Raw genomic sequence first — 222,384 nt, 5'->3', positions numbered from 1 at the left:
TTCACAACGGCCGGGGCCGCCGCGGGTTACGCGGCGGCCCCGGCCGGTTGTGCGTGGCGGGTGCTCCGGGCGGTGGCGGGAGCTGTGGGGGCGTCAACCGCCCTGGTGCGCGGCCGCGTTCGCCGTATGGAGGCCGCGCGGGGAATCCGGCGTCGTCGGACGGAGCGTCACACCGTGGACAGGTCGATCGCCCGGTCGGCGTCCTCGGGGCGCAGCACGCGGAGGATGCCCTCCAGGAGGTAGTAGTCGGCGTAGGGGACGGAGACCTCGACGCCGTCCTCGGCGGGGCGGTTGCGGGTGCAGCGGGCGACGACGGCCTGGGCGCGGGTGGAGCGGGTGGTCAGGCAGGTGCGGGACAGGGCGAGGAGCAGCTGCAGGGCGCTCTCGCGGTAGCGGGCCGTGCCGGTGGCCGCGGCGAGGTCGAGCAGGCCGCAGGCCATGACCGCGCCGGCCGAGGCGTCCTTGACGTCGTTCGGCTGCTGCGGGGCGAGGTAGTCCCAGACGGGCACGTGATCGGGCGTCAGCGCGCCGAGCGCGAACTCCGCGAGCCTGCGGGCGGTGGCGAGGAACTCCGGATGGCCGGTGCGGCGGAACATCGTGGTGAAGCCGTAGACGCCCCAGGCCTGGCCGCGGGACCAGCAGGAGGCGGGGCTGTAGCCCTGCACGGTGTTGGGCCCGACGGGGGCGCCGGTGGCCGGGTCGAAGTCGAAGACGTGCGGGGTGGAGCCGTCGGGCCGCAGGAAGTGGCGCTGGGTGGTCCGCGCGTGCGCGACGGCGATGTCGAGGTAGGCCGGGTCCCCGGTCTGCCGGCCGGCGAAGGCCAGGAGGTCGAGGTTCATCATCGTGTCCATGATGACCCGGCCCGCGTTGTCGGCGCTGCCGAGCGCGCCCCAGGCCCGGATGAAGCGGCCTGCCGTGTTGTACCGCTTGATCAGGGAGGACGCCGCCTGCAGGGCGCCGTCGCGCCACTTGGAGTCGCCGGTCAGGCGCCAGGCGGTCACCCAGGACGGGGAGAAGAGGAAACCGAGGTCGTGCGTGCCGGTGTCGGTGCGCCGGGGCGCCAGCCGTTCCGCGGCGGCGAGGGCCAGGGAGCGGAACTGCGCGTCGCCGCTGTGCAGCCACGCCATCCACAGCGTGCCGGGCCAGAACCCGCCGACCCAGTCGCCGCCCGCGGAGTAGGTCCACTTCTCGAACTTCGTGATGACCGGGAACGAGGTCACCCCGGGTGCCACCGCGCGCAGCTTCGCCACCGCGTAGTCCGCCGCCTCCCGCAGCGTGCGGGTGGTCGCGGCCGGGTCGTCGGCGTACGCGGTGTGCGCGGTGTGTGCGGGGGGTGCGGCCTGTGCCGGGGGAGCGAGCGCGGTGGTCGCCGCGGCGGCGCCGGCGGCGGTGGTCAGCAGATGGCGCCGGGAGATGCCCATGGGTGCCTGCCATTCGGAGTGGGGGTTCGCGAGGAGGCCAGCGTCAGAGTGGCATGCCTATGACAGTGATGTACACCTACATGGCGTGAGTTCCTGTACGTGAACAAATAATCGTCGACGGTGGCTGGAGGGGCGCTCTTGACGGCCCGTCGAAGCCGACCTAGGTTCCGGTGGCGCGTTCGTGGAGTTGTGTGTCGTTCATATATGAAGACAGAGGGAGAAGAGACATGCACACCCCTTGGGGCCACTCCCGGCGCCGCCGCGCAGGCGTCGTCGCCGTCCTCGCGGCCCTCCTCGTCCCGCTGGCCTCCGCCGCCCCGGCCGCGGCCCGGCCGGACGGGCGCCACGTCCCGGCCGGCGGGCCCACCACGGCACCGCGGACGGTCGTCCTCGACGGGAAGGACCTGGTACGGGCGAAGGCCCGGCTGCGCGCCGGCGATCCGCGGTCCCGCCGCGCCCTGCGGGACCTCGTCGTCCAGGCCGACGCCTGGCTGGGGCAGGGCCCCTGGACGGTCGTGGACAAGGACCGCGTCCCGCCCAGCGGTGACCCGCACGACTACTTCAGCCAGGCCCCCTACTGGTGGCCCGGCTCGCCCAGGACCCCGGACAACCCCCAGGGCTGCCCGTACGTGCAGCGCGACGGGGAGCGCAACCCCGAGGTCGACGGGCTCACCGACCACGACGAGCGGGGCAAGGTATTCGAGTCGGCCTACGAACTCTCCCTCGCCTGGTACTACACCGGAAGGCGCGCCTACGCCGAGCACGCCGCCCGCATCCTGCGCACCTGGTTCGTCGACCCGGCGACTCGGATGAACCCGAACCTGGGCAACGCGCAGGCCATCCCGTGCCGTTACGACGGGCGTGCCATCGGCATCATCGACTTCTCCCAGGGCTTCACCAGCCTCCTCGACGCCACCGCCGTCCTCGATCTGGGCGCCCCCGGCTGGTCGGCGCGGGACCGTGACGGCATGCGGACCTGGGAGAACGGGTTCCTGGACTGGCTGGTGGACAGCGACTTCGGCAGGCAGGAGGGCGCCGCCGCCAACAACCACGGCACCTTCCACCACATGCAGGTCGCCGCGCTCGCCGCCGCCACCGGCCGCACCGCGCTCGCCCGGCAGACCGTCACCGCCGCGCGGGCCGGGCTGATCGACCCTCAGATCAGCGCCGACGGCAGCCAGCCGCAGGAGCTGGCGCGCACCCGCAGCTGGCACTACTCCACCTTCAACCTGGTGGCCTTCACCCGGCTCGCCGCCGTGGGCGACCACGTGGGCGTCGACCTGTGGCACCACACGGGCCCGGGCGGCGCGTCATTGCGGAGGGCCGTCGACTTCCTGCTGCCGGCCGCCACCGGTGCCGGGCCATGGCCCCACCCCGAGCTGGACTTCCACGCCTACGCCGCCTCCGACCTCGTCCACGCCGCCGCCGACCACGGCGACCGGCGGGCACGCGCCGCGCTCGCGGACCTGGAGGCGCCCCCGGGCGGCGACCTGTGGGCGCTGCGGCCCGCACCGGAGCAACTGGACGGCATCACGGGCTGAACGGGGACGGCCGGGGCCCCGGTTCCCTCCGGATGCGCCATCCGGGTGACTGTGATGTGCTGGACCTGTCGATGACGGCCCGGCACCGCGATCCGGGTGCAACGGGCCCCGGCCATCCCGCCCCTCCCCAGGGGGCCGGTGATCCGCGCTCCCTCGCAGGCACCGTCGTGTGCCCGGTGCCTCGGGAGCGCCGGCACCGAACCGGCACCGACCGATCCAACCGATCCGACCAACCGATCCGACCACCCGATCCGAGGTGGAGTCCATGGCTCTCGCGAAGAAGCTCGCCGCAGGAACGATCGCCGCGCTCGCGACGGGGGCCCTGGTCCTCGGCGGCACCGGTACGGCGGTCGCCGACGACGGCTGCCACGCCGGGAGCGGACAGGACGGTTCCGTGTCGCACTGCCTGCCGGGCGACTCGGGGTGGACCGCGGAGGACGTCCAGGAGGCGCTGCAGTCCTTCCTGCAGGCCCATCCGGACATCGCCGCCGATCCCCATGTGCAGGCCTTCGCCGCCCTCGCCACGCAGTGGCTGGAGGCGCACCCGGGCATGACGCAGGACCAGTTGGCGGCGGCGCTGGAGCCGGTCGTCTCCTGCCTGGAGGCGGGCGGCGCACCGGAGTCCTGCGTGATGTCGCCGTCCTGACGGAAGGGCCGGGACGATGCCGGACAGCCCGATGATCCTCGTGACCGGCGCCGCCGGGAGCGTGGGGGCGGTCGGGCACAGGACCGTCGAATTGCTGAGGGAACGCGGCTTCCCCGTCCGCGCCTTCGTCCACCGCGAGGACGAGCGGGCGGTTCAACTGCGCGACACCGGGGCGGAGGTGTTCGCCGGCGACCTGACCAGGACCGCGGACGTCGCGCGGGCCGCCGAGGGCTGCGGCCGGATGTACTTCGGGATGGGCGTGTCGGCGCAGTACCTGCAGGCCGCCGCGACGACGGCGGCCGTGGCCCGCGCGCACGGCGGGCTCGACGTGCTGGTCAACATGTCGCAGATGACGGTGTCCCAGATGAACCTCACCAGCACGTCGGAGTCGAAGCAGCAGTGGCAGCAGTGGCTGGCGGAGCAGGTCATGGACTGGTCGGGGGTGCCGGTCTGCCACATCCGGCCGACGGTCTTCATGGAGAACCCGCTCTTCCTCGGCCTCGGTTTCCGCTCGGTCGCCCGGGACGGAACGATCCGCCTGCCCTTCGGCGACGCGCGGACCTCGCCCGTCGCGGCCCGGGACGTCGCCGAGGTGGTCACGGCGGTGCTGGCCGAACCGGCCTCGCACGTCGGCCGGGTCCACGAGCTGACCGGGGCCGAGTCCCGGGACATGACGGCGATCGCCGCCGAGTTCACCGAGGTGCTGGGGCGGAAGGTCGACTACGTCGACGTGCCGTACGAGGAGTGGGCCGGGGAACTGGACGCCCTGGGGCTCCCCGAGCACGTACGGCAGCACATCGCCACCATGGCCCGCCTCCACGCGGCGAACCGGTACGACCGCGCGACCGACGACGTCAGGGAGATCCTGGGCAGACCGGCCTCCGGCATACGCGAGTTGGTCGAGGAGCACCCGGAGGTGTTCGGCTGACGCCCCCGGCGGACCGCGTCGCCGGTGGTCCGTCAGCGGTCCGTCAGTGGTCCGCGCAACAGGGCGTCGGGTTCGCCACCTCGAACGGGGCCAGACGCCCGCCCACCGCGGGGACCAGCGGCAGGACCAGTTCTCCGGCCCGCCACTCGGGGCGGACGTGGTCGCCGGTGAGGACCTCGGCGTCCGGCGCGGGCCGCTCGTCCGCGGGGGAGCCGAGCACGACGAGCCGCGTGATCGCGGTGCGGGCCAGCAGGTTGGCCACGGTGACCGTACCGGTGAGGCCGCCGACGCCCGGGTAGACCACGGCCCGGCCGCCGTTGAGCGCCGCGGCCTCGGCGGCGGCACCGGCCGCCGCCTCGGCCAGCGGGGCCGGGCCGTGGCAGCCGCGGCCGGCCAGGAAGACGCCCAGCGGGGCGCCGGTCCCCTTGGTCTCCGTGAGCGAGAGCCACGCCGTCTGCGCGGCGGCGGGGTCCGGCAGCGTCAGGGAGACCGCCGTGTGCGGATCGCCGCCGCGGACCAGGTGCGTGCACGCGAGAGTGCCCGCGGGGAGGCCGAGCCGGTCCACCAGGTGGTGGACCAGGTGGTCGGCCTCCCGCAGGCCGGGGGAACCGGCGTCCACGCCGAGGACCGTGGGGGCCGTCGTCACGAGGGCAGCACCCAGATCGGGTTGGTGTAGAACCACAGGTCCTTCCAGGGGTCGGCGTCGCCGAGGACGTCGATCGCCGGGCCGGCCGGGTCCACGGCGGCGCCGTTGATGCCGACGGCGCCGCGGTTGCCGTCCGTGCCGCGCAGCCGGACGTAGAGCGGCTTGTCGACGCGGCCCAGGGAGTACGTGAGCCGCACCGACCCCGTCGACCGGCCCACCTCGAAGGACTTCACGACCCTGGTGTCCGGGGTGGCGAAGGTGTCCTTGTCGGAGACCCGGCCGGTGACCGCGCCGCGGATGACGTCCACCCGGGCCAGCTCCGGTACGAACTGGGCCCAGTTGGGGCCGTTCGCCAGGTCGATGTCGACGACGAGGTCGACCTTGTCGCCGCGGCGGACCCGCAGCATGCCGCCGAGCGTCTGCTCGTGCCCGCCGGAGCGCAGCCGTGCGTCGACCCCGCTGATCAGCCCGCCGTGGTCGACCCAGACGCGGCCCTCGCGGATGCCGTCCATGACCGCCCGGTACGAGAAGCCGGCGGCCCCGACGTGGGTGCGGCTGTACTGGCCCGGCCAGAAGTCGCCGTCGGTCAGGCTGAGTCCGCCGCCGTAGACCGGGTCGTCGTAGTGGCCCTGGGTGGCGAAGTCGCCGCCGCCGCGGACGGCGGTGTCGGCGTACACGTTGTGCGCGTCGGAGTTGGCGGTGATCCACCAGGGCTTGCCCTCGGCGAGGAGGCTGTCCCACAGGCCGCCGACGGTGGCGGTCATCCAGTCGAAGCCGCCCCAGGTGCGGTAGCTCTCCAGCGGGTAGCCGGGCCAGGACTGGGCGCTCGGGCTGCTGTCGTAGAAGCCGCGGCCGGAACCGGGGCCCTGCGGTGCGGGCAGGCCGGCGGCCTGGTGGCCGGGCGCGCCCTCCATGCCGACCGCGATGGTGGGCTGGGCGTCGCGCCAGGCGCGGATCTCGTGCGGGGAGTCCAGGCCCTTGCGCGCCGGGTGGTTGGCCAGGAACAGCGCGTCCTGGACCTTCTTGCGGCGGACGGCGTCGGCGAGGAAGTCCAGACCCGCGACGGCCAGCGCCTCGTTGGCGGGGGTGGGCGCGGTGGCGCCCTTGACCGAGCCGTCGAAGGAGTTCTCGAACTCCTTCAGCACGGCGACCTCGTTGCGGCCGGGGTGGACGAAGACCGTGCCGTGCTCGGCGGCGGGGATGTTCCACTCCAGGCCCTGGAAGACCAGGGTGTCGGAGATCTCCCCGCGGGCCGCGACGATCTGCGGGTTGACCTTCTCCACGCCGATCTTGGCGTGCTGCTCGCTGCCGTGGTCGGTGATGACCATCCAGTCCAGGCCGTTGGCGTTGGCGTGGCGGACGTGGTCGATGACGCGGTACTTGGCGTCGGAGCTGAACTGGGTGTGGATGTGGTGGTCGCCGGCCAGCCACAGGTAGCCACCGGGGCGCGTCGCGCCGTGCCCCTGGTGCCCCTGCGGGGAGGAGCCGTGGGCGGCGGCCTGGCCGGCACCGGCGAGCACGCTGCCCGCGGCCAGCCCGGCGCCGAGCAGTCCGGTGCGGCGCAGCATGGAGCGCCGGGAGAGCTGGCCCGGGGTCAGTTCCTCGTCCGGGACCGAGAGGTCGAGCGCCGGCGGCAGGGACTCCGTGCCGTCGCCGTGGTGGTGGTGAGCGTGGCTGTGGTCGTGCCCGTGCTGGTGGCCGTGGCCCATGATCCGCTCCTTGCCCTCCGCGAGGGCGCCGGTCCGCGCTGACTGGGGCGTGCGTCAGGAGAGCCTGCGGATGCCGGATGAACTCCCCGGGCCACGTGGGTGGACACCACCGGGCCGCGACATGTGGGCTGGGACACGGGGAACGGAGGTGATCACTCCACCGCGGTGCGGAGGCGGTTGCCGGCCGGGGCGTCGTGGAGCCGTTCCCTGGAGGGGAGTCGGGTGTGCGGGCCGGTGGCGCGGGGTTGCGGTGTCCGTGCGGTCGCGCGGTACTGGGCCGGCGTGCGCCGCACCGGGTGTCGCCGCCGCGGCGCGCACGAACCGGGCGGCGCCGACGGCCACGCGGAGCCTGGCGAGGCGGTCGGGCCGGGTCCGGCTCACGGCACACCCTCCGGCCCGCGAGGGCCCCGCGAACGCGACCGTGCCGCGCGGCGGGACGGCGGACGTCCTCCCCGGCCCGTGGCGGCTCCGTGCCCGTTCCGCCCGCGGGCACCGGCTGTCGCTGCCCCGTTCACCGGGCGTTCCTTCGCCCGCCCGGCACATGTGTCACCCTTGCGTTCCCCCCTTTCGATGTGATCAAGGAAGTCCGCATGGCCCAGCTGCCCGATCTCCTGCCCGATTCCGCCGGGAAGCCCGACAGATGGGCCCGGTTCCGGGGACTTCCCCCGTGGCAGGTCGTGGGTTCGGTCCTTCCGCTGGTGCTGATCATCGTCGGCGGGCTCCTCGGCGGACTCGCCGGCGGACTGGGCACCATGATCAACCTGAAGATCGCCCGCACCGGGCTGGCCCCCGCGGTGAAGGCGCTCGCCATGGCGGGCGTCGTCCTCGCGGCCGCGACCGCCTACCTCGTCGCAGCCGCCCTCCTCTCGGCGGCGCTCGGTTAGGGCCCCCGAGGCGGCCGCCCGAGGGCGCGGGGCCGGAGCGCCACGATCCGGCTCTTAGGGTGGGGGCATGGCCTCCTCGACCCCGCCGAACGCCGCTCCGGACGCAACACCGCCCGGGCAGGTTCCCGTTGACCCCGCCGAGCTGATCGCCGACCCCTACGGGGCGTACGGCAGGCTCCGCGAGGCCGGTCCCGTCCACCGCGTCACCGGCACCGACGGGCGTCCCGCCTGGGTGGTCACCCGGTACGAGGACGTGCGCCAGGCGCTCGGCGACCCGCTGCTGTCCCTGGACAAGCGCAACGCCCTGCCCGGCAACTACTCGGGGTTCGCGCTGCCGCCCGCCCTCGACGCCAACCTGCTGAACATGGACCCGCCGGACCACACCCGCATCCGGCGCCTGGTGTCGCAGGCCTTCACCCCGCGCCGCGTCGCGGACCTGCGCGAGCCGGTCCGGCGTACGGCCGCCGAACTCCTGGACGCCGTGGCCCCCGACGGCCGCGCCGACCTGATCGCCGCCTATGCCGCGCCACTGCCGATCCGCGTGATCTGCGACCTGCTCGGCGTCGCCCCCGGCGACCGCCGCGACTTCCGGGGCTGGACGGACGCCCTGGTCGCCCCGGACCCGTCGCGGCCCTCGGCGGCGAAGGAGGCGGTCGCCGCCATGCTCGCGTACTTCGGGCAGCTCATCGCGCGCAAGCGCGCCCACCCCGAGGACGACCTGCTCTCCGCGATGATCGCGGCCCGCGACGACGGCGACCGGCTCAGCGAGGACGAGCTGATGTCGCTGACCTTCCTCGTCCTGTTCGCCGGGTACGAGAACACCGTGCAGCTCATCGGCAACGCCGTCCTGGCGCTGCTGACGCACCCCGGGCAACTGGCCGCCCTGCGGGCCGAGCCGGGCGGGGCCGCGGCGGCGGTCGAGGAGCTGACCCGCTGGGACGGGCCGGCGCCGCTGGCCATCCGGCGCTTCCCGCTGGAGGACGTCACCATCGGCGGCGTGACGGTCCCGGCCGGCGAGACGGTGCTGCTGTCGCTGGCCGCGGCCAACCGCGACCCCGCGCGCTTCCCCGAGCCCGACCGGCTCGACCTCGGCCGCGCCGACACCGCGCACCTCGGCCTCGGGCACGGCATCCACTACTGCCTCGGTGCTCCGCTGGCCCGGCTGGAGACCGGGATCGCGCTCACCGAGCTGCTGGCCCGCTTCCCGGGGCTCGCCCTGGACGCGGACCCTGCGCAGCTGCGGTGGCGCCCGTCGATGCGCACCCGCGGCCTGGTGGCCCTCCCGGTCCGTTTCTGACCGGCGGTACGGGAGGGGTCACCGGCGGGCGGCGACGGTCGCCGCCACGGCCACCGCCAGCGCGCACCCGGTGGCCGCGCCCAGGGCGGCGGGCGGTGCCACCAGGAGCACCAGGAGGCCCCCGGCCAGGGCGCCGGCCACCAGGGCGGCGACGCTCAGTGCCTGGCGTACGGCCATCCGCCGGTCGTGCGCCGTGGCACCGGTGCCGCTGAGCAGCCCGACCAGGGTGCGGGTCATCACGGTCGTGGTCAGGCCCGCGACGCCGACGCGTCCGGCCATCGCGTTCTGGATGCCCATCGCCACCGCGCAGACCACCACCAGCACGCGCCGCGGCCCGTCCAGCGCGTGCAGTGCCGTGGCCGAGGCCAGCAGCGCGGTCTCGCACACCGCGGCCGCGCTCACCAGCGCGATCGGGCGGGCCGGCCGGGCCAGTGCCGCCCGGCAGAAGAGGATGCCCACGGCGAAGCCGCCGAGGGCCACCAGCGAGGTGACGACCGAGAACTGGGGCGCCCCGGCCAGGCCGAGGCTGACGAAGACCAGGTTGCCCGTCATGTTCGCCACGAAGACATGGCCCAGGCTGAGGATGCTCACGGCGTCGACCAGCCCGCTGAGCACGGTGAGGACGAGCAGCAGCACGGTCAGCAGGCGCTGCCGGTCCGCTTCCGGGCCACCGCTCATGTCCAGCCGCCTTCCGCAGGGGTTCGCCGCCGCTCCTGGTCAGGATGCACCGGGCCGGGCCCCGGAGCAGACTTGTGCGTGTCCGCCCCGACCCGGGCGCGCCCCCGAACCGAAGGAGCGTGGTGATGGCGGAACCGCTGCCGCAGCCGGTGCTCAGCCCTCTCACCACGTCCGCGATCTTCCTGGTCGTGACGGTCGACCCCGGCGGGGAGACCGCCGTCCGTGATCTGCTGGAGGACCTGTCCGGGCTGCAGCGCTCGGTCGGCTTTGGCACCCCGGACGGGCGGCTGAGCTGTGTCGCCGGGGTGGGGTCGAACGTGTGGGGCCGCCTCTTCGGCGGGCCGCGCCCCGCCGGACTGCACCCCTTCACCGAGCTGACCGGGCCCCGCCACCAGGCGCCCGCCACCGCGGGCGACCTGCTCTTCCACATCCGGGCCGGCCGGCTGGACCTGTGCTTCACCCTGGCCCAGCTGGTCATGGACCGGCTGCGCGGCCATGTCACGGTCCGTGACGAGGTGCACGGCTTCAAGTACCTCGACGTCCGCGACCTGCTGGGGTTCGTGGACGGCACGGAGAACCCGGTGGGCCCCGAGGCGACCGAGGCGGTCCTGGTGGGCGACGAGGACCCGGACTTCCGTTGCGGCAGCTACGTGATCGTGCAGAAGTACGTCCACGACCTCGACGCCTGGAACGCCCTGCCCGTGGAGGCGCAGGAGCGGGTGATCGGCCGCAGCAAGCTGGGCAACATCGAGATGGACGACGACGTCAAGCCCGCCGACTCCCACGTCGCCTTGACCACGATCGTCGAACCGGACGGCACCGAACGGCAGATCCTCCGCGACAACATGCCCTTCGGCCGGGTGGGCACCGCCGAGTTCGGGACGTACTTCATCGGCTACGCGCGGACCCCCGAGGTCACCGAGCGGATGCTGCGCAACATGTTCCTCGGCGACGGGCAGGCGAGCCACGACCGGATCCTGGACTTCTCCCGGGCCGTGACCGGCACGCTGTTCTTCGTGCCCTCCGCCGACTTCCTGGACGACCTTCCCGATCCCCCCGCCGTCGCGGCCGCCCCGGCCGCGAAGTCGCTGGGGATCGGCGACCTGAGGAAGACCGTCACATCATGAACAACCTGCACCGGGAACTCGCCCCGATCTCCGAAGCCGCCTGGGACGACCTGGAGGAGGAGGCGCGGCGCACCTTCAAGCGCCATGTCGCCGCCCGCCGCATCGTCGACGTGCCCGAGGCCGCCGGCCCCGAGTTCGCCGGGGTGAACACCGGCCACCTCGACCCGGTCGAGGCGCCCCACGGGGACGTCCTCGCCCGGGTGCGCCGCGCGCAGCCGGTCGTCGAGCTGCGCGTGCCCTTCACGGTCGACCGCAGCGAGGTCGACATCGTCGAGCGCGGTGCCCAGGACGCGGACTGGCAGCCCGTGAAGGACGCCGCCCGGCGCATCGCGTTCACCGAGGACCGGGCGGTCTTCGAGGGGTACGCGGCGGCCGGCATCACCGGCATCCGCGCGAGCGCCTCGAACCCGCCGCTGAGCCTCCCCGCGGACGTGCGCGACTACCCCAACGCCGTCAGCCAGGCCATCTCGGCGCTCCGCCTCGCGGGCGTCGGCGGCCCGTACACGCTCGCGCTGAGCGCCGACGCGTACACCGCCGTCAACGAGACCTCCCACTACGGCTACCCGATCCACGCCCACCTGGCCCGGCTCCTGGACGGGGAGATCGTGTGGGCGCCCGCCATCGACGGGGCCTTCCTGCTCTCCACCCGCGGCGGCGACTTCGAGCTGCGCATCGGCCAGGACGTGTCCATCGGCTACCTGTCGCACGACGACACGAGCGTGCGGCTGTACTTCCAGGAGACCCTCACCTTCCTGGTGCACACGGCGGAGGCGGCGGTCGCGCTCACGGCCGCGTGACGGGTGACGGGTGACGGGCGCCCGGTACGGGTATTCGCCCGTTATGACCGGAAAACACAGGAAGACATCGCTCTGGCCGCACCGTTCCGAGGTCAGGACCGGCGGGCCCGCCCGCCACGCCGCCTCGGCGGGCGCGGACGACGGCGGTCGTGAGCCCGTCCCCGAGGACCTCCCGCCGGCCCACGCCCCCGTGGTGCCCGGCACCCACGTGGACGGCACGGAGGCGCCCCACCACCGCGCGTGAGAGCGGGCCGCACCGGACGCAGGACCGCCTCGTGCCCCGTCCGCCGTCGACCGGCGCCGGATGGGCCGCTGACGGGCCCTCACCAAGTGTGCCCCCGTACGGGTGGAGCGGGCCGCGAGGGCGTGACACGTTCCGTCACCGCGGGGACCGATTGTGTGATTATTCGGCCCGCTCGGTTGGAGGTAGTGCCCCCATGACCTCAGTGACGGAACGTCAGTCCGGCCATCCCGCGGCGGAGGTGCGGACCCGATGACGATGCACACCGAGAACGAGATCGTCATCGACGCGCCCCTGCGGTACGTGTGGCTGCGGACCAACGACGTCGCCGGCTGGCCCACCTTGTTCAGCGAGTACGCCGAGGCCGAGATCATCTCCCAGGAGGGCGACACCACCCGCTTCCGCCTGACCATGCACCCCGACGAGAAGGGCCGCGTCTGGTCCTGGGTGTCCGAGCGCACCGCCGACCCGGCCACCCGTACCGTGCGGGCCCGGCGGCTGGAGACCGGGCCGTTCGAGTTCATGAACATCTACTGGCAGTACGAGGAACTCGGCCCGGAGAGCACCCGCATGCGCTGGCTGCAGGACTTCCGGATGAAGGTGGACGCGCCCGTCGACGACGAGGGCATGCGGCAACGCATCAACAGCAACTCCCGCGTCCAGATGCAGCTGGTCAAGGACCGGCTGGAATCCCGCCGGATCCGTCCCGTCGGCACCCTGGACACCCACGCGGACACCCGCCGCGGCGGCGACATCCGCACCCTGCTGACCACCACCTCGGTCGGCACGACGGACGGGTTCTGCGGCATGGTCACCGTCGGTCCGGGCGAGGCCGTCGCCGAGCACTACCACCCGTACTCGCAGGAGCAACTGGTCGTCGTCGAGGGCGAGGTGCGGGTGGACCTCGACGGCTGCCCGCGCAGCGTCGCCGCCAACGAGGCCCTCCTCGTCCCGCGCGGGGTCCGCCACCGGCTGGTGAACACCTCCGACGCGGTGGCCCGCGCCGTGTTCTTCCTGGCCCCGCTCGCGCCGCGTCCGGAGCTGGGGCACGTCGACACCGAGACCCGCGAGGAGGCCGCCGCCATCGCCCGCGCCGCCACCGCGACGGGTCCGGCGACGGAGGGCCCGGCGCCGGGCCGCGAACTGGTCGACCGGTGACCGCAGGCCGTACCGCGCGCAGGGTGGTGGTGACGGGCGTCGGAGCCGTCGCCGCCGGCGGCGTCGGGCGGGAGGCGTTCTGGGAGCGGATCGTCGGGGGCAGGCCGGCGATCCGCCGGATCACCCGCTTCGACCCCTCGCGGTACCGCTCGCGGATCGCCGCCGAGGCCGACTTCGACCCCCTCGCGGCCGGGCTCACCCCCCGGGAGATACGCCGCAACGGCCGGTTCGCCCAGTTCGCGCTCGCCGCGGCCGCCGAGGCGCTCGCCGACAGCGGGCTGCGCACGCAAGCCGAGGACACCGACCGCATCGGGGTCTGCCTCGGCACCGCCGTCGGCGCCACCGTCACCCTGGAGGACGAGTACGTGGTCGCCAGCGACGGCGGCCGCCACTGGGAGGTCAGCCCGGACCACGGCATGCCCTTCCTCCACCGGGCGATGCACCCCTCCTCGGCCGCCGCCGAACTCTCGCTGCGGCACGGTCTGCACGGCCCTTCCTCCGTCGTCTCCACCGGCTGCACCTCCGGCGTCGACGCGATCGGCTGCGCCTTCCGGACGCTGAGCGACGGCGAGGCCGACGTCATGCTGGCGGGCGCGGGCGAGGCGCCCATCTCCCCGGTCACGGTGGCCTGCTTCGACGCGATCCGCGCCACCACCGCCTTCGCCGGCGACCCCGAGCGGACGCCGGCGCCCTTCGACGCCCGGCGCGACGGCTTCGTCCTCGGCGAGGGCGGCGCCGTGCTCGTCCTGGAGGAACTGGAGCACGCCCGTGCCCGGGGTGCGTCCGTCTACTGCGAGGTGCGCGGCTGGGACAACCGCACCGGCGCCTACCACATGACCGGTCTGCGCCCCGACGGCTACGACCTGAGCGAGGCGATCATCTCCGCCATGTCGGAGGCCGGCATCGTCCCCGAGCAGCTCGACTGGATCAGCGCGCACGGCTCCGGCACGGTGCAGAACGACCGCTACGAGACCGCCGCGTACAAGCGCGCCCTCGGCGAGCACGCGCGCAAGGTCCCGGTCAGCTCCGTCAAGTCCGTCATCGGCCACTGCCTCGGCGCGGCGGGCGCCCTGGAGATGGCCGCCTGCGCCCTCGCCGTGCGGCGGGGGGTGATCCCGCCGACCGCCAACCTCCTGCGGCCCGACCCGCAGTGCGACCTCGACTACACCCCGGTGCTCGCCCGCGAACGGCGGGTGCGGCACGCACTGTCGGTGGCCTGCGGGCTCGGCGGTCTCCAGTCGGCGATGGTCTTCTCGGCCCTGGAGCCGGACCCTGAACGGGAGGCGGAGGCATGAGCACACGCGCGGTCATCAGCGGACTCGGGGTCGTCGCCCCCACCGGTGTCGGCGCCCGCCCCTACTGGCGGGCCACCGTCGCCGGGCGCAACGGCATCCGGCCGCTCGGCAGGCCCGACGCGAGCCGCTCCCCGGTCGTGCTCGCCGGGGAGGTCACCGGGTTCGACGCCGCCCGCTGGATCGACGACACCCTGCGCGCGGAGACCGACCGCTGGACCTGGTTCGCCCTGGCCGCGGCCGAGATGGCGCTGGCCGACGCGGCGCTGCGGCCCGCCGACCACCCCCCGTTCCACCTGTCGGTGGTCACCTCCAGCGGCTCCGGCGGCAACGAGTCCGGCCAGCGGGAGACCCACGCCCTGTGGGCTCGGCAGCCCGGCCAGGCCGGCGCCCACCAGTCCATCGCCTGGTTCCACGCGGCCGGCGCCGCCCAGATCTCCATCCGGCACGGGCTGACCGGCGGCTGCGGCGTCGTCGCCGCGGACGGCGCGGGCGGCCTGGACGCGCTCAAGCACGCCTGGCGGCGGCTGCGGCGCGGCGGCAAGGCCGTGATCGTCGGCGGCACCGAGGCGCCGCTGTCGCCCTTCGCGCTCGCCTGCCAGTCCACCCTGCCCACGGTGCACCGCGGCACCGACCCCGAACGGGCCTACCTGCCCTTCAGCCCGTACGCCTCGGGGTTCGTCCCCGGCGAGGGCGGTGCCCTGATGGTCCTGGAGGAGAAGGCGCACGCCGCCGAGCGCGGGGTGCGCGGTTACGCCGAACTGCTCGGCCACGCCGCCACGCACGACGCGCACCACCACACGGCTCCCGCGCCCGACGGCGTCCAGCTGGCCCGGGCCGTCACCACGGCGCTCGAGCAGGCCGGACGCGCTCCCGGGGACGTGGACGTGGTCTTCGCCGACGGCGCCGGCGACCCGGCCGGGGACGCGGCCGAGGCGGCGGCGCTGCAGCGGGTCTTCGGCGACCGGCTGGCGGAGGTACCGATGACGGTGCCCAAGGCGGGTGTCGGCCGGCTGACCTCCGGCGCCGGCGCGCTGGACGCCGTGACCGCCGCCCTCGCCCTGCGCACCGGCGTGATCCCGCCGACCCGCGGCGGCGACGCGCGGGCCGCCCGCGAGCGGTACGGCGTCCGCCTGGTCACCCGCTGGACACGGCCGGAACGGCTGACGACGGCCGTGGTGCTCGCCCGCGGGACCGGCGGGTTCAACAGCGCCGTCGTCCTCGGTTCGTTGGACGCGGACTCCTCGTATTAGCGGCGTGCCCTACGGCCTGGGAGTGAATGAGGGAAAACCTGGAGCAATGACCGTCACGTCCACCCGGCGGGGGGCGTTGCTCCTGATGTCGGCGTCCGGAGGACGTCGTTGAACTCCCAGAGGAGAAACTCCCCATGCTGAAGAAGGCTCTTGCCTGCGCTTCTCTCGCCGTCGCGGCCACCGGCGCCGTCGTCCCCGCCGCCGTGGCCTCCGACACCTCGGGTGGGAACTACTCGCAGAACGTCAACCTGATCCCGCACCCCTGCCTGGACGTGAAGCGCATCTACGCCCTCAACCCCCTCGCCGTCGACCTGCTGACCGAGACCAGCGGCCAGCAGTGCAACGAGAAGTCGAAGGTCGTCGACGGGCACAAGTCCGCGCTGTCCGACCTGATCGACGCCGGGGCCTACCAGAACTGAGGGACCGGGCACACCGAGGGCCCGGCCCCACGGAACTCCGTGGGGCCGGGCCCTTCCCCCATGCGTGCCGGCACGCACGAGCGGCGGCCGCCCCCGTGGATCGGGGACGGCCGCCGTGGATCCCGCCCGGAATCAGTTCTGGTACGCGCCGACGTCGGCGAGGTCGGACAGCGCCGACTTGTGCCCGTCCACCACGCTGGACTTCTCGTTGCACTGCTGGCCGCTGGTCTCGGTCAGCGCGTCGAGCGCGACAGGGTTGAGGGCGTAGACCCGCTTCACGTCCAGGCAGAGGTGCGGCAGGACGTTGACGTTCTGCGAGTAGTTCCCACCGTGGACGTCGGAGGCCTGTGCGGTCGGCGCGAGGGCCGCGGCGCTGCCCGCGGCGGCCACCGCGAGAGTGGCGCAGGCGAGTGCCTTCTTCAGCATGTTGCGAAGCTCCAGAATGAGGTGCGGACGGATGGCGGGGCGCCCGGGGGCGGGCGCTGCCGTCAGACGTTGAAGCAGGCGTTGCCGGCCGTGGGGTTCAGCAGCGCGCCGGCGTTGATGCCGTTGCCGCAGACGTTGACCGGGATGTTGACCGGGATCTGGATGACGTTGCCGCTGAGCACACCCGGGGAGCCGATGGCCGCACCCTCGGCCGAGGCACCGCCGCGGTCGTAGTGGCGGTCCTTGCCGCCGTCGCTTGCGAGGGCGCCGCCCGCACTGCCCATCACCGCGACACCGGCCGCGACGGTCAGCACTGCGGCCTTCGAGAGACGCTTCACGAGCTCTTCCTTTCCTTGGTCACTGACGTGCGGTCTGGTCAACGACGCGCAAGGCGGGGCGGATGCGGAGCATCACCCGAACAGCCGCCGGAACAGGGCGTCCAGGATGGTCAGCTGATAACCAGAAACCTGGGGGGTCGTCAGATTTGCTACCGGACAAGGAGCTCCGCAGATGCGAATTTCCTTGCGACGGACCGCCTCCGCCGCCCTGATAACTGCTCTTCCCGCCCTCGCCCTGACGGCGCCCCTTCCGAGCGCGGCGGAACCACGGCCCGGTCCTCCCGGAGCGATCCCGGACCAGTACGTCGTGACCCTGGACGACGGCACCGCGCCGCGGACCGTCCTGGACGGTCTGGGCGTGGAGCCGCTCTTCACCTACCGGCACGCGCTTTCCGGCTTCGCCGCCCGGCTCACACCGGCCCAGGTGCAGCGGGTACGCGCCGCGCCCGGCGTCGACCAGGTGGAGCAGGACGCGGTGGTCGCCATCCCGCTCGGCGAGGACGCCCCCGCCGACACCGACCTGGAACCCCCCTACCCGGGCGACGTCCCGGGCGAGCCGACCGGTCCCGTCGACTTCCCCGGCCCCGGCCCGCAACAGGAGGGACCGCAGCAGGCGCCGGCCGAGGGAGCACCCCTGCCGGCGGGACCGGACGGGCAGTCACCCGAGCAGTCGCCTGGGCAGTCACCCGAGCAGGCGATGCCGGAACCGGCCGGTCCGGAGCAGTCGGCTCCGGACCAGACGGTGCCCTACCAGGCGGAGCCGGAACCGGCCAGGCCCGGGCAGGCGGCGCCCGGGCAGTCGGTGCCCGAGCAGTCGGCGCCCGGGCAGTCCGCGCCGGACCCCGCGGCGCCGGGCGAGTCCGTTTCCCCGGTGACCGGGACCAAGCCGGTCCAGGTCCCGCTGACCCCACCCGGCCCCGCCTCGCCCTCGGCCCCCGTACCGGACTCCTCCGGACCGCGGGCGACGGGCGTGCGCGCCCTGGGCGGCTTCACGCCCTGGGGCCTGACCCGGATCAACAACCGGGCCCTCGGGGGCACCGGCTTCTCGGTGCGGGCCACCGGGGCCAAGGTCACCTCGTACATCGTCGACAGCGGCATCGAGTTCTCCCACCCGGACTTCGGCGGTCGTGCCGTGCCCGGGTACGACGCGATCGGCGACGGCCTGGACGGCGGGGACTGCAACGGCCACGGCACCCACGTGGCGGGCGTCGTCGGCGGCACCTACACCGGTGTCGCCCGCAAGACGACGCTGGTGTCGGTGCGGGTCTTCCCGTGCGTCGGGCGCACGTCGACCTCCGCAGTCATCGCGGGCATCGACTGGGTGGCCGGGAACGCGAAGAAGCCCGCCGTGGCGAACCTGTCGCTGTCCGGGCGCTGGTCGCCGGCGGCCAACCGTGCCGTCGAGGGGCTGGCGGCGGCCGGGGTGTTCCCGGTGGCCGCGGCCGGGAACGACAACCTCAACGCGTGCTTCGTCTCACCGGCCAGCTCGCGGACGGCCTTCACGGTCGGGGCGATCGACCAGGAGGACCGCCGTGCCTGGTTCAGCAACTGGGGCACGTGCGTCGACATCCACGCACCGGGCATGGGCATCCTGTCGGCGTACCTCAACGGCAGCTTCCGCGACATGGACGGCACGTCGATGGCCGCCCCGCACGTCACCGGGATCGCCGCCCTGTACAAGGACACCCACGGGGACGCGTCCTTCACGGCGCTCAGCCAGTGGCTGACCGGTCACGCCCTGCGCAACGTGCCCATCGACGGTGGTTACGGCACCGCGCGGCTGACGGCCTACACGAACGGCCTGTGACATGGCGGGGCCGCCGGAGGAGGTGACCTCCGGCGGCCCCGGCAGGTGTGACGGTTCGCGTCAGCCGTTGATGCAGACGTTGCCCGCGACCGGGTTCAGCAGGCCGATCGCGTTCAGGCCGTTGCCGCAGACGTTGATCGGGACGTTGATGGGCACCTGGATGACGTTGCCGCTCAGGATGCCGGGGGAGCCGGCGGCGATGGCACGGGCGTTGGCACCGCTGCGGCGGTTGCCGTAGCCGTAGCCGTCGAAGCCGTAGCCCTTGCCGTAGCCCTTGCCGTAGCCGTGGCTGCCGCCCTTGCCACCGCCGTCGTAGCCGCTCGCGAGGGCAGTGGTGGCGGAACCGAGGACGAGGGCACCGGTGGCGACCGTCAGGGCGACAGCCTTGGAGAAACGCTTCACTTCTGATCCTTTCGGACTGGAGGGGACCAAAGGTCGTGATCTGACCAACGACCCGATTTGTCCATGGATGCGCATGATCACCCGAATAGTCGTACCGGATTCGGATAGCACATGACGCTTCGTCAGTTATTCGGTCTCCGGGCGACCGTTCGGCGCACCAGAAGCGGCGTGGCCCGGCGGTCGATGTGACGGTAAATCACATGGTTCTCGCTGCGATCGCACGTGCCCGACGGTCCGGCGCACGCACCGTACGCGTGGTGGCCGGGCTGGCCGGAGCGGCGGTGCTGCTGTCACCGGGGTGGACCGCAGGCCCGGCCCTGGCGGAGGCCCCGCCTGCCACCGGGGGGCCCTCCCCGTTCTGGGTGGACCCGGACAGCCGGGCCGCCCGTCAGGCCGACGCCTGGGAGGCCCGCGGCCGGACGGCGGACGCCGCGCTGCTGCGGCGGATCGCCGACCAGCCGCTGGCCACCTGGCTCGACGACCGGACCCCGGACGCCGCGGGCGAGGCCCGCCGGATCACCGCGGCGGCCGAACGCGCCCACCGCATCCCGGTGCTGGTCCTCCACGACCTCCCGCGGCGCGACTGCGTCCGCCGCCCGACCGGCGCCGCCGATGCGGCCGCCTATCGCCGCTGGGTCACCGGCGTCTCCGGCGGCATCGGCGGCCGTCCGGCCGTGGTGGTCCTCGAACCGGACGCGGTCGCCGGCCTGGTGGCCGGCTGCGGGGGAGCCGCCCCCGGGCCGCCCCCGGGCCGGGCGGCGCTGCTGGCCGAGGCCGTGGGGCTCCTCAAGGCACGTACCGGTACCCGGGTCTACCTCGACGCGGGGAACCCGGGGCGGGTCCCCGACCTGCGCGCGCTCGCCGCGGCGCTGCGGCTCGCCGGGATCGGCCGGGCCGACGGCTTCGCGCTGAACGTCGCCGGCTTCCACACCACCGGGGTCAGCACGGAGTACGGCGACCGGCTGTCCGGGCTGCTCGGCGGCGCCCACTACGTCATCGACACCAGCCGCAACGGCAAGGGCCCCTGGGCGGCCGTGCGCAGGAACGCGCAGTCCTGGTGCAATCCGCCGGACCGGGCGCTCGGCCCCGCGCCCACGGTGCGCACCGGCAGTCCGCTGGTGGACGCCTACCTGTGGGTGAAACAGCCCGGTGAGTCCGACGGCGCCTGCCGGGGAGCGCCGCCCGAGGGGCACTGGTGGGCGGCGTACGCGCTCGAACTGGCCCGGGAGGCCGGGCGGCGGCCGGCGGCACGGGCGTTGCGACCCGCCCCCGCCGTACCCACCTGGACCCCGTCGGCGTCCGCCCCGGCTCCGGCGTCCGCCCCGCCCTCTGCGGCTGCCCCGGCTCCGTTGAATGCCCCGGCTTCGGTGGCCGTTCCCTCCAGCTCCCCCTCGGCCGCCCCCGGGGCGGTGCCGTCGAGGCCCGCGGCGCCCGGCGGGAGCTGAGGCGGACGAGGCGAGGACGAAGCAAGGACGGCCGCCCGTACCGGGCGGCCGTCCTCGTGTGCCGGGTCCTGCGGTGTTCCTCAGCGCCGCGCCATGTGGTGCCGTACCGCCGCCATGCGGGCGGTGGCGCGCTGCCTGGGCGCGCGGTGCCGGCCCCTTGCCGTACGCCGGGCCCGTCGCGCCCGCCGAGCGGCCAGGACGCCCGCCACCCGGCGCCGCAGCACGCTGCACCGCCAGACCAGCAGCGGGACCAGGGAGGTCAGCAGCGCGATCGCGGCCCAGACGCGCATCGCCGGGTGGGCGTGGCCGCGGGGGACCGAGGCGAGCAGCGAACCGGCGAGCAGGGCCGCCCACAGCAGGTGGACGCGGAAGGCGGCGAGCCGGTCCGGGCGGGCCGGGTCGCCCCCGGCCGCGGCGAGCCGGCCCTGCGGGCGCCGGAGCACCGTCCGTACCAGGGAGAGCACGTGGAGCGGGGCGGACACCGCGGACATCACCAGCCCCGCGACGCCGAAGGACCCCTTCGGCCGGTGGGGGCCGGCGTTGCGCCCGCGGGTCCCCAGGCACAGGGCGATCCGGAACGCGACGGCGGCGCCGTGGAGCGCCAGCCACACCGTGGGGTCGAAGGGGGTGCCGGAGGCACCGAGCCCCAGGAAGAGCGCGCAGGCCGGCACGGAGAGGATCCAGCCGAGGCCCGAGAGGGGGTAACGGGCGGCCGTCAGCGTGTAGGTGAGCAGGCTGCCGGGGCGCAGCTTCCACGGGGCCTTCCAGAACTGCCGCAGGAGGGACTCGTAGGTGCCGCGGCTGCGGCGCAGTTCCTGGGCGAAGAAGCCGTGCCAGGAGGACGGTCCCCGGCCGACGGCCACCACGTCCGGGGTGTGGACCGAGCGCCACTTGCGGCCGGTGGCGGGGTTGCGGCGGGCGTGGATCTCCAACCCGGTGGCCAGGTCGCCGGCGGCGGAGTCGTACATCCCGCCGGCCTGCCGCAGCGCCGAGACGCGGACGACGTCGGTGGTGCCGGTGAACAGGGCGGAGCCGTAACGGTTGGCGGCCCGCTGCGCGGAGGCGTGGACGAGGAAGCGGTGGCTCTCGGCGGCCCTCGTCACGGCGGTGTCGTGGTCGCCGTGGACCTGCGGCCCGACGACGAAGGCGACGTCCGGGTCGCGGAAGTAACCGAGCATCCGCTCCAGGTAGTGGGGGAGCGGGACCTGACCGGTGCCGACGCAGGCGGTGAACTCGTAGTCGCCGCCGTGGGCGTCGAGCCAGGCGTTGTGGTCGCCGTGCCGGGCGCCGGCGCGCAGGGCGCCCTTGGGGTGGTTCCAGCGCGCGACGCCCTTGCGGGTGAAGTGCCGTACGCCCAGCGTCCCGCAGAGCCGCCGGGCCTCCGGGTCGTCGTCCTGGTCCAGCAGCCACACGTCGACGGGGCCGTCGTGCCGGACGCGTACCGCGCCCTCCAGCGTGGCCCGCAGCCCCTCCAGGGACTCCCCGCCCGGGGCGGAGGAGACCAGGAGGGCGACCCGGGTGCCCGGTGCCGGGGCGACCGGGACCGGGTCGCGGGCGACCAGGGTGGCGTGGGCGTGGGCGAGGACGGCGACCAGGCGGAGGAGTTCGAGGAGGCCGAGGGAGACCAGCATCGCGGTGTCCGCGACGTGCGCCCACTGCGGCGCGGTCTCGCGGGCCGTCCAGTGGCGCGGCTGCACGAGCCAGACCAGCACGCCCAGCGAGGCCAGGGGTGCGGCGGTGAGCAGCAGCCAGGTGCGGATCCGGTGCCCTTCGCGGGAGATCAGGCTGCGGTACCTGACCCGGTACAGCACCCCTGGCCGCGGGGGGTCGTTGAGGGGTCCGGCGAGCGTCCCGTGGCGCGCGTAGTCGTGGCGGCGGGGGGCGCCGGGGACCGGGGCGGGCCGGTCGCCGTTGCCGGTGGCCGGTGAGGGGACGAGCCCCCCGGGCCGGTTGGGCGTCTTGCGCATGCTGCTGGGCGTGATCGTCACGGCGACCCCGTAGGAGGAGAGAGGTGAAGGAATCACCGAAAGGTGGGAAAGCGGTGCAAAGCCCCTGATGGGCACTGAGAAAGTAGCAAAGGGCAATAGAGTTATCCGACAAGCAGACAATCGGCGTGGCGCGGTGCGCGGCCATTGCCCGTTACGACCCGGCGCGGATACGCTGCGTTCGCGATACCGATCGCTATACGGAATATCGAACAGGCGCCGGAGAGAGCGAGCAGAGATGGGACGTCTCGTACCCGCCGTGACCAGAGCCCTGGACATCCTGGAGCTCTTCCTCGAAGGCGACGGCACGATGTCCGCGCCCGAGATCACCCGCAGGCTGGGTCTGCCGCGCACCACCGTGCACGAGCTGGTGACGACCCTCGCCGCGCGCAACTACCTGGTGCCGCAGTCCGGTCAGTCCGGCCGCTACCGCCTCGGCGTGCGCACGTACCAGCTCGGCAGCCGCTACGCCGAGCAGCTGGACCTCGCCGCCGAGGGTCAGCAGGTGGCCCGTTCGGTCGCGGAGACCTGCGACGAGACGGTGCACGTGGCGATCCTGGAGGGCACCGACGTCATCTACATCGCCAAGGTGGACAGCACCCACGCGGTCCGGATGGTGTCGGCGGCCGGACGCAGGCTGCCCGCGCACTGCACCTCCGTCGGCAAGATGCTGCTGGCCTCGCTGCCCCCGGACGCCCTCGACGAACGCCTGCCCGGCGACGGGCCGCTGCCCGCGATGACCGAGCACAGCATCACCTCGGCCGACGAACTGCGGCGCCAGCTCGATGCAGTGCGCGAGCGGGGGGTCGCCGTCGAGCGGCGCGAGTCCAACCCGGACGTCTCCTGCGTCGCCGCCCCGGTCCGCAACTCGGCGGGACGGGTGGTGGCCGCGCTCAGCATCTCCGTGCCGATGATCCGCTGGACCGAGGAGCGCCGGGCCGAGCTGGAGGAACTGGCCGTCAAGGGGGCCGCCGGGCTGTCCGAGCGCCTCGGGCACCGGGGCGGTGCGCGATGAGCGGCGTCGAACTCGCCCTCAAGGCCGGGGCGCGGCTCGGCGAGGGCCCCACCTGGGACCCGGTCGGCGCGCGGTTGCTGTGGGTGGACATCCTCGCCTCCCGGGTGCACTGGTACGACCCGGCCGGCGGCGGCGAGTCGGTGATGGCGACCGGGCAGCACGTCGGCGCGGCCAAGCCGCGCGCGGCCGGCGGCGTGGTGGTGAACCTGCGCGACGGCGTGGGGCTGTACGACGCGGACGGCGCCTTCCGCTGGCTGCACCGCGACCCCGTCCCCGGCCGGCGGGCCAACGACGCCGCCGTGGACGCCGCGGGCACCCTGTGGGCCGGCACCATGCGCTACGACGAGGCGCCCGGCGGCGGGACCCTGCGCCGGGTGGCCCCGGACGGCACGGTCGAGCCGGTGCTGGACGACGTGACCGTCAGCAACGGCACCGACTGGAGCCCCGACGGCTCCCTCATGTACTACGTGGACAGCCCGACCCGGCGCGTCGACGTCTTCGACGTCGACCGGGACACCGGACTCGTCCGCGGGCGGCGGCCGTTCGCGGAGGTCGAGGAGGCCGCGGGGCTCCCGGACGGCCTCACCGTGGACGCCGAGGGCTGCGTCTGGGTGGCCCTGTGGGACGGGGCAGCCGTGCGCCGCTACACCCCGCGGGGGGACCTGGACCGGGTCGTGGAGGTGCCGGTACGGCGGCCCACCGCCTGCGCCTTCGGCGGCCCTTCGCTGACCGATCTCTACATCACCTCCGCGAGCGCGGGCCTTGACGCCCGGGAGCTGGCGCAGCGGCCGCTGTCGGGATCGCTGCTGGTGGTGCCGGGAGCCGGGCAGGGGATGCCCGATGTGCCGTTCGGTGGTTGATTCCGTGGTGGTTCGGGGTTGATTCGGGGCTGATCGGCCCCTAAACCCGCATGTCCCGGGTTTCACAGAGGTTTCACGGGATCGACGGTCAACTCATATGTACGTCGTATCGTCGCGTCCCATACGCTGCCGGGGCAATGGACTACTGCACAGCATGCCGACGGCACATCAACGGCGCCCTGTCTTGCCCGGGGTGCGGAACGCCCGCTCACCAGCTCGGTGCGCAGGGGCCTGCCGACGCGCCCGTGCAGGAGCCCGGGACCGGCGGGGGCGAGACCCCGGCGCCGCCCGAGGGCGGTCGTGCGGATCGCCGCAAGGCCGCGGGGCGGGGCTCCGCGGAGAGCTCCCCGCGCCGTTCCGGCAGCCGGGCCCGCACCCGCCGCGTCCGCACCCGCCGCCGTTCCCGGCTGCTGGTCGGCACCCTGGTGGGCGCCGCGATCGTGCTCGTCGGCTGGAGCGTGGCGGAACTCCCGCTAGCCGGCTACGTGACGGGTGCGAACACGGCCGCCTCGGACGACGCACGGACCGACGGGGCCTCCCCGCGCCCGACCTCCTCGCCCGGTGGCGACACCTCCGAGGACCCGGCGGCACCCGCCTCCGACGCCTCGGCGTCCGCGAGCGCGAGCGCCTCCGCGTCGCCCAGCGCCTCGAAGAGCGGCAAGGAGTCGTCGTCCCCCTCGGCCTCGGCCTCCGCCTCGGTCAGCCAGCCGCCCGCCGGTTCCGGGACCAAGCCCCCCGCCGGCGGGGGCCCCACCACCTCGGCGCCGCAGAACTCGAGCCCGGCGTCCGCGCCCCCCACGCACACGCCGAAGCCGACGCCCTCCTGCACCCGTTTCCTGTGGTGGTGCACCTGACGGGCACCGGGCCCGTCCTTCCCGGCTCGTCCACGGACCCGCTCCGTCCTGCTCCGTCCTGCGGCCCCACCGGCCGTCGCCGCGGTGTGCGACGGGACACGCCCATGCCGATTTATTTGACTTCCTCAAACATCCAGGCTCATGGTTAGTTAAGAACCTAAAGCTTTGGAGGCGTTCCCCATGCCGAAGAGCCGTGAATGGCACCTGGTCGCCCGCCCGCACGGGTGGCCGAAGCCCGAGGACTTCGCGCTGCGCGAGACCGAGGTCCCCGAGCCCGGACCCGGTGAGATCCTCGTGCGCAACCTCTACGTGTCGGTCGACCCGTACATGCGGGGCCGTATGAACGACGCGAAGTCGTACGCGGAGCCGTACCGGCTGGACAAGCCGATGCACGGCGGCGCGGTCGGCCGGGTCGTCGCCTCGGGCGCGGAGGGCTTCGCCCCCGGCGACCACGTGCTGCACTTCCTCGGCTGGCGCGAGTACGCCCTGGTCAACGCGGAGACCGCGGTCAAGGTCGACCCCGACCTCGCCCCGCTCAGCACCTACCTGGGCGTGCTCGGGATGACCGGCCTCACCGCCTACACGGGCCTGTTGCGCGTCGCCGGCCTCAAGGAGGGCGACGCGGTCTTCGTCTCCGGCGCGGCGGGCGCGGTCGGCAGCCAGGTCGGCCAGATCGCCAAGCTCAAGGGTGCCTCCCGGGTGATCGGCAGCGCCGGTTCGGACGAGAAGGTCAAGCTCCTCGTCGAGGAGTACGGCTTCGACGCCGCCTTCAACTACAAGGACGGCCCCGTGGCCGAGCAGTTGGCGGCGGCCGCGCCCGACGGCATCGACGTCTACTTCGACAACGTGGGCGGCGAGCACCTCGAGGCGGCCATCGGCGCCCTCAACCTGCGCGGCCGGGTGGCCGTCTGCGGCATGATCGCCCTCTACAACGCGACCGAGCCCGCCCCCGGCCCCCGCAACCTGTCCCGGCTCATCCAGAACCGGCTGCGCATCGAGGGCTTCCTCGTCGGCGACCACTACGACCTGCAGCCGCAGTTCGTCCAGGAGGTCGGCGGCTGGATCCGCGAGGGCAGGCTGCGCTACCGCGAGACCGTCGTCGACGGGATCGAGAACAACCTGGAGGCCTTCCTCGGCGTCCTGCGCGGCGACAACACCGGGAAGATGCTGGTGCGTCTGCCCGAGTGACCGCGGCGCGAACGGGGACGAGGGGCGTGCCCGGGCGGGTGCGCCCCTCAGGCGCCGCGGGGTTCCCCGTCGTCGCGGGCCGGGCCGAGCAGGGCGACGAAGTGCCGGAAGGCCGCGGGCATGTCCACCTCGCCGGGGGCGTGCAGCCACTGCAGCTGCAGACCGTCCATGACGGCCACGAGCAACGGGGCGGCCTGCTCGGGCGTGAGGCCGCCGGGCAGCGTCCCGCCGTACTCGGCGCGCAGCGAGTCGGCGGCCCAGCGGCGCACCCGTGTGTAGCGGTCCCTGAAGTACTCCCGCGCGGGGTGGTCCTCGGTGACGCTGTCGCCGGCGAGCACGCTGAAGACCTGGACGACGCCCGGCCGGGTGGCGTTGTACTCGACCAGGTTGGCCACCATCTCCATCGGCCAGGCCGTGCCGTGCAGCGCCGCCGAGGCCATGTCCCACCGGTCGCGGACCTCGAGCACCGCGACGAGCAGGGCCTCCTTGGTCGGGAAGTAGTGGAGCAGCCCCTGCTGCGTGAGCCCGACCCGCTCCGCGACGGCGGCCAGCGAAGCCCCCCGGTAGCCGCGTTCGGCGATCACTTCGAGGGCGGCCTGGATGATCTCCGCCTTGCGGTCCTCGTTGCGGACCGCGCGGCCGAGTCCCCGGCCGCGGTCGTTGGCAGTCACAGGCGTGAGCCTAGCCCCGTGCCGGGTACGGGCCGAAAGTAACGAAGAGGTGACGACACCTACCGATCAACAGGACGCGGGCCGGAGGATGGCGACCAGTCAGGCAGGCAGGCGACGGGTTGTCACGTCCTCACGAAGGAGTCCACCCCATGAGCGACACCTCCGGAACCCCGCTCGACGACGCGGTCGAACGCGCGCTGGGCAAGCTCGACCTCGACGCGAAGACACGGCTGCTGGCCGGGCAGGACATGTGGTCGCTGCCCGCGCTGCCCGAGATCGGACTGGGCTCGCTGGTCGTGTCGGACGGGCCCATCGGGGTGCGCGGCGTGCGCTGGACCGCGGACGACCCCTCGATCGCGCTGCCCAGCCCCACGGCGCTCGCCGCCACCTGGGACCCCGCCCTCGCCCGCCGCACCGGGCGGCTGCTCGCCCAGGAGGCACGTCGCAAGGGCGTGCACGTCCTGCTCGCCCCGACCGTCAACCTGCACCGTTCGCCGCTGGGCGGGCGGCACTTCGAGGCGTACTCCGAGGACCCGTACCTCACCGGTGAGATCGGCACCGGCTACGTCGCGGGCGTCCAGGACGGCGGGGTCGGCACGACCGTCAAGCACTTCGTCGCCAACGACGCCGAGACCGAGCGCTTCACCGTCGACAACGTCATCGGCGAGCGCGCCCTGCGCGAGCTCTACCTCGCGCCCTTCGAGGCCATCGTCAGGGACGCCCGACCCTGGGGCGTCATGGCCGCCTACAACTCCGTCAACGGCACCACGATGACCGAGCACCACCGCCTGCAGAACGAGGTGCTGCGTGAGGAGTGGGGCTTCGACGGCTTCGTCGTCTCCGACTGGGCGGCCGCCCGGGACACCGCCGCCGCCCTCGCCGGCGGCCTCGACGTGGCCATGCCGGAACCGCGCACCGTCTACGGGCAGGCACTGGCCCGCGCGGTGCGCGAGGGCCGCGTCGAGGAGTCCGCCGTGGACACGGCGGTGCGCAACGTGCTGCGCCTCGCCGCCCGGGTGGGCCTGCTGGCGGGCACCCCCGCGGCGGTGCCCGCCGACCGGATCCCCGCCGCGATCGACGGCCCCGCGCTCGCCCGGGAGATCGCCCGCCGCTCCTTCGTCCTGGTCCGCAACGAGCCGCGCGGCGGGCGGCCGGTCCTGCCGGTCGACCCCGCCGCGGTGCGCGGGATCGCGCTCATCGGCGCGGCCGCGCGTGACGCCCGGGTGCTCGGCGGCGGGTCCGCGCAGGTCTTCCCCGCCCATGTGGTCGCGCCGCTGGACGGCCTGCGCGCGGCGCTGCCGGAGGGCACCGCCCTGGCCTACGCCGTGGGCGCCGACCCCAACGAGGAACTCGCGCCCGCCGGGCCCGGCTTCGTGCTGCGTGCGGTCTGCCGGGACGCGGCGGGCGAGGTCCTCGGCACCTGCACGCTGCCCGGGGGCCACGTGCAGTGGATGGGCGGCGACCTGCCCGACGGGGTGACCCACGACACCCTGCGCTCCGTCGAGGTCACCGGCACCTTCACCCCCCGCGAGAGCGGCGCCCACCACTTCGGCACCCGGGGGCTGGGCGGCTTCCGGCTCGTCGTGGACGGCGCGCCGGTCTACGAAGGGACCCAGGTCGCCGGGCCCGAGTCCGGTCCCTTCGAGGGGATGTTCGGCGCGCCCGTCGAACGCGGCCGGGTCGTACTGACCGCCGGGGTGCCCGTCGAGGTCTCACTGACCCACGTCCTGCCCCGGGACCGCAGGGGGCCGGTCCGGGCGGTCGTCTTCTCGCTCGTCCACGGCGAACCGCAGCGGGACGGGACCGAGTTGATCGCGGAGGCCGTCGCGGCGGCGCGGGAGGCGGAAGTGGCGGTGGTCGTGGTCGCGACCACCGAGCGGGTCGAGAGCGAGGGCTTCGACCGCGCGGACCTGCGGCTGCCGGGCCGTCAGGACGAACTCGTGCACGCGGTGGCCGCGGTGAACCCTCGGACGGTGGTCGTGGTGAACGCCGGCTCGCCGGTGGAGATGCCGTGGCGCGAGGAGGTCGCCGCGGTGCTGATCGGGTGGTTCCCCGGACAGGAGGCCGGCGCGGCGCTCGCCGACGTCCTCCTCGGCGCCGCCGAGCCCGGCGGCCGGCTGCCCACCACCTGGCCGGCCCGGCTGGCCGACGCCCCGGTCGGCGAGGTCGTGCCCCGGGACGGGGTCCTGCGCTACGACGAGGGCGTCTTCATCGGCTACCGCGCCTGGGAGCGGGCCGGGGCGGAGCCCGCGTACCCGTTCGGGCACGGGCTCGGCTACACCGACTGGGCCTACGAGGACGCCTCCTTCGCACCGGCGGAGGGACCGGCCGCGGACGGCGGGCGAGGCACCCTGGGGACGCTCACCGTACGGCTGCGCAACACCGGTGACCGGCCCGGGCGGGAGGTCGTCCAGGTCTACCTGGCGGCGCCCGCGGGCGAGGACCCGGCGGGCGGGCGCCCGGCCCGCGTCCTGGCCGGATTCCTCCCGGTCGAGCTTCCGGCGGGCGCCGTGACGGAGGCCCGGATCGCGCTGCCCCGCCGTGCCGCGCAGATCTGGGACCCCTCGGAGGGTGACTGGCGCACTCTTGCGGGTACGTACACCGCCGAGGTCGCGCGCAGCGTCGCCGACCGCCGTCTCACGGTGCCGGTGGCCGTGGGCGGCTGACCCACCACCCCGGGGAGGTCCCTGACACCCTCCCCGGGGTGCGGGGTCGTCCTCGCCCGGCCCGGGGACGCCCGCCGCATGATGACGGATCGTCAGGCTCCGTTGCGGGTGCGGTCCCCCGGCCGGCCCCCGCCCGATTGCGGGCCGCCTCCGGTGACGTGACGCTCGTGCCAACCGCCCCCCACTCCAGGCGTCCACCCGAGGAGCAGCGATGACGGCACGTACGCGCACCCGTCCGGTCCTGGCCGGCGCGGCTCTCGTCCTGGCCGGCGCGTCCGCGCTGCTGACCGGCGCCGCGCGGGCCGGAGAACCGCCCGCGCCCGCCGTCGCCGGCTGCACGGTGAACGGCCGGACGGTCACCGGGGGTGTCGTCACCGGCACCGAGGGCTTCGACGAGATCGACTGCCCGGGCGGTGTCCCCGCGGGCGTCGTGGTCGCCGGGGGCGGCGGCGTCGACGTCATCACCGTCCACGGCGGCAACGCGGGGACCGTCGACGGCGGCGGCGGGGCCGACATGATCGAGATCAACGGCGAGAACAGCGGGCGGGTCACCGGCGGCGACGGCGACGACCTCGTCGACCTGATCGGCGACGCCGGGGCCAACTCCGGCACCGTGGGCGGCGGACCGGGCGACGACGTGCTCTTCCTGAAGGCCGAGGACATCGCCGGCACCGGCGTGGTCACCGGCGACACGGGCTCCGACGTCTGCCTCTTCGACCCGGACCCCTCGGGCCCCCGGGACTGCGAGGTCATGGTCTGAGCCCCACCGGCCGCGCGCCGGTTCGCATACCCTGTCGCGCATGCGAGATCTTGCCAACGGGATACGGCTCTTCGTGGATGGCCAGCGCTGGGTGCTCCGGCACGGCCGCTGGTTCGGCTTCGGGCTGCTGCCGGCGCTGATCACCCTCGTCGGCTACGTGGCGGCACTGGTCGTCCTCGCCTTCTGGGCCGACGACGCGACCGCCTGGGCCACCCCCTTCGCCGACGACTGGGACTCGCCCTGGCGCGGCCTGTTCCGCGGGCTGCTCACCGCGGTCGCCTTCGGCGGCGGCCTGCTGCTGGCGGTGATCTCCTTCACCGCGGTGACGCTCCTGGTCGGCCAGCCCTTCTACGAGTCCCTCGCCGAGCGGGTCGACGTCACCGAGGGCGGCGCGCCCGACGCACCCGACGTCCCGCTGTGGCGGGAGCTGCTGCAGTCCGGCCGGGACAGCCTGCGGGTGCTGGTCCGGGTCGCCGCCTGGGGCGTCCTGCTGTTCGCCGCAGGCTTCATCCCCTTCGTCGGCCAGACCGTCGTCCCCGCGATCGGCTTCTGCGTCTCCGGATACTTCCTCGCCCTCGAACTCAGCGGGGTGGCCTTCCAGCGGCGTGAGGTCCCGTTGCGGATGCGGATGCGGATGCTGCGTGGGCGGATGGCGCTGACGCTGGGCTTCGGTGTGCCGTTGATCCTGTGTTTCCTGGTGCCGTTGGTGTCGGTGCTGCTCATGCCGGGTGCGGTGGCGGGTGCGACGCTTTTGGTGCGTGCGTTGATGCAGCCGCAGGAGGTGCCGGAGCCGCGGCCGGAGTCGGGTGCGCCCGTGGGGCGGCTGGACTTGCGCAAGCCGTAGCCGCCGGGGGCTCGGCGGGGTGGCCTTCCAGCGGCGTGAGGTCCCGTTGCGGATGCGGATGCTGCGTGGGCGGATGGCGCTGACGCTGGGTTTCGGTGTGCCGTTGGCGTCGGTGCTGCTCATGCCGGGTGCGACGCTTTTGGTGCGTGCGTTGATGCAGCCGCAGGAGGTGCCGGAGCCGCGGCCGGAGTCGGGTGCGCCCGTGGGGCGGCTGGACTTGCGCAAGCCGTAGCCACCGGGATCCGGAGGGAACCGTTCCGCACCTGCCGCGTGACTTATGTGCTGAGGACGAGCACGCGAGGGGGAGGCGCGCCATGGCGCAGCGCACCAACCAGTACGACGACAATCCGCAGAGCTACCGCACGTACTGGGAAGGCCGCGGCTACGAACACGACGCCGAGGTCGCCGCGTTGCGGCGGCTGCTCGAAGGGCGGCACTTCGGGCACGCGGCGGACGTCGGCGGCGGCTTCGGCCGGCTCGTGCCGGTGCTGCGGGAGTTCGCCGACCGGGTCACGCTGGTGGACGCCAGCCGCAAGCAGCTGGACGACGCGGAGGAGTTCCTCAAGGGGCTCGCGGGGGTGAGCATGCGGCTGATGAGCGCGGGGGGCCTCGGGCTGCACTCCGCGAGCGTCGACCTGGTCACCATGATCCGCGTCATGCACCACCTGCCCGACCCGGGGGCCGCGCTGACCGAGATCGCCCGGGTGCTGCGGCCGGGCGGCACGGCCGTCGTCGAGACCGCCAACCTCGCGCACGCCGCCAACCGGCTGCGCTACGCGGCGCACCGCCGGCGGGTGCCGCGTTCGCCGGTGGACATCCGCTCGGGGGAGAACCGCGAGCGCGACAGCATCCCGTTCGTCAACCACCACCCGCGCACGGTCGCCGCGCAGCTGGAGGCCGCGGGGCTGCGCGTGGAGCGCCGGCTGTCGGTGTCCAACCTGCGCAGCGCGCGGCTCAAGCGGGTGGTCCCGCACGCGACGCTGGTACGGGCCGAGGGGGCGCTGCAGTCCCCGCTGGCCCGCGTGGGGTTCGGGCCGAGCATCTTCTTCCTCGCCCGCAAGCCGGCGTAGCGCCCGGGGCCCCTGGCGGAGCGGTGCCCCGGTGCGCCATGCTCCGGGCGGCCGACCCGTACCCGACCGCCCGGAGGTCCCCCGCGATGCGCCTGCCGCTCCGCCCTGCCGTGCCCGCCGACGTGCCGCCGCCCACGGCGGAGGAACTGCGACTGGAGCGGGCCGTGCCGCGGGAGATCCTGCGCCGCGGCGGCTTCGACACCGCGGCCCCGCGGTTCGCCCGGGCCCTGGCGGAGGCCCGCGACCTGGCCTCGGCCGCCCGGAGCGTGCGGCGGCACGGGCGCGCGCTGTGGCGGGCCGCGGTGGACCGGGCCCAGGGCCGCGGGGTGGTGGGCGGTGACCTGAGCCACGACGACGACCGGCCGCTGTACTGGGCCCGGCTCGCCCTCGGCGCGGAACTGCGGCGGTGGGAACCGGCGTTCGCGCTGCCCGCCGCCGGCCGCGCCGCGCTCGCGGCCCGGCTGGAGCGCGCCTCGCGCGGACAGGACGCCGTCCGCCCGCCCCTGGCCGAGGGCGTGCGGCGCATCCTGCTGACCGGCTTCGACCCCTTCCGGCTGGACACCGACATACGCTGCAGCAATCCCTCCGGGGCCGCGGCGCTCGCCCTGGACGGCGTCACCCTCGCGACCGCCTCGGGTCCCGCCCGCGTGGAGACCGTCGTCTTCCCGGTGCGCTGGGACGACTTCGCCGACGGCGCGGTCGAAGCCGTCCTGCGCCCCCGGTTCCGGCCCGGCCCGCGCAGGGTCGACCTGTTCGCCACCGTCAGCCAGGGCCGGGACGGACGCTTCGACCTCGAACGCTTCAACGGCGCCTGGCGCGGCGGCCACCCCGACAACACCGGCCTGTCCGTCACCGGCCCGGTCCCGGTCCCGGTGGCCGCCGGCCGGCAGCCGCAGTGGACGGCGTCCACGCTCCCGTACACGGCGCTCGCCGCCGGCACCGGCCCCTTCCCGGTGCACGACCGCACCACCGTCACCGAGGTCCCCGCCGGGGCGACCGACCCCGTCACCCGTGACGGCGGCCCGACCCCCGGCTCCGCGGCCCGCGCCGGGGGCGGCGGCGACTACCTCTCCAACGAGATCGCCTACCGGGCCACCCTGCTGCGGGACAGGCTCGCGCTGCCCGCCCCGGGCGGCCATGTCCACACCCCGGTGCTGCACTTCGGCCCCGGCAACACCGACCCGGCCACCGGCTCGGTCACCGACCCCGCCTTCGTCGCCCAGCGGCTCGCGGTCACCGCCCAGATCCGTGCCCTCCTCGTCGCGGCCGTCGGCGCGCTCGGCTGAGGAGAGGTGACCTGGGTGCTCGGCCACGTCCCGGCCGGGGACGTGAAACGTGTCGCGCCGGCCGCCGCGGGCCGGATCACCACCGTCGCCGTGGGCCCGCGCGGTCAGGGGAGGCGATGACTGAACGGAAGCCCCGCCCGGCCCGTATGAGACCGGGGACGGCCGCAAGATAGCCGAACCGCGCACCACTTGTCCCGTAAACGCCGCACATGTACCAGATGTGAGGAATATGCGAGAAGGTGGTGCAGGCAAGGGGAAGCGGGCCGCCGCGGCGTGGCCCCCGTGATCGAGGGAGGTTCTGCCGTGACCGTCGCAGTCGGCGTCACCGGTAATGCCACCGAGTTGTTCCGCGCCAACACCGCGCACAGTCCCTCGTACTTCGCGCTGCGCCGCGCCGCCGGCGGCCTGTCGTCCTCCGACGCAGGACACGACATCGTCGACTTCTGCATCCCGTGCAACCCGTACTTCCCGAGCCCGGCCATGTACGACCGGCTCCAGGAGTCGATGCGGGACATCCTCACCTACTACCCGAGCAGCACGGACGTCATCACCAACGAGCTGTGCTCGTTGCTCGGCCTCAACCCGCAGACCGTGGCCATGGGCAACGGCTCCACCGAGCTGATCACCTGGATCGACCACCTGCTGGTCCGCGAGAGCCTGGCCGTCCCCATACCCACCTTCGGCCGCTGGACCGACCAGCCCATGGAGACCGGCAAGCGCGTCGACATGTTCCTCCTCCCGGAGGCCGCCGGATTCGCCCTCGATCCGGCGGCCTTCGTCTCGTTCGTCCGCGCGCGGGGTTCCCGTACGGCCGTGATCTGCAACCCCAACAACCCCGACGGCGGCTTCCTCCCCAAGCACGCCGTCGTCGCGCTCATGGACGCCCTGTCCGACCTCGACCTCGTCGTGATCGACGAGTCCTTCCTCGACTTCACCGACGCCGAGGCCTGGCCGAGCGTCGCGAGCGAGGCCGTCCTGCGGCCCAACGTGATCGTCCTGCGCAGCCTCGGCAAGAACTTCGGCCTGCACGGCATCCGCTTCGGCTACCTCGTCGCCAACCCCGCGCTGGCCGGGAAGGTCCGCCGCATGCTGCCGAAGTGGAACCTCAACTCCTTCGCGGAGGCGGTGGTCTTCATGCTCAAGGACCACCGCGAGGAGTACGCGCAGAGCCTGCGCCTGGTCTCCCGCGACCGGCAGGAGATGACCTGGCAGCTCGCGGCCCTGCCGGGGCTGACCGTCTACCCGTCCCAGGGCAACTTCGTCTTCGTCAAGCTCCCCGACGGCGTCGACGGCGCCGTGCTGCGCGACCGGCTGCTGGCCGAGCACGGGGTGCTGGTCCGCGAGTGCGGCAACAAGCTGGGCAGCAGCAGCCGTTTCATGCGGCTCGTGGTCCGGCCGCAGGCCGACGTCCAGCGGCTGCTGACCGGGCTGAGCACGGTGCTGTACGGCAGCACCTGGTACGCGGCGCCCGCGCCCACGCCCGCGGCGGCCGCCGCGCCCGTCCAGGAGCAGCCCCCGCAGCCCGCTCCGCAGCAGCTGCCGCAGATCCAGCCCGCGCCGCCCGTACAGCCCGCCATGCCGCCGGTGCAGCCGCTCCCGCAGATCCAGCAGGCCCCGCCGCCCCAGCCGATGTACGAGCAGCCCATGGGGCCGCCGCCGATGCCGCCGCAGCCGGTCTACGAGTTCAGGCCCGAGCCGCCGCCGCAGCCGGTCTACGAGTTCAGGCCCGAGCCGCCGCCGCAGCCGGTCTACGAGTTCAGGCCCGAGCCGCAGCAGCAGCAGTCGCAGCAGCAGCCTCAGGTGCCGCCTCAGACGCAGCCCCAGCCGCGCCCCCAGGCGCCTGCTCCGGACATGTACCCCGCGCTGACCGCCGAGGTCCCGCCGGCCTTCGCGTCGGCGCCGCCCGGCACCCCGCGGCCGGCGCTGTACTGGCAGGACGCCTCCTGACGCACCGCGCCCGCGCGGGCCGGTGGCTCACCGGCCGGCGCGGGCGCAGGGTCACCTGGCCGCCCGGAACGAGCGGCTGTCCAGGGTCTTCCACTCCCCGCACGAGCTCTGCTTGCCCTGGGTCTCCCGGATGACGCAGTGCGTCTCGACCACCCGGCCGTCCCGGGTGATCGCCTTGACCCACACCCCGGAGCCGACGGAGGTCACCGTGGCGCCGCAGACGCCGCGCGGGTAGCCGCGGTTGCCGCTGAGGGAATGCCAGACGAAGGGCCCGCGGGGAAGGGTGCGGCCGCCGATGAAGACCCGGCCCTCGAACACCGCGACGGAGATCTCCTGGTCGCCCTTGCGGAGGGTGGAGTCGATGCTGACGCAGGATCCGTCGCGGCCGTCACGGCCGTCGCCGCGGTCGTTCCGGGGCCCGTCGTCCCGGCCGTTCCCCCGCTCGTCCTCGCGGCCGTCCCCGCGGTTCCCGCCCTGGTCGTCGCGGCGCTGCTGCTCGCGCTCGTCGCCGCGTTGATCGCCGCGGTCGTCCCGGCGCTCGTCGTTCCCGCCGTTCCCGTCGCCCTGGTCGTCCCGGCGCTCGTCGGCGCGCTCGTCGTCGCCCTCGTCCCGGCCGTCGTCGCCCCGGTCGGTCTCCCGGCCGCCGCGCTGGTCCCCGCCGTCCCCGCCGTCCTCGCGACCGCCCTCGTCACGGGCCTCCTCGTCGCGGCCGCCGTCCTCGCCCTCCTCCTCGTCGTCGTCCGCGGCGACGCTGCGCGTGCCGGGCGGCCGCGGGTCGGCCACGGCCGCCGTCGTGCCGGCCGCGGTGGTCACGGCGCCGGGGGTCGTGGCGAGCACGGGCGCCGACACCGCGGCCGCGGCGACGGCGAGCGGCACGACCACACCGGTCAGCCGTCCGTACCGCCGGGACCTGCGCGACGGCGGCCTGCCGTCAGGACTCATGGGGGACTCCCTCGTCGAGTGCGAAAGCGCGGGGCTTGATCGACGGGATGCGTACCCGTCTGCGCCCGGAGTCTCCGCCGGAGTCATTCCGGTGGCTCAGAACATCCCCGTACGGCCGACGGGGGTTCACCCGGTGCCGGTCCCGAAGTCGACAGGCGGGGAGGACGGCGCCGCTCAGTGGGTGCCGAAGGAGTGCACGGTGGTGGAGCGGTAGGTCTGCCCCGGCCGCAGGACCGTCGACGGGAACGAGGGCTGGTTGGGGGAGTCCGGGAAGTGCTGGGTCTCCAGGCAGAAGCCGTCGCCCTGCCGGTAGACCCGGCCCGAGGAACCGGCGAACGCCCCGGTCAGGAAGTTGCCCGTGTAGAACTGCACACCGGGCTCGGTGGTGGCGATCCGCATGACCCGGCCGGAGACGGGCTCCGTGACCGTCACGATGTGCTCGGGCGCGGCGGTGCGGCCCTTGTCGAGCACGAAGTTGTGGTCGATGCCCTGCCCGTACAGGACCTGCTGGTGCGCGGAGCGGATGTCGCGGCCGATCGTCTTCGCGGAGCGGAAGTCGAACGGGGTGCCCGCGACGGACGCCAGCTCACCGGTGGGGATCAGGGTGGAGCCGACCGGGGTGTAGCGGCGGGCGGCGATCTGGACCTCGTGGTCGTAGATGCCGCCGTCGCCCTCGCCACGCAGGTTGAAGTACGTGTGGTTGGTGAGGTTGACGACCGTCGCCTTGTCGGTGGTGGCGGTGTAGTCGATCCGCCACCGCGCGTCGGCGGTCAGGGTGTAGACGACCTTGACCTTCAGCGTGCCCGGGTAGCCCATCTCGCCGTCCGCGCTGGTGTAGCGCAGCACCAGACCGGCGTCCGAGCCCGCCTTGAAGCCCTCGACCTCCCAGACCCGCTTGTCGAAGCCCCGGTCGCCGCCGTGCAGGCTGTTCGGTCCGTCGTTGACGGGCAGCTGGTAGGTGCGGCCGTCCAGGGTGAACTTCCCGCCCGCGATGCGGTTGCCGTAGCGACCGATCAACGCGCCGAAGTACGGGCTGTTCGCCACGTAGCCGGCGATGTCGTCGAATCCGAGGGACACGTTGACGCGGCGCCCGCGCCGGTCGGGCAGCTCCAGGGTCTGGACGACGCCGCCGTACGAGAGCACCTTGAGGGTGATCCCGCCGTTGCTGACCGTCCAGATGTCGACCTTGGTGCCGTCCTCCAAGGTCCCGAAGTGTTCCTTGCTCACCTTGCTCCCGCCTGCGGGCCTGTGCCGGGCGTCGGCGGTCTGCCCCGCCGTGCCGGCCTTTCCGGCCGCCCAGGCGCTCGTCCCGCTGATCGCGGGCGCGACCGCCCCGAGCGCCGCGCCCGCGATCAATGTACGTCTGTTCACTTGCGGCTCCTTCGATAGGTAGCTGCTTTACGAACCGACCTTGCGCTTGTTCCAGACGTCGAAGCCGACCGCGGCCAGGAGCACCAGACCCTTGATGACCTGCTGGTAGTCCGTGCCGATGCCGACGAGCGACATCCCGTTGTTGAGCACCCCGAGCACCAGGCCGCCGATGATGGCGCCCAGCACGGTGCCGACGCCGCCGGTGGCGGATGCCCCGCCGATGAAGGCGGCCGCGATGGCCTCGAGCTCGAAGTTGATGCCGGCCTGCGGGACACCGGCGTTGAGCCGTGCCGCGTAGACCACACCCGCGAGCGCGGCGAGCACGCCCATGTTCACGAAGACCAGGAAGACGACCCGCTTGTCCTTGACGCCGGAGAGCTTCGCCGCCGCCTGGTTGCCGCCGAGCGCGTACACATGGCGGCCGATCACCGCGTTGCGCATCACGAAGCCGAAGACGATGAGCAGCCCGGCCAGGATGAGCAGCACGATCGGCACGCCGTGGTAGCTGGCCAGCGTCATGGTGAAGGCGACGACGCAGGCGACGATGGCGAGCAGCTTCAGCAGGAAGAAGTTGCGCGGCAGCACGTCCAGGTCGTACGCGAGCTGCTGGCGGCGGTCGCGGATCTCCTGGACGACGGCGATGGCGATCACCACGAGACCGATGAGCAGCGTCAGGTTGTGGTAGTTGGTGTGCGGCCCGACCTCGGGCAGGAAGCCGTTGCCGATCTTCTGGAAGCCGCGCGGGAAGGGCGAGATGGACTGGCCCTCCAGGAAGATCTGCGTGCCGCCGCGGAAGAGCAGCATGCCGGCCAGGGTCACGATGAACGACGGGATCCCGACGTACGCGATGAAGTAGCCCTGCCAGGCACCGGCGACCGCGCCGATGAGCAGGCAGGCGACCAGGGCGAGCGGCCACGAGACGTGGTGGTGGATGATCATCACCGCGCCGGCCGCGCTGACGAAGGCCGCGAGCGAGCCGACGGACAGGTCGATATGACCGGCGATGATCACGACCATCATGCCGATCGCCAGGATCAGGATGTAGCTGTTCTGGCCGATGAGGTTGGTGACGTTCTGCGGTTTGAGCAGGATGCCGCCGGACCATATCTGGAACAGCGCCGCGATCAGCACCAGCGCGATGATCATGCCGTACTGGCGCATGTTGCGCCGGGCCGCCTGCAGCAGGAGGCCGGCGGCTCCGGCCGCCGCGCCGCCGCCCTCGGCGGCCGTTGCCGCGCCCCCGGCGGGCGGCGGAGGAGTCTTGTCGGTCTTCACCGGGCTGCCCATCTCAGTTACCTCGGTCCATGGTCATGTGGCGCATCAGCACTTCCTGGGTCGCGCTCTCGCGCGGGATCTCCCCGGTCAGCCGGCCCGCGGACATCGTGTAGATGCGGTCGCACATGCCGAGCAGCTCCGGCAGTTCGGAGGAGATGAAGACGACGGCCTTGCCCTGGGCCGCCAGGTCGTTGATGACCGTGTAGATCTCGTACTTGGCCCCGACGTCGATGCCCCGGGTGGGCTCGTCGAGGATGAGGACCTCCGGCCCGGCGAAGATCCACTTGCTGAGGACGACCTTCTGCTGGTTGCCGCCGCTCAGCTTGCCCGTGGTCTCGAAGACCGTCGGGGTCTTGATGTTCATCGTGGAGCGGAAGGACTCCGCGACCCGGGCCTCCTCGTGCTGGTTGACGACGCCGCGCCGGGCGACCTTGGACAGGGCGCTGAGCGAGATGTTGCGGCTGATGTCGTCGATGAGGTTCAGCCCGTAGTGCTTGCGGTCCTCGGTGACGTACGCGATGCCGTGGCCCACCGCCTCCGGGACGGTGCGGGTGCGGATCTCCTTGCCGTGCAGGTAGACCCGGCCGCTGATGCCACGGCCGTAGGAGCGGCCGAAGACGCTCATGGCCAGTTCGGTGCGGCCGGCCCCCATCAGCCCGGCGATGCCCACGATCTCGCCGCGCCGGACGTCGAGGGAGACCCCGTCGACGACCTTGCGCTGCTGGTCGATCGGGTGGTGCACGGTCCAGTCCTCGACGGCGAAGGCCACCTCGCCGATCTCCGGCTCCCGCTCGGGGAAGCGGTGGTCGAGGTCGCGGCCCACCATGCCGCGGATGATCCGCTCCTCGGTGACGGCGCTGTGGCCGTCCTCGTCGGTGGCCTTCATGTCGAGCGTCTCGATGGTCCGCCCGTCGCGCAGGATGGTGATGGAGTCGGCGACCCTGGCGATCTCGTTGAGCTTGTGCGAGATGATGATGCAGGAGATGCCGTGCTCCTTGAACTCCATGATGAGGTCAAGGAGCTTGCGGCTGTCCTCGTCGTTCAGGGCGGCGGTCGGCTCGTCCAGGATGAGGAGCTTGACCTCCTTGGACAGCGCCTTGGCGATCTCGACGAGCTGCTGCTTGCCCACGCCGATGTCCGCAACGCGGGTGGTGGGCCCGTCGGTGAGCCCGACCCGCTTGAGCAGCCGGCCCGCGTGCCGCAGCGTCTCGTTCCAGCTGATGACACCGCGGGTGGAGTGTTCGTTGCCGAGGAAGATGTTCTCGGCGATGGACAGGTACGGCACCAGGGCGAGCTCCTGGTGGATGATCACGATGCCGCGCTGCTCGCTCGCGCGGATGTCGCGGAACTCGCAGGTCTCACCCTGGAAGAGGATCTCCCCTTCGTAACTGCCGTGCGGGTACACCCCGCTGAGCACCTTCATCAGGGTCGACTTGCCCGCACCGTTCTCACCGCAGATGGCGTGGACCTCGCCCTCGGCGACAGTCAAGGTGACGTCGGAGAGCGCCTTGACCCCTGGGAAGGTCTTGGTGATGGAGCGCATTTCGAGGACGGGTCCGGCCATTCCTGCTTTCCGTTCTCCTCGGGTGGTGGGAAGTGACGATCGTCGGTCGTGGTCCGGCTCCGGGACTACTGGAGCTCGGACTCCTTGATGTAGCCGGAGTCGACGACGATCTCCTTGTAGTTCGACTTGTCGACGCTCACCGGCGGCAGCAGGTAGGTCGGGACGACCTTGGTGCCGTTGTTGTAGGTCTTGGAGTCGTTGGTCTCCGGCTTGCCGCCGGTCAGCACCGCGTTGCCCATCTGGACGGCGACCTTGGCCAGTTCGCGGGTGTCCTTGTAGACGGTCTGGGCCTGCTCGCCCGCGATGATCGACTTGATCGAGGCGACCTCGGCGTCCTGACCGGTGACGATCGGGAGCGGCTTCTTGCCGGTGCCGTAGCTCACGCTCTTCAGCGCCGAGATGATGCCGCGGGAGATGCCGTCGTACGGGGAGAGCACCGCGTCCACGTCGTCGGAGGTGTACGACTTGCTGAGCAGGTCGTCCATGCGGGCCTGGGCGGTGGCGCCGTCCCAGCGCAGGGTGGTGACCTGGTTGAGCTCGGTCTGGCCGCTCTTGACCACCAGTTGCTTCTTGTCGATGTACGGCTTGAGGGTGTCCATCGCGCCGTTGAAGAAGTACTTGGTGTTGTTGTCGTCGGGCGAGCCGGCGAAGAGCTCGATGTTGAAGGGGCCCTTCTTGCTGCCGTCCTGCAGGCCCAGCTTCTCGAGGATGTAACCGGCCTGGAGCTGGCCGACCTTGTAGTTGTCGAACGTCGCGTAGTAGTCGACGTTCGCCGAGCCCAGGATCAGGCGGTCGTAGGAGATCACCTTGATGCCCGCGTCGTGGGCCTGCTGCAGTACGTCGCTGAGGGCCGAGCCGTCGATGGCGGCGATGACCAGCAGCTTGTCGCCCTTGGTGATCATGTTCTGGATCTGGGCGACCTGGTTCTCGACCTTGTCGTCGCCGTACTGCAGGTCGGTCTTGTAGCCCTGGGCCTGGAACTGCTTGACCATGTTGTCGCCGTCGGCGATCCAGCGCTCAGAGGACTTGGTGGGCATGGCGATGCCGATGGTGCCGCCCTTCCCACCGTCCTTGTCGCCGCCGCCTCCGGTGTTGTCGCTCTGCCCGCAGGCGGTCGCGGTGGCGCCGAGGGCGAGGGTGGCTATCAGCGCGGCTGTGGTGCGCAGACGTGCGGCTCTGGCGATGCGCATGGCTGATCAGATCCTTTCGGCGGCCAGGCGGGGGTCGGTCGCCTGGTCCGGGTCGGTCGCGATGTCCAAGGGGAAGCGGTGGAGCGGACCCGGCTGCCGCGCGCCCAGCGGGGAGAGCCCGCCGTCCGCGCCCAGCCGGGAGAGCAGGTCGAGCACAAGGCGGCCGCGCCGGACCCGCTCGCGGGCGGTCGTCAGGGCGACCTCCCGCAGCTGACGTCCGTACGGGTAGATGCCGGGGGCCTTGCTCAGCCCGAACTTGAGGTAGATCGGCGCGCCGCGGCGGATCAGCTCCGCCGCGTCGTAGAGCCGGACGAAGCCGCCGAGGTCGTCCGGGGCCTCGATGTAGAAGTCCATCGGCGCACGGCTGACCCGGCGGATCTCGGTGATCTGCTGGAGGGTCAGGTCGGAGGGGATGTTGATGGAGTCGGCGCCCAGCCGCTCCCACACCGCGTAACCCGCCGGGTTGACCGGGCCGACCAGCGCCGAGACCTTGAAGGTGGTGTCGGCCGGCAGCAGGCCCTGCTCGCGGAGCTGGTGCAGCAGCCACAGCACGCCCTCGTCGGCGACGAGCAGGCAGCGCACGCCCAGGGCGGCGGCGCGCAGCGCGTCCTCGACGCAGCCGGCCACCTGGTCGTGGCCGCGGGCGCGCAGGCCCCCGCCGCGGGAGTCGGTGCGGGTGGCGGCGCCGATGTCCCAGGTGCCGCGGGGACCGGTGAACAGGCAGAGCTCGACGTCCCGTTCGGCGCAGGCGGTCACCATCTCGGTGATCTCCGCGTCCGTCAGCATCCAGATGCCGCTGCCCTGGCTGATCCGGTGCACCGGCACCTCCAGCCGCTCGCTCTCCTCCAGCACGGTGGCCAGCGCCTCCGGGCCCTCCACGGAGGGGATCTCGGTGCGCCAGGCGCCCCCGTCGGGGAAGGAGTGCGGGGAGGCGTCGGCCGGGTCGTCCGCGGGCGCGCCGTGACCGAGGAGGGTGAGCGCGTACTGGCCCGGGTGTCGGGGACCGCCTGTGGTGCCGGCCGTGCCGGGGCTCGGGGTGGGTGCGTCGGTCACGGTGCTCCTTCGTTCTCGCCGTTCGATATCTCGGACGACGTTCGGTTCATTGGGTATGGGTGGGCACGGATGGGACATCGGATGTCCGCCGCGCACGGAGCGGTCACGGACGCAGCAGCACCTTCCCCACCTTCGGATCCCTGTTCCCCAGCAGTCCGAGGGCGTCGGCGTACTCCTCCAGCGGCAGGTCGTGCGTGATCAGCGGCGCCGGGTCCAGGATCCCGGCGTCGAAGGCCCGTACGGTGTGCGCCCAGGCGGCGGGCGGCGCCCCGAAGACCGTGTGCACGGTCAGCTGCCGCACCACCAGGTCGGTGGGGTCGAGCCCGAGCGCTCCCGGCGCGGGGATGCCGGTCAGTGCCAGCCGGCCGCCGCGGCGCAGCAGCCCCGCCGACACGCGGGCCGCGGAGGCGGAGCCGGCGGCCTCGACCACCAGGTCGTACCGCCCGTCCTCACTGGCCAGTTCACCGGTCGTGCGCAATTTCGTGGCGCCGAAGGAGGCGGCCAGCTCCTCCCGGTCCCGGCCGGTCCCCACCACCAGCAGCTCCGCCGGCGACACCGCGGCCAGGAACTGCACCGCCAGCATGCCGAGCGTGCCGGTGCCGACGACCGCCACCCGCTCGCCCGGCGCGGCCGGGGCCTTCAGCAGCGCCGCCGCCACGCACGCGGCCGGCTCCAGGAGCACGGCGGCGCGCAGGTCGGCCGCGTCGTCCAGGACGTGCAGCAGCCGGGCGGGCAGCGTCAGGGTGTCCGCCATGGCACCGGGCTGCGTGAAGCCGGTCTCCTCGTACGGCGCGCTGCACAGCGTGGTCTCCCCGGCGTGACAGCGCTCGCAGACCTGGCAGTTGCGGAAACCCTCGCCGACGACCTTCCGGCCCACCAGGCCGGCGGTCACCCCGGCGCCGACCGCCTCCACCGTGCCGGACCACTCGTGGCCGGGGGTGACGGGGTAGCGGACGTAGCCCTCGGGGCGGGTTCCGGCGTACACCTCCCGGTCACTGCCGCAGATGCCCGCGGCGTGGACCCGGACCAGCGCCTCGCCCGGACCGGGCGCGACCGGTCCGGCCGGCACGATCCGGTGCCGGCCGGGTCCGTCGAGGACGACGGCGCGGGGGGTGTGGACGGTCACTTGGCGCCCTTCGGCTTCCGGCGCTCCCAGCCCTCGGCCCACAGGTCGAAGCGGGCCTGCTGCTGGGGGAACTCGGCGGCGGCGTCGACGTCGAGCTCGACACCGAGGCCCGGCGCGTCCGACAGCGTGAAGTACCCGTCCTCGCCGACCACGGGGGCGCCCTTGACGACCTTCTTGATCTCGGAGTCCGCGAAGTCGTTGAAGTGCTCGAGGATCTTGAAGTTGGGGGTGCACCCGGCGAGCTGGAGGCTCGCGGCGGTGAGCACGGAGCCGCCGACGTTGTGCGGGGCGACCAGCACGTAGTGGGTCTCCGCGGTGGCGGCCAGCTTGCGGACCTCGTTGATGCCGCCGATGTGCCCGAGGTCGGGCTGGATGATGTCGGCGGCCTGGAGCTCGAACAGCTCGCGGAACTCGTAGCGGTCGTGGATGCGTTCACCCGTGGCGATCGGCAGATCGGTGTGGGCGGCCACCTTCGCCAGGGCCTTGAGGTTCTCCGGCGGCACCGGCTCCTCGATCCAGCTCGGCTTGAAGGGGGCCAGCTCGCCCGCGACGCGGATCGCGGTCGCCGGGCTGAACCGCCCGTGCATCTCCACGAGCAGCTCGGTCTCGGGGCCGATCGCGTCGCGCACGGCCTCGATGAGGGAGACGGAGTAGGTGGTGGCCGCGTGGTCCAGCTCGAAGTGGCCGGTGCCGAAGGGGTCGATCTTCAGCGCGCGGTAGCCGCGGTCCACCACGGCGCGGGCGGCCTTGTGGTAGGCCTCCGGGGTGCGCTCGGTGGTGTACCAGCCGTTGGCGTACGCCTTGACCTTCTCGTTCACCTTGCCGCCGAGCAGCTGCCACACGGGGACGCCGAGGGCCTTGCCCTTGATGTCCCAGCAGGCCATCTCGATGACGGCGATGCCGGACATGACGATCTCTCCGGCCCGCCCGTAGTCGCCGTACTTCATCCGGCGGACCAGGTCCTCCACCGCGAAGGGGTCGGAACCGGATATGTGGTTGGCCTCCGCCTCGCGGAGGTAGCCGAGCAACGCGTCGGTGTGGCCGAGCATGCGGGTCTCGCCGACGCCCGTGAGCCCCTCGTCGGTGTGGACGAGCACGTAGGTGAGATTCCGCCAGGGAGTACCGACCACATGGGTGCTGATGCCGGTGATGCGCACGGGAAGCCGCCCCTTACAGGGTGTCGTTCGAGATTTCGTCACACGTTCGAAATGTTGAAGGGAACGTAGTTACGGGCTCCCGGCGGTGTCAATGGGTGTGCCGGGCAGGTGTCGGCGATGTTGCCGAAGTGAGTCCGTAGCCCGTGACGCGTGCCGTTCCGTGTCCGAAACCCCGGACGAACACCCGGGTCCGGCGCGGCTAGCCGCCGGCCGGGTTCGGCCCGAAGGCCGCCGCGTAGACCAGCCGCGCGAGCTTGGCCTGTCCCTCGGCGCTGGGGTGGAACCAGTCCCAGGGACTGAGCTCCTTCTGGGTGAAGCGGTAGTCGAAGACCATGCCGCCGTCGTAGCGGCAGCGCTCGTGGCGCGCGCACTCCTGCCGCAGCACGTCGTTGTACGCCATCACCCTTTCGCGTACGGTCTGCCGCCGTTCGCGGGCGCCCGCGCTCATCGACTCCGCGTCGGACAGCATCGACGGGCACAGGCCCAGCTTCCAGATCTGCCGTCCCAGCACGTTCTGCCGGCCGACGTCCCACAGGCGCATCAGGTCGGGCACGCTCGCGACGAAGACCTGCGCCTTCGGCAGCTTGCTGTCGAGGGTGCGCAGGGCGGCGGAGAAATCCTTGCGGTATTCGGCCACCGGGGTCATGCGGTCGATGCTGCGCGCGCACGCGTCGTTGGCCCCCATCAGGATGGTCACCTGCTGCGGCCGCAGCGCGACCGCCTTCTTGGCCTGCTCCGGCAGGTCGTGCATCCGGGCGCCGCTGGCCGCCAGGTTCCAGCTCTCGGTGGCCGGCCGGTTCAGCACCCGGGTGGCCACGCTCTTCACGGAGCTGCGGCTGCCGGTCGCCCAGGACAGGTCCGGACAGTCCGTCAGGATCCCGCAGGCGTCGAAGGCCCGGGTGATGGAGTCGCCGAGCGCGGCCAGCGAGGCGGGGGTGGTGTCCCACACCTGCGCGGGGCGCTTCGCCGTGCCCGCCCGCCCGGCGGCACCGGCCTCGGTGCTCCCGGGGCCGTCGGTGGCCGAGCAGCCGGCCGCGAGTGCCGTCGTGAGCAGTGTGACCAGCGCGATCAGGGCGCCGCTGACCCCGCGCGGGAGCGACTGGCGCATCCGTTCTCCCTCGGACGAGTGGGTGACTTCTCGCTGATCCCGACAGTACGTCACTCCTCGCCTGACGCAGCGCGGTAGCTTTTTCCCTGACAGGTGGTGCGAAAGAGGTGATCAGAGGTCAGATCTTGTCTCATTCGTTATGATTAGTGCAGAATGTCCACTGCTGTCCCGGATGGCTCGGTTATGGGCATGAGGCCGCTGGGGAAGGCGTACCTCGTCCCACACTGGAGGTCCCGGTGACGACACGTGGAGTTCTGTACGTGCACTCCGCGCCACGCGCGCTCTGCCCGCACGTCGAGTGGGCCGTCGCGGGCGTGCTCGGCGTGCGCGTGAACCTGGACTGGATCCGCCAGCCGGCCTCTCCCGGCACCTGGCGGGCCGAGTTCTCCTGGCAGGCGGAACCCGGCACCGCGTCCAAGCTGGCGTCCGCGCTGCGCGGCTGGCATCTGCTGCGCTTCGAGGTCACGGCGGAGCCGTGTGCCACCGCCGAGGGGGAGCGCTACAGCAGCACGCCCGAACTCGGCATCTTCCACGCCGTCACCGGCATCCACGGGGACATCCTCATCCCCGAGGACCGGCTGCGCGCCGCGCTCGCCCGCGCCCGCAAGGGCGAGGCCGACCTGGAGACGGAAGTCGCCAAGCTGCTCGGCAAGCCGTGGGACGACGAGTTGGAGCCCTTCCGCTACGCGGGTGAGGGCGCCCCCGTGCGCTGGCTGCATCAGGTCGTCTGACGCTCCGCCACCCGTCGCGGTGCCGCGGCGCCGTCCGGCGCCGACGGCTCGTCGCCCGCGCGCGCCGCGGCGCCCGGCCACCACACCTTCGGGCCGATGTCCCGTACCAGCGCGGGCAGCAGCAGCGAGCGCACCAGCAGGGTGTCCAGCAGCACCCCGAAGGCCACGATGAAGGCGATCTGCGCCAGGAAGGCCAGGGGGATCACGCCGAGCGCCGCGAAGGTGGCGGCGAGCACCACGCCCGCCGAGGTGATCACCCCTCCGGTGGCGGTCAGCCCGCGCAGGACGCCCTGCCGGGTGCCGTGACGCAGCGTCTCCTCGCGGACCCGCGTCATCAGGAAGATGTTGTAGTCCACCCCGAGGGCGACCAGGAAGACGAAGCCGTACAGCGGCACCGAGGCGTCCGTCGCCGAGAAGCCGAACGCATGGCGGAAGACCAGCGCCGACACGCCCAGGGTGGCCGCGAAGTTGAGCGCCACCGTGGCGACCATGAGCAGCGGCAGCAGCAGGCTGCGCAGCAGGGCGGCCAGGATCACCAGGATGATCGCGAGGACGACGGGGACGACGAGCGTGCGGTCGCGCTCCGCGGTCCGCTGGGTGTCCACCTGCTGGGCCGTGTAGCCGCCGACCACCGCGTCCGCGCCGGGTACCGCGTGCACGGCCGTGCGCAGCCGCTGCACCGTGGCCTTGGCGGCGTCGCTGTCGGCGGCGTCCTTCAGCGTCACCTCCAGCAGGACCCGGCCGCCGGCCACGAGCGGCTCGCCCCCGCCGGGCCGGCCGGCGGCGGTGCGCGGGGCGACGGAGTCGACGCCGTCGGTGCCGGCCGCGGCCCGGGTGACGAGGTCGAGCCGGTCCGCCTTCGCGATGACCACGGCGGGGTTCCCCGCACCGCCGGGGAAGTGCTCGCCGAGGACGCGCTGGGCGGTCACCGAGGGCGCCTGGTGGACGAAGATCTCGTCCAGCGGCACACCCCGGGCGGTCAGCGCGGGGGAGAAGGCGGCACAGCCCACCAGCAGCGCCAGGCTCGCGGCCCACACCCGGCGCGGCGTGCGGTCCACGAGGGCCGCGATCCGCCGCCACACGCCCTCCCCCTCCGGACGCCTGTCCCGGGGCCGGGCGGGCCAGTAGGCGGCCCGGCCGAGCAGCAGCAGCGCCGCCGGCAGGAAGGTCAGGCTGCTCGCGACGGCGCAGACGATGCCGACGGCGCCGACCGGGCCCAGGGCCCGGTTGTTGGTGAGGTCGCTGGCCAGCAGGGCGAGCAGGCCGAGGGCCACGGTGGCCGCGCTCGCCACGATCGCCCCGGCCGAGCGGCGCAGCGCGGCGCGCATCGCCGTGAACCGGTCGCCGCGGACCGCGAGTTCCTCCCGGAAGCGGGCGGCGAGCAGCAGGGCGTAGTCGGTGGCCGCGCCGATGACGAGGATCGACAGGATGCCCTGGACCTGGCCGTCGACCCGGACGACGCCGTGGTCCGCCAGCACGTACACCACCCCGCAGGCCAGGCCGAGCGAGAAGACCGAGCCGACGATGATGACCAGGGGGAGCAGCAGCGCGCGGTAGACCAGCAGCAGGATCGCCAGCACGACGCCGAGTGCGGTGAACAGCAGCAGTCCGTCGATGCCCGCGAAGGCCTCGCCCAGGTCGGCCTGCGAGGCCGCGGGCCCGGCGACGTGGGCGGTGGTCCCCGCGACCCCGGCCGCGGTGTCCTGAATCCGGCCGACGGCGTCCCCGACGTCCCGGCCGAGGTCGGGGCGGAGCTGCACGACGCCCTGCAGGGCCCGCCCGTCGTCGGAGCGCAGCGCGGGGGAGGGGCGCCCGGTGACCCCCTCGGTGCCGGCGAGCGAGGCCAGCGCCGACGTTGCGGCCTGCTGCTGGGCGTCGGTCACGGGGCCGCGGTCGGCGGTCCAGACGACGATCGCCGGTACGGTCCCGTTCCGGCTGAAGGCCGTCCGTTCGGTGACGGCCCTCGTCGACTCGGCGCTGCGCGGCAGGAAGGCCGCCTGGTCGTTGGTGGAGACCTCGCCGAGCCTGCCCGCGTAGGGGCCGAGGGTGCCCCCGACGCCCAGCCAGGCGACCAGCATCACCACGGGCAGCAGCCATCGGACGGCGCGCGGCAGGGATGTCATCGCTCTCTCCCGTGGGATGCGGAACGGGGGACTGCCCCGTGCGGAACGTGCGGAAGGATGTATCTCATCTATTGAGTATCTTAATCATCAAGATTATCTACGATGGAGGGGTGCCCGACAACTTCCAGGACGAGTCCCCGACCGGGCTGCAGGCCTTCGCCGTGCAGCTGCGCAGGATGAACAGCGAGTTCAACCGCATCGCGCAGGACTTCGCGCAGAGCCAGAAACTGCACCACACCGACGTGCAGGCGCTGGTCGCGATCCTGGACGGCGACGGCCACGGCGGGGCCATGACCCCCGGTCTGCTGCGCGAACGCCTCAATCTGACCTCCGGTGCCGTCACCGCCTGCCTGGACCGGCTGGAACGCGCCGGGCACGTCCGCCGCACCCGCGACGCCGCCGACCGCCGCGTGGTCCATCTGCACTACGCCCCGCGGGGGATGGAGGTGGCGCGGGAGTTCTTCCGCCCGCTCGCCCGGGGCACCGACGCGGCGCGCTCTCGCTTCACCGAGGACGAACTCGTCGTCGTGATGCGCTTCCTGGCCGCGATGAACGACGAGCTGACCACCCTGCGCGCCCCCGTCCCGGACTGAGCCCGCGTCCGTCACGGCCCCACGCGGCCCTCCGCTACGGCCCTGCCGCGCCCGCCCGGGCCGCGGCGGCTATGTTGCGTGCCATGCCGCCGAAGACCACGGAGTGGAACGGCGAGACGCTCCACCAGTACGCGTGCCCCGCCAGCCCGCGCGGATGGAACAGCGCCCGCTGCCCGTAGACGGTGCGCCCGGTCCCGTCCCGTCCGCACGTCAGCTCCAGCCAGGCCAGGCCCGGCAGCCGCATCTCGGCGCGCAACCGCAGCAGCCGGCCCGGCTCGATCTCCTCCACCCGCCAGAAGTCCAGCGAGTCGCCCGCCCGCAGGTGCGTGGCGTCCCGCCGGCCCCGGCGCAGCCCGACCCCGCCCACGAAGCGGTCGAGCCAGCCGCGCACGGCCCAGGCCAGCGGGAAGGAGTACCAGCCGTTGTCGCCGCCGATGCCCTCGATGACCCGCCACAGCGCCTCGGGCGAGGCGTCCACGATGCGCGTCCGGCGGTCGGTGTAGAGCGAGCCGCCCGCCCAGTCGGGGTCCGTCGGCAGCGGGTCGCTCGGCGCGCCGGGCACGGAGGCCGAGGACCAGCGGGTGACCACGTTCGCCTCGCGGATGCGCTGCAGCGCCAGCCGCAGCGCCGCCTCGACGCCGATCATGCCCTCGGGCGGGTCCGGCACCCACGCGGCGATGTCGCGGTCGTGGCAGACCACCTCGTGCCGCAGCGACTCCGTCAGGGGCCGCGCGATGCCCGCCGGCACCGGGGTCACCAGCCCCACCCAGTGGCTCGACAGGCGCGGCGTCAGCACCGGCACGGGCACGATCAGCCGGTGAGGCAGCCCCGCCACCTCGGCGTACTCCAGCATCATGGCGCGGTAGGTGAGCACGTCCGGGCCGCCGATGTCGAAGGCGCGGCTCACCTCGGGCGGCAGCGTGGCGCAGCCCACGAGGTAGCGCAGCACGTCCCGTACGGCGATCGGCTGGATCCGGGTGCCGACCCAGCGCGGGGTGACCATCACCGGCAGCCGTTCGGTGAGGTAGCGCAGCATCTCGAAGGAGGCCGAGCCGGAGCCGATGATCACCGCCGCCCGCAGCGCCGCTGTCGGCACCCCGGAGGCGAGCAGCACCCGGCCCACCTCGGCGCGTGAGCGCAGGTGCGGCGACAGCTCCCGCTCGGGCACCCCGGCGGGGGTCAGACCGCCCAGGTACACGATCCGCCGCACGCCCGCTGCCTTCGCCCGGGACCCGAAGACCTCCGCGGCATCCCGGTCGGTCCGCTCGAAGTCCGCTCCGCTGCCCAGGGCGTGGACGAGGTAGTACGCGACGTCCACGCCCTCCATGGCCGCCCGCACCGACTCCGGGTCGGTGACGTCGCCCCGGACGACCTCCACCTCGCCCGCCCACGGGTGGTCGCGCAGCTTGCCGGGCGTACGGGCCAGGCAGCGCACCCGGTGCCCGGCCTCCAGCAGTTCGGGGACGAGCCGGCCGCCGATGTAGCCGGTCGCGCCCGTCACCAGGCAGGTGAGGCTCATCGCGGGCTCCCGGCGTCGCGGGCGAAGGGGCCGGCCGCCGGCTCGGGCGGCAGCAGGGTGCGCAGCAGCGCCGCCAGTGCCGTCAGCGCGGCCGTGAGCAGGAGCGGCAGGAGCGGCAGGAGCGGCCAAAACGGTGCCCCGGCGTAGCGCGGGGCCGGTGCGGTGCCCGGCGGCCCCGGGACCGGGCGGGCGTCCGTTCGCAGGCGCGGGCTCATCGCGCTCCCTCCGTTCCCGGGGCGGTCAGCGCGCCGGCCACCTCCGGCGGCAGCGGACGCAGCCGCAGCAGCCCGGCGACCAGGCGCGCCGTCAGGGCGTGCCAGGTCCCGGTACCGCGCAGCATCGCGTGGTCGCCGCCCGGCACCACCAGGTGGCAGACCTGGGCGCCCGCCGCCCGCGCCCGGTCCGCCAGGGTCAGCGAGCCGGCCGGATCGGTGACCCGGTCCCGGTCGCCGTGCAGCAGCACCAGACGGCGCCCCGCCAGATGCCCCACCGGCTCGTCCTCGGGACACCACGGCGCCAGCCCCACGACCGCGCCCACCAGCGGATGCCCGGCCACGCGCAGCGCCGCCCGGCCGCCCATCGAGTGCCCCACCAGCACCACGGGCACCTCCCCGGCGCGTTGCCGCAGTGCCTCCAGCGCCCGCAGGGCGTCCCGCGCCGCGTCCTCCCGCTCGCCGTTCCAGCCGCGGTGCCGGTAGCGGACCCCGGCCAGCGCCACCGCGTGCCCGGCGGTGGCCCGGCCGATCGCGCGGACGAAGGGACGCATCCTGGCCCCCGGCAGATTCCACGGCGGGGGCGGTTCCAGGCCCTCCGCACGGCCGCCGTGCAGCACCAGGACGGCGGCGCGCGGCCGCTGGGGCAGCACGTACGGGACCAGCACCGGACGCGGCGTGCCGCCGCCCGTTTCGTCACCGTACGTCATCGGACCGCCCCTCTCGTGTGCTCTCCGTCATTATCGGCCGCCCTCCGTGACGACGCCCGTCACGTGCGTCCACCCATGGATTCGCGGCCGTCCGCCCGGCGGATTGCCGCACCGACCAATCCGTCCCGCCGCGGGCTCCGAACCACCAGCAGGGAGAGGACCGCGACGAAGGGACGGGACGTGACCGAAGCAAGGCGAAGGGTGGCCGTCGTGGGCAGCGGCGTCGCCGGGCTCACCGCCGCCTACCTGCTGCAACGGCACTGCGACGTGTCGCTGTTCGAGGCCGACGACCGGCTCGGCGGGCACGCCCACACACACGACGTACCCTCCTGCGACGGCCGGGTGACCTCCGTCGACACCGGCTTCATCGTCCACAACGAGCGCACCTACCCCACCCTGCTGCGGATCTTCGCCGAACTCGGCGTCCCCACGCAGGAGTCCGAGATGAGCATGTCCGTGCGCTGCGAGGGCTGCGGCCTGGAGTACGCGGGCGCGCGCGGCCCCTCGGGGATCTTCGCGCAACCGCGCAACGCGCTGCGCCCGGCCTATCTGCGTATGCTGGCCGAAGTGCCCCGATTCCACCGCCTGGCCCGGCGGCTGCTCGCGGAGGGCGGTTCCGACGACACCACCACGCTGGGGGAGTTCCTCGGCGCGGGGGAGTTCTCGGCGTACTTCACGGCGCACTTCACGACCCCGCTGGTGGCCTGCGTCTGGTCCTGCTCGCCGCGGACCGCGGCGCACTACCCGGCGGTCTACCTCTTCCGGTTCCTCGACCACCACGGGATGCTCTCGGTGGGCGGCTCCCCCACCTGGCGGACCGTCACCGGCGGATCACGCGTCTACGTCGAGCGCATCGTCAAACGGCTCACCGCGATCCGCACCGCCACCCCCGTACGCGCCCTGCGCCGGCACGCCGACGGCGCCGACGTCGTCACCGACGACGGGGAGACCGAGACGTACGACGCGGTGGTCGTCGCCACCCATCCCGACCAGGCACTACGGCTGCTCGCCGACCCCACCGCGGAGGAGCGCCGGGTGCTCGGCGCCATCCCGTACTCCAGCAACCCGACGGTGCTGCACACCGACACCACGCTGTTGCCCCGCAGCCGCGGCGCCCGCGCCTCCTGGAACTACCTCATGCCCACCTGCGCCCCCGACCCCGGCGGGGTCCGCGTCAGCTACGACATGAACCGCCTCCAGCGGCTGGACACCCCCGAGCGCTACGTCGTCACCCTCGGCGACGAGGAACGCGTCGACCCCGCCCGGGTGCTCGCCCGCATGGTGTACGAACACCCCGTCTACACCCCCGCGTCGCTGGCCGCGCGACGGCGGCTGCCGGCCCTCGCGACCCCCGTCACCGCCTTCGCCGGGGCGTACCACGGCTGGGGCTTCCACGAGGACGGCTGCCGCTCCGGCGCCGAGGCCGCCCGCCACCTGGGGGCGCGATGGTGACCCCCGCGGGGCTGCCGCCGCAGGTGCCCGCCCTGTACGAGTGCACGATCACCCACGTGCGCACCGATCCGCTGCGGCACGCCTTCGCCCACCGCACCTACATGTGGCTGACCGACCCCGCCCGGACGCCCCGGCTCCCCGCCGCGCTGCGCCCGCTCGCCCGCTTCGACCCCCGCGACCACTTCGGCGGCCGGCACCCGACCGTACGGGCCGCCCTCGACGCCTGGCTCGCCGCGCAGGGCGTCGACCTGCACGGCGGCCCGGTCCGGATGCTCAGCCACGCCCGGGTCCTCGGCCACGTGTTCAACCCGCTGACCCTGTACTGGTGCCACGACCCGGACGGCACCCTCGTGTGCGTGGTCGCCGAGGTCCACAACACCTACGGGGAACGGCACGCCTACCTGCTGCGCACCGACGGCCGCGACAGCGCCCACGTCGCCAAGGACTTCTACGTCTCCCCGTTCCTCCCCGTCGACGGCGGCTACCGCATGCGGCTGCCCGAGCCGCACGACCGGCTCCACCTCACCGTCCACCTGGAACGGCCCGGCGGCGGCACCCCGTTCACCGCCACCGTGCGCGGCGAGCGGCGCCCGGCCACCACGCCGGGCCTGCTGCGTGCCGCCGCCCGCCACCCCTGGTCCACGGCCGCGGTGTCGGCCGGCATCCGCCGGCACGGCATCCGGCTGCTGCTGCGCGGACTGCCCGTGCAGCCCCGTCCCGTCCACGCGCCCCAGGAGGGTTTCGAGTGACCATGTCCACCACGTCCGTCCCCCTCTCCGCTTCCGCACCCGCCTCCGGCGTGGACCCCCGCCGCTGGCCGGACGTCGCCGCGCCGCCACGGTGCTCACGGCTGCGTGCCGCGGTCGCCGGTGCCGTGCTGCGACGCGCCCTGAGCGGGCTCCCGCTGCGCTGCCGGCTCGGCGACGGCGGCCCGGTCCTCGGCACGGGCGGGCCCACCGTGCTGATCGCCGACCCCGAGGCCTTCCACCGCCGGGTCGGCACCGCAGGACTCATCGGCTTCGGCGAGTCCTACATGGCCGGCGAATGGGACGCGCCGGACCTGCCGGCCGTCCTCACCGTGCTCGCCTCGCACGTCACCGAGCTCGTCCCCCGGCCGCTGCAGCGGCTGCGCGCCCTGTGGGCACACCGGCAGCCCACCGAGCGGCGCAACACCCTCGACGGCGCCCGCGGCAACATCCACGCCCACTACGACCTGTCCAACGAGCTCTTCGCCCTCTTCCTCGACGAGACCCTCACCTACTCCTCGGCCGTCTTCCGCGGCTTCCCCGCCCGGCGCGCCCAGCTGGCCGCCGCACAGCACCGCAAGATCGACCGGCTGCTCGACCTGGCGGGCGTCGGCGAGGGCACCCGGCTGCTGGAGATCGGCACCGGCTGGGGAGAACTCGCCGTCCGCGCCGCCCGCCGCGGCGCCGAGGTCGTCTCCGTCACCCTCTCCGAGGAACAGCGCCGGCTCGCCACGGCCCGGATCGCCGCCGCGGGGCAGCAGGACCGGGCCACCGTCCGGCTGCGCGACTACCGGCAGGTGACCGGGAGCTACGACGCCATCGTCAGCGTCGAGATGATCGAGGCCGTCGGCGCCGAGTACTGGCCGGTGTACTTCACCGCCCTGGACCGGCTGCTCGCCCCCGGCGGCACGGTCGCGCTCCAGGCGATCACCATGCCCGACGAGCGAATGCTCGCCACCCGCGACACCTACACCTGGATGCAGAAGTACGTCTTCCCCGGCGGGCTCATCCCCTCCCTGGAGGCGATCGAGCGGACCCTCGACGAGCACACCGCGCTGCGCGTCACCTCCTGCGACGGCTTCGGACCGCACTACGCCGAGACGCTGCGGCTGTGGCGCGAGCGCTTCACCGAACGCGCCGCCGACGTCGCCGCCCTCGGCTTCGACGAGACCTTCCGCCGCATGTGGACCCTCTACCTCGCCTACTCCGAGGCCGGCTTCCGCTCCGGCTACCTCGACGTGTGCCAACTGCGGCTGACCCGGGGGGAGACCACCAGGTGAAGGGCGCCGCGGACACCCTCGCCCCGTTGCTGGAGCAGTTCACCGGCGGCCCGCTGCCCGTGCGGCTGCGGGCCTGGGACGGCAGCACCGCCGGGCCGCGCGACGCCCCCGTGGTCGTCCTGCGCTCCCGGCGGGCGCTGCGAAGACTCCTGTGGCAGCCCGGCGAACTCGGCCTCGCCGAGGCGTACATCACCGGGGACATCGACGTGCGCGGCGACCTCACCGAAGGCCTGCGCGCCGTGTGGCACGCGGCACGCGACGGCGGGCTGCGCCCTCCCCGGCTCACCGCGGCCGACCGGCTCCGCGCCGCCGGCGCCGCCGTACGGCTCGGCGCGGTCGGCCCCCGGCCGCCCGCCCCGCGCGGACGCGCCCGGCTGAACGGCACCCCGCACACCAGGGGCCGCGACCGGGCCGCCATCAGCCACCACTACGACCTGTCCAACGACTTCTACGAGCTCCTCCTCGACCCCTCCATGGCCTACTCCTGCGGCTACTGGACCCGCCACGACGACCCGTCGTACGGCCTCGCCGACGCCCAGCGCGACAAGCTCGAACTCATCTGCCGCAAGCTGGACCTGCGCCCCGGCACGCGGCTGCTCGACATCGGCTGCGGCTGGGGCGCGCTCGCCCTGTACGCCGCGCAGACCCACCGCGCGCAGGTCCACGCGGTCACTCTTTCCCGCGCCCAGCGGGACTTCGTACGGGACCGGATCCGCGAACGCGGCCTGGAGCAGTACGTCACCGTCGAACTGCGCGACTACCGCGACCTGGAGGGCAACGGCGGCTACGAGGCGGTCACCGCGATCGAGATGGGCGAGCACGTCGGCGACGAGCACTACCCGCGCTTCGCCGGCGCGATCCACCGCATGCTGCGCCCCCGGGGCAGGGCGCTGGTGCAGCAGATGTCCCGCGGCCGCGTCGCCCCCGGTGGCGGCGCCTTCATCGAGACGTACATCGCCCCCGACATGCACATGCGCCCGCTCGGCCGGACCGTGGGGCTGCTGGAGGACGCGGGCCTGGAGGTGCGGGCGGTGGAGTCCCTGCGCGAGCACTACGTCCACACGGTGCGGGCCTGGCTGGCCACCTTGGAGCGGCGCTGGTCCGACGTCGTCCTCCTGGCCGGCGAGGAGACCGCCCGCGTGTGGCGGCTGTACCTGGCGGGCGGGGCGCTGGCCTTCGCCGAACGCCGCATGGGCGTCGACCAGATCCTCGCCGCACGGCCCGCGGCCGACGGCGCCGGAGGCACGGCCGGCACGCCCGCCGCCTGGTACGCGGGGTGGTGAGGCGGTGAACGGCTTCCCCTGGGGCGCGTTCGGGGCGGGCGTGGCGGTGGCGGCCGGGGCCGCGCTCGCCGTCATGCTCGCCACCTTCGCGTTCGCCCTGTCCCGCGGCAGGCACCGCTACGTCGACGTCGCCTGGGGCGTGGCCTTCACCGCGGTCGCCGGGTCCGCCTACGGCATGTCCGCCGGACACGGCGACCCGGCTCGCCGCGCGCTGGTGCTCGCGCTGACCGCCGTGTGGGGCCTGCGGCTCGCCGTCCACATCGCCCGCCGCGGCCGCGGCCACGGCGAGGACCCCCGCTACGAGGCCTTCCTGGCCAAGGCCCGCGGCAGCCGGGCCGCCTACGCACTGCGCGCGGTGTACCTGCTGCAGGGCGCGCTCGTCCTGGTCGTCTCGCTGCCCGTCCAGGCCGCCTCGTACATCCCCGGGCCGCTCGGCCCGGCGGCCGCGGCCGGCGCGCTGCTCTGGCTCACCGGCCTGCTCTTCGAGGCCGTCGGCGACCACCAGCTGGCCCGGTTCAAGGCCGACCCGGCGCACCGGGGCCGCATCATGGACCGCGGCCTGTGGAGCTGGACCCGGCACCCCAACTACTTCGGCGACTTCTGCGTCTGGTGGGGGCTGTTCGCGCTGACCTGCGACGCCTGGCAGGCCGCCGCGGTGTCGGTCGTGTCCCCGCTGCTGATGTCGTACCTGCTGACCCGGGGCAGCGGGAAGGCCCTGCTGGAACGGCACATGGCGGACCGCCCCGGCTGGGCCGCCTACGCGTCGCGCACCAGTGGTTTCTTCCCCCGGCCCCCGCGCCGGCACGCCGGCGCCCCGCCGGGGTGAGGGGGCGGGGGCGGGCGGGACCGCCCGCGGCCCGCCGCGTGCCGCCCGCCGGGTGGGCCTCGGCGGAGGGCGGCCCGGGTGCCGACGCCCCCGGGCGGGCCACGCGCAGGACACCGGGCCGGTCGAATGTCGGCCTTTGACCGCCGCGGCTCTCGACCCGCGGGCATGTGGTGCGGTGCCGCGTGCCGCCCGCCGGGTGGGCCTCGGGGAGGGCGGCCCGGGTGCCCCGGGCCGCCGCCGCGGGCCCCGACCCGCGGGGCGGCTACTTGCCGCGGGCGCTGCGGAAGCGGGCGAGGGCCTCGTCGAGGTCGACGAGGGGGGCGGGGTAGTCCAGGGCGGCCCGCTCGTCCTCGGGTAGCCGCCAGGGGCGGTGCACGGCGCCGCCCCGCACCTCCGCCAGCTCCGGCACCCAGCGGCGCACGTAGGCGCCGTCCGGGTCGAAACGACGGGCCTGCACCAGGGGGTTGAGCACCCGGTTCGGGCGGGTGTCGGTGCCGGTCCCGGCCACCCACTGCCAGTTCAGCTGGTTGTTGGCGATGTCGCCGTCCACCAGCAGCTCCAGGAAGTGCGCGGCGCCGATCCGCCAGTCCACGTACAGCGTCTTGGTCAGGAAGCTCGCGGCCAGCAGCCGCGCCCGGTTGTGCATCCAGCCCTCGTGCCGCAGCTGCCGCATCGCCGCGTCGATCAGCGGGTATCCGGTACGGCCCTCGCGCCACGCGTGCGCCTCGGGCCCGTCACCGTGCCAGTGGTCACCGCGCGGCCGCAGGTCCCGGGAGGCGGCGTCGGGGCGGGCGGCGAGCACCTGGTGGTGGAACTCCCGCCACGCGACCTGCCGCACGAACGCGTCCGCGCCCGGCCCCGCGGCCTCACGGGCGCGCCGGACCAGCTCGGTGGCCGACAGGCAGCCGAAGTGCAGGTACGGCGACAGACGCGAGGTGGCGTCGCCCGCGAGGTCGTCGTGGCGGTCCTCGTACGCGGCGAGGCCCGAGGCCCGCCAGGCCCGCCAGCGCTCGCGGGCCTCGGTCTCCCCGCCCGCGGGCAGCCCTGGCGACGTGCCCTTGGGCGGCTCCGGGAGTGGCCGGGACGCCACGCCGTCCGGGACGCGGACCACGCGGGGCGCACCCAGCGGGTCGCGCAGATCCGCGGTCTCCCAGCGCCGCAAGTACGGCGTGAACACCCCGAAGCTGTCCTTGCCTGCCGGGGTCACCGCGCCGGGCGGCACCGCGGTCAGCACGGCGTCGTGCACCCGGAGTTCGCGGCCCGCCGCTGCCAGGGCCTCCCGCAGCCGCTCCTCGCGCCGCGCGGCGTAGCGGCTCACCCCCGCCGCGACGTGCACCTGCCCGGCGCCGGTCTCCTCCGCGACCCGGCACGTCTCGCGCGCCACGTCCCCGTGGCGCAGCACCAGCCGCCCGCCGCGCTCGCGCAGCCGCTCGTCCAGGTCGGCGAGGCAGCCCGCGAGGAACGCGCTGCGGTTCGGGGCGGCGAAGCCCGTGGCTTCGATGGCCTGATCGAGCACGAACAGGGGGACGACCTGCTCCGCGGAGTCGAGGGCGGCCCGCAGGACCGGGTTGTCGTGGAGCCGCAGATCGGCGGTGAACAGGCAGATCGACGTCGTCGTCACGTCCGGGGCACTCCTCCTGGCCGGCATTCGCGCCCGGCGAGCCTATGGCGCCGCCTCCCACCGCGGCGTGAGGCGCCCCGCCGCGCCCCGCGAGCGCGGGGCGTCACCCGGGGAGCCATGCCCTCCCGGAGCGCCCCCACGGCGGCGTCGCCCCCGCGCGGGGGCCCCGGCCCATCGGCCGGGCTCTCCTGGGGCTCCGGGCCGCGTGCCCGTGCGTTGGGCCGGCCGGCCGCTGTGGGGTGTCCCGGGGCGCTCGGATCGTGGCCATGGCGTTCACCTTTCTGGTCCGGGGACGACCCGGGTGCCCTTCGGTGGAGTGGAAACGGGGGTGAGGGGCCGGACCGGTCCGGGAGTGCTCGCCTCCTGCGCGTCGTGGCGCGGGACGATGACGCCGCCGGGCGTGGTCATGGCGAAGCGGGCGAACGCCGCGACGAGGACGAACGTGCCTGCGGCCAGGGCGAAGCAGAGCGTGAAGCGGCTCTCTGCGGGTGCGTGGCCCGGGGCTCCGCGGCCGGCACGGCTGTGTCGCCCGTGGCGGGGCTCGCCCGGTCCTCGGCCGGCTGCCCTCGGGGACGGGCGTTGCCCGGGCTTCGGTAGGCAGCCGTACCGTCACGGGGTGGTGGTTGTGCGGGTGCTCGCGTGGCGGTGCCCTCGGGGACGGGCGTTGCCCGGGGTCCGGCCGGGGGTGCCGTGCCGCGGGCGAAGCCGTGCCTTCGGCCCGGGCGGCCCGGCGCCGCGCACCGCACCGGACGGGGTGCGGTGCGGTGCGGCGTCAGGCCGGGAAGTTCATCAGGGCCAGGGGGTCGGAGGTCGGCTGCGGGGAGCCGCCGGCGGGTTCGACGGTGATGCCCATGCCGGAGGCGCCGTCGACGGTGCCCCGGAGGAGGACGGCCTGAGTCGTGTCGCCGCCGGACGGCTTCGGCATGAGGCCCGCGGAGCGCATCGTGCCGCCGTCGGCGTACCAGAGCTGGTAGACCCGGTTGCCGCTCAGCGCGGGCATGCCGTGGGCGAAGAAGACCGCGCGGTCCTGGCTGCGGGAGACGACGACCGTGCCGCTGGCGCCACCCGCGAGCTTCGCGGAGGTGGTGACGGCGTCGGGCGCGGCCAGGACCCGGGAGATCTGATCCGCCTGGGCCTGGGTCCGCTGGTTCTCCTGGCGCAGGTCGCCGAGCTGTTGCTGCTGCCAGACCGCGACCCCGCCCAGGGTCGCGGCCGCGGCGAGGCAGGCCGCCAGGGCGAAGCGGACGCGGCGCCGTGCGGGCTGCGAGGCGCGGCGGCGCATCGCACGGGCCGTGGCGCGCGGCGGCTCGGGCACCGACGGGGGCTCCTGCCGTACGTTGACGATGAGCCGCATGACGTCGTCCTTCATGCGGGGCGGGACGGGTTCGGCCGCCGCGAGCCCGAGGCGGGCGGCGGTCGCGGCCAGCTCGCGCACCTCCAGCGCGCAGGCCTCGCACTCCGCGAGGTGGCGTTCGAACTCCGCGCGCTCGTGCCGCGTCAGCGCGTCGACGGCGTAGGCGCCGGTGAGGGTGTGCAGTTCGGCCTCGGTGCTCATGCGGTCACCCCCAGGCAGTCGCGCAGCCGGATCAGGCCGTCCCGCAGCCGGGTCTTGACGGTGCCCAGCGGCAGCGACAGCAGCTCGGCCACCTCCCGGTACGTCAGCCCCCGGTAGTAGGCGAGGGTCACCGACTGGTGCTGCACCTCGGTGAGGGTGCGCATGCAGCGTCGCACCTGTTCGGCCTCCAGCCGGGCCTCCACCTGCTCGGTCACCTCGTCGTACGCGGGGGTGCGCTCCAGCAGCGCAGCCCTGTGCTCGCGGTCCGCCGCCGCGCTGGCGGACCGTACCCGGTCCACGGCCCTGCGGTGGGCCAGGGTCATCACCCAGGTCATCGCGCTGCCCTTCTCCGGCCGGAAGCGGGCGGCGGTGCGCCACACCTCCACCAGCACCTCCTGCGTCACCTCCTCCGACTGGGCGGGGTCCCTGAGCACTCCGCGCACCAGTCCGAGCACCGGTCCGCTCACGGCGTCGTACAGCCGGGCGAAGGCCTCCTGGTCGCCGCGCGCGACGGCGAGCAGCAGCTCCGAGAGGTCCGGCCCCTGCCGTGCGGGCCTGCCGAACCGCAGCGGTTCCCTCACCACACCTCCAGCGTTCGATTCCGTGTGTCGAGGACAAGTCTCGCGTCCGGCATTCGGCGCCGCGAGCGATTCGGATTGGTCCGTCGTACCGTGGCAGTCATGTCCGACACCACCTCAGCAGCAGTCCTGGGCACCGGGATCATGGGTGCCGCGATGGCCCGCAACCTCGTCAAGGCCGGCCTCGACGTCCGTGTGTGGAACCGTACGAAGGAGAAGGCGCAGCCGCTCAGCAAGGACGGCGCACGCGTCGCCGACACCCCCGCGGAGGCGGTGGACGGCGCCGACGTGGTGCTGACCATCCTGCACGACGCGGACTCCGCCCTCGAGACCATGCGGCAGGCGGCGCCGGCGCTGCGCAAGGGCGCGGTGTGGGCGCAGTCCACCACCGCGGGCGTGGGCGCCCTCGGGGAGTTCGCGCGGTTCGCGCGCGAGCACGGCGTCGTCTTCCTCGACTCGCCCGTGCTGGGCACCAGGCAGCCCGCGGAGAACGGGCAGCTCCTGGTGCTGGCCGCCGGGCCGCAGGAGGCCCGGCAGACGGTGGGGCCGGTCTTCGACGCGATCGGCAGCCGCACCGTGTGGGTGGGGGAGGACGCGGCCGAGGGCGCGGCCAGCCGGCTGAAGCTGGTGATCAACAGCTGGGTGCTGACCGTCACCCACGGCACGGCCGAGGCCCTCGCACTGGCGAAGGGCCTCGGCGTGGACGCCGCGGACTTCCTCAAGGCCGTCTCCGGCGGCCCCCTCGACATGGGCTACCTGCAGGCGAAGGGGGCGTCGATCCTGGCCGGGGACTTCAGCCCCAGCTTCGCCGTGCGGACCGCGGAGAAGGACGCCCGCCTGATCGTGGAGGCGGGGGAGTCCGTGGGGGTCCGGCTCGACGTGGCCGCGGCCGGCGCCGAGCGGTTCCGCCGCGCGGCCGAGCTCGGGCACGGCGGGGAGGACATGGCGGCCTCGTACTTCGCGAGCTTCGAGAAGTGATCACCCGATGTGCGGGAAGAGGCTGGTGAAGTACGCCGCCGCCTCGGCGGCGTCCCGGCCGAAGGGGGCGTCCAGGTCCCAGATGAGGAAGAGCAGGAAGGCGATCAGGGCGCTGTAGAGCCCGGCGAGGAGCAGTTCGCGCCGGGAGCGCCTGATCTGCAGGCTGAAGATCAGCCCCACCGCGACGAGGGCGCCGGTGACCAGGCCGAACCACACCACCCCCGGCATGGTCGGCCCGGCGTTCTCGCCGCGGGCGGTGCGCGCGTCGTCGGCGGCCGCGACCTGGTCCACGACCGGCTGGTACGCCTGGTTGGCCAGCGGGGTGCGCGGCTCGAAGTCGGTCACGTCGCGGCGCACCTTGCCGAGGAGCTCCGAGCCGCGCTGGGTGTTCTCGCCGTGCTTGAGCATGTAGGGCAGCTCGGTGTGCGCGACGTAGGAGACGTACGCGTCCACGTCGGCGCGCACCTGGTCGCGGACGGCGGCGGGGTAGACCTGCACCCGCTGGCGCACCTCGTGCAGGGCCTGGGTCTCGCGGTGCAGCGTGTCCTCGGCGCCGCCGCGCGCCTCCCACACGCCGGCGATGGCGAGGCCGAGGACGATGGCGTACACCACGCCGATCATCATCGTCATGTACTCGATGACGTCGGGGGTCTCCGAGGGGTCGTCGTCGTCTCCGATGCGACGGTGGTTGATGGCCACGATGGTCAGGACGACCGCGCAGGCCGCGGCCATCGCGATGGCCAGGACGAGCCAGTCCGACATCGATCACCTCCGTGAGCGGGCTTGGGAGCGGGGCTTGAGCGCGGCGGCGGACAGGACCGCGGGCGCGGTGACCAGCAGCATGAGATGGACGATGCTCGGGCCGTCGGGGGCGGGCGGTGGGCTCGCCTTGCGGTAGGCGACCGGCGGGAGTTCCGCGCGATGCGTCGGGGTGGGGGTCGGCGTCGGCGTCGGGGTGGGGGTCGGCGTCGGCGTCGGAGTGGGGGTGGGCGTGGGTGTGGGCGTGGGTGTGGGTGTGGGGGCCGGTGCGCGGCGCACGGGGCGGGCGGGGGTGGGCCGCGGCGCCGGTCCGCAGGGGTGTCGCCAGGACACCGAGCCCCGTGAACCGCCGCCGTCCGTGCGGGCGTTCACCGTCGACTCGTACGCGGGGCAGTGCCGCCGCCGGACGGTCGCGGACGAACCGCCGCTGCCGGTGCGCGCGTCCACGGTGTCCCCGCCGTGGGTGACCCGGGCCCTCGTCTCCCCGCCGCGGGTCTCCACGCGGACGGCGCCGCCGCCGGTCTCCACCCGTACGGTGCCGTCGGGCAGGAACCGGACCACGGGCGGGCCCGGTGGACCCGGCGGATCATGCGCGTACGCCGTCCCCCCGGCCGCCCCCGGCCCCAGCACCGCCAGTGCCGCGGCCGCCGTGAGGCCGGCCCCCCTCAGCCAGATGCTCATGGACGAGATCCTGCGCGGTGCCGCGCGGGCCCATCCGGGGGACCCGGCCAATCCCCCCGAAGGGCTGATTCGTCAGCTCAGCACGCGCCGCAGCGCACGCCGGGCGCGGTCGGGGGCGGTCCGGTCGCCGAAGAGCTGGACGGCGTGGTTGAGGGAGAAGTAGATCCCGTTCAGCTCGAAGACCAATTGCTCGGGGTCGGTGCCGGGCGGCAGTTCGCCGAGTTCCACGGCGGCCCGGATGTCGCGGGTCAGCCGGCGGCGCCAGACGGTGTAGAGCCGGGCGACCGCGTCCCGTACCGGCCCCTCGCGGCCGTCGAACTCCACGGCGGAGGCGGTGAACAGGCAGCCGCCGGGGAAGGCCTCGCGTTCGCGGTCCAGGTAGGTCACCCACGCCTCGCAGATCGCGGTCAGCCGGGCGAGCCCGGGAGCGGCCCCCGCGGCGGGCACCCAGACGGCGCGGGTGAAGATCTCCGAGGCCCGCCGCAGGGCGGCGATCTGCAGGGCCTCCTTGGTACCGAAGTGCCCCAGCAGCCCGGACTTGCTGATCCCGAGGTCGGTCGCGAGCCGGCCGATCGTGAGGCCCTCCAGGCCCTCCACGGAGGCGACCGCGACGCTGCGCTCGATGATCCGCTCGCGGGTGTGGCGTGCCTCGGCGGCGGACTTGCGTGGGCTCATGGGGCCATCGTAGCCACCTCTCCCTCTTTAGAGTCCGACCGATCGGTCGCTATAGTTTCGGTCATGACTGCATCCCGTATCGCCGCCCTCGGTCACCACCAGCCGCAACGTGTCCTCACCAACGACGACTTGGCCGCCATGGTCGACACCAGCGACGCCTGGATCCGGCAGCGCACGGGCATCGCGACCCGGCACATCGCCGCCGAGGACGAGACGGTCGCCGACCTGGCGAGCGCCGCGGCGGGCAAGGCGCTCGCCGCGGCGGGCCTGGACGCCGCCGACGTCGACCTGGTCGTCGTGGCCACCTCCAGCGCCGTCGACCGCTCGCCCAGCACCGCCGCCCAGGTCGCGGCCCGGCTCGGCATGACGGCTCCCGCCTCCTACGACCTCAACAACGCCTGCGCGGGCTTCACCACCGCGCTCGCCGCCGCCGACCACTCCGTGCGGGCCGGCGCCGCCCGGCACGCCCTGGTCATCGGCGCCGAGAAGATGTCCGACCTCACCGACTGGAGCGACCGCAGCACCTGCGTCCTGCTGGGCGACGGGGCGGGCGCGGCCGTCGTCAGCGCCGCCGACGCCGCTCCGGGGACGCTCCCCGGCATCGGCCCCGTCGTGTGGGGCTCGGACCCCACCCGCGCCGACGCCGTACGGCTGGCCGGCGCCTGGCAGCCCCGCTTCGCCCAGGACGGCCAGGCGGTCTTCCGCTGGGCCACCACGACCCTCGCCCCGATCGCCGAGGAGGCCTGTGCCCGCGCCGGTGTCGCCGTCGGCGACCTCGGGGGCATCGTCACGCACCAGGCCAACCTGCGGATCATCGAGGGCGTCGTACGCCAGCTGGGGGCCCCGCAGGCGGTGGTGGCCCGGGACGTCGTCGACTCCGGCAACACCTCCGCCGCCTCCGTGCCGCTCGCCTTCTCCAAGCTCGTCGAGCGCGGCGAACTCGCCCCCGGCGCGCCCGTGCTGCTGCTCGGCTTCGGCGGCGGGCTGTCCTGGGCCGGGCAGGTCGTCGGCTGCCCCTGACCCGGGGACGACCGAGGGCCGGTCGGCCGCGTGTGCGGCTGACCGGCCCTCAGGGGTGCGGTACGGCTCAGGCCTTGAGGGCCAGGACGACGTTGTGGCCGCCGAAGCCGAAGGAGTTGTTGATGGCCACGATCGGGCCGTCCGGCAGCTTCCGCGCCTCGGTGGAGACCAGACCGGGGTCGATCTCGTCGTCCAGTTCCGCGATGTTGATCGTCGGCGGGGCGATCCGGTGGTGCAGGGCGAGGACGGTGGCGACCGTCTCGATGCCGCCCGCGCCGCCCAGGAGGTGACCGGTCATCGACTTGGTGGCGGAGATGGCCACGTGGTCGAGGTGGTCGCCGAGCACCTTGCGGAGCGCCTTGACCTCGGCGACGTCACCCTGCGGGGTGGACGTCGCGTGCGCGTTGAGGTGCGCGACCTGCGCCAGGTCCAGGCCGGTCGCGGCGATCAGCTGCTCCAGCGCGGCGGCGATGCCGCGGCCGGTGGGCTCCGGCTGCGCGATGTGGTGGGCGTCGGCCGACAGGCCCTGGCCCAGCACCTCGGCGTAGACCCGGGCACCGCGCCTGGCGGCGTGCTCGGCCGACTCCAGGACGACGACACCCGCGCCCTCGCCGAGGACGAAGCCGTCGCGGCCCTTGTCGTACGGGCGGGAGGCGCCCTGCGGGTCGTCGTTGTTCTTCGACATCGCCATCATGTTGGCGAAGGCCGCGATCGGCAGCGGGTGGATGGCCGCTTCCGTGCCGCCGGCGATGACCACGTCGGCACGGCCGGAGCGGATCATCTCGTACGCGTAGCCGACGGCCTCGGCACCGGAGGCGCAGGCGCTGACCGGGGTGTGGACACCGGCGCGGGCGTTGACCTCCAGGCCGACGTTGGCCGAGGGGCTGTTGGGCATCAGCATCGGCACGGTGTGCGGGGACACCTTGCGCGGGCCGGACGCCTTGAGGTTGTCGTACTGGTCGAGCAGCGTGGTGACGCCGCCGATGCCGGAGGCGATGACCGCGCCGAGGCGGTCGGGGTCGACCGAGCTGTCCTCACCGGCCTTGGCGGTGAAGCCCGCGTCGGCCCACGCCTCGCGGGTGGCGATCAGCGCGAACTGCGCCGAGCGGTCCAGCTTGCGCGCGACCGGGCGGGGCAGGATCTCCAGCGGTTCCACGGCGATCTGCGCGGCGATGCGCACCGACAGCTCGGCGGCCCAGTCCTGCTTCAGGGGGGTGACGCCGGAACGTCCGGCGATCAGTCCCTCCCAGGTCGACGCGCTGTCCCCGCCCAGCGGAGTGGTTGCGCCGATACCGGTGACGACCACGGTGTGATTGGTCGGGCTCACAGGGATTGTCTCTCCACGTCTAGAAGGGCGGGCGACAGACACGTCGTCCAGGGGTGGCTCAGGCTCAGCCCTGGGCCTTGAGGATGTAGTCGACGGCGTCGCCGACGGTCTTCAGCTGCTTGACGTCGTCGTCCGGGATCTTGACCTCGAAGCGCTCCTCGGCGGCGACGACGACCTCGACCATGGACAGCGAGTCGACGTCCAGGTCGTCGGTGAAGGACTTGTCCAGCTGGACGTCCTCGGTCGGGATGCCGGCGATCTCGTTCACGATCTCCGCGAGACCCTCGACGATCTCTTCCTGGGTGGCCATGGCGGCGCTCTCCTTCTTCGTGCTGGTTACTACGGGCTGCGGCGGGCGGGAGTGCGCGCCGCGTGAGTGTTGCCTAGGGGAGGGTAACGACAGTGGCGGCGTAGACGAGCCCCGCCCCGAAACCGATGATCAGGGCCGTGTCGCCGCTCTTGGCCTGTCCGGTGGCGAGCAGGCGCTCCATCGCGAGCGGGATCGACGCGGCGGAGGTGTTGCCGGTGGTCTCGATGTCGCGGGCGACCGCGACGTGCTCCGGCAGCTTGAGCGCCTTGATCATCGAGTCGATGATGCGCATGTTGGCCTGGTGCGGGATGAAGACGTCCAGGTCGTCCGCGGTGATCCCGGCGGCGTCCAGCGCCTCCTGGGCCACCTTGGCCATCTCGAACACCGCCCAGCGGAAGACCGTCTGGCCCTCCTGGGTGATCGCGGGGAACTTCAGCTCCCCGTTCTCGTCCACCGGCAGCTGCGCGACGTCGCCCACACGGAAGCGGTCCCACGCCACGGTCTGGGTGATGGTCCCGGACTTGTCGCCCTCCGAGCCCCAGACGGTAGGACCGATCTCCGGCTCGTCGGCCGGGCCGATGATGACCGCGCCGGCGCCGTCGCCGAAGAGGAAGGCGGTGGCACGGTCCGTCTTGTCGGTGAGGTCGCTCAGCCGCTCGACGCCGATCACCAGGACGTGCTTGGCGCTGCCCTCGGTGACCATGCCCTTGGCGAGGGTCACGGCGTACGTGAAGCCCGCGCAGCCCGCCGAGATGTCGAACGCGGCCGGCTTGCCGGCGCCGATGCGGTGCGCGATCTCGGTCGCGACGGCCGGGGTCTGCTTGAAGTGGGAGACGGTGGCGACGATGACGCCCCCGATGTCCTCGGCCGAGATCCCCGCGTCGGCGATGGCCTTGCCCGCCGCGATGACCGACATCTCGGCGACCGTCTCGTCCGGGCCGGCCCAGTGCCGGGAGGCGATGCCGGAGCGCGAGCGGATCCACTCGTCGCTGGAGTCGATGGTCTCCAGGATCACCTCGTTGGGCACCACCCGGGTCGGCCGGTAGCCGCCGACGCCCATGATGCGCGCGTACGGGGAGCCCTTGCTGGGCCTGATCTTCGCCATGTCTGCGGGGACTCCTTATTCCTGGGGGCCGTGCTCGGCCACGATCGCGCGGGCGGCGTCGAGGTCGTCCGGGGTCTTCAGGGCCAGGGTCGCGACGCCGGGCAGCGCGCGCTTGGCCAGGCCCACCAGGGTGCCACCCGGAACCAGCTCGATGATCGCGGTGACGCCCATGTCCTTGAAGGTCTCCATGCACAGGTCCCAGCGCACCGGGTTGGACACCTGCGTCACCAGGCGGGAGACGATCTCGGCGCCGGAGGCGACGACCGCGCCGTCGGTGTTGGACACGTACGGCAGCGCGGGGTCGCCGACCTGCAGCGTCTGCGCCAGCTCCTCCAGCACGGCCACGGCCGGGGCCATGTGGTGGGTGTGGAACGCGCCCGCCACCTTCAGCGGGATGACCCGCGCCTTCTCCGGCTTGTCCGCGGTCAGCTCCGCGAGCTGCTTCGCCGTGCCGGCCGCCACGATCTGACCGGCGCCGTTGATGTTCGCCGGGGTGAGGCCGAGGTTCCCCAGGTGGGCGACGACCAGGTCCGGGTCGCCGCCGAGCACGGCCGACATGCCGGTCTCGGTGATGGCCGCGGCCTGGGCCATGGCGGTGCTGCGGGTGCGGACGAAGGTCATCGCCGCTTCCGCGCTCAGCACGCCGCCGACGGCCGCCGCCGTGATCTCTCCGACGCTGTGACCGGCCACGGCGCCCAGCGCGGAACGCGCGGCGGCCGGGTCGCCGAACAACTGCTCCGCCGCGACCAGGCCGGCCGCGACCAGCAGGGGCTGGGCGACGGCGGTGTCACGGATCTCCTCGGCCTCGGCCTTGGTGCCGTAGTGGGCGAGGTCGAGTCCGGCGGTCGAGGACAGACCGGCGAGACGGTCGGCGACACCGGGGAGTTCGAGCCAGGGGTTCAGGAAGCCGGGAGCCTGGGCACCCTGGCCGGGAGCGACGAGTACGAGCACGCTTTCAACTCTCTCTTGAGCGAGGTGATCCCCGCCCGTGGGGACAGGGACCAAGAACCGACGGGCGATTTGTTGGTGTCCCACAAAGGCCCTGATCGCAACTACGGTGTCTGCCCCGCGTCGGAGAGCCGGCCCAGGATGAGCGCGATACGTAGGGTGAATGCGGAGCGCACGTCCGACGGCGACCAGCCGGTGACGTCCGTCACACGTCGAAGCCGGTAGCGAACGGTGTTGGGGTGAACGAACAACATCCGGGCGGCCCCTTCCAGCGACGAGGCCTGTTCGAGGTAGACGGACAGAGTCTCAAGCAGTGCCGAACCAGCTTCCTCCAACGGCCTGTAGATCTCCTCCACCAACTGATCGCGGGCGTGTCGGTCGCCCGCCATCGCGCGCTCCGGGAGCAGGTCGTCGGAGAGCACCGGACGCGGCGCGTCGGGCCAGGCCGCACACGCCCGCAGGCCCGCCGCCGCGGCCTGCGCGGACTTCGACGCCGCCAGCAGGTCGCCCACCACGGGCCCGGCCACGACCGGCCCCGCGGCGAACGGCCCGATCAGCGCCTTGGCCACCCGCAGCGGATCCCCGTCGCCGCCCGCGACCACGATCAGCCGGTCGCCGAGCACTCCGGTGAGCACCTGCAGCTTGGCGTGCCGCGCCGCCCGCCGGATCGCCTCGACGGTGAGCTCGCTGTCGCCGTTGGGTGCCGTGCCCAGCACCACCGCGATCTTGTCGGGGGAGCTCCAGCCGAGCGCCGCCGCCCGCGACAGCACGCCCTCGTCCGCCTCGCCGGACAGCACCGCGTTGACCACCAGGGACTCCAGCCGCGCGTCCCAGGCGCCGCGCGCCTCGGCGGCCTGGGCGTAGACCTGGGCCGTCGCGAAGGCGATCTCCCGTGCGTACACCAGCAGCGCCTCGCGCAGCACCGACTCGTCGCCGGGGGCGGCGACCTCGTCGATCGCCGCCTCCATGACCTCGATGGTGGTGCGCACCATCTCCACCGTCTGGCGCAGCGAGATCGCCCGGGTCAGCTCCCGCGGTGCGGTGCCGAAGACGTCGGTGCTGATCGCCTGCGGGGTCTGCGGGTGGCGGAACCACTCCGTGAAGGCCGCGATGCCCGCCTGCGCCACCAGCCCGATCCACGAGCGGTTCTCCGGGGGCATGGCCCGGTACCAGGGCAGCTGCCCGTCCATCCGCGCGATCGCGGCCGCCGCCAGGCGCCCCGAGGACTTCTCCAGCCTCCTCAGCGTGGCGGAGTGGGGGTGGTCGCGGGCGGGGTCGAATGCGTTCAGCGCGGGTTCTGGCACGGTACAAGCCTGCCTTATCCGGGCGGATGCATGGCACGGACCCCTCGGCTCCGTGCACCCGTGGCTCAGATACGGCCTCCCGCGGCGGAGTCCGCGGACAGCCGCTGGGCGAGGTAGACGGGGATCACCGACGCGGCGACCAGGACGGCGGCCACCACGTTGACGACGGGTGCCTGCTGCGGCCTGGCCATGTTGCCGAAGATCCACACCGGGAGGGTCTGGACGCCGGGGCCCGCGGTGAAGGTGGTGACGACGATCTCGTCGAAGGAGAGGGCGAAGGCGAGCAGCCCGCCCGCCAGCAGCGCCGTGCGCACCAGCGGGAAGGTGATGTCGCGGAAGACCTGGAAGCTGTCGGCCCCCAGGTCCATCGCCGCCTCCTCGTACGAGCCGGAGGTGCGCCGCAGCCGGGCCACGACGTTGTTGAAGACCACCACGACGCAGAAGGTGGCGTGGCCGACGACGACCGTGAACAGGCCCAGCCCGACGCCGAGCGGCTCCAGCACCGTGCGGAACGCGGTGTTCAGGGCGATGCCCGTGACGATGCCGGGCAGCGCGATCGGCAGCACGACGACGAAGGAGAGCGCCTCCCGCCCGAAGAAGCGGTACCGGGAGACCGCGAAGGCCAGCAGGGTGCCCAGCACCAGGGAGACCGCCGTCGCGCCCAGGCCCGCCTTCACCGAGGTCCACAGCGCGGAGCGGGCGCCGGAGCTGTGCCACGCGTCGGCCCACCAGTGCAGGGTCAGGCCCGAGGGGGGCCAGCCGAAGCCGCGGGCGGCGTTGAAGGAGTTGAGCAGGACGAGCAGCAGCGGCACGTAGATGACGGCGAAGCCCAGCACGGCCGCGAGGCGCAGGACGATGCGGGCGGGACGGGAGAGTTGCATGGTCACGGCCTCACAGACTCTGGAGCGCGCCGGTGCGCCGCATGGCCAGCAGGTAGACGACGATGACCGCGACCGGCACGGTGCCCAGCGCGGCGGCGAGCGGCAGGTCGAGGGTGATGTTGGAGTAGACGACGTTGCCGATCAGCTGGGTCTTGCCGCCGACGATCTGCACGGCGATGTAGTCGCCGAGGCTGAGCGAGAAGGTGAAGACCGAGCCGGCCGCGACCGACGGCAGCACCATCGGCAGCACCACGGACCGGAAGGTGCGCCAGGTGCGGGCCCCGAGGTCGGCGGAGGCGTCCAGCAGGCTGGCCGGCAGCTGCTCCAGCCCGGCGTGGACCGGCAGGATCATGTACGGCAGCCACAGGTAGGCCAGCACCATGATCGTCGCGGGCAGGCCGTAACCGGGCCCGTCCAGGCCGAACGGCCTGAGCGCCCAGTCCAGCGGCCCGTTCTCGGAGAGCAAGATCCGCCAGGCGTACGCCTTGACCAGGTAGCTGGCCCACAACGGGGTGAGCACGGCGACGACCAGCAGGTGCCGGTACCGCGGGGCGGCGACCCGGGCGGTGTAGAAGGCGATCGGGAAGGCGATGACGATGTCGATGACCGTCACCGCGACGGCGACGCCGAGGCTGCGCAGGGCGACGTCCCGGTAGACGCCCGTGGTGAGGACGGTGCGGAAGTTGTCGGTGTTCCAGACCTTGACCACGTCCGAGGTGAAGGCGTCGGTCGTCCAGAACGCGGAGAGGAAGAGCGCGGCCAGCGAGCCCAGGTAGGCGAGGACCAGCCACAGCAGCGGGGCGGACAGCAGCAGCGACAGCCGCAGCCGCGGGCGGCGGTGCAGGGAACCTGCCAGCCGCCGCCCGAGGGCGCCGCTCGTCGTGGTGGACGGGGTGGACGGGGTCGTCACGGGTGGCTCAGCCCTTGATCTCGGTCCAGGCCTGGACCCACTTGGCGTAGGGCACGCAACGGACGTCGGTGCGGCCGTCCAGGCACTGCGGGATGGGCGTGTTCCAGAAGTGGACCTGCTTCCAGTACGGCTCGTCGGCCGCGTGGAAGACCGCGCAGTGGTTCTTGTCCGTGGTCAGGGCGCAGGACTTCTCGTTCGCCGGGGCCTCGCCGAACCACTCGGCGACCTGGGCGTTCACCTTCGGCGAGACGATCCAGTCCAGCCATTTGTAGGCGCAGTTGGGGTGCTGGGCCTTGGCCGAGACCATCCAGGTGTCGGACCAGCCGGTGGCGCCCTCGCTCGGCAGGACCGCCTCGACCGGCGCCTTCTCGGCCTTGGCGAGGTTGGCGATGACCTGCCAACTGGTGCCGATGACGGAGTCGCCGCTCTTGAAGGCGGAGATCTCCTTCAGGTAGTCGCTCCAGTACTCGCCGACGTCCGCGTTCTGCTCCTTCAGCAGGGCGACGGAGGCGTCGAACTGCTTCTGGTCCAGCGCGTACGGGTCCTTGATGCCCAGCTCCGGCTTGGTCTTCATCAGGTAGAGCGCGGCGTCCGCGATGTAGATCGCGGAGTCGTACGCGGTGACGTGGCCCTTGTAGGGGGAGGCCTCGTCGAAGACCGCCGACCAGGAGGTGGGGGCCGGGGAGACCTTGTCGGTGCGGTACATCAGCAGGTTGGCGCCGCGGCCGTGCGGGATGCCGTAGGCGACCTTGTCGACCGAGTTCCACTTCTGCATCTTCAGGCTGGCGAAGACGTCCTTGTAGTTGGGGACCAGGTCGGTGTTGACCGGCGCCGCGTCGCCCGAGGCGATCAGGCGCAGCGAGGCGTCGCCGGAGGCCGAGACGGCGTCGTACTGGCCGGTCTTCATCAGGCTGACCATCTCGTCGGAGGTGCCCGCCACCTTGGTGTTGACCTGGCAGCCGGTCTCCTTCTCGAACGGGGTGACCCAGTCGACGGACTTGTCGTTGGAGCCGTCCTCGGCGTAGCCGGCCCAGGCGATCAGGTTGACCGCGCCCTCGGTCTTGCCCAGGGCCTTGGGCGCGCTGAGCTTGGGCGGGGTGAAGGCGCCGCCGGAGGAGCCGGCGCCCTTGCCGGGGGAGGACGACCCGCCGCAGGCGGTGGCCAGGGCCAGGACGGTACAGGCTGCGAGGGCACGGGTCAGACGCACGTGGACTCCGTTTCCGGGTGGGGGGACTGGACGGTGACGTTGTGTCGGCGGTGCCACTGGAGGCGGACACGGGTTCCCCGGTAGGCGGCGACGTCGGCCGAGGAGGTCTCCTGGTTCTGCTGCAGGGCGGTCAGCCGGCCGCCCTCGTCGAGGTCGACCAGGAAGCGCGTGGTGTCACCGAGGTAGATGACCTCGGCGACGGTGCCGGAGACGGTGCGCATCCCGCCGTCCGGGGTGTCCGGGGCGTCCGGGGCGTCCGGGGCGTCCGGGGTGTCCGGGGCGTCGGCGGGAGCGCCGGGGCCCAGCAGGCGGATCTTCTCCGGGCGGACGCTGTAGGTCCCGGTGCCGTCGGTCAGCAGGTTGGAGGTGCCGACGAAGCCGGCGACGAAGGGCGTGGCCGGCCGCTCGTACACCTCGGCGGGGGTGCCGACCTGCTCGATCCGGCCCCCGTTGAAGACCGCGATCCGGTCGCTGAGGGTCAGCGCCTCCTCCTGGTCGTGGGTGACGAAGACGAAGGTGATGCCCACCTCGCGCTGGATCGCCTTCAGTTCGACCTGCATCTGCTCGCGCAGCTTGAGGTCGAGCGCCCCCAGCGGCTCGTCGAGCAGCAGCACCCGGGGACGCCCCACCAGGGCGCGGGCCAGTGCGACCCGCTGCCGCTGGCCGCCGGACAGCTGTGCCGGCCGGCGCCCGCCGAACCCCTCCAGCCGGACCGAGGCGAGCGCCGCGCGGGCGCGCTCGGCCCGTTCCGCCTTGGGCACCTTGCGCACCTTCAGGCCGTAGGCGACGTTCTGCTCCACCGTCATGTGCGGGAAGAGCGCGTAGTCCTGGAAGACGGTGTTGACGTCCCGCTCGAAGGGGGCGAGCCGGGTGACGTCCCGGCCGGCCAGCTCCACGGTGCCGGCGGTGGGGGCCTCGAAACCCGCGACCATCCGCAGCACGGTGGTCTTGCCGGAGCCGGAGGGGCCCAGCATCGAGAAGAACTCGCCGTCGGCGATCTCCAGGTCCACCCCGGCGACCGCGTGCACCTGGCCGAAGGACTTGCGCAGGTCCCGCAGGCGTATCGCGGGCGTCCCGGTGTCCGTTTCCTTGGCCGTTCCCTCCATCGGCGGGGAACCTTTCTCTTCGGCTGGAGCGTTGACCGGAAACCTATGAAGTTATATTTCAAAGGACAAGGCCTGACCGGGGTAAAACTTTCCCCAAGTGAGAAGGTGTGCGGGTGAGCAAACTTTCGAATGGCGCACTGCACGCCGTCTTCGCACCGGTCGGCAGCCTCGCCCGGGTCGACGCGGTCGTACGGCGCCTCGCGGACGCCATCGAACTGGGCCTGCTCGCCGACGGCGAGCAGCTCCCCGGTGAGAGCGAGCTCGCCACCCGCCTCGGTGTCTCCACCGTGACCTTGCGCGAGGCCCTCATGGCCCTGCGCCAGCAGGGACTGGTCACCACCCGCCGCGGCCGCGGCGGCGGCAGCTTCGTCACCGCCCCCGACCAGCCGCGCACCGCCCGGCTCGGCCACCGGCTGGCCGACTGGAGCACCGAGGAACTGCGCGACCTCGCCGACCACTGGGCCGCCGTCGCCGGCACCGCCGCCCGGCTGGCCGCCCGGCGCACCGAGCCCGCGGACCTCGCCCCGCTGGAACGCTCCCTGGAGGAGTTCGAGGCCGCCGACGACCTCGCCGCCCGCGGCCGCGTCTACGGCAGGCTCCACGTGGAGCTCGCCGCGGCCGCCCAGTCGGCCCGTCTCACCAAGGAGGAGATCCGTATCCAGGCGGAGATCGGGGCGCTAATCTGTCTCGCACTCGGGGAGGACGACGCCCGCGCGGCGGTCGTCGAGCTGCACCGCGCGCTGCTCCGCGCCGTGCGCGACGGCGACGCGGCGCTGGCCCGGTCCCTGGCCGAACGGCGGGTGCAGGACGCGATGGAGCGTCTGATCGGACTGCGTCTGACCGTCACCGGCTGACCCGGGCGTCCGCACCACCCGTCCTCCCGCACCGGAGGCAGCCGCCGTGGCCGTCAGCTCAACCGCCCTGGTCGACAGCGTCGTCGCCGACGTCGTGGACCGGGTCCGCGGCACCCTGGAGGACGTCTTCGCCGCCGTCGCCCAGGTCGCCGAGCGCACCACCGCCATCGCCGCGGTCCGCGCCGCCGGCCGGGCCCCGACCACCGCCGACCTCGCCGCCCTGCGCCCGCTGCTGCACGAGCGGCTGCGGCGCCGGCACGACCTGATCTCCGGCATCGGCTTCATCGCGGAACCCGGGCTGCTCGGCGACGTACCGGCCTGGCTGGAGTGGTGGCAGAACCACGGGGAGGACGGGCTGCGGCCGCTCCTGCCCGACCTCGACCCGGGCACCTCGGCCTACTCCGACTACACCCACTGGGACTGGTTCGCCCTGCCCCGCGCCACCGGCGAACGCGCCGTGGCCGGACCGTACGTGGACTACCTGTGCTCCGACGAGTACAGCCTCACCCTGTCGGTGCCGGTCCAGCACGCCGGCCGCTTCCTCGGCGTCGCCGCCGCGGACGTCTACCTGCGCCACTTCGAGGCCGCCGTGCTGCCCCTGCTGCGCCGCCTGCCCGCCCCGGCCGCCCTGGTCAACGCCCGCGGCCGGGTCGCCGCCTCCACCGACCCCCGGCACCTGGCCGGCTCGCTCCTGCGCAGCGTTAGCGGCCGGTCCTGCGGACCGATCCCGCTGACGCTGGTCACAGCTCTGCCAGCACCGCCTCCGTGAGCGCCGGCCACAACGGCAGGGCCCACTCGCCGAAGTCACGGTCCGTCAGGACGACGCAGGCGGCGCCGGCGTCGGGGTCGACCCACAGGAAGGTGCCGGTCTGGCCGAAGTGGCCGAAGGTGCGCGGGGAGGACGAGGCGCCCGTCCAGTGCGGGGACTTGTGGTCCCGGATCTCGAAGCCCAGGCCCCAGTCGTTGGGGTTCTGGCCGCCGTAGCCGGGCAGCACGCCCTTGAGGCCGGGGAAGGCGACGGAGGTCGCCGCGGCGACGGTCTCCGGGGCCAGCAGCCGCGGTGCCTGCAGCTCGGCCGCGAAGCGGACCAGGTCGTCGACGGTGGAGACGGCACCCGCGCCGGCCGAGCCCGGGCAGTCGGTGGCGTGCATGCCGAGCGGCTCCAGCACCGCCTGCCGCAGGTACTCGGCGAAGGGGATCTCGGTGGCCTTGGCGATGTGGTCCGCCAGCGCGTCGAAGCCCGCGTTGGAGTAGATCCGCCGCGTGCCGGGGGCCGCCATCACCCGGTGCTCGTCGAAGGCGAGGCCGGAGGTGTGGGCGAGCAGGTGCCGTACGGTCGAGCCCTCGGGGCCGGCCGGTTCGTCCAGCTCGACCGCGCCCTCCTCGACCGCGACCAGCGCCGCGTAGGCGGACAGCGGCTTGGTCACCGAGGCCAGCCGGAAGCGCCGCCCGGTCTCGCCGTACGCTCCCAGGACCGTGCCGTCGCGGCGGACGACCGCCGCCGCGGCCGTCGGGACAGGCCAGTTCTCGATCGCGCTCAGGCTGTTCAGGCTCCGCATGGGCGTGAGCCTAACGAATGGCCTTGCCTGGAGTGCACTCCAGGGTTTTAGCGTGGAACCCATGACCGTGACGCAGGTGGCCAAGAGCAAGCCCGGCAGCGTACACAGCTGCGCCGACGAGCCGCGGCACCCCCTCCCGGACGGCCGGGACCGCTACACGATCAGCGAGGTGGCGGCCTTCACCGGGCTGAGCGCGCACACGCTGCGCTGGTACGAGCGGATCGGGCTGATGCCGCACGTCGACCGCTCCCACACCGGCCAGCGCCGCTTCACCAACCGCGACCTCGACTGGCTGGGCTTCGTCGGCAAGCTGCGGCTGACCGGGATGCCGGTCGCGGACATGGTCCGCTATGCCGAGCTGGTGCGGCTGGGGGAGCACACCTTCCCCCAGCGCCAGGAGCTGCTGGAGTCGACCCGGCGCGACGTGCTGCGGCGGATCGCCGAGCTGCAGGACACCCTCGCGGTCCTCGACCACAAGATCGACACCTACGCTGACGCCCGCCGGGCGTCGGAGAGGGCATGAACGGCATGAGCGACAACAACGAACCGATCGCCAAGGTCACGCTCGGCACCGACGGCCCCCTGGTCGGCGTGCAGGGCCTGGGCTGCATGGGCATGAGCGAGTTCTACGGGCCCACCGACGAGGCCGCGGCCCGGGCCACCCTCGACGCGGCGCTGGACCTCGGGGTCACGCTCTTCGACACCGCCGACGTGTACGGCCTGGGCGCCAACGAGGAGTACCTCGCCCCCTTCGTCCGGGCGCACCGGGACGAGATCACCCTCGCCTCCAAGTTCGGCATAGCGCGCAAGGCCGACGACCCGCGGTTCCGCGGGGTGCGCAACGACCCCGACTACGTCCGGGAGGCCGTCGACGGCAGCCTGCGCCGCCTCGGCGTGGACGTCATCGACCTGTACTACATGCACCGCCGCGACCCCGCGGTGCCGCTCGCCGAGTCCGTCGGGGCGATGGCCGAGCTGGTGCGGGCGGGCAAGGTCAGGCACCTGGGCCTGTCCGAGGTGACCGGGGCCGAGCTGCGCGAGGCGCACGCCGTGCACCCGATCACGGCCGTGCAGTCGGAGTGGTCGCTGTTCAGCCGGGACGTGGAGGTCTCGCTGACCGGTGCCGCCGCCGAGCTGGGGGTGGCGCTCGTGCCGTACTCCCCGCTGGGCCGGGGCTTCCTGACCGGATCCTTCCAGGACGCCTCCGAACTGTCGGCGGACGACTTCCGCCGGCACCAGCCCCGCTTCAGCGGGGAGAACGCCAAGCGCAACCTCGACCTGCTGGAGCCGCTCCGCAAGGTCGCGAAGGCGCACGGCGCCACGCCCGCCCAGATCGCCCTCGCATGGGTGCAGCAGCGGGCGCAGGTCCACGGGCTGACCGTGGTGCCGATCCCGGGCACCCGCAAGGCCGAGCGCCTGCGGGAGAACACCGCCGCCACCCGGATCGTGCTGGACGGGACCGAGCTGGGCTGGCTGGAACCGATCGCCGGGCAGGTCGCGGGGGACCGCTACCCGGACATGTCCTCCACGTCGGCGGCGCGCGAGTAGCCGTCCCGGTCCAGGGCGGGCCGCGTCCGCGCGGCCCGCTGGACCGCCGCGAGGACCGCCGCCGCCAGCGGCAGCGACTCGTGGACGAGGCCGTACCCGAGGCCGAACACGACGGTCGCGGGGTCGTCGTCGGGGTTGCCGGAGCGGTGGCCGTCGGCGTCGCGCTGCAGCAGCCGCAGGTGCCCGCCGAGCATCTCGGGGGAGCGCCAGTCGACCCCGGACAGCCCGTCGACCGGGAAGTGCTGGTCGCCGGCCTTCCACTTGGCCGTCGAGGCGCCCGTCCAGAACCAGCGGAAGGACACCGTCCCGCCGTCGAAGGAGGCCTTGCCGTCGTAGGCCTTGAAGGACAGGGGCGCGGACGGCACGTCCACCAGGTGGCGCGGGGCCGGTTCCGCGTCCGCGCCGCCGCCGGCCGTCGCGATCGCGGACAGCAGTTCCCCGGCGTAGTACTCGGCGAGCAGTTCCCGCTCGGCGGGCAGCACCAGGCGGTAGGGGTCGGCGTTCTCCTTGAGCTGGCCCTTCGCGGCCTCCATCAGCGGATCGGCGCCCCGCCGCGGGAGCATGCGCAGCGCGATGGCGCCGCGCCGCCCCGGGACCAGTTCGACGCCCGCGAGGGCCTCGTAGGGGACACGCCGCCGCCCCAGGGTCTGCAGCAGCTTCGAGTTGCGCATCCCCCGCTCGTAACGGATGAGCACCGCATCGGCATCGAACTCCCATACGGCGTTGGATCCGGCCAATACGTCACCCATACGGGTCATCGTAGGCCGCGTCGCCGTTTCGGGAACCGGCCGGGCGCGGCCGGACTAGGCCACGTCCGCCGTGCACGCGCTGCCGTCGGCGCACCGGACGTCCGGGTAGCGGCCGAGGGCGATGCTGGTGAAGTTGGCGAGGCTGTCGGTGCCGGAGCGGAAGTAGCCCGCGTGTCCCTCGGCGTCCTCGGAGGTCACCACGCGGGCGCCGAAGGACCGGGAGACGGGGTCGGCGCCGTGGCCGAGCCCGGCGAACTCCATGTGCGGCACGTCGCCGATCCAGTCGGTGCTGTCGCGGGTGGCCCACACCCGGGCGGCCGTGCCCAGGTCGGCCGCCTTGTCCACCCGCATGCCGGGGCTGCCGAAGACGGTGATGTCGGAGACCCGGCCGGTCGGCAGGTCCGGGGCGGCGACACCGCACAGCACCGAGCCGTAGGAGTGGCAGAACAGCGAGACGCTGCCGCGTGCCGGCAGTGCCCGCACCAGCGCGGCCAGCCGGACGGCGCCCTGCTCCGCCAGTTCCCCGGTGGAGGCGTCCAGGCCGACGCCCTGCGGGGTGGTGTAGTCGGCCCAGGCGATGACGGCCGTGCGCGTGTGCGGGGCGGCGGCGTGCTCGGCGGCGTACAGCGAGCGGGCCATACCGACGGGGGCGCGCGTCGGGTCGTCCTCGCGTTCGAAGGAGAGCACGTCGGTGTCGACCCCGGGCACGACGAGCGACACCCGTTCGGCGGCGCCGAGGTCGCCGAAGACCTCGGCGGCCCGGCCGCGGCCGGTGGGGTCGAAGGCGAGGATCTGCCGGCCGCCGTCGAGCAGGGAGGCGTACCGCTCGGCGCGCTGCGCGGCGTCCTGGCGGCCCTCGGCGGTCAGCAGGGAGCTGCGCGAGCGGGCGGTCTCCTGGGCGCGGGCCGTGCCGAGCGAGCGCCGGTTGGCCTGGTAACGCAAGGTGATCGGGGCGCCGTTGAGGTTGCCGACGACGAGCGGGTAGCGGACGGCGAGCCGCTTGGCCCCGTCCGGCCCGACCGAGGCGAAGAAGCGCGCGATGACGCCGGGGGCCGCCTGGGGGTCGGGGAGCGCGCGCCCGCCCACCGAGCCGTGCCGCCACGCGGCCGTGGCCACCGCCAGCGCGTCCCCGCCGCCCTTGTGGTGGCGCAGCGCGGTCCAGCCGGTGGTCGCCAGCATGACGAAGACCACGGCCAGGGCCAGGAGGGCGCGCAGGGAGGGGGAGCTGAAGCGCTCGTCGACGAGGTTCACTGGGGGACACCCTAGGAGACGCCGGAGATCCCCTGCGCACCCCGTGACCCAAGTCACGTTTGGAACAAGGAGATTCCGGACACACCCTGGTGTTCGGCCCAGGGCCGTGCCAGGACCGGGACGAGCAGGTCAAGGTGTTCCTCGGTGATCCGGCGGATGGACTCCACGCTGGTCTCGTCACCGTCGCCCCACAGCCGCTGGGCCACCCGGATGACCCCGCCGACGGCCGCCACCAGGACCCGCGGTCGCGGGTCCGCCGGGTCCAGGCCCTCGCGGGCGGCGATGACCGAGGCGAGCCGTTCCTCGACGAGCGCCGAGTGGCGCATCTGGGCGGACAGCAGCGGCGGCGTGGACTCGATCACCCGGTACATCGCCATGTACGTGGACAGCGGCACGACGGCGGCGATGACGGCGCTGATGCTGTGCCAGGAATCGTCCAGCGCCGCGCGCAGCGCCACGAAGGGCGGTTCGCCGGCCGGCCGCTCGGCCACCGCGGTGACGAAGGCCTCCTCGACGCTGTCCTCCAGTGCGAGCGCGACCTCCTCCTTGCCGGCGAAGTAGCGGAAGAAGGTGCGCTGCGAGACCTCCACCTCGGCGGCGATCTCGTCGACGGTCGTGCGTTCGTACCCCTTGAGGACGAACAGCTCGATCGCGGCCCGTATGAGCGCGTCGCGCGTCCGCTGCTTCTTGCGTTCGCGCAGTCCGCACACGGGCGTCGCGCGCATCGCGTGCTTCATCTGCCGTCCACCTCCAGGGGGCACCACGATACTTGCGGTGCCCCCTGACAGTTACCGACGGATGACTGCTTTGGTCAAATGTCAGGGGCTGACATAATCTCTTGCCCATGACCCAAGCCTCCGTCGTCACCGACAAGGGCCCGGACTCGATACCGGCGCCTTCCAAGAAGCCCCTGCGCGGCCACCCCTGGCTGACCCTGTTCTCGGTCGCCATCGGCGTCATGGTGGTGGCCCTGGACGGCACGATCGTCGCCGTCGCCAACCCGGCCATCCAGGCCGACCTCGGTGCCTCCCGCGAGCAGATCCAGTGGATCACCACCGGCTACATGCTGGCCCTGGCGGTCTCGCTGATCACCGCGGGCAAGCTCGGCGACCGGTTCGGGCACCGGCAGACCTTCCTCGTCGGCCTCGCGGGCTTCGCCGTCACCTCCGGTCTGATCGGCGTGTCCAGCGGCGTCGGCATGGTGATCGCGCTCCGCGTCCTGCAGGGCGTGTTCGGCGCGCTGCTCCAGCCCGCCGCGCTCGGCCTGCTGCGCGCCACCTTCCCGGCCGAGAAGCTCAACATGGCCATCGGCATCTGGGGCATGGTCATCGGCGCCTCCACCGCCGCCGGGCCGATCGCCGGCGGTCTGCTGGTCGAGCACGTCAGCTGGGAGTCGGTCTTCTTCATCAACGTGCCCGTGGGTCTGGTCGCGCTGGTCCTGGGCCTGGTCATCCTGAAGGACGTACGGGCCGAGAACGCGCCGCGGTCCTTCGACGTCCCCGGCATCGTGGCGCTCTCCGGTGCGATGTTCGGCCTGGTGTGGGGCCTGATCAAGGCTCCGGAGTGGGGCTGGGGCGACCCGCTGACCCTGGGCTTCCTGGTCGGCTCGGTGCTGCTGTTCGCCCTGTTCGCGTTCTGGGAGACCAAGGCCTCCGAGCCGCTGATCCCGCTGCGGATGTTCCGCTCGGTGCCGCTGTCCGCGGGTACCGCGCTGATGGTGCTGATGGCCTTCGCCTTCCTGGGCGGCCTGTTCTTCGTCACCTTCTACCTGCAGAACGTGCACGGGATGTCGGCGGTGGAGTGCGGTGTCCACCTGCTGCCGCTCACCGCGATGATGATCGTCAGCTCGCCGGTCGCCGGTGCGCTGATCACCAAGTTCGGCCCGCGGGTGCCGCTGGTCGGCGGCATGGTGTGCACGGCGGTCGCCATGTTCGGGATGACCGGCCTGGAGGCGGACTCCGGCACCCTGGTCATGTCCGTGTGGTTCGCGCTGCTGGGCCTTGGCCTGGCCCCGGTGATGGTCGGCGCCACCGACGTCATCGTCGGCAACGCGCCGCTGGAGCTGTCCGGCGTGGCCGGCGGCCTCCAGGGCTCCGCGATGCAGGTCGGCGGCAGTCTGGGCACCGCCGTCCTCGGTACGGTCATGGCGTCCCGTGTGGACGGCCTGCTGCCCGAGAAGTGGGCCGCGGCCGGGCTGCCCCCGCTCAAGGGCGAGCAGGCCGCACAGGCCGCCGACGCGGTCGTGGTCGGTGTGCCGCCGGTCGCCAAGGACACCCCGGCCGAGATCGTCGCGGTGATCACGAAGATCACCAACGAGACCTTCCTCTCGGGGATGGGGCTGGCCTTCACCGTCGCCGGCATCGTGGCCGCCTTCGCGGCGGGCATCGCCTTCCTGACCAAGCGCGGCGTCAACGCGGACGCCGCCGGCGGCGGGGTGCACATCTGACGCCGGACGATTCCCTATCCGGGTGAACGAGGCCCGGGGCCCTTGGCGGCCCCGGGCCTCGCCGTTCACCGTGGAGCTCCGACCACCACGGGGGAGTGATCCACATGCGCAACGCAGCCCTGACCCTTGCCCTGACCACGGCCGTCGTGGCCGCAGCGGCCCTGGCCGCCCCGGCCCCGCACGCGACGGCCGCCCCCGCGGGCGGCTGCGACCCCGGGGGGCTGTGCCTGTGGAGCAGACCGGACTACCGCGGGGCGCGCCTGGTCCACGAACTCGCCGACACCGACGTCAACTCCTGCGTGCCGCTGCCGCCCGGGACGTCCGCGAAGTCGTTCGTCAACCGGACCCGCAAGCTCGTGACGACCTACCAGAGCGCCGAGTGCTCCACCGAGGGCGACTTCGTGACGTTCCCGTCCGGCACCTGGGTCCCGGAGTCCCGGCACACGGTCCGCGCCTTCCAGATCGTCGACCAGTGACACGAGCCCGCGGGGCCCCGGCCTTCGACGACGGCGTTACGCGTCGCCGCCCGCGGCGCCGGGGTCGGCGGCGGCGACGTCGAGCAGCTGGTAGCGGTCGATCGCCTGCTTCAGCACGGAGCGGTCGATCTTCCCCTCCTTGGCGAGCTCGGTGAGCACGCCGAGGACCACCGACTGGGCGTCGATGTGGAAGAACCGGCGCGCCGCGCCACGGGTGTCGGCGAAGCCGAAGCCGTCGGCACCGAGGGACTGCCAGGTGCCCGGCACCCAGCGGGAGATCTGGTCCGGGACGGCCCGCATCCAGTCCGAGACGGCCACGAACGGGCCCTCGGAGCCGCTGAGCTTCTGCGTCACGTACGGGACGCGCTGCTCCTCCTCGGGGTGGAGCAGGTTGTGCTCCTCGGCCTCGACGGCGTCGCGCCGCAGCTCGTTCCAGGAGGTCGCGGACCACACGTCGGCCCGGACGTTCCACTCCTCGGCGAGGATCTTCTGGGCCTCCAGCGCCCACGGCACGGCCACGCCGGACGCCAGGATCTGCGCCGGGATCGCGCCCGCCTCGGCGGTCCGGTACCTGTACAGGCCCTTGAGGATGCCCTCGGTGTCCACGCCCTCCGGCTCGGCCGGCTGCACGATCGGCTCGTTGTAGACGGTGAGGTAGTAGAAGACGTCCTCGTTCGCCTCGGGGGTCCCGCCGTACATGCGGCGCAGACCGTCCCTGACGATGTGCGCGATCTCGAAGCCGAACGCCGGGTCGTACGCGACGACGGCCGGGTTGGTCGAGGCCAGCAGGTGCGAGTGGCCGTCGGCGTGCTGCAGGCCCTCACCGGTGAGGGTGGTGCGGCCCGCCGTGGCGCCGAGCACGAAGCCGCGCGCCAGCTGGTCGGCCATCTGCCAGAACTGGTCGCCGGTGCGCTGGAAGCCGAACATCGAGTAGAAGACGTAGACCGGGATCAGCGGCTCGCCGTGCGTGGCGTAGGAGGACCCGGCGGCGATCAGCGAGGCGGTGCAGCCCGCCTCGGAGATGCCGTCGTGCAGCATCTGCCCGGTCGGGGACTCCTTGTACGCCAGCAGCAGCTCGCGGTCGACGGACTCGTACGTCTGGCCCAGCGGGTTGTAGATCTTGGCCGACGGGAAGAGCGAGTCCATGCCGAAGGTGCGGTACTCGTCGGGGGCGATCGGCACGAAGCGCTTGCCGATCTCCTTGTCCCGCATGAGGTCCTTCAGCAGCCGGACGAAGGCCATCGTGGTGGCGATCGTCTGCTGGCCGGAGCCCTTGCGGGTGCCCGCGTAGGCCTTGTCGTCCGGCAGTGCCAGCGGCTTGGCGCGCACGACGCGGGTCGGGACGTAGCCGCCCAGGCCCTTGCGCCGGTCGTGCATGTACTGGATCTCCTCCGAGTTCCGGCCCGGGTGGTAGTACGGCGGGGCGCCGGACTCCAGCTCCTTGTCGGAGATCGGCAGGTGCAGCCGGTCGCGGAAGCGCTTGAGGTCGTCGACCGTCAGCTTCTTCATCTGGTGGGTCGCGTTGCGGCCCTCGAAGTTCGGGCCGAGCGTCCAGCCCTTGACGGTCTGCGCCAGGATCACGGTCGGCTGGCCCTTGTGCTCGCGGGCCGCCTTGTACGCCGCGTAGATCTTGCGGTGGTCGTGGCCGCCGCGGCCCAGGTGCAGGACCTGGTCGTCGGTGAGGCCCTCGACCATCTTGCGCAGCCGGTGGTCGTCACCGAAGAAGTGGTCGCGGATGTACGAGCCGGTCTCGGTGGCGTAGGTCTGGAACTGGCCGTCGGGCGTGGTGTTGAGCTTGTTCACCAGCACGCCGTCGCGGTCCTGCGCGAGCAGCGGGTCCCAGGTGCGGTCCCAGATCAGCTTGATGACGTTCCAGCCGGCACCGCGGAACTGCGACTCCAGCTCCTGGATGATCTTGCCGTTGCCGCGCACCGGGCCGTCGAGCCGCTGCAGGTTGCAGTTGACGACGAAGGTCAGGTTGTCCAGGCCCTCACGGGCGGCCAGGGACAGCTGGCCGAGCGACTCCGGCTCGTCCATCTCGCCGTCGCCGAGGAAGGCCCACACGTGCGACTGCTCGGTGTCGGCGATGCCGCGCGCCTGCAGGTAACGGTTCATCCGGGCCTGGTAGATCGCGCCCAGCGGGCCGAGGCCCATGGAGACGGTCGGGAACTCCCAGAAGTCCGGCATGAGCCGCGGGTGCGGGTAGCTCGACAGGCCGTACGGCGCCTTGGACTTCTCCTGGCGGAACGCGTCGAGCTGGGTCTCGGAGAGCCGGTCCAGCAGGAAGGCACGGGCGTACACGCCGGGGGAGGCGTGGCCCTGGAAGAAGATCTGGTCCCCTCCCTTGCCGTCGTCCTTGCCCCGGAAGAAGTGGTTGAAGCCCACGTCGTACAGAGAGGCGGAGGAAGCGAAGGTGGCGATGTGCCCGCCGACGCCGATACCCGGACGCTGCGCCCGGGACACCATGACCGCCGCGTTCCAGCGGGTCGCGTTCAGGATGCGCCGCTCGATGTCCTCGTTGCCGGGGAAGAACGGTTCGTCCTTGGTCGCGATGGTGTTGACGTAATCCGTGCTGCGCATCTCGGGCACGGCAACCCGCCGCTCGCGGGCTCGCTCGATCAGGCGGAGCATGAGGTAGCGGGCGCGCTCGCGTCCGCGCTCGTCGATGGCGGCGTCAAGCGAGTCGAGCCATTCCGCCGTCTCCTCGGGATCGAAATCCGGGACCTGGCTGGGAAGGCCGCCAATGATGATCGGGTTGCGATCTGATCCGGAAGCCACGCTATTCCTTCGCTTCTAGGGTCTTGCTCTGCTGGGTCGCGCCGCCTCCATCGTGTACCGCGCGTTCGGGATACGTCATCTCTACTGAGTGGTAACCACCACTAAGTGAGACAGACCCCTCTTCCAGACCCTCTTGAGGCTCTCGCATGGCTGTCCGGCGGCCGTACGACCAAACCGCAACTCTACGCCCACTCGGACGTACGACCGACCGCAACCCCGATTCGGGAGAAACCCTGGCATAGTGGAGTGAGCCACGTCACCCCTCACGGTTCGGGTTGCGGTGACACGTCAACGTTTGGGCGGGATGGGCGGCTGGGTACTTGCGCGATCCGCCGCGCCCGTGTGGACTACCGCCCATAACCCCGCACAGGAGCGGGAAGACAACCCCCATGACAGGAGGCAGAGCGTGAGCGCGACCGCGGGCCACGCGGAGGAGCAAACCAACCCGGCGAGCCGGCTTGGTTTTGAGCCCGGACAGGTGGTCCAGGAGCTCGGCTACGACGATGACGTCGATCACGAGCTCCGTGAGGGTATTGAGGGGATCACGGGCGAAGAGCTCGCGGACGAGGAGTACGACGACGTCGCCGACGGCGTCATCCTCTGGTTCCGTGATGATGACGGCGATCTGACCGACGCCCTGGTCGACGCCACGTCCGCCATCGATGAGGGCGCCCAGATCTGGCTCATGACCCCGAAGACCGGCCGTGACGGGCACGTCGAGCCGAGTGACATCGGAGAGGCCGCGCAGACCGCCGGCCTGGCTCAGACCAGCAGTGTCAACGTCTCCAAGGACTGGACCGCCAGTCGACTGGTGACCCCCAAGACGGCGAAGGCCGGCAAGCGCTGAGGCGTTCCTGACCGGCACCGCGCCCCCGTGACCGAGCGTCGCGGGGGCGCCTCGCATTGCCCCGGCGGGGCGGTGCGAGACTGGCCGCGGGGCCCGCGCCGCGGGTCCCGTCACCGTCACCGGAGAGGTGTGTCCACCATGGCGCTCGCCGTAGGCGAAAAGGCCCCCGACTTCGAGCTGCGGGACCAGCACGGCCGGACCGTGCGGCTGTCCGACTTCCAGGGCTCCAGGAACGTCGTCCTGCTCTTCTTCCCCTTCGCGTTCACCGGGGTCTGCACGGGCGAGTTGTGCGCGCTCCGCGACGAGCTCCCGGCCTTCCAGAACGACGAGGTCCAGCTGCTCGCGGTCTCCAACGACTCGATGCACACCCAGCGCGTCTTCTCCGAGCAGGAGGGCCTGGAGTACCCGCTGCTGTCCGACTTCTGGCCGCACGGCGAGGTCTCCCGGGCCTACGGCGTCTTCGCCGAGGACAAGGGCTGCGCGGTGCGCGGCACCTTCGTCATCGACAAGGAGGGCGTGGTCCGTTGGACCGTCGTCAACGGCCTGCCGGACGCCCGTGACCTGAACGAGTACGTCAAGGCGCTCGAAGCCCTGTAGTCCTGGGGAACCGGGTACTAACCTCAGGGCGTTGATCCTGATACGAGCAGCACGCGATGACATGGGAGGACTCGTGGGAGTCAGCCTCAGCAAGGGTGGCAACGTATCGCTGACGAAGGAGGCCCCCAACCTCACGGCCGTCATCGTCGGCCTCGGCTGGGACGCCCGCACCACCACGGGCGCGGACTTCGACCTCGACGCCAGTGCCCTGCTCACCGGCACGGAGGGCAAGGTCCTCTCCGACCAGCACTTCGTCTTCTTCAACAACCTCAGGAGCCCCGACGGCTCCGTGGAGCACACCGGCGACAACATCACCGGTGAGGGCGAGGGGGACGACGAGCAGATCAAGGTGAACCTGGCCGGCGTGCCGGCCGAGGTCGCCAAGATCGTCTTCCCGGTGTCGATCTACGACGCCGAGAGCCGGCAGCAGTCGTTCGGCCAGGTCCGCAACGCCTTCATCCGCGTCGTCAACCAGGCCGACGACAAGGAGCTGGCCCGTTACGACCTCACCGAGGACGCGTCGACCGAGACGGCGATGGTCTTCGGCGAGCTGTACCGGCACGGCGCGGAGTGGAAGTTCCGGGCCATCGGCCAGGGATACGCGTCCGGCCTGCGCGGCATCGCGCAGGACTTCGGCGTCAACGTCTGATTCGCCGGGGCCTCGCGGTCCGCGTCCGGCGGACCGCGAGCCCCGCGGGGGAGGAGAACAGCATGGGCGTGACGCTCGCCAAGGGGGGCAACGTCTCCCTCACCAAGGCCGCACCCAATCTGACCAACGTGCTGATCGGGCTCGGCTGGGACGCGCGCTCCACCACCGGGGCGCCCTTCGACCTGGACGCCAGCGCGCTGCTGTGCGGCTCGGGCCGGGTGCTCGGCGACGAGTACTTCGTCTTCTACAACAACCTCAAGAGCCCGGAGGGCTCGGTCGAGCACACCGGCGACAACCTGACCGGTGACGGCGAGGGCGACGACGAGGTCCTGCTGGTGGACCTGTCGGCCGTGCCCGAGCGGGTCGACAAGATCGTCTTCCCGGTCTCCATCTACGACGCCGACGCCCGCGGCCAGACCTTCGGCCAGGTCAGCAACGCCTTCATCCGGGTGGTCAACCAGACCGACCAGAGCGAACTGGCGCGCTACGACCTCTCCGAGGACGCCTCCAGCGAAACGGCGATGATCTTCGGAGAGCTGTACCGGTACGGCGGCGAATGGAAGTTCCGAGCCGTTGGCCAGGGGTATGCATCAGGCCTCCGGGGCATCGCCCTAGACTTTGGGGTCAACGTTTCGTAAAGGGATTGGATATCCAGTGCTCCTCCGAACTTTCGGCTGGTCGTTCGGTGTCACCGCCGCCGGCCTCGCCCTCGCCGGTTTCCTGTGGGGTGCGGAGGGGCTTGCCCTCGTCGCCATCCTGTCGGTGCTGGAGATCTCGCTCTCCTTCGACAACGCGGTGATCAACGCCGGCATCCTGCGGAAGATGAATGCCTTCTGGCAGAAGATCTTCCTCACCATCGGCATTCTGATCGCCGTCTTCGGCATGCGCCTCGTCTTCCCGATCATCATCGTGTCGATCACGGCGAAGATCGGGCCCATCGAGGCCATCGACCTGGCGATCAACAACAAGGAGCAGTACGAGCACCTCGTCACGTCCGCGCACCCGGCGATCGCCGCGTTCGGCGGGATGTTCCTGTTGATGATCTTCCTCGACTTCATCTTCGAGGAGCGTGAGCACAAGTGGCTCGCCTGGCTGGAGAAGCCGCTCTCCAAGCTCGGCAAGCTCGACACGCTCTCCGTGGTCGTCGCCCTGGTCGCCCTGCTGATCACCGCCACCACGCTCGCCACCGACGTCTCGCACGGCGGCGGCGACAAGTCCTCCACGGTGCTGCTCGCCGGGATCGGCGGCCTCATCACGTACCTCGTCGTCGGCGGCATCTCGAGCTACTTCGAGGACAAGCTGGAGGACGAGGCCGACGAGGCCGACGAGGAGCTCGAGGAGCGGAGCTCGGGCGGCAAGCCGGCCGGCAGCGGCGCCTCGGCCGTGGGCCTGGCGGGCAAGGCGGCGTTCTTCCTCTTCCTCTACCTGGAGGTCATCGACGCGTCGTTCTCCTTCGACGGCGTCATCGGCGCGTTCGCGATCTCCAACGACATCTTCATCATCGCCCTCGGCCTCGGCATCGGTGCGATGTACATCCGGTCGCTCACCGTGTTCCTGGTCCGCAAGGGCACCCTGGACGACTACGTCTACCTGGAGCACGGCGCGCACTACGCGATCGGCGCGCTGGCGGTCATCCTCCTGGTCACCATCAAGTTCGAGATCAACGAGGTCATCACCGGCCTCATCGGCGTCGTCCTGATCGGCGCCTCCTACTGGTCGTCGGTGGTGCGAAACCGCCGTCTCGGGGAAAGCTCCGAGCAGCGGGACGACAAAGCGGAGGTGACGAGCGGGGTCTGACCCCCGTCTCGTCACGACATTCGGGTCACGCCGCCCCCCGCCGACCGGCGGGGGGCGGCCTGCGTGCAGGGGACGGACGGACATGTGGAACTTCCTGCGGCCGAGCGGCGGCTTCAACGCGCAGTTCGACATGGCGAACGCGCACACCATCGAGCTCACCAGGCGGCACCAGGTCGTCTCGCTGTCCAAGCAGGGCGCGGCCGTCGGCAACCTGCGCATCAACCTGTCCTGGCAGATGCGCACCTCCGACACCGGCGGCTGGAACCAGCGCAGCGGCTCGTGGCTGAGCCGCCAGATGCACCTGTTCAAGCCGGAGCCCGTGCAGGCCGCCGGCCCCGCCATGGTCAACGTCGACCTCGACCTGGCATGCATGTACGAGCTGGCCGACGGCACCAAGGGCGTCGTCCAGCCGCTCGGCAACTTCCTGGGCGACCTCGACGCCCCGCCGTACATCCAGATGACCGGTGACGACCGTTTCGGCGGCTCGTCCGGCGAGACGCTCTACCTCAACCTCGACAAGCGCGACGAGTTCAAGCGCATGCTCGTCTTCGTCTACATCTACGACGGCACGCCCGCCTTCGACCGCACCCACGCCAAGGTGGAGATCTTCCCCAGCTCGGGCCCGCGGATCGAGATCCTGCTGGACGAGCGCGAGCCGCAGGCCCGCTCGTGCGCCGTCGTGCTCATCGAGAACAGGAAGGGCGACCTGACCGTGCGCCGTGAGGTGAAGTACGTCTACGGCTTCCAGGCCGAGCTCGACCGGCTGTACGGCTGGGGCCTGCAGTGGGGCCGCGGCTACAAGACCAAGGTCTGACCGCGCGGCCCCCTGCCGGGCCCGCTCAGCGGCGTTCCTGGAACTGCGGGCCCATCGGCGGCAGCCGGAACCCCTGCATCGGCTGCGGATAGCCGTACGCGGGGGCAGGAGCGGGAGCGGGGGCCGCCGCGGTCGGCGCGGGCTGCTGCGGCGGGTAGCCGTACGCGGGGGCCGCCACCGTCGGCTGGGGCTCCTGCGGGTAGCCGTACGCGGGGGCCGCCACCGTCGGCTGCGGCTCCTGCGGGTAGCCGTAGGCGGGCGGCGCCGTGGGCTGCGGCGGCACCGGCGCGGGGGCCTGCAGGGTGTACGCGTCGGGCGGCTCGGTGGTCAGGACGGTCGGCGGCACGGGCTGCGGCACCGAGGCCGCCTCGCCCTCCGGCCGCGGCGGCGGCGCCTCGTCGAGGTCGCCCTCCTCGACGGTGATGCCGAACTCGGTGGCGAGCGCCTCCAGCCCCGAGGCGTAGCCCTGCCCCAGCGCGCGGAACTTCCAGCCACCCGCCCTGCGGTACAGCTCGCCGCAGATCAGCGCCGACTCGTCGCCGGTGTCCGGGACGACGTCGAAGACCGCCAGCGGTTCCGCGTCGGAACCGGCGGCCGTGTCGTAGAGCAGCACCGTCAGGTCGGAGACGAGGGCGAAGGGGCCGCCGTCCGCGGAGGCCGCGACGACCACCCGGTCCACGCCCGCCTCGAGTGCGGCCAGGTCCACCTCGATGGCGTCCGTCAGCCCGGCCGGCTCGCTGCGCTTGGGCAGGTGCCGGGCGGCGCCGCCCGGGTGCCGGGGCTGGTTGTAGAAGATGAAGTCCTCGTCCGAGCGCACCTGGCCGTCCGCACCCAGCAGCAGCGCCGAGGCGTCGACGTCCGGCACACCCGCCCCCGGGCTCCAGCGGAGCACCGCCCGCACCCCCGAGGCCGTCACCGGGATGTTGGAGCCCTTCACCATCGCCTGCGTCATGCGCGTAATCCTGCCCTCCCGGGGGCCGCGCCCACAACGCGGGGCGTACGGCGGGTGCGCCGGCGGGGAAAGATGGGGACAGGGCGACACGTACCGGACCCGAGGGGGTTACCTGATTTTCACGTACGCCGGGAACGTCCGCAGGGGGCTCGCACGTACGATAATCGGCCACGGCGTCGGGGGACGCTTCCCACCTCTCTCCAACCACCACCTGCCACGGGGGAAAGCATGCGCCACTTCGGGCACCTCGCGCCGGACGTACGGAACGAGCTCTTCCACCGGGAGCCCGCCGAGTTCACCGCGGCCTCGTCGGCCGGCACGCTCGCCGTCGCCCTCGGCGCCACCCTCTACTGCCCGGCCACCCGGTCGAGGCTCGCCGACGACGTGCTCAAGCAGGCCGCCCGTGGTGTGGTGTCGATGGTGCTGTGCCTGGAGGACTCCATCGACGACCGGGAGGTCGAGGCTGCGGAGGAGAACCTGGTCCGCCAGTTCGGCGATCTCGCCCACCGGATCCCCGACGGCGACCCCCCGCTGCTCTTCATACGGGTCCGCACCCCCGGCCAGATCACCGACCTCGTGCGCCGGCTCGGCGACGACGTGTCCCTGCTCTCCGGATTCGTGCTCCCCAAGTTCACCGAGGAGTCCGGGGTCCCCTTCCTGGAGGCCCTCGCCGCCGCCGAGGCGGACTGCGGGCGGCGGCTGTACGCGATGCCGGTCCTGGAGTCCCCGCAACTGCTCCACCTGGAGACCCGCACCGAGACGCTGTACGGCATCTCCCGGACCGTCGACAAGTACCGCGACCGCGTGCTCGCGCTGCGGCTCGGCGTCACCGACTTCTGCTCCGCCTACGGGCTGCGACGCTCGCCCGACATGACCGCCTACGACGTCCGCATCGTCGCCTCGATCATCGCCGACGTGGTCAACGTCCTCGGGCGCGCCGACGGCACCGGCTTCACCATCACCGGGCCGGTCTGGGAGTACTTCAAGCACTCCGAGCGCATGTTCAAGCCGCTGCTGCGGCAGAGCCCCTTCGTCCCCGAGGCCGTCGACCTGCGCGAGGCCCTCATCCAGCGGGACATGGACGGGCTGCTGCGCGAGATCGAACTGGACCGGACGAACGGCCTGCAGGGCAAGACCTGCATCCACCCCTCGCACGTCCAGCCCGTGCACGCGCTCAGCGTCGTCTCCCACGAGGAGTGGAGCGACGCCGTCGACATCCTGCACGAGGACCGCAGCGGCGGGGGCGTGCTGCGCTCGGCCTACACCAACAAGATGAACGAGGTGAAGCCGCACCGCGCCTGGGCCGAGCGCACCGTGCGGCGCGCCGAGGTCTTCGGCGTGGCGCGTGAGGAGATCGGCTTCGTCGAGCTGCTCTCCGCGTGCGTGCCGTCGTGACCGGCAACGAGAGGGAGAGTGCCGAAGGCATGGCAGTGGAGCACGTCTGGTCCGGGCAGTGGGTCGCCGACCGGCTCGGGGTCACCCTGCGGGGGGACGGCCTGAGCGGTCTGCTCGGCCTCGCCCTGCGCCGCAACCCCAAGCGGGCGCACCTGCTCGTCTCCAACGTGCTGGGCAAGCACGTGCCGCAGCGTCCGCACGTCGTCTACGACGCCGGGTACGGGCTCGGGGTGCGCGTGCGGGAGCTGCTGGGCGAGGACGAGGCGGCCCGGGCCGTGGTGCTCGGCTACGCCGAGACCGCGACGGGCCTCGGGCACGCCGTGGCCGACGGCGTCGGCACCGCCCCGTACCTGCACTCCACGCGGCGCCCGGTCCCCGGGACCGAGCCGGTCGGCGGCTTCGAGGAGGAGCACAGCCACGCGACCTCGCACCTGCTGCTGCCCGAGGACGCCGGCCTGCTGGCCGGGGACGGGCCGCTGGTGCTGGTCGACGACGAGTTCTCCACCGGCCGGACGGTGCTCAACACGGTGCGGGCGCTGCACACCCGCTACCCGCGCCGCCGGTACGTCGTGGTCGCCCTGGTCGACATGCGCTCGGAGGCCGACCGCGCACTGCTCGCCGGGTTCGCGGCGGAGCTGGGCGCGGGCGTCGACGTCCTCGCCCTGGCCTCGGGCACGGTCGTCCTCCCGGACGGGGTGCTGGAGCGCGGCCGGGCACTGGTCGCCGCGCACGGCGCCGCCGAGCCCGCCCGCCCGGCCGCGGGAGCGGCACCCCGGCGGGTGCACCTGGACTGGCCCGCCGGGCTGCCCGACGGCGGCCGGCACGGCTTCACTCCCGCGCACCGCGCGCGGCTGGAGGCGGCGCTGCCCGCGATGGCGGCCCGTCTGGCGGAGGGCCTGCGCCCGCCCGGCGACGGCGACGGCGCCGGGGACGCCCCGGCACCCCGCGTCCTCGTGCTCGGCAACGAGGAGCTCATGTACGCCCCGCTGCGGCTGGCCCGGGCACTGCAGGACGCCCTGCCCGCCGCGGAGGTGCGGTTCTCCACGACGACGCGTTCCCCGGTCCTGGCCGTGGACGACCCGGGGTACGCGATACGCACCCGGATCACCTTCCCCGACCACGACGACCCGGCGGACGGCCCCGGCGAGCGCTACGCGTACAACGTGGCGGGCGCGGGCTTCGACGCGATCGTCGCCGTCGTGGACAGCGCGGGCGACACGCCCGCCCTGCACGCCCCCGGAGGGCTGCTCGCGCAGCTCGCCGGACACACCGAAAGGCTCCTGCTGGCCGTGGTCCCCTCGTACGAACCCCGCCCGCCCGCCCCGACGCTCCCGGAGCCGCTGCGCGGGCCGGCGTTCTCCTCGTACGCGCCCGACGAGGTCGGCTGGCTGCTGAAGGACCTCTCCGAGACCGAACTGGAGGCGCCGACCGAGGAGCGCGAGGAGGCGATCCAGAGCGGCGGGGCGCACTACGCGGAGTCGCTGCCCGTGGAGTACCAGCCCAGCGCCGAGTACCAGGAGCTGTTCCGGGTCGCGCTGGCGGAATCCGCGGGCCGGATCGCCCGCGCCGTCGGTGCCGTGACCGAACTGGTGCTCGCCGAACGCGGACCGGACGCCGTCCTGGTGTCGCTGGCCCGGGCGGGCACCCCGGTCGGCGTGCTGATGCGCCGCTGGGCCCGGCACGCGCACGGCCTGGACCTGCCGCACTACGCCGTGTCCATCGTCCGCGGCCGGGGCATCGACACCACCGCCCTGCGCTGGCTGGCGGAGCACCACGACCCCGCGCGGGCGGTGTTCGTGGACGGCTGGACCGGCAAGGGCGCCATCACCCGCGAACTGGCCGACGCCGTGGCCCCGTACGGGGGCTTCGACCCGGAGATCGCGGTGCTCGCCGACCCCGGCTCGTGCGTCCGCACCTTCGGCACCCGCGACGACTTCCTCATCCCGTCCGCGTGCCTGAATTCCACGGTCTCCGGCCTCGTCTCGCGCACCGTGCTGCGCGCCGACCTGATCGGCCCCGACGAGTTCCACGGCGCCAAGTTCTACCGCGAGCTGGCCGGCTCGGACGTCTCCGGCCTCTTCCTGGACGAGGTCTCGGCCCGCTTCGCCGCCGTGACCGACGAGGTCGCCCGGGACCTCAAGGAGCTCCAGGCCGGCGACCGCACGCCCACCTGGGAGGGCTGGGCCGCGGTCGAGCGGATCAGCGAGGAGTACGGGATCGGGGACGTCAACCTGGTCAAGCCGGGCGTCGGCGAGACCACCCGGGTGCTGCTGCGCCGCGTGCCGTGGCGGGTGCTCGCCCGGCGCGGCGCGGGACAGGACCTGGCGCACATCCGGCTGCTCGCCGAGCAGCGCGGCGTCCCGGTGGAGGAGGTGGACGACCTGCCGTACTCGTGCGTCGGGCTGATCCACCCGCGCTTCACCCGGGGCGCGACCGGAACGGACGGCAAGGCGGTGGAGGCCAAGTGAAGCAGCGCCCCGAGATCGTGAAGTCCCTCGTCGCCAGCGACCTGGACCGCACCCTCATCTACTCGCCGTCGGCCCTGGCCCTGTCCATGGCCGACGAGGAGGCGCCGCGGCTGCTGTGCGTCGAGGTCCACGAGGGCCGGCCGCTGTCCTTCATGACCGAGAACGCCGCCGCGCTGATCCAGCGGCTCGCGGCCGCCGCCGAGTTCGTCCCGGCGACGACCCGCACCCGCAAGCAGTACCGGCGCATCAACCTCCCGGGCCCCGTGCCCCGGTACGCGATCTGCGCCAACGGCGGGCACATCCTGGTCAAGGGGCACACCGACCACGACTGGAACGCCGAGATGCGCCGCCGCCTCGACGAGGGTTGCGCGCCGCTGGCCGAGGTCCGCGAGTTCATGGCCCGCACCTGCGACGAGACCTGGCTGCGCAAGGAACGCGTCGCCGAGGACCTGTTCGTCTACCTGGTCGTGGAGCGGTCGCTGTTGCCCGAGCGCTGGGTGAAGGACCTCGCCGAATGGGCGGAGGAGCGCGGCTGGACGGTCTCGCTGCAGGGCCGCAAGGTCTACGCCGTGCCCAAGCCGCTCACCAAGTCGGCGGCGCTGGCCGAGGTCGTCCGCCGTACCGGCGCCGACCACGTGCTCGCCGCGGGCGACTCCCTCCTGGACGCGGAGCTGCTGCTCGCCGCTCACACCGCCTGGCGTCCCGGCCACGGTGAACTCGCCGACACCGGCTGGGGCGCGCCGCACGTCGACGCGCTGACCCTGCCCGGCGTGGCGGCGGGGGAGGAGATCCTGCGCCGGATGCTCAGCGTGGCGCGCCGCTGACACCGCCGGTCCGCACCACCCGTGTGCACGCGCTGCGCGTCGCCTCGACGCGCAGCGCGTTCGGCCGTTCGCTGGCCTCGATGAAGGCCCGGGCCTCCGCCTCCGTGCGACCGCCCGTCACATGCCGGGCCAGCAGCCGGTCCTCACGCACCTCGGGTTCGGCCTCGACGAACCACAGCTCGTCCAGCAGGTCCCTGACCTCGTGCCAGCCGGCGCCGTCGTCGGCCAGGTAGTTCCCCTCCGTCACCACCAGCCGGGCCTGGGGGAGTACGGCGATCCCCGCCGCGACCGGCTCGTCGAGGTCCCGGTCGAAGTCCGGCGCGTAGACGGCGCGGCCCTGCCACGAGCGCAGCCGCCGCAGCAGGTGGACGTAGCCGTCCACGTCGAAGGTCTCCGGCGCGCCCTTGCGGCCGCGCAGTCCGAGCCGGTCGAGCTGGGCGTTGGAGAGGTGGAAGCCGTCCATCGGCACGTACGCCGCCGTACCCGCGCCGAGCCGTGCGTCGACCCCCGCCACCAGCGAACGGGCCAGGGTCGACTTGCCCGCCGCGGGCGCGCCCGCCAACCCCAGGAGCACCCGCCTGCCTGGCATGCTGGGCACCAGGGCGAGGACGTCATCCACGTACATGCCGCCACCTTAAGGAGCAGCCGTGCCCGAGACCAAGAACCCGCAGCTCACGCCCGAACTGTACGCGTATGTCCTCGAGCACAATCCGCCCCTGGACCCGGTCCAGGAGGAACTGGTCGAGATCACGCGCACCCGCTTCGGTGACGCGGCGGGCATGCAGTCGGCGCGCGAGCAGGGTCCGCTGCTGGCCTTCCTGGTGCGGCTGACCGGCGCCCGGCAGGTCGTGGAGGTCGGTACCTTCACCGGCTTCTCCGCCCTGTCCATGGCGCAGGCGCTGCCCGCGGACGGGCGCCTGATCGCCTGCGACATCTCCGAGGAGTGGACCGCGGTCGCCCGGGAGGCCTGGGCCAAGGCCGGTGTCGCCGACCGCGTGGACCTGCGGATCGCGCCCGCCCTGGACACGCTGCGGGCGCTGCCGCGCGATCCGTGGATCGACCTGGTCTACCTCGACGCCGACAAGGGCAACTACGTCAACTACTGGGAGGAGCTGGTGCCGCGGATGCGGCCCGGCGGGATCATCGCCGCCGACAACACGCTCTTCCACGGACGGGTCGTGGACCCGCGCGCCACCGGTGACACGGCGGGGATCCGGGCGTTCAACGACCGCGTCGCGGCCGACGGGCGCGTCGAGGGGCTGCTGCTGACCGTGGCGGACGGACTGACCCTGGCGCGCAAGCTGTGAGCCGTGGTTAATCTGTGCCCATGCCCCGTTACGAGTACCGCTGCCGCTCCTGCGGCACCACGTTCGAGCTGAGCCGCCCGATGGCGGAGTCCGCCGCGCCGGCGGAGTGCCCCGCCGGGCACGACGACACGGTCAAGCTCCTGTCGACGGTCGCGGTCGGCGGCACCGCCGCCGCCTCCGCGGCGGCCGCCCCCCGCCCGGCCGCGGGCGGCGGGGGCTGCTGCGGCGGAGGCTGCTGCGGCTGACGGGCCGCGACGGGGCCGGATGACCCTCGCGGGACGGCGCCCCGCGCGTGACACTGCCGGGGTGACGCAGCAGCAGGCGGCAGGACGCGTGGTCGACGTCGTGGTGACGTACGACGGCGAACGGCTGGGCGGATACGGCCCCTTCACCGTCGCGGCCCCTTGGTGGTGCGACGTCACGGAGGTCGTGGCACGCCTGGAGGCCCTGCTCGGCGTGCCCGTGGCCGTGCTGCGGCTGGTCGCGGTCGAGGGCGGTGAAGGCGGGCGCGACGGCGCGGTGACGTACCACGCCGAGGCACTGCGCAGGCCGCCCGACGGAGTGCCGCTCGGGCCCGCGGGCCGCGGCGGCGACCGTGCGCTCCCGGGCCCGGAGGAGCTGCGGGCCGACTGGGCGACGGCGCCGGGCCTGCGCGAGGCCCTGGCCTGGGCGCACGGCGTGCTGGGCGGTGGCACGGCCGAGCAGGTCAGGACGTGGAACCTGTCCGGGCTGTTCCGCATGACGACCGGCGACGGCCGCACGGCCTGGCTGAAGACGACCAGCCCCCGCTTCAACGCCTGCGAGGCCACCGTCATCGGGCTCTTCGCCGCAGTGGACCGGGCGTTCGTCCCCGAGGTCCTGGCGGCGGACACCCCGCGGCGGAGGGTGCTGCTCGGGCACGTGCCCGGCGACGACTGCCGGCGGGCCGCCCCGCAGGTCGCGGCGGCCGCCGCGCGGCGGCTGGCGTCCGCCCAGGCCGCGCTCGCCACGAAGACGGCGCCCGCCGGGCTGCCCGACCGCACACCACGGACCCTGGCCGCCCGGGTGCACCGGCTGCTGGACGGCCAGGCCGGCCGTGAACTCACCCCGGCGGAGCGGACCCGGGCCCGCAGGCTGGCCGGGCGACTGCCCGCGCTCGTCGCGGACTTGGACGCCTGCGGGCTGCCGCACACCGTCGTGCACGGTGACTTCCACCCGGGGAACTGGCGTTGCGACGGGCGGCGCGTCGTCATGGTGGACTTCGCCGACAGCCACTACGGCCACCCCGTCCTCGACGGCCTGCGACCAAAGGGGTTCCTCGACCCACGCAGTTGGGAGGCCGCCGCCGAGGCCTGGGTCCTGACCTGGTCGGCACTGCTGCCCGCGGCCGACCCCCGGCGGGCGCTCACGGTGGGCGAGCCGCTGGCGCATCTGCTGTACGCCGTCCGCTACCAGGAGTTCCTGGACAACATCGAACCGAGCGAGCGGGTCTACCACGAGGGCGACCCCGCCGCCGAGATCCGCGCCGCGCTGTCCTGCGCCGGGCGGTAGTGGCGGTGGCTGGGCGCCGGTGGCCCACCGCGTACGGCTAGCGTCCCGAGGCACGGTCCTCGCGGATCGCGGCGACGACCCGGGCCGCCATGTCGCGCACCGCTGCGGTCTCGGTGAGGAAGTGCCACCAGTCGGGGTGCCGGCCCTGGAGACCGTCGACGGCGCGGTCGAGCCGGGCGACGGCCTCGTCGAGGGGGCGCGCGTGCCGCTGCTCAGGTGTCGTACGGCCCTGCATGGCGAGCCGCTGGGCGTCCCGGACGGCGAACCGGGTCCGCTCGATCTCGCCGTGCGGGTCCTTGCTGACCTCGTTGAGCCGCCGCAGCCGGTCGCCGGCCGCGGACACCGCCGCGTCGGCGTCGTCGAGCAGCGCCCGCACCGTGCCGAGCAGGGCCGTCGCGTCCGGCCAGCGCTGCTCGTCGCGGGCCTTCGCCGCCTCCGAGAGCTTCTGCTCCGCGCGGCCCACGGCCTCCGTCGCCCGCTCCGGCACGTGCTGCAGGTCCTGCCAGCACGCCATGCTGAACCGGCGGCGCAGCTCGCTCAGGACCGGATCGACGCCCTCCGTGCGGGTCGCCAGGGCCTGGGTCCGGGTCCGCAGCGACACGATCCGCTTGTCGATCTCACGGGCCCGCTCGGGCAGGCGTTCGGCCTCCGCGCGGATGGCCTCGGCCGTGCGCAGCACCTCGTCGGCGCGCCGGATGGTCTCCTGCACGCCGTGCGTGCCGGCGCCCTGGTTGAGCTTGGTCAGCTCCGGGCCGAGGGCCGCCAGCCGGGCCGCGAGGTCGTCGGCGCGAAGACCCGATGCCCGTACGGCGTCCAGCGCGTTGGACGCGGCGAGCAGGGCCTGGCGGGCCCGTTCGACGGCGGGGGCGAGGCGGGCGAGCTGGGTCTCGGCCTTGTCCAGCAGCGGGCCGAGCCCACGCGCGAAGGCGTCCAGGTCGGTCCTGGCGCGGACCAGGTCGTCCTTCGCCTTGGTGAGCTCGGTACGGGCGCGGGCCGCGGTGGCGGCCTCCAACTCGTCGCGGTCCAGGTCGTAGGCGTCCACCGCCGCGATGTAGGCGGCGCTGACCTGGTCGATGCGCTCGCCCAGTGCCCGGAAGTCATCGCTCGCGCGCCGCGCGGCGGGGGAGCTGTCGACGGCGGTGATGGTCTCTATGGAGATCACCAGGTCGCGCTGGGCGGTGTCCAGCTCGTAGAACGCCTCGGCGGCGGCGTCCTTCGCGGCCTGGGCGTCGGCGCGCAGGTTGTCCCCGCGCCGCCACCACGAGCGTGCCGTCGTCACAGTCGCCCTCTCCCGCAGGTCCGCCGCCGGTGGTTGTCCGCTCCAGTCTCCCACCTGGCTGGGACGAATACACGGGCCGGGCGGTTGCGGTCAGCGGCCGGCTTCCGTGACGCTCACCGAGCCGTCGCCCGTACGGACCGTCACGACGTGGCCGCTGGTGTCGTCGCGGGGGACGTCCACGCTGACGTGCCCGTCGCCGGAGCGTGCGGAGACCTTGTAGCTCTGGTGGGGCAGCACGACGCTGACCCGGCCGTCGCCGGTCGTCGCCTCGACGAGGTCGGGCACCTTGTCGAAGGCCAGCTTCACCGAGCCGTCCGAGGTGTGGGCGCTGACCTCGCGGGAGCGGATGCCGCCGGCGTCGATCCGGCCGTCGCCGCTGGAGAGCCGGAGCGGGCCGGTCACGTCCCGGACGACCACCGAGCCGTCGCCCGTGGTGAGCTCCAGCGGGGTGCTGAAGCCGCTCGCCTCCACGCTGCCGTCGCCGTTGACCACCGTCAGGCGGACCCCGCGCGGCACCAGCACCTCGTGGCGCACCGAGCAGTCCTGCACGGCGCCCTGGCACTTGGTGCGGAAGGTCAGGGTGTGCCCGTGCATCGACCAGGTGGCCTTCGGCGTGTCGCCGAACACGGCCCAGCCGTCGAACCACCGGGTGACCTGGATCTCGTCCACGTCGGCCGGTTTCACCACCACCTTGCTGTCGGAGGAGTCGATGGTCAGTTCGTTCCCGTCGAGCGCGAAGCTCTTGCGCTCCGGCTCGCTGTCGTCGGAGGCGTTCGCGCAGGCGGACGCCGTACCGATCAGTGCCACGACGCCCGCGGCGGCGGCGAGGGTCCTCAACGTGCGGGTGCTCTTCGTCATACCCAGGACGCTACGGAGCGTCCGATGTGCCCGGAATCAGGCCGCCCACCGGAAGCGGGGTGGGGAAAACCCCCGCCCCGCCCGGGGGTTCGGAGGGCCGACGGCCGTGCTCGTGGCGGACGGTGCGGGGCGGCCGGGGCCGCCCGCCCCGCCACGAGCACGCGCCGCCGCTCCCGGAGGCCGCGTGCGCGCTGGGGCCAGGCTCCGGGCCTAGGCTCCGGGCCTAGGCTCCGGGACGCGTGATCTCCACGTTCTCCAGGACGCCGAGGGCGTCGGGGACGAGGACGGCCGCCGAATAGTAGGTGCTGACGAGATAGGAGATGATCGCCTTCTCGTCGATCCCCATGAAACGCACCGAGAGGCCCGGCTCGTACTCGTCCGGAATTCCCGTCTGGTGCAGGCCGATCACGCCCTGGTTGTCCTCGCCGGTGCGCATCACCAGGATCGAGGTGGTGTTCTCCCGGGAAATCGGGATCTTGTTGGAGGGGAGGATCGGGATTCCGCGCCAGGACGGCACGTGGTGGCCGTGGAAATCGATGGTGTGCGGTACCAGACCGCGGCTGTTGAATTCCCTTCCGATGGCCGCGATGGCCCGCGGATGGGCCAGCAGGTACTGGGCGTTGCGGCGCCGGCTGATCAGTTCGTCGAGGTCGTCGGGGGTGGGCGGTCCGGAGTGCGTGGTGATGCGCTGCCGGTAGTCGGCGTTGTGCAGCAGCCCGAACTCCCGGTTGTTGAGCAGTTCGTGCTCCTGCCGTTCGCGCAGTGCCTCGACGGTCAGCTTCACCTGCTGCTCGACCTGGTTGTAGGGCTGGTTGTACAGGTCGGCGACGCGGGTGTGGACCTTCAGCACGGTCTGCGCGACGCTCAGTTCGTACTCGCGCGGGGAGAGGTCGTAGTCCACGAAGGTGCCGGGCAGGTCAGGTTCCCCGACGTGGCCCGAGGCCAGTTCGATGGCCTTCTCGCCGTACTTGTTCTGCGCCTGCTGGGTGCCGGTGACGAAGCCCGCGACGTGCTCGCGCAGCCCGTCGGCCTGCTGCATGACGGCCTGGAAGGCCTGGCGCGGCAGGGCGAGCACGGTGACGGCGGTGGCCGCCCTGGCGGTGTAGTCCCAGGTGCTGTCGGGGCCGGCCAGCCCTTCGGAGCCGAAGTGGTCGCCGTCGGCGATGCTGCCGATCACGCCCTGGCCGTCCCACTTGGCCGGGGCCAGCTTGTCGATCCTGCCGTGGGCGACGAGGAAGACGTGGTCGGCCGGCTGCCCGGCGGCCACGAGCGTCTCCCCGGCCGTGAACTCCCGTTGCTCGAACTGCCCGGCGAGCGCGGTCAGCACCGCGTCGTCGGCGAAGCCGCGCAGCAGCGGCAGTTCGCCGAGCTCCGCCGGGATCACCCGGACCTCGGAGCCGGTCTGGACGAAGTCCACCCTTCCGTCGCCCACCGAGTAGCTGAGCCTCCGGTTGACCCGGTAGGCGCCGCCGGCGGCCTCGACCCACGGCAGCACCCGCAGCAGCCACCGCGATGTGATTCCCTGCATCTGCGGCGTGGATTTGGTGGTCGTCGCCAAATTCCGCGCGGCAGCGGTGCCCAGACTCCGCTGGGACTGGCCGTTCTCCGTCGCCGCCTCCGACGCGACACCCGGCTCAACCGTCATGGATGGTCCTTCCCTTGCGGCCCGATGGCCCACGCGCACAAAAGCGTGGATTAGGCAATCAATTCACGGTGAAACGAGGTTTCTCGTGCGGTGGTTCCCCCTGCCTTCTGCCGCTTTCCTCTCGGAAGCTACCCACCGGGTGGAGCGCCCTGCACTCACTCATTCGGGTGAGCGTGGTGTTCCGGGCCCGCCGGAGTGGGCCGGCCGGTCGCGGGCGTACGCATGTGCGAGGGCGGGTGCCGGATGCCGGAGGGCCGAATGCGTGGCATGTCCATGATGTGGGCCGGAGGCTGAGCGGAACATCTCGTTCCGGGGACGTTCTGTCGTCCCTCCCGGTTAATCGCGTGCTATTCCCGATCGTCACCATCGAAGATGAGGAAAACGTCACGCGCCCCGAGGGGATCACAGGAGCATGGCTGGCGTACGCTGTACGGCTGAGAGCGGATCGCAGAAGAACCGCTTCTGCGTGATACCGCCTCACACCTCGGTGGCGCCGCGCACTCGCAGGGAGAGGAGGACGCGGTGTTCATCGGAGCAGGTTCCCTGTTCGATTCACCGTGGATCTACGCCCTGGTAGCCGCCTCCATCGTGCTCGACGTCTTCCTGCCGGTGATGCCGAGCGGCGTCCTGCTGATCTCGGCGGCCACGGCCGGCACCGCCGCCGGCGGCAACGACATCCTCGACGTGCTCGCCCTGTTGCTCTGCGCGGCCGTCGCCTCCACCCTGGGCGACCTGGCCGCCTACCGCCTCGCCTGGCGCGGCGGTGAGTGGATCGACCAGCACGTGGCGCACTCCCGCCGGCTGTCCACCGCCCAGGAGATCCTGGGTGCCGTCCTGTCCCGCGGCGGTGGCGCGCTCGTCGTGCTCGCCCGCTTCGCCCCGGCCGGCCGCTCCGTCGTCAGCCTCACCGCCGGCGCCGCGCACCGCCGCATCCGCGAGTTCCTGCCCTGGTCGGCGCTGGCCGGCCTGGCCTGGGCCGCGTACAGCGTGGGCCTGGGCTACGCGGGCGGCCAGTGGCTCGGCGCCGGCTGGCTCGGCACCGCCACCTCCGCCGTCGCGCTGGTCGGCTCCGGCTCCCTCGCCGCGTACGTCTTCCGCCGGGAGCGCCGCGCCCAGACGGTCGTCCCGGTGACGCTGCCCGCACAGGCCGCGGCCACGCCCGAGCGGGCCGCCGTCGCCGAGGCCCGCTGAGCCGCACCGGTCCGCACCCCGGGTGGGCGCCGCCGATGGGCGGCCCCGCACGAGCCGTGACAGCATCGGTACGGACAGAAACCGGTCTGGGGGGCCAACGGACGGATCGGAGACCCCCCGATGCGACTCGGACCGCTCACCGGCCTGGCCGCCGTGATCCTCGCCGCCGTCTCCTACGCGCTCCAGGGGGACACCCCGGGGATCGGCAGCTCGGGGGTCGCGGTCAGGGCGTTCTACCTCACCCACGACACGCGGCAGGGCGTCGGCCTGTACCTGCTGCTCGTCGCGGGACTCTTCCTGGTCTTCTTCGCCGGCTACCTGCGGCACGTCCTGGCCACGTCCGACCGCACCGGCTGGCTGCCCCAGGTCGCCTTCGCCGGCGGCATCCTGGCCGCCCTCGGCTTCTGGATCAGCGCCGGGCTCACCCTCAGCCTGGTCGAGGCCAGCGACCGGGCCCTGGTCGGCGGCGGCGCCCTCCAGGCGCTCAACGCCCTCGGCAGCGACCTGTTCATGCCCATCCTGGCCGGGATCGGCGTCATGCTGCTCGGGGCGGGGCTGGCGATCTCCCGCGGCGACGGCGACCCGCTGCCGCACTGGCTGGGCTGGGTGGCCTTCGTCCTTGGCGTGCTGATGTTCATCCCGTACGCCGGCTTCATCGGCCTCGGGCTGGCCGGGCTGTGGGTCATCGCCGTGTGCGTGGTCCTGCTCGCACCGGGGCAACGGCAGGGCACGCCGGGCGGTCCCGGCCCGGCCGCTCCCGGTCCCGGTCAGCCGCGGGACAGCGCCGGCCGCTGAGCCCGCCGCGCAGCGGTCTCCGGCCGCCCGGGGCCGCGGCTCAGCGCGTCCTGCGGTACGCGGTCCCGTCCGCCGACCGCTCCAGCCAGCCGCCTTCCACCAGGTAGCGGCGGAGGGCCGCGCAGTCCTCGTGCACCGTGCGCAGCGCCTCGTTGACCTCGCGCTCGTGGTAGTCCCGCCCGGGCCGGAAGAGGGTCTCGGTCAGATGCCGCAGCAACTGCTCGCGCCGCGCCACCCGGCGCGGGATGACCGTGAGCCGCCCCTGCGAGAACAGGGCCGACACCGCATGCGCACCGCTCTCGGACACAGCGCACTCCTCCATGCTCGGGACGACACATTCCGCCGGGCAGCGTGACACGCGGGGCTGACCGGGGGCACGCGAATTTCCCCCCGATCGAACTCTCACGGACCGCGGTCCTCGTTCGGCCAACTGCGTTACTTGGCCACCTAACCTACGGTTCCGTAGGTTACGGTTCCGTAGGTTGGTCGCGGTCGTAAGGGACGACGGCCGCACGGCTGTATCGGAGGCCGAGTTGAGCCAGGCGAACGACGGATCGGGCAAGCCGCAACCCTTTCTGGAGCTGCGAGTCGGAGGACTCCACCTGACAGTGCAGCACGTGCCGTACAAGTTCCTCACGCTGCTGGTCACCGCGGGTGGTGCACTCGGCGCGTGGTTCGCGGCCCGCTAGGCGGGCGATGCGCGTGCGCTGAGGCAGGATGGACGTATGAGCGTCGTCAAGATCAACGTACTGACCGTCCCGGCCGAGCAGCGCGAGGTCCTGGAGAAGCGGTTCGCCTCACGGGCGGGCGCCGTGGAGAGCTCGGACGGCTTCGAGTGGTTCGAGCTGCTGCGCCCGGTCGAGGGCACCGACCAGTACCTCGTGTACACGCGGTGGCGCAGCGAGGAGGACTTCAGCAACTGGATGTCCGGCCCGATGCAGGCCGCGCACCGCGAGGGCGGCGAGGGCGGTGCGGAGCGGCCCAGGCCGGCCGCCAGCGGGTCCACCCTGTGGTCCTTCGAGGTCGTCCAGCAGGCCGCGCCGAAGCAGGCCTGACCCCGCGCGGCGCCCCGTGCCCGCGGGGCGCCGCCCTCCGGCCCGGGAAACCGCCTTGCCGTCCGCGATCACCGCACGTCAGGCTGCGACCATGGACCGGCCGCTGCTCTTCCTCGACGTCGACGGCCCCCTCAACCCGTACGCGGCCAAGCGCACCCGGCGGCCCGAGGGCTACACCACGCTGCGGGTGCCGGCGCCCGGCGTCTCCGCCCGCCCGCTGCGGGTGTGGCTCAACCCCGCGCACGGCGAGGCGCTGCTCGGGCTGGGTTTCGACCTTTGCTGGGCCACCACCTGGATGGCGGAGGCCAACCGCTGGATCGCGCCCGTCATCGGCCTGCCCGAGCTGCCGTACGTCGACTTCGGCGCCGCGCTGTTCGCGCACCGTCCCGACCTCGTGCACTGGAAGACCGAGGCGCTCGTGGCGTACGCCGCCGGCCGCCGCTTCGCCTGGGTCGACGACGAGCAGGGCCCCGCCGACACGGACTGGGTCGCCACCCACCACCCCGGTCCGGCACTCCTGCACCACGTCGACCCGCGTGTCGGCCTGCGAGAACCCGACTTCACCGCGCTCGCCGCCTTCGCCGCGTCACCGCGGTGACCGTCCCGGTCCCGGCCGCCCCGCCTGCTCACGCCGCGGGGCGGTGGGGGCCGGGGCGGTCCTGGTCCTGGCCGCAGAGTTCGGTGGTCAGTCGGGTGAGCAGGGCGGCCAGGTCGGCGTGGCGTTCGGGGTTCCAGTCGCCCAGGAGTTCGGCCAGCACCTTGCGGCGGGCCTCGGTGAGCAGGGCCACGACCTCCTGACCGCGTTCGGTGAGGTACAGCGGGTTGCCCCGGCGGACGGCGTAGCGGTGTTCCTCGACCTCGAAGGCGGCGCCCTCGATGACCGTGTACGGCACCGTGGTCTGCAGGGCGAGGTCGACGGGGTCGGCGGAGCCGGTGCGGGCGATGTACAGCAGCAGCCAGGCGGAGGCGGGCTGGAGGCCGAGGCCGGTCAGCGCGGTGATCCGTACGTACAGGTCGCGGCGGGCCTCGCGGCTGCCGAGGACGCTCAGGCCGCGGGCGATCTCGTCGAGGGAGGAGCGGTCCACGGGGTTGGTGCCGATCGTCTCGCTCGCGTCGGGCACGGTGAGGGTGCGCCGCAGCGGCTGCTCCTTAAGGAACCAGGCCAGGACGAAGGCCAACGCGCACACCGGTACCGCCCACAGGAAGACGCTGGTGATGGCGGTGGAGTACGCGTGCAGCACCGGGTCGCGCAGGGACGGCGGGAGCTGCCGCACGCCGCGCGGATCGGACTGGATCATCGCCGGGTCGAAGCCGGGCGGCAGGGTGAGCCCGGCGAGGGCGGCGGTGACCTCGCGGGCGAGGTTGGTCGAGAAGATGGTGCCGAAGATGGAGACGCCGAAGGCCGCCCCGATGGAGCGGAAGAAGGTGGCGCCGGAGGTGGCCGCGCCCAGGTCGGCGTAGCCGACGGCGTTCTGCACGACGAGGATCAGCACCTGCATGACCAGGCCGAGCCCGAGGCCGAAGACGAGCAGGAACAGGCTCAGTGCCCAGACCGGTGTGGTCTCGTCGAGCCCGTGCAGCAGGACCAGCCCGACGATCGTGACGGCGGTCCCGGCGATCGGGAAGACCTTGTAGTGGCCGGTGCGGGAGACGACCTGGCCGGAGGCGGTGGAGGCCACCAGCATGCCCACCACCATCGGGATCATGTGCACGCCGGACCAGGTCGGCGAGTAGCCGTGCACGACCTGGAGGAAGGTCGGCAGGAAGGTCAGCGAGCCGAACATCGCGAAGCCGACGACGAAGGAGATCACCGAGCACATCCAGAAGGTGCGGATGCGGAACAGCCGCAACGGCAGCACCGGTTCCTCGGCCCGCCGCTCGACCTGGACGAAGGCCGCGACCAGCAGCACGCCGAGCACCGCGAGCCCGACCACCTGCCAGGAGCCCCAGGCCCAGGTCGTACCGCCCAGTGAGGTCATCAGCACCAGGCAGGTCGCCGCGGCCGCCACCAGCACCATGCCCCCGTAGTCGATGCGGTGCGTGGTCCGCCGCACCGGGATGTGGAGCACGGTCGCGATCACGGCGAGCGCGATGATGCCCAGCGGCAGGTTGACGTAGAACACCCAGCGCCAACTGAGGGTGTCCACGAACAGCCCGCCCAGCAGCGGCCCGAGCACGCTGCTCGCGCCGAACACGGCCCCGAACACGCCCTGGTAGCGCCCCCGGTCGCGCGGCGGCACGATGTCGCCCACGATCGCCATCGACAGGACGATCAGTCCGCCGCCGCCCAGGCCCTGCAGCGCGCGGAAGGCGATGAGCTCGCCCATGCTCCGGGAGAGGCCGCACAGCGCCGAGCCGATCAGGAAGATCACGATGACGGACTGGAAGAGCTTCTTCCGTCCGTACATGTCGCCGAGCTTGCCCCACAGCGGGGTGGCGGCGGTGGAGGCCAGCAGGTAGGCGGTGACCACCCAGGAGAGGTGCTTCAGCCCGCCCAGGTCGCTGACGATCGTCGGCAGCGCGGTGGAGACGATCGTCTGGTCGAGGGCGGCGAGCAGCAGACCGAGCGCGAGCGCGCCGATCGCGACGTGGACGGACCGCTTGTCGGTCACTTCCCCCGGGCCGTCCGCCATGGCCTGCCCTGCGGGGGAAGTGGTGTCGTCCTGCGCCATACGGACTCGTTCCGCTCGGGCACCGGCGCTCCGGTACCGCGTTCACGTCACTTCCTTATAAATATTCACACCCTTTCCACAAGATTGGCTCCGTTTGTACGACCGTCGGGAACGGAGGCGCTGGGCACCGGGCATGCGCGGTCTGCATAATCACTGCGTCTGTCAGGGGATGGGGAGGGGGCGCCGGTGGCGTCTGACAAGCCGGCATCACCGGCTTCGCAGGAGGAGCACGAGTACGAGTCCCTCCGGGTACGGCCGTACGTGCCGGGACCGGAGGAGTACGCGGACGCGGAGGAGGCCGTCCCGGCCGCCGTGGCGGCGGGGGCCGCCAAGGCCTTCCCACCGCAGGACGCGGACCCGCCGACCGCGCCCCTGGCGCCGGTGCCGCCGGAGGAGGCCGCGGGGGCCGCTGGGCCGGAGGAGGACACCGACGTCATCGACCTCGGCACGGTCTCCTCGGACCGGCTGCCGGTACCGGTCGCCGCCACGTCCCGTGAACTGGTGCCCTACCCGTCCCGTGCCGTGAGCAGGCGCCGCGCCGGGGCCCATCGCCGCCGCCGCGGTGCGCTCGTCGCCGGCGCGGGCATCGGGGCGGTCGGCCTCGCCGTCGGCGCGGTCTTCCTCACCGCCCAGCTGACCGGCCTGCCGGACCGTACGGAGGCGGCACCCGATCAGGGCGCCTCCGAGCCGGCGGTCGAACTGCCGTCCTCCGCGCGGCCCTCGGCATCCGCCTCGCGCTCGGCCTCGCCCAGCGCCACCCCCTCCACGCTCGCGTCCGCGAGCGCCTCGGCCTCGGCCACGACCGGCGCCCCGACGCCCAGCGCCACCACGTCGCAGCCGACGGCGTCCGCCAGCGGCCAGGTCTCCCAGGCGCCCAGCTCGGCAGCGCCGCCGCCGGCGCCCGCGACGCTGCAGCGCGGTGACAGCGGACCGGCCGTCGTGGACCTCCAGAACCGTCTCAAGGCGGTGCGGCTCTACTACGGCCCCGCGAACGGCGAATTCGACCGGAAGGTCGGCGACGCCGTGGCCCGCTTCCAGTTCTTCTACGGGGTCAAGGGCGATCCGCAGGGCGTCTACGGGCCCAACACCCGGGCGGCCCTGGAGGCGAAGACCGGCGCGACACCGGACCCGGACTCCGGCGACGGCAACGGGAACGGGAACGGCTGGGGCTGACCGGCCTCCGTCGTCCGTGAGCGCCCGCCCCGGGGCCAGGTCCCGCGGCGGGCGCCGCCATGTCCGGCCCCGGGGGCGCTCCGGCAGGATGGGGGCGTGGCGATCGACGACTTCGGCCCCAGGGGCTTCCAGCTCGTCCTGCTGCGACGCATGGCCGACCACCGGCCCGAACTGGTGGAGGAGGCGCTGCGCACGCTCGGGGCGAGCCGAACCGAGATGCGGGAGGCGAACCGCCGCTGGCAGGCATGGGGACACGCCAAGGGCTTCCCGCGCGGCGAGCGCCGCTACCGCGCGGTACTCGGGCCGCCCGAGGCGGTGCTCCGGCGGAAGGTGGGCGACCTGACCTGCCCGGCGCTGCTGTGGCGGGTCCCGCTGTGGCCTGCCCTGCGGTTCGAGGTGCTGTGCGCCCCGGGCGGCGGGGCGGTCTGGAACGAGTGGCTGGTCCGCGCCCCGGGGGAGCGGGGGCCGCAGCTGTCGGGCCTCGACGACCTCACGCCGTGGTCCTGCACCGTCGACGAGGTGGCCCGGGCGTTCCCGCCCGCACGGCCCCTGGAGGGCGACGCCCCGACCCGCTGGCGGCTGGAGTTCACCGACCCGCACGCCCCGCCGGGGGCCGGCCGCCGGACCGCCGGCTTCACCTACGGACTGCTGCAGTACGTGGACGGGACGGACGACGCGCCCCGAGGCCCGCGGGGCCCGTGAGGCGGGGCCGGCGCCGGCGGGGACCGCGTTCGGGCACCCCCCCCTGGCGGAACCGCCGCACGGTTTTGTATCGTGTAGGAACAAAGTGGCTCCGCCCGTTTCCCCTGACCGGCGGGCGGGCCACTTGATTTGTCCGTCCGAGGGAGTTCCATGCTGTCGCCGTCCACCGTCGTCCCCGCCCGCGCCCTGCTGCTGGACATGGACGGCACGCTGGTCAACTCCGACGCCGTGGTCGAACGCTGCTGGCGCCGGTGGGCCGCGACGCACGGGCTCGACGGCGACGCCGTGATGAAGGTCGTCCACGGCCGCCAGGGCTATGCCACGATGGCGGTGCTGCTCCCGGACCGCCCGATGGCGGAGAACCACGCCGACAACGCCCGCATGCTCGCCGAGGAGACCGCCGACGTCGACGGCGTGGTCCCGGTCGAGGGCGCCCCGGCCTTCATGGCCGCGCTGCAGGGCCGCCCGCACGCGCTGGTGACCTCCGCGGACGAGGCCCTCGCCCGGGCCCGCATGGACGCCGCCCGCCTCCCGATGCCCGCCGTCATGGTCACCGCGGAGCGCGTCAGCGCCAGCAAGCCGGACCCGGAGGGCTTCCTCAAGGGCGCCGCCGAGCTGGGCTTCGGCCCCGAGGACTGCGTGGTCTTCGAGGACTCCGAGGTCGGCATCGCGGCCGCGAAGGCCGCCGGCATGCGGGTGGTCGGTGTCGGCCCCCGCGCCGCGGCCCACGAGCCCACGGTCCACGTCGACACGCTCGCCCAGGTCCGCGTCGAGGCCGCGGCCGACGGGACGCTCCTGCTCCACATCGGCTAGCGCCTCTGGCCCGGGGCGCCCCTTGCGGCCCGGTGGTTGTGTGCGGGTTGTTTGCGCCTGCGGCGGGCGGTTTCCCCGCCGCCCTCCCTCCCCCAGCCTTCGGCCGGGGGGACCCCCATCCGGCGCGGTCGGTGACCGCCTCGCGCGGTCGTTGTGGGGTCGGTGCCGCGCCGGGGTACGCCCCCAGCCTTCGGTCGGGGGGACCCCCACCTCGGCGCTCGCGGCGCTGCCCCACATCATTCGGCGCTGGGTCCCCCGCTCGTCCCCTGCGGGGGCACCCCGCCACACCCCCTCCTGCCGGTTGGGGCGACTAACGGCCGGTGGGGGTTCAGAGAGCGGTCCGGGGTTGCCGCAGGTGCCTTTCCGAACCCCCACCGGCCGTCATGCGCTCACACGACGGGAGGGGGTGTGGCGGGGTGCGCCCGGAAGCGACGAGCGGCGGACCCGGGCGCCGAACGATGTCGGGGTAAACCGCGAGCGCTGAGGACGTGCGCCGGCGCGGCCCCGACCCCAACCCAACGGAGCGCAGGCCCGCAGTGACCGCGCCGGATGGGGGTCCCCCCGGCCGAAGGCTGGGGGAGGGAGGGCGGGCGGGTGGACGCCCGCCGCAGGCGCAACGCACCCGCACACAACAGCAGGCCGCACCCGCGGACCGCGCCCGGAGCCTGATCGCGCACGGCGCGGTGTGATGCGTCCCGGGGAAACCCCGTGTGCCCCGCGCCGCCGAGGTGACATCCTGGCCGGGTGAGCGGTGTGAACGGACCCGAGATCGGCATCAGCTTCGACTCCGCGCTGCGGCTCTTCGCCGCGGCGCCACGACGGGAGGGGCGGACCACCGTCGTCACCGACGGGGTGTCCACGCTGGGGCACGTCGTGGAGTCGCTCGGCGTCCCGCTCACCGAGGTCGGCCGGCTGCTGGCGGACGGCCGTGAGGTCCCCGTCTCGTACGTCCCGGTCGCCGGCGTGCACGTCGAGGTCGAGCCCGTCACCCGGCCGCAGGCCGTGCCAGGGGCGCCGCTGCGCTTCCTGCTCGACGTGCACCTGGGCACGCTCGCCCGGCGGTTGCGGCTGCTGGGGGTCGACGCCGCGTACGAGAGCGAGGACATCGGCGACCCCGCCCTGGCCGCCCGGTCGGCCGCCGAACGGCGGGTGATGCTCTCGCGGGACCGCGGCCTGCTGCGCCGCCGGGAACTGTGGGCGGGCGCCTATGTCTACAGCGACCAGCCCGACGAGCAACTGCGTGACGTGCTCGGCCGGTTCGCCCCCGTCCTGGCGCCCTGGACGCGCTGCACGGCGTGCAACGGGCCGCTGCGGGAGGCCGACAAGGACGCCGTGTGGGAGAAGCTGGAGCACGGCACCCGGCGCAGCTACGACGTGTTCGCGCAGTGCGTCGTCTGCGAGCGCCCGTACTGGCGCGGCGCGCACCACGCCCGGCTGGACGCGATCGTCCGGGACGCGGTGGGCGAGTTCGGCGGCGGCTCCGCCGTGCCGTCGGGGGCCGGGGGCTCCTGAGGGTCGCGGGCGGCTGCGAGGCCGGCTCCCGCGGTGGGGACGAGTGCCCCAAAGGCCCACAATCCGCGGCAACTGTGAGCCATGGCACAGCGCTTGCACTTCACGATTCGTCCCACCGGCTACTCACCGGTAGGGGCCGTCGCTACGGTACTGCGCAACCGGTTCCGCCGAGCGGAACGTAGTCGTACGGGCGCGTAGCGTGTCCCGGCGCGGCGGGATCCGGCTGTCCACCGTCCGAGCAGCCTGGAGAGTGCATGCGTCGCCGTCCCGGCAGCCGCACGATCCGCACCCGGATCCTCGCCCTGGTGCTGATCCCCGTCGTCGTCCTCGTCTCGCTGTGGACCTTCGCCGTGGTCTCGGTGACCGGCGAACTGCGCGACCTCATCCGGCTGCAGGCCGTCTACGTCCACTACGGCACCCCGGTCGACACCGCCGTCGGCCAGATCCAGGTCGAACGGCGGCTGTCCGCCGCGTACCTGGCCTCAGGGAGCAGCCGCAGCGCGCTGGCCGCCCTCACCGGGCAGCAGCGGCACACCGACGAGGTGATCGCCGCGATGCGCGCGGCGATCGGCGACCGGGGCGAGCGCGGGGACCTCAGCGCCGGCCAGAGCCGGGTGCTCACCCGGGCGCTCGCCGCCGTGGACCGGCTGCCCGCGCTGCGCCGCGACGTCATCGCCGGGCGGATCGACTGGGCGCGCGCCGTGGACCGCTACACCGACGTCGTCCTGCCCACCTTCGAGGTGCAGACCGGCCTGACCGCCCTGCAGAACGGGCAGCTGGCCCGCGAGGCGCAGAACGTCGCCGGGCTCGTCCGGGTGCGCGAGTTCGTCTCCCACGAGGACGCGCTGGTGACCGGAGGGCGGGTCGCGGGCGGCTTCACCACCGATCGGTTCCGCCGCTTGGCCGCCACGATCGAGGACCGCCGGGTCTTCCAGCGCACCTACGTACCGGCCCTGCCCGCCGACTCGCGCGCCCTCTTCCGCGAGTTCGAGCGCGGGCCGCTCTACCGGTCCCTGGTCGAGGGCGAGGACGCCCTGCTCCGGGCCGGCGCGACCGGCACCGGCAAGGTGCTGGTGAGCGCGTCGTGGCGGCGGACCATGGACGACGCCGTCCGCAGGTACATGCTGCTGTGCACCGACGCGGCGAAGAACGCCGCCGCCCGCGGCCGGGACTTCGCCCGGCGCGAGCTGCTGTACGCGGGTGCCGCGGGCGGCGCGGGACTGCTCGGCGTGGGGCTGTCCCTCTGGTTCTCCGTCCACACCGGGCGCCGGATCACCCGGCGGCTGGAGGAACTGCGGGACGCCGCGGACACCCTGGCGGTGCGCCAGCTCCCCGAGGTGACCCGGCGGCTGGGCGCGGGCGAGCAGGTCGACGTGGCCGCAGAGGCGCCGCCGCTCGCCTTCGGGCGGCCGGAGGACGACGGCTGCGACGGAGCGGGCCCGGACGAGATCGGGCAGGTCGGCCGCGCGCTGAACGCGGCGCGCCGGGCCGCGGTCGAGGCGGCCGTCCGGCAGGCCGACCTGCGGCGCGCGATGTCGGCGCTGTTCCTCAACATCGCCCGCCGCAACCAGGCGCTGGTGCACCGCCAGCTGAAGCTCGTCGACACCCTCGAACGGCGCACCTCCGACCCCGACGCGCTCGCCGAGCTGTTCCGCATCGACCACCTCACCACCCGCATGCGCCGCCACGCCGAGGGCCTGATCATCCTCTCCGGGGCCGCGCCGGGACGCGTCTGGCGCAAGCCGGTGCCGATCGTCGACGTCGTCGGCGCGGCGGTCGGGGAGGTCGAGGAGTACGCCCGCGTGGTCGTGCCGCCCATGCCGGAGGTCGGCGTGGTCGGCGAGGCCGTGGTCGACCTGGTCCACCTCATCGCCGAACTGGTCGAGAACGCCACGGTGTTCTCCCCGCCGCGCACCCAGGTGACCATGCGGGTCGGCGAGGCCGCGCACGGCTTCGCCCTGGAGATCGACGACCGCGGCCTCGGCATGGACGCCGACGAACTCGAACAGGCCAACGCCACCCTCCGGCACGCGGAGGACTTCGACCCGGCGCGCAGCGAACGGCTCGGCCTGTACGTCGTCGGCCGCCTCGCCCACCGGCACGGCGTCGAAGTGACGCTCACCCGCTCCCCGTTCGGCGGCACCACGGCGGTGGTCTTCCTGCCGGGGCCGGTGCTGGCGCCGGTCACCGCCGGGCCGGGTACCGAGTCCGGGCCGGGGCCGGGGCCGGGGCCCGTGGCGACCGCCGCCGGGGCCCGGGCGGTGACCGCGGGGAGCGCGCCGGGCGACGGGGCCGCGGCGGAGCCGACCGGCCCGCTGCCGCGGCGCAGGCGTGAGCCGGCCACCGGGGCGGTGCCCGGGCCGGCCCCGGCCGTGCCCACGCCACCCGGGACCGGCGCGGCGCCGGCGCTGCCCACACGGGTGCGCCAGGCGAACCTGGCCCCGCAGTTGCGCGCCGGGGCGGACGATCCGGGGGCCGGGCGCGAGGTGTCCGGCGCCGGCCTGTCGCCGGAGCAGATGGGGGCGATCTTCGGGGCCTTCCAGCGAGGGCTGGACCGGGGACGCGACGGTGCGGGAGAAGGAGGGGCAGCGACATGACAGACGCCGAGCCGTCCGGCACGGCACATCCCGAGGACGCCGGGGCCGCCGAGGGCCTCGACTGGCTGCTGGACGACCTGGTGGACCGCACGGATCACGTGCGCCAGGCCGTGCTGCTGTCCGGCGACGGGCTGGCGACGGCCTCGTCCAAGGGGCTGACCGGCAAGGACGTCGACCATCTGGCCGCGGTGTGCTCCGGGTTCAACGGCCTGGCCAAGTCGGCCGGCCGGTCGTTCGCGGTGGGCGGGGTCCGCCAGGTCATGGTGATGCTGGACGACGCCTACCTGTTCGTCACCCCGGCCGGCGAGGGCAGTTGCCTGGCGGTCCTGTGCGCCTCGGGTGCGGACGTCGGGCAACTGGCCTACGAGATGGGCCTGCTCGTCAAGCGCACCGGACGGCACCTGGCCACTCCCGCCCGCGCGGCGGACGAGCCGGGCGAGGAGTGACCCGGCGCGCCGAGGACGGCGAGGACCGCTGGTACGACGAGGAGTCCGGCCCGATCGTCCGTCCGTACACCGTGACCGGCGGCCGTACCCGCCCCGACACGGAGCGCTCCTTCACGTTGATGGACCGGGTCCGGGCCCTGGACGAGCCCACGGGCCCGCGGGCGCACGGGCTGGTCGACCACGCGCGCGCCTCACTGCTGGAGCTGCTGCGCCGTCAGGGGCCGCTGCCCCTGGTGGAGCTGGCGGCCGACGCCGACCTCCCGGTCACCGTGGTGCGCGTGGTGCTCGGCGACCTGGTCGACGCCGGGCTCGCCCGGGTGGACCCGCCACCGGCCGCCGCCGAGCGGCCCGACGCGGACCTGCTGCGCGAGGTGATCCGCGGGCTGCGCGCCCTGTGAGGGCGGGTCCCCCGCGCCGGCCCGCGGGGGAGTGGAGCCGCCCCGGCCGGGCGGGAGGAGCACGCCGCACCGGCGGGTGCGGGGGATGACCGTGGCGCGCGGTCCGTCCCCGGCGCACGGAGGCGCGGATCCGGTGCGGTCCGACCCCTAGACATGACGTGTCCATGTCGCCAACCTGTTACCTGCCGCTCGTCCGGCAGAAACGTCCCAGCAGAAGGATGGCCGACGGTTCCAGCGGCCAAACACCCCCACACCCTAGGGAGTTCCCTATGTCCCGGATACGCAGTGCTCTCGCGCGGCGCGGTGTCTACGCGCGTCGACGCCTGGGTCTCCTCGTGGCGCTCACCAGCCTGTTCGCCGGCTTCGCGACCCTCAACGGCCCCACCGCCCAGGCGGCGCTCCCCACCCCCGTCAGCGCCGCCACCGCCCGCACCTACCTGGCCTCGCTCAGGGTCGCCACCGAGAACCGCACCGGCTACAACCGCGACCTGTTCCCCCACTGGATCACCATCAGCGGCGCCTGCAACACCCGTGAGACGGTGCTCAAGCGCGACGGCAGCGGCGTGGTCACCGACTCCTCCTGTGCCGCCACCAGCGGCAGCTGGTACTCCGTCTACGACGGCGCCACCTGGACTGCCGCGTCCGACCTCGACATCGACCACCTCGTGCCCCTCGCCGAGGCCTGGGACTCCGGCGCCTCCGCCTGGACCACCTCCCAGCGGCAGGCCTTCGCCAACGACCTCACCCGCCCGCAGCTCATCGCCGTCACCGACAACGTGAACCAGGCCAAGGGCGACCAGGACCCGGCCACGTGGATGCCGTCCCGCACCGCGTACGCCTGCACCTACGTGCGCGCCTGGGTCCAGGTGAAGTACTACTACGGCCTGGCGGTCGACTCCGCCGAGAAGAGCAAGCTCAGCAGCGTCCTCAGCGGCTGCTGACCGCGCGTCCCGGCCCCGCCCGGCCGCCGGGACCGCGGCCCGGGCGGCGGCCGGGAACTCACGCCTTCCCTCCGACGTCCACAACTCACGACGACGGAGGGAAGGCCGACCGCCATGGCAGAACTGCGCCTGGGCCCGCTGCTGAGATACGTGGACGAGGACACGGCCACCGTGTGGGTCGAGGCGGACCGCCCCGCCACGGCGACCGTCGCCTGCGAGGACGGGGCCACGGGCAGCGAGCGCACCTGGCAGATCGCGGGCCACCACTACGCGATCGTCACCGTGACGGGGCTGCGCCCCGGGACCTCCACGCCCTATCGCGTCCTCCTCGATGGGCAGCAGGTCTGGCCGCTGCCCGGCTCCCCGTACCCGCCCAGCACCATCCACACCGCCGGGCACGACGGGGACGGCGGGGAGGACGGACAGCCGCTGCGCGTCGCCTTCGGCTCCTGCCGCTGGGCCGCGCCGCCCCCGGACGAACCCGACCCCATCGGCCCCGACGCGCTGGACACCCTCGCCCACCACATCGGCTCCGGCGACGCGCCCCGTCCCGACCTCCTGCTGCTGCTCGGCGACCAGATCTACGCCGACGAGACCTCCGCGGCCACCCGCCGCTGGCTCGCCCGGCGCCGCGACCTGAACGAGCCGCCCTGGGACCAGGTCGCCGACTACGAGGAGTACACCCACCTCTACTACGAGTCCTGGCTCGACCCCGACATCCGCTGGCTGCTGTCCACGGTGCCCAGCTGCATGATCTTCGACGACCACGACGTCATAGACGACTGGAACACCTCCCACACGTGGCGCAACACCATGCGGGAGACGGCCTGGTGGCACGAGCGCGTCACCAGCGGCCTCACCTCGTACTGGGTGCACCAGCACCTCGGCAACCTCACCCCCGCCGAACTCGCCGCCGACAAGCTCCTCGCCGCGGTGCGCGCCGCCGACGACGGCACGGAGACCCTGCGCGCCTTCGCCGCACGCGTGGAGGCCGACCCGGCGCACACCCGCTGGAGTTACCGCCGCGACCTCGGGCGCACCCGCCTGCTCATGGTCGACTCACGCGCCGCCCGCGTCCTGGACGAGCACGACCGCGCCATGCTCGACCCGGCGGAACTCGACTGGCTGCGCCAGAACGTCCGCCCCGACGGCAGCTTCGACCACCTGCTCATCGGCACCTCCCTGCCCTGGCTCCTCCCGCACGCCGTCCACGACGCCGAGGCGTGGAGCTCCGCCCTCTGCGGCGGCAGCCGCGGCCACCGCTGGACGCACCGCGGCGAACGCCTGCGCCAGGCCGGCGACCTCGAACACTGGTCGGCCTTCCCCGACTCCTTCGACGCCCTCGCCGGGCTCCTCACCGACGCCGCCGACGCCCCGGAAGCCCCCGCCACGATCTGCGTCCTGTCCGGGGACGTCCACCACGCCTACACCGCCGAGGCCCACCGTCCCGGTGCGCCGCTGCGCTCCCGTCTGCTGCAGCTGACCTGTTCGCCGGTCCACAACACGATCCCCGGCTTCATGCGCCTCGCCTTCCGCTTCGCCTGGACGGGCCCCGCCCGGCTCCTCGGCCGCGCCCTCGCCCGCCACGGCCGCGCCGGCACCCCGTCGCTGCGCTGGCGCAAGACGGGCGGCCCCTGGTTCGGCAACCAGCTCATGACCCTGTCCCTGCGCGGCCGTGCCGCCGCGCTCCGGCTGGACCAGACCCGGGCCCCGAAGGGGGCGGCACGGCGGGCGGAGTTGGTGACGGTGATGGATACGCACCTCACCACGGACTGAGCGGGGACGCGAAACCCGGGCGGAGGGCCCCGCGCGCCGCGCGGGGCCCTCCGCCGTGGTGCGTGCACCGGATCAGGAGGTGGCGGCGCTGTTGAACCTCGCGGTGGACCAGCGGTAGCCGAGGACGGTGAGTCCGGCGCACCAGGCGGCGGCGATCCATGCGTTGTTCCCGATTCCGGTGCCCAGGAGGAGGCCGCGGAGGGTCTCGATGGCGGGGGTGAAGGGCTGGTACTGGGCGATGGGCTGGAACCAGCCGGGCATGGAGTGCAGGGGGACGAAGGCGCTGGACAGCAGGGGGAGCAGGATCAGGGGGGTGGCGTTGTTGCTGGCGGCCTCGGCATTGGGGCTGACCAGGCCCATGCCGACGGCGATCCAGGTCAGTGCGGTGGCGAAGCCGACGAGCAGGGCCAGGGCGGCGAGCCATTCCAGGGGGGTGGCGTGGGTGGAGCGGAAGCCGATGGCGACGGCGACGGCGGCGACGAGGACGACGCTCAGGACGGATTGCAGGACGCTGCCGATGACGTGTCCGACGATCACGGAGCCGCGGTGGATGGCCATGGTGCGGAAGCGGGCGATGATGCCCTCGGTCATGTCGTTGGAGACCGAGACGGCGGTGCCGATGGTCGTGCTGCCGATGGTCATCAGGAGCAGGCCGGGGACGAGGTAGGCGATGTAGGCGGAGCGGTCGGGGGTGCCGCCCGCGATGCCGGCGCTCATGGTGTCGCCGAAGACGTAGACGAACAGCAGGAGCAGCATGATCGGGGTGAGGAGGAGGTTGAGGGTGAGGGAGGGGTAGCGGCGGGCGTGCAGGAGGTTGCGGCGCAGCATGGTGGAGCAGTCGCGCAGGGCGTGGGTCGGGGTGCTCATCGCAGGGCCTCCGTGGGCTGGTGGGGGACGGTGGCGGTGTCGCCGGTGAGGGCGAAGAAGACGTCGTCGAGGTCGGGGGTGTGGACGGTCAGCTCGTCGGCGTGGACGGCGCCGGCGTCGAGCCGGTCCAGCAGGGTGCGCAGGTCGCGTTGGCTGCCGTCGCTGGGCAGTTGCAGGGTCAGGGCGTCGTCGTCGCGGGCCGCGCCGGGCAGGGCGGTGACGGCGTGCTGGTAGGCGGTGGGGTCGGTGAAGCGCAGCCGGATGTGGCCGCCGGGGATGAGGCGCTTGAGTTCGTCGGGGGTGCCTTCGGCGGCGATGGTGCCGTTGTGGAGGACGGCGATCCGGTCGGCGAGTTCGTCGGCCTCCTCCAGGTACTGGGTGGTGAGGAAGACGGTGACGCCGCCGGTGACGAGTTCGCGGATGATCTGCCACATGGTGTGGCGGGAGCGGGGGTCCAGGCCGGTGGTGGGTTCGTCGAGGAAGATGATGCGGGGGTCGCCGACCAGGGTCATGGCGATGTCCAGGCGGCGTTTCATGCCGCCGGAGTAGGTGGCGGCGGGCTTGCCGGCGGCCTCGGTGAGGTCGAAGCGTTCCAGCAGCGCGGCGGCCACCCGCCGTCCCTCGGCCTTGGACAGGTGGTGCAGGTCCGCCATCAGCAGCATGTTCTCCTCGCCGGTGATCAGCCCGTCGACGGCGGAGAACTGCCCGGTGACCCCGATCGCGGCACGCACCGCCTGCGGATCCCCGGCCAGGTCGTGGCCGGCGACCTGGGCCTGCCCGCCGTCGGCGGAGACGAGCGTGGACAGGATCTTCACCGCGGTGGTCTTCCCCGCCCCGTTCGGACCCAGCAACGCGAACACGGATCCGGCCGGGATGCGCAGGTCGATGCCGTCGAGCACGGTCTTGTCGCCGTAGGACTTGCGCAGACCGATGGCGGAGATGACGGCGGGTGAGGCGTGACGGTCACCCTGCCTGGGCGTGGGCATGACAGATGAAGGCACGGGGCCCTCCATTCGAAGGCTGAAGTGGGTGGGGGCCGGCGCGGGTCGGGTTCGTGGTGTTCAGACCCGGGCGCGGCGGATGTCGATGTTGCCCCAGCGGGTCCGGGCGTGGACCTCGACGGTGTCCTCGGTTGCCTCCGGGGTCCCGGACGCGGTGAGCGTGTTGCGCACCTGCCCGCGCTCGGAGCTGACGTCGAGCCAGGCGGCGGTGCCCTCGCGGACGCCGACCTCGATGGCGCCGTAGGAGGTCTCCAGCTGGACGGTGCCGCGGGCGACCTCGGCGACGCGCAGGTTGCCGTGGGCGACGGTGGCCGTGACCGAGCTCTCGGCACGCTCGACGTCGACGTTGCCGTGGGCTCCGCGCACCCGCAGTTCGCCGAGCGCGGCGCCGACGGTCGTGGTGCCGTGCGAGTTCTTCAGGACGGCGGGACCGTCGAGGGTGCCGACGCGCAGGCTGCCGGAGCTGGTGGTGATCTCGGCCGTGCCCTCGATCCGGTCGACGGTGATCGAGCCGTGGGAGGCGGTCAGCTGCAGCGGGCCGGTCGTGTCGAAGCGGACGTCGTTGGACGACGTCTTCACCCGGACCTCGCCGAGCCGCCCCTCGCCGAGCACCTGGGTCCAGGAGCCGGTCACGTTGACGCGGGAGCCCGTGGGCAGTTCGACCGTCACGTCGACGGCGCCGCTGGGCCCGATGAGGTAGCGCTCCTTGGTCCTGACGGTCAGGGCGCCGTTCGCGTAGGTGACCTCGGTCTGGCCGGCCGCCCGTACGTCCTTGTCCCGCTTCGGGTCGCGGGGCAGCACCTCGACGACGGTGTCGGGGCGGTCGCCCGCGGCGAACCGGATGGAACCGGCGCCGACGTGGGCGGTGACGGAGATCGGTTCGGGGGTGTCGAAAGAAGGCATGGCTGTCCCGTCCTCTTGGGTCTTGGGGTCGTCCCCGCTGGTGGGACGTGGTGTGGGTGACGTGGAGCGGGTGCGGCTGCGGGCGTGGGCGCGGCTAGCGCACCCAGCCCGTGAAGCTCTGTCCGATGGTGCGGGTCTTCTCGGTCGTACGCTGCTGCGGGCCGCTGTCGACCGCGGCCGACACGGCCCGTACCAGCCACGCGTTGACCGACAGGCCCTCGCGGTTGGCGGCCTCTTCGGCACGGGCCTTGAGGTGCGCCGGCAGGCGCAGGTTGACGCGGGCGGTGCCGCCCTCGTCGGCTTCGGCCGGGGCGGGGGCCGGGGCCTTGAGCGGTTCGACGGGCGCGTCCACCCGGTCCGCGGGGCCGCCGCCGGTGGGCGGCAGCGTCACCACGAAGTCGGGGTCCAGCCCGCGCAGCCGTACGTCGACCGAGCCGGGGGCGAGTTCGCGGGTGATCTCGTCCATCGCGGCGGAGAGCACGTTGAGCATGGTCAGGCGGGTCGCCGACTCCAGCGGAGCGGTGAGCCGCTCGGCCAGCTCGCGGGCATCCTCCCCGCCGGCTTCGGCGGCCACCGCGAGTTCACGGCGGAGGGTGTCGACATACGGGGTGAGGTCCATGACGTCATAGTGGCACCACTCTGGCGCCATGCGCAAGCCTGAAGGGCGCCGCATGGTGCGCACTCAGCGGCGCAACCCCTCTGACCTGGCGGAACGTGATGGCGGTGACCTGAGCCATGTTGGCGCCACGTGCGCGCGATGCGCCATGGATGGCGCCGGATGGCGCCGGATGGTGCCACGTGGTGCCAGATGGCGCCAGGTGGCGCCAAGAGCTGCGACCGCCGGTACGCCCGTCCCGCGATCAGCCCGCGCGCTCCAAGGTGACGGTGCTGCGCACGGGCGTGGCCCGCCACATGGCGGCCAGCTGCGGGTAGGACCGGATCAGGCGGAGCGTCTCCGCGAGCGCGGCGGTCCTGGGCGCGCCGATGGCGTGGTGGTCGAATCCGGTGTCCTGGAGGCCCAGGTCGTCCAGTTCGGCCCACGCCGGATCCTCGGCGAAGCAGAGCTGCAGCTCCACCTTCCAGTACTCGGGTTGCCGGTGGGGGTCGTCGCGGTTGCCGCCGGTGTCGTGGACCGCGAGCAGCCGCCCGAACGAGAGCGCGGGCAGGTCGTCGTTCCAGTCCCACCGGCCCCATTCGGCGACGAAGCCGTCGCCGTCGGTCTCCTCGAGGCCCTCGACCTCGATGGCGAGGAACTCGGCGAACGACTGCCAGGCCGCGTCGACGTCGTGGACCGCGCCGGGCGTGGCGCCGTGGCGGCGCAGGATCCGGGCCAGGGCCTCGTCGGCGGATCGCCAGGGGATGGGCGCCGGGAGCTATCCCTCGTGCTCGTCGAGCCAGAGGACGATCCCGGTCACACCGCCCAGGACGGCCGCGACGCCGGCGCGGACGGCCGCGGCGCAGCGGGCGGGGGTGAAGGTGGCGGGGTTGTACGTCGAGGACATGCCCAGGCCCTCGCCGCGGAACGACGCGCCGGACCAGTCGACGGCGGTGACGTTGGCGGTGGGCTCGGCCAACTCCGCGCCCACCACGAGGAACTGCTGGGACAGGTGGTTCGGGGTGACCGTGGCGAGGGGGTCGATCAGGTCGTTGCCGGCACTGACGATGAGGTCCGGATGCATGTCGAGGGCCCGGGTGACGTCGGAGAGGAGGTCGGCGGGGTGGTCGGTGACGACCGTCCTGAGGTCGACGTGCTCGGCCTCGGCCCACTCCTTGACCGCGGTCGCCAGCGCCTTGGCGGGGCGGTCGTCGCCCGCGGTCAGCAGGACGACGCGGTAGCCCTCCGAGGGGTGGACCCCGGACCAGGAGCCGGGGCGCGGGGTGGCCGTGGCCTCGGGGGCGGGCGGGGCGGCGCGGTCGACGAACCCGGGGCCCGGGGTGCCGACGGCGCTGGGGCTGGGGTGCGGGTGTGACCAGTCGTCGCCGGAGCCGCATCCGGTGAGCAGCGCGGCGGCCGCGGCCAGGGTGGCGGCGGCGCGAAGCGGGGGGCGCAAGGCGATCGACCTCCGGGTGGTGACAGGTGGTGCCGCCCCCATCCTGCAATCCCGTTCCCGTCGTCTCCATCCGGGGGGCGCCGTTGTCGAACTTGTTTTCGCACGATTCGCCGACCGGCCGGTTCCGGTTCACCCGTGACGTGCACGGTGCAGTGGCAACCTGAAGGAGCCACATGTCACATCGCGTCCGCCGCACCCTCGTCGGGATCACCGCGGCGGTGATCGCCTTCCTGGGCCTCGGGCAGCAGTCCGCGCTCGCGCACGGCTTCACCTCGACCGTGTACGTGGACGTCGCCCCGGCCGACGGAGGCCGCATACGGACCACGCTGCAGCTCGAGTACGACCTCTTCGTCGTGTCCGCCGCCGACTACCAGCACGACGACACCCTCTTCCGCGAGGGGACCGCCGCGTTCGACGCCGGCGACGCCACCGCCCAGGCCGCGGCGCTGGAGGCGCACGCGAAGTCGGCCGTCGCGTACGCCACCGCGCGTTTCACGGTGAGTTCCGACGGCAAGGCCTGCACCCCCGCCCAGGCCGGAGGCTTCACGATGGGCCGCCGGGAGGGCGTGCCGTACGCCACCCTCCGCCTGGACTGGAACTGCCCGCAGGGTGACGACCGCGAGGTGCGCAGCGGGCTGTTCCCCGATTCCGAGGGCTACGTCAAGGGCACCAAGACGATCGTCACGTACGCGGTCGACGGCAGTTCGGGCAGTGCCGCGCTCGACGCCGAGCACCCGTCCTTCTCCATCGGCCAGTCCTGGTACGAGCGGTTCTGGGAGTTCTTCCGCCTCGGCGCCGAGCACCTGCTGACCGGCATCGACCACATCCTGTTCCTGCTCGCCCTGATCGCCGGTTCGCGGCGGCCGCGCGAGATCGTGCTGGCGGCCACCAGCTTCACCCTGGCGCACTCGGTGACGTTCATGCTCGCCGCGCTGGGCGTGGTCGACGTGCCCGCGCGCATCGTCGAGCCCGTCATCGCGCTGTCCATCGCCGTGGTCGCCGGCTGGTACCTGTGGCGGATCTGGCGGCGCGGTGACCACGCGACCGACCTCGAGGCCGCCGGGCAGGGGCATTTCAGCCTGGACCGGGCCGGATGGACCCGCCTCGGCGTGGTGTTCTGCTTCGGCCTGGTGCACGGCCTCGGCTTCGCGGGCGCGCTGGGGATCGACGAGGCGTGGTCGTGGACCCTGCTGTGGTCCCTGCTGGTGTTCAACGTCGGCATCGAGGCCGTCCAGTTGGCCATCATCGCCGTCGTCTTCCCGCTGCTGCTCGTGCTGCGCCGCCGGTCGGCGCGGGCCGGGCTCTGGACCACGGGCGCGATTTCCGCGGGGGTGTCCGTCATGGGGCTGGTGTGGTTCGTGCAACGAGTGTCCGGATTCTGAGACTACGTCCAGGACACGTGCGAAGTTCAACTACCTCGGGTCTCGCATTTATGTTCGCTTTACCTGCCGAGGTGAGCGTGGGGGTCTCCACTCGATGCACACGATTCGTGCACAGAAGGAAAAGACAAAAATGAGATCGAGCAACTCCTCGCGGACCTCCGGGTCCGCGCGGCGCCGTGTGGCCACCGGGGCCACCGCGGCGTTCCTCGGCCTGACGGTTGCCCTCGGCAACGGGCTGGTCACCTCGGCGTCCGCCGCCGACACCGCCACCCTCAGCGGCATCGTCCTCGGTGTCGGCGCCAACGAGGCCCAGCGCACCGTGACCTGGTACTCCTCCGCCGACACGGCGCAGCAGATCCAGCTCGCCCCGACCGCGCAGGTGGCCGACGGCCAGTTCCCGGCCGGCGCCGCCACCTTCGACGCCATCGGCGCGGCGAACATCGCCTCCAGCGGCGGCTACAACCGCCACGCGACGATCACCGGCCTGAAGGAGAACACCCAGTACTCCTACCGCGTCGGCAGCGAGGGCAACTGGTCCTCCACGTACTCCTTCAAGACGCAGGACTTCGAGGGCGAGTACGACTTCCTGTTCTACGGCGACCCGCAGATCGGCTCGTCCGGCAACCTGGCCGCCGACCAGGCCGGCTGGCAGGACACGGTCGACGTCTCGCTGCGGGCCAACCCGAACGCCGAGATCCTGGTGTCGGGCGGTGACCAGGTCGAGACGGCCAACACCGAGTCCCAGTGGAACTCCTTCCTCGCGCCCGACGGGCTGCGCCAGTACCCGTGGGCCGCCACCATCGGCAACCACGACGTCGGCGGCAAGGCCTACGAGCAGCACTTCACCACCCCGAACACCGACCGCTCGGCCCCGTACTACGACAACGGGAACCCCGCGGGCACCAAGTCCGGCGGTGACTACTGGTACATCTACAAGGACGTGCTGTTCATCGACCTGAACAGCAACAGCTACAACTCCGCCAACGGCGGCGGTGACGCGGCGCACGTCAACTACGTGACCGACGTCATCAACAAGCACGGCAACGAGGCCAAGTGGAAGGTCCTCGTCTACCACCACGCGATCTACTCGCCGGCCTCGCACGCCAAGGACGGCGACAACAAGCAGCGTCGTCTGGACTTCCCGACGACGTTCTCCAAGCTCGGGGTGGACCTGGTCCTGCAGGGCCACGACCACAGCTACTCCCGCAGCTACCTGATCAAGAACGGTGAGAAGGAGAACCCGGCCGAGCAGCCGGGTGCCTCCGACGTGTACCCGGGTCCCGGCGGCGTCCTCTACGTGACGGCCAACTCCGCCTCGGGCTCGAAGTACTACGACATCACCAAGCCGGACAGCAGCGGCACCAGCGGCGCGGGCAACGGCGCCGACCCGCTGAACCCGGACAACTACTGGTACAACTCGGTCCAGAACCAGGAGCACGTCCGCACCTACGTCAAGGTCCAGGTGCGCAACGACAAGCTCGTGGTCGAGAACATCCGCAGCGCCGCCAACGGCGCCGACCAGCCGGTCGGTTCGCACGTCGACGACGTCACGGTGCACCCGTACCACGGGGACAAGCAGGACCTGCAGGTCAACGTCCCCAACCCGGCTCCGGGTGAGTTCGGCTGGACGATCGACGGCTACAACGGCCTGGTGGACCTCGGTACCGCCAAGGAGCAGAACGGCGACCACTTCGTCGCGGGCGGCAAGATCAACCCGATCCTCGTCTCCGACAGCCGCCGTTCGCTCGCCCCGTGGTCGATCTCGGCCAACGTGGGCGACTTCAAGGACGCCGACAAGACGTTCCCCGGCTCCTACCTCGGCTGGACGCCGTACGTCCTGGACGGCGGCGCCGGTGCCGCGGCCGGCGACCCGGTGGCGTCCGGTTACGACGACCACGGCCAGGGCCTGTCCGTCTCGCGTGGCCTCGGCTCCGCCGCGCAGGGCCACCCGCGGGGTTCCGCCAAGCTCGGCGCCGACCTGGATCTGAAGATCCCGGACAGCGTCGAGAAGGGCGGCTACCGCGCCACCCTCACGATCACTGCGCTGAGCAGCTGACCGTACCCGTTTGACGGCGGGGCAGGCACCGTCGGTGCCTGCCCCGCCTCCCGCTCCAGGAGAACCCCGACATGCACCCGTCCGCACCGCGCCGCACGACGCCCCTCGCCCGCACCGCCGTCCTGGTCCTGCTCGCGGCCCTCGCCCTCGTGGGCCTCCACGCCGGCCCCGCCCGTGCGGCCGACGGCGACGTCACCTGGACGGTCAGGACGGCCGCGAACGGGTTCGGCGACGACCGGTCCAGCTACAGCTACACCGCGAACCCCGGCGGACAGGTCAAGGACGCCATGGTCGTGGCCAACCGCAGCACCTCCGCGCTGCGGCTCGCGCTCTACGCCGCCGACGGCTACACCACCGACACCGGGCAGCTCGACCTGCTCACCAAGGACAAGAAGTCCGTCGGGATCGGCGCCTGGGTCCACGCCGACCGCGACAGCGTCGAGATCAAGCCAGGCAAGACCGCCGAGATCCCCTTCACCGTCACCGTCCCGGACAACGCCACCCCCGGCGACTACGTGGGCGGCATCCTGACCTCGCTCAAGCAGTCCGACGAGGCCCAGGGCATCAACGTGGACCGGCGCCTGGGCATCCGGGTCAAGCTGCGGGTGAGCGGGGAGCTCAAGCCGAAGCTCGCCGTCGAGGACCTCCACGTCGACTACGACGGCCCGGCCAGCCCCTTCGCCTCGGGCGACGCCACCGTCACGTACACGATCCACAACACCGGCAACGCGATGCTGTCGGCCCGCCAGTCCGTCTCGGTGGCCGGTCCGTTCGGATGGCTGCGGGCGAAGGCCGGCGACATCCCCGCGCCGCCGGAGCTGCTCCCCGGCGAGAGCTGGAAGGTGAAGGTGCCCGTCCACGGCGTCGCACCCGCCGTCAGCCTCACCGCGACCGCCACCCTGACCCCGATGCTCACCGACGCGTCGGGCTCCATCACCCCGCTGGACCCGGTCGAGGCCACCGCCCACGGCTGGGCCGTGCCCTGGGTGCTGGTCCTGCTGATCGTCCTCCTCGCCGCGGCCGTTGCCGCCGCGATCGTCCTCACCCGCCGCGGCCGCACGCGGCGCAAGCAGCGCGAGGACACCCGCGTCCGGGACGCCGTGGAGAAGGCGCTCCGCGACAAGGAGACGCAGAAGGGCTGACCCGGGCCGCCGGTCCGCGACGACGGCGGGGCCCCGGGGCCATGAGGCCTCCCGCCCCGCCGCCAGGACCCGACGATGCGCCGGAGCCGGGCCGCCGGCCGCCGGGTGGTCCTCCGCCCGTTCGGTCGACGCCCGGCACCCGTGCGGGAAGGGCCCGCCGCGTCAGAGGATGTACTCCCCGAGCGCGTAGCCCTTCCGCTCCGTGATGAGCTCGATCCTGAGCCCGTTGGGGTCGGCCAGGAACATGCTGTCCGCGACCTCGGTGGGGAAGGCCGCGTACGGCAGGCCCCGCTCGTCGAGGCGGGCCTTGACCATCTCGTAGGCCTCCTGCGTGACGGCGAGGGCGACGTGGTGGCCGCCGCCCACCGTCTCCGCGTAGTCGGGGTGGGGGTGGCCCGGGAAGTCGAAGAAGGCGAGCATGTTCTCGCCGCCCATGTCGAAGAAGAAGTGGGTCGATCCGCGGTAGTCGCGGTTCTCGATCAGGTCCACCAGCGGGAGACCCAGCACGTCCCGGTAGAAGAGGATGGTCTCCTCGACGTCCCGGGCGATGAAGGCGGCGTGGTGGACCCCCTGGGTGGTGGGTGCCGGGCGTTCCTCGGCCGGGAGGAGATAACGGCCCCTCAGTTCCGCCTGGCGCTCCAGGATCGCCTGCAGCTCCTCGCCGTGCGGCTGTGCCATGGTCGTGACTCCTCATCCTGGGGGCGGCGCGGACGGGCCCCGGGGCGACGGTTCGGGGCCCGCCCCGCTCCCGTCATCGCTTGACGTAGCAAGCAAACATAGAGGTATTTATTTGACACGTCAAGGATTCGGGGAGGGCGCCCCGGCTTCCGGCGGGCGGAGCGGCAGGGGGACGGGCGCCTCGGCCCGTCCATGTCCGCGCCCGGTTCCCGACACCCGTGGGCAAGGACGCGGGATCAAGGTCTCCAGGTAGTTGTATCTCCCATCCGGAGGTTTTGAGTCATGTCCTCAGTGTCCCGGAGAGACTTCCTCGGCACCGCCGCGACCGTCGCCGGCGCGGCCGCCATCGGCGCCACCCTGCCCGGCGTGAGCGCCGCCGCGACCCCCGCCCAGGCCGGGCCCGCCCCGCGCGGCCACGGCCACGGTCACCCGCACGGCGACATCCGCGACATCAAGCACGTCGTCGTGATCATGCAGGAGAACCGCAGTTTCGACCACTACTTCGGCGCCCTCAAGGGCGTACGCGGCTTCGGCGACCGCGCGACGATCCAGCTGCCGGGCGGCGGCTCCGTGTGGCAGCAGCCCAAGACGCCGACGGAGGGCGCCGAGACCCAGTACCCGTGGCGGCTGAGCGGCGCGAAGTCCTGGAGCGGCCAGACCCCGCCGAGCGCCGAGCTCGGCGCCGCCAACTACGGCGGCACCAGCCACGGCTGGACCGACCAGCACGGCGCCTGGTACGGCGGCCTGATGAACGGCTGGTACTACGCCAAGGGCGGTCCCACCACCCTCGGCTACCTGGACCGCAAGGACCTGCCCTTCCACTACGCCCTCGCCGACACCTACACCGTCGGCGACGCCTACCACTGCTCCGTGCTCAGCGCGACCGGCCCGAACCGCACCTACCTGTGGGGCGGCACCATCAACGCCGACAAGAAGCACGGCGACTTCACCGCCAACGACGGCGGCGACGAGCGCGGCAGGTTCCTGCCCTGGGAGTCCTACGCCGAGACGCTCCAGGAGGCCGGCGTCAGCTGGCGCGTCTACCAGTGCGCCGACGACTACGGGGACAACGGACTGGAGTACTTCGGCACCTTCGCCAGGCTCGACCCCACCCAGGGAGGTCAGGCCGCCCCCGGCAACGTCTACTACGACAACGGCGTCAAGGACGTCCCCGAGCCGGTCACCGGCCTCGCGGGCAACGCCGACAACATCAACGCCGCGATCCGCGCGGACGTGCTGGGCGGCACGCTGCCTCAGGTCAGCTGGGTCGTCAACAACCAGTTCTTCTCCGAGCACCCGGTCACCGCGCCCAGCAACGGCGGGTACTTCCTGCGCGGCGTCCTGGAGGCGCTCCACGCCGACCCGGACGTCTTCGACTCGACGCTGGTGATCGTCAACTACGACGAGAACGACGGCCAGTTCGACCACGTCCCGCCGCCCGTGCCCGCCCCCGGCGAGGCCGACGAGTTCGTCTCCGGCACCATGGGCCAGTACGGCGTCACCGAGCCCCTCCCGGTCGGCCTCGGCTTCCGCGTGCCGCTGCTGCTCATCTCGCCCTGGACCCGCGGCGGCTGGGTGACCTCGGAGGTCTCCGACCACACCTCGGTCATCCAGTTCCTGGAGAAGTGGACCACCGCCCTCGGCACGCCCGCCATCTGTCCCAACATCAGCGACTGGCGGCGCGAGGTGTGCGGCGACCTCACCGGCGCCCTCGACTTCACCTCCCCCGTCTACGGGCTGCCCCACCTGCCCGACACCGGCCCGCTCGTCCCCGAGACCCGGTACACCCCGCTGCCCGGCGACAACGCGATGCCCACGCAGGAGAAGGGCACCAAGCGGGCCCGCCCGCTGCCGTACCAGCCCAGCGCCAACCTGACCGGCTTCGCCGACGGCGCGGTCGAGCTGGAGTTCGGCAACGAGGCCCCCTTCGCCACCAAGGCGACCCACTTCTCCGTCCACAACAACCTCGGCGGGTTCCCCTCGCTGGCCGCGTACCCGGCCGCGTTCCCCGGCCAGTACACCGTCCCCGCGGGCGCGCGGGCCACCGGCACCGGCCCCGTCGGCTCCGCCGCCGGCGACACCGCCTACGACCTGACGGTCACGGGCCCCAACCGGTTCCTGCGCCGCTTCACCGGCGACACCGCCGACGCCGGCAAGGACCTCGTCGTCGAGGCCCGCTACCACGACGGCAGGGCGACCGCCCACCCGAAGCTCAAGCTGTGGCTGCGCAACGACGGCCGCAAGCCGGTGACGTTCACCGTCACGCACAACCACTACATCCACGGCGCCCCCACGAAGGTGCGGGTCGCCCCGCACGGCAAGGAGGCGTGGACGGTCAGCCCGCTGGAGGTCAGCGACGGCTGGTACGACGTGACCGTCACGGCCGACTGCGACCGCACCTGGTCGCAGCGCTTCACCGGCCACCTGGAGACCGGCCGGGCCAGCGTCACCGGCTGACCTGACCTGAACGGCCGGGGACGGGCGACCGCCGTCGCCCGTCCCCGGCCGCGTCCGTGCCCGGCGTCCCGGCCGCGGTCAGATGACGGTGAGCGTCAGGACCGCCGTGTAGGTGCCGGGCCGCGTGTCCGTCGGCGCGTCGAGGTCCAGCCGCGCCCCCACGTCGGCGGTGCCGGGGCCGGCCCCGGTGGCCAGGGTCCGGGCCCGCGCCAGCCCGCCGTCGTCGCCGGGGAGCACCGGGGGGCCCGCCGTGACGCCCCGGACGTTGCCGGCGTCCACGACCTCGGGAACCCAGGTCAGACTGCTCGCGGGGATGCCGGTGCCGTACGGGCCCGCGAAGTCGCCGGCCTGTCCTGAGGCCGTCCAGCCGACGCTCCCGGGACGGGTGTCGGTGACGGTGACCGGGGTCATCCGCCCGGAGGTGTGGAGGTGTTCACCGGACGCGTCGAGCACCGGACCCGGCAGCACGACGCGCGGGCTGCCCTCGATGGAGATCACCAGCGCCCCCGGCTCCACGATCGTCGTGATCGACTGCTCATGCCCTCCCGGGGCCGTGTTCTCGCACGAGGGGACGCCCAGCCGGTCGCACGCCCGCGGTTGCGGAGCGCTCCGAAGCGCCTCGGCGGCCGAGGCGGCGCAGCCCGAGGTGTCGACGTCGCCGGACGTGGCACCGGGGATGCCTGCAGCGGTGTTCAGGCCCTTGCCGACCAGGTTCGGCGGCAGGACGGAGTCGCCGAGGCGCGCCGCCTCGTCCTGCTCGCACAGCGCGAGCGAGGCGAACGCGGCGAGCGTGCGCCCCTTGGCCGTCGAGAAGAGCTGATCCGTCGCCGTCGGGACGATCAGGTAGCCGACGATCGGCAGGGGATACGTCCGCGGGTCCGGGTTGGTGTACGCGGTGGCGACCCTGACGAGGCCCGAAGGGTCGGACAACGCCGTGGCCAGCCCCACCGTCACGCCGCCCTGGGAGGGGGAGGTGTAGTAGCCGGCGCGGTTGAGCAGCCTGGCCGTCACCGTGCGCGCGGTCTGCGCGTAGTTCGACTCGGCGTACGTGATCGCACCGTTGGCGCTCGTCCGGGAGACGTAGCCGGTCACACCGTTCGAGCCCGCCACGGCCACGTCCCCGGGGACCGTCGGGAAGAGCGGGGTCGCGCCGCAGCCGGGGCCGCGCCCCGCCGCCGAGCAGTAGGCCCCCCACACCGCCGGCTGCCGGTCGGCCAGCCACTGCGTCAGCGCGGCCGTGGTGCCGCTGGCGTCGGCGCGGACCACCGGGACGACCGGGATGCCCGGCAACCTGGTCCCCGGGTTGTCCGCCCGGATCGCCGGGTCGTCCCACCGGGTGATGGCCCGGGTGAAGATCCCGGCCACCGTCGCGTCGGACAGCCGCAGGTCCGTGATGCGCTCGCCGTCGACCCGCAGGTTGTAGTGCAGGCCGATGGCACCCGCCACGGCCGGGACGTAGGCGAACGGCCTGGTGGGCGGGGTGTCGGTCACCCCGCCGTCGGTCAGGCCGTACGGCAGCTCCGACACCGCGTAGTCCACGGTGCCGTAGCGGAACTGGTTGCGCCCGTCGATCGATCCGGTGCCGGAGTAGTCGACCGAGCCGAGGCCGGACACGCCCGCGGCCTGGCGCCACAGGTCGATCGGGTACTGCGCCCATGTGGACCCGGCCCCCACGATGGGCGCGCCTGCCGCCGCGTGCGCGGGCGGCGCGGTGCCCAGGGCGGCGAGGAGCACCGCCGCCGAGGCGACGGCCCCCCGCACCCGGCCCCGCCGGCGCACCCGCGGACAACCTCCGCATACCGCCGCCCCGTTCACTCGCGTCACTCCCGGTCCCCTCAGCCCGTCACGGGGCGTCCGTACGACCCCCGCCCCGTGCCTCGATCGCATCGCGCAAGAGTGCGCGCCCCGCCGCAACCCGGCACGACGGAAAGATGAAGGACGAACGAACGCAGTGCCACCGCCGCCCGGCGCAGGACCCCGGGCGGCCGATCGGCTCCTGTGTGCGCCGGCCGTCGCCTGGGTGGTCGTCCTCCCGTTGCGCGGGACCGGAGAAGCGAGTACGCCCCTCCCGGACGGCCCCTCGTGGACGGTGCGCGAGGAGGCGGACCCGGCGATGTGTGACGCGTCCGGGCGCGGGCCGGACCGCCGGCGACGGAGGGTGACCGTGACCCCCGGGTCCTGGCCAAGGGCCGCCGGTGGGTGAACGCCCGCCCCCGGCGCCCGGAAGATTTCCCACGGCGCCCTCGCATAGCCCCTGACCTGCGAAGAAGCGCCCGCCGCGACGCTGCGCCGCGGCGCTTTCTTTTGACTACGGGCCCCACCCGTGTCACGGTCATGTCCTCGGCGTTTGCCGCCTTGCATCACGGCGTCCCTGCCCGGTGAGCGAGAACGCGTGGGTCACGTGCCCCTCGTCCTACCGGCTCCAGGCACACGAAGCCGGTTCGACGACGGTCGGAAATGGCACGGCCGTTGTCCACCAATCTTCACGTACGAAGGAGATTGACATGCGTGCAAACATCACCGTCCGCCGGACTGTCGCCGCAGCGCTGGCGGCACCGTTGCTCGCCGTCGTCGCGGCGGGCACCGCCGAAGCGGCACCACAGATCACGACCTCAGCCCTCCAGACGGCGCCGACCAGCTACGTCCAGGGCGGCGGAGGCTTCGGCGGCGGCTTCGGCGGCATCGGCGGCTTCCGCGGCAACGGGTTCTACGGCAACAACTTCTACGGCGGTTTCGTCCCCGTCGTCGTCGTCCCCGTGGCCGTGCCCGTCGGCGGCTTCGGCGGCGGGTACTTCCCGTTCCGCTGAGGCCTCCCCGTCCCACCGACCACGGCACACTCCGACCGGCCGGAAGCCCCGTGACGAACCGCCACGGGGCTTCCGGCCGGCGGGCCGCGCCCCCGCCCCGCTCCTGTCACACCGCCACGACGGCTCCGGTCTCAGCTGTCGGCCCCCGTCCACGCGGGGCCGGTCCAGTCGACGACGAGGAGGACACCGTGACCGTCCGGTCCAGGGAATTCAATTTCGGCATGCCGTGGGAATCGCTCTACGGGTACAGCCAGGCCGTACAGGCCGGCGACACGCTCTACATCTCGGGGCAGTTGTCCCACGACAGCGCCGGAACCTTCATCGGGACCGGCGACTTCGAGCTCCAGATGAGCACGACCCTCGACAACCTCGACCGCGTGCTGGAGCACTTCGGCGCCCGCCGCGACCAGATCGTCGAGACCACCGTCCTGGTCAGGGGCCTGCGCGACCACTTCGACACCGTCGCCCGCCTGCACGCCGCCTATTGCGGCGACCACCGCCCCACCAGCACCGTCATGGGCGTGTCCGACCTGGCCCTGCCCGACCAGCTCGTGGAGATCGGCGCGGTCGTCCGCCTCGACATCACCCACTGACCGGACACCGGACGCGGGGCTAGGATCCGGGCCATGGCCCTGACCCTGCACGACGTGGACCGGTTCGAGGCCTCCAGGCCGCGCCTGGAGGCCGTCGCCTACCGGCTCCTCGGCTCCGCGAGCGAGGCCGAGGACGCCGTGCAGGAGACCTTCCTGCGCTGGCAGGCCGTCGACGTCGACCGCATCGACGTCCCCGAGGCGTGGCTGACGAAGGTGCTCACCAACCTGTGCCTCAACCAGCTGACCTCGGCCCGGGCCCGGCGCGAGACCTACGTGGGCCAGTGGCTGCCCGAACCGCTGCTCGCCGGTGACCCGATGCTCGGCCCGGCCGACACCGCCGAACAGCGCGAATCCGTCTCGTACGCGGTCCTCGTCCTGCTGGAGCGCCTCAGCCCCAACGAGCGCGCGGTGTACGTGCTGCGGGAGGCCTTCGACTACCCGCACCGCGAGATCGCCGCGATCCTCGACATCACCGAGGCCGCCAGCCAGCAGATCCACCACCGCGCCAGGAAGCACATCGCGGACGGCAAGGCCCGCAGGGCCGGTACCGAGGTCGACGAGGCGGCCACCCGGCGGGTCGTCGAGGAGTTCCTGGCGGCCGCCACCAGCGGCCGGACCGAACCGCTCGTGCGGCTGCTCACCCAGGACGTCGTCGCGGTCGGCGACGGCGGCGGGAAGGTCCCGGCCCGCGCGAAGGCGTTCGAAGGCGCGCTCGCCGTCGCGAAGTTCCTGCGCGGCCTGTTCAAGCCCGGCACGGCCAAGCGTGCCCTGGTCGGCGGCTCGGCCGAGATCCACGCGACGGCCGCCAACGGCGGCCCCGCCCTCGTCGCGGTCGTCGACGGCCGGGTCGTCGGCGTCATGTGCCTGGAGGTCACCGCCGAGGGCATCGCCGCCGTACGCAACCAGGTCAACCCCGACAAGCTCCGGCGCGCGACCGGCCGATGGGCGGCCGGCGACCACGGTGAACCCCTGCTCCACGCCTTCTGACCCCGGTGTGACGTGCTTCACATCACGTTCCTGTCAGGAAACGGCGGGCCGCCCGGTTCAAGGGGCGAACCCGCTGAAGAGAAGACAGGAGCCAGGACATGCAGCACCGCATCGTCGTCCTCGGAGCCGGATACACCGGAGCCAGCGCCGCCGGGCGCCTCGCCAGGCGGCTGCACCGCGAGGACGTCGCCATCACCCTCGTCAACGCGGAGCCCGACTTCGTCGAGCGCGTCCGGATGCACCAGCTCGCGACCGGCCAGGACCTCACCACCCGGCCCCTCGGCGAGATGTTCGCGGGCACCGGCGTCGAAGTGAAGGCGGCGAAGGTCACCGGCGTCGACCCCGACCGCAGGACCGTCGCCGTCCACGGCGCGGACGGCGCCGGGGAACTGACGTACGACACCCTCGTCTACGCCCTCGGCAGCGGCTGGAAGGACCAGGGCGTCCCCGGCGCCGCCGAGCACGCCCACGAGATCGCCGGCCGCCCCGGGGCACTGCGGCTGCGCGAGCGCCTGGCCGCCCTGGACGCCGGACGGCCCGTGCTCGTGGTCGGCGGCGGCCTCACCGGCCTGGAGGCCGCGACCGAGATCGCCGAGGCCCGCCCGGACCTCGCCGTCGCCCTCGCCGCCCACGGCGGCCTCGGCGACTGGCTCTCCGCCAAGGGCGCCCGGCACCTGCGCAAGGTCGTCGACCGGCTCGGCATCACCGTGCACGAGCACACCACCGTCACCGCCGTGGCGGCCGACCACGTCACCACCGCCGACGGCACCTCCATCCCGGCCGCGGTCACCGTGTGGACCACCGGCTTCGCCGTCCACCCGATCGCCGGGGCCACCACCTTGGAGACGACCGGCACCGGCCGGATCGTGGTCGACGGCACCATGCGCTCGGTCTCCCACCCGGACGTCTACGCCATCGGCGACGCCGCCCTCGCGATGGGCCCCGGCGGCAAGCCGCTGCGGATGTCGTGCGCCTCGGGCATCCCCACCGCCTGGCAGGCCGCCGACGCCATCGCGGCCCGCCTGACCGGTGGCAAGCTCCCCAACGCCCCACTGCGGTACTTCAACCAGTGCATCTCGCTGGGCCGCAAGGAAGGCCTGATCCAGTACGTCACCGCCGACGACCGCGCGGTCAGCGCGGCCCTGACCGGACGGCTCGCCGCCCTCTACAAGGAACTGATCTGCAAGGGCGCCGCCTGGGGCGTCGCCAACCCGACCATGGGCCTGCCCACCCGCCGCCGCCGCGCCACCCCCCGGCCCGCCCCGTCCGGACCCGCGGTCCGGACGCCTGCCTGACCCGCACCGCGCGCGACGTCCCGCCGCGGGGGAGCCGCCCCGCGGCGGGGCTGCGGGCGACCGGGGGATCAGGAGTTGGCGATCAGCGCCGCCGTCGGCAGCAACGTGCCCAGGACGCTGAGCAGCCAGTAGACGCGTGCGGACAGCGCCGTCCGGACGGCGAGGGGCCGGTTGGCCACCCACCAGAGCACGGCGTAGAGGAGCACGACGGGCCCGAAGAGCAGCAGCCCGGGCAGGATGCCGTCGTTCTCCGTCGGCTCCCGCACGGTCAGACCCAGGTCGGCGAGCGGCCAGTTCGCGGCGAGGTACCAGAGCATCCAGATCGGCACCACCCCCGGGATCCCCAGCAGCAGATTCACGCCCAGGGCGGTGTACCACCGTCCGGTCATCCCCGTCGCCCCTCCCCGTGATCGTCCGTGGAGACGGTACATGAAGGCGGGCGGAGCCGACCGCCGCGGCCGCAACGGACTTCCCGCGCGGAGCGGCGGTCGGGCCACCCGTACCCGATGCCGGCCGGGCGTCAGCCGATCTCCACCGCCATCCCCTTGACGTTGGTGGCGTCCAACGCCTTCCGGATCCCCTTGGCGAGCTTGACCGCGTCACCGACGGCCCAGAAGTGGACGAAGAAGAGCCGCGGTTCGTCCGTCAGCCCGTGGTTGTGCAGCTCCACGAGTTGGCACCCCGCACGCCTGAGGGCCGCCAGGACGTCCTGGACCTCGCTGGCGATCATGGCGCAGTCGCCGCTGACCGCGGCCCTGCCGTTGCCCAGCGGCTGGTAGTTGATCGCACTGGTGGATCCGAGGCCCGGCGGCAGGACCATACCGGCGTCGGTGATGGTCTCCCGGCGCACGAAGGTGTTCTTGTAGACCCCGTCGTCGATGCCGCCCTTGATGCCCATCACCTTGTCGATGGTGGCGACGTCCATGTCGAGCTTGCGCGGCACGGTGTGGTCCGGCCGCCCCGGCGGCGGGGCGCCGGTCCGGTCGAGCGCCGCACGCAGCCCCGTGGCGATGGCCACGGGGTCCTTGCCGTGCGCGTGGACGTGGACCCACCAGATCTCCGGGTCCTGCGACAGCAGGTGCTTGTGGATCGCCGTCTGCTCGATCTTGCGCTCGTGCAGCACGTCGGCGAAGGACTGCATCTCCTTCTCGGTGACCACCACGTCGCCCATCAGCAGCGTGTTCCCGTCGGCGTAACGGACGAAGGACACGTGCGAGCCCAGGGCGAGCCCCGGTTTGACGGTGACGCCCTGCGAGACCACCTTGAGGTCCCGGCGCGGCAGACCCGTGTGGTACATGAAGTCGCGCCTGATGTCGCCCGTCCGCCCGAGCGCGACGGCCACGTCCTTCCAGTCCGTCAGAGCGGTGCGCACGGGCATGACCGACGGGTGGTTGTGCTGTTTCGACGTTCCGGTTGGCGCGCACGCGGAGATCGCCCCGCCCAGCATCGGCGCCAGAGTGGCCGCGGCGAGCAGATGCCGCCGTGACGCACCCGCCTGCGGGTGGGTGTCCTGCTGTCGGTCCTCACGCATCATGTGTGCCTCCTGACGGGATGGAAGCACGACGAGCCACGGACATACCCCAGCACCGCCAGCACTGCGGCCAGGTGGGTGAAGCGCCCGTCGGCAAACGGGTGAGGCGGCCCGCCGACGGAGCCCGTACGCCCGCCCCGGCCACGCCTGGCGGCCCCCCAACTGCGCCACGACGCTCCGCATGCTCGGCCGACCGGCGCAGTGCAGGGAGCCCGGGCCGGCGAACCCCGCAACGGACCGTCACCGAGGGAAGCCGCGCCCGCGTGCACGGCGTGGCCCCCTCCGACCCGTTCCGGGACCCTCCGACCATGCCGACGCACCGCTTCACCGAGGTCCCCGCCGACGCCTTGGCCGTCATCGAGAGGCACACCGGGCCCGTGCTGGAAGCCGAGTCGGTCCCGACGGGCCTCAATTCCGAAGTCGCGGCCCGTATCCGTACGGCGACGGGCGCCGTCTTCGTCAAGGGGCTGCGGCTCGAGCATCCACGGGCGTGGACGCAGGAACGCGAAGCGGCCATCGCCCCGCACGTCACGCCGCCGGCTCCGGCCCTGCTCTGGCACACCCGGTGCGCGGGCTGGGACCTCCTCGGCTTCGAGGACCTCGCCGGCCCCCACGCGGACTACGCCCCGGGCTCACCCCACCTGGACCTCGTCGCCGACGCGATGCGGGCCCTCGCGGCCCTGCCGCTGCCCGACCTGCCGATCAGGACCATGCCGGACCGGATGCGGGCCCACGCCGGCGACGACGCCGGGCTGTTCACCGGGGACCGGCTGCTTCACACCGACTGGAACCCGCACAACGTCCTCATCGCCGGACGGGCCCGGCTCGTCGACTGGGCCTGGGCCGCCCGAGGCGCCGGGTGGATCGACCCCGCCCTGTGGGCCATCTGGCTCATCGCCTCCGGCCACACTTCGGAGCAGGCCGAGCAGTTGTCGGCCGAGCACCCCGCGTTCGCCGCCGCCCCCGCACCCGGGCTCGACGCGTTCGCGCGAGCCCAGCACCGGCTCTGGGACGAGATCGCCGGCGACTCCCCGAACGAGTGGACGGCCAGGATGCAGACCGCGGCCGCGGCATGGCACCGGCACCGATGCGGCTGACCGAGCCGCGGTCGCCGTGCGGAGCGCCCACGACCTGATGCGAACTCCCGCCGTCAGTGCATGCGTTGATGTCACCGGCGCCTGGCCCAGCCACCTCGTCGGCGGCGTGAGATTCCGTTCCTCCACCAGCCGCTCGGGTCGGGCGGATCCGGTCGCCTACCTCAGAGACCCGGATCGCCGCGGACCCGGCGTTGGTGCGTTCGCTGTTCCTTCACCGGGCTGTCGCCCCGGGTTGCGGCGATCCGCGCATTCTTACGCGATGCGATCAAGGCTCAGGGGGTGCGGTGGCCGTCGATCGCGCTGCGGGGCACGGACACCGTGCCCCGCGACAGGGGGGACGACGGTTCATGGGAAGCGGTCGGCGATCAGCGTCACCGGTCTGTTCGGGCCCGCGCCGCGACGTCGAGCACGCATGAGCAGGCGAGCCCACCTCGGGTCCTGCGGCCACCGCCCAGGGCACCGAGCAACCGCCCCACCACCACGGCCCGCACTCACCCACACCGACCGGGAGTCACCCGCCATGCCCGGCCCGCCTCCGGCATTCCTCGCCCGCCCGAGAATCGTCATCGCCCTCTCCCTTCTTGCCGCCCTCTTGTTCGGCGCCACCCCGGCGACCGCCGCGACACACGTGCCGATCGCGGGCGCCGGGTCGACCTGGAGCCAGAACGCGTTCGACCAGTGGACGGCCAACGTCCAGCAGTACGGCATGCGCGTGAACTACAACGGCACGGGTTCGTCGGACGGCCGCATCCAGTTCCGCAACAGCGCCGTGGACTTCGCCGTCTCCGAGGTCCCCTACGGCCTCGAGGACTCGGGCGTCGCCGACCCGCCGCCGTCCCGCAAGTACGCGTACATGCCGATCGTGGCCGGTGGTACGTCGTTCATGTACAACCTCACCATCGGCAGCCGGCGCATCACCGACTGCGGCTGTCCGGCGAGGTCTTCGCCAAGATCTTCACCGGACAGATCACGACCTGGAACGATCCCGCCATCAAGGCCGACAACCCCGCGCTCGCCTCCACGCTGCCCGCCCGCCCGGTCGTCCCGGTGGTGCGTTCCGACGGATCCGGCACCACGGCGCAGTTCAGCGCATGGATGAGCAACCAGTACCCGTCGCTGTGGGACGACTACTGCCGCCGAGCCGGCCGCAGCACCCCCTGCGGGACGGCGTCGGTCTACCCGGTCGTGCCGGGCGGCACCTTCGTCCGCCAGGCAGGCTCGACCGGCGTCTCCAGCTACGTGGCGCAGTCCCGCAACGTGGGCACCATCACCTACGTCGAGTACTCCTACGCGGCACTCACCACTGGGTTCCCGGTCGCCAAGGTGCTCAACAAGGCCGGGTACTACGTCGCGCCCACCGCGCAGAACGTGGCGGTCGCGCTGCTGAAGGCGCGGACCAACGAGGACAGTTCCTCGCCCGACTACCTCACGCGGGCCCTCGACGGCGTCTACAACAGCACGGACCCGCGCGCCTATCCGCTCTCCGGCTACAGCTACGCGATCGTCCCGACCAAGGTGGAGCACAACTTCACCCTTCAGAAGGGCGAGTCCCTCGGTGCCTTCGCCTACTACTTCCTCTGCCAGGGGCAGCAGCACGTGGACAATCTGGGCTACTCGCCGCTGCCCATCAACCTCGTGCAGGCGGGCCTGAACCAGGTCCGCAGGATTCCCGGCGTGGACGTCCAGAGCATCGACATCAAGAGCTGCCACAACCCCACCTTCTCCGCCGACGGCACCAACACCCGCGCCCTGACGGCCCCTTACCCGTCCCCCTGCGACCGGGTGGGCAGCACTCCGTGCGACGGCACCGCCCCCGGCGGCCGGTCGCAGTCGATCACGACGACCCTCGAGCCCGGGGCACTGCTGATGTCCGTCGCGGGCGACCCGCACGTCGAGTTGCCCGGTCCGGTGCTCGACCCGTCGGGCGAGTTCCTCCACACCTCGGGGCAGATGACCCCGGTCACCGTCACCGACACACGCGCCGGCAACATCGGCTGGACGGTTTCCGGTCAGGTCGGCGACTTCACCGGCCCGGCCGGAAGCACCATCGACGGGAGCAGCCTGACCTGGGTCCCCGCGATCGCCGACCGCGGCAATGTCCCGTCCGTCACGCCGGGCGCCCCGGTCATACCCGGCGACGGCAACGGGCTCAAGGAGTCCCGGACGCTGGCCACCGGCACCGGCACCGGCACCGGCACCGGCACCGGCACCGGCACCGGCACCGGCCCCGGCACCGCGGATGCCGGGTCCGGGCTCGACTTCGACGCCCCGACTTCCACGCCGCCCGGCACGTACACGGCGGTCCTGACGCTGACCGTCATCTGATCCCCATCCGCAGGAGGGCCGCCGGCGCGGTTCTCACCTCACGCCCACCGGGCATGCATGCTCCGGGCGGTCGTCCGCCGGTGTCGGGCGTTGGCAGGCAGTGGGAGACCCGGCCGTTCCAGTGGCTGATGGGCGAAGGTGTCCAAGCGGCCGCGTCTGGTGTTCGGGCAGCCGGCGAAGGTACACCGATGAGTTCCGCCGGCCAGGCCGGTCTCTCAGTACGCACGCCATCGAGCCACCGACTGGAGACCCACCATGACGAATCCCGCACACCCCGGCCGCATGCTGTTCGTGAACCTCCCCGTAGCGGACCTCGAACTCAGCAAGGCGTTCTTCGCCAAGCTCGGGTTCGGCTTCAACCCGAACTTCACCGACGAGTCCGCAGCCTGCATGCTCGTCGGCGAGCAGGCCTTCGTCATGCTGCTCAGCCGCGGGAAGTTCGCGGAGTTCGCGAAACTGCCGATGGCCGACCCCACCACGCACACGCTGGCGTTGTACTGCTTCAGCGTGTCGTCCCGCGATGAGGTCGACACGGTCAGCGCCGCCGCACTCGCGGCGGGCGGCTCCGAGGCGGACGACGCCGAGGACCACGGCTTCATGTACTCACGCAGCTTCTTCGACCTCGACGGCCACGGCTGGCAGGTCATGTGGATGGACCCGGCGGCGGCGGAGCAGGGCCCCGAGGCGTTCGATGCCTCCACGACCCAGGACGCCGACACCCCGGCCTGACCTGTGGATTTCCCTCTGCGCAGGAAGACCGCGGCGGCGAGCGGCACCGACCAGCTCGAGCCCTCGGCACGGGCGTCCTCGTCCTCATCGTGAAGATCTTGGTGCGGAGCGCCTGTGTGCCCCGTGCGGTGTTCCAGCGCGGGGCGCACTTTGGTTTCCTCCGGGCCAATGGTGGGAGTTGCCGTCGTTCGCCCTCGTTGCCGTCAGCGCTGCCGTCGCTCGACCGAATGACTCACGTGCACGCTTTCCAAGTCTGCGTATGCCAGTCACAGGTCGGTACGGGATCATTCCCCTCTGTTCACGTTGGCTCGTTCCTGCAGGTTCCGGCCGGAGGTGGGACTCGTCTGGACGGGGCTGAACGCATGCGAATGAGACCACGACTGAGATCAGCCCCCCAGCCGATCGTCGCTGGGTATCAGGCTGGGCTGCTCCTGGCCGTCACGACGCTGTCTGCGCCCATGAGACGTCCACGATGACGCTGCGTGAAGCGCAACAGAAACATTCCTGAGCTCATGAGCGAAGTCCCGGGAAGCGGTCACGTTCAGCGCATTCCGGCTGGCAGGGCAGCGTAGCGGCCCAAAGGATGTGCATTGACGGACGGCTGGGCTCTTATTGCTGCTCAGCCGTCGCAATTCATCATGACGGCTCCCAAGAGCCGACCGGCCTGGAGAAGCAATGTCCCTCATCTCCCCTGCGCTCATATCCAGCGGCGTCTTCGCAGACTTACGCCGTAGCGCACGGCACCAATGGCTCACCCGGTTGAGCGTCATCCTGGCAGCCCTTTCCCTCGCCCTCCTGCCGACCGCTGCTCCTCACGCCTTCGCAGCAACACAGAAAGACTTGCCCCACAATCGCTTAAACCCCGCGGGCGGATCTGAGGTGCCCGCTGTGCAAGGGCGTGTGGCCGCGCCGTTGAGCGCGGCGTTCTCCACGGTGACGATCCCGGCGGGCACGAGCCCGATCCCGGTGGCGGTGGCGCCGAACGGCAACGTCTACGTCGGCAACGCCAATTCGAGCAATGTGACGGTGATCAGCAGCACCACGAACACCGTCCTGGCCACCGTCCCCGTCGGCTCGAGCCCGGCCATGGTGGCGGTGGCGGCGAACGGCAGCGTCTACGTCACCAACCAAAGCTCGAACAACGTGACGGTGATCGACAGCACCAATAACACGGTCCTGGCCACTGTCCCCGCCGGCGGGGGCCCGTTCGCGTTGGCGGTGGCGCCCAACGGCAGGGTCTACGTCGCCAACTCGACGTCGAACAACGTGACGGTGATCGACAGTACCAATAACACGGTCCTGGCCACCGTACCCGTCGGCGCGGTCCCGGACGCGGTGGCGGTGGCGCCGAACGGCAACGTCTACGTCGCCAACCGAAACGCGGGCACCGTGACGGTGATCGACAGCGCCACGAACACCGTCCTGACCACCCTCCCCTCCGGCGGGTTCCCTGGCGCGGCGGCGGTGGCGGCGAACGGCAACGTCTACATCGCCAACCAGACCTCGAACAACGTGACGGTGATCAGCAGCGCCACGAACACCGTCCTGGCCACCGTCCCCGCCGGCACGGTCCCGGGGGTGGTCGCGGTGGCGCCGAACGGCAACGTCTACGTCACCAACACCGTCTCGAACAACGTGACGGTGATCGACAGTGCCACGAACACCGTCCTGGCCACCGTCCCCGCCGGCGGGGGCCCGTTCGGGATAGCGGTGGCGCCGACCGGCAAGGTCTACGTCGGCAACTCAAATTCGAACAACGTGACCGTGATCGACAGTGCCACGAACACCGTCCTGGCCACCGTCCCCGCCGGCGCGTTCCCGTTCTACGTGGCGGCGGCGCAGAACAGCAACGTCTACGTCACCAACGCCAATTCGGCGAACGTGACGGCGATTTCGCCATTGACGGTGACGACCTCACCCACGTCGCCGAAGTGCGAACAATCGGTGACGTTCAGCATTTCCGGGGGCACTCCGAGCGGGACAGCGGTGGTGGACTTCGGGGACGGCAGCTCCACGGTCACCGTCGCCCTGGACGCCACCGGGAGCGGGCAGACCAGCCACACGTACGCCGCCGGTACGTTCACCGCGACCGTGAACGGCAACCCCACCTCCGTCACCGTGGCGAGCGGATCCGGCCGGCCGTGCTGTCGCGGTGGGTCCCACGCGGGCGATGGCGCGCGGCCTTCGCAGTCACCCCGACCGCACTGCTGCGCCGGCATGGGCAACTCGCCGCACGCAGATGGACCTCCGCCCAGCACCGTCGCCCCGGCCGCCCATCCGTCACCCCGGCCGTCAAGCGGCTCATCCTGCCCTTGGCCCGCGAAAACAGCAGCTGGGGCCACCGCCGAACACAAGGCGAACTCGCCTGCCTCGGCTACCCGATCGCCCCATCCACAGTCTGGGAAATCCTTCATGCAGTCTGAATCGACCCTGCCCCGCAACGCTCCGGCCCGACCTGGCGCCAGTTCCTCACCGACCAGGCCCGCGGCATCATCGCCGCCGACTTCCTGCACCTCGACACCGTCTCACTCAAGCGCCTGTACGCCCTGATATCCATCGAGTACGGCACCCGGCGCGTCCACCTCGTCGGCGTCACCGCGCTGCTGACCGCGGCCGGCGTCGCGCCTCGCGTAGTGATGGAGATCCTCGGGCACTCCCAGATCGCCGTCACGATGAACGTCCACACCCACGTGGTGCAGGACACCCAGCGTGAGGCCGTGAGCCACATGGGCCGGCTGCTGCGGAGGCGTCCCGGCCGCGAGTGAGCGTGGCCGTTGATGTCTGATCCGGATGCCGAAGACCCCCAGCCATGACCGGCTGGGGGTCTTCTCACTGGTGGGCGTGGACGGTTTCGAACCGCCGACATCTGCCTTGTAAGCCTGGTGGTCAGGGTCGTCGAGGGTTCGCAGGTCAGAGCGGCCGTGAAGAGACCCCAGCTCAGTCAGCAATCTCGACCGCGACGAACCACCGTTGCCCGTGGCTGACCGCCTGATGTGGCACGGCTGTGGCACGCCGCCCTTCTGTCAGACCCATCCGTCATGCTCTGGATCGTGGATGAGAACGCCTTCTGGCAGTTGATCGAGGACTGCAAGCCAGGGACGCCGGACCCGGACGCGGAGCAACTCGTGGCGGCTCTGACGTCGCGCCTGGTCGAGGGTCCCTTGGCGACAGTCAAACAGTTCGCAGAACAGTTGTCATGGGCGCTGTACCGACTGGATTCCAGGGAGTATGGGCACAGCCTGTCGGGCGACGCCTTCCTGTACACCCGGGCCGCTGTCGTTGCTGCCGGCCGGGGCACGTACGACCGCGTCCTTCGGGATGCGGCAGCGTTCGAGCCCTTCGCCACTGGCAACGTCTGGGCCGAAAGCTTGCTCTACGTTCCAGATCGGGCGTACGAGCACCTCACCGGCGAGGAGTGGGGCCGCCGGACGCGCTACTCCTATGAGTCCTACTCCAACACCGCGGGCTGGGCCCGTTCATAGAACCCAGCTCTGCTGCGCGCGAACCCACGGGGGCGGGCCAGCGGTGCAGCTGGACGCCAGCCGCCGACACCTGCCTTGTAAGTTCACCCCCGGCCCCGTACGGCCTGCAAAAAACGTCCCTAGCGTCCGGTTCCCGACCCCCATCTGGTCAGCCTGATCCGCTGACGTCTGGCGACGTTGATGTCACCCGTAGATGTCACAGCTGGGCGGTCCTCGCTCCCGGCACTGCGCAGTCACTGTAGCTGTTGGGCTGAAGTTCAGACATGATGCTGCTATGGATGCGGGGGAGGTTGCGCTCGTTGGGGCGGCGGCTGGCGTTCTCGGCGCAGCAGTGGGTGCTGGTGGTGCTATTGGTGCCGCAATCGTCGCGGGCCGATGGGGCGTGAAATCGCAGTATGAAAACTGGCGTCGCCAGGTGCGACGTGACGCATATGCGGACCTCATACTTGCGATGCATGCGATACTCGATCATTTCGGCCAATTGGAAGCAGATTGGCGGCGTGGGCAATCCACCGACATGCAAGCGGCGCAGCGCCAGAGCGACGAGCTCCTTGGCGCGATCGCGAGGGCAGTGTCTGTAGTATCGCTTGAAGGTCCAGTGCATGTGCGAAATAGTGCACGAGGTTTGGCAATGGCTGCCGTCAACCTAAGGCATGTTTTTGCTGAGCATGTAGAAATGACCGAGAGCCTCTCGGGCGCCCACCATATTGACGCTGTTGAAGAATCAATTCTTGAGGACCTTCGATTTGAAATAACCCGAAGCTTGCTGACATTCGAAACGGAGGCTCGAAACGCTCTCGACTCCCGCGAGTTGCACGATGACATACCAGACGACGTTCCGTGCCAGGATCACTCTGCCTAGGTCTTGCACACCTCACGTCTGCTAGCCAAACGCGGGGGAAGGGCCCCCTGGTGCGGGCGAGGCCGCCAGCCTTCACTCGGCTTGGTTGCGGTGCGCACCCGATTGGAAGACAACGTACGTGGCGGTTCGTTGGCCCTGGTGGTTGTACGGCTGGGGTGGGACGGTCCTCGTAGCCTAGATTTCCCGTTGTTCCCCTTGGGTGACCCGGGCAAGGGGCATGCGGCGGGCACGTGTGTGCAGTGTTCGCGGAAAGGGTCAGGGTGTGCGGGAAGCGGAGGGCGTGTCGTCGCCAAGCCAGTCGCCGGTCTGCTCCTCGGGTGCCGCGTCGCGTCTGCTGCGTGGGATGCGCTCATCGGTTCACCTCAGCCGGTTCGAGCGGCGGCGCGCTGGTGCATACCCATCAGGGGCCCGGTGCAGCCGGCGGCCCCCCGGGAGCGGCCCCGGCGAGGCCTATGCCTCGTAGCCGTCTTCGGCCCGGTGGGTGTGCTCGGGACCAGGGTGCGTCACGCCGGGGACCATGGGTTGGTTGTAGTCGAGTGGGATGGTGCTGAAAGTGTCACTGGGGATGGGAGCTGTGTCGTTGTCGGCGATGATCAGCTGCACGCGATCGCCGTAGGCATCCGCGAGTGCCTTGAAACGGCCGTAGATGCGGTTGCCACGTTCATGGTCGTCCGGGTTATTGCCCAGTGCCTTGCGGGGGGAGTCGATTATCAGTAGCGAGGGGACGAGAACGTCGGGGTGCGTGAGCCCGAATTCCAGCAGGGCGAGGCTGTAGGCGATACTCACACATGTCGTGATGCCGCCGCCGGAAGCCTGCAAGCTCTCAAAGGGGTTTCCGTCGATCACTGGTAGATAGGTTTTCGGATCGATGATCGCCGTCCTTACCCAAGGCAGGTGCAGCTCGGCGAGCAGGGTGAAGAATTCCTGGCTCAGGTCGTCGACCAGCTGTCCGCGGGCGGCGAGTGCCAGGGAGCGAGTCTTGACATCAGCTTGGACGCGTGTGCGGGTCGCTCTGAGGTCCTTGACCTCCTGGGACATGGACCGCGCGCGAGCCCAGGCGTCGCGCAGCTGAGTGACAGCGTCAATGCTCGCTCCGAGCGCGGCTACGCGGGCGCTGGAGCTGGCAATCGCGTCGAAGCGAGGCGCGACGACGTCACGGGTCTGTGCGTCCAGCTCCCGTCTGAGGGTGGTGGTGAGAAAATCGGCTTGCTGGGCCCGGTCGCGCGCAGCTGCAAGAACTTGTGCATCAGCGTCTAGAACTGCTCGCGCGTCCAGAAGCTGCCTCTCCAGGGCCTCACGTGTCTGCTGGATGGCTGCGGGATCGACGGACTCGTCCGGGGGATCGTGCTGCAGGCAGACGATGCAGTGGTCTTCTTGGACTGGTCGCCCTTGCAGCCGCTGCATGCAGCGTGGGCAGATGACGAAGTCGAAGGGGGACAGCTTCTCGATCGCGGACGCGGAGCGGTCCAGCCGTAGGAGATCGAGTTCGACCTGAGCGACCACGGATTCACGGGCTTCGAGCAGCTCACGTGCCGCCACGAGCTCTTGGCCGGCGTCTCTCGCCGCTGCGAGAGCATGGCGAAGCTCCTGGCGGAGAACGGCATCAGCCGCGCTGCTTTCCTCCAACTCCGAGCGCAGCGCACCGAGGGCGCCTTCCGCCTGGGTCAGCAGCTCTCGCAGCCGGATGAGTTCCGCACGGAGCGCGTCATCGCTGCGCGAGTCCGACGCTCGCAGGAAGTTGCTAACGTTCTCATGCTCAGCGGTCTTCGTCTTCATGTCCGTCAAGAGCTGCGCCGAGCGTTGTTTCAGGTCCAGCAGCACGCTGTCCGTCAGGCCGAAGATGACTTCGAAAAGAGCTCGGCGCATGCCGTCGAAGTACGACTGCTGGTGGCGAACGATTTGGGTGTCGATGTAGATCGCTTCGAGATAGATATAGGCGAACAGGGCCTGGAAGGTCACGTTGGCCTTGGCCGCTTTGCCTTCTCGGCGTACGGGAATCGATACGCGGGGGAAGCTGAGGGCGCTCAGCAGCCGGTCCGACAAGGTCGTCTGACCCTCTTCGGCGCGGATGATGAGGCTTTCGCGGAGATCCAGGGTGACCGGGTCGAGCACGTCCACTCGGTCGCTGCCGGCTTCGCCGATCACCCTCCTGAGTGCCAGGTGCTCGTCGCCGACGAGGATCTCCGCACACACCGAGTGGACATGGTCACGTACGGCAGGCGTAAGGATGGCGTCGCCGCCGATAGCGTGTTTGAGCAGCATGAGAAGGCTGGACTTGCCGCTGCCGCTCGGCCCGCTGATTACGGTGGCCGGCTGGTCGAACCGGTACGTCTTTTCGGCGTTGGCGGTGGTGACAGTCAAGGCGAGGAACTTCAGGTGGACCGCCATCAGATTTCCGTTCGCCAGGGCCTGTCCACCGCATCGGGCAGGCGCTCGTAGATGAGGGTCTTCAGCGCTGACCCCGACTTGTCGAAGTGTTTCTTCAAGAGCGCGGTCCGCTGCCAAACGAGCGCCCACTCAGGCGTCTCGGACAGAGTCGCTATGGCCTCAGCGCCGGTGGTGGTGATGCGGAACTCAGCTCGGTTGCCAGCGCCGTACGTGATGAGGTCACGCGCTGCGAGCGAGCCGAGGACGCTGTAGTAGCGCTGATCCCACGGCCCGTACTTGTAGCGAGTCATGCGGCTCTCGACCGCTCGTCGCTCCGCGGTCTTGGGCTCCGTGCCGGCGGGCCAGGTGTCGCCGTTCTCGTTGAGCAAGCGCTCCAGCATCGCCGGATAGCGAAGAAGGAAATCGAGCTTGGCCAGCTTCGTCAGTCCCGCCAAGCCCGAACGCGCCGTGGTGAAGCGGCCAATCAGTAACAGGACCCTTGCCTCGTGATAGTGGGCTTCACGGCGTTCCTCGCTGCGGGCCTGCACTTTGATGCGCGTCTCGGAGACCAGACGCTCGGAGGCGTTGCTCAAGATGCCTCCTCCTCGGAGACGTTGAACACGTCCGAGAAGTAGTAGTCGCAGTCGTCGCACAACTGATAAGCCAGGCCACGAAGATGCTTGCCGTTGATCTTGAATGGCAGGGTTGCTGACATCGCTTCCGGCGTCAACCGCTGTCTCAGGAGCCGGTTCATTTTTGCCCCGTACGGGCTGCCCTCCGCCGTTTCACTCTGCGCATCCGCACGGCAGTCGAAGGCGGTGTCCAAGACCTCCAAGCGCATGTTCGCAAGGTCGTGGCTGTCGCCAGGCAAGCCCGAACGGTGTTCTGCCCACATGACATACCAAGCGGAGCGCAGGCTCTCCGCGTGGGCGACCTCATCATCGGGCACGTGCCCGCGCACCAGCTTCTTGCGGAGATTCTCTCCCCCGGGAGCGATCACCGGGAGTCGGCCGGGCGAAAAGGTCGGCACCGTGAGCTCACGGTAGACGAACTCCTCCCGCACGGTGTGGGGGTACAGCGTCCGGCGCGCAATGCGCTGCTGCATCTGTACGTTGTGGAGGACCCGGCGCGGGGTCGCGATGTACTCGGCCAACTGACCTCGCTCGCCCTCGCCGCGGTTGGCCTGCTCGATGCGCTCGATGATTCGCCGATAGGTGGCTTCGTCATCTACGTGGTCCAACTCCAAAGCCAGGATGGCTGGCCGGAGGAGCTGTTGGAGGTTGTGGTCGGTAATGAACCTGGAGGAGGGGACTTCCTTGTAGTCGATGTGCAACACGGCCAGGAAGCGCTTGATCGTGGCAACGAAGCCATCGGGGATGGCGATGTCAGCCATCTTCCTGGTTTCCGGCACCACTGGGATGTGCGGGTATGGCTGCTTCCAGCGGATCTTCAGGAAGTATTGTGCGACGGTCGTTGCCATAGCGTCGACACCGGCAGTGACCTCCGGGTCTGGGCCGCACATTCTCGCGAGTACAGCAGCATTGTCCTTGCTCGTGTTCAAGGCGCCGTTCGTCGTCAGGCGCAGCCGGACATTTTCTGCGGAGCCGCACGCGCGCCAGCTGTTGAACAGGTGAGCGAGGCCCCCGTCCTTGCACAGGTCGCCGACATTCCAGAGGGTCCGGTGGTACTGGCGGTGCTTCACTGACACCAGCTCGACGGCACCGTTTTTGAAGGCGATGGCGAAGTCCTCGTGCCACTCGCAGACGACGTATTCGATCTCGTCCCGCGTGAGCATGGCCAGACACGCCTGGGCCGCCACTTCGGCTTGGTACCTATACAGCCGAGAGGTGTCGGTTCCAGCGTCCTCTCCAGGTGCCCGCTGAAAGATCGGATGCACGAAGTCGTCGGCATCGTCTACCGCGTCCACCGCCACGTCGACCACAGCCACCCCCGAGCTGCACGTATACCGCGACCCCAACCGGAGCCAGGGAGCCGAAGATCCTTAGACGTATCACAGTCCGCATGCATGACGTAACCGAGTGATCGCACAATTTTGGGAGCGATCAGAGGAGCAGTCCAGGAAGGAAGGCGCACCTATGACCGGCAACCGCCCGGAGGGCCTCTTCGACGGCATCCAGCCCGACCGGTACCAAGAGAGCCTGCGCGACTTCCCCGCGTCGCCCGGTCCGCCGGCCTCCGCGTGATCCGGCTGAACGACGCGTGCTTGAACCGCCCCCCGACCGCAGTCGCACCCCGCGTCGTGATTGGAGCTCCTGGGGGCCACTGTGCCGCACGCTTAGGGTCTCGGCGTCGGCGGCTGGGCCATCGCCTGCAGCGCGCGATGCTCGGAGGCAGGTTCACTCTGGACCTTGGCGAGGGCTTCGAGGCGTGGGGCCACCTGAACGCCGCTGACGCGTGACCACGAGACCACGTGACCACGTGACAAGTGCGTAAGAGGGAAGGATGACGATCGGTTAACCCACTTCGTCGAAGTTGACGCGGCCTCGTAGTCCTGTCGGCGCTTCGGTGCCATACTTACTGGGCCTCGGGGAGGGGAAATAAGATGACGCTGATCGTTGGGCTGCTTGTCAATCTTCTGGTTGCCGCATCCGTGTCGAGTTGGCCATTGGTGACTGCTGTCACCGTTGCAGCCCTTTCTCTGATATTTATCCTCTCCCGATATGCTCCGCTTTTCGCGATGAGATTCTCTGGCGGATACGCGGCTGGTGCGGTGCTCGCCGGCGTATATCTGGCTTTCCAGTCTCAGTACTCCTTGGCCGCAGTGTTCTGCGCGGCCGCGATCGCGGCATGGGTGTTGAATGGTCGAGCTTCTAGGTCTTTCTGGGGTCCTGGGAGGCCCAGTGCTTTTGCGATGGCCAGGGCCGTGCGCGACCAAAAGGCCGAGATGCAGCTGCGCGCGATTCAGGATCAACGTAACTGTGACACCCGAAAAGGCGAGCCTGACCAGAGCGGCAACTGACGGGACGGGCGGGCACTCGACTTCGGGACCCACGTGAGCCATTCCGGGCCTGCTGCCTGATGCTTACATCGGATGCGCATTTCGGGTCCGACCGGATGAGGAGTGCCCGACGGCCCGCTGTTCTGACCCCTGCAACGGGGCACCTCTGTGAACGGCCCGAGCGTGGGTAGCAACGCCGACTCGCTGGCTTCTTCGTCCCGAAGCAATGCGAGCGACCGTGTGACCTGCGGCTGGACTACCGATGACCTGCACGAACTGTCCGCGAGCGTCCGTGGTTGTGCGCCCCTGTGCGGGGCCGTTGTAGCGCAGTTAGACACTCAGCCGGCGCGGGCCGTGCTGCTCGTCTAGATGGCCAGTAGTGCGGCAAGCAACGCAGCCGCCACTGCGGAGAACAGCCGCGGCTTCCTCCAGCCCGGTCCGGAAGCCTGGCGGTTCAACTCCCACATGAACACCAGACCGCCACCCAGCCCCAGTGCGTCTCGCAGCAGGAAAACGGCGGTGTGCACAGGGGTCCTCCAGTGGGTTCGAACGGATTGGAAGGCTAGCTCTGGCGTCGGTCGCGCGACTCGCCGGGGCCCCAGTTTGGAAGACTGAGGCTGCGAACTACACCCCACCTGGGCGGACGCTGACCTGCGATAACGCGGTGCTGTCACTGCTGTTCCCCGTGGCTCCCCGTTCGGCACCGCCTCACCTGGCACGGCTGTGGCACGCCCGTGCTCCTGTCGTCCCAGCAGTGCTGCTCCGGCCGCACCGTCTAGCCCGACGGCCTCACGACGGCGAATTTGGCACTCATAGTCGGACCGAGATGGCCCACGAGGCCGTATCCAGGCTGATCTGGCCACGGCAGGTAGTAGAGGAACCAGGCGATTGTCTCGGCTACTTCGGGGATGTCCCGTTGTAGCTGATCCTCCAAGAACCGCAGTGTGGCGCGCCAATCAGACTCGGCATCTCCTCCGAGGAACGAAGTGACGGTTTCGTGAGCGACGTCCCAGAAGAACACGATCGGCAGGACGCCGTCCTCATTGAACACATGCGCGTCATATAGGTCCTCGAAGCCAGGCACGCCAGCCACAAAGTCCTGCACCAACTGAACGTCCTGGTTCATGCTGTCCGATCTCCTGGGCGCACAGCATAGGGCGGAACGGCTTGCACGCTGCCACACGGCCGGTGTGGAGAGGCTTTGGGCTGGAGCTGCCGTGGGGCGAGAGATCGGGGCCCGTACGCTGGCCGCGAATCGGGCTGGCTCCTTGCCTGCCCGCAATAGCCCGATGTGGGCCCCGATCTTCGAGGCTCGCCCCACGGTGGCTGCCTAAAGCCTCGGAGCGCCGGCCGCCCCAGCCACCGCGGTTCTCACCTCATGCCCCTGGGCCTACCTCGCTGGCGCGCGGCGGCGGACGGCGCGCCGAGCGGGACGGAGGCAGGAGCGTGGGCGCGGCCGGACGCGGGCCGCGCGCCCGGCGGAGCGTGAGCGACGCCGGGTGCCTTGATGAAGTAGAGAAACTCTTACCGCGCTAGGGTCTGTCTTGAGTTGTGATCGAGTCCCGGTGGTGGGACCCCAGTCCGGAACGACGTTGGTGTGACGCATGCGCACCACCAACGCCCTACGACCTACAGCGACGCATTGCTGAACGGGACAGCCCTGCGTGACAAGCCGGTTCGGTCACGCCGACTTTCCCTGCGCGGCCCAGGCCTCGCTCTTGCGAACCTGGTTGACTGTCCACCCATGAGGATTGGTGTGACGCTGCCGATGTCCAAGTCGGACGGACAGGGTCGGATGCCAGGCTGGCCGGACGTGAGCGCGCTGGCCCTGCACGCAGAATCCGCGGGGCTGGATTCAGTGTGGATCTGTGACCATCTCGATGAAGTAGAGAAACTCTTACCGCGCTAGGGTCTGTCTTGAGTTGTGATCGAGTCCCGGTGGTGGGACCCCAGTCCGGAACGACGTTGGTGTGACGCATGCGCACCACCAACGCCCTACGACCTACAGCGACGCATTGCTGAACGGGACAGCCCTGCGTGACAAGCCGGTTCGGTCACGCCGACTTTCCCTGCGCGGCCCAGGCCTCGCTCTTGCGAACCTGGTTGACTGTCCACCCATGAGGATTGGTGTGACGCTGCCGATGTCCAAGTCGGACGGACAGGGTCGGATGCCAGGCTGGCCGGACGTGAGCGCGCTGGCCCTGCACGCAGAATCCGCGGGGCTGGATTCAGTGTGGATCTGTGACCATCTCGTGAGCGAGCCGCCAGGTAACCCGCCAGAAGGCGTGTTGGAGGCATGGACCATCCTGTCCGCGTTGGCCGCGTCCACCCGGCGGGTGACGGTGGGCACGCTGGTGACCTGCAGTTCGTTTCGGCATCCGGCGCTGCTGGCGAAGATGGCAGCAACGGTCGACGGGATCAGCGGTGGACGCCTTGTGCTGGGGCTCGGCGCCGGATTCCCTGGCCTGGAGTACGAGGCGTACGGCTTCCCGAACGATCACCGTCTCGCGCGCTTCGAGGAGACCTTGGAGATCGTCGGTGGGCTGCTGCGTGGCGCCGTCGTCACCACGCCCGGTCAGTTCTACCAGTTGCGGAACGCGTCGCTGATGCCATCGCCCGACCGACGAATTCCACTGCTTGTCGCCGGAGACGGCCCACGCCTGCTGCGGATGACCGCACGTCACGCCCAGGCCTGGAACACCGCCTGGCATGGCGCGCCCGACGACCGGCTGCGTGCACGGCTTGCCGCGATGGAGAGGGCGCTGGCCGACGAGGACCGGGAAGTGGGCTCGCTACACGTAACGGTGGGCGTGTCCGTAGCGGATCCCGACCACCCGGGAGTGGACGACAACGACAGCGCGTTCGCCGGCACACCCGACGATCTGGCCCGCATCATCGATGAATACGCCCTGCTCGGCGTCGATGAGCTGATCATCGCACTGACGCCCAAGACCGGGCGATCAGTGGACCGGTTGGTCCGTGCGCTCACCCTGCGGACAAGCTGAGATGTCGCCACCGGCGTCCGGTCGGAACAGTCCCTAGTGTCTCAGTGTCGCGAGGCTGCCTCGGTTGATCGCGATATGCGTGGCGAGGTCGTCCAGTGAGCACTCGATCTGAGCGTTCGCGATCGGCTTGAAGTCCGTGATGTCTGGCGCTGTCGCGCGGTAGTCCGAGGGGTCGATGCCCCATGCCTCGATGAGGCTCCAGCCGGCCTGGACGACTGCGGCATGCCCGTCTGTGGAGGAGACGCGAAGCCATGCTGTGCACTGGTCCGAGAAGTCGTAGGGCAGGTAGGCCGTGCCGCCTGCGCCCTTGAGCTCGTTGACCTGCTCTATCCACTGCTCTAGCAGGCGTGTCAGATTCGCGCCGAGGTGCCGCGACTTCAGCGTCAGGTAGTACGAGTCGCAGGTGTGACGGTGACCTCCGATGTGCAACCGAAGATCGTTGTGCCAGTGCTTTCCGGGCAAGTGCTCGAACCAGAGAGCAATCGAGGTCGGCATGAGGGAAGTCTCTAACGGGAGTTGACGGCCAAGTGCCGTCCGTCGTGACTGCGGACATGGGGCCCGTTGCCGTCCAGTGCGTCGAGAAGCCGGACCGCGAAGACCTCGGACATGCGCTCTGCGACCTCGTCGGGCGTGAGCCAGTCGACGGCCGTGGAGTCGTCCGAGGTGCGCTCGGTGCCGCCGGAGGGCTTGCAACGGAAGACCAGGGCAACGATGCCGCGGGCGGTGTTCTTGTAGACCCCGGTCAGCTTGTCCACCTCGACGTGGATGCCGGTCTCTTCCCGGACCTCGCGCCTGACGCCGTCCTCGGGTGCCTCGTCCAGTTCCAGGACACCGCCCGGGAGCTCCCAAGCCCTGTTGTCGGCACGGCGGATCGCCAGGAGCCGGCCGTCCTCGCGCACCACGGCTCCGGCCACAGATACCGAGTGCAGTGGTGTCGTTGACGCTGATACCCGGGATGTACTCACCTGCTGAAGCATAGAGGGGCGAGGTTCTACTGCACCTTGATCAACTCATGGAGCTCCAGGGCTGTCGGGTGTCCAAGGTGCTCAGCTACCGTGCGGTTCATGCCTTCTGCGCTGGACACGCCCCAGGGAGCGGCCGAACTGGCCGAGTCGTTGTTGCCGCCGCTTGGGAACCGATGGCTGCATACGCAGGCCGTTGCAGCGCGTGCCCGCGAAGTGTCCGCGGCTGTGCCGGCGGGTGAGCGTGATCTCCTCGTGGCTGCCGCGTGGCTGCACGACATTGGCTACGCCCCGGAGCTACGAGACACGGGCTTTCACCCGGTCGACGGTGCACGGCACCTGGAAGCTCTGGGCGCTCCTGGACGGCTCGTGCGCTTGGTCGCCCATCACTCCGGGGCCGTCTATGAAGCGGAGCAGCGCGGGTTGTCGGCGGAGCTGGCCGCGTATGAGCGGGAGGACTCCCCGTTGCTCGATGCGCTGATCTGCGCCGACATGACGACGGGTCCCGCGGGTCAATCCTTCGACTTCGAGCAGCGCATCGACGAGATTCTGGTCCGGTACGAGCCGGGTAGCGAAGTGCACACGGCGATCAGCAACGCGCGCGCGTACCTGCGGGCGGCTGTCGAGAGAACGCAGGCCCGTCTCGTCGATCAGCCGATGTAGGGCTCGGCGCGACTGGCCAATCCGTGGTCGATCCGCATCCGCATCGATGGGTGGATGTTCAGCTCGTCCAGCTTGCTCGGGTGGACGAACGCCACTTCTTTGCTCTCGCTGCTGGTGCGGAGCGCGCCGCCGGTGATGCGGGCGTGGAAGCAGATGGAGAACTGCTGCCGTACCTCGCCGTCGTCGTAGGCCATGACGTGCGCCGGGTTGGTGTAGATGCCGATCAAGCCGGTCACCGCGACATCGAACCCGGTTTCTTCCTTCGTCTCCCGCACCGCTGCGGCCGGCGCGGACTCCCCGACGTCGATGCCGCCACCTGGCAGAGCCCACAAGTTGTTGTCGGTCTTGTGGATGAGCAGGATCTCCCCGGCCTCGTTGAGGGCGACTGCTGTAACTGAGGGGACGATGCTGTTTGCCTTCGGGGCGTTCGGGTCGTTGAAGCAATCGACGCGGGCCATGCGTCCAGCGTCGCACATGCCTCGTTCGTGGTCAGGGGCGGCGTGCGGCTTCTCCGAGGTCCCTTCCGTCCAGGACCTCGATGTCGACGATGACGGTTCCTGTCGGGTCGAGGCTGAGCCAGATCACTACTTCGTCGTCCTCCTCCAGCTCGCAGATGTAGGGAGTGGGTGACCCTTGGGGAGCGGTCAGAAGCTTGTCGCACGTGGCCGAGCAGGTGCATACGCCGTAGTACCTCAGCGTCGGGACCTGCTCGCTGAGGACCCCACCGTCCGGCTCAAGCAGGCGCAAGATGTCGGCGGCCAGCTCCGGGAAAACCTCGGCGAACAGGGGCAGGTCGGCGGTCATCGGACGGTGGGAGTCCCGCGCTCCCATGCGTAGTCGAAGCTGCGCATGTAGTGCCGGAAGGTTCGGGCACCGGGCAGATAGCGGAAGTGCAGGACCGGGTTCTGGCCGGCCGGGGCTCCGAGGACGTGCGGGTTCACCAGGACGTCGTCGTCGAAGCGGTAGATGGAGTTGTACAGGATCGTGTCGTGCGACCTGACCTCCACGCCTGGTGTGGCCATGGTCGGTTCGAGGTAGCGGCGCGTGATCCGGGCTCGTGCGGCCAGGTCCCCGCCGGTCCCCTCCTCGTCGCCGCGCTGACGGACCGCTTCCGAGTCCGGGTCGCCCAGCAATATCCGCACCTGGGCGCCGGCGGTGGCCTTCTGCGCCAGCTGGTCGGGGAGGTCGGGGTGGCTGTCGAAGAGGAACAGCCCTGCGTAGACCAGGATCTCGACGTGGCTGGTGGCCTGCTCGATCAGCGATGACCACAGGGCCGCCGGGACCGCTCCGCGGTGCGGGTAGTACGTGATCAGCTCGGATGTGCTCGCCGTCTCGGCCTGTTTCTGGACCGATGGCCACACGTAGACCTCGTCGACACCGAGGAAGCTCGCCGCCTTCCAGCGGTGGCCCCGGTGGGGTGTGCGGTTGGTGCTGATCCAGCGCTCCACGCTCTTGGGATCAACCCCGACGTGGTCCGCCACGGACTGGATGGTCTCGCCCTTTGCCGAAATCGCCGCGCGTAACCGCTCGTTCGCCATCGTCGTGCCCTCCTGAGGGGACGCCAGGGACGTTTTGACGATAACTCAGACGTCCCCAAACGTCCATACGGACCGTGATGCGTCCACTACCTCTCGCGGTCTCCTGAAGTCACCGCCGAACGACGGCGGAACGCCTACTCCAACAGGAGACAGACGATGCGTCAGATTCCCGTGGACACCTCCGCCGCCACCGTGATGGTGGCCCAGGCACCCCAGCCCAAGGTCCGCGACCGCCGTACCGGCGAGATTGCCACCGATGCCGAGACCGGCGCGACGATGATGACCGTGGACGTGATGTTCGCGGCGAACGGCGAGGTCGAGATCCTGTCGGTGGCCGTCCCGGAGCCGGGCATCTCGGGTGACCTGGTGATGGGCACGCCGGTGGCGCTGACCGGCCTGGTGGCCCGGCCGTGGGAGAACGAGTTCAACGGCCAGCGTCGCCACGGCATCAGCTTCCGCGCGGTCGCGGTCACCTCCCTCGCCGCCGGCGCTGCGAAAGCGGCCTAAGCCATGACCCGCTTCATGGTCGCGCTGCTGCTGGTCGCCGCCATCGCCCTGATTCTGCGCTGGCGGCGTCCCGCCTGGTACTGGCTGGCCTTCGGGGTCTCGCTTGCCCTGCTCCGGGTGGCCGTCCGCTACAGCTCGGTGATGGACGCCTGCGGTCTGACGGTACCGCCGTCGCGCTGGCGCCTGGCGCTTGCCCGGGCCGCCAACCGGCCTATGCCGGGGCCGCGGTCACCTCGCATCCTGCGCGTACGACCGACCCGGACCGGCCTGGTCCTGCGGTTGAAGATGCGCCCCGGACAGGACGCCTTCGACTTCGCGGCGGCCTCCGACCGGCTGCGGCATTCCTTCGCCATGTACGCGGTCACCGCCCGCGAGGTCCGCTCCGGTGTCGTCGAGCTGCGGATGACCGGCTACGACGTCCTTCAGCGGGTGCAGATGCCCGCGAAGGTCGACACGACGCCGATGCGCGTACCTGTCGCGCTGCGCGACGACGGGGAAGTTCACTACCGGGACTACCGGAAGGTGCCGCACGCGCTGAACATCGGCGCCACGCAGTCGGGCAAGTCCGTCTATCAGCGCAGGCTCGTCACCGAACTCGCCAAGCAGCACGTTGCCCTGGTCGGCATCGACTGCAAGCAGGGCGTCGAGCTGTCCCCGCTGGCCCGCCGGTTCTCGGCCCTGGCCGACAACCCCGACACCGCCGCCGACCTCCTGGAGGCACTCGCCGATCGCATGACGGACGTCTACCAGCTCATACGCCGCGAACAGCGCGTGAGCGCCGACATCCCTGACGCGGAGATCGCGGCCGACATCTGGGACCTGCCCGAACACCTGCGGCCCGTGCCGGTCGTGCTCCTCATCGACGAGGTGGCAGAACTGGCCCTCTACGCCACCAAGGAGGAGGAGAAGCGCCGCGACCGGATCATCACCACTCTGGTCAGCCTCGCCCAGCTCGGCCGTGCCGCCGGCATCTACGTCGAGGTGTGCGGTCAGCGCTTCGGCTCCGAACTCGGCAAGGGCATCACAATGCTCCGCGCCCAACTGACCGGCCGGACCGCCCACCGGGTCAACGACGAGACCAGCGCCAACATGGCATTCGGCGACATCGCCCCGGACGCCGTCCTGGCCGCGATCCAGATCCCCACCGAGACGCCCGGTGTCGCCGTCGCAGCCGATTCCGCCGGCGGCTGGGTTCGCACTCGGACACCGCTCACCTCGCTGCGGCACGCGGCCAACGTCTGCAACCGCCACGCGGACCTGACACCGGAACTTCCTGAACTCGCCGCCTTCCGGCCCGCCCTGCCGCCCGTGATTCCGCCCAAGCCGCTCCACGCACCCGCCCAGCTGACCGAAGCGGCCTGACCTCGGAAGGAGAACGATCATGCGGTCTCTGCGTGTGGACGCGGTGCTCGTGCAAGCGGTCATCGCAGGGGCACTGTCCTTCGCCCACCTGCACGACCTCGCCGCCGCAGCGGGGCAGAGCGGCTGGAAGGCGTGGGCCTACCCGATCAGCGTCGACCTGCTCCTTGTTGCGGCCTGGCGTCGGCTGCGGATCCTGCGCACGGACGGTGCCCCGGTCCGCGCCGCTTGGCTGTGGTTCGCGGTGGCGCTGTCCGCATCCCTTGGCGCCAACGTGGCCACCGCCGGGCTCCTCGACTTGGACCACGTACCCGACTGGCTGAGCATCCTCGTCGCCGGATGGCCTGCCCTGGCCTTCCTCGGTGGCACCCTCCTGGTCCACGCCCCCGGCCCCCGGCCGCAGTCGACTCCGGGTGAGACCGAATCGACCGGCGTTGAAAGCGCCCCCGAGACCGTGCCGGAAGCAGTCGAAGCGCCCACGACCGCCCCAGCACTGCCCGCGCCCCCGTCGGCCACCCCCACCGTTCCGGCCGCGCTCGTCGCCCACGCCCGCAAGGTCGCCGACGAACACCACGCCCGTACCGGGGCCCCGATCGACACCGACACCCTGCGCGTCCGGCTTGGCGTCCCCGCGCCACTGGCCGACGCCATCGCCGCCCAGCTCACCTGACCTCGAAGGGAGACACCCCATGCCTGCCCGTGACTACTTCCACTCGGTCCTGCGGATCGGCCCCGTGCAGATCGGAACCCACCGCGACCGCCACGGCCGAACCAAGCACGCCGCCGTGTGCACCAACGACCGCTGCGGCTGGTCGGCGGACTACTCCAGCTCCTCCGCCGCTCAGCTGGCCGCCCGCACCCACCGCTGCAAGGTCGTCTAGGAGGCCCCGGCATGGACGTCCCGCTCTGGTTCGCCCTCGTCGTCGTCGGCTACCTCGGCTGCAAGCTCGCACGACCGCCCATGTGGCTGGTCCTGGTGCTGCTGCTCGGCGGCTACCTCATCGCGGACAGCCTGCTCGCCCCCGTCGTCGACTCCGTCATCAAGTAGCCCGAGAGGAGAACAACCATGTTCCGCCCGACCATCCCGACCAACCCCACCCCGACCGGCGCCGTCATTCCGCTCGGCACGCGATCGACAGCGTCTCAGGAAGTCTCCGAGGTCGCTGCGACTCCGCCCCTGCCTGCCGCTCCCAGCCCGTCGCGCCCCGTCGTGCAGCTCACTCCCGGCGCCCTGGTCGCGCTCGTCGGTGGCGGGACCGCCGTGGTCCTGGTCGTCGGCGCCGTCCTGGTCTCGATGCTCCTGGCGGTCGCTGTCACCGCCGCCTCGGTCGCGGTCTGCGCCGTCGTCCTGCGCTCGCTAATGACCTCGTACAACCGCCGCTGACCGGCCGCCGGGTGGCGCACACGCCGCCAAGCACGACGCCACCCGGGGCCGTCCCTCCCGACCGCAATCGAAAGGAACACCATGATGACCGACCCCGGACGCATCGCGCCGCGGATCTGCCCGGCTTGCGACGGCTTCGCCTCCGTCGCCATCACCCTCGGCGGACGCGACCGGCACGGCCACCTGCGCACCCTCACCGTGCACTGCTCGGCCTGCCGTGGCGCCGGCATCCTGCGCCCCGCTCGGACGCGGGAGGGTGCCCGTGCCTGACACCGCGACCCTCGCGGGCCTGGACCCGACCACCCTGACCGACCTGCTGCGGGTGGCCGGGTCTCCGGGCTTCCACCGCTGGGAAGACCAGATCCGCCGCACCGGCGGCTGCTCCGACCCCATCCACGTGACCGGCTGGACCCTCACCAAAGACAAGACCACCGGCGAGACGCTGCACCACTACAGCACCGAGAACGAGCCCGGCGGACGGCTCCGCATCGCGTGCGGCAACCGCCGTGCCTCGCGCTGCCCGGCCTGCGCCTGGACCTACGCCGGATACACCTACCACCTCATCCGTGCGGGGCTAGCTGGTGACGAACGGCGCGAGATCCCCGGCACGGTGCGGGGTCACCCCCGAGTCTTCGCCACCCTCACGGCCCCCTCCTTCGGGCGCGTACACAACCGGCCCGACACCGGCCGCTGCCGCTGCGGAACCCAGCACACAACCGATGACCCAGCGCTGGGGACTGCGCTCGACCCCGAGTCGTACGACTACGCGGGGGCGGTGCTGTTCAACAACCATGCCGGGCAGCTGTGGCAGCGCTTCACCAACCGGCTCCGCCGCGAGATCGCCGCCCGCGCTGGCCTCACCCAACGCGCTATGGCCGAGGTTCTGCGCGTCTCCTTCGGCAAGGTTGCCGAGTTCCAAAAGCGCGGCGCTGTCCACTTCCACGCGGTCATCCGCCTCGACGGCCCGGACGGTTCGGACACGGCCCCGCCGTCCTGGGCGACCACGGGGTTATTGGAGGACGCCGTCCGGGCTGCGGCCCGCCACTCGTACACCTCGATTACTGTCCCCGCTGCCAGTGACCAACCGGCTCGGACGTTCCGCTGGGGTGCTCAGCTCGACGTCCGGCCGGTGAAGGCGTTCGGGGACGGCTCGGACATCACCGAGCAGGCTGTCGCCTCCTACGTCGCCAAGTACGCCACCAAGGCAGCGGAGAACACCGGCACCCTGGACCGCCGCATCGGGGAGCTGGCCGAACTCGAACGCCACCAGGTGCCCGACCACGCGCGCCGCCTCATCCAGGCCTGCCGCGACCTGGACGAGCTATACCCGGACCGGCGGCTGTGGGCCTGGGCGCACATGCTCGGCTTCCGCGGCCACTTCTCCACCAAATCCCGCCGTTATTCCACCACCCTCGGCGCCCTGCGCCAGGAACGCGCCGACTACCGCGCCGCCCAAGAACACGCGGACCTCGGCCTGGAAGACATCGAGCCCGACAGTGTCCTGGTCCTCGCCGACTGGCAATACGCCGGCCACGGCCACACCCCCGGCGAATCCCTCCTCGCTGCATCGATCGCTCGGGACCTCCAGCTCAACCGCGACACCGCACGCGAAGCCCTGCACGACCAACTGGCCCTGGAAGGAGCCGCAGCATGAAGGACCGATACCTCAGCGTGGACCAGGTGGCCGAGATGCTCGGGACCTCGGTGCGCTTCCCGCGTCGCCTGATCGCCGAGCGCCGCATCACGTTCGTCAAGGTTGGCCGTCACGTCCGCATCCCCGAGAGCGCGGTGGAAGCCTTCATCACTGATCACACGGTCCAGCCGGTCACGAGCGCCAGGGCGCGGCTGAAGGCGGTGGCCTGATGGCGAATTCCAAGGGGCGTCGTCGTCGCTTCGGGTCGGTGCGGAAGCTGCCTTCGGGGCGTTTCCAGGCGCGTTATCGGGGCCCGGACGGGCTGATGCGGACGGCGGACAAGACCTTCGCCAGTCAGACCGATGCAGACCGCTGGCTGGTGAAGCAAGAGGCCAAGATCCTCGACGGCGACTGGCAGAACCTCGACGTCAAGATCGCATTCGGTGAGTACGCCGAGAGCTGGTTCAAGGACCGCGACTACGCGGCCACTACCCGTGAACGGAACGGCAGCGCGCTGAAATTGCACATCCTGCCGACCTTTCGTGCGGTGCCGCTGAGGGACATCACCACTCCGCAGGTTCGGCGTTGGCGGACCACCCTCCTTGACCAGGGCGTCGGCGGGGCGACCGTCGCCAAGGCGTATCAGATCCTCCGCGCCATCATGAACACGGCCGTGGACGACGGCTTGGTCCAGCGCAATCCGTGCCGGATCAAGGGTGGTGCCACCGCACCGAGTGCCGAGCGACCGTTCCTGTCGGTGGCGGAGGTCTTCCGGCTCGCGGATGCCGTGCCCGCGCGCTACCGCGTGATGATCCTGCTGGCTTCCTTCACGGCGCTGCGCTTCGGGGAGCTGGCTGGCCTCCAGCGGTGGGACGTCGACCTGGAGCGGCGCACCATCTCGGTTCGCCGGTCGGTCGCCGAGACTCGGTCGGACGGACTGACGGTCAAGGCGCCCAAGTCCGCCGCCGGCGTGCGCACCGTGGCGTTCCCCGCTTCGCTCACGGTCGAGCTGGCGGCGCATCTCGCCGACTACTCCGAGCCCGGCCGCACGGGTCGGGTCTTCGTCGGGCCGCGTGGGGGAGTGCTGCGACGGAACAACTTCCGGCGGATCTGGCTGCGGGCCATCGTCGCGGCCGGCCTCGGGGACGTCCACTTCCACGATCTGCGGCACACCGGGAACACCCTCGCTGCGACGGGCGGGGCCTCCACGCGGGAGCTGATGCACCGCATGGGGCACTCGTCGGTGCGGGCCGCGCTGATCTACCAGCACCTCGTCAACGGTCGCGACCACGAGATCGCCGGGCACGTGGACGACCAGATCCGGCGGGTCAAGGGGCCGGACGTTGGGGATCCATCTGGCACGTGAGTGGCACGGCGGCCCTCATGCGGGGCAAAAGATCAAGGCCCAAGCATCCGGACTCATACCGGTTGACCTGGGCCTTTTGCTTGCCATGGGGCTGGTGGGCGTGGACGGTTTCGAACCGCCGACATCTGCCTTGTAAGGGCAGCGCTCTACCGCTGAGCTACACGCCCGCTGGACACGCGAAAGCACAGCCTACCCTGCCATACCCCGTGACCAGCAAACGCACGCTCGGGGTCAGGTGTAGGTCACACGGAGTTCCTTCACGCCGTTGAGCCAGGGGGAGCGGAGGCGGCGGGGGGTGCCGGCGAGGCGGATGGCGGGGAGGGTGTCGGCGATGGCGTTGAAGATGAGGTCGATCTCGAGGCGGGCGAGACTGGCGCCGAGGCAGAAGTGGGGGCCGCCGCCGCCGAAGCCGAGGTGGGGGTTGGGGTCGCGGGTGACGTCGAAGGTGTCGGGGGTGGTGAAGACCTCGGGGTCGTGGTTGGCCGAGGCGTAGAAGATGCCGACGCGGTCGCCCTCGCGGATCTTGGCGCCGCCCAGTTCCGTGTCGTGGGTGGCGGTGCGCTGGAAGGAGGTGACCGGGGTGGCCCAGCGGACGATCTCGTCGGCGGCGGTGCGGGGGCGCTCGGCGCGGAAGAGGTCCCACTGGTCGGGGTGGGTGAGGAAGGCATGCATGCCGTGGGTGATGGCGTTGCGCGTGGTCTCGTTGCCGGCGACGGCCAGGACGAGGACGAAGAAGCCGAACTCGTCGGTGGTGAGGTTGCCCTCGTCCTCGGCGGCGACGAGCTTGGTGACGATGTCGTGGGCGGGGCAGGCCTTGCGTTCGTCGGCCATGTTCATCGCGTAGGAGATGAGCTCGATGGAGGACTCGGTGCCGATCTCCTCGGTGATGGCGAGGTCGGGGTCGTCGTAGCCGATCATGTTGTTGGACCACTCGAAGATCTTGCCGCGGTCCTCCTGGGGGACGCCGATGAGTTCGGCGATGGCCTGGAGGGGCAGTTCGCAGGCGACGTCGGTGACGAAGTCGCCGCTGCCGTGGGCGGCGGCGCCGGCGACGATGCGTTCGGCGCGCCGGCGCAGGGCGTCCTCGAGGGCACGGATGGCGCGGGGGGTGAAGCCGCGCTGGACGATCTGCCGCAGGCGGGTGTGCTCGGGCGGGTCCATGTTGAGGATGATCAGCTGCTGGGCGTCGATCCGGTCCCGCTGCATGTGCTCGTTGAAGCGGATGATCGCGGTGTTGGTGCGGGAGGAGAAGGTCTCGGGGGTGGTGGAGACCGTCTTGACGTCGGCGTGGCGGGTGACGGCCCAGTAGCCGTCGTCCCCGAAGCCCGCGATGCCGTGGGGCTGGGGGATCCAGGAGACGGGTGCGGTGCGCCGGAGGGCGGCGAACTCCGGGAGGGGTATGCGCTCCTGGTTGACGTCCGGGTCGGTGAAGTCGAAGCCGTCGGGGAGGGCGGGGCAGGAGGAGGGCGGCGGCGTGGCGGACATCGGCGGCTCCTGGTCCGGGTGGTCCGGCGTGGTCCGGGTCGTGCTCCGGGTCGTGCTCCGGTTGGTCCGGATGTCTCCGTGGTGGTCTCCGGGCTTGCCTGGGCGGCGGTCCGCGGACGTCCCCGCGCACCGCTTGCTGACGCTCCATCAGATGTGCCTGTGGACGGTAGCTCCGGCCTCTGCAAGTCGCAAGGCCCGTGACGGTGCGGATCGGCCGGCTTGGTGCACGACCCTTGCGCCCGCGTACCGCCGGTAATCAGACTGCTGGGCGGAACTAGAACGCGTACTAGTTCTGCCGTGGGCGCCGGGACGCCCCGCGGCCGAGGAGAGGACGAGGTACATGGCCGCTGAACCCGTCATCGTCGAAGCTGTACGCACCCCCATCGGCAAGCGCGGCGGCGCGCTCGCCAATCTGCACCCCGCCTACCTGCTCGGTGAGACGTACCGCGAACTGCTCGGCCGCACCGGCATCCAGCCCGACGCCGTGGAGCAGATCGTCGGCGGTACGGTCACCCACGCCGGGGAGCAGTCGATGAACCCGGCGCGCACCGCCTGGCTGGCCTGCGGGCTGCCGTACGAGACGGCCGCGACGACCGTGGACTGCCAGTGCGGTTCCTCGCAGCAGGCCAACCACATGGTCGCCAACATGATCGCGGCCGGGGTGATCGACATCGGCATCGGCTGCGGCGTCGAGGCCATGTCGCGGGTGCCGCTCGGCAGCGGCTCCAAGCACGGGCCAGGCAAACCCTTCCCGGACGAGTGGAACGTGGACCTGCCCAACCAGTTCGAGGCGGCCGAGCGCATCGCCCGGCGCCGCGGGCTGACCCGGGAGCACGTCGACCGGCTCGGGCTGATCTCGCAGGAGCGGGCCGGGCGGGCCTGGGCCGAGGAGCGCTTCAAGCGGGAGACCTTCGCCGTGCAGGTGCCCACGACGGAGGAGGAGCAGCTCGCCGGCCAGGGCATGTGGCGGCTGGTCGACCGCGACGAGGGGCTGCGCGACACCAGCATGGAGGCGCTGGCCGGGCTGAAGGCGATCATGCCGACGGCCGTGCACACCGCGGGGAACTCCTCGCAGATCTCCGACGGCGCGGCGGCCGTGATGTGGGCGTCCAAGCGGATGGCGCGGGCGCTGAAGCTGCGGCCGCGGGCCCGGATCGTGGCGCAGGCGCTGGTCGGCGCCGACACGCACTACCACCTGGACGGACCGATCGACGCGACGCGCGCGGTCCTCGGCAAGGCCGGCATGACGCTGGACGACATCGACCTCGTCGAGATCAACGAGGCCTTCGCCTCGGTGGTGCTGTCCTGGGCCCAGGTCTTCGACCAGGACCTGGAGAAGGTCAACGTCAACGGTGGCGCGATCGCCCTCGGCCACCCCGTGGGCGCCACCGGGGCCCGTCTGATCGCCACCGCGCTGCACGAACTGGAGCGCGCGGACAAGGAGTTCGCGCTGATCGTGATGTGCGCGGGCGGGGCGCTCGCGACGGGCACGATCATCCAGCGGATCTGAGCCGGCGGGACGCGGGCAGCGCACCGGGGCCTTGCGCCGGGGCGCTGCGCCGGGCCACCGACCAGGCCGACGGCACCCGCGACCGGCGGCCGGCCGTGCCGACCGGCAACAGCGGGAGCTGCCGCGCCACCTCGCGGCGCACGGCGTGCGGGCGGCGCCGGCCGACACCGGCGACACCGACCGCTTCGGCGCGTTCCTGCGCTCGGCGCCTCGCGCCCCCCGCGTCGCGCGCTGGTTCGCGGCGCCGGCCCGTCAGCGCGCCTGGGGCGGCACGCGCGGCGCGCCGTCCGCGGTTCCGTCCCCGTCACCGTGCACGTCCGCGAAGGCCACCGGTGCGCCGAAGGCGGCGCGCCGGGTGGCCCGGCGCAGGGCGCGCAGCACGAACGGGCCCAGGGTGAGGACCAGGACGGCGGTCAGCACGGCGCGCGGGACGTCCCAGCCGAGCGAGGTGGCCAGGCAGTACGCGGCGAAGCGGGCGAGGTTGTCGGGGAGCGGGCCGCCCGGCACGAAGGAGACCCCGGAGGACATGCCGCCGAGGTAGGGCCAGCCCTGCAGGTTCATGATCGTTCCATAGGCGATCGAGGACACCGCCCCGTAGCCGGCGAGGAGGACGAGCTCGCCCCGGCCGCGCAGCCCGCCGGCGCCCGGGAGCAGGCCCGCGCCGAGCGCCACCCAGCCCATCGAGAGCATCTGGAACGGCATCCACGGCCCGACCCCACCCGTGAGCAGGGCCGACGCGAACATCGTCAGCGCCCCGAGTGCGAAGCCGAAGCCGGGGCCGAGCACCCGGCCGGACAGGACGACCAGGAAGAACATGGGCTCGATGCCCGCCGTGCCGCCGCCGAGCGGACGCAGGGCCGCGCCCGCGGCGGCCAGCACCCCCAGCATGGCGACGGACTTGGCGCTCAGCCCCTCCTCGTCGTCCGCGATCGTCGCCATGACGACGGCGAGCAGCAGCGGCAGCAGCAGCGCGAACAGCCAGGGCGCGTCCTCGCTGTGGGCGAGCCCCGAGCCCGGGTCGGCGAGCAGCGGCCAGCCGAAGGCGGCGACGCCGATCACCGAGACGAGCGTCAGCGCGACGACGGCCCGGCGGCCCAGCCGGACCGCGCGCGGCGGACGCGCGGTCACGCCGTGCCCGCCAGGGCCGCCTCGACCTGGCCGACCGTCAGCCAGGGCAGCGGGCCGAGCACCTTGGCCACCTGCGGGGCGAAGGCGGGGGAGGAGACGACGACGTCGGGGGTGGGGCCGTCCGCGACGAGGTCGCCGTCGGCGAGGACGACGACGCGGTGGGCGAGTTCGGCGGCGAGTTCGACGTCGTGGGTGGCGAGGACGACGGCGTGGCCGTCCGCCGCGAGGGCGCGCAGGTGCGCGGCGAGACGGGCCTTGGCGGCGTAGTCCAGGCCGCGGGTCGGCTCGTCGAGCAGGATCAGCGGGGGCCGGGCGGTCAGCACGACGGCGAGGGCGAGCGCGAGGCGCTGGCCTTCGGACAGGTCGCGCGGGTGGGTGCCGTCGGCTACCCCGGGCAGCAGTTCGCCGACGAGGGCACGGCAGGTGCCGGGGGTGGCGTGGGCGTCGGTGTCGGCGGCGGCGCACTCGGCGGCGACGGTGTCGGCGTACAGCAGGTCCCGGGGGTCCTGCGGGACCAGGCCCACGCGGCGGATCAGCTCCGCGGGCCTGGTGCGCGACGGCTCCAGCCCGCCGACCGTCACGCTCCCCGACGTGGGGGGCCGCATCCCGGCGAGGGCGGACAGCAGCGTGGACTTGCCCGCGCCGTTGCGGCCCATGAGGGCCACGGTCTCGCCGGGCCGTACGGTCAGGTCGACCCCGCGCAGCGCCTCCAGCCGTCCGCGGCGCACGGTGAGTCCCGCCACGGCCGCGACGGGCCCGCCCGCGGCGGGCGCGAGCGGTGCGGGCGGGGTGCGGCCGGCGAGGCGTTCGCGCAGCGGGGCGGCGGCGCGGCGGGCGTCGCGCACCGACAGCGGCAGCGGGGACCAGCCCGCGAGACGGCCGAGCGCGACGACCGGCGGACGGACCGGCGAGACCGCCATGACCTCGGCGGGCGGCCCGGAGACCGGGGCGGCGCCCCCGCCCGGGAGGAGGACGACCTGGTCGGCGTACTGCACGACCCGCTCCAGGCGGTGCTCGGCCATCAGCACGGTCGTCCCCAGGTCGTGGACGAGCCGCTGCAGCACGGCGAGCACCTCCTCGGCCGCGGCGGGGTCGAGCGCGGACGTCGGCTCGTCCAGCACCAGCACCCGCGGGTGGACGGTCAGGACGGAACCGATGGCGACGCGCTGCTGCTGCCCGCCGGAGAGGGTGCTGATCGGGCGGTCGCGCAGGTCGGCCAGGCCCAGCAGGTCGAGGGTCTCCTCGACACGGCGGCGCATCACGTCGGGGGCGAGGCCGATCGACTCCATGCCGTAGGCGAGTTCGTCCTCGACGGTGTCGGTGACGAAGTGCGCGAGCGGGTCCTGGCCCACGGTGCCCACCAGATGGGCGAGTTCGCGCGGTTTGTTGCGGCGTGTGTCGTGCCCGGCGACGGTGACCCGGCCGGTGAGGACGCCGCCGGTGAAGTGCGGCACCAGACCGGAGACGGCGCCGAGGAGGGTGGACTTGCCGGTGCCGGAGGGCCCGACGACCAGGCAGAGTTCGCCCTCGGGGACGGTCAGCTCGACACCGGCGACGGCGGGCGCCGCGGCGCCGTCGTACGTGACGGAGACCTGCTCGAAGCGGATCACGGGCGGGCTCCCTTCAGGTGCGCGGGCAGCAGCCCCAGCAGGACGGCGGCCGCGGGCCACAGCGGCAGCGACGGCGCGGTCAGCGGCACCACGGGCGGATCCAGGTCGGCGGGGGAGGCCCCGGCGGCCCAGATCGTCAGCGCGGCGACGGCCACGCCCGAGGCGGTGATCAGCCACGCCGTCGCGTCCCAGCGGTCGGGGCGGTAGCGGGTGCGGACGGAACGGCGCCCGCCCAGCCGCAGCCCCGCGACGGCGGCGGCCAGACCGGCCAGCAGCAGGGGCAGGCCGTACGCGGCGCCCGCGGCGGCCAGCAGCGCGTAGGTGCCGGCGCACAGCCCGAGCAGCCCGCCGAGGGTCAGCGCGACGGTCGCCCGGCGCACGGCGGGCCGCACCTCGGCCGTGCGGCCGTAACCGCGGGCGTCCATGGCGGCCGCGAGGGCGACGGAACGCTCCAGTGCGCCCTCCAGCACGGGCAGGCCGACCTGGAGCAGCGCCCGTACGCCCTTGTCCGCGCGGCCCCGCAGCCTTCGGGCCGTCCGCAGCCGCCGGACGTCGGCGACCAGGTGCGGCGCGAACGTCATCGCGACGACCACGGCGACGCCCGCCTCGTACAGGGCGCCGGGCAGCGACTTCAGCAGCCGCGCGGGGTTGGCCAGGGCGTTGGCGGCGCCGAGGCACGCCAGGAGTGTGGCCAGCTTCATGCCCTCCCGGAAGGCGAACCACAGCCCCTCGGCGGTGACCCGGCCGCCGAGACGGACGCCCCGCGCCCAGTCGGGCAGCGGTACTTCGGGGAGGGACACCACGGTGTGCGTGCCGGGGATCGGGGACCCCAGGACGACGGCGAAGGCGAGCCGGATGGCGATGACCACCAGACCCAGCCGGAGGAACGCGGCGTACGACCGCGACCAGGGCGCGTCCGGCACCCGGCACACCGCCACGACGTATCCGGCGACGGCGGCGAGCAGCGCGAGCAGCGCCGGGTTCGTCGTCCGCGACGCGGCCGTGGCGAGCCCCAGCGCCCACAGCCACCACGCCCCCGCGTGCGGCCCGCGCCTGCGGCCCGCCCGTCCGCCCTCGGCGCCGGTGTCCTTGGTGCGGTCCGGCAGCCGCAGCAGCGCGCGCAAGCGGGCGGAACCGCCGCCTTCCGCGCTGCGGGGGAGGGTGCGGTGGTCGCCCCCGGCGGGCGGCGTGAGGACCTGTCGGCGGCGTGTTGCCGCGCCGGGCAGGGCGGTTGCGTTGCCCGTGGGCGATTCGCCGGCGCCGCCCCCGCGGGTGATGTCCCGAACGAGCCGCGCTGCCGCGCCGCCGGGGCGGATGGCCGGGGCGGCCGACTGGTCGTGGCGCTGCGTCGCGGCCCGTGCGTGGGGTGCGGTGGCCGTGTGTGGTTCGCCGGCCTTGCGGAGGGGACTGTTGGCGCTGCCCAGGGGGGTGTTGTCCCGCCGGGTCCGCGTGGCCGTGACGGCAGGGCGGGCGGCCGGGGTGGGTGAGTCGCCGCGCCTGCGGGGGCGCAGCCGGGCGAGCAGGGCGAGGGTCCGCGATGCGGTGGCCGGCGTGCCGGTCGGCCCGTCCGCGGGTCCGCCGGTGCCGGCGCGGTGGCGTCGGCCCCCACCGGCGGTGGCCGCGGTGGGCGCGCCCTGCGTCGCCGCCCTGGCGGCGGGCGAGGGGAGGGCGGCGACGCCGGGCCGCAGGGAGGGCGCAGGGGCGGCCACGGGCGGTTGCTCCGGCGCCGTCGGGCCTGCCAAGTCCTCCCGGGTGCGCGGACGCAGTCGGGCGAGGGCGCCCGGTACCTCGGCCTGCGCGGCGGTTGCCCCGCCCGTGCGTGGTTCGGCGGGGGTGTCGGCAGAGGGGCGCCGGGGCCGGGCGGCCGGGCCGGTCAGGTCGTCGCGGTTGCGCGGGCGCAGCCGCGCGAGCAGGGCGAGGGCCCGCAGGGCACGCGGGCCGGAGACCGGCGCGCCGCTGGTCCACGGCAGGGGCGTGGCGGTGGTCACGGGCGGTCGCTCCGGCGCCGCCGGACCTGCCAGGTGGCGGCCGCGGCGACGACGAGGACGACGGCGGCGGCGCCGTACGTGCCGAGCGCGGGACCGGAGGAGGGGGCGGGCGCGGGGGCCGCGGCGTCGTCGGCGACCTGCTCGCCGCAGCCCGTGGCGGGGTAGCCGGCGATGGCGCAGACGAGGCCCGCGGAGTTGTAGCGCAGCGGGGGCGCGACGGCGGCCAGGGCGTCGGCGGAGGTGGCGTCGGCGGGGACGCGGGAGCAGGCGGTGCGGGCGGCCGGGGCGTCGGCGGCGGTGCCGAAGTCGAGCACCAGGGCGACGCGCTTGGTGCCGGGGCGGGCCGGGGTGCCGTCGCAGACATCGGCGAACCGGGCGGCGCCGCGGGGGCGCGCGGCCGAGTCGGCGTCGGGGCTGACGCCGAAGCGCCAGCCCTCGACGGCACCGTCGTCGGGGCGGCTGAGGGCGGGGCCGGTCCGGGCGTAACTCCAGGCGTCGGTGGCCGCGTCACGCTGCCAGAAGGACCAGTACCGGTAGGTGGCCGCGTGCGCGGGCGTCGCGACGAGGGCGGCCACCAGGGCCAGGAGGAGTGCCGCCGCCGTGAGGGGCGGCCGCCTCACAGCCGGTGCTTCCGGCCGGCGAGCAGCACCCCGATGCCGATGCCCGCGACCAGGCAGGCGCCGACGATCCACCACACCGAACTGCCGCCGGAGGAGTCGGGCTTGCGTTCCGCGACCGGACCGAGGGCGCTGAGCTGCGTGATGTGGTCGCGCAGGGGGTTGCCGGTGGCGTACGCGGCGAGGGCGAGCTGCGCGAGGGCGGTGGGGTTGTCCTTGGACCAGGCGGCGGAGTTGGCGGCGAGCCAGTTGTACGCGCCCTTGGCGGCGTCGAGGTGGCCGCCGGCGGCGAGGGCGACGACGGCGTCGGCGGTGGTGCCGAAGTCGGGGGTCTTCTGGTCGGAGCCCGGGGTGACCGCGTCGAAGTGGCTGCCGCCGGCGGTGAGACCACCGGCGAGCCAGGCGGCGCCCGCGTCGGAGGCGCTGCCGCCGCACTCGGCGCGCACGGGGACGTTCCGGTCAGGGGCCTCGACGACGAAGCCCGCGCCCTCGGCGCCGCGTACGGCGTCGGCGGTGGCCTTGGCGTTGGCCGCGAGGGCACCGGACTTGGGGTCGGGCTGGTAGGCGAACGCGCCGCCGTCCTTCTTGCCGCAGGCCACCTGGAGGGCGCGCAGCGCGTCGTAGGGCGACCGGCCGTCGGTGGTCACGGACTTGACGTCGGTGCCGGCGGCCTTGAGGCCGCCGATGACGACGCCGGTGGAGTCGGCGTCGGAGGCGCCGCCGGGGTTGTAGGACCAGCCGCCGTCGCGGTTCTGCACCTTGGCGAGCCAGTCGGCGGCGCGCTCGACGGCGAAGTCCTGGCCGTGGACGGCGAGCGCCTGGACCGCGATGGCGGTGGCGTTGGTGTCCTCGGTCTTCGGGTCGCAGGGCGCCGTCGGGTCGGGACGGTACGAGGCGAAGCCGCCGTCCGCGCACTGCTGCTTGGCGAGCCACTCCACCGCGTCACCGGCCGGGTCCGTGTCGGCCGCGTGGAGCGCCAGCAGCGCGTACGACTGACGCCACACGCCGTCGTACGTCGGGTCGCCCTCCCCGTACAGCGCGGCGGGCGCCGCCGCGGGCGACGGTGACGGCGACGCGGCTATGAGGAGGGTGCTGAAGGCGGCCAGGGCGGCCGCGGCGGTGCGGCGCAGGTGCATCGGGTGGTGCCTTTCGGGTGAGCGGTCGCGCAGACGGATGCGGGCGCGCGGTCACGGCACCGGGCTCCGGCTCCGTGTACCTCGACGGAAGAGCCGCTCCCGTCCGTGCGGGTGCTCCGGCTGGGCCCTCCCCGGGCGGGGACGGCTCACGGTTGCGGGTCAGCGCCGGATTCGCACCGGCTTCCCCCGCTCGGACGTGATTGGACTTGGTGTGTCGACCACACCTTAGCCGGGACCGTGCGCCGGGCCGTGCCCGGCGGTGTGCGGTCTGGCTCACACCGGCGGCCTCACACCGCGGTGTACGCGACCGGATCCGACCCGGGCACGGGTTCGGCGTGCCCGAGCTTGACCAGGCGGCGCAGGTGCGCCTCGGCCTCGGCGACGGCGATGTTCCGGGAGGGGAAGGGGATCTGCTCCCAGGGGCGGTTCCACTGCATGGCCTCGGCCAGCTGCCACGGGGTGCGCGGGGCCTCGGCGATCAGGGCGCGGAGCGAGGCGAGGCGGTCGGCGTGGTGGTCCAGCAGCTCGCGCACGCGGGCGCCGGCGTCGGTGAAGGGGTGCTTGTGGGCGGGCAGCACCTGCGCGGGGTCGAGCCGGGCGACGCGTTCCAGGGAGTCGAGGTAGTCGCCCAGGGGGTCGCCGGCGGTCGTCTCGTCGGGGTCCTCGTACAGGCCGATGTGCGGGGAGATCCCGGGCAGCAGGTGGTCGCCGGAGAAGAGGCGGCGGCCGTCCTCCTCGAAGAGGCAGACGTGACCGGGGGTGTGGCCGGGGGTCCACACCGCGCGGATGGCGCGGCCGGCCAGCGGGACCCGCTCGCCGGGGACGATGTCGCGGTCGGGCAGGGCGGGCCGCAGGCCGGGTACGTTCGCGGCGCGGCGCTCGGCGCGCACCGCCCGCAGCGGGGCGAGGTGCTCCTCGGGGGCGCCGGCGGCGGCGAGTTTGACGGCGAGGTAGTCCAGCCACAGGCCCGGTGCGGCGCCGCGGGCACGGCGGACGACGGCGGTGTCGGCGGGGTGCATGGCGATCCAGGCGCCGGAAGCCTCGCGGACCTGCCCGGACAGGCCGTGGTGGTCGGGGTGGTGGTGGGTGACCAGGACACCGTGGACGTCGGCGACCCGGGTGCCGAGCGCGGTGAGGCCGCGGGCGAGGGCGTCGTAGGAGGCGGGGTCGTCCCAGCCGGTGTCGACCAGGACGGGGCCGCGGTCGGTGTCGACGACATAGACGAGCGTGTGGCCCAGGGGGTTGTCGGGGATCGGGACCGGGATGCTCCAGATGCCGTCGCCGTGCTCCATGAGGGCCCCTCTCCGCTCCGTCGCATGCATTGCCCACCATAACTAGAACTGGTATCAGTTCTGAAGCAGAGTCACTTTCTGACGAGGCATCAGCCAAAGGCGGGACGGGACAGGCATGGACGGGAACGGGATCGTCGAACACGGACAGCTCTTCATCGGCGGGGAGTTGGTGGACCCCCTCGGCACCGGCACCATCGAGGTCGTCTCGCCCCACACCGAGCAGGTCTTCGCGCGGGTGCCGCACGCCTCACGCGAGGACGTCGACCGGGCCGTCGCCGCCGCCCGCAGGGCCTTCGACGAGGGACCGTGGCCGCGTACGACCCTCGACGAGCGCATCGCGGTCGTCACGCGCATCAAGGACGCGATCGCCGTGCGCCACGAGGAGATCGCCCGCGTCATCAGCTCCCAGAACGGCTCGCCCTACTCCTGGAGCGTCCTCGCGCAGGCGCTGGGCGCGATGATGGTGTGGGACGCCGCGATCACCGTCGCACGCGGCTTCACCTGGGAGGAACGACGGGCCGGCGTGCTCGGGCCGCTCCTCGTGCGCCGCGAACCGGTCGGCGTCGTCGCCGCCGTCGTCCCGTGGAACGTCCCGCAGTTCACCGCCGCCGCCAAGCTCGCCCCCGCGCTGCTCGCCGGGTGCGCGGTGGTCCTCAAGCCGTCGCCGGAGTCACCGCTGGACGCGTACCTGCTCGGCGAGATCGCCGCCGAGGCGGGGCTGCCCGAGGGCGTGCTGTCGATCCTGCCCGCCGACCGCGAGGTCAGCGAGTACCTGGTCGGCCACCCCGGCGTCGACAAGGTCTCCTTCACCGGCTCGGTCGCCGCCGGCAAGCGCGTCATGGAGGTCGCCTCCCGCAACCTCACCCGCGTGACGCTGGAACTCGGTGGCAAGTCCGCCGCGCTGGTCCTGCCCGACGCCGACCTGGACACCGCCGTCCCCGGCATCGTCTCGGCCGCCTGGATGAACAACGGACAGGCCTGCGTCGCCCAGACCCGCATCCTCGCGCCCCGCTCCCGCTACGACGAGACCGCCGAGCGCCTGGCGGCCGCCGCCTCCGCCCTCGTCGTCGGCGACCCCCTCGACCCCGCCACCCAGGTCGGGCCGCTGGTCGCCCGCCGCCAGCAGCAGCGCTCCCTGGACTACATCGCCCTCGGCCAGCAGGAGGGCGCCAAGGTCCTCACCGGCGGCGGCCGCCCGCAGGCGCAGCCCACCGGCTGGTACGTCGAGCCCACCCTCTTCGGGGACGTCACCAACTCCATGCGGATCGCCCGCGAGGAGATCTTCGGCCCGGTCATCTGCCTGCTGCCCTACGAGGACGAGGCCGAGGCCGTCCGCATCGCCAACGACTCCGACTACGGCCTGTCCGGCAGCGTGTGGACCGCCGACGTCGAGCACGGCATCGACGTCGCCCGCCGGGTGCGCACCGGCACCTTCAACGTCAACACCTTCAGCCTCGACATGCTCGGACCCTTCGGCGGCTACAAGAACTCCGGCCTCGGGCGCGAGTTCGGCCCCGAGGGACTGGGCGAGTACCTGGAGCACAAGATGATCCACCTGCCCGCCGGCTGGGAGGCCTGACCCCGTGGGGGACCGGTGGCACGTCGAGGTCGACCGGGGGGTGTGCATCGGCTCGGGCATGTGCGTGAACTCCGCGCCGGGCGGCTTCACCCTCGACTCCGCCCGCCAGTCCCATCCGGCGGCCCCGGACACCGACGCCGCGGAGGCGCTGCTGGCGGCGGCGGAGGGCTGCCCGGTGGAGGCGATCAGCATCACGCTGGCCGACTCCGGCGAGGCGGTCTTCCCGCCCGAGGAGTGACCGGGCCGCAGGGGTCAGGGCTGCGCGCGGCGCGGATCGGTGAGGTCGATCAGCCGGCACACCGTCTCGATGTCGATCTTCACCTGGGCGATCGAGGCGCGTCCCGACAGCCAGGTCACCAGGGCCGAGTGCCAGGTGTGCTCGATGACGCGGACCGCGGAGAGCAGCTCGGGCCCGGGCGGCCCGTCCAGCCGCATCGCGTCCAGGACGATCGCGGTCGTCAGCCGCGACACGGCGTCCACCTCCGGGCTGACGGAACGGTCGGCGAAGGTCAGCGCCCGCACCATGGCGTCCGCGAGGTGCGGTTCGCGCTGCATCGCGCGGAAGGCGCGCATCAGCGTCTCCGCCACGCGGTCCGCGGGCTCGGCGGCCGAGGGCGGGCGCTTGCGCAGCGCCTCGTGGAGGTGCTCCAGCTGGTCCCGCATCGTGGCGACGAGCAGATGGATCTTGGACGGGAAGTAGCGGTAGAGGGTGCCCAGCGCGACGTTCGACTGCTCGGCGACCTCGCGCATCTGGACGGCGTCGAATCCGCCCCGCACGGCGAGCTCGGCGCTGGTGCGCAGGATGCGGCGGCGGCGGGCTTCCTGACGTTCGGTCAGCGGCACGGGGGGCGGCGTCGGCTGAGGAGCTGCGGTCATCTGTCCCAATCCGAATCTGTGCGCCGTGCGGAACCGGCCCCCAGCGTACTGCGGCCCTTTCTGCGGGGGGTGCCCCTTGCGGCCCGGTGGTTGTGTGCGGGTGCGTTGCGGTTGCGGCGGGCATCCCCCACCACCCTCCCTCCCCCAGCCTTCGGCCGGGGGGACCCCCATCCGGCGCGGTCAGTGACCGCCTCGCGCGTTTGTTGTGGGGTCGGTGCCGCGCCGGGGCACGCCCCCAGCCTTCGGCCGGGGGGACCCCCACCTCGGCGCTCGCGGCGCTGCCCCACGTCATACGGCGCCGCACCCACCGCTCGTCGCCTGTGGGGGCACCCCGCCACACCCCCTCCTGCCGGTTGAGGCGACTAACGGCCGGATGGGGTGAGAAGGCGGTTCGGGGTTGCCGCAGGTGCCTTTCTGAACCCCCACCGGCCGTCATGCGCCCATACGACGGGAGGGGGTGTGGCGGGGTGCCCCCATGGGGGTCCCCCGGCCGAAGGCTGGGGGAGGGCGGGCGGCGGGGAAACCGCCCGCCGCAGGCGTGACGGAGCCGCACACAACAACCGGGCGCGGCCGCATGCACGGCGTGGCGGGAATCACCCGGACCGGCCAGGGCACCCCGCACGGCTACAGGTATCTTCGTGCTCTCGGGCCAACTCCTGAGTAACCGAATCTGAAACTTGTTCTAGCAAGGCACGGGCGGCTACGCTCCCGCTGAAGTGCAGTGAGAAGGGGGCCGTGAGTGACCGCAGAGGCCAGGCCGCTCCGGATCGCGCTGCTCACCTACAAGGGGAACCCGTTCTGCGGGGGCCAGGGCGTCTACGTACGCCATCTGTCCAGGGAACTCGCCCGGCTCGGGCACAGCGTCGAGGTGATCGGCGCCCAGCCCTACCCCGTGCTCGACGCGGTCGGTGACGGGGTACGCCTCACCGAGCTGCCGAGCATGGACCTCTACCGCCAGCCGGACCCGTTCCGCACCCCGAAGCGCGGCGAGTACCGCGACTGGGTGGACGCGCTGGAGGTCGGCACGATGTGGACCGGCGGCTTCCCCGAGCCGCTGACGTTCAGCCTGCGGGCCCGCCGTCACCTGGCCGCCCGGCGCGGGGCCTTCGACGTCATCCACGACAACCAGACGCTCGGCTACGGCCTCCTCGGCGGCGCCCGTTCCCTCGGCGCGCCGCTGGTGACGACCATCCACCACCCCATCACCGTCGACCGGCAGCTCGAACTCGACGTCGCGCAGGGGTGGAAGCGCCGGGCGTCGGTCCGCCGCTGGTACGGCTTCACCCGGATGCAGAAGCGGGTCTCGCGCCGGCTGCCGTCCGTGCTGACCGTCTCCGGCAGCTCCCGCCAGGAGATCGTCGACCACCTCGGGGTGCGCGAGGACCGTGTGCACGTCGTGCACATCGGCGCCGACACCGGGCTGTTCTCGCCCGACCCGTCCGTGCCCGAGGTGCCGGGCCGGATCGTCACCACGTCCAGCGCCGACGTGCCCCTCAAGGGCCTGGTCCACCTGGTGGAGGCCCTCGCCAAGCTGCGCACCGAGCACCCCGACGCGCACCTCGTCGTCGTCGGCAAGCGGGCCGACGGCGGCCCGGTGGCCGCCGCCATCGAGCGGTACGGGCTGGGCGGCGCCGTCGACTTCGTCAAGGGCATCAGCGACGCGGAGCTGGTCGACCTGGTGCGCAGCGCCCAAGTGGCGTGCGTGCCGTCGCTGTACGAGGGCTTCTCGCTGCCGGCCGCCGAGGCCATGGCCACCGGGACGCCGCTGGTCGCGACCACCGGCGGTGCCATCCCCGAGGTGGCCGGGCCCGACGGGGAGACCTGCCTCGCCGTGCCGCCGGGGGACCCGGGCGCGCTGGCCGCGGCGCTGGGCCGGCTGCTGCGCGACTCCGGGCTGCGCCGCCGTCTCGGCCGGGCCGGCCGGGAACGCGTACTGGCCCGCTTCACCTGGGAGCGGGCCGCGATCGGCACCGCCGAGCACTACCGCGCGGCGATCGAGACCGCCGGGGGGCCGCGGCCCACTGTCCAGTCACCGTCCCGGACGAAAGCAGACTCCACGTGCTGACCGTCGACTTCTCCCGCTTCCCGCTCGCTCCGGGTGACCGTGTGCTCGACCTGGGCTGCGGCGCGGGCCGCCACGCCTTCGAGTGCTACCGGCGCGGTGCGAACGTGGTCGCCCTGGACCGGAACGGCGACGAGATCCGCGAGGTCGCCAAGTGGTTCGCCGCCATGAAGGAGGCCGGGGAGGCCCCGGCCGGCGCGACCGCCACGGCCATGGAGGGCGACGCGCTCAGCCTGCCGTTCCCCGACGACAGCTTCGACCGCGTCATCATCTCCGAGGTCATGGAGCACATCCCGGACGACAAGGGGGTGCTCGCCGAGATGGTGCGGGTCCTCAAGCCGGGCGGGCTGATCGCGATCACCGTGCCGCGCTACGGGCCGGAGAAGATCTGCTGGGCGCTGTCCGACGCCTACCACGAGGTCGAGGGCGGCCACATCCGCATCTACCGGGCCGACGAGCTGCTGGGCAAGATCCGTGAGGCGGGCCTGCGCCCGTACGGCACCCACCACGCGCACGCCCTGCACTCCCCGTACTGGTGGATCAAGTGCGCCGTCGGCGTGGACAACGACAAGGCCCTGCCGGTGAAGCTGTACCACAAGCTGCTGGTCTGGGACATCATGAAGAAACCGCTGGCCACCCGGCTCGCCGAGAACACGCTCAACCCGCTGATCGGCAAGAGCTTCGTCGCCTACGCCACCAAGCCGCACAACCCGAAGGCGGGCGTCGACGCGTGAGGCGGACCGAACACCTCGTCCTGCCCGGCGTCCTGACCTCCGAGCAGGCCGCGCAGACCGTCGCCGGGATCCTCGCCGTCCAGCGGCCGGACGGCGCCATACCGTGGTTCGAGGGCGGCCACCTCGACCCCTGGGACCACGTCGAGGCCGCCATGGCGCTGGACGCCGCAGGCGAGCACGAGCACGCCGAGGCCGCTTACACCTGGCTCGCCCGACGGCAGAACCCGGACGGCTCCTGGTACGCCGCCTACGGCTACGCCGACGGCGCCGAGGGCGAACCCACCGACCTGGGCCGGGAGAGCAACTTCTGCGCCTACGTCGCCGTCGGCGTGTGGCACCACTACCTGTCCACCGGCGACGACGCCTTCGTGGAGAGCATGTGGCCGGTGCTGTACGCGGCCGTCGAGTACGTCCTGGAACTCCAGCTGCCCGGTGGGCAGATCGCCTGGAAGCGCGAGGAGGACGGGACGTTCCCGCAGGAGGCGCTGCTGACCGGCTGCTCGTCGATGTACCAGGCGCTGCGCTGCGCGCTGGCCGTCGCCGAGCACCGCGAGGACCCGCAGCCCGACTGGGAGCTGGCCGCCGGTGCCCTCGGGCACGCCATCGCCCACCACCCCGAGCGGTTCCTGGACAAGGACCACTACTCGATGGACTGGTACTACCCGGTCCTGGGCGGGGTGCTGCGCGGCGAGGCCGCGCGCGAGCGCGTCCTGGCACGCTGGGACGAGTTCGTCGTGCCCGGCCTCGGCGTCCGCTGCGTGGTGCCCAACCCCTGGGTGACCGGCGGGGAGAGCGCCGAACTCGCCCTCGCCCTGTGGGCGATGGGCGAGTCCGACCGCGCGGTGGAGATCCTGGCCGCGATCCGGCACCTGCGCGCCGAGGACGGCATGTACTGGACCGGGTACGTCTTCGAGGGCGACGCGCAGGCCGGCACCGGACCTGCCGTGTGGCCACAGGAACGCACCACGTGGACGGCCGGGGCGCTGCTGCTCGCCGTCGCCGCCCTGGGAGGGGACGAGGCGACGACGGCGGTCTTCGGGGGCGAACGGCTGCCGCTCGGGCTGGTGCCCGAGGCGGCGGGGTGCTGCGCCGGCCGGTGAGGGGGCGTCAGGCCCGGTTGACGCGACCCGCCACGGCGTGCCCGACGATCAGGTAGACCGCCGCCGGCAGACCGTAGTTCAGCAGGGTGCGCGCCCATGCGGATTGGGTGGAGAAGATGTCGTGGGCCCAGCCACCGAGCCAGGACGCCATGTCGTGGATCCACTCCACGAGGTCGTTCGCCCGGTTGGCGTCGAGGACCCACAGCACGATCCAAAGGATCAGGATGAATGCCGCCACGTCCGCGGCCACCATGATGATGGTGGCCGCCAGATTGCCGCGATAACGTCTGGACATACCTGCCGTCTTGCCCCGATCGGCGGACTGAAACGTGGCGGGCCGGCGCGCGCCTGACGCCCCGTACGGCCCTGTGCGGTGGCCGGTCCCCGGGGCCCGGGCGAGGATGCGATCACGCACCGCATCCCCCGGGAGTAACCGTCATGCCCTTGCGCCGCGCCCTGACCGCCCTCCTGCTCTCCGGCGTCCTCCTCGTGGTCCCCGCCTGCGGAGGCGACTCCGACGGGAGCGCGAGCGGCGGCACCGCGAGCCCCACCTCCTCCGTGCAGAAGCAGAAGCTCGCCAAGACCCGCTTCGTCGCCAACGCCGGACTGGCCGCCGGAGCGACCTACCAGTGGATCGTCAAGCCCTACCGCGAGGGCAAGTTCAAGAAGGACGCCGACGGCCGCAAGCTCACCCTGGTGAAGGCCGGCCTCGCCGGGGCCTTCGCCTACAACCGGCTCAAGGCCGCCTCGGAGAACGCCAAGGGCGACCCGACCCTGTCCAAGCTGGTGGCCCCGCTGACGGCGGGCATCGACTCGCTCAAGGATCTGCCGGCCAAGCTGCGCAGCGGCCAGGGCACGGACGACATCGTGGGCACCTTCCAGGACACCATCAGCGGCGTCAAGTCGGCCGGCGAGGGCGCCGGCGCCAAGGTCACCGACAAGGTGCCCTCGCTGTCCCAGCTCAGCGGCGGATGAGCTCGGCCAGCACCCGCAGGGTGGCCGGGTCGGGCGCGGTGACCAGCAGGTCGGTCACCGGGCCCGACCGCCACGCCTCCAGCCGCTCGGCGATCCTCCCGCGCGGGCCGACGAGCGAGATCTCGTCCGCGAAGGCGTCCGGCACCGCCGCCACCGCCTCCTCGCGCCGCCCGGCCAGGAACAGCTCCTGGATGCGCCGGGCCTCCTCCTCGTACCCCATCCTGGCCATCAGGTCGGCGTGGAAGTTGCGGGAGGCGGCGCCCATCCCGCCGATGTAGAAGCCGAGCATCGCCTTCACCGGCAGCAGCCCCTCCGCCGGGTCGTCGCACAGGTGGGCGCGCACCATCGGGGCGATCACGAACTCCTTCGGCGCGTCCGCCAGCGACGCCTCGTACACGTCCGTACGGAACGGCGACCAGTACAGCGGCAGCCAGCCGTCGGCGATGCGGGTGGTCTGGGCGATGTTCTTCGGTCCCTCGGCGCCCAGCAGGATCGGCAGGCCGGCCCGGAGCGGATGCGTGATCGGCTTGAGCGGCCTGCCGAGGCCCGTCGCGTCCGGCCCCGCGTACGGCAGCGGATGGAAGCGCCCGTCCAGCGCCACCGGGCCCTCGCGGCGCAGCACCTGCCGCACGACGTCCACGTACTCCCGGGTCGCGGTCAGCGGACTGCGCGGGAACGGCCTGCCGTACCAGCCCTCCACCACCTGCGGCCCCGACAGGCCGAGGCCCAGCACGACCCGGCCGCCGGAGAGGTGGTCCAGGGTCAGCGCGTGCATCGCGGTGGCGGTGGGGGAGCGGGCCGCCATCTGGGCGATGCCCGTGCCGAGCCGGATCCGGCTGGTGTGCGCGGCGATCCAGGTGAGCGGGGTGAACACGTCCGAGCCCCAGGCCTCGGCCGTCCACACCGAGTCGTAGCCGAGCCGCTCGGCCTCCTGCGCCAGGGCCAGGTGGTCGGGGGAGGGGCCGCGCCCCCAGTAGCCGAGGGCCAGACCGAGCCGCATGCGCGGGCCTCCTGCCGTATCTGACGGTACGTCAGCCGTACGGTACGGCAACCTCCCCCGCCCCGGAAGGGAAACAGCCGTGCCCCGGACCGGACGGCCCGGGGCACGGCTGGTGCGCGAGGAGCGGGGGATCAGCCGCGCTGGATGCCGCCGGCGTCCTGCAGGACGCCGCGCCGGCCGTCCTGGGTCTGCGCGACCAGGGTGGTGCCGCTCTGGTCCACCGCCAGGTACCAGGTGCCGGGGGTCAGTTCGGCGATCTGCCGGCCCGAACCGTCCTCCGCGTACAGCGGCCGCGCCACGGGCACCGCGAACCAGAAGGCCGTGAACTCCGCCGAGGGCTGGGCCTGCGGCTGCTGCTGGGGCTGCTGCTGTGCCTGCGGGTAGCCGTACTGCCCGCCGCCGAACGACGGGTCGGCCGGCGCGCCGTGCCCACCGGTCTGCCCCGGGTACCCGTAACCGCCCTGCTGCACGCCCGGGTACGGCTGGCCCTGCTGGCCGCCGTACGGCTGCGCCTGCTGGGGCTGCTGCGGCTTGGGAGCGGGCAGCAGCGGCGCCTTCAGCGCGGGCAGGCCCTGCAGGGTGAGCAGCATGGCGGCGGCGAGAGCGGCGGCGGCGACGAAGGAGAGGTAGGCGCCGGCGCCCAGCTCGAAGGCCTCGTTGCCGTTGAAGAGCGACCACAGGGCGTCCCAGGCGGCGGCCACCGACAGCACCGCGCCCCACTGGGCCAGGCCGATGCCGAGCACCTTGCGCCCCTCGGGCTGGAAACGCGAGGCCACGAACAGGCCGGCGGCGACCAGGCCCAGCAGGTGCACCGAGGGCAGCAGCGGGAACAGCTCGCTCTTCCAGGCGCTGACGGCGCACCCGTCCGCGTCGCAGTTCTTCGCGGCGTAGAAGTTCAGGAACGAGGCGATCAGCAGCAGCAGCGCCGCGCCGATCACCGCGCCGTCTCCTCGGGTGAGGGAGCGGTTATTCACTGGGGGTCCTTGTCAGTCGTCTCGTCATCGCTGTCGCAGGGCTGTTCCCCATCGTATGAGGACACGCGTCCGCGGCTGAGCCCGGCAGGGTCCCGGTGACAGGATCGGGACCTGATGGACACCGGTCGATCACTGCCTGCCCTGCAAATACGCCGTGATGCCGTCCGCGATGCCCTGGGCCGCCTTCTGCCGCCAGGCCGCGCTCTTCATCAGCTTCGCGTCCTTCGGGTCGCGCATGTTGCCGCACTCGATCAGCACCTTGGGCACGGTGCTGAGGTTGAGCCCGCCCAGATCGCTGCGGACGACCAGGCCCGTATCGCGGCCCACGTAGTTGGACGGCTTGGTGCCGGACGCCGTCGCGAAGTGGTTCTTCACGGCGGTGCCCAGCCGCTTGGAGGGCGCGACGATCTTGCGGGTGTCGGCGATGCCGCGGTGCACCGAGGCCGGGAGGATGACGTGGAAGCCGCGGTTGCCGGCCGCCGAACCGTCGCCGTGCACCGACACGACGGCGTCGGCCTTCGCCTTGTTGCCGATCCGGGCGCGCTCGTCGATGCACGGGCCGTACGCGCGGTTCCCGTCCTGCGTCAGCTTCACCGTGGCGCCGCGCGCCGCGAGCAGTGCCCTCACGCGCCGGGACACGTCCAGCGTGTACGAGGCCTCGGAGTACCCCGAGTTGGTCGCGGTGCCCGTGGTGTCGCACGCCTTGCGGCCGGTGCCGATGTTCACCAGGCGGTTGATCTCGCGGGTGTGCCGGCTGTTGCTCGTGTTGTGCCCCGGGTCGAGGACGACGACCTTCCCGGCGAGCGGCTTGGCGACGGACAGGGCCTTCGGCGCCGACGGCTGCTGCGACGCCGCGGCCGAGGGCGGCAGCGGCTGCGCGTTCAGCGAGAGGTCGGCGTTCTTACCGGCTGCCGGATCGCCCGACGCGGTCCACACGAGCCAGGCCGCCGCACAGGTCGGCACCAGCGCGGTCACGGCCACGGCGATGCGTGTCTTGGTCTTGAACACGTCAGCGATGCTATCCGCAGGCTCAGACTCCGGGGCCCGTACGCCGGAGTACGTGCAGGGAACCGGTCACCGAGAGCTCCTCGAACGAGCCCGACTCCAGCGCGCGCCGGTAGATCCGCCAAGGCGCCTGGCCGCCGTCGGCCGGGTCCGCGAACACGTCGTGGATCACCAGCAGGCCGTCCTGCGCGAGGTGCGGCGCCCACCCCTCGTAGTCGTTGCCGGCGTGCTCGTCGGTGTGCCCGCCGTCGATGAAGACCAGGGCGAGCGGCTTCCCCCACACCGCCGCGACCTGCGGGGAGCGGCCCACGACCGCGACCACGTGCTCCTCCAGCCCGGCGGCGTGCAGGGTGCGCCGGAAGGTGGGCAGGGTGTCCATCAGGCCGACCTCGGGGTCGACGAGCGCCGTGTCGTGGTACTCCCAGCCGGGCTGCTGCTCCTCGCTGCCGCGGTGGTGGTCGACGGTGACGGCGACGGTCTTGGCCTCGCGGGCGGCGGCGGCCAGCAGGATCGTGGAGCGGCCGCAGTACGTGCCGACCTCCAGCAGGGGCAGGCCCGGGAGGCGGGTGGCGGCGTCGGCGGCGGCCGCGTGGAGGGCGAGGCCCTCGTGGGTGGGCATGAAGCCCTTCGCGGCCTCGAAGGCGGCCAGTGCGTCCGCGGGGACGTCTGCGGGGGGTGGCGTGCTCATGCCCCCATCGTCCCCCACGCCTGCGGTCCCCGATGCGGGGGGTGACCCCCGCGGCCGGTTGTTGTGTGCGGCGCGGTTGTGGTTGCGGTCGGGGGTTTCCCCGCCGCAGGCGCAAGCAGCCCGCACACGACAACCGGGCCCCACAGAACGCACCCCGGGCAGACGGTCAGAGCCACCCGTTGTGGCGGGCCGTGCGCACCGCCTCCGCACGGTTCCGGGTGCCCGTCTTCCCGATGGCGGACGACAAATAATTCCGCACCGTCGACTCCGACAGATGCACCCGCGCCGCGATGTCCGCCACCGTCGCCCCGTCCGCCGCCGCGTTGAGCACGTCCTGCTCGCGCGGCGTCAGCGGACTGGGGCCCGTGCTGAGGGCGGCCGCGGCCAGGGCGGGGTCGATGACGCGGTGCCCGGCGAGGACGCGCCGGATCGCGGCGGCGAGGTCCTCGACGGGGCCGTCCTTGACCAGGAAGCCGGACGCCCCGGCCTCCATGGCGCGGCGCAGGTACCCGGGACGGCCGAACGTCGTGAGGATGAGTACCTTGCACTGCGGGAGCCGCTCGCGCAGTTCCGCGGCCGCGTCGAGCCCGCTGCGCCCGGGGAGCTCGATGTCGAGCAGGGCGACGTCGGGCCGGGCCTCCAGCGCCGTGGTGACGATCTCGTCCCCCGCGGCGACCTGCGCGACGACCTCGATGTCGTCCTCCAGGTTCAGCAGCAGGGAGAGCGCCCCGCGCATCATGCCCTGGTCCTCGGCCAGCAGGACCTTGATGGGGCTGCTCATACGGCCTGTTCCTCCTCCACCGGCAGTTCGGCGACGACCCGGAACCCGCCGCGGGGCGCGGGGCCGGTGCCGAGGGAACCGCCGGCCGCGGCCAGCCGCTCGGTGAGCCCCTTCAGGCCGGAGCCCGACCCGGGGGCCGAGCCTACGCCGCGGCCGTCGTCGGTGATCCGCAGGCGTACCTGCCCGTCGGCGCCGGCGAGCTCGATGACGCAGGTGGTGGCCCCGCTGTGCCGTACGACGTTGGTCACCCCCTCCCGTACCACCCAGCCGAGGAGGGCCTCGGTCTGCGAGGGCAGCGGCGGGCCGGACTCCTTGACGACGGCCTCGATCCCGGCCGCCGCCAGGGCCGAGCGGGCGCGGTCCAGCTCGGTGGAGAGGCTGCCCTCGCGGTAGCCGGTGACGGCCTCGCGGATCTCGGTGAGTGCCTGGCGCCCCACCGCCTCGATGTCGGCGACCTGGGCGAGGGCGGCGTCGAGGTCGCGCGCGGCGAGCCGGCGGGCGGCCTCGGCCTTGACGACGACCACGGAGAGGGTGTGCCCCAGCAGGTCGTGCAGGTCGCGGGAGAAGCGCAGCCGCTCCTCGGCGACGGCGTTGCGGGCCAGCTCCTGGCGGGTGGCGCGCAACTGGGTCACCGCGTCGAAGAGGGTGAGCATGGCCGCGGTCACCAGGCCGGAGATGAGGCTGCCGTACCCGATGGACACGCCGTCCCAGATGTCGCCGCTGCGCAGCCCGGAGACGATCCCGGCGGACAGCGCGAGGGCGACGAGGACGGGACCCATCCGCCGGCCGCGCACCACGATCCCCACGGCCAGCGACAGCAGCGGGAAGAACACCAGCCAGCTGCCGCCGTAGCCGATGGCGAGGGCGTAGGTGACGGCGGCCAGCGCGAGCAGGTACAGCCGGGGCGCCTTCCCGGCCGCGGCGCGCGGGTTGAGGGCGGTGAAGACGACCCCGATGTAGAGGGAGTTGAAGGCCAGCAGGCCGAGGCCGCCGAGCCAGGGGTTGGCGGCCTTGCCCTGCAGGAGGTGGGACAGGGCGCCCACGCCCATCAGCAGCCAGGGCAGGAAGGTGAAGCGGGTCGGGGGCTTGAGGTCCTCGATCTCCTCGGAGGCGGACCGGGTCACCCGCAGGTGCCGCCACCCGCGCCAGATGCGTGCCGGCAGCGGGGGCCGGGATTCCGTCGTGGTCGCCATGGCCGTCGTCTCCTCCTGCTCCACGGTTCCGGTGGGTTTCACGGGGTGCGTGCCGAGCGGCGGTAGGCGTACACGGCGTACGCGCCGAACAGGGCCGTCCAGGCGGCGAGCACGGCGACGGTACCCACCCGCGGGACCGCGCCGTCGGCGATGCTCCAGCCGAGCTGCCCGAAGCGGTGGGACGGGGTCCACTCGGAGACCGCCCGCAGCCAGCCGGGGAAGACGGACGAGGGGATCCACAGCCCGCCGACGACGGACAGGCCCAGGTTGCAGGCCATGTTCACCACGCCGGTGGTCTGCCCGGACAGCCGGTAGCCGTTGCCGAGGCCGAGCAGGGTGAAGGGGGCGGTGCCGACCCAGAGCAGCCCGCCGACCGCCGCCCACTGCCAGGGCTCCAGTTCGACGCCGTTGACGAGCCCGCCGGCCAGCAGGACGGCCAGGATGGCGGGCAGCACGGTGACCGAGCCGCTGATGCAGCGGCCGGTGACGACCAGCAGCGGCGACATGGGGGTGATCCGCAGCTGGCGCAGCCAGCCGAGGCCCTTGTCCTCCGCGACGCTGGACCCGGTGGACACCGCCGAGCCCAGCGCGCCGTACGCGGCCATGCCGATCATGGAGGCCAGCGCGATGGACTTGTCCTCCTCCGAGCCGCTGACCCCGAGGTTGGTGAAGAGCAGGTACATCATGACGGGCATGCCGACGCCGAAGATCACGAATCCGGCGTCGCGCAGGGTGCGGCGGATCTCCAGCGAGACGTAGGCGAGCAGCATCAGACCTTCTCCTCGGTGAGGGCGGCGGTGTCCGTGGCGGTGGCGGGGGTGGCGTCCTCGGCGGAGGACTGCGAGGTCAGGGAGAGGAACGCGTCCTCCAGGCTGGCGGCGGTCACCGTCAGGCCGCGGACCATGCCGCGGTCGGCGAGGGCGACGACGGTGGCGTCGGAGTCGGCGGAGCGCAGCAGGGCGCGGTCGCCGCGGACCTCCACGGTCACCACCCCGGGCAGTTGCCGCAGGCCCTCGGTGGGGGTCCCGGCCAGGTCGAAGGAGACGAGGTTGCCGCCGACGGCCCGCTTGATGCGCTCGCCGCTGTCGTCGGCGACGACACGGCCGCGGTCGATGACCACGATGCGGTCGGCGTTCTCGTCCGCCTCCTCCAGATAGTGGGTGGAGAACAGCACGGTGTTGCCGCGGGCCGCGTACGCCCGCATCGAGTCCCAGAAGGCGCGCCGGGCCTCGACGTCGAGGGCGGCGGTGGGCTCGTCCAGCACGATGAGCTCGGGGTTGCCGGCCAGGGCCACGGCGAAGCGGACCCGCTGCGCCTGGCCGCCGGAGAGCCGGTCGGCGCGGCGGCCGGCGACCTCGGTGAGGCCGGCCAGCTCCAGGGCTTCGGCCACGGGCATGGGGCGGGGGTAGGTGCGCGCCACGAAGGTGAGCAGCTCCCGTACGGTCACCCGGGGGATCGGCCGGCCGTCCTGCAGCATCGCGCCGATCCGGCCCGCGCGGACCGCCGTGTGCGGGGTGGTGCCGAAGAGCCTGACCTCGCCGCTGTCGGGTTCGTTGAGCCCGAGCAGCAGGCTGATCGTGGTGGACTTGCCCGCGCCGTTGCGGCCGAGCAGGGCGACGGACTCCCCCCGCCGGATCTCCAGGTCGACGCCGTCCACCGCGCGTACCGCGCCGAACGTCTTGACGGCCCTGGTGAAACTCACTGTCGTCGTCATGTCACTGACACTAGGGCCGCCGCCCCCCGCGGGGTCAGTGGGGAATGTACGGACCCGGGCAGGACAAATGTCACTACCGGCGGCTGTTCTGACGATGTATCAGCTATTCCCAGTGGCCGGGCGATGCGTTATACATGGGCTGGCTAGAACGCGTTCTAGTGCACGCCCTGGCGGGGCCGACGGTGCGGACGGCCGCGCCAGGGCCCACCGCGCAGCGAAGGAGCCGCCGGACATGCCGATCGACGTCGCCGCCGCCACCTCGGCCGAACCCCGCAGCGCCGAACTCGTCTGGGACCACAGGGACGTCATCCTCTACCACCTGGGCCTCGGCGCGAACACCCTGGGCTACGCCCTCGAAGGCCCCGGCCTGCAGGTCCTGCCCAGCTTCGCCACCGTCGCCGGCGGCTCGGTCGCCGCCGGGGAGGCGCGGGGCGGGCTGTCCCTGCCCGGCATCGAGATCGACCTCGCCGCCGTCCTGCACGGCGCGCAGCGCATCGAGGTGTACCGCCCGGTCCCCGTCCGCGGCCGGGCGCTGCAGACCTCGCGCGTCGCCGACGTCTACGACAAGGGCAAGGCCGCCGTCATCGTGCTGCGCCGCGAGGTCGCCGACGAGCAGGGACCGCTGTGGACCTCCGACGCGCAGATCTTCGTGCGCGGTGAGGGCGGCTTCGGCGGCGACCGCGGCCCCTCCGCCCGCACCGCACCGCCCGGTCGGGCCCCCGACCGCACCGTCCTGCGTGCCACTCGCGAGGACCAGGCGCTGCTCTACCGGCTCTCCGGCGACTGGAACCCGCTGCACGCCGACCCCGAGTTCGCCAAGCACGCCGGTTTCGACCGGCCCATCCTGCACGGCCTGTGCTCCTACGGCATCACGCTCAAGGCCGTCGTCGACACCCTGCTCGGCGACGACGCGGGCCGCGTACGGTCCTGCTCCACCCGCTTCGCCGGGGTCTTCTTCCCCGGCGAGACCCTGCGCATCCGGATGTGGTCAGAACAGGGCCGCGTCCTGGCGTCGGCGACCGCCGTCGAACGGGACGACGCGCCGGTCCTCGCCGACACCGTCGTCGAGTACTCGTAGGCCCCGGAGGGGAGAGGGGAACACCCATGCGCGCAGCGCTCCTGCAGGAGATCGGCCAGGACAAGCTCGAGGTCGTCGACGACATCGAGACGGTGGGCTTCGGCCCGGGCAAGGTGCGCATCCGGCTGCGGGCGACCGGGCTGTGCCACTCCGACCTGTCCGCCATGAGCGGCGTCCTGCCGCAGCCCGCGCCCTTCGTCCCCGGTCACGAGGGCGCCGGGGAGATCGTCGAGACCGGCGAGGGCGTCGAGGGCCTCACGGCCGGCGACCGGGTCCTGGTCTGCTGGCTCCCGGCTTGCGGCGCCTGCCCGGCCTGCCGGCGCGGCCAGTCCCACCTGTGCCTGGCCGGCTTCATGAACGCCGGTACGCCCAACTTCCGCCGCCCCGCCGGGGACGTCTTCGGCTTCGCCGGCACCGGCACCTTCGCCGAGGAGGTCGTGGTCTCCGCCTCCTGCGCCGTGCCCATCCCCGACGACCTGCCGTACGAGATCGCCGCCCTCATCGGCTGCGGCGTCACGACCGGCATCGGCGCCGCGCTGAACACCGCGCGGGTCACCCCCGGCTCGTCCGTCGCCGTCATCGGCTGCGGCGGCGTCGGCATCAGCGTCATCCAGGGCGCCCGCGCCTCCGGGGCCTCGGAGATCATCGCCGTCGACCCCGTGGAGTCCCGCCGCGACGCGGCCCTGCGCTTCGGCGCCACCGACGCGGTCGCCCCGGAGGAACTGGCCGACGCCAAGGCCCGGATCACCGGCGGCGAGGGCTTCGACTACGTCTTCGAGGTCGTCGGCCGCAGCGCCACGGCCCGCACGGCCTACGAGACCACCCGCCGCGGCGGGACGCTCTGCGTCGTCGGCGCCGGGGCGATGGACGACCTCCTGCAGATCAACATGTTCGAGCTCTTCTTCGACGAGAAGCGCATCCTGCCCTCCCTCTACGGCGGCGGCGACGTCCTGCGGTCCTACGACCGCGTCATCCGCCTCTGGCGCGCCGGACGCGTGGACCTGGAGGGGCTCATCACCCACCGCGTACGGCTCGACCAGATCAACGAGGCCGTCGACCAGATGCGCAGCGGTGAGGCGCTGCGCACCTGCATCGCGGTCTGACACCAGGGCTGGAGAAGGCATGGGCGTGCTGGACGGCAGGACGGCGATCGTGACGGGGGCCGGACGCGGCCTGGGCCGTGCAGAGGCGCTGGAACTGGCGCGGCTGGGCGCCAACGTGGTCGTCAACGACTACGGGCAGCCCGGCCGCGACGGCTCCGGCGCGGCGTCGGCGACCCCCGCGGACGAGGTCGTCGCCGAGATCGCCGCCGCCGGCGGCCACGCGGTGGCGCACCACGGGGACGTCGCCGACTTTGGGCAGGCTCAGGAACTGGTCGGGCTGGCGGTCGGCACGTACGGGGCCCTCGACATCCTGGTCAACAACGCGGGGATCCTGCGGGACCGGATGGTCTTCTCGATGACCGAGGACGAGTGGGACTCCGTCGTCCGGGTCCACCTCAAGGGGCACTTCGCCACCACCCGGTTCGCCGCCGCCCACTGGCGCGAGCGCGCCAAGACGACGGACGCCCCGGTCTACGGCCGGGTCGTCAACACCTCGTCCGAGGCGTTCCTCGCCGGCTCGGCCGGCCAGCCCAACTACGCGGCCGCCAAGGGCGGCATCGTCGGCCTCACCTCGTCGACGGCCGCCGCCCTCGGCAGGTACGGCGTACGCGTCAACGCCATCTGCCCCCGGGCGCGCACGCGGATGACCGAGGACGTCTTCGCGGGCCTCGGGCGGCCCGGGGACGGGCCGGACCCGCTGGGGGTGGAGCATGTCGCCCCGCTCGTCGGCTACTTGGCGTCACCGGCGGCCGACCGGATCACCGGTCAGCTGTTCGTCGTGCACGGCGGGATGGTGGCGGTGATGGACCGCCCCCGCGTCGCGGCGAGGTTCGACACCGCCAAGGAGGCGTTCACCCACGACGAGCTGGACGACCTGCTCACCCCGTACTGGGCGGGCCGTGACCCCGGTGACACCTTCGCCGCCACCGACGTCCTGGCCCTGCGCCACGGGGGCTGAACCGGGCCCTCCGGGCTCCGGGCCCGTCAGACCTCCATGGCGGGGGGCCCGGAGGGGCGGCGGTGGCGGCCGTGCGGCGCCTGGACCACCTGGGCGTTGTCGTCTTGGGCGGAAGCCGTACCGCGGTGGCGGCCGGCGTGCCGGCCCTCGGCGGAACCGTCCTCGAGGCGGGCCTCGGCGGCGGTGTCGTGTCGGGCATCGGACATGAGGAAACTCCCCGTGACTAGCGTGCAAGGTGCGCGGAACGCCGCAGGAGTTTACCGATTCAAGATCCTGTGGCCAGCGGCGCCTTCTGCAACGGGAGCACAGGGCTGGTCCTGGCCGCCTCCGGGACGTCCGCGGGAGCGCCCTCCGCCGCGCCCCCCGGCGGGGGCGGCACGGGCACCGCGGGCGGCGCCTGGTACTCCACCGTGCCGCACGGGCAGTGCGTGCAGGCGTACGGCAGGCGCAGCACCCCGCGGTCCGACCACAGGCCGGCCCCGGGCAGCCAGCCCTCCGGGGCCGACAGCCAGGTGGTACGGCGTTCCCCGGGCCGCCAGACCGCCAGCGACGTGCCGTGCGGGCCGTCCGCGCGCAGTGCCACCGCGCACGCCTCGGGCATCAGCACCTGGCCGGGCTGCGCCGCGAACGGGGTGAGCACCGCGTCCGGGACACGCAGGCACTCGGCGAACCGCAGGGGCCGCCGGCTGCCCAGGACGCCCCAGCCGATGCGGTCCTCGCCGGTGGCGTCGGTGCGCACTATCAGCAGCCCGCTGTCCGGCTCCGCGAGCAGCAACCGGTCGTTGCTCCCCTCGGTGATCTGCAGCAGCGGGCTGACCGCCCCGGCCCGCTCCAGGTCGACGGCGACCGTCTTGACCGTCCCCTCCGCCTCGCGGTCCAGCGCGAGCAGCCGGCCCGCCCGGTCCAGCCACGCGCCGCCCCCGCAGCGGCCCGGGACCTCCGCCAGCCGGCGCGGCCGCAGGTCCCGGTCGTCGTGCACGAGCCACACCGCCGACACCTCGCGCACCGGGTCGTAGGTGAGCGCGTACGCCTCGCCGGAGGCGACCGGGGGCAGCAGCCGCGCCTCCGCGTCCCCGCCCGGCAGCGAGCCGACGATCAGTTCGCCGGTCCCGGGACCGGTCGGGTAGAGCAGGGCGAGGTCGTACCGGTCGGCGACCCGGCGGCGGATGAGCACGCGGCCGTCGGGCAACGGCAGGACCTCGGAGCACTGTTCCTCGGGCTGGTTGCCGGGCAGGGGCACGGTGTACGGCTCGGGCCCGCCGAGCGTCCAGCGCTCGGGGTACCAGCCGTCACCCCCGTCGGGTGCCTGGGCCAGGCAGGCGGCGTAGGAGCCGTCCGCGGCGATCGTGAACCCGGCCCGTCGCACGGTGGTGGTCTCGGTGGCGCAGGCTGTCATGGTGTGGCTCACCTCCGGGCCACGACGCTAGTTTTCGCACGCCCGGGCGTCCGACACGAGTTGGTGGTCTTCACACATAAGGGTGGCTCTCGTCCCGTTCCGTCGGACTTCGGATGCTCGGTGTGCTCATGACCAGCCCGGGATTCCGGCCGCCCGCCACCGGCGCGGTAACCTCGACCCGTGCCGAAACTGTCCGACGTCATCGCCGCCCTCGAAGCCCTCTGGCCTCCGGCATGGGCCGAGCAGTGGGATGCCGTCGGTCTCGTCTGCGGGGACCCGGACGCGGAGGTCGGTCGGGTCCTGTTCGCCGTCGACCCTGTCCGGGAGGTCGTCGAGGAGGCGATCGCCACCGGCGCCGACCTGCTGGTCACGCACCACCCGCTCTACCTGCGCGGGACGACGACGGTCGCGGCGACCGGCTTCAAGGGCCGCGTCGTGCACACCCTGATCAAGAACGACGTCGCGCTGCACGTGGCGCACACCAACGCCGACCGGGCCGACCCCGGGGTCTCCGACGCCCTCGCCGAGGCCGTCGGCCTGCGGGTCACCGGACCCCTCGTGCCCGACCCCGCCGACCCGGCCGGCCGCCGCGGCCTCGGCCGGATCGGCGAGCTGCCCGAGCCGATGACGCTGGCGGAGTTCGCCCGCCGTGCGGCGGCCGGCCTGCCGGCCACCGCGACCGGACTGCGCGTCGCGGGCGACCCGGAGCGGCAGGTCCGCACCGTGGCGGTGTGCGGCGGCTCCGGCGACAGCCTCTTCGACGACGTACGCAGGGCCGGGGTGGACGTCTACCTCACCGCCGACCTGCGCCACCACCCGGCGTCCGAGGCGCAGCAGGCGGGTCCGCCCGCGCTCGTCGACGCCGCCCACTGGGCCACCGAATGGCCCTGGTGCGAGCAGGCCGCGCGCCGGCTCGACGAGGTCTGCGAACGGCACGGCTGGGCACTGCGCACGTACGTTTCGCGCGCCGTCACCGACCCGTGGACGGCCCACGCCCCGGCACTTCCCCTTGACGAACCCACGACCTCAGGAGCCCCCCGCTGAAAGCCGCGCCCGCAGACCAGATCCGACTGCTTGAGGTCCAGGCCCTCGACGCGCGTCTCGCGCAGCTGGACCACAAGCGCATCAACCTTCCCGAGCACGCGGAGATCGAGCGCCTGAACTCCGACGTGACCCAGCTGCGCGACCTGCTGGTCGCCGCCCAGACCGAGGAGAGTGACACCGCCCGCGAGCAGACCAAGGCCGAGCAGGACGTGGACCAGGTGCGCAAGCGCGCCGTCCGCGACCAGGAGCGGCTGGACTCCGGCGCGGTCTCCTCCCCCAAGGACCTGGAGAACCTGCAGCGCGAGATCGCCTCGCTCGCCAAGCGGCAGAGCGACCTCGAGGACGTCGTCCTGGAGGTCATGGAGCGCCGCGAGGGCCTGCAGGAGCGGGTCCAGGAGCTGACCGGGCGCCTGGAGTCCGTGCAGGCCAAGGCCGGCGAGTCCACGGAGCGCCGCAGCGTGGTGCTGCAGGAGATCGACGCCGAGGGCTCCACGGTCACCAAGGAGCGCGAGATCATCGCCGGTTCGGTCCCCGCCGACCTGCTGAAGCTCTACGACAAGCTGCGCGGCCAGTCCGGCGGCGTCGGCGCCGCCCGGCTCTACCAGAAGCGCTGCGAGGGCTGCCGGCTGGAGCTGAACATCACCGAGCTCAACGAGGTGCGGGCGGCCGCCGCCGACGAGGTCGTGCGCTGCGAGAACTGCCGCCGCATCCTCGTCCGCACCCCCGAGTCGGGCCTGTAATGGCCCGTACGTTGGTGGTGGAGGCCGACGGCGGGTCCCGGGGCAACCCGGGACCGGCCGGGTACGGCGCCGTCGTCTGCGACGGCGCCACGGGTGAAGTGCTCGCCGAGGCCGCCGAGTTCATCGGCCGGCACACCAACAACGTCGCCGAGTACCGGGGCCTGATCGCCGGGCTGCGCGCAGCGCGCGCGATCGACCCGCAGGCCCGGGTACGGGTGCGGATGGACTCCAAGCTGGTCGTCGAGCAGATGTCCGGCCGCTGGAAGATCAAGCACCCGGACATGCGGCCGCTGGCCGCAGAGGCGAAGACCGTCCTGCCGGCGGAGCAGGTCAGCTACGAGTGGATCCCGCGCGAGAAGAACAAGCACGCCGACCGGCTCGCCAACGAGGCGATGGACGCCGGCAAGCGCGGCGAGCAGTGGGAGCCCGGCCGCTCCTCCGCGGCGCTGGTCACCGCCGCCACCGAGCCCGAACCGGTGGACGAGGCCGTGGACGAGGCCCCCAAGGCCCCGCCCGTCGGCTGGGCGGCGGCGGCCGACCTCGGCACGCCCACCACCTTCGTCCTACTGCGGCACGGCGAGACTCCGCTCACCGCGGACAAGCGCTTCTCCGGCAGCGGCGGCGACGACCCGGAGCTCTCGGAGAAGGGCCTCTGGCAGGCCCGGCGCGCCGCCGACACCCTCGGCGCCCGCGGCACCGTCCAGGCCGTCGTCACCTCGCCTCTGGCGCGCTGCCGGCAGACCGCCCAGGCCGTCGCGGACCGGCTCGGCCTCGACGTACGCGTCGACGAGGGGCTGCGCGAGACCGACTTCGGCGCCTGGGAGGGGCTCACCTTCGCCGAGGTGAAGGAGCGCTACCCGGACGAACTCGACGCCTGGCTCGGCTCGGCCAAGGCCGCCCCGCCCGGCGGGGAGAGCTTCGCCGCCGTCGCCCGCCGGGTCTCCCTCGCCCGGGACAAGCTCCTCGCCCGTCACCCCGGCCGCACGGTCCTGCTGGTCACCCACGTCACCCCGATCAAGACCCTGGTCCGCCTCGCCCTGGGCGCCCCGCCGGAGTCGCTGTTCCGGATGGAGCTGTCGCCGGCGGCGCTGTCGGCGGTGGCGTACTACGGGGACGGGAACGCGTCGCTGCGGCTGCTCAACGACACGTCACACCTGCGCTGACGCACGCAGCGCGGCCGCCTCGTGGGCGAGCCGCTCCACCCGGTCCCAGTCGCGGTCCCGCAGGGCCTCCTGCGGGACCATCCAACTGCCGCCCACGCAGGCGACGTTGGGCAGCGCCAGATACGCCGGCGCGCGCTCCGCGTCGATGCCGCCGGTCGGGCAGAACCGGACGTCAGGCAGCGGGGCGGCCAGCGCCCCGAGGTACGCCGTGCCGCCGGCCGCCTCCGCGGGGAAGAACTTCAGTTCGGTCACGCCGCGTTCGGCCAGGGCGACCACCTCGGAGGCGGTCGACACGCCGGGCAGGAACGGCAGCCCGGACGCGGTCATCGCGTCCAGCAGGCCCGCCGTCCACCCCGGGCTCACCAGAAACCGCGCCCCGGCCCGCGCCGCCGCCCCCACCTGCTCCGCCCGCACCACGGTCCCGGCCCCCACGACCGCCTCGGGCACCTCGCGGGCCGCCGCGGCGATCGCCTCCAGCGCGGCGGGCGTCCGCAGCGTGATCTCCACCGCGGTCAACCCCCCGCGGACCAGCGCCCGGACGAGCGGGGCCGCGTCGGCGGGGTCGTCCACCGTCAGCACGGGGATCACGGGGGCGGCGGGGGCGAGATTCAGCACCGTGGCATCGTGCCGCCCCCGTGCGGCCCCCGCAACGTGCGTTGCGTCCCGTGCAACGGGGTGCCCCTTGCGGCCTGTTGTTGTGTGCGGCGCCGTTGCGCCTGCGGTTTCTCCCTCGCCCTCCCGCCCGATTGCCCGGCGCGGTCAGTGACCGCCTCGCGCGGTCGTTGTGGGGCCGGTGCCGCGCCGCCCGCCCTCCCCCAGCCTTCGGCCGGGGGACCCCATGGGCGCACCCCGCCTGCCCCCTCCTGCCGGTTGAGGCGACTAACGGCCGGTGGGGGTGAGAAGGCGGTCCGGGGTTGCCGCAAGTGCCCCACTCACCCCCCACCGGCCGTCATGCGCCCCGACAACGGGAGGGGGTGTGGCGGGGTGCGCCCATGGGGGTCCCCCCGGCCGAAGGCTGGGGGAGACGAGCGGCGAACGCGGTGCCGAACGATGTAGGCGTAAACCGCGAGCGCTGTGGGGGTCCCCCCGGCCGAAGGCTGGGGGAGTGCGCCGGCGCGGCCCCGACCCAGGCACACGTTGCGCAGGCCCGCACTGACCGCGCCGGGCAATCGGGCGGGAGGGCGGGGGATGCCCGCCGCAGGCGCAAACAACCCGCACACAACAGCGAGCCGCAACCACAACCCACCCGCACAAGAACTCAGTGGACGTCCGTCACCAACACGTCGAGGCGGCCGGGCCCAGCCACTTCCACCGTGAAGCCCAGGTCGCGCAGGGCCGTGACGAGCGCGTCGGGGTTCTCGGGGCGCGCCCCGGACTCCAGGAGGGCCCGCACGATCCGCCCCTTGGTCGCCTTGTTGAAGTGGCTGACGACCTTCCGCGTCTCCGCCTGCACCACCCGCACCGTCGCCGTGCGCCCCGCGAGCGCGCTGCGCGGGGCCGGTTTCCACGCCGCCCCGTACGCCGAGGACCGCAGGTCCAGGAGCAGGCCCCCGCCCGCGGCCTCCGCGGCGTCCGGGAGGGCCTCGGCGAGGTGCGTGCGCCAGTACGTGGCGAGCGACCCGAGGGCCGGCAGCTTCACGCCCATCGAGCAGCGGTACGCGGGGATCGCGTCCCGGACGCCGACCGCGCCCCACAGCCCGGAGAAGACCAGCAGCGAGCGGGCGGCCCGGCGCCGGGCGGCGGCGTCCAGGGTGTCCAGGCCGAGGGCGTCGTAGAGCACGCCGGTGTAGATCTCGCCCGCGGGCCGGGTGCGCGCCTCGCGCAGCCCCGCGTTGCGGGCGATCTCGCCGCGCAGTCCGGGGCTGAGCCCGAGCACGTCCGCGGCCTTGTCCTCGTCGCCGCCCGCGCAGAGCCCGACGAGTTCGTCCAGCACCGTCGCGCGGGCCGTGGTGAGCCCGGGCAGGGAGAGGGAGCCCAGGTCGACGGCGGGGCCGGTGCCGTCGGTGGCCTTGCCCTCGGACGGCGGTAGCAGGACGAGCACTGTTGTTCTCCTTCACGTTTCCCCGGTGCAGTGCAGCCTACGACCGCCCGACTTAGGCTCGCTCCATGCCTCGTCGTCCCCTGCGCGTCACCACCGCCGACGGAGTCCGGTTGAGGTCCGCGCTGGATGCGCTCCGCGCGGACCTGCACGTGCGGCGGGACTTCCCGGCGAACGTCCTCGCGGAGGCAGAGGAGGCGGCGCGCGATCCCCGGCTGCCCGTGTACGACGCCACCGACGTGCCGTTCTTCACCGTCGACCCGCCCGGGTCGCTCGACCTCGACCAGGCGATGCACCTCGCCGTGCGCGAGGGCGGCCGCGGCTACCGGGTGTCGTACGCGATCGCCGACGCCGCCGCCTTCGTCACGCCCGGGGGCGCGCTGGACGCCGAGGCGCACCGGCGCGTGCAGACGCTGTACTTCCCCGACGTCCGGGTGCCCCTGCACCCGCCGGTGCTCGGCGAGGGGGCGGCCAGCCTGCTGGCCGGGCAGGACCGGCCCGCCGTGCTGTGGCGGATCGACCTCGACGCGGACGGGGCGGTCACCGACGTCGACGTCCGCCGGGCGCTCGTCCGCAGCCGCGCCCGGCTGGACTACGCGGGCGTGCAGCACGCGATCGACGCCGGCACCGCCGAGGAGCCCGTGGCGCTGCTCCGTACCGTCGGCCGGCTGCGCGAGGAGCAGGAGAGGGCCCGCGGCGGCATCTCCCTGAACGTGCCCGAGCAGGAGGTCGTGGAGCTCGACGGCGGCTACGCCCTGCGGTACCGGGCGCCGCGCCCCGTCGACGCCTGGAACGCCCAGATCTCCCTGCTCACGGGCATGGTCGCCGCCGGCGTCATGCTCCGCTCCGGCACCGGCATCCTCCGTACGCTCCCGCTCGCCCCGCACGGGGAGGTGGCCAGGCTGCGCAGGGTCGCCGCGGCGCTGCGCATCGACTGGCCGCACATGACCTCGTACGCCGAGCTCGTCCGCACCCTGGACCCGGAGCGCACCACCCACGCGGCGTTCCTGCACGAGGCGACGAGCCTGTTCCGCGGCGCCGACTACACGCCCTTCTGGCCCGGCCACCCCGCCGAGCCGGCCGTGCACGCCGCCGTCGCCGAGGCGTACACGCACTGCACCGCGCCCCTGCGGCGCCTCGTCGACCGCTACGCCGCCGAGTTCTGCCTGGCCGCGGTGGCCGGCCAGGAGCCGCCGGAGTGGGTCGCGGCGGCGTTCCGTGACCTGCCCCGCGACATGCGCGGCGGATCGCACTTCGCGGGGACCATCGAGAGCGCCTCCCTCGACCTCGTCGAGGCGGCCCTGCTCAAGGACCGCGTCGGCGAGGTCTTCGACGCCTACGTCATCGACATCAAGGACTCCGACCCGACCTCCGGCACGGTCCACCTGCGCGACCCGGCCGTCGTCGCCCGCGTCCGCGGCGGCACCGCACCCCTCCCGCTCGGCGAGCCGCTCCCGGTCCGCCTGACGCAGGCCGACCCCGGCCGCCACACGGTGCTTTTCACCCCGGCATAACTCCGTGTGCCACGATCGGGTGAGAGGCCTCCGTACGGATCTGTGACCACCCCCGGATCCCTACGCTCGCTGCCGGACCAGGAAGGGGCGCGATGACCGCCATGCCGCACGAGCCGCTGTCACAGAACTTCTCCTGGAGGGCTTCCTGGCGCTGGAGACCCCGGAGGGTTTCCGGGCCGAGCTGATCGAGCGGGAAATCGTCGTGACTCCGCCGCCGTCCCCGCGGCACGAGAGGAACATCAGCCGGTTCGTCCGGCAGGTGATGCACAGCTCGGCAACCGACATGGACTTCGCCGGCAATTGCGGCCTGGAGGTCCCACGGGGTGGACTGTGCCCGCGCAATCACCTGATCCCGGACGTGACGTTCGCGCCGCTGGAGCTCGACCTCTTCGACGACAGACCCGAGCGGGACCGTGGGACCAAGCGCCACTGCTACGCCAAGGGCGCCATCGCGCTGTACCTGCTGATCGATCGTGAGAACGCCGCCGTGACGCTGTTCGCCGAGCCGGCGGACGAAGATTACCGGCAGCACTGCCGGGTGCCTGTGGGCAAGTCGATCCCGCTTCCCGCGCCGTTCTCCTTCGACCTCGACACCTCTGAGTTCGGCTGACCGTCCCGTCGACTACGATGGTCGCCACGGCAGACGAGCCGAGCGGGCGGCCGCGTCAGGACCCTGGTCCTGCCGAGGAACGTCCGGGCTCCACAGGGCAGGGTGGTGGGTAACGCCCACCCGGGGTGACCCGCGGGACAGTGCCACAGAAAACAGACCGCCGGGGCCGCAAGGCTCCCGGTAAGGGTGAAACGGTGGTGTAAGAGACCACCAGTGCCCAGGGTGACCTGGGCAGCTAGGTAAACCCCACCCGGAGCAAGGTCAAAAGGGGCCGTCGTGAGACGGCCCTGCGCGGACGATCGAGGGCTGCCCGCCCGAGTCCGCGGGTAGACCGCACGAGGCCGGCGGCAACGCCGGTCCTAGATGGATGGCCGTCGCCCGGCCGGCCGCGAGGCCGACCGGGGACAGAACCCGGCGTACAGCTCGACTCGTCTGCCTCACCCGCCGCCGGCCTCCGCCGGCGGCGCCGCGCACTCCGCGGCCAGCCGTGCCATCCCGTACTCCTCCGCGACCGCGCGGGCCGAGCGCAGCAGGCGCGGGGCCTCCGCGGCGGCGTCCGGGCGGCCGCAGGCGCGCAGGGCTCGGGCCTGCCACAGGCGGAGCCGGGCGAGCTGCGGGGCGGAGGTGCGGGCCGGGGTGGCCGCCAGGCGGAAGTGCGCGAGGGCGGCGTCCGGTTCCCCGGCGGTCAGGGCGAGCACACCGCACGCCTGGGCCGTGGGCGCGACCAGCACCGTGGGCCAGCCGGCCAGGGCGATGCCGGTGCCGTTGTGCGGGGCCAGCCGTTCGCGCAGCCGGGCCACCAGGGGCCGCAGCTCGGCCTGGTCGCCGATCGCGGCGCAGGCCTCGGCGAGCAGGGCGAGCGTGGGCACCGCCCAGCCGTGCGGCGGCAGGGCGCGGAAGCCGTCGGTGTCGTCGGCGAAGGCCTGCAGCAGGTCGGCGGCCTGGTCCCGGGCGCCGGTCTCGCACAGGGCGAGGACGAGCCCCGCCCGCCAGACCGGGAAGTAGCCGTGCTCCTGCACGTCGTCGGCGAGGCCGCCCGCGAACAGTTCGTGCATCCGGCCCTGCTCGCGCAGCAGCCAGTACGCCTGGCCCATCCGGGTCTGCCGGAAGTTGCCGGCCGGCACGTCCAGGTCGGCGGCGAGCCGGTCGGCGTACTCGGCGGACTCCCGCAGGATCCAGTCCGCCGCGGCCGCGAACCGGCCGCGCCACAGGTCGAGCGTGGTGTCGAGGGTGCGCTGCTGCCAGCGGGCCAGTTCACTGCGGCTCGCGGCGGCGTGCCTGCGGTGCTCCTGGGCCGTGGACAGCGCCGGGTACACCCGGCCCATGCGCAGCTGGTCCACGGCCAGCCCCATCAGCGCCTCGCCCCGGAAGTGCGCCGAGCCGTGGCGTACGGCGGCGTCGCGCAGCCGCTCCGACAGCGCCAGGGAGGCGGCGGCCGGCGCGAAGTCGTACAGGCCCCAGCGGCACTCGGTCAGCACCTCGCAGCGCACTTCCTCGCCGACGCCGGAGGCGTCCGCGGCGTCCGCTGCGTCCGCGCGTTCCAGGCCGCGCAGCGTGTGCCGGGCCAGGGCCGCGCCGCTGTCCGGGCCGGCCTGGGGCACGGCGGTGTCCGCGCTGACCGCCATGGAGAGCTTCTTCGCCCGGTGCGCGTTGAGCTGCAGGCGCAGCGCGCCGGCCTCGGGACCGGGGTCGTCGCGCAGGGCGGCCAGGCTGTCGCCGATCAGGTGCAGCAGCTCCCGGTCGACCTGGCCCGGGTCCGACCAGCGGCGGCAGATCCGCACGACGGCCAGGGCCTGGGCGCGCGGCCGCCCCCCGGCCAGCCGGTGCGCCTCCCGGTAGCAGCGGTCCGCCTCGCGCATCCGGCCCGCGGCGTGCCGCAGGTCGCCGCGCCGGACGAGCCGGTCGAACTCCTCGCCGTACCCGGAGGCCAGGGCGGGGGCGTCGGGCGGCACGGGCGCGGCACGGTCGACCAGCTTGGACGCCGTACGGACCGGACCGCGGACCCCGTCGCGCTCCTTGCCGCCGCGGGGCTCGCGGGCGGGCCGCGGCCGCGGGGCGAGGCTGAGCAGTTCGCCCCCGGCCTCGAGGAAGTGGTCGCACCTCTCGGCCAGTTCGTACGTCGGGCGGCGCACGCCGTTCTCGACCCGGCTCAGGAAGCTGCGGCTGCACGGCACGCGCTCCGCCAGTTCGCCCAGCGACTTGCCGGCCGCCTGGCGCCTGCGGCGCAACTCCCGCCCGAAGCCGTTCTGTTCCGCCTCCAAGGGCCCCCTCCGTTCCCGTCGCCCGGTGCCTGCCCGGGTGTTGCCAAATATGCCCTGGCAACACCCGGGCCCTCCGGATAACTGCGGAATTGGGACAGCCTGTCAGGTGCGGGGCGGGTACGGACGCCCCATGACCGGGGGGAGTTGACCGATGAGCGGCTTCGACACGTCGGGGGCGGGCCGGCCGAAGGTGGTGGCCGCCGTCGACTTCGGCACGCACGGCACCGGCTTCGCCTGGGCCGTGGTGACCCCGCTGAACGACGATCCGCAGTCCCGGCGGATCACCTTCTACAGCCGGTTCCCCGAGCACCGCGTGGACTACCCGAAGAACCTGACCGCGCTGCTCGTCGACGCGGACGGCACCACGGTGGCCTGGGGCCACAAGGCGCGCAAGCAGTGGTCGGAGGCCTCCGACGGCGGCCGGACGGACGGCCTGGGCTACGCCTACGCGTTCAAGATGGCGCTCAAGGACGACGGCGGCCCGGTGGACATGCCGACCACCGGCGGCATCGTCGACCTCGGCGACCGCGGACGGGTGCGCGAGCTGATCACGGCCTACCTGCGGGAGATCAGGGAACTGGCGGTCGCCCAGATCAAGGACGCGGGGTACGCCGAGCGGGAGATCCGCTGGTGCATCACCGTCCCGGCGATCTGGGACGACGAGGACCGGGCCGCGATGCGGCGCGCCGCGGTGGAGGCAGGCTTCCCCGACGATCCTGAGCGGCTGCTGCCGTCCATCGAGCCGGAGGCCGCGGCGCTCTACTGCTACCTGCGGATGGCCGACCTGACCGACGGCACCGGCATGCGCGACCGGCTGCAGCTCAACGTGGACGGCTTCCGCTTCATGGTCGTCGACTGCGGCGGCGGCACCGTGGACATCACGGCGTACGAGACCTCCAGCGACGCGGCCGAGCTCATCGCGCTCCGCGAGATCGGCGTGGCCACCGGCGGCCGGCTCGGCTCGGAGTACGTCAACCAGGCCTTCCGCGAGCAGGCCCTGGGCAAACGGCTGGGGCCCGAGCTGCTGAGGCGGCTGGAGCGGGAGCACTCGGGGGACCTGCTGGAGCTGTCCGAGCAGTGGGAGCGGGCCAAGACCACCGCGGAGGTCGAGTGGGACGAGGACGGCACCCCGCACATCATGGACACCGTCCGGATCGACCTGCCCGTCACCGTCTGGCAGTTGCTGGACGAGGGCAGCCGGGCCCGGCTGACGGAGGAGGCGGGCAGCCGCCCGCAGCGGATGGTGCTCGCGCCGGAGGAGGTGGAGGTCCTCCTGGACAGCGTGGTCGAGGGCATCCTGGACAAGGTCGAGGAGCAGCTGGCCGCCATCCGCCGCACCAGCGGCGAGGCCGCGGGCGCGGGCGCCACGGGGTCGGAGACCCTGGTGCTGGTCGGCGGGTTCGCCAAGTCCCAGTGGCTGCGGGAGCGCATGCACCGGCACTTCGGCTCCCGGCACCGCATCCTGGTGCCGCCGGACCCGGCGCTGGCGGTGCTGGAGGGGGCCACCCACTTCGCGTACAACCCGCGGGTGTTCCTGTCCCGGCAGGCCAAGTACACCTACGGCTTCGAGACCTCGAAGCTGTTCGAGGAGAGCGTCGACTCGCCGATGCGGATGTTCCGCGACGACGACGGCGACATCCTCTGCGTGGGCCGCTTCGCCGTGGCCGTGCGGCGGCTGGACAGCGTGCGGGTGAAGGACGCCTTCCCCTTCACCATCCTGCCCACCCGGGAGGACCAGACCGAGATCGAGCTGCGGGTCTACCGCACCGTCAAGGCCGAGCCCCGCTACGTGGACGAGGACGGCTGCGAGGAGATCGGCCGCCTCACCGTCGACATCGGGGAGACCGCGGGGCGGCCGCTGCGGGAGCGGCCGATCCGGCTGCTGTTCTACTTCGGCCGTTCCGAGATCGAGGTGGAGGCCTTCGACCCGGCGACCGGCGGCAGCCACAAGGTCCGCGTCGACTTCGACCGCATGTAGGGGCGACGGCAGATGAGCGGTGCGGACCACAGGGAAGAACGCGCCGAGGACGAGGGGGAGACCATGTTCGGTTGGTTCCGGAAGGCGGAGGCGGCACCCGCAGGCGACCGCGACCGCGACGGCGACGGCGGCGGTGACGACCGCGACGGTGGCGGTGGCGGTGACGGCACGGTGGAGCGCGAGCCGTGGGCGCCGCGGCCTGAGGCGGAGCGGCGCACGCCGCCACGGACGCGGGCGACGACGGCGACGGGGTCCGGGGCAGGCTCCGGGGCTGCACCCGGCAGGGCCCCCGCGGCGGTGACCGTGCCACGCGCCGAGTGGGAGCGGCTGTCCGCGGCGCTGGACCGGATCGCCGAACTGGACAAGCTGGAGGGCCGGCTGACCGCGCTGGAGCAGGACGCCGCACGCCGCGAGGCCCGGCTCGGGGCGCGCATCGGCGCCCTGACAGGGCTCCCCGGCCGGGCCGAGCGCGCCGAGGCCGCACTGGAGGAGCTGGCCGTGCGCGCCGAGGCGGGACTGAGCCGGATCGACGGGCTGTCACGCCTGCACGACGCGCTCTCCGCGCGCCTGGGCGCGACCGAGGCGGCGGCGGAGGCCGCGGGCCGCAGGCTCGCGGAGCACGACGAGGTGCTGGACCTCATGCGGGCCGGCCAGGTCAGCGAGCGCACCGACCTGACCGACGAACGGGCCCTGAGCCACTACGCGTTCGCCGACCGCCTCAAGGCGCTGTTCACCCAGCGCCTCCCCGAGGTGATCGGCCCGCGCACCGCCACCGACGGCGGCGACGACGTGGTGCTGCGGGAGGCCGAACTGGTACGGCAGATGTGCGGCGCGCTCTTCGGCACCGGCACCGGCGAGCCGGACCTGGCGGAGCTGAACCGGATCGTCACCGACGGCGGCCGGATCGAGCCGGACCGGCGCGGCCGCAGGCTGCTGGACCGGGTCGGCCAGGAGGCCGCCGACCTGCTGCAGGCGATGGCCGCCAGCGGCCACCCCACCGAGTTCGTCTTCGACCTGCCCGCCGGCACCGTCGCCGACCCCGACCGGCACATCCTGTGGCCCACCTGCGAGCCGGGGCGCCCGGTGGCGTTCGTGGTGTGCCCCGCCTACCGCGCGGCGGGACTGCGCGTCCTGGAACCCACGGTGTTCGCCCTGCGCGGCGGGAAGGACTGACCCGCCGTGCGCGACGTCGACCTGCGGGAACTGCGCAGGCGCATCCCGATCGCGGGCAACCGGGCGCTGGCCGAGATCGTGGACGGCCTGGAGACGGCGGAGAACCTGACCGCCGCGCGGGTGGAGCACGGCTTCTTCAGCCGGGTCATCCTGGGCTGGAACCGCAAGGACCGGCAGCGCGCCCTGGAGTCCCAGGCCGCGCTCGCCCTCACCCAGCGCCGTATGGTGGCCTGGGCCCAGGAGACCGCCCGGCACCTCGCGTTCACCGACCTCACGGTGGGGCTGCTCGCCATGGAGGTCGAGCAGCTCCAGGACAGCGTGCTGGAACTGCGCGAGGCGAACCGCCAGGCGTTCCGGGAGATCCGCGAACTCGCGGCCGTCCTGGCCGAGTTCATCGACGCCGTGGACCGCCGGTTCGCCGAGATCGACGAACGCCTCGACGGTCACGAGCGGATCCTGGACACCCACGCCCGCGCCCTGCTGGAACTGGACCGGCGGGTGCTCGCCACCGAGCTGTGGCAGTCGGCCTGGGCCGACGGCGACACGGCGGTACGGCGCTGGCGCCACCAGGGCGCGTACGCCGGACTGCCCTGGCCGTGCCAGGTGCTGCTGCTGGCCCGGGAGTGCGCGACCGGACGGCAGGGGCTGCACGAGTTCGTCACGGGCGACGAGGGATGGCGGGAGCGCCTGGCCGACGACGTTCTCGCCGACCCGCGCGCGGCCGCGGCGGCGGAGGCCTACTGGCCGGCCAGGCCGGTGGCGGAGCCCGTGCCGGGGACGCCCCCGGCACCGTCCTACCGCGCGGTCGAGGAGGCCGGAGGCCGTCCGCGGGGTCCGCGTCCGGCGTCCGGCGGCCGTACCCCGGCGGCCGATCCGCTCCCCGTGCCGCACCGCAGGCCGGTGCGGTCCCTGCTGGAACGGATCCTCGCCGACATGCCGGACCCCGACGAGCGGCGGATGGTCGCGGAGGTCGCGGGCATCGGCCTGTCCGCGCGGCTGCGGCCGCCGCACCGCCCGATCGGCTACGCCGTCGCCCGCGCGCTGGACCTGTCCACCATGCCGCCCGCGCGCCGTCCGGACGACCCGGCCCGCGTGGCCGTCGAGGACGCCCGCCGCGACTGCGGCCACGTACCCGCGGTGACCCACGAGGAGTTCGTCCGGGGCGTCATCCACGAGCAGGCCGACGCCGCCCGCCAGGCGCGCGCCGCGCTGCGCACCGAGACCGAGAAGCGACGGGGGACGGGGGAAGGGGGAGGGCCCGATGCATGAGCACCAGGGGGAGGTCCGGGGGGTGGGGGGCGTGGGGCCCGCCGGACCCGGTCCGGGCATCGGGCCCCACGACGGGGGCGGTCCCGTGCCGGACCGCTTCGGGGACCTGCGGCGGCGTGCCGCGGGCATCGCTTCCGGGCCGCTGCCGGAGTACGGCGCGGCGGCAGGCCCGGGCACGGGGGCGGTACCGGCCCCGGACCGGTGGGAGACCGCACAGGGGACGGCCTCGCACCGGTTCGGGCTGGTACTGGCGGGAGGCGCCGCCAAGGGCGCCTACCAGGTGGGCGCGGTCGAGTGCCTGGCCCACCACGGCGCGCGGATCACCGCCATCGCCGGGACCAGCATCGGGGCCCTCAACGGGGTCGCGCTGGCAGGCGCGCCGAACCTGCGGGAGGGGGCGGCGCGCCTGGCGGAGCTGTGGCGCGACTTCACCTCCCGCATGGGCGACGCCCCGTTCGGCACCCGGGCCGTCGCGGACGGGGCCGTCTCCGAGTCCCTGCTGCAGAGGTTCGGCAACCTCGCGCCCCGGGTCGTCCGTCTCCTCGGCGCGCACGGCGACCTGGAGCGGCTCGCCGACCGCGCCGTCGACGCCGCCGCGCTGCGGCGCCCAGCGGCCGTCACCATGCGGGTCGCGGCGTACCCCGTCCTGGCCCCGCACCCGCTGCCGCACCTGCGGGCCGGCCAGATGGCCGCCGAATGGCTGGCCGGACTCCTCGGCAGCCGCTCGCGGATCCTCCACCTCAACGGCCTGGAGCACGCGGAGATCAAGGAGGCGGTGCTGGGCAGCGCCGCGCTGCCGTTCCTGTTCGCCCCGCGCCAGGTCGCGGGGGAGTACTACCGCGACGGCATGCTCGGCCGGGACAACACGCCCATCCGCGCCCTGGCCGACCTCGACCACTGCGACATCGTCATCGTCGTCCAGCTCGCCCCGGGCGAGACCGTGCGGCAGATCGAGCACCCCGGGCTGACCCTGCTGCGCGTCCGCCCGTCCCGCCCGCTCACCCCCGAGGGCACCCTGGGCACCCCCAGCGGACTGCTGGACTTCTCGCCCGCCGCCTTCGAGCGGCTGCGCTCCCGCGGCTACGAGGACACCGAGCGAACGCTCGCCAGGACCGCCGGCCTGCTCGGCGCGGCGCACGAGGTGCGCGCGGCCGAGGAGTTCATGGCCGACGCGGTCCAGCGCGTCATCGACAAGGGCCGCCGGCTCCGCGGCGGTCCGTGAGGCGGCGCGGCAGTGGCGTGGCAGGGGGAGCCCACCTGGCGGGCGGCGGAAGCGGCGGCGCCTTCTTCTCGGCGGTCTGGGGGCTCGGGCGCGACCGGCTTCGGCTGGGTTCTCGTGACGGACCCCCGGGGTGCGGCGCGTCGCTTCCACACGATGCCCTCGCGGTCCGCGCCCTTCGGCGGGGGCCGGCCACCGGCCGTCGGCATCGGGTTCGTCCGCTTCGTGGCCGGAGTGTTCGCCCTGGCCGGGCCGGTGGTCCTGGTGACAGGTCCGCTCGCGCTGGTCCGGGACCCGGCGGCGCCGGCTCCGGCGTGCTCCGCCTCGAATGGGCGGAGGTCGGCACCGTCCGTCGGGCGGCGGCGGTCGTCCTCACGGGGGTGCTCGTCGCCTTCCCGGTCCTGTTCGTGCTCGGCCGGACGAATGTCGATGCTGCTCGTCCGGCTGCTCGGCGGTACGGCGGGCGGGGTCCTGCTGATGGGCCGCCGGGACCGGGCGCCGCGGTGACTCAGCGGGCCTTCGCGACGCGGCCGCGGGCCCGCCGGCCGCGCTTGCGCCCGCCCGTCGGCCACAGGCGCGGCCGGCGTCGTGAGGCGACGTCCTCGGTCCAGCCGACCAGCAGGACGGCGGCGCCGATGAGCGGCCAGACGACGAGGAACTGGAACCAGGTCGCGTCGAGCGGGAGATGGGCCTCGAAGAAGGGCACGTCCCACATCAGGTCGATCAGCGGGACGCTGGCGAAGAGCGCGACCTCGTGCCACAGGTAGACGGTGACGGCACGGGCGTTGAGTAGTCTGACGGCTCCGTCGGCGACGGGCACGCGGCCCATCCGGCGCGGGCGGAAGCGCAGCAGCAGGAGGACGAAACCGGCCGACCACAGCGCCTGGGCCAGCGGGATCTCACCGAGGTCGATGCCCTCGTCGGTGGGGTGGGTGTACGCGAACCAGCCGCCCGCGGCGAGGCAGAGGGCGGCCGAGGCGACCACCGTGCGGGCCCGCAGGGCGTCCAGCAGGCCGTCGCGGTGCGCGAATCCGAGCAGCCAGCAGGCGGCGAAGGTGACGAGGTCGACCACCGGTGTGAGGGCCGGTTCGGCGAGCGGCAGCCGGTCGTACTGGGCGAGGACGACCAGTGCGCCGCAGGCGGCCAGGCAGGAGCGCGGCGCGGCCCGGAAGGCCTTGAGCAGCCACGGGGAGAGCAGGACGAGCCACAGGTAGGTGCGGATGTACCAGAGCGGGGCGATGATCTGCTCGGCCCAGGCGGTGCCGGGCGGGTCCGCCAGCGGCAGGATCCACAGCAGCATCCGGTGCCAGGAGTGCGGCCGCCACCCGTGGAGCAGCATCAGGACGGTCACGGCGGCGGCGAACAGCCAGAAGGGCACCAGCAGCCGCCGCAGCCGGCCGCGCACCACGGACAGCGCGGGCCGCTGCAGCGAGTGCGCGGCCAGCGACCCGGCCAGGGCGAACATGATGCCGATGGACGGGAGGAGCAGGGTCAGCCAGGCCCAGCCGAAGGTGTGGTAGACGACCACCCGTACCAGGGCGAGGGCGCGCAGCAGGTCGAGGTAGCGGTCCCGGCCGCCGCCCCCGCCCCCGGTGGACGGGGCGGGGGCGGCGGGGGCGGAGCTGCGCGGCCCCGGTATGCGCGTCCCGGCGCCGTCCGCGGGCCGGGGCGGGGCCGCCGGGGCTCCCGCCTCACGTGCTTCGGACATGGGACAACTCCTCGGGAGGGTACGGGTGTTCAGACGCGGTCGGCGGTGCCGCTGCCGACGGTCGGCGCGCCGACCTCGCCGGTGCGCCGCAGTTTGTGCCAGCCCAGCCGGCCGCCGTTGACGGCCGTCACGCAGGACTGCAGCAGCACGAGGTACATCAACTGCCGGTACAGCACCTGCTGGAGGGGCAGCGGCCACAGGTCCCGCAGCGGTTCGCCGTCCAGCCGGAAGGCGTACGCCGCGCACGCGGCCTGCACAGCGAGCACGCCCGCCCACGCGAGCGCGGTGCGAAACGGGTCCATGAAGACCAGCCCGTAGATCGCGAACACGTCGATGAGCGGGGCCAGCAGCGGGGCGAGCACCTGGAAGAGGACGACGAGCGGCAGCCCGACCCGGCCGAAGCGGCCGGAGTGCCCCCGGTCCAGCACGGCGCCGCGGTGCTTCCACATCGCCTGCATGGTGCCGTAGCTCCAGCGGTAGCGCTGCTTCCACAACTGCCGCACCGAGGACGGCGCCTCGGTCCAGGCGCGGGCGCGCTCGGCGTACACCACGTGCCAGCCGGCCCGGTGCAGCGCCATCGTGACGTCCGTGTCCTCGGCGAGGGTCTCGTCGCTCATGCCGCCGACGTCGCGCAGCGCGTCCCGCCGGAAGGCGCCGCACGCGCCGGGGATGGTGGGCATGCAGCGGAGCAGGTCGTACATGCGCCGGTCGAGGTTGAAGCCCATCACGTACTCGATGTGCTGCCAGCGCCCGATCATCCGGGTGCGGTTGCCGACCTTGGCGTTGCCCGCGACCGCGCCGACCCGCGGGTCGCCGAAGGGCTGCACCAGTTCGCGGACGGTGGCCGGCTCGAAGACCGTGTCGCCGTCCATCATCACGATCAGGTCGTGCCGGGCGTGCGCCACACCGTTGTTGAGCGCCGCGGGCTTGCCGCTGTTGGGCTGCCGCACGAGGGTGACGCCCGGCAGGTCCAGGGCCTCGACGATGTCGGCGGTGCCGTCGGTCGAGCCGTCGTCCACGACCACGATCTCCACGGGATGGTCGCTCGTGGCGAGGGAGTTCACCGTGTGGGTGATGCACTCCTTCTCGTTGTACGCGGGGACGATGACGCTCACCGGTTCGGTGACCGCCGGCCCCCAGCGGAAGCCGGGCGCCCGGCGCTGCCGCGCGTGCCGGCGCGCCAGCACCAGCATCGCGGCGAACCGGGCCAGCACCAGCAGGCCCACCCCGGCGAGGAGGACGGCGAGGGCCGGCACCGCGGCCTCGGAGACCTCCACCGCGGCGACGAAGACCCGTCCCTTCCACAGCTCCGAGCCGGTGACCTTGTCGTTGGTGGACGTGGCGCCGACCGCCTCGCCCACCGTGGCGAAGCGGTAGCCGCGCTCCTTGAGCAGCGGGATCAGCCGGTCCAGCGCCGCCACGGTCTGCGAGCGGTCGCCGCCGGCGTCGTGCATGAGCACGATCGCGCCCTCGCCCGGCTTCGCCGGCACGGAGGCGTCGACGATCGCCTGTACGCCGGGCCGTCGCCAGTCCTCGGCGTCGCGGTCGATGAAGGCGGCCACGTAGCCCTGCTTGCCGACCCGCTGGACCACCGGCCAGGACAGGTCGTCCAGCGCGTCGGCGGTCGAGGAGTACGGCGGGCGGAAGAGGGAGGCGTGGATGCCGGCGGCCCCCGCGAGCGCCAGCTGGGTCTGGGACAGCTCCCGGTCGATCCGCCCCGGCGACTGGTACACCAGGTCGGGGTGGGAGAAGGTGTGCACGCCGATCTCGTGGCCCTCGGCGACCATCCGCCGGATCAACGCGGGATGCCGGGCGGCCATGCCGCCGGTGACGAAGAAGGTGGCGCGCACGTGTTGCCGCTCGAGCACGTCCAGCACCTCCGGCGTCCAGACCGGGTCGGGGCCGTCGTCGAAGGTGAGGGCGATGGTGCGGTCCGGGGTGCGGTACGAGCGGGGCCTGTCACCGGTGGTGTCGACGACCGGGCCGCCCTCCAGCACCGCCTCCGGCACCTTGTCCGCCGAGACCGGCGGGTGCACCCGGTGGTCGGCCTCGAAGTCGCCGCGTACGTAGCCGCCGAGCAGCAGGACGCAGACGAGCACCACGAGGGCGAGCAGGGGTATGACGAGGCGGGGGCGCAGGGCGGTCACTGGCCGCCCTGCGGCTGCTGGTCGACGGGGCCGTCGGAGGCGCCCGGGGCGGGGGAGGCGGAACCGCTGGGCTGACCCGACGGGGAGCCGGACGCCGCCGGTTCGGTCGCCGTCGCTCCGGTGGTCGGGGTCGCTCCGGCGGTCGGGCTGCCCGCGGTCGCCCGCGGGGTGGCGGGGGCGCCGCCCTTGGCCGGGCGCTTGGTCGGGGAGGCGCTGGGGCTGGGGGAGGACGGGGAGCCGGCCGTCCCGGACGGGGACGGCGCGGCCGCCGCCCCCGCCCGGAGGAAGCCCGCCGTCACCGGGGGTGCTGCGGCCTGGTCGGCCGGTACGTCGAGTTCTCCCGTCCCCGAGGAGCCCGCGTCGTCCGGCGCTGTGCTCGGCACCCCCGGCAGCGGCAGCAGCGTCTTCGGCGCGATCGGCGTCGCGCCGGAGAGGCTGAGTGCCAGCGCCGCCGTGTAGACGGAGCATGCCGCGCCGACCAGCCAGCCGGCCCTGCGTACTGCGCGGGCCCGTCTCCCGCTGGAATCGACGAACACGGGGCCGGGCAGCGCTATCAGCTCGGTCTCCGGCTCGGGGGGCCCGGCCTCGGACCCGACATCGTCTGCGGGCGTTTCTGACCATACGTCGCGGTGGTGCTTGGAGAGCATGCCGCAACGTAACGCGACGCAAGCAGTCCTATGGGACGTATTTCGGACTTGACCATTTCCGTGGGTGAAGTGGTCGAATTCGGCCGCGGGTGGCTGTGGCCCCCGCTGCGGCGTCAGCCGCGGCCGATGTACGGCATCGTCGTCGCCATCACCGTCGCGAACTGCACGTTCGACTCCAGCGGCAGCGCGGCCATGTGCGCGACGGTGCGGGCCACGTCGGCGACGTCCATCCGGGGCTCGGTCATCAGCCGCCCGTCCGCCTGCAGGGTCCCGGCCGCCATCCGCTCCGTCATCTCCGTGGCCGCGTTGCCGATGTCGATCTGGCCGCAGGCGACCCGGTACGGACGGCCGTCCAGCGACAGGGACTTCGTCAGCCCGGTGACGGCGTGCTTGGTCGCCGTGTACGCCACGCTCAGCGGCCGCGGCGCGTGCGCGGAGATCGACCCGTTGTTGATGATCCGGCCGCCCTGCGGCCGCTGCGCGCGCATCGTCCGGAAGGCGGCCTGCGCGCACAGGAACGCGCCGGTGAGGTTGACGTCGACGACGGCACGCCACTGCTCGTACGTCAACTCGTCCACCGGCACGGCGGGCGCCCCCGTGCCCGCGTTGTTGAACAGCAGGTCGACCCGGCCGAAGCGGGCGCCCACGGCGGCGAACAGCGCGTCCACCGCCTCCGGGCGGGTGACGTCCGTCGGGATGACCGCCACCGCCGCGTCCGGCAGCCCGTCGGCGGTCCGGCGCAGCGCCTCCTCCCGCCGGCCGGCCAGGGCCACGGCCCAGCCCGAGGCCGCCAGTTCGCGTGCCACCGCCCGCCCGATGCCCGACCCGGCCCCGGTGACCACCGCGACCCGGCGCGCGGTGCCCGTTCCATTTCCCGCGATCTCAGTCATGGCTCCGCAGGGTATGCGGTGCCACGATGAAACCATGTCACCCTACGCCGAACCCCTGTCGCACAAGGAGATCGAGGACCGCCTCGCCGAGCTGCCCGGCTGGTCCCTCTCCGAGGACGGCGCGAGCCTGCTGCGCACGTACCGGCTGCCGCACATCCCGGCGGCGGTCTTCGTGATGCACATCGCGCAGATCCAGGACGAGCTGAACCACCACAGCGACCTGACGCTGGGTTACCAGACGGTCGCCGTCTCCGTCACCACGCACGCGGCGGGCGGCCGGCTCACGGAGCGGGACTTCGGTCTGGCCCAACGCATCGAGGCCATCGCCCCGGCCCACGGGGCCGCGTAGCGGCAGGCCCGCGCGGGCGGGTGCCTCGCGGCCCGCGGGCCGGTGGGCGGTGTTCTTCCCGCCCGCCCACGCCTTCCCGGCGCGGGGTGGGGCGGTGGGGGTGCGCGGGCTCGGGTCCGGGTGTGACGGGGGGCGTATCGGCGGGTGTGCGCTCTCGTGGTGTCCTGGTGGACGCCCTTACGACGGCCGGTCGAGCCGAGCGCGGGCCTTTCGCGGCGTGCGGGCGGGTGGGTGGTGTTCTTCCCGCCCGCCCACGCCTTCCCGGCGTGGGGCGGTGGCGGTGTGCGGGCTCGGGTCCGGGTGTGACGGGGGGCGTATCGGTGGGCGTGCGCCCGGTCCGTGACAGTCGCTTGTCTTGACGGGCCGTCACCCCGTTGGCGGGGGTGCGACCTGTGCGTGCGGTGTCCCCGGTCGGGGTGATCTCGGCGGGCTGCCGGGGCGGGGGAAGGGCGCCCCGGGCCGCACACCCTCTGCCGCCCGGGAGCTTCCCGGACGGGGGGCTTCGCGTCGCGGGGGCGGGATGTCCCGGTTAGGGTGGCCGTTCCGGGTCGCGGAGCTGACGCGGCGTCAACAACGAGACAGGGACACCGTGGGCCGAACGGGGGGTTCCGGGAGTCCGTGTGCGCGGCCCGGGCCACGCAACCCACCGCCAGGGAGGGACACGTGACGCACCCGCAGGCCCGCAGCCGCCATGACCGCACGCTGCGCGCCGCGGCGGCGCTGCTCGACCGCCGCCGCTTCCTGACCGTCACGGGGGCCGCCGCGGCCCTCGCGTTCAGCACGAACCTGCCCGTCGCCGGTGCCGCGCAGGCGGCCGAGGCGCCGCCCGGGGCGCTGGCCGGGGACCCGTTCACGCTGGGTGTCGCGTCGGGAGACCCCACGCCTTCGGGCGTGGTGCTGTGGACCCGGCTCGCGCCGCGCCCGTACGAGCCGGCACCGGGCGACGGACTGCCCGAGGCCCGCGTGCCCGTCCGGTGGGAGATCGCGCGGGACGACCGGTTCGCGCGGGTCGTCCGCCGCGGTACCGCCCTGGCGCACCCGGAGTTCGGCCACACCGTGCACGTCGACGTCCAGGGCCTCCGGCCGGACCGGGTGTACTACTACCGCTTCCGCGTGGGCCCCTGGATCAGCCCTCCGGGCCGTACCCGCACCGCCCCCGCGCCGGGTGCCCTCCCGTACGAGATGCGGCTGGCCGCGGTGAGCTGCCAGGCGTACCACGACGGGTACTTCACCGCGTTCGGTCACCTCGCGAACGAGGACGTCGACGCCGTCTTCCACCTGGGCGACTACCTCTACGAGTACGCCGTCAGCGCCACCGGCGGCGCCCGCGCCCTCACCGACCGCACCCTGCCGGAGTGGTTCGCCAAGGAGACGGTGACGCTGGAGGACTACCGCCTGCGCTACGCCCTCTACAAGTCCGACCCCGACCTGCAGGCCGCGCACGCCGCCTTCCCCTGGTTCGTGACCTGGGACGACCACGAGACCGAGAACAACTACGCGGGCGGCAGCGACGAGCACGGCGGCCCCGCCGACGCGTTCCTGGTCCGCCGCGCCGCCGCCTACCGGGCCTACTGGGAGAACCAGCCGCTGCGCCTCCCGCAGTTCCCCCGGGGCCCGGACATGACGCTCTACCGCCGCTTCCACTACGGAAGGCTCGCGCAGTTCGACATCCTCGACACCCGCCAGTACCGCACCGACCAGGCGTACCGGGGCCGCTGGCACGACCCCGGGCCGCAGTCGCAGGACCCGGCGCGCACGATGACCGGGACGACCCAGGAGCGCTGGCTGCTGGACGGCTTCGCCCGCTCGCACGCCGTCTGGAACGTGATCCCGCAGCAGGTGGTGTTCTCCCGGCGGAAGAACGCCGCCGCCTCCCCGCTCAGCATGGACGCCTGGGACGGCTACCCGGCCTCCCGGGACCGCGTGCTGGCCGGGGCGGGCGCCGCCGGCATCGAGAACCTGCTGGTGCTCACCGGCGACGTGCACGTCCACTACGCGATGGACATCAAGGCCGACTGGGACGACCCCACCTCGCGCACCGTCGGAACGGAGCTGGTCACCAGCTCGATCAGCAGCGGCCGCGACGGCTCCCCGCGGCCGTCCAACTGGTCGTCGCTCCTGGCCGCCAACCCGCACCTGCGGTTCTACGACGGGCGCCGCGGCTACGTGACCGTCCGGCTGGACGCCGAGGAGGCGCGGGCCGACTTCAAGACCGTCGACTCCGTGACGACCCCGGGTGCCGACCTGACCACCGCGGCGTCCTTCGTGACCGAGGCCGGGGACCCCGGTCTGCGGGAGACCTGACGGGCTCAGTCCTCACCGGGGTAGCGGACGCCGATGCGGTCCCGGACCGTGTCGAGCGTCCGCATGACGGCGAGGCTGCCCTCCAGCGGGACGAGCGGGGACTCGCGCTCGCCCGCGCGCAGGCAGCGCATGACCTCGGCCGCCTCGTACTGCAGCCCGCGCAGTCCGTCGTCCGGGGCGCCGAACTCCTCCGGCTCGCGGCCCTCGCGGTGCAGCACGAAGCGGTCCGGGTGGAAGAAACTGGGGGGAACCTCGATCCGTCCCGCGGAGCCGGTGACCACCGCGGTCTGGGCTGTGCCGGCGGTGAGGGAGCAGCTGAGCACTGCCATGGCGCCGCTGTCGTACCCGAGCAGCATGCCGGTGTTGTCGTCCACGCCGTGCTCGGTCAGGTGGGCCCAGGCCTGGACCTCGTCGGGCTCACCGAGCAGCAGGTGGGCGAAGGACACCGGGTAGACGCCCAGGTCCAGCAGGGCGCCGCCGCCGAGGGCCGGGTCGAGCAGCCGGTGGCCGGGCTCGAAGGGACCGGCGAGGCCGAAGTCCGCGTGCACGCAGCGGACCTCGCCGACCGCCCCGTCCGCGACCAGTTCGGTCAGCCGCCGCACCACGGGGTTGCAGTAGGTCCACATCGCCTCCATCAGGAAGAGCCCGCGGGCCTTGGCGAGGTCGGCCAGCTCGCGCGCCTCGACCGCGTTGACGGTGAACGGCTTCTCGCACAGCACCGACCGTCCGGCCCGCAGGCACAGCCCGGCCGCGACGCGGTGCGCCGAGTGCGGGGTGGCGACGTACACCACGTCGACGCTCTCGTCGTCGGCGAGTTCGGTCCAGCTGCCGTACGCGCGCGGGATGCCGAAGCGGTCCGCGAAGGCGCGCGCGGAGGCGAGGCTGCGCGAGCCGACCGCGACGATCTCCGCGTCGTCCTTCATCTCCCGCAGGTCCTCGGCGAAGGACGCCGCGATGCCGCCGGTGGCCAGGATGCCCCAGCGCACTTTCCTACCGGAACCGACCGATTCCGTCATGAATCTGCCCCCACCTGGCCTCGACCACCTCGTGATTGCTGAGAGCATAGAGAACGATTCACACACCACGGAGAGAGACCCATGCCGGAAGCCGGCGCGACCCCGCCCGACCAGATATCCACACCGGGGCCGTCCACCCCGGTACGACGCGCCGGAGACGTCCCAGGAGCTCGCACCAGCCTGATGGTGACGTTCCTGCTCGGCGCGCTCAGCGCGCTCCCCGCGCTCTCCATGGACATGTACCTGCCGGCTCTGCCGCAGGTCACCGAGGACCTGCGCAGCCCGGCGGTCACGGTGCAGCTCACGCTCACCGCGTGCCTGCTCGGACTCGCCCTCGGGCAGATGATCGTCGGCCCCATGAGCGACCGCTGGGGCCGCCGCCGCCCGCTGCTGGCCGGCATGGCGCTCTACGTCCTCGCCACCGCCGTCTGCGCCTTCGCACCCACCACGGAACTGCTGATCGGCTTCCGGCTGCTGCAGGGCCTCACCGGCGCGGCCGGCATCGTGATCGCCCGCGCGATCGTCCGCGACCTGTACGACGGGGTCGCGATGGCGCGCTTCTTCTCCACCCTGATGCTGATCTCCGGGGTCGCGCCGATCGTCGCGCCGCTCATCGGCGGGCAGGTGCTGCGGATCACCGACTGGCGCGGGGTCTTCGTCGTGCTGACCGTGGTGGGCGTGCTGCTCACCCTCGTGGTGTGGCGCTGCCTGCCCGAGACGCTGCGTCCCGCGGACCGTCACGGCGGCGGGTTCGGCGCCACGCTGGGGGCGATGCGCGGGCTGCTGGCCGACCGCGCCTTCACCGGCTACATGCTCACCGGCGGCTTCACCTTCGCCGCGCTGTTCGCCTACGTCTCGGCGTCCTCGTTCGTCGTCCAGGAGATCTACGGGGCCTCGCCGCAGACCTACAGCCTGCTCTTCGGCCTCAACTCCGTCGGCCTGGTGGCGCTGGGCCAGGTCAACGGCAAGATCCTGGTCGGGCGGGTCAGCATGGACAAGGTGACCGGGGTGGGGCTGGCGGTGATCACGGTGGCCGCGGCCGTGCTGCTGGCGCTGACCGCGGGGTGGCTCGGGCCGGTGGGGCTGGTGCCGGTGGCCGCGGGGCTCTTCGTGCTGATGGCGGCGATGAGCCTGGTCCTGCCCAACACCAACGCGCTCGCGCTGATGCGCACCCGGCACGCCGCCGGCTCGGCCTCCGCGCTGCTCGGCACGACCTCCTTCCTGGTGGGCGCCGTCGCCTCGCCGCTCGTCGGGATCGCGGGCGAGCACACGGCGGTGCCGATGGCCCTGGTGCAGCTGGGCAGCGTCCTGGCGGCCTGGGTCTGCTTCGCCGGGCTGTGCCGACCGTGGCGGCGTACTGTGGATGCACGGTGACACGTGCCGTCATTGCCGCGCCGAGTCAGGAGGCAGCGATGTCCGAGCCGATCGACGAGAGCAGGTGGGCCTGGAAGACTGCGGACAGTTGTCTGCACACCGGGTCCGAACACATGATCGATCCGGAGGACCTGGTCATGGCCTCCGGCCGTGAGCCGACGCCGGCCCTCATCGAGAAGGCCCGCAAGTTGCTGGAGGAGCATGGCCCCGCAGCTGTCGAGAGGTACCTCCCTTGAGGCGCAGCTGCGTGGCGACGAGCTGAGTCTGCTCGTCGAGGACATCACCTCATATCTGGAGCCCGTGCCCCCCTCCGTGCATCCGTGGTGCGCGGGGGCGGTGGTCCTGGCGGGCCGAGGCGGGACGGTCGCCCTCCACGAGGCCGTGGGCTGGGCGGTGCGCTACGCCTCCTACGACGAGGGCGCCGACCGCGGCGTGGAGCTGCCCCGCGGGCGATGGGTGCCGATGCGGCCGGACACGGTCTTCGACCTGGCCTCGCTGACCAAACTCTTCACCGCCGTCGTCGCGGTGGGCCGGCTGGAACTCGGCCGGGAGGTCGCGGCCTACGTGCCCGAGTTCGCCGCCGCGGGCAAGCAGCGCATCACCGTGGGACAACTCCTCGACCACACCTCCGGACTCCGTCCCGAGCTGCCGTTCCACGACCACCCCGACGCCGAGGCCCGGGCGAAGCTGCTCTGGGAGGAGGCGCCGGTCGTCGCGCCCGGCACCGAGCGGATCTACTCCGACCTCAACCTCATCGCGCTGCAGCACGTCCTGGAGCGGACCACCGGCGAGGCCCTCGACGCCCTCGTGCGGGAGGACGTCACCGACCCGCTCGGGATGTACGACACCCGCTACAACCCGCCCGCCTCCTGGGCCCCGCGGATCGCCGCCACCGAGGACCAGCGCAGGCCCTGGGCCCGGCTGGACCGCGGCCCGCTCCGTGGGACCGTCCACGACGAGAACGCCCACGTCATGGGTGGTGTGGCCGGCCACGCGGGGCTGTTCTCCACCGCCTGGGACCTCGCCCTGTTCTGCCGTGCGCTGCTGGACGGCGGCGGCCCCTACCCCGGCTTCGAGCTGGACCGGCCCTGGTTCATGGGCGCCCTCGCGGGGCGCGGGGCGGCGGGCCACACCGGGTTCACCGGCACCAGCATGGTGATCGACCCGGCCACCGACGGCTTCCTGGTGCTGCTGGCCAACTCCGTTCACCCGTGCCGTACCTGGCGGGACGGCAGCGTGCCCCGGGCTGCCGCGGGCACGCGGTTCGCGAGGGCGCTCGGCGTGGCGTGAGCCCGGTGCCGTGAGCCGGGTGAGCCCGTGAGCCCCGCGGGGCCGCAGGGACGTGCCGGGCACGGCGGACGGCGGGGGCGGCCGCCCGAAAGGTGCCGCATGCGGTTCATCGGGTAGTTTGGCAGCTGACGTGGGGTGGCGATCCCGGGCGGCCGCCGC

At 72.8% G+C, this 222,384-nt stretch carries 210 protein-coding genes, 1 tRNA gene, 1 other RNA gene, 4 pseudogenes and 1 riboswitch; of the genes and pseudogenes, 120 read left to right on the top strand and 96 right to left on the bottom strand.

The genetic code is table 11. The annotated features are described in order from the left end of the window. Positions 1–167: 167 nt before the first annotated feature. A complete protein-coding gene (locus AC1VWI_RS16435; RefSeq protein WP_499511766.1) occupies positions 168–1,421 on the bottom strand; it encodes a glycoside hydrolase family 88 protein in 1,254 nt (417 codons plus the stop codon). A 227-nt stretch (positions 1,422–1,648) separates the two neighbouring features. On the opposite strand from AC1VWI_RS16435, the gene AC1VWI_RS16430 reads away from it, so the two are divergent. The 3 genes from AC1VWI_RS16430 to AC1VWI_RS16420 all read left to right on the top strand — a co-directional run bounded on the left by AC1VWI_RS16430 (position 1,649) and on the right by AC1VWI_RS16420 (position 4,536). Next, positions 1,649–2,962: an alginate lyase family protein gene (locus AC1VWI_RS16430; RefSeq protein WP_499511765.1), complete on the top strand. Its 1,314-nt coding sequence runs from the start codon at positions 1,649–1,651 to the stop codon at positions 2,960–2,962. Between the two features lie 265 nt (positions 2,963–3,227). Continuing rightward, a complete protein-coding gene (locus tag AC1VWI_RS16425) occupies positions 3,228–3,608 on the top strand; it encodes a hypothetical protein (protein ID WP_499511764.1) in 381 nt (126 codons plus the stop codon). 16 nt (positions 3,609–3,624) lie between these two features. Then, positions 3,625–4,536, top strand: a complete 912-nt coding sequence (locus AC1VWI_RS16420) for an NmrA family NAD(P)-binding protein (protein ID WP_499511763.1) — start codon at positions 3,625–3,627, stop codon at positions 4,534–4,536. 43 nt (positions 4,537–4,579) lie between these two features. Here AC1VWI_RS16420 and AC1VWI_RS16415 read toward each other — a convergent pair whose 3' ends face one another. Together AC1VWI_RS16415 and AC1VWI_RS16410 are read right to left on the bottom strand one after the other, a co-directional pair. Then, complete coding sequence (locus AC1VWI_RS16415; protein ID WP_499511762.1) at positions 4,580–5,182, bottom strand: hypothetical protein; 603 nt, start codon at positions 5,180–5,182, stop codon at positions 4,580–4,582. Next, complete coding sequence (locus tag AC1VWI_RS16410) at positions 5,179–6,891, bottom strand: PHP domain-containing protein (protein ID WP_499511761.1); 1,713 nt, start codon at positions 6,889–6,891, stop codon at positions 5,179–5,181. Before AC1VWI_RS16410 ends, AC1VWI_RS16415 begins: the two co-directional genes overlap by 4 nt. Before the next feature lie 590 nt (positions 6,892–7,481). Here AC1VWI_RS16410 and AC1VWI_RS16405 point away from each other — a divergent pair. Both AC1VWI_RS16405 and AC1VWI_RS16400 read left to right on the top strand, forming a co-directional pair. Beyond that, complete coding sequence (locus AC1VWI_RS16405) at positions 7,482–7,775, top strand: hypothetical protein (protein ID WP_499511760.1); 294 nt, start codon at positions 7,482–7,484, stop codon at positions 7,773–7,775. Positions 7,776–7,842: 67 nt separating this feature from the next. Beyond that, a complete protein-coding gene (locus tag AC1VWI_RS16400; protein ID WP_499511759.1) occupies positions 7,843–9,072 on the top strand; it encodes a cytochrome P450 family protein in 1,230 nt (409 codons plus the stop codon). 18 nt (positions 9,073–9,090) lie between these two features. Here AC1VWI_RS16400 and AC1VWI_RS16395 read toward each other — a convergent pair whose 3' ends face one another. After that, positions 9,091–9,750, bottom strand: a complete 660-nt coding sequence (locus AC1VWI_RS16395) for a YoaK family protein (RefSeq protein WP_499511758.1) — start codon at positions 9,748–9,750, stop codon at positions 9,091–9,093. A gap of 125 nt (positions 9,751–9,875) precedes the next feature. Between AC1VWI_RS16395 and AC1VWI_RS16390 the strand changes: the two genes are divergently transcribed. The 7 genes from AC1VWI_RS16390 (at position 9,876) to AC1VWI_RS16360 (ending at position 16,037) form a co-directional block, all read left to right on the top strand. Then, positions 9,876–10,877, top strand: coding sequence for a Dyp-type peroxidase (locus AC1VWI_RS16390; RefSeq protein ID WP_499511757.1), 1,002 nt, complete (start codon positions 9,876–9,878; stop codon positions 10,875–10,877). Beyond that, positions 10,874–11,674, top strand: coding sequence for a family 1 encapsulin nanocompartment shell protein (locus AC1VWI_RS16385; protein WP_499511756.1), 801 nt, complete (start codon positions 10,874–10,876; stop codon positions 11,672–11,674). The genes AC1VWI_RS16390 and AC1VWI_RS16385 overlap by 4 nt, the downstream gene beginning before the upstream one ends. A 43-nt stretch (positions 11,675–11,717) precedes the next feature. Further along, complete coding sequence (locus AC1VWI_RS16380; protein WP_499511755.1) at positions 11,718–11,918, top strand: hypothetical protein; 201 nt, start codon at positions 11,718–11,720, stop codon at positions 11,916–11,918. 249 nt (positions 11,919–12,167) lie between these two features. Then, complete coding sequence (locus AC1VWI_RS16375) at positions 12,168–13,073, top strand: cupin domain-containing protein (protein ID WP_499511754.1); 906 nt, start codon at positions 12,168–12,170, stop codon at positions 13,071–13,073. Then, the gene (locus AC1VWI_RS16370; protein ID WP_499511753.1) at positions 13,070–14,368 is read left to right on the top strand and encodes a beta-ketoacyl-[acyl-carrier-protein] synthase family protein; all 1,299 of its coding nucleotides are present in this window, start codon (positions 13,070–13,072) and stop codon (positions 14,366–14,368) included. Before AC1VWI_RS16375 ends, AC1VWI_RS16370 begins: the two co-directional genes overlap by 4 nt. Then, complete coding sequence (locus AC1VWI_RS16365; protein WP_499511752.1) at positions 14,365–15,618, top strand: beta-ketoacyl synthase N-terminal-like domain-containing protein; 1,254 nt, start codon at positions 14,365–14,367, stop codon at positions 15,616–15,618. Before AC1VWI_RS16370 ends, AC1VWI_RS16365 begins: the two co-directional genes overlap by 4 nt. Positions 15,619–15,752: 134 nt before the next feature. Then, complete coding sequence (locus AC1VWI_RS16360) at positions 15,753–16,037, top strand: hypothetical protein (protein ID WP_499511751.1); 285 nt, start codon at positions 15,753–15,755, stop codon at positions 16,035–16,037. Positions 16,038–16,169: 132 nt separating this feature from the next. On the opposite strand, the gene AC1VWI_RS16355 is transcribed toward AC1VWI_RS16360, so the two are convergent. Beyond that, positions 16,170–16,463, bottom strand: a complete 294-nt coding sequence (locus AC1VWI_RS16355) for a hypothetical protein (RefSeq protein ID WP_499511750.1) — start codon at positions 16,461–16,463, stop codon at positions 16,170–16,172. A gap of 62 nt (positions 16,464–16,525) precedes the next feature. Further along, positions 16,526–16,801 carry a chaplin gene (locus AC1VWI_RS16350; protein WP_499511749.1) on the bottom strand — a complete coding sequence of 92 codons (276 nt, stop codon included), beginning with the start codon at positions 16,799–16,801 and terminating at the stop codon, positions 16,526–16,528. A 307-nt stretch (positions 16,802–17,108) separates the two neighbouring features. Here AC1VWI_RS16350 and AC1VWI_RS16345 point away from each other — a divergent pair, with 307 nt between their 5' ends. Further along, positions 17,109–18,608 carry a S8 family peptidase gene (locus tag AC1VWI_RS16345; protein ID WP_499511748.1) on the top strand — a complete coding sequence of 500 codons (1,500 nt, stop codon included), beginning with the start codon at positions 17,109–17,111 and terminating at the stop codon, positions 18,606–18,608. Positions 18,609–18,668: 60 nt separating this feature from the next. On the opposite strand, the gene AC1VWI_RS16340 is transcribed toward AC1VWI_RS16345, so the two are convergent. Continuing rightward, positions 18,669–19,010, bottom strand: coding sequence for a chaplin (locus tag AC1VWI_RS16340; protein WP_499511747.1), 342 nt, complete (start codon positions 19,008–19,010; stop codon positions 18,669–18,671). A 200-nt stretch (positions 19,011–19,210) separates the two neighbouring features. Here AC1VWI_RS16340 and AC1VWI_RS16335 point away from each other — a divergent pair, with 200 nt between their 5' ends. Further along, positions 19,211–20,455, top strand: coding sequence for a glycoside hydrolase family 6 protein (locus AC1VWI_RS16335; RefSeq protein WP_499511746.1), 1,245 nt, complete (start codon positions 19,211–19,213; stop codon positions 20,453–20,455). Between the two features lie 80 nt (positions 20,456–20,535). On the opposite strand, the gene AC1VWI_RS16330 is transcribed toward AC1VWI_RS16335, so the two are convergent. Beyond that, on the bottom strand, positions 20,536–22,443 hold the full coding sequence (locus tag AC1VWI_RS16330; protein WP_499511745.1) for a glycosyltransferase family protein: 1,908 nt from the start codon (positions 22,441–22,443) through the stop codon (positions 20,536–20,538). A gap of 235 nt (positions 22,444–22,678) precedes the next feature. Here AC1VWI_RS16330 and AC1VWI_RS16325 point away from each other — a divergent pair, with 235 nt between their 5' ends. The 4 genes from AC1VWI_RS16325 (at position 22,679) to AC1VWI_RS16310 (ending at position 26,357) form a co-directional block, all read left to right on the top strand. Then, complete coding sequence (locus AC1VWI_RS16325) at positions 22,679–23,455, top strand: IclR family transcriptional regulator (protein ID WP_499511744.1); 777 nt, start codon at positions 22,679–22,681, stop codon at positions 23,453–23,455. After that, on the top strand, positions 23,452–24,315 hold the full coding sequence (locus tag AC1VWI_RS16320; protein ID WP_499511743.1) for an SMP-30/gluconolactonase/LRE family protein: 864 nt from the start codon (positions 23,452–23,454) through the stop codon (positions 24,313–24,315). Before AC1VWI_RS16325 ends, AC1VWI_RS16320 begins: the two co-directional genes overlap by 4 nt. A 50-nt stretch (positions 24,316–24,365) precedes the next feature. Further along, on the top strand, positions 24,366–25,169 hold the full coding sequence (locus AC1VWI_RS16315) for an SCO2400 family protein (RefSeq protein ID WP_499511742.1): 804 nt from the start codon (positions 24,366–24,368) through the stop codon (positions 25,167–25,169). Between the two features lie 180 nt (positions 25,170–25,349). Then, a complete protein-coding gene (locus AC1VWI_RS16310) occupies positions 25,350–26,357 on the top strand; it encodes an NADP-dependent oxidoreductase (RefSeq protein WP_499511741.1) in 1,008 nt (335 codons plus the stop codon). A 47-nt stretch (positions 26,358–26,404) separates the two neighbouring features. On the opposite strand, the gene AC1VWI_RS16305 is transcribed toward AC1VWI_RS16310, so the two are convergent. Further along, on the bottom strand, positions 26,405–27,028 hold the full coding sequence (locus AC1VWI_RS16305) for a TetR/AcrR family transcriptional regulator (RefSeq protein ID WP_499511740.1): 624 nt from the start codon (positions 27,026–27,028) through the stop codon (positions 26,405–26,407). A 149-nt stretch (positions 27,029–27,177) separates the two neighbouring features. On the opposite strand from AC1VWI_RS16305, the gene AC1VWI_RS16300 reads away from it, so the two are divergent. The 7 genes from AC1VWI_RS16300 to AC1VWI_RS16270 all read left to right on the top strand — a co-directional run bounded on the left by AC1VWI_RS16300 (position 27,178) and on the right by AC1VWI_RS16270 (position 35,601). After that, positions 27,178–29,694, top strand: a complete 2,517-nt coding sequence (locus AC1VWI_RS16300) for a beta-glucosidase (RefSeq protein WP_499511739.1) — start codon at positions 27,178–27,180, stop codon at positions 29,692–29,694. A gap of 211 nt (positions 29,695–29,905) precedes the next feature. Then, complete coding sequence (locus tag AC1VWI_RS16295; protein WP_499511738.1) at positions 29,906–30,454, top strand: hypothetical protein; 549 nt, start codon at positions 29,906–29,908, stop codon at positions 30,452–30,454. 40 nt (positions 30,455–30,494) lie between these two features. Next, a complete protein-coding gene (locus AC1VWI_RS16290) occupies positions 30,495–31,298 on the top strand; it encodes an EI24 domain-containing protein (protein ID WP_499511737.1) in 804 nt (267 codons plus the stop codon). 73 nt (positions 31,299–31,371) lie between these two features. Further along, positions 31,372–31,530 (top strand): hypothetical protein, encoded by a 159-nt coding sequence (locus tag AC1VWI_RS16285; protein WP_499511736.1) that lies wholly within the window; start codon positions 31,372–31,374, stop codon positions 31,528–31,530. An 82-nt stretch (positions 31,531–31,612) separates the two neighbouring features. Beyond that, positions 31,613–32,368, top strand: coding sequence for a class I SAM-dependent methyltransferase (locus AC1VWI_RS16280; protein WP_499511735.1), 756 nt, complete (start codon positions 31,613–31,615; stop codon positions 32,366–32,368). An 86-nt stretch (positions 32,369–32,454) separates the two neighbouring features. Next, complete coding sequence (locus AC1VWI_RS16275; protein WP_499511734.1) at positions 32,455–33,654, top strand: PA0049 C-terminal domain-containing protein; 1,200 nt, start codon at positions 32,455–32,457, stop codon at positions 33,652–33,654. A 303-nt stretch (positions 33,655–33,957) separates the two neighbouring features. Continuing rightward, the gene (locus tag AC1VWI_RS16270; protein ID WP_499511733.1) at positions 33,958–35,601 is read left to right on the top strand and encodes a pyridoxal phosphate-dependent aminotransferase; all 1,644 of its coding nucleotides are present in this window, start codon (positions 33,958–33,960) and stop codon (positions 35,599–35,601) included. Positions 35,602–35,652: 51 nt separating this feature from the next. Here the strand turns inward: AC1VWI_RS16270 and AC1VWI_RS16265 are convergent, their stop codons facing one another. The 9 genes from AC1VWI_RS16265 to AC1VWI_RS16225 form a co-directional block, all read right to left on the bottom strand. Further along, a complete protein-coding gene (locus AC1VWI_RS16265) occupies positions 35,653–36,543 on the bottom strand; it encodes a hypothetical protein (RefSeq protein WP_499511732.1) in 891 nt (296 codons plus the stop codon). A gap of 174 nt (positions 36,544–36,717) precedes the next feature. After that, positions 36,718–37,914, bottom strand: a complete 1,197-nt coding sequence (locus tag AC1VWI_RS16260; RefSeq protein WP_499511731.1) for an aldose epimerase family protein — start codon at positions 37,912–37,914, stop codon at positions 36,718–36,720. A gap of 27 nt (positions 37,915–37,941) precedes the next feature. Then, on the bottom strand, positions 37,942–39,201 hold the full coding sequence (mmsB, locus tag AC1VWI_RS16255) for a multiple monosaccharide ABC transporter permease (RefSeq protein WP_499511730.1): 1,260 nt from the start codon (positions 39,199–39,201) through the stop codon (positions 37,942–37,944). Between the two features lies 1 nt (position 39,202). Beyond that, positions 39,203–40,753: a multiple monosaccharide ABC transporter ATP-binding protein gene (gene mmsA / locus AC1VWI_RS16250; protein ID WP_499511729.1), complete on the bottom strand. Its 1,551-nt coding sequence runs from the start codon at positions 40,751–40,753 to the stop codon at positions 39,203–39,205. 65 nt (positions 40,754–40,818) lie between these two features. Next, positions 40,819–41,943, bottom strand: a complete 1,125-nt coding sequence (chvE, locus tag AC1VWI_RS16245; RefSeq protein WP_499511728.1) for a multiple monosaccharide ABC transporter substrate-binding protein — start codon at positions 41,941–41,943, stop codon at positions 40,819–40,821. A 6-nt stretch (positions 41,944–41,949) separates the two neighbouring features. Then, on the bottom strand, positions 41,950–42,996 hold the full coding sequence (locus AC1VWI_RS16240; RefSeq protein WP_499511727.1) for a hypothetical protein: 1,047 nt from the start codon (positions 42,994–42,996) through the stop codon (positions 41,950–41,952). A gap of 103 nt (positions 42,997–43,099) precedes the next feature. Further along, positions 43,100–44,122 carry a zinc-dependent alcohol dehydrogenase gene (locus AC1VWI_RS16235; RefSeq protein WP_499511726.1) on the bottom strand — a complete coding sequence of 341 codons (1,023 nt, stop codon included), beginning with the start codon at positions 44,120–44,122 and terminating at the stop codon, positions 43,100–43,102. After that, the gene (locus AC1VWI_RS16230; RefSeq protein ID WP_499511725.1) at positions 44,119–45,279 is read right to left on the bottom strand and encodes a mandelate racemase/muconate lactonizing enzyme family protein; all 1,161 of its coding nucleotides are present in this window, start codon (positions 45,277–45,279) and stop codon (positions 44,119–44,121) included. Before AC1VWI_RS16230 ends, AC1VWI_RS16235 begins: the two co-directional genes overlap by 4 nt. Before the next feature lie 199 nt (positions 45,280–45,478). Then, on the bottom strand, positions 45,479–46,387 hold the full coding sequence (locus tag AC1VWI_RS16225; RefSeq protein WP_499511724.1) for an SGNH/GDSL hydrolase family protein: 909 nt from the start codon (positions 46,385–46,387) through the stop codon (positions 45,479–45,481). A 236-nt stretch (positions 46,388–46,623) separates the two neighbouring features. On the opposite strand from AC1VWI_RS16225, the gene AC1VWI_RS16220 reads away from it, so the two are divergent. Beyond that, a complete protein-coding gene (locus AC1VWI_RS16220; protein WP_499511723.1) occupies positions 46,624–47,118 on the top strand; it encodes a DUF3145 domain-containing protein in 495 nt (164 codons plus the stop codon). Here AC1VWI_RS16220 and AC1VWI_RS16215 read toward each other — a convergent pair. Beyond that, a complete protein-coding gene (locus tag AC1VWI_RS16215) occupies positions 47,106–49,241 on the bottom strand; it encodes an MMPL family transporter (protein ID WP_499511722.1) in 2,136 nt (711 codons plus the stop codon). The two genes, AC1VWI_RS16220 and AC1VWI_RS16215, sit on opposite strands and share 13 nt — an antisense overlap. A gap of 146 nt (positions 49,242–49,387) precedes the next feature. Between AC1VWI_RS16215 and AC1VWI_RS16210 the strand changes: the two genes are divergently transcribed. Continuing rightward, positions 49,388–49,834, top strand: coding sequence for a MarR family winged helix-turn-helix transcriptional regulator (locus AC1VWI_RS16210; protein ID WP_499516824.1), 447 nt, complete (start codon positions 49,388–49,390; stop codon positions 49,832–49,834). A 34-nt stretch (positions 49,835–49,868) separates the two neighbouring features. Here the strand turns inward: AC1VWI_RS16210 and AC1VWI_RS16205 are convergent, their stop codons facing one another. The 3 genes from AC1VWI_RS16205 to AC1VWI_RS16195 are packed head-to-tail and all read right to left on the bottom strand — an operon-like array spanning position 49,869 to position 52,275. Beyond that, positions 49,869–51,353, bottom strand: coding sequence for an SDR family oxidoreductase (locus tag AC1VWI_RS16205; protein WP_499511721.1), 1,485 nt, complete (start codon positions 51,351–51,353; stop codon positions 49,869–49,871). Next, on the bottom strand, positions 51,350–51,568 hold the full coding sequence (locus AC1VWI_RS16200) for a hypothetical protein (RefSeq protein WP_499511720.1): 219 nt from the start codon (positions 51,566–51,568) through the stop codon (positions 51,350–51,352). The genes AC1VWI_RS16205 and AC1VWI_RS16200 overlap by 4 nt, the downstream gene beginning before the upstream one ends. Next, positions 51,565–52,275 (bottom strand): dienelactone hydrolase family protein, encoded by a 711-nt coding sequence (locus AC1VWI_RS16195; protein ID WP_499511719.1) that lies wholly within the window; start codon positions 52,273–52,275, stop codon positions 51,565–51,567. Before AC1VWI_RS16195 ends, AC1VWI_RS16200 begins: the two co-directional genes overlap by 4 nt. 180 nt (positions 52,276–52,455) lie before the next feature. Between AC1VWI_RS16195 and AC1VWI_RS16190 the strand changes: the two genes are divergently transcribed. Genes AC1VWI_RS16190 through AC1VWI_RS16170 form a run of 5 tightly spaced genes read left to right on the top strand, consistent with a single transcriptional unit; the run spans position 52,456 to position 57,862 of the window. Then, positions 52,456–53,727: an NAD(P)/FAD-dependent oxidoreductase gene (locus AC1VWI_RS16190; protein WP_499511718.1), complete on the top strand. Its 1,272-nt coding sequence runs from the start codon at positions 52,456–52,458 to the stop codon at positions 53,725–53,727. Next, positions 53,721–54,476 carry a DUF1365 domain-containing protein gene (locus AC1VWI_RS16185; protein WP_499511717.1) on the top strand — a complete coding sequence of 252 codons (756 nt, stop codon included), beginning with the start codon at positions 53,721–53,723 and terminating at the stop codon, positions 54,474–54,476. Before AC1VWI_RS16190 ends, AC1VWI_RS16185 begins: the two co-directional genes overlap by 7 nt. Positions 54,477–54,478: 2 nt before the next feature. Then, complete coding sequence (locus AC1VWI_RS16180; RefSeq protein WP_499511716.1) at positions 54,479–55,753, top strand: class I SAM-dependent methyltransferase; 1,275 nt, start codon at positions 54,479–54,481, stop codon at positions 55,751–55,753. After that, positions 55,750–57,036 carry a class I SAM-dependent methyltransferase gene (locus AC1VWI_RS16175; RefSeq protein WP_499511715.1) on the top strand — a complete coding sequence of 429 codons (1,287 nt, stop codon included), beginning with the start codon at positions 55,750–55,752 and terminating at the stop codon, positions 57,034–57,036. The genes AC1VWI_RS16180 and AC1VWI_RS16175 overlap by 4 nt, the downstream gene beginning before the upstream one ends. Positions 57,037–57,040: 4 nt before the next feature. Continuing rightward, positions 57,041–57,862 carry a DUF1295 domain-containing protein gene (locus tag AC1VWI_RS16170; RefSeq protein ID WP_499511714.1) on the top strand — a complete coding sequence of 274 codons (822 nt, stop codon included), beginning with the start codon at positions 57,041–57,043 and terminating at the stop codon, positions 57,860–57,862. A 262-nt stretch (positions 57,863–58,124) separates the two neighbouring features. On the opposite strand, the gene AC1VWI_RS16165 is transcribed toward AC1VWI_RS16170, so the two are convergent. From AC1VWI_RS16165 to AC1VWI_RS16155, 3 genes are all read right to left on the bottom strand, one after another. Beyond that, positions 58,125–59,483 (bottom strand): cryptochrome/photolyase family protein, encoded by a 1,359-nt coding sequence (locus AC1VWI_RS16165; protein ID WP_499511713.1) that lies wholly within the window; start codon positions 59,481–59,483, stop codon positions 58,125–58,127. 772 nt (positions 59,484–60,255) lie between these two features. Continuing rightward, positions 60,256–61,038, bottom strand: a complete 783-nt coding sequence (locus AC1VWI_RS16160; protein WP_499511712.1) for an anti-sigma factor — start codon at positions 61,036–61,038, stop codon at positions 60,256–60,258. Then, the gene (locus AC1VWI_RS16155) at positions 61,035–61,619 is read right to left on the bottom strand and encodes a sigma-70 family RNA polymerase sigma factor (RefSeq protein ID WP_499511711.1); all 585 of its coding nucleotides are present in this window, start codon (positions 61,617–61,619) and stop codon (positions 61,035–61,037) included. The genes AC1VWI_RS16160 and AC1VWI_RS16155 overlap by 4 nt, the downstream gene beginning before the upstream one ends. A 99-nt stretch (positions 61,620–61,718) precedes the next feature. Here AC1VWI_RS16155 and AC1VWI_RS16150 point away from each other — a divergent pair, with 99 nt between their 5' ends. Next, complete coding sequence (locus AC1VWI_RS16150; RefSeq protein ID WP_499511710.1) at positions 61,719–62,594, top strand: NAD(P)-dependent oxidoreductase; 876 nt, start codon at positions 61,719–61,721, stop codon at positions 62,592–62,594. Here AC1VWI_RS16150 and AC1VWI_RS16145 read toward each other — a convergent pair whose 3' ends face one another. From AC1VWI_RS16145 to AC1VWI_RS16135, 3 genes are all read right to left on the bottom strand, one after another. Further along, positions 62,595–63,356 (bottom strand): bestrophin-like domain, encoded by a 762-nt coding sequence (locus tag AC1VWI_RS16145; protein WP_499511709.1) that lies wholly within the window; start codon positions 63,354–63,356, stop codon positions 62,595–62,597. A 3-nt stretch (positions 63,357–63,359) separates the two neighbouring features. Then, positions 63,360–64,034, bottom strand: coding sequence for a hypothetical protein (locus tag AC1VWI_RS16140; RefSeq protein WP_499511708.1), 675 nt, complete (start codon positions 64,032–64,034; stop codon positions 63,360–63,362). 72 nt (positions 64,035–64,106) lie between these two features. Next, entirely contained in the window at positions 64,107–64,709 is a 603-nt protein-coding gene (locus AC1VWI_RS16135; protein WP_499511707.1) for a TetR/AcrR family transcriptional regulator, read from the bottom strand. Between the two features lie 63 nt (positions 64,710–64,772). Here AC1VWI_RS16135 and AC1VWI_RS16130 point away from each other — a divergent pair, with 63 nt between their 5' ends. Then, complete coding sequence (locus AC1VWI_RS16130) at positions 64,773–65,729, top strand: beta-ketoacyl-ACP synthase 3 (protein ID WP_499511706.1); 957 nt, start codon at positions 64,773–64,775, stop codon at positions 65,727–65,729. A gap of 67 nt (positions 65,730–65,796) precedes the next feature. On the opposite strand, the gene fabF is transcribed toward AC1VWI_RS16130, so the two are convergent. The 9 genes from fabF to AC1VWI_RS16085 form a co-directional block, all read right to left on the bottom strand. After that, on the bottom strand, positions 65,797–67,056 hold the full coding sequence (gene fabF, locus AC1VWI_RS16125) for a beta-ketoacyl-ACP synthase II (protein WP_499511705.1): 1,260 nt from the start codon (positions 67,054–67,056) through the stop codon (positions 65,797–65,799). Positions 67,057–67,120: 64 nt separating this feature from the next. After that, complete coding sequence (locus AC1VWI_RS16120) at positions 67,121–67,366, bottom strand: acyl carrier protein (protein WP_326576364.1); 246 nt, start codon at positions 67,364–67,366, stop codon at positions 67,121–67,123. A 73-nt stretch (positions 67,367–67,439) separates the two neighbouring features. Continuing rightward, the gene (locus tag AC1VWI_RS16115; RefSeq protein WP_499511704.1) at positions 67,440–68,471 is read right to left on the bottom strand and encodes a ketoacyl-ACP synthase III; all 1,032 of its coding nucleotides are present in this window, start codon (positions 68,469–68,471) and stop codon (positions 67,440–67,442) included. 15 nt (positions 68,472–68,486) lie between these two features. Then, complete coding sequence (locus tag AC1VWI_RS16110; RefSeq protein ID WP_499511703.1) at positions 68,487–69,422, bottom strand: ACP S-malonyltransferase; 936 nt, start codon at positions 69,420–69,422, stop codon at positions 68,487–68,489. Between the two features lie 101 nt (positions 69,423–69,523). Further along, positions 69,524–70,723, bottom strand: coding sequence for a PucR family transcriptional regulator (locus AC1VWI_RS16105; RefSeq protein ID WP_499511702.1), 1,200 nt, complete (start codon positions 70,721–70,723; stop codon positions 69,524–69,526). A 65-nt stretch (positions 70,724–70,788) separates the two neighbouring features. Further along, positions 70,789–71,604, bottom strand: a complete 816-nt coding sequence (locus AC1VWI_RS16100; RefSeq protein ID WP_499516823.1) for an ABC transporter permease — start codon at positions 71,602–71,604, stop codon at positions 70,789–70,791. A 10-nt stretch (positions 71,605–71,614) separates the two neighbouring features. Beyond that, the gene (locus AC1VWI_RS16095; RefSeq protein ID WP_499511701.1) at positions 71,615–72,514 is read right to left on the bottom strand and encodes an ABC transporter permease; all 900 of its coding nucleotides are present in this window, start codon (positions 72,512–72,514) and stop codon (positions 71,615–71,617) included. A 7-nt stretch (positions 72,515–72,521) separates the two neighbouring features. Then, complete coding sequence (locus AC1VWI_RS16090; RefSeq protein WP_499511700.1) at positions 72,522–73,721, bottom strand: ABC transporter substrate-binding protein; 1,200 nt, start codon at positions 73,719–73,721, stop codon at positions 72,522–72,524. Next, the gene (locus AC1VWI_RS16085; protein ID WP_499511699.1) at positions 73,712–74,827 is read right to left on the bottom strand and encodes an ABC transporter ATP-binding protein; all 1,116 of its coding nucleotides are present in this window, start codon (positions 74,825–74,827) and stop codon (positions 73,712–73,714) included. Before AC1VWI_RS16085 ends, AC1VWI_RS16090 begins: the two co-directional genes overlap by 10 nt. Before the next feature lie 107 nt (positions 74,828–74,934). Between AC1VWI_RS16085 and AC1VWI_RS16080 the strand changes: the two genes are divergently transcribed. Both AC1VWI_RS16080 and AC1VWI_RS16075 read left to right on the top strand, forming a co-directional pair. Next, positions 74,935–75,681 carry a FadR/GntR family transcriptional regulator gene (locus AC1VWI_RS16080; RefSeq protein WP_499511698.1) on the top strand — a complete coding sequence of 249 codons (747 nt, stop codon included), beginning with the start codon at positions 74,935–74,937 and terminating at the stop codon, positions 75,679–75,681. A 46-nt stretch (positions 75,682–75,727) separates the two neighbouring features. Continuing rightward, positions 75,728–76,450: a cache domain-containing protein gene (locus AC1VWI_RS16075; RefSeq protein WP_499511697.1), complete on the top strand. Its 723-nt coding sequence runs from the start codon at positions 75,728–75,730 to the stop codon at positions 76,448–76,450. Here AC1VWI_RS16075 and AC1VWI_RS16070 read toward each other — a convergent pair. Further along, a complete protein-coding gene (locus tag AC1VWI_RS16070; protein WP_499511696.1) occupies positions 76,422–77,240 on the bottom strand; it encodes a serine hydrolase domain-containing protein in 819 nt (272 codons plus the stop codon). The two genes, AC1VWI_RS16075 and AC1VWI_RS16070, sit on opposite strands and share 29 nt — an antisense overlap. 61 nt (positions 77,241–77,301) lie before the next feature. On the opposite strand from AC1VWI_RS16070, the gene AC1VWI_RS16065 reads away from it, so the two are divergent. Together AC1VWI_RS16065 and AC1VWI_RS16060 are read left to right on the top strand one after the other, a co-directional pair. Then, positions 77,302–77,763 carry a MerR family transcriptional regulator gene (locus tag AC1VWI_RS16065; protein ID WP_499511695.1) on the top strand — a complete coding sequence of 154 codons (462 nt, stop codon included), beginning with the start codon at positions 77,302–77,304 and terminating at the stop codon, positions 77,761–77,763. A gap of 5 nt (positions 77,764–77,768) precedes the next feature. Beyond that, a complete protein-coding gene (locus tag AC1VWI_RS16060; protein ID WP_499516822.1) occupies positions 77,769–78,788 on the top strand; it encodes an aldo/keto reductase in 1,020 nt (339 codons plus the stop codon). Here the strand turns inward: AC1VWI_RS16060 and AC1VWI_RS16055 are convergent. The 3 genes from AC1VWI_RS16055 to AC1VWI_RS16045 are packed head-to-tail and all read right to left on the bottom strand — an operon-like array spanning position 78,749 to position 81,525. Beyond that, positions 78,749–79,537 (bottom strand): DUF4429 domain-containing protein, encoded by a 789-nt coding sequence (locus AC1VWI_RS16055; RefSeq protein WP_499511694.1) that lies wholly within the window; start codon positions 79,535–79,537, stop codon positions 78,749–78,751. The genes AC1VWI_RS16060 and AC1VWI_RS16055 overlap by 40 nt on opposite strands. A 54-nt stretch (positions 79,538–79,591) precedes the next feature. Beyond that, entirely contained in the window at positions 79,592–80,788 is a 1,197-nt protein-coding gene (locus tag AC1VWI_RS16050; RefSeq protein WP_499511693.1) for an alpha/beta hydrolase, read from the bottom strand. A 53-nt stretch (positions 80,789–80,841) separates the two neighbouring features. Next, on the bottom strand, positions 80,842–81,525 hold the full coding sequence (locus AC1VWI_RS16045) for a TetR/AcrR family transcriptional regulator (RefSeq protein ID WP_499511692.1): 684 nt from the start codon (positions 81,523–81,525) through the stop codon (positions 80,842–80,844). Between the two features lie 107 nt (positions 81,526–81,632). Between AC1VWI_RS16045 and AC1VWI_RS16040 the strand changes: the two genes are divergently transcribed. Together AC1VWI_RS16040 and AC1VWI_RS16035 are read left to right on the top strand one after the other, a co-directional pair. After that, positions 81,633–83,234: an MFS transporter gene (locus AC1VWI_RS16040; protein WP_499511691.1), complete on the top strand. Its 1,602-nt coding sequence runs from the start codon at positions 81,633–81,635 to the stop codon at positions 83,232–83,234. Positions 83,235–83,338: 104 nt separating this feature from the next. Continuing rightward, the gene (locus tag AC1VWI_RS16035) at positions 83,339–83,710 is read left to right on the top strand and encodes a peptidase inhibitor family I36 protein (protein WP_499511690.1); all 372 of its coding nucleotides are present in this window, start codon (positions 83,339–83,341) and stop codon (positions 83,708–83,710) included. 36 nt (positions 83,711–83,746) lie between these two features. On the opposite strand, the gene aceE is transcribed toward AC1VWI_RS16035, so the two are convergent. After that, a complete protein-coding gene (gene aceE, locus AC1VWI_RS16030; protein WP_499511689.1) occupies positions 83,747–86,488 on the bottom strand; it encodes a pyruvate dehydrogenase (acetyl-transferring), homodimeric type in 2,742 nt (913 codons plus the stop codon). 406 nt (positions 86,489–86,894) lie between these two features. Here aceE and AC1VWI_RS16025 point away from each other — a divergent pair, with 406 nt between their 5' ends. From AC1VWI_RS16025 to AC1VWI_RS16000, 6 genes are all read left to right on the top strand, one after another. Beyond that, on the top strand, positions 86,895–87,335 hold the full coding sequence (locus tag AC1VWI_RS16025; protein WP_026250565.1) for a DUF3052 domain-containing protein: 441 nt from the start codon (positions 86,895–86,897) through the stop codon (positions 87,333–87,335). A gap of 138 nt (positions 87,336–87,473) precedes the next feature. Then, on the top strand, positions 87,474–87,932 hold the full coding sequence (locus tag AC1VWI_RS16020) for a peroxiredoxin (RefSeq protein WP_499511688.1): 459 nt from the start codon (positions 87,474–87,476) through the stop codon (positions 87,930–87,932). A 73-nt stretch (positions 87,933–88,005) separates the two neighbouring features. Then, entirely contained in the window at positions 88,006–88,581 is a 576-nt protein-coding gene (locus AC1VWI_RS16015; protein ID WP_499511687.1) for a TerD family protein, read from the top strand. A gap of 62 nt (positions 88,582–88,643) precedes the next feature. After that, entirely contained in the window at positions 88,644–89,219 is a 576-nt protein-coding gene (locus AC1VWI_RS16010) for a TerD family protein (RefSeq protein WP_499511686.1), read from the top strand. A gap of 16 nt (positions 89,220–89,235) precedes the next feature. Next, a complete protein-coding gene (locus AC1VWI_RS16005; RefSeq protein ID WP_499511685.1) occupies positions 89,236–90,378 on the top strand; it encodes a DUF475 domain-containing protein in 1,143 nt (380 codons plus the stop codon). Between the two features lie 82 nt (positions 90,379–90,460). After that, positions 90,461–91,192, top strand: a complete 732-nt coding sequence (locus AC1VWI_RS16000; protein WP_499511684.1) for a TerD family protein — start codon at positions 90,461–90,463, stop codon at positions 91,190–91,192. A gap of 25 nt (positions 91,193–91,217) precedes the next feature. On the opposite strand, the gene AC1VWI_RS15995 is transcribed toward AC1VWI_RS16000, so the two are convergent. Further along, entirely contained in the window at positions 91,218–92,144 is a 927-nt protein-coding gene (locus AC1VWI_RS15995) for a TerD family protein (protein WP_499511683.1), read from the bottom strand. Between the two features lie 228 nt (positions 92,145–92,372). Between AC1VWI_RS15995 and AC1VWI_RS15990 the strand changes: the two genes are divergently transcribed. From AC1VWI_RS15990 to AC1VWI_RS15980, 3 genes are read left to right on the top strand one after another with little or no spacing between them, the layout of a single operon-like run. Further along, entirely contained in the window at positions 92,373–93,539 is a 1,167-nt protein-coding gene (locus tag AC1VWI_RS15990; protein WP_499511682.1) for an HpcH/HpaI aldolase/citrate lyase family protein, read from the top strand. A gap of 29 nt (positions 93,540–93,568) precedes the next feature. After that, complete coding sequence (locus AC1VWI_RS15985) at positions 93,569–96,007, top strand: phosphoribosyltransferase (protein ID WP_499511681.1); 2,439 nt, start codon at positions 93,569–93,571, stop codon at positions 96,005–96,007. After that, positions 96,004–96,831: an HAD family hydrolase gene (locus tag AC1VWI_RS15980; RefSeq protein WP_499511680.1), complete on the top strand. Its 828-nt coding sequence runs from the start codon at positions 96,004–96,006 to the stop codon at positions 96,829–96,831. Before AC1VWI_RS15985 ends, AC1VWI_RS15980 begins: the two co-directional genes overlap by 4 nt. Here the strand turns inward: AC1VWI_RS15980 and AC1VWI_RS15975 are convergent. After that, on the bottom strand, positions 96,812–97,456 hold the full coding sequence (locus AC1VWI_RS15975) for a nucleoside/nucleotide kinase family protein (protein WP_499511679.1): 645 nt from the start codon (positions 97,454–97,456) through the stop codon (positions 96,812–96,814). The genes AC1VWI_RS15980 and AC1VWI_RS15975 overlap by 20 nt on opposite strands. 22 nt (positions 97,457–97,478) lie before the next feature. On the opposite strand from AC1VWI_RS15975, the gene AC1VWI_RS15970 reads away from it, so the two are divergent. From AC1VWI_RS15970 to AC1VWI_RS15960, 3 genes are all read left to right on the top strand, one after another. Beyond that, positions 97,479–98,138 carry an O-methyltransferase gene (locus tag AC1VWI_RS15970; protein WP_499511678.1) on the top strand — a complete coding sequence of 220 codons (660 nt, stop codon included), beginning with the start codon at positions 97,479–97,481 and terminating at the stop codon, positions 98,136–98,138. 20 nt (positions 98,139–98,158) lie between these two features. Continuing rightward, entirely contained in the window at positions 98,159–98,383 is a 225-nt protein-coding gene (locus tag AC1VWI_RS15965) for an FmdB family zinc ribbon protein (protein WP_499511677.1), read from the top strand. 61 nt (positions 98,384–98,444) lie between these two features. Beyond that, positions 98,445–99,668, top strand: coding sequence for a phosphotransferase (locus AC1VWI_RS15960; RefSeq protein WP_499511676.1), 1,224 nt, complete (start codon positions 98,445–98,447; stop codon positions 99,666–99,668). Positions 99,669–99,705: 37 nt separating this feature from the next. Here AC1VWI_RS15960 and AC1VWI_RS15955 read toward each other — a convergent pair whose 3' ends face one another. The 3 genes from AC1VWI_RS15955 to AC1VWI_RS15945 form a co-directional block, all read right to left on the bottom strand. Next, positions 99,706–100,947, bottom strand: coding sequence for a hypothetical protein (locus AC1VWI_RS15955; RefSeq protein WP_499511675.1), 1,242 nt, complete (start codon positions 100,945–100,947; stop codon positions 99,706–99,708). A 90-nt stretch (positions 100,948–101,037) separates the two neighbouring features. Continuing rightward, positions 101,038–101,805, bottom strand: coding sequence for a DUF4097 family beta strand repeat-containing protein (locus AC1VWI_RS15950; protein ID WP_499511674.1), 768 nt, complete (start codon positions 101,803–101,805; stop codon positions 101,038–101,040). Positions 101,806–102,028: 223 nt separating this feature from the next. Next, positions 102,029–103,450: a family 2B encapsulin nanocompartment shell protein gene (locus AC1VWI_RS15945; RefSeq protein WP_499511673.1), complete on the bottom strand. Its 1,422-nt coding sequence runs from the start codon at positions 103,448–103,450 to the stop codon at positions 102,029–102,031. 522 nt (positions 103,451–103,972) lie between these two features. Between AC1VWI_RS15945 and AC1VWI_RS15940 the strand changes: the two genes are divergently transcribed. Next, positions 103,973–104,641 (top strand): DedA family protein, encoded by a 669-nt coding sequence (locus tag AC1VWI_RS15940; RefSeq protein WP_499511672.1) that lies wholly within the window; start codon positions 103,973–103,975, stop codon positions 104,639–104,641. 120 nt (positions 104,642–104,761) lie between these two features. Continuing rightward, entirely contained in the window at positions 104,762–105,436 is a 675-nt protein-coding gene (locus AC1VWI_RS15935; RefSeq protein ID WP_499511671.1) for a hypothetical protein, read from the top strand. Between the two features lie 40 nt (positions 105,437–105,476). On the opposite strand, the gene AC1VWI_RS15930 is transcribed toward AC1VWI_RS15935, so the two are convergent. Next, the gene (locus tag AC1VWI_RS15930) at positions 105,477–105,758 is read right to left on the bottom strand and encodes a DUF2087 domain-containing protein (RefSeq protein WP_499511670.1); all 282 of its coding nucleotides are present in this window, start codon (positions 105,756–105,758) and stop codon (positions 105,477–105,479) included. A 160-nt stretch (positions 105,759–105,918) separates the two neighbouring features. Here AC1VWI_RS15930 and AC1VWI_RS15925 point away from each other — a divergent pair, with 160 nt between their 5' ends. The 3 genes from AC1VWI_RS15925 to AC1VWI_RS15915 all read left to right on the top strand — a co-directional run bounded on the left by AC1VWI_RS15925 (position 105,919) and on the right by AC1VWI_RS15915 (position 107,089). Continuing rightward, positions 105,919–106,125, top strand: coding sequence for a hypothetical protein (locus tag AC1VWI_RS15925; protein ID WP_499511669.1), 207 nt, complete (start codon positions 105,919–105,921; stop codon positions 106,123–106,125). Positions 106,126–106,161: 36 nt separating this feature from the next. Next, entirely contained in the window at positions 106,162–106,491 is a 330-nt protein-coding gene (locus AC1VWI_RS15920; protein ID WP_499511668.1) for an antibiotic biosynthesis monooxygenase family protein, read from the top strand. Positions 106,492–106,582: 91 nt separating this feature from the next. Then, positions 106,583–107,089: a hypothetical protein gene (locus AC1VWI_RS15915; protein ID WP_499511667.1), complete on the top strand. Its 507-nt coding sequence runs from the start codon at positions 106,583–106,585 to the stop codon at positions 107,087–107,089. A 28-nt stretch (positions 107,090–107,117) separates the two neighbouring features. On the opposite strand, the gene AC1VWI_RS15910 is transcribed toward AC1VWI_RS15915, so the two are convergent. Further along, positions 107,118–109,163, bottom strand: a complete 2,046-nt coding sequence (locus tag AC1VWI_RS15910) for an MFS transporter (RefSeq protein ID WP_499511666.1) — start codon at positions 109,161–109,163, stop codon at positions 107,118–107,120. 186 nt (positions 109,164–109,349) lie between these two features. Between AC1VWI_RS15910 and AC1VWI_RS15905 the strand changes: the two genes are divergently transcribed. From AC1VWI_RS15905 to AC1VWI_RS15865, 9 genes are all read left to right on the top strand, one after another. After that, the gene (locus AC1VWI_RS15905) at positions 109,350–110,336 is read left to right on the top strand and encodes a peptidoglycan-binding domain-containing protein (RefSeq protein ID WP_499511665.1); all 987 of its coding nucleotides are present in this window, start codon (positions 109,350–109,352) and stop codon (positions 110,334–110,336) included. Positions 110,337–110,486: 150 nt separating this feature from the next. Continuing rightward, on the top strand, positions 110,487–111,038 hold the full coding sequence (locus AC1VWI_RS15900; protein WP_499516821.1) for a hypothetical protein: 552 nt from the start codon (positions 110,487–110,489) through the stop codon (positions 111,036–111,038). 150 nt (positions 111,039–111,188) lie between these two features. After that, positions 111,189–111,851, top strand: a complete 663-nt coding sequence (locus AC1VWI_RS15895) for an HAD-IA family hydrolase (RefSeq protein ID WP_499511664.1) — start codon at positions 111,189–111,191, stop codon at positions 111,849–111,851. 753 nt (positions 111,852–112,604) lie between these two features. Beyond that, positions 112,605–113,363 (top strand): Mut7-C RNAse domain-containing protein, encoded by a 759-nt coding sequence (locus tag AC1VWI_RS15890; RefSeq protein ID WP_499516820.1) that lies wholly within the window; start codon positions 112,605–112,607, stop codon positions 113,361–113,363. A 254-nt stretch (positions 113,364–113,617) separates the two neighbouring features. After that, positions 113,618–115,960 (top strand): sensor histidine kinase, encoded by a 2,343-nt coding sequence (locus tag AC1VWI_RS15885; RefSeq protein ID WP_499511663.1) that lies wholly within the window; start codon positions 113,618–113,620, stop codon positions 115,958–115,960. Then, entirely contained in the window at positions 115,957–116,406 is a 450-nt protein-coding gene (locus AC1VWI_RS15880; protein ID WP_499511662.1) for a roadblock/LC7 domain-containing protein, read from the top strand. The genes AC1VWI_RS15885 and AC1VWI_RS15880 overlap by 4 nt, the downstream gene beginning before the upstream one ends. After that, positions 116,403–116,804, top strand: a complete 402-nt coding sequence (locus AC1VWI_RS15875; RefSeq protein ID WP_499511661.1) for a DUF742 domain-containing protein — start codon at positions 116,403–116,405, stop codon at positions 116,802–116,804. Before AC1VWI_RS15880 ends, AC1VWI_RS15875 begins: the two co-directional genes overlap by 4 nt. A gap of 269 nt (positions 116,805–117,073) precedes the next feature. Next, positions 117,074–117,745, top strand: coding sequence for an HNH endonuclease family protein (locus AC1VWI_RS15870; protein ID WP_499511660.1), 672 nt, complete (start codon positions 117,074–117,076; stop codon positions 117,743–117,745). A gap of 114 nt (positions 117,746–117,859) precedes the next feature. After that, complete coding sequence (locus tag AC1VWI_RS15865) at positions 117,860–119,521, top strand: alkaline phosphatase D family protein (RefSeq protein ID WP_499511659.1); 1,662 nt, start codon at positions 117,860–117,862, stop codon at positions 119,519–119,521. A gap of 72 nt (positions 119,522–119,593) precedes the next feature. Here AC1VWI_RS15865 and AC1VWI_RS15860 read toward each other — a convergent pair whose 3' ends face one another. From AC1VWI_RS15860 to AC1VWI_RS15835, 6 genes are all read right to left on the bottom strand, one after another. Then, positions 119,594–120,388 carry an ABC transporter permease gene (locus AC1VWI_RS15860; protein WP_499511658.1) on the bottom strand — a complete coding sequence of 265 codons (795 nt, stop codon included), beginning with the start codon at positions 120,386–120,388 and terminating at the stop codon, positions 119,594–119,596. Beyond that, on the bottom strand, positions 120,385–121,374 hold the full coding sequence (locus tag AC1VWI_RS15855; RefSeq protein ID WP_499516819.1) for an ATP-binding cassette domain-containing protein: 990 nt from the start codon (positions 121,372–121,374) through the stop codon (positions 120,385–120,387). Before AC1VWI_RS15855 ends, AC1VWI_RS15860 begins: the two co-directional genes overlap by 4 nt. Positions 121,375–121,449: 75 nt before the next feature. After that, positions 121,450–122,292: a DUF4097 family beta strand repeat-containing protein gene (locus AC1VWI_RS15850; protein ID WP_499511657.1), complete on the bottom strand. Its 843-nt coding sequence runs from the start codon at positions 122,290–122,292 to the stop codon at positions 121,450–121,452. Between the two features lie 94 nt (positions 122,293–122,386). Further along, a complete protein-coding gene (locus AC1VWI_RS15845) occupies positions 122,387–122,911 on the bottom strand; it encodes a toxin-antitoxin system HicB family antitoxin (RefSeq protein ID WP_499511656.1) in 525 nt (174 codons plus the stop codon). A 241-nt stretch (positions 122,912–123,152) separates the two neighbouring features. After that, on the bottom strand, positions 123,153–123,368 hold the full coding sequence (locus AC1VWI_RS15840) for a hypothetical protein (protein ID WP_499511655.1): 216 nt from the start codon (positions 123,366–123,368) through the stop codon (positions 123,153–123,155). A gap of 297 nt (positions 123,369–123,665) precedes the next feature. Beyond that, entirely contained in the window at positions 123,666–124,343 is a 678-nt protein-coding gene (locus tag AC1VWI_RS15835) for a type 1 periplasmic-binding domain-containing protein (RefSeq protein WP_499511654.1), read from the bottom strand. Between the two features lie 173 nt (positions 124,344–124,516). Here AC1VWI_RS15835 and AC1VWI_RS15830 point away from each other — a divergent pair, with 173 nt between their 5' ends. The 3 genes from AC1VWI_RS15830 to AC1VWI_RS15820 all read left to right on the top strand — a co-directional run bounded on the left by AC1VWI_RS15830 (position 124,517) and on the right by AC1VWI_RS15820 (position 128,923). Continuing rightward, positions 124,517–125,725 carry a HupE/UreJ family protein gene (locus tag AC1VWI_RS15830; protein WP_499511653.1) on the top strand — a complete coding sequence of 403 codons (1,209 nt, stop codon included), beginning with the start codon at positions 124,517–124,519 and terminating at the stop codon, positions 125,723–125,725. Positions 125,726–125,855: 130 nt separating this feature from the next. After that, positions 125,856–127,781 (top strand): purple acid phosphatase family protein, encoded by a 1,926-nt coding sequence (locus tag AC1VWI_RS15825; RefSeq protein ID WP_499511652.1) that lies wholly within the window; start codon positions 125,856–125,858, stop codon positions 127,779–127,781. Between the two features lie 71 nt (positions 127,782–127,852). Further along, complete coding sequence (locus tag AC1VWI_RS15820; protein WP_499511651.1) at positions 127,853–128,923, top strand: WxL protein peptidoglycan domain-containing protein; 1,071 nt, start codon at positions 127,853–127,855, stop codon at positions 128,921–128,923. 162 nt (positions 128,924–129,085) lie between these two features. Here AC1VWI_RS15820 and AC1VWI_RS15815 read toward each other — a convergent pair whose 3' ends face one another. After that, a complete protein-coding gene (locus AC1VWI_RS15815; RefSeq protein ID WP_499511650.1) occupies positions 129,086–129,601 on the bottom strand; it encodes a VOC family protein in 516 nt (171 codons plus the stop codon). A gap of 282 nt (positions 129,602–129,883) precedes the next feature. Between AC1VWI_RS15815 and AC1VWI_RS15810 the strand changes: the two genes are divergently transcribed. Beyond that, positions 129,884–132,058, top strand: coding sequence for a phosphocholine-specific phospholipase C (locus AC1VWI_RS15810; RefSeq protein ID WP_499511649.1), 2,175 nt, complete (start codon positions 129,884–129,886; stop codon positions 132,056–132,058). 78 nt (positions 132,059–132,136) lie between these two features. Here the strand turns inward: AC1VWI_RS15810 and AC1VWI_RS15805 are convergent, their stop codons facing one another. Next, on the bottom strand, positions 132,137–133,837 hold the full coding sequence (locus tag AC1VWI_RS15805; RefSeq protein WP_499511648.1) for a substrate-binding domain-containing protein: 1,701 nt from the start codon (positions 133,835–133,837) through the stop codon (positions 132,137–132,139). 725 nt (positions 133,838–134,562) lie between these two features. Between AC1VWI_RS15805 and AC1VWI_RS15800 the strand changes: the two genes are divergently transcribed. The 4 genes from AC1VWI_RS15800 (at position 134,563) to AC1VWI_RS15785 (ending at position 137,740) form a co-directional block, all read left to right on the top strand. Then, positions 134,563–134,865: a hypothetical protein gene (locus AC1VWI_RS15800; protein WP_499511647.1), complete on the top strand. Its 303-nt coding sequence runs from the start codon at positions 134,563–134,565 to the stop codon at positions 134,863–134,865. A 221-nt stretch (positions 134,866–135,086) separates the two neighbouring features. Further along, positions 135,087–135,458, top strand: a complete 372-nt coding sequence (locus AC1VWI_RS15795; protein WP_499511646.1) for a RidA family protein — start codon at positions 135,087–135,089, stop codon at positions 135,456–135,458. 33 nt (positions 135,459–135,491) lie between these two features. After that, complete coding sequence (sigJ, locus tag AC1VWI_RS15790; RefSeq protein WP_499511645.1) at positions 135,492–136,445, top strand: RNA polymerase sigma factor SigJ; 954 nt, start codon at positions 135,492–135,494, stop codon at positions 136,443–136,445. Between the two features lie 98 nt (positions 136,446–136,543). Then, positions 136,544–137,740, top strand: coding sequence for an NAD(P)/FAD-dependent oxidoreductase (locus AC1VWI_RS15785; RefSeq protein WP_499511644.1), 1,197 nt, complete (start codon positions 136,544–136,546; stop codon positions 137,738–137,740). A gap of 68 nt (positions 137,741–137,808) precedes the next feature. Here the strand turns inward: AC1VWI_RS15785 and AC1VWI_RS15780 are convergent, their stop codons facing one another. Together AC1VWI_RS15780 and AC1VWI_RS15775 are read right to left on the bottom strand one after the other, a co-directional pair. Beyond that, complete coding sequence (locus AC1VWI_RS15780) at positions 137,809–138,129, bottom strand: hypothetical protein (protein ID WP_499511643.1); 321 nt, start codon at positions 138,127–138,129, stop codon at positions 137,809–137,811. 131 nt (positions 138,130–138,260) lie between these two features. Further along, on the bottom strand, positions 138,261–139,274 hold the full coding sequence (locus tag AC1VWI_RS15775; RefSeq protein ID WP_499511642.1) for a DUF1259 domain-containing protein: 1,014 nt from the start codon (positions 139,272–139,274) through the stop codon (positions 138,261–138,263). A gap of 305 nt (positions 139,275–139,579) precedes the next feature. Here AC1VWI_RS15775 and AC1VWI_RS15770 point away from each other — a divergent pair, with 305 nt between their 5' ends. The 8 genes and pseudogenes from AC1VWI_RS15770 to AC1VWI_RS15735 all read left to right on the top strand — a co-directional run bounded on the left by AC1VWI_RS15770 (position 139,580) and on the right by AC1VWI_RS15735 (position 147,766). Next, positions 139,580–140,368, top strand: a complete 789-nt coding sequence (locus AC1VWI_RS15770; protein ID WP_499511641.1) for an aminoglycoside phosphotransferase — start codon at positions 139,580–139,582, stop codon at positions 140,366–140,368. 37 nt (positions 140,369–140,405) lie between these two features. Next, positions 140,406–141,254: pseudogene (locus AC1VWI_RS15765) on the top strand (substrate-binding domain-containing protein); the annotation flags it as partial. 35 nt (positions 141,255–141,289) lie between these two features. Next, positions 141,290–142,693 carry a substrate-binding domain-containing protein gene (locus AC1VWI_RS15760; RefSeq protein ID WP_499516818.1) on the top strand — a complete coding sequence of 468 codons (1,404 nt, stop codon included), beginning with the start codon at positions 141,290–141,292 and terminating at the stop codon, positions 142,691–142,693. A 255-nt stretch (positions 142,694–142,948) separates the two neighbouring features. Beyond that, positions 142,949–143,422 (top strand): VOC family protein, encoded by a 474-nt coding sequence (locus tag AC1VWI_RS15755; RefSeq protein ID WP_499511640.1) that lies wholly within the window; start codon positions 142,949–142,951, stop codon positions 143,420–143,422. A gap of 888 nt (positions 143,423–144,310) precedes the next feature. Then, on the top strand, positions 144,311–145,972 hold the full coding sequence (locus AC1VWI_RS15750; protein ID WP_499511639.1) for a beta-propeller fold lactonase family protein: 1,662 nt from the start codon (positions 144,311–144,313) through the stop codon (positions 145,970–145,972). Between the two features lie 38 nt (positions 145,973–146,010). Beyond that, positions 146,011–146,187, top strand: a pseudogene (locus tag AC1VWI_RS15745) (site-specific integrase); the annotation flags it as partial. Positions 146,188–146,472: 285 nt separating this feature from the next. Beyond that, positions 146,473–146,904: a DUF4240 domain-containing protein gene (locus tag AC1VWI_RS15740; protein WP_499511638.1), complete on the top strand. Its 432-nt coding sequence runs from the start codon at positions 146,473–146,475 to the stop codon at positions 146,902–146,904. Between the two features lie 274 nt (positions 146,905–147,178). Beyond that, positions 147,179–147,766, top strand: coding sequence for a hypothetical protein (locus AC1VWI_RS15735; RefSeq protein ID WP_499511637.1), 588 nt, complete (start codon positions 147,179–147,181; stop codon positions 147,764–147,766). A 450-nt stretch (positions 147,767–148,216) separates the two neighbouring features. Here AC1VWI_RS15735 and AC1VWI_RS15730 read toward each other — a convergent pair whose 3' ends face one another. Genes AC1VWI_RS15730 through AC1VWI_RS15720 form a run of 3 tightly spaced genes read right to left on the bottom strand, consistent with a single transcriptional unit; the run spans position 148,217 to position 152,081 of the window. Then, entirely contained in the window at positions 148,217–150,154 is a 1,938-nt protein-coding gene (locus AC1VWI_RS15730) for an AAA family ATPase (RefSeq protein ID WP_499511636.1), read from the bottom strand. Next, the gene (locus AC1VWI_RS15725) at positions 150,154–150,726 is read right to left on the bottom strand and encodes a hypothetical protein (protein ID WP_499511635.1); all 573 of its coding nucleotides are present in this window, start codon (positions 150,724–150,726) and stop codon (positions 150,154–150,156) included. Before AC1VWI_RS15725 ends, AC1VWI_RS15730 begins: the two co-directional genes overlap by 1 nt. Continuing rightward, on the bottom strand, positions 150,723–152,081 hold the full coding sequence (locus tag AC1VWI_RS15720; RefSeq protein WP_499511634.1) for a dsDNA nuclease domain-containing protein: 1,359 nt from the start codon (positions 152,079–152,081) through the stop codon (positions 150,723–150,725). The genes AC1VWI_RS15725 and AC1VWI_RS15720 overlap by 4 nt, the downstream gene beginning before the upstream one ends. 615 nt (positions 152,082–152,696) lie before the next feature. Between AC1VWI_RS15720 and AC1VWI_RS15715 the strand changes: the two genes are divergently transcribed. Further along, on the top strand, positions 152,697–153,113 hold the full coding sequence (locus AC1VWI_RS15715) for a hypothetical protein (RefSeq protein WP_499511633.1): 417 nt from the start codon (positions 152,697–152,699) through the stop codon (positions 153,111–153,113). A 754-nt stretch (positions 153,114–153,867) separates the two neighbouring features. On the opposite strand, the gene AC1VWI_RS15710 is transcribed toward AC1VWI_RS15715, so the two are convergent. After that, positions 153,868–154,218 carry a hypothetical protein gene (locus AC1VWI_RS15710; protein WP_499511632.1) on the bottom strand — a complete coding sequence of 117 codons (351 nt, stop codon included), beginning with the start codon at positions 154,216–154,218 and terminating at the stop codon, positions 153,868–153,870. Between the two features lie 991 nt (positions 154,219–155,209). Between AC1VWI_RS15710 and AC1VWI_RS15705 the strand changes: the two genes are divergently transcribed. Beyond that, on the top strand, positions 155,210–156,097 hold the full coding sequence (locus AC1VWI_RS15705) for an LLM class flavin-dependent oxidoreductase (protein ID WP_499511631.1): 888 nt from the start codon (positions 155,210–155,212) through the stop codon (positions 156,095–156,097). Between the two features lie 33 nt (positions 156,098–156,130). On the opposite strand, the gene AC1VWI_RS15700 is transcribed toward AC1VWI_RS15705, so the two are convergent. Beyond that, complete coding sequence (locus AC1VWI_RS15700) at positions 156,131–156,592, bottom strand: hypothetical protein (RefSeq protein ID WP_499511630.1); 462 nt, start codon at positions 156,590–156,592, stop codon at positions 156,131–156,133. Between the two features lie 11 nt (positions 156,593–156,603). Further along, entirely contained in the window at positions 156,604–157,074 is a 471-nt protein-coding gene (locus AC1VWI_RS15695; RefSeq protein WP_499511629.1) for an NUDIX hydrolase, read from the bottom strand. Between the two features lie 87 nt (positions 157,075–157,161). On the opposite strand from AC1VWI_RS15695, the gene AC1VWI_RS15690 reads away from it, so the two are divergent. Next, complete coding sequence (locus AC1VWI_RS15690; RefSeq protein WP_499511628.1) at positions 157,162–157,722, top strand: HD domain-containing protein; 561 nt, start codon at positions 157,162–157,164, stop codon at positions 157,720–157,722. On the opposite strand, the gene AC1VWI_RS15685 is transcribed toward AC1VWI_RS15690, so the two are convergent. From AC1VWI_RS15685 to AC1VWI_RS15675, 3 genes are read right to left on the bottom strand one after another with little or no spacing between them, the layout of a single operon-like run. Beyond that, entirely contained in the window at positions 157,710–158,180 is a 471-nt protein-coding gene (locus AC1VWI_RS15685; protein ID WP_499511627.1) for an NUDIX hydrolase, read from the bottom strand. The genes AC1VWI_RS15690 and AC1VWI_RS15685 overlap by 13 nt on opposite strands. 31 nt (positions 158,181–158,211) lie before the next feature. Then, positions 158,212–158,526 (bottom strand): hypothetical protein, encoded by a 315-nt coding sequence (locus AC1VWI_RS15680; RefSeq protein WP_499511626.1) that lies wholly within the window; start codon positions 158,524–158,526, stop codon positions 158,212–158,214. Next, positions 158,523–159,203 (bottom strand): XRE family transcriptional regulator, encoded by a 681-nt coding sequence (locus AC1VWI_RS15675; RefSeq protein ID WP_499511625.1) that lies wholly within the window; start codon positions 159,201–159,203, stop codon positions 158,523–158,525. The genes AC1VWI_RS15680 and AC1VWI_RS15675 overlap by 4 nt, the downstream gene beginning before the upstream one ends. Positions 159,204–159,416: 213 nt before the next feature. Here AC1VWI_RS15675 and AC1VWI_RS15670 point away from each other — a divergent pair, with 213 nt between their 5' ends. From AC1VWI_RS15670 to AC1VWI_RS15625, 10 genes are all read left to right on the top strand, one after another. Next, positions 159,417–159,767, top strand: a complete 351-nt coding sequence (locus AC1VWI_RS15670) for an SCO3933 family regulatory protein (protein WP_386993553.1) — start codon at positions 159,417–159,419, stop codon at positions 159,765–159,767. Positions 159,768–159,770: 3 nt separating this feature from the next. Further along, positions 159,771–161,129, top strand: a complete 1,359-nt coding sequence (locus AC1VWI_RS15665) for an FtsK/SpoIIIE domain-containing protein (protein ID WP_499511624.1) — start codon at positions 159,771–159,773, stop codon at positions 161,127–161,129. A gap of 19 nt (positions 161,130–161,148) precedes the next feature. Further along, positions 161,149–161,796, top strand: a complete 648-nt coding sequence (locus tag AC1VWI_RS15660; RefSeq protein WP_499511623.1) for a DUF2637 domain-containing protein — start codon at positions 161,149–161,151, stop codon at positions 161,794–161,796. Between the two features lie 19 nt (positions 161,797–161,815). Beyond that, complete coding sequence (locus AC1VWI_RS15655) at positions 161,816–162,007, top strand: mobile element transfer protein (RefSeq protein ID WP_326576508.1); 192 nt, start codon at positions 161,816–161,818, stop codon at positions 162,005–162,007. Positions 162,008–162,018: 11 nt separating this feature from the next. Beyond that, complete coding sequence (locus AC1VWI_RS15650; protein WP_499511622.1) at positions 162,019–162,174, top strand: hypothetical protein; 156 nt, start codon at positions 162,019–162,021, stop codon at positions 162,172–162,174. Between the two features lie 18 nt (positions 162,175–162,192). After that, the gene (locus AC1VWI_RS15645) at positions 162,193–162,510 is read left to right on the top strand and encodes a SpdD-like protein (RefSeq protein WP_499511621.1); all 318 of its coding nucleotides are present in this window, start codon (positions 162,193–162,195) and stop codon (positions 162,508–162,510) included. Between the two features lie 81 nt (positions 162,511–162,591). Beyond that, positions 162,592–162,780 carry a hypothetical protein gene (locus tag AC1VWI_RS15640; RefSeq protein WP_499511620.1) on the top strand — a complete coding sequence of 63 codons (189 nt, stop codon included), beginning with the start codon at positions 162,592–162,594 and terminating at the stop codon, positions 162,778–162,780. Then, positions 162,773–164,164, top strand: a complete 1,392-nt coding sequence (repSA, locus tag AC1VWI_RS15635) for a replication initiator protein RepSA (RefSeq protein ID WP_499511619.1) — start codon at positions 162,773–162,775, stop codon at positions 164,162–164,164. The genes AC1VWI_RS15640 and repSA overlap by 8 nt, the downstream gene beginning before the upstream one ends. After that, on the top strand, positions 164,161–164,373 hold the full coding sequence (locus tag AC1VWI_RS15630; protein WP_499511618.1) for a helix-turn-helix domain-containing protein: 213 nt from the start codon (positions 164,161–164,163) through the stop codon (positions 164,371–164,373). Before repSA ends, AC1VWI_RS15630 begins: the two co-directional genes overlap by 4 nt. Then, entirely contained in the window at positions 164,373–165,509 is a 1,137-nt protein-coding gene (locus AC1VWI_RS15625) for a tyrosine-type recombinase/integrase (protein WP_499511617.1), read from the top strand. Before AC1VWI_RS15630 ends, AC1VWI_RS15625 begins: the two co-directional genes overlap by 1 nt. A gap of 92 nt (positions 165,510–165,601) precedes the next feature. Here the strand turns inward: AC1VWI_RS15625 and AC1VWI_RS15620 are convergent. After that, a tRNA-Val gene (locus AC1VWI_RS15620) sits at positions 165,602–165,676 on the bottom strand. A 64-nt stretch (positions 165,677–165,740) separates the two neighbouring features. Beyond that, positions 165,741–166,994, bottom strand: a complete 1,254-nt coding sequence (locus tag AC1VWI_RS15615; RefSeq protein WP_499511616.1) for a cytochrome P450 — start codon at positions 166,992–166,994, stop codon at positions 165,741–165,743. Between the two features lie 340 nt (positions 166,995–167,334). On the opposite strand from AC1VWI_RS15615, the gene AC1VWI_RS15610 reads away from it, so the two are divergent. Then, positions 167,335–168,504, top strand: a complete 1,170-nt coding sequence (locus tag AC1VWI_RS15610) for a steroid 3-ketoacyl-CoA thiolase (RefSeq protein ID WP_499511615.1) — start codon at positions 167,335–167,337, stop codon at positions 168,502–168,504. A gap of 252 nt (positions 168,505–168,756) precedes the next feature. Here the strand turns inward: AC1VWI_RS15610 and AC1VWI_RS15605 are convergent, their stop codons facing one another. The 6 genes from AC1VWI_RS15605 to AC1VWI_RS15580 all read right to left on the bottom strand — a co-directional run bounded on the left by AC1VWI_RS15605 (position 168,757) and on the right by AC1VWI_RS15580 (position 176,275). Then, positions 168,757–169,632: an ECF transporter S component gene (locus tag AC1VWI_RS15605; protein ID WP_499511614.1), complete on the bottom strand. Its 876-nt coding sequence runs from the start codon at positions 169,630–169,632 to the stop codon at positions 168,757–168,759. Next, positions 169,629–171,242 (bottom strand): ABC transporter ATP-binding protein, encoded by a 1,614-nt coding sequence (locus AC1VWI_RS15600; RefSeq protein WP_499511613.1) that lies wholly within the window; start codon positions 171,240–171,242, stop codon positions 169,629–169,631. Before AC1VWI_RS15600 ends, AC1VWI_RS15605 begins: the two co-directional genes overlap by 4 nt. Further along, on the bottom strand, positions 171,239–172,348 hold the full coding sequence (locus tag AC1VWI_RS15595) for a CbiQ family ECF transporter T component (RefSeq protein WP_499516817.1): 1,110 nt from the start codon (positions 172,346–172,348) through the stop codon (positions 171,239–171,241). The genes AC1VWI_RS15600 and AC1VWI_RS15595 overlap by 4 nt, the downstream gene beginning before the upstream one ends. An 878-nt stretch (positions 172,349–173,226) precedes the next feature. Beyond that, entirely contained in the window at positions 173,227–173,850 is a 624-nt protein-coding gene (locus AC1VWI_RS15590; protein WP_499511612.1) for an SCO2322 family protein, read from the bottom strand. Beyond that, complete coding sequence (locus tag AC1VWI_RS15585) at positions 173,847–174,983, bottom strand: SCO2321 family membrane protein (protein ID WP_499511611.1); 1,137 nt, start codon at positions 174,981–174,983, stop codon at positions 173,847–173,849. Before AC1VWI_RS15585 ends, AC1VWI_RS15590 begins: the two co-directional genes overlap by 4 nt. 110 nt (positions 174,984–175,093) lie before the next feature. Then, positions 175,094–175,169, bottom strand: a riboswitch (cobalamin riboswitch). Between the two features lie 101 nt (positions 175,170–175,270). Beyond that, a complete protein-coding gene (locus AC1VWI_RS15580; protein ID WP_499511610.1) occupies positions 175,271–176,275 on the bottom strand; it encodes a Strvi_7410 family MBL fold metallo-hydrolase in 1,005 nt (334 codons plus the stop codon). A 115-nt stretch (positions 176,276–176,390) separates the two neighbouring features. Between AC1VWI_RS15580 and AC1VWI_RS15575 the strand changes: the two genes are divergently transcribed. Continuing rightward, complete coding sequence (locus AC1VWI_RS15575) at positions 176,391–177,854, top strand: aldehyde dehydrogenase (RefSeq protein ID WP_499511609.1); 1,464 nt, start codon at positions 176,391–176,393, stop codon at positions 177,852–177,854. A gap of 4 nt (positions 177,855–177,858) precedes the next feature. Next, positions 177,859–178,092: a ferredoxin gene (locus AC1VWI_RS15570; RefSeq protein WP_499511608.1), complete on the top strand. Its 234-nt coding sequence runs from the start codon at positions 177,859–177,861 to the stop codon at positions 178,090–178,092. A 14-nt stretch (positions 178,093–178,106) separates the two neighbouring features. Here AC1VWI_RS15570 and AC1VWI_RS15565 read toward each other — a convergent pair whose 3' ends face one another. Continuing rightward, entirely contained in the window at positions 178,107–178,730 is a 624-nt protein-coding gene (locus AC1VWI_RS15565; protein ID WP_499511607.1) for a TetR family transcriptional regulator, read from the bottom strand. 739 nt (positions 178,731–179,469) lie between these two features. On the opposite strand from AC1VWI_RS15565, the gene AC1VWI_RS15560 reads away from it, so the two are divergent. Genes AC1VWI_RS15560 through AC1VWI_RS15550 form a run of 3 tightly spaced genes read left to right on the top strand, consistent with a single transcriptional unit; the run spans position 179,470 to position 182,626 of the window. Continuing rightward, complete coding sequence (locus tag AC1VWI_RS15560) at positions 179,470–180,795, top strand: glycosyltransferase family 4 protein (RefSeq protein ID WP_499511606.1); 1,326 nt, start codon at positions 179,470–179,472, stop codon at positions 180,793–180,795. Then, positions 180,789–181,526, top strand: a complete 738-nt coding sequence (locus AC1VWI_RS15555; protein WP_499511605.1) for a class I SAM-dependent methyltransferase — start codon at positions 180,789–180,791, stop codon at positions 181,524–181,526. The genes AC1VWI_RS15560 and AC1VWI_RS15555 overlap by 7 nt, the downstream gene beginning before the upstream one ends. Further along, positions 181,523–182,626 carry a prenyltransferase/squalene oxidase repeat-containing protein gene (locus AC1VWI_RS15550; protein ID WP_499511604.1) on the top strand — a complete coding sequence of 368 codons (1,104 nt, stop codon included), beginning with the start codon at positions 181,523–181,525 and terminating at the stop codon, positions 182,624–182,626. Before AC1VWI_RS15555 ends, AC1VWI_RS15550 begins: the two co-directional genes overlap by 4 nt. A gap of 7 nt (positions 182,627–182,633) precedes the next feature. Here AC1VWI_RS15550 and AC1VWI_RS15545 read toward each other — a convergent pair whose 3' ends face one another. After that, positions 182,634–182,921: a hypothetical protein gene (locus AC1VWI_RS15545; RefSeq protein WP_499511603.1), complete on the bottom strand. Its 288-nt coding sequence runs from the start codon at positions 182,919–182,921 to the stop codon at positions 182,634–182,636. A 143-nt stretch (positions 182,922–183,064) separates the two neighbouring features. On the opposite strand from AC1VWI_RS15545, the gene AC1VWI_RS15540 reads away from it, so the two are divergent. After that, entirely contained in the window at positions 183,065–183,601 is a 537-nt protein-coding gene (locus tag AC1VWI_RS15540; RefSeq protein ID WP_499511602.1) for a hypothetical protein, read from the top strand. On the opposite strand, the gene AC1VWI_RS15535 is transcribed toward AC1VWI_RS15540, so the two are convergent. The 8 genes from AC1VWI_RS15535 to AC1VWI_RS15500 all read right to left on the bottom strand — a co-directional run bounded on the left by AC1VWI_RS15535 (position 183,588) and on the right by AC1VWI_RS15500 (position 190,944). Beyond that, positions 183,588–184,601, bottom strand: a complete 1,014-nt coding sequence (locus tag AC1VWI_RS15535; RefSeq protein ID WP_499511601.1) for an LLM class F420-dependent oxidoreductase — start codon at positions 184,599–184,601, stop codon at positions 183,588–183,590. The genes AC1VWI_RS15540 and AC1VWI_RS15535 overlap by 14 nt on opposite strands. Before the next feature lie 131 nt (positions 184,602–184,732). Beyond that, complete coding sequence (locus tag AC1VWI_RS15530) at positions 184,733–185,575, bottom strand: DUF5336 domain-containing protein (RefSeq protein ID WP_499511600.1); 843 nt, start codon at positions 185,573–185,575, stop codon at positions 184,733–184,735. Between the two features lie 129 nt (positions 185,576–185,704). Then, complete coding sequence (locus tag AC1VWI_RS15525) at positions 185,705–186,583, bottom strand: N-acetylmuramoyl-L-alanine amidase (RefSeq protein WP_499511599.1); 879 nt, start codon at positions 186,581–186,583, stop codon at positions 185,705–185,707. 22 nt (positions 186,584–186,605) lie between these two features. Next, positions 186,606–187,268, bottom strand: a complete 663-nt coding sequence (locus tag AC1VWI_RS15520; RefSeq protein WP_499511598.1) for a class I SAM-dependent methyltransferase — start codon at positions 187,266–187,268, stop codon at positions 186,606–186,608. A 166-nt stretch (positions 187,269–187,434) separates the two neighbouring features. Beyond that, positions 187,435–188,049: a response regulator gene (locus tag AC1VWI_RS15515; RefSeq protein WP_499511597.1), complete on the bottom strand. Its 615-nt coding sequence runs from the start codon at positions 188,047–188,049 to the stop codon at positions 187,435–187,437. Next, the gene (locus AC1VWI_RS15510; protein ID WP_499511596.1) at positions 188,046–189,242 is read right to left on the bottom strand and encodes a sensor histidine kinase; all 1,197 of its coding nucleotides are present in this window, start codon (positions 189,240–189,242) and stop codon (positions 188,046–188,048) included. The genes AC1VWI_RS15515 and AC1VWI_RS15510 overlap by 4 nt, the downstream gene beginning before the upstream one ends. Positions 189,243–189,280: 38 nt before the next feature. After that, positions 189,281–190,012, bottom strand: coding sequence for an ABC transporter permease (locus AC1VWI_RS15505; protein ID WP_499511595.1), 732 nt, complete (start codon positions 190,010–190,012; stop codon positions 189,281–189,283). Further along, entirely contained in the window at positions 190,012–190,944 is a 933-nt protein-coding gene (locus AC1VWI_RS15500) for an ABC transporter ATP-binding protein (protein WP_499516816.1), read from the bottom strand. Before AC1VWI_RS15500 ends, AC1VWI_RS15505 begins: the two co-directional genes overlap by 1 nt. 244 nt (positions 190,945–191,188) lie before the next feature. Here AC1VWI_RS15500 and AC1VWI_RS15495 point away from each other — a divergent pair, with 244 nt between their 5' ends. The 3 genes from AC1VWI_RS15495 to AC1VWI_RS15485 are packed head-to-tail and all read left to right on the top strand — an operon-like array spanning position 191,189 to position 194,095. Continuing rightward, the gene (locus AC1VWI_RS15495; protein WP_499511594.1) at positions 191,189–192,034 is read left to right on the top strand and encodes a MaoC/PaaZ C-terminal domain-containing protein; all 846 of its coding nucleotides are present in this window, start codon (positions 191,189–191,191) and stop codon (positions 192,032–192,034) included. Between the two features lie 26 nt (positions 192,035–192,060). After that, positions 192,061–193,137 carry a Zn-dependent alcohol dehydrogenase gene (locus AC1VWI_RS15490; protein WP_499511593.1) on the top strand — a complete coding sequence of 359 codons (1,077 nt, stop codon included), beginning with the start codon at positions 192,061–192,063 and terminating at the stop codon, positions 193,135–193,137. 19 nt (positions 193,138–193,156) lie between these two features. Beyond that, the gene (locus AC1VWI_RS15485; protein ID WP_499511592.1) at positions 193,157–194,095 is read left to right on the top strand and encodes a 3-oxoacyl-ACP reductase; all 939 of its coding nucleotides are present in this window, start codon (positions 193,157–193,159) and stop codon (positions 194,093–194,095) included. Positions 194,096–194,121: 26 nt separating this feature from the next. Here the strand turns inward: AC1VWI_RS15485 and AC1VWI_RS15480 are convergent, their stop codons facing one another. Both AC1VWI_RS15480 and AC1VWI_RS15475 read right to left on the bottom strand, forming a co-directional pair. Further along, complete coding sequence (locus AC1VWI_RS15480; RefSeq protein WP_499511591.1) at positions 194,122–194,301, bottom strand: hypothetical protein; 180 nt, start codon at positions 194,299–194,301, stop codon at positions 194,122–194,124. 59 nt (positions 194,302–194,360) lie between these two features. After that, the gene (locus AC1VWI_RS15475; RefSeq protein WP_499511590.1) at positions 194,361–195,491 is read right to left on the bottom strand and encodes a hypothetical protein; all 1,131 of its coding nucleotides are present in this window, start codon (positions 195,489–195,491) and stop codon (positions 194,361–194,363) included. A 180-nt stretch (positions 195,492–195,671) separates the two neighbouring features. Here AC1VWI_RS15475 and AC1VWI_RS15470 point away from each other — a divergent pair, with 180 nt between their 5' ends. From AC1VWI_RS15470 to AC1VWI_RS15460, 3 genes are read left to right on the top strand one after another with little or no spacing between them, the layout of a single operon-like run. Continuing rightward, the gene (locus AC1VWI_RS15470; RefSeq protein ID WP_499511589.1) at positions 195,672–196,535 is read left to right on the top strand and encodes a Nif3-like dinuclear metal center hexameric protein; all 864 of its coding nucleotides are present in this window, start codon (positions 195,672–195,674) and stop codon (positions 196,533–196,535) included. After that, positions 196,532–197,275 (top strand): zinc ribbon domain-containing protein, encoded by a 744-nt coding sequence (locus tag AC1VWI_RS15465; RefSeq protein ID WP_499516815.1) that lies wholly within the window; start codon positions 196,532–196,534, stop codon positions 197,273–197,275. The genes AC1VWI_RS15470 and AC1VWI_RS15465 overlap by 4 nt, the downstream gene beginning before the upstream one ends. Further along, positions 197,275–198,438: a bifunctional RNase H/acid phosphatase gene (locus tag AC1VWI_RS15460; protein ID WP_499511588.1), complete on the top strand. Its 1,164-nt coding sequence runs from the start codon at positions 197,275–197,277 to the stop codon at positions 198,436–198,438. The genes AC1VWI_RS15465 and AC1VWI_RS15460 overlap by 1 nt, the downstream gene beginning before the upstream one ends. Here the strand turns inward: AC1VWI_RS15460 and eda are convergent. Together eda and yaaA are read right to left on the bottom strand one after the other, a co-directional pair. Further along, positions 198,424–199,053: a bifunctional 4-hydroxy-2-oxoglutarate aldolase/2-dehydro-3-deoxy-phosphogluconate aldolase gene (gene eda, locus AC1VWI_RS15455; protein ID WP_499511587.1), complete on the bottom strand. Its 630-nt coding sequence runs from the start codon at positions 199,051–199,053 to the stop codon at positions 198,424–198,426. The two genes, AC1VWI_RS15460 and eda, sit on opposite strands and share 15 nt — an antisense overlap. Positions 199,054–199,696: 643 nt before the next feature. Continuing rightward, positions 199,697–200,479 (bottom strand): peroxide stress protein YaaA, encoded by a 783-nt coding sequence (gene yaaA, locus AC1VWI_RS15450; protein WP_499511586.1) that lies wholly within the window; start codon positions 200,477–200,479, stop codon positions 199,697–199,699. Positions 200,480–200,544: 65 nt separating this feature from the next. Here yaaA and AC1VWI_RS15445 point away from each other — a divergent pair, with 65 nt between their 5' ends. From AC1VWI_RS15445 to rnpB, 3 genes and pseudogenes are all read left to right on the top strand, one after another. Further along, on the top strand, positions 200,545–201,990 hold the full coding sequence (locus tag AC1VWI_RS15445; protein ID WP_499511585.1) for an RNB domain-containing ribonuclease: 1,446 nt from the start codon (positions 200,545–200,547) through the stop codon (positions 201,988–201,990). Between the two features lie 92 nt (positions 201,991–202,082). Next, positions 202,083–202,600, top strand: a pseudogene (locus AC1VWI_RS15440) (Uma2 family endonuclease). Between the two features lie 34 nt (positions 202,601–202,634). Further along, positions 202,635–203,035, top strand: an RNA gene (gene rnpB / locus AC1VWI_RS15435) — RNase P RNA component class A. Between the two features lie 2 nt (positions 203,036–203,037). Here rnpB and AC1VWI_RS15430 read toward each other — a convergent pair. Continuing rightward, on the bottom strand, positions 203,038–204,861 hold the full coding sequence (locus AC1VWI_RS15430; protein ID WP_499511584.1) for a helix-turn-helix domain-containing protein: 1,824 nt from the start codon (positions 204,859–204,861) through the stop codon (positions 203,038–203,040). Positions 204,862–205,012: 151 nt separating this feature from the next. Here AC1VWI_RS15430 and AC1VWI_RS15425 point away from each other — a divergent pair, with 151 nt between their 5' ends. The 4 genes from AC1VWI_RS15425 to AC1VWI_RS15410 are packed head-to-tail and all read left to right on the top strand — an operon-like array spanning position 205,013 to position 210,503. Next, positions 205,013–206,839 (top strand): Hsp70 family protein, encoded by a 1,827-nt coding sequence (locus AC1VWI_RS15425; RefSeq protein ID WP_499511583.1) that lies wholly within the window; start codon positions 205,013–205,015, stop codon positions 206,837–206,839. Between the two features lie 12 nt (positions 206,840–206,851). Continuing rightward, positions 206,852–208,012 carry a hypothetical protein gene (locus AC1VWI_RS15420; protein WP_499511582.1) on the top strand — a complete coding sequence of 387 codons (1,161 nt, stop codon included), beginning with the start codon at positions 206,852–206,854 and terminating at the stop codon, positions 208,010–208,012. Between the two features lie 6 nt (positions 208,013–208,018). Further along, the gene (locus tag AC1VWI_RS15415; RefSeq protein ID WP_499511581.1) at positions 208,019–209,281 is read left to right on the top strand and encodes a hypothetical protein; all 1,263 of its coding nucleotides are present in this window, start codon (positions 208,019–208,021) and stop codon (positions 209,279–209,281) included. Then, positions 209,274–210,503: a patatin-like phospholipase family protein gene (locus AC1VWI_RS15410; RefSeq protein ID WP_499511580.1), complete on the top strand. Its 1,230-nt coding sequence runs from the start codon at positions 209,274–209,276 to the stop codon at positions 210,501–210,503. Before AC1VWI_RS15415 ends, AC1VWI_RS15410 begins: the two co-directional genes overlap by 8 nt. Positions 210,504–211,008: 505 nt before the next feature. Here AC1VWI_RS15410 and AC1VWI_RS15405 read toward each other — a convergent pair. The 4 genes from AC1VWI_RS15405 to AC1VWI_RS15390 form a co-directional block, all read right to left on the bottom strand. Continuing rightward, positions 211,009–212,208: an acyltransferase family protein gene (locus AC1VWI_RS15405; protein ID WP_499511579.1), complete on the bottom strand. Its 1,200-nt coding sequence runs from the start codon at positions 212,206–212,208 to the stop codon at positions 211,009–211,011. Between the two features lie 29 nt (positions 212,209–212,237). After that, complete coding sequence (locus AC1VWI_RS15400; protein WP_499511578.1) at positions 212,238–214,355, bottom strand: bifunctional polysaccharide deacetylase/glycosyltransferase family 2 protein; 2,118 nt, start codon at positions 214,353–214,355, stop codon at positions 212,238–212,240. Beyond that, positions 214,352–215,002 (bottom strand): hypothetical protein, encoded by a 651-nt coding sequence (locus AC1VWI_RS15395; RefSeq protein ID WP_499511577.1) that lies wholly within the window; start codon positions 215,000–215,002, stop codon positions 214,352–214,354. Before AC1VWI_RS15395 ends, AC1VWI_RS15400 begins: the two co-directional genes overlap by 4 nt. 113 nt (positions 215,003–215,115) lie before the next feature. Next, complete coding sequence (locus AC1VWI_RS15390; protein ID WP_499511576.1) at positions 215,116–215,892, bottom strand: SDR family oxidoreductase; 777 nt, start codon at positions 215,890–215,892, stop codon at positions 215,116–215,118. 34 nt (positions 215,893–215,926) lie between these two features. On the opposite strand from AC1VWI_RS15390, the gene AC1VWI_RS15385 reads away from it, so the two are divergent. Continuing rightward, positions 215,927–216,241: a 4a-hydroxytetrahydrobiopterin dehydratase gene (locus AC1VWI_RS15385; RefSeq protein WP_499511575.1), complete on the top strand. Its 315-nt coding sequence runs from the start codon at positions 215,927–215,929 to the stop codon at positions 216,239–216,241. 663 nt (positions 216,242–216,904) lie between these two features. After that, positions 216,905–218,545 carry an alkaline phosphatase D family protein gene (locus tag AC1VWI_RS15380; RefSeq protein WP_499511574.1) on the top strand — a complete coding sequence of 547 codons (1,641 nt, stop codon included), beginning with the start codon at positions 216,905–216,907 and terminating at the stop codon, positions 218,543–218,545. A gap of 5 nt (positions 218,546–218,550) precedes the next feature. Here the strand turns inward: AC1VWI_RS15380 and AC1VWI_RS15375 are convergent, their stop codons facing one another. Further along, entirely contained in the window at positions 218,551–219,561 is a 1,011-nt protein-coding gene (locus AC1VWI_RS15375; protein ID WP_499511573.1) for a Gfo/Idh/MocA family protein, read from the bottom strand. Between the two features lie 81 nt (positions 219,562–219,642). Here AC1VWI_RS15375 and AC1VWI_RS15370 point away from each other — a divergent pair, with 81 nt between their 5' ends. The 3 genes and pseudogenes from AC1VWI_RS15370 to AC1VWI_RS15360 all read left to right on the top strand — a co-directional run. After that, entirely contained in the window at positions 219,643–220,935 is a 1,293-nt protein-coding gene (locus AC1VWI_RS15370) for a multidrug effflux MFS transporter (protein ID WP_499511572.1), read from the top strand. 38 nt (positions 220,936–220,973) lie between these two features. Further along, complete coding sequence (locus tag AC1VWI_RS15365) at positions 220,974–221,171, top strand: hypothetical protein (protein ID WP_499511571.1); 198 nt, start codon at positions 220,974–220,976, stop codon at positions 221,169–221,171. After that, positions 221,137–222,219: pseudogene (locus AC1VWI_RS15360) on the top strand (serine hydrolase domain-containing protein); the annotation flags it as partial. The gene AC1VWI_RS15365 and the pseudogene AC1VWI_RS15360, both read left to right, overlap by 35 nt. Positions 222,220–222,384 lie beyond the last annotated feature (165 nt).

The sequence above is a fragment of the Streptomyces sp. TOM-9 genome, from assembly GCF_056858595.1.
This window is presented reverse-complemented; position numbering and strand designations above follow the sequence as displayed.

Bases quoted from the DNA above. Each gene is read 5' to 3' on its own strand.
- AC1VWI_RS16435 (WP_499511766.1), bottom strand. From the start codon at position 1,421: ATGGGCATCTCCCGGCGCCATCTGCTGACCACCGCCGCCGGCGCCGCC.
- AC1VWI_RS16430 (WP_499511765.1), top strand. From the start codon at position 1,649: ATGCACACCCCTTGGGGCCACTCCCGGCGCCGCCGCGCAGGCGTCGTC.
- AC1VWI_RS16425 (WP_499511764.1), top strand. From the start codon at position 3,228: ATGGCTCTCGCGAAGAAGCTCGCCGCAGGAACGATCGCCGCGCTCGCG.
- AC1VWI_RS16420 (WP_499511763.1), top strand. From the start codon at position 3,625: ATGCCGGACAGCCCGATGATCCTCGTGACCGGCGCCGCCGGGAGCGTG.
- AC1VWI_RS16410 (WP_499511761.1), bottom strand. From the start codon at position 6,891: ATGGGCCACGGCCACCAGCACGGGCACGACCACAGCCACGCTCACCAC.
- AC1VWI_RS16405 (WP_499511760.1), top strand. From the start codon at position 7,482: ATGGCCCAGCTGCCCGATCTCCTGCCCGATTCCGCCGGGAAGCCCGAC.
- AC1VWI_RS16400 (WP_499511759.1), top strand. From the start codon at position 7,843: ATGGCCTCCTCGACCCCGCCGAACGCCGCTCCGGACGCAACACCGCCC.
- AC1VWI_RS16395 (WP_499511758.1), bottom strand. From the start codon at position 9,750: ATGAGCGGTGGCCCGGAAGCGGACCGGCAGCGCCTGCTGACCGTGCTG.
- AC1VWI_RS16390 (WP_499511757.1), top strand. From the start codon at position 9,876: ATGGCGGAACCGCTGCCGCAGCCGGTGCTCAGCCCTCTCACCACGTCC.
- AC1VWI_RS16385 (WP_499511756.1), top strand. From the start codon at position 10,874: ATGAACAACCTGCACCGGGAACTCGCCCCGATCTCCGAAGCCGCCTGG.
- AC1VWI_RS16380 (WP_499511755.1), top strand. From the start codon at position 11,718: ATGACCGGAAAACACAGGAAGACATCGCTCTGGCCGCACCGTTCCGAG.
- AC1VWI_RS16375 (WP_499511754.1), top strand. From the start codon at position 12,168: ATGACGATGCACACCGAGAACGAGATCGTCATCGACGCGCCCCTGCGG.
- AC1VWI_RS16365 (WP_499511752.1), top strand. From the start codon at position 14,365: ATGAGCACACGCGCGGTCATCAGCGGACTCGGGGTCGTCGCCCCCACC.
- AC1VWI_RS16360 (WP_499511751.1), top strand. From the start codon at position 15,753: ATGCTGAAGAAGGCTCTTGCCTGCGCTTCTCTCGCCGTCGCGGCCACC.
- AC1VWI_RS16355 (WP_499511750.1), bottom strand. From the start codon at position 16,463: ATGCTGAAGAAGGCACTCGCCTGCGCCACTCTCGCGGTGGCCGCCGCG.
- AC1VWI_RS16335 (WP_499511746.1), top strand. From the start codon at position 19,211: ATGGTTCTCGCTGCGATCGCACGTGCCCGACGGTCCGGCGCACGCACC.
- AC1VWI_RS16325 (WP_499511744.1), top strand. From the start codon at position 22,679: ATGGGACGTCTCGTACCCGCCGTGACCAGAGCCCTGGACATCCTGGAG.
- AC1VWI_RS16320 (WP_499511743.1), top strand. From the start codon at position 23,452: ATGAGCGGCGTCGAACTCGCCCTCAAGGCCGGGGCGCGGCTCGGCGAG.
- AC1VWI_RS16315 (WP_499511742.1), top strand. From the start codon at position 24,366: ATGTCCCGGGTTTCACAGAGGTTTCACGGGATCGACGGTCAACTCATA.
- AC1VWI_RS16310 (WP_499511741.1), top strand. From the start codon at position 25,350: ATGCCGAAGAGCCGTGAATGGCACCTGGTCGCCCGCCCGCACGGGTGG.
- AC1VWI_RS16300 (WP_499511739.1), top strand. From the start codon at position 27,178: ATGAGCGACACCTCCGGAACCCCGCTCGACGACGCGGTCGAACGCGCG.
- AC1VWI_RS16295 (WP_499511738.1), top strand. From the start codon at position 29,906: ATGACGGCACGTACGCGCACCCGTCCGGTCCTGGCCGGCGCGGCTCTC.
- AC1VWI_RS16290 (WP_499511737.1), top strand. From the start codon at position 30,495: ATGCGAGATCTTGCCAACGGGATACGGCTCTTCGTGGATGGCCAGCGC.
- AC1VWI_RS16285 (WP_499511736.1), top strand. From the start codon at position 31,372: ATGGCGCTGACGCTGGGTTTCGGTGTGCCGTTGGCGTCGGTGCTGCTC.
- AC1VWI_RS16280 (WP_499511735.1), top strand. From the start codon at position 31,613: ATGGCGCAGCGCACCAACCAGTACGACGACAATCCGCAGAGCTACCGC.
- AC1VWI_RS16275 (WP_499511734.1), top strand. From the start codon at position 32,455: ATGCGCCTGCCGCTCCGCCCTGCCGTGCCCGCCGACGTGCCGCCGCCC.
- AC1VWI_RS16265 (WP_499511732.1), bottom strand. From the start codon at position 36,543: ATGAGTCCTGACGGCAGGCCGCCGTCGCGCAGGTCCCGGCGGTACGGA.
- mmsB (WP_499511730.1), bottom strand. From the start codon at position 39,201: ATGGGCAGCCCGGTGAAGACCGACAAGACTCCTCCGCCGCCCGCCGGG.
- mmsA (WP_499511729.1), bottom strand. From the start codon at position 40,753: ATGGCCGGACCCGTCCTCGAAATGCGCTCCATCACCAAGACCTTCCCA.
- chvE (WP_499511728.1), bottom strand. From the start codon at position 41,943: ATGCGCATCGCCAGAGCCGCACGTCTGCGCACCACAGCCGCGCTGATA.
- AC1VWI_RS16225 (WP_499511724.1), bottom strand. From the start codon at position 46,387: ATGCGCCAGTCGCTCCCGCGCGGGGTCAGCGGCGCCCTGATCGCGCTG.
- AC1VWI_RS16215 (WP_499511722.1), bottom strand. From the start codon at position 49,241: ATGACATCCCTGCCGCGCGCCGTCCGATGGCTGCTGCCCGTGGTGATG.
- AC1VWI_RS16205 (WP_499511721.1), bottom strand. From the start codon at position 51,353: ATGAGCCTCACCTGCCTGGTGACGGGCGCGACCGGCTACATCGGCGGC.
- AC1VWI_RS16200 (WP_499511720.1), bottom strand. From the start codon at position 51,568: ATGAGCCCGCGCCTGCGAACGGACGCCCGCCCGGTCCCGGGGCCGCCG.
- AC1VWI_RS16195 (WP_499511719.1), bottom strand. From the start codon at position 52,275: ATGACGTACGGTGACGAAACGGGCGGCGGCACGCCGCGTCCGGTGCTG.
- AC1VWI_RS16185 (WP_499511717.1), top strand. From the start codon at position 53,721: ATGGTGACCCCCGCGGGGCTGCCGCCGCAGGTGCCCGCCCTGTACGAG.
- AC1VWI_RS16180 (WP_499511716.1), top strand. From the start codon at position 54,479: ATGTCCACCACGTCCGTCCCCCTCTCCGCTTCCGCACCCGCCTCCGGC.
- AC1VWI_RS16160 (WP_499511712.1), bottom strand. From the start codon at position 61,038: ATGAGCACCGAGGCCGAACTGCACACCCTCACCGGCGCCTACGCCGTC.
- AC1VWI_RS16150 (WP_499511710.1), top strand. From the start codon at position 61,719: ATGTCCGACACCACCTCAGCAGCAGTCCTGGGCACCGGGATCATGGGT.
- AC1VWI_RS16145 (WP_499511709.1), bottom strand. From the start codon at position 63,356: ATGTCGGACTGGCTCGTCCTGGCCATCGCGATGGCCGCGGCCTGCGCG.
- AC1VWI_RS16140 (WP_499511708.1), bottom strand. From the start codon at position 64,034: ATGAGCATCTGGCTGAGGGGGGCCGGCCTCACGGCGGCCGCGGCACTG.
- AC1VWI_RS16135 (WP_499511707.1), bottom strand. From the start codon at position 64,709: ATGAGCCCACGCAAGTCCGCCGCCGAGGCACGCCACACCCGCGAGCGG.
- AC1VWI_RS16130 (WP_499511706.1), top strand. From the start codon at position 64,773: ATGACTGCATCCCGTATCGCCGCCCTCGGTCACCACCAGCCGCAACGT.
- AC1VWI_RS16120 (WP_326576364.1), bottom strand. From the start codon at position 67,366: ATGGCCACCCAGGAAGAGATCGTCGAGGGTCTCGCGGAGATCGTGAAC.
- AC1VWI_RS16115 (WP_499511704.1), bottom strand. From the start codon at position 68,471: ATGGCGAAGATCAGGCCCAGCAAGGGCTCCCCGTACGCGCGCATCATG.
- AC1VWI_RS16100 (WP_499516823.1), bottom strand. From the start codon at position 71,604: ATGCAACTCTCCCGTCCCGCCCGCATCGTCCTGCGCCTCGCGGCCGTG.
- AC1VWI_RS16085 (WP_499511699.1), bottom strand. From the start codon at position 74,827: ATGGAGGGAACGGCCAAGGAAACGGACACCGGGACGCCCGCGATACGC.
- AC1VWI_RS16070 (WP_499511696.1), bottom strand. From the start codon at position 77,240: ATGCGGAGCCTGAACAGCCTGAGCGCGATCGAGAACTGGCCTGTCCCG.
- AC1VWI_RS16065 (WP_499511695.1), top strand. From the start codon at position 77,302: ATGACCGTGACGCAGGTGGCCAAGAGCAAGCCCGGCAGCGTACACAGC.
- AC1VWI_RS16060 (WP_499516822.1), top strand. From the start codon at position 77,769: ATGAGCGACAACAACGAACCGATCGCCAAGGTCACGCTCGGCACCGAC.
- AC1VWI_RS16055 (WP_499511694.1), bottom strand. From the start codon at position 79,537: ATGGGTGACGTATTGGCCGGATCCAACGCCGTATGGGAGTTCGATGCC.
- AC1VWI_RS16045 (WP_499511692.1), bottom strand. From the start codon at position 81,525: ATGAAGCACGCGATGCGCGCGACGCCCGTGTGCGGACTGCGCGAACGC.
- AC1VWI_RS16040 (WP_499511691.1), top strand. From the start codon at position 81,633: ATGACCCAAGCCTCCGTCGTCACCGACAAGGGCCCGGACTCGATACCG.
- AC1VWI_RS16035 (WP_499511690.1), top strand. From the start codon at position 83,339: ATGCGCAACGCAGCCCTGACCCTTGCCCTGACCACGGCCGTCGTGGCC.
- AC1VWI_RS16020 (WP_499511688.1), top strand. From the start codon at position 87,474: ATGGCGCTCGCCGTAGGCGAAAAGGCCCCCGACTTCGAGCTGCGGGAC.
- AC1VWI_RS16010 (WP_499511686.1), top strand. From the start codon at position 88,644: ATGGGCGTGACGCTCGCCAAGGGGGGCAACGTCTCCCTCACCAAGGCC.
- AC1VWI_RS16000 (WP_499511684.1), top strand. From the start codon at position 90,461: ATGTGGAACTTCCTGCGGCCGAGCGGCGGCTTCAACGCGCAGTTCGAC.
- AC1VWI_RS15995 (WP_499511683.1), bottom strand. From the start codon at position 92,144: ATGACGCAGGCGATGGTGAAGGGCTCCAACATCCCGGTGACGGCCTCG.
- AC1VWI_RS15990 (WP_499511682.1), top strand. From the start codon at position 92,373: ATGCGCCACTTCGGGCACCTCGCGCCGGACGTACGGAACGAGCTCTTC.
- AC1VWI_RS15985 (WP_499511681.1), top strand. From the start codon at position 93,569: ATGGCAGTGGAGCACGTCTGGTCCGGGCAGTGGGTCGCCGACCGGCTC.
- AC1VWI_RS15975 (WP_499511679.1), bottom strand. From the start codon at position 97,456: ATGTACGTGGATGACGTCCTCGCCCTGGTGCCCAGCATGCCAGGCAGG.
- AC1VWI_RS15965 (WP_499511677.1), top strand. From the start codon at position 98,159: ATGCCCCGTTACGAGTACCGCTGCCGCTCCTGCGGCACCACGTTCGAG.
- AC1VWI_RS15950 (WP_499511674.1), bottom strand. From the start codon at position 101,805: ATGACGAAGAGCACCCGCACGTTGAGGACCCTCGCCGCCGCCGCGGGC.
- AC1VWI_RS15945 (WP_499511673.1), bottom strand. From the start codon at position 103,450: ATGACGGTTGAGCCGGGTGTCGCGTCGGAGGCGGCGACGGAGAACGGC.
- AC1VWI_RS15935 (WP_499511671.1), top strand. From the start codon at position 104,762: ATGCGACTCGGACCGCTCACCGGCCTGGCCGCCGTGATCCTCGCCGCC.
- AC1VWI_RS15930 (WP_499511670.1), bottom strand. From the start codon at position 105,758: ATGGAGGAGTGCGCTGTGTCCGAGAGCGGTGCGCATGCGGTGTCGGCC.
- AC1VWI_RS15920 (WP_499511668.1), top strand. From the start codon at position 106,162: ATGAGCGTCGTCAAGATCAACGTACTGACCGTCCCGGCCGAGCAGCGC.
- AC1VWI_RS15915 (WP_499511667.1), top strand. From the start codon at position 106,583: ATGGACCGGCCGCTGCTCTTCCTCGACGTCGACGGCCCCCTCAACCCG.
- AC1VWI_RS15910 (WP_499511666.1), bottom strand. From the start codon at position 109,163: ATGGCGCAGGACGACACCACTTCCCCCGCAGGGCAGGCCATGGCGGAC.
- AC1VWI_RS15900 (WP_499516821.1), top strand. From the start codon at position 110,487: ATGGCCGACCACCGGCCCGAACTGGTGGAGGAGGCGCTGCGCACGCTC.
- AC1VWI_RS15895 (WP_499511664.1), top strand. From the start codon at position 111,189: ATGCTGTCGCCGTCCACCGTCGTCCCCGCCCGCGCCCTGCTGCTGGAC.
- AC1VWI_RS15885 (WP_499511663.1), top strand. From the start codon at position 113,618: ATGCGTCGCCGTCCCGGCAGCCGCACGATCCGCACCCGGATCCTCGCC.
- AC1VWI_RS15880 (WP_499511662.1), top strand. From the start codon at position 115,957: ATGACAGACGCCGAGCCGTCCGGCACGGCACATCCCGAGGACGCCGGG.
- AC1VWI_RS15870 (WP_499511660.1), top strand. From the start codon at position 117,074: ATGTCCCGGATACGCAGTGCTCTCGCGCGGCGCGGTGTCTACGCGCGT.
- AC1VWI_RS15865 (WP_499511659.1), top strand. From the start codon at position 117,860: ATGGCAGAACTGCGCCTGGGCCCGCTGCTGAGATACGTGGACGAGGAC.
- AC1VWI_RS15860 (WP_499511658.1), bottom strand. From the start codon at position 120,388: ATGAGCACCCCGACCCACGCCCTGCGCGACTGCTCCACCATGCTGCGC.
- AC1VWI_RS15855 (WP_499516819.1), bottom strand. From the start codon at position 121,374: ATGCCCACGCCCAGGCAGGGTGACCGTCACGCCTCACCCGCCGTCATC.
- AC1VWI_RS15850 (WP_499511657.1), bottom strand. From the start codon at position 122,292: ATGCCTTCTTTCGACACCCCCGAACCGATCTCCGTCACCGCCCACGTC.
- AC1VWI_RS15845 (WP_499511656.1), bottom strand. From the start codon at position 122,911: ATGGACCTCACCCCGTATGTCGACACCCTCCGCCGTGAACTCGCGGTG.
- AC1VWI_RS15830 (WP_499511653.1), top strand. From the start codon at position 124,517: ATGTCACATCGCGTCCGCCGCACCCTCGTCGGGATCACCGCGGCGGTG.
- AC1VWI_RS15825 (WP_499511652.1), top strand. From the start codon at position 125,856: ATGAGATCGAGCAACTCCTCGCGGACCTCCGGGTCCGCGCGGCGCCGT.
- AC1VWI_RS15820 (WP_499511651.1), top strand. From the start codon at position 127,853: ATGCACCCGTCCGCACCGCGCCGCACGACGCCCCTCGCCCGCACCGCC.
- AC1VWI_RS15815 (WP_499511650.1), bottom strand. From the start codon at position 129,601: ATGGCACAGCCGCACGGCGAGGAGCTGCAGGCGATCCTGGAGCGCCAG.
- AC1VWI_RS15810 (WP_499511649.1), top strand. From the start codon at position 129,884: ATGTCCTCAGTGTCCCGGAGAGACTTCCTCGGCACCGCCGCGACCGTC.
- AC1VWI_RS15800 (WP_499511647.1), top strand. From the start codon at position 134,563: ATGCGTGCAAACATCACCGTCCGCCGGACTGTCGCCGCAGCGCTGGCG.
- AC1VWI_RS15795 (WP_499511646.1), top strand. From the start codon at position 135,087: ATGCCGTGGGAATCGCTCTACGGGTACAGCCAGGCCGTACAGGCCGGC.
- sigJ (WP_499511645.1), top strand. From the start codon at position 135,492: ATGGCCCTGACCCTGCACGACGTGGACCGGTTCGAGGCCTCCAGGCCG.
- AC1VWI_RS15785 (WP_499511644.1), top strand. From the start codon at position 136,544: ATGCAGCACCGCATCGTCGTCCTCGGAGCCGGATACACCGGAGCCAGC.
- AC1VWI_RS15780 (WP_499511643.1), bottom strand. From the start codon at position 138,129: ATGACCGGACGGTGGTACACCGCCCTGGGCGTGAATCTGCTGCTGGGG.
- AC1VWI_RS15775 (WP_499511642.1), bottom strand. From the start codon at position 139,274: ATGATGCGTGAGGACCGACAGCAGGACACCCACCCGCAGGCGGGTGCG.
- AC1VWI_RS15770 (WP_499511641.1), top strand. From the start codon at position 139,580: ATGCCGACGCACCGCTTCACCGAGGTCCCCGCCGACGCCTTGGCCGTC.
- AC1VWI_RS15755 (WP_499511640.1), top strand. From the start codon at position 142,949: ATGACGAATCCCGCACACCCCGGCCGCATGCTGTTCGTGAACCTCCCC.
- AC1VWI_RS15735 (WP_499511637.1), top strand. From the start codon at position 147,179: ATGGATGCGGGGGAGGTTGCGCTCGTTGGGGCGGCGGCTGGCGTTCTC.
- AC1VWI_RS15730 (WP_499511636.1), bottom strand. From the start codon at position 150,154: ATGGCGGTCCACCTGAAGTTCCTCGCCTTGACTGTCACCACCGCCAAC.
- AC1VWI_RS15715 (WP_499511633.1), top strand. From the start codon at position 152,697: ATGACGCTGATCGTTGGGCTGCTTGTCAATCTTCTGGTTGCCGCATCC.
- AC1VWI_RS15710 (WP_499511632.1), bottom strand. From the start codon at position 154,218: ATGAACCAGGACGTTCAGTTGGTGCAGGACTTTGTGGCTGGCGTGCCT.
- AC1VWI_RS15705 (WP_499511631.1), top strand. From the start codon at position 155,210: ATGAGGATTGGTGTGACGCTGCCGATGTCCAAGTCGGACGGACAGGGT.
- AC1VWI_RS15700 (WP_499511630.1), bottom strand. From the start codon at position 156,592: ATGCCGACCTCGATTGCTCTCTGGTTCGAGCACTTGCCCGGAAAGCAC.
- AC1VWI_RS15695 (WP_499511629.1), bottom strand. From the start codon at position 157,074: ATGCTTCAGCAGGTGAGTACATCCCGGGTATCAGCGTCAACGACACCA.
- AC1VWI_RS15690 (WP_499511628.1), top strand. From the start codon at position 157,162: ATGCCTTCTGCGCTGGACACGCCCCAGGGAGCGGCCGAACTGGCCGAG.
- AC1VWI_RS15685 (WP_499511627.1), bottom strand. From the start codon at position 158,180: ATGGCCCGCGTCGATTGCTTCAACGACCCGAACGCCCCGAAGGCAAAC.
- AC1VWI_RS15680 (WP_499511626.1), bottom strand. From the start codon at position 158,526: ATGACCGCCGACCTGCCCCTGTTCGCCGAGGTTTTCCCGGAGCTGGCC.
- AC1VWI_RS15670 (WP_386993553.1), top strand. From the start codon at position 159,417: ATGCGTCAGATTCCCGTGGACACCTCCGCCGCCACCGTGATGGTGGCC.
- AC1VWI_RS15665 (WP_499511624.1), top strand. From the start codon at position 159,771: ATGACCCGCTTCATGGTCGCGCTGCTGCTGGTCGCCGCCATCGCCCTG.
- AC1VWI_RS15660 (WP_499511623.1), top strand. From the start codon at position 161,149: ATGCGGTCTCTGCGTGTGGACGCGGTGCTCGTGCAAGCGGTCATCGCA.
- AC1VWI_RS15655 (WP_326576508.1), top strand. From the start codon at position 161,816: ATGCCTGCCCGTGACTACTTCCACTCGGTCCTGCGGATCGGCCCCGTG.
- AC1VWI_RS15650 (WP_499511622.1), top strand. From the start codon at position 162,019: ATGGACGTCCCGCTCTGGTTCGCCCTCGTCGTCGTCGGCTACCTCGGC.
- AC1VWI_RS15645 (WP_499511621.1), top strand. From the start codon at position 162,193: ATGTTCCGCCCGACCATCCCGACCAACCCCACCCCGACCGGCGCCGTC.
- AC1VWI_RS15640 (WP_499511620.1), top strand. From the start codon at position 162,592: ATGATGACCGACCCCGGACGCATCGCGCCGCGGATCTGCCCGGCTTGC.
- AC1VWI_RS15630 (WP_499511618.1), top strand. From the start codon at position 164,161: ATGAAGGACCGATACCTCAGCGTGGACCAGGTGGCCGAGATGCTCGGG.
- AC1VWI_RS15625 (WP_499511617.1), top strand. From the start codon at position 164,373: ATGGCGAATTCCAAGGGGCGTCGTCGTCGCTTCGGGTCGGTGCGGAAG.
- AC1VWI_RS15615 (WP_499511616.1), bottom strand. From the start codon at position 166,994: ATGTCCGCCACGCCGCCGCCCTCCTCCTGCCCCGCCCTCCCCGACGGC.
- AC1VWI_RS15610 (WP_499511615.1), top strand. From the start codon at position 167,335: ATGGCCGCTGAACCCGTCATCGTCGAAGCTGTACGCACCCCCATCGGC.
- AC1VWI_RS15585 (WP_499511611.1), bottom strand. From the start codon at position 174,983: ATGCACCTGCGCCGCACCGCCGCGGCCGCCCTGGCCGCCTTCAGCACC.
- AC1VWI_RS15580 (WP_499511610.1), bottom strand. From the start codon at position 176,275: ATGGAGCACGGCGACGGCATCTGGAGCATCCCGGTCCCGATCCCCGAC.
- AC1VWI_RS15575 (WP_499511609.1), top strand. From the start codon at position 176,391: ATGGACGGGAACGGGATCGTCGAACACGGACAGCTCTTCATCGGCGGG.
- AC1VWI_RS15565 (WP_499511607.1), bottom strand. From the start codon at position 178,730: ATGACCGCAGCTCCTCAGCCGACGCCGCCCCCCGTGCCGCTGACCGAA.
- AC1VWI_RS15545 (WP_499511603.1), bottom strand. From the start codon at position 182,921: ATGTCCAGACGTTATCGCGGCAATCTGGCGGCCACCATCATCATGGTG.
- AC1VWI_RS15540 (WP_499511602.1), top strand. From the start codon at position 183,065: ATGCCCTTGCGCCGCGCCCTGACCGCCCTCCTGCTCTCCGGCGTCCTC.
- AC1VWI_RS15535 (WP_499511601.1), bottom strand. From the start codon at position 184,601: ATGCGGCTCGGTCTGGCCCTCGGCTACTGGGGGCGCGGCCCCTCCCCC.
- AC1VWI_RS15520 (WP_499511598.1), bottom strand. From the start codon at position 187,268: ATGAGCACGCCACCCCCCGCAGACGTCCCCGCGGACGCACTGGCCGCC.
- AC1VWI_RS15515 (WP_499511597.1), bottom strand. From the start codon at position 188,049: ATGAGCAGCCCCATCAAGGTCCTGCTGGCCGAGGACCAGGGCATGATG.
- AC1VWI_RS15510 (WP_499511596.1), bottom strand. From the start codon at position 189,242: ATGGCGACCACGACGGAATCCCGGCCCCCGCTGCCGGCACGCATCTGG.
- AC1VWI_RS15505 (WP_499511595.1), bottom strand. From the start codon at position 190,012: ATGCTGCTCGCCTACGTCTCGCTGGAGATCCGCCGCACCCTGCGCGAC.
- AC1VWI_RS15495 (WP_499511594.1), top strand. From the start codon at position 191,189: ATGCCGATCGACGTCGCCGCCGCCACCTCGGCCGAACCCCGCAGCGCC.
- AC1VWI_RS15490 (WP_499511593.1), top strand. From the start codon at position 192,061: ATGCGCGCAGCGCTCCTGCAGGAGATCGGCCAGGACAAGCTCGAGGTC.
- AC1VWI_RS15485 (WP_499511592.1), top strand. From the start codon at position 193,157: ATGGGCGTGCTGGACGGCAGGACGGCGATCGTGACGGGGGCCGGACGC.
- AC1VWI_RS15480 (WP_499511591.1), bottom strand. From the start codon at position 194,301: ATGTCCGATGCCCGACACGACACCGCCGCCGAGGCCCGCCTCGAGGAC.
- AC1VWI_RS15475 (WP_499511590.1), bottom strand. From the start codon at position 195,491: ATGACAGCCTGCGCCACCGAGACCACCACCGTGCGACGGGCCGGGTTC.
- AC1VWI_RS15460 (WP_499511588.1), top strand. From the start codon at position 197,275: ATGGCCCGTACGTTGGTGGTGGAGGCCGACGGCGGGTCCCGGGGCAAC.
- AC1VWI_RS15445 (WP_499511585.1), top strand. From the start codon at position 200,545: ATGCCTCGTCGTCCCCTGCGCGTCACCACCGCCGACGGAGTCCGGTTG.
- AC1VWI_RS15425 (WP_499511583.1), top strand. From the start codon at position 205,013: ATGAGCGGCTTCGACACGTCGGGGGCGGGCCGGCCGAAGGTGGTGGCC.
- AC1VWI_RS15420 (WP_499511582.1), top strand. From the start codon at position 206,852: ATGAGCGGTGCGGACCACAGGGAAGAACGCGCCGAGGACGAGGGGGAG.
- AC1VWI_RS15410 (WP_499511580.1), top strand. From the start codon at position 209,274: ATGCATGAGCACCAGGGGGAGGTCCGGGGGGTGGGGGGCGTGGGGCCC.
- AC1VWI_RS15405 (WP_499511579.1), bottom strand. From the start codon at position 212,208: ATGTCCGAAGCACGTGAGGCGGGAGCCCCGGCGGCCCCGCCCCGGCCC.
- AC1VWI_RS15395 (WP_499511577.1), bottom strand. From the start codon at position 215,002: ATGCTCTCCAAGCACCACCGCGACGTATGGTCAGAAACGCCCGCAGAC.
- AC1VWI_RS15390 (WP_499511576.1), bottom strand. From the start codon at position 215,892: ATGACTGAGATCGCGGGAAATGGAACGGGCACCGCGCGCCGGGTCGCG.
- AC1VWI_RS15385 (WP_499511575.1), top strand. From the start codon at position 215,927: ATGTCACCCTACGCCGAACCCCTGTCGCACAAGGAGATCGAGGACCGC.
- AC1VWI_RS15375 (WP_499511573.1), bottom strand. From the start codon at position 219,561: ATGACGGAATCGGTCGGTTCCGGTAGGAAAGTGCGCTGGGGCATCCTG.
- AC1VWI_RS15370 (WP_499511572.1), top strand. From the start codon at position 219,643: ATGCCGGAAGCCGGCGCGACCCCGCCCGACCAGATATCCACACCGGGG.
- AC1VWI_RS15365 (WP_499511571.1), top strand. From the start codon at position 220,974: ATGTCCGAGCCGATCGACGAGAGCAGGTGGGCCTGGAAGACTGCGGAC.